Source organism: Mesorhizobium quangtriensis (assembly GCF_040081925.1).
GTDB classification, from domain to species: domain Bacteria; phylum Pseudomonadota; class Alphaproteobacteria; order Rhizobiales; family Rhizobiaceae; genus Mesorhizobium_K; species Mesorhizobium_K quangtriensis.
Genome location: NZ_JBEBMF010000002.1, coordinates 610,936 through 827,823, shown reverse-complemented (window position 1 = coordinate 827,823; position 216,888 = coordinate 610,936). Strand labels below are relative to the sequence as shown.

168 protein-coding genes and 1 tRNA gene (1 of these 169 only partly in view) are annotated in these 216,888 nt (G+C 63.3%); 89 read left to right on the top strand and 80 right to left on the bottom strand.

Features of this window, described 5'->3' with window-relative positions; genetic code table 11:
* Positions 1–229 precede the first annotated feature (229 nt).
* From ABMA32_RS12510 to ABMA32_RS12450, 13 genes are all read left to right on the top strand, one after another.
* On the top strand, positions 230–1,246 hold the full coding sequence (locus ABMA32_RS12510; protein WP_349014090.1) for an ABC transporter substrate-binding protein: 1,017 nt from the start codon (positions 230–232) through the stop codon (positions 1,244–1,246).
* Between the two features lie 37 nt (positions 1,247–1,283).
* Positions 1,284–2,753, top strand: a complete 1,470-nt coding sequence (locus ABMA32_RS12505) for a sugar ABC transporter ATP-binding protein (protein WP_349014089.1) — start codon at positions 1,284–1,286, stop codon at positions 2,751–2,753.
* Positions 2,750–3,727: an ABC transporter permease gene (locus ABMA32_RS12500; RefSeq protein WP_349014088.1), complete on the top strand. Its 978-nt coding sequence runs from the start codon at positions 2,750–2,752 to the stop codon at positions 3,725–3,727. The genes ABMA32_RS12505 and ABMA32_RS12500 overlap by 4 nt, the downstream gene beginning before the upstream one ends.
* 1 nt (position 3,728) lies before the next feature.
* On the top strand, positions 3,729–4,676 hold the full coding sequence (locus ABMA32_RS12495) for an ABC transporter permease (RefSeq protein WP_349014087.1): 948 nt from the start codon (positions 3,729–3,731) through the stop codon (positions 4,674–4,676).
* Positions 4,677–4,787: 111 nt separating this feature from the next.
* Positions 4,788–4,863: transfer RNA gene (locus ABMA32_RS12490), tRNA-Ile, on the top strand.
* Positions 4,864–5,032: 169 nt separating this feature from the next.
* Positions 5,033–6,532, top strand: a complete 1,500-nt coding sequence (locus ABMA32_RS12485) for an FGGY-family carbohydrate kinase (RefSeq protein ID WP_349014086.1) — start codon at positions 5,033–5,035, stop codon at positions 6,530–6,532.
* Between the two features lie 53 nt (positions 6,533–6,585).
* Positions 6,586–7,332 (top strand): GntR family transcriptional regulator, encoded by a 747-nt coding sequence (locus ABMA32_RS12480; protein WP_349014085.1) that lies wholly within the window; start codon positions 6,586–6,588, stop codon positions 7,330–7,332.
* On the top strand, positions 7,329–8,066 hold the full coding sequence (locus tag ABMA32_RS12475; RefSeq protein ID WP_349014084.1) for an SIS domain-containing protein: 738 nt from the start codon (positions 7,329–7,331) through the stop codon (positions 8,064–8,066). The genes ABMA32_RS12480 and ABMA32_RS12475 overlap by 4 nt, the downstream gene beginning before the upstream one ends.
* Positions 8,067–8,109: 43 nt before the next feature.
* A complete protein-coding gene (locus tag ABMA32_RS12470; protein ID WP_349014083.1) occupies positions 8,110–9,393 on the top strand; it encodes an ABC transporter substrate-binding protein in 1,284 nt (427 codons plus the stop codon).
* 59 nt (positions 9,394–9,452) lie between these two features.
* Positions 9,453–10,325, top strand: a complete 873-nt coding sequence (locus tag ABMA32_RS12465) for a carbohydrate ABC transporter permease (protein WP_349014082.1) — start codon at positions 9,453–9,455, stop codon at positions 10,323–10,325.
* Positions 10,322–11,149, top strand: a complete 828-nt coding sequence (locus ABMA32_RS12460) for a carbohydrate ABC transporter permease (RefSeq protein WP_349014081.1) — start codon at positions 10,322–10,324, stop codon at positions 11,147–11,149. Before ABMA32_RS12465 ends, ABMA32_RS12460 begins: the two co-directional genes overlap by 4 nt.
* Positions 11,150–11,154: 5 nt before the next feature.
* Positions 11,155–12,234: an ABC transporter ATP-binding protein gene (locus tag ABMA32_RS12455; protein WP_349014080.1), complete on the top strand. Its 1,080-nt coding sequence runs from the start codon at positions 11,155–11,157 to the stop codon at positions 12,232–12,234.
* 302 nt (positions 12,235–12,536) lie between these two features.
* On the top strand, positions 12,537–13,595 hold the full coding sequence (locus ABMA32_RS12450) for an endo-1,4-beta-xylanase (protein ID WP_349014079.1): 1,059 nt from the start codon (positions 12,537–12,539) through the stop codon (positions 13,593–13,595).
* A gap of 2 nt (positions 13,596–13,597) precedes the next feature.
* Here the strand turns inward: ABMA32_RS12450 and ABMA32_RS12445 are convergent, their stop codons facing one another.
* The 8 genes from ABMA32_RS12445 to ABMA32_RS12410 all read right to left on the bottom strand — a co-directional run bounded on the left by ABMA32_RS12445 (position 13,598) and on the right by ABMA32_RS12410 (position 25,413).
* Complete coding sequence (locus tag ABMA32_RS12445; RefSeq protein ID WP_349014078.1) at positions 13,598–14,944, bottom strand: nucleotide sugar dehydrogenase; 1,347 nt, start codon at positions 14,942–14,944, stop codon at positions 13,598–13,600.
* 80 nt (positions 14,945–15,024) lie between these two features.
* Positions 15,025–17,832 carry a DUF3131 domain-containing protein gene (locus ABMA32_RS12440; RefSeq protein WP_349014077.1) on the bottom strand — a complete coding sequence of 936 codons (2,808 nt, stop codon included), beginning with the start codon at positions 17,830–17,832 and terminating at the stop codon, positions 15,025–15,027.
* Positions 17,833–17,857: 25 nt separating this feature from the next.
* Positions 17,858–19,132, bottom strand: coding sequence for a glycosyltransferase family 2 protein (locus ABMA32_RS12435; protein ID WP_349014076.1), 1,275 nt, complete (start codon positions 19,130–19,132; stop codon positions 17,858–17,860).
* Positions 19,129–20,136: an NAD-dependent epimerase/dehydratase family protein gene (locus ABMA32_RS12430; protein ID WP_349014075.1), complete on the bottom strand. Its 1,008-nt coding sequence runs from the start codon at positions 20,134–20,136 to the stop codon at positions 19,129–19,131. Before ABMA32_RS12430 ends, ABMA32_RS12435 begins: the two co-directional genes overlap by 4 nt.
* 557 nt (positions 20,137–20,693) lie before the next feature.
* Entirely contained in the window at positions 20,694–21,626 is a 933-nt protein-coding gene (locus ABMA32_RS12425) for a putative B6 ABC transporter permease subunit 1 (RefSeq protein WP_349014074.1), read from the bottom strand.
* Positions 21,627–21,643: 17 nt separating this feature from the next.
* The gene (locus ABMA32_RS12420) at positions 21,644–22,732 is read right to left on the bottom strand and encodes a putative B6 ABC transporter permease subunit 2 (RefSeq protein WP_349014073.1); all 1,089 of its coding nucleotides are present in this window, start codon (positions 22,730–22,732) and stop codon (positions 21,644–21,646) included.
* Positions 22,729–24,306 carry a putative B6 ABC transporter ATP-binding protein gene (locus ABMA32_RS12415; RefSeq protein ID WP_349014072.1) on the bottom strand — a complete coding sequence of 526 codons (1,578 nt, stop codon included), beginning with the start codon at positions 24,304–24,306 and terminating at the stop codon, positions 22,729–22,731. Before ABMA32_RS12415 ends, ABMA32_RS12420 begins: the two co-directional genes overlap by 4 nt.
* A gap of 66 nt (positions 24,307–24,372) precedes the next feature.
* On the bottom strand, positions 24,373–25,413 hold the full coding sequence (locus ABMA32_RS12410) for a putative B6 ABC transporter substrate-binding protein (RefSeq protein ID WP_349014071.1): 1,041 nt from the start codon (positions 25,411–25,413) through the stop codon (positions 24,373–24,375).
* A 92-nt stretch (positions 25,414–25,505) separates the two neighbouring features.
* Here ABMA32_RS12410 and ABMA32_RS12405 point away from each other — a divergent pair, with 92 nt between their 5' ends.
* A complete protein-coding gene (locus ABMA32_RS12405) occupies positions 25,506–25,907 on the top strand; it encodes a hypothetical protein (RefSeq protein WP_349014070.1) in 402 nt (133 codons plus the stop codon).
* A 276-nt stretch (positions 25,908–26,183) separates the two neighbouring features.
* On the top strand, positions 26,184–26,951 hold the full coding sequence (locus ABMA32_RS12400; RefSeq protein ID WP_349014069.1) for an SDR family oxidoreductase: 768 nt from the start codon (positions 26,184–26,186) through the stop codon (positions 26,949–26,951).
* A 23-nt stretch (positions 26,952–26,974) separates the two neighbouring features.
* Here the strand turns inward: ABMA32_RS12400 and ABMA32_RS12395 are convergent, their stop codons facing one another.
* The 6 genes from ABMA32_RS12395 to ABMA32_RS12370 all read right to left on the bottom strand — a co-directional run bounded on the left by ABMA32_RS12395 (position 26,975) and on the right by ABMA32_RS12370 (position 32,948).
* The gene (locus ABMA32_RS12395) at positions 26,975–27,688 is read right to left on the bottom strand and encodes a GntR family transcriptional regulator (protein WP_349014068.1); all 714 of its coding nucleotides are present in this window, start codon (positions 27,686–27,688) and stop codon (positions 26,975–26,977) included.
* A 107-nt stretch (positions 27,689–27,795) separates the two neighbouring features.
* Entirely contained in the window at positions 27,796–28,977 is a 1,182-nt protein-coding gene (gene ppaT / locus ABMA32_RS12390) for a pyridoxamine--pyruvate transaminase (protein ID WP_349014067.1), read from the bottom strand.
* A gap of 29 nt (positions 28,978–29,006) precedes the next feature.
* On the bottom strand, positions 29,007–30,368 hold the full coding sequence (locus tag ABMA32_RS12385; protein WP_349014066.1) for an MmgE/PrpD family protein: 1,362 nt from the start codon (positions 30,366–30,368) through the stop codon (positions 29,007–29,009).
* Positions 30,369–31,268, bottom strand: a complete 900-nt coding sequence (locus ABMA32_RS12380) for an NAD(P)-dependent oxidoreductase (protein WP_349014065.1) — start codon at positions 31,266–31,268, stop codon at positions 30,369–30,371.
* 25 nt (positions 31,269–31,293) lie between these two features.
* A complete protein-coding gene (locus tag ABMA32_RS12375) occupies positions 31,294–32,076 on the bottom strand; it encodes an SDR family NAD(P)-dependent oxidoreductase (protein WP_349014064.1) in 783 nt (260 codons plus the stop codon).
* On the bottom strand, positions 32,073–32,948 hold the full coding sequence (locus ABMA32_RS12370) for an N-acyl homoserine lactonase family protein (RefSeq protein WP_349014063.1): 876 nt from the start codon (positions 32,946–32,948) through the stop codon (positions 32,073–32,075). Before ABMA32_RS12370 ends, ABMA32_RS12375 begins: the two co-directional genes overlap by 4 nt.
* A 180-nt stretch (positions 32,949–33,128) precedes the next feature.
* On the opposite strand from ABMA32_RS12370, the gene ABMA32_RS12365 reads away from it, so the two are divergent.
* The 9 genes from ABMA32_RS12365 to ABMA32_RS12325 all read left to right on the top strand — a co-directional run bounded on the left by ABMA32_RS12365 (position 33,129) and on the right by ABMA32_RS12325 (position 42,321).
* The gene (locus ABMA32_RS12365) at positions 33,129–33,542 is read left to right on the top strand and encodes a carboxymuconolactone decarboxylase family protein (RefSeq protein ID WP_349014062.1); all 414 of its coding nucleotides are present in this window, start codon (positions 33,129–33,131) and stop codon (positions 33,540–33,542) included.
* Between the two features lie 78 nt (positions 33,543–33,620).
* Entirely contained in the window at positions 33,621–35,108 is a 1,488-nt protein-coding gene (locus ABMA32_RS12360) for a 4-hydroxyphenylacetate 3-hydroxylase N-terminal domain-containing protein (RefSeq protein ID WP_349014061.1), read from the top strand.
* Positions 35,105–35,557, top strand: coding sequence for a nuclear transport factor 2 family protein (locus ABMA32_RS12355; protein ID WP_349014060.1), 453 nt, complete (start codon positions 35,105–35,107; stop codon positions 35,555–35,557). Before ABMA32_RS12360 ends, ABMA32_RS12355 begins: the two co-directional genes overlap by 4 nt.
* 6 nt (positions 35,558–35,563) lie before the next feature.
* On the top strand, positions 35,564–36,982 hold the full coding sequence (locus ABMA32_RS12350) for an amidase (RefSeq protein ID WP_349014059.1): 1,419 nt from the start codon (positions 35,564–35,566) through the stop codon (positions 36,980–36,982).
* Positions 36,983–36,998: 16 nt separating this feature from the next.
* Positions 36,999–38,297, top strand: coding sequence for an amidase (locus tag ABMA32_RS12345; RefSeq protein WP_349014058.1), 1,299 nt, complete (start codon positions 36,999–37,001; stop codon positions 38,295–38,297).
* Entirely contained in the window at positions 38,294–38,815 is a 522-nt protein-coding gene (locus ABMA32_RS12340) for a flavin reductase family protein (RefSeq protein WP_349014057.1), read from the top strand. Before ABMA32_RS12345 ends, ABMA32_RS12340 begins: the two co-directional genes overlap by 4 nt.
* Before the next feature lie 49 nt (positions 38,816–38,864).
* A complete protein-coding gene (locus ABMA32_RS12335; protein ID WP_349014056.1) occupies positions 38,865–39,908 on the top strand; it encodes a 2,5-dihydroxypyridine 5,6-dioxygenase NicX family protein in 1,044 nt (347 codons plus the stop codon).
* A 4-nt stretch (positions 39,909–39,912) separates the two neighbouring features.
* Positions 39,913–41,442, top strand: coding sequence for a GMC family oxidoreductase (locus ABMA32_RS12330; RefSeq protein WP_349014055.1), 1,530 nt, complete (start codon positions 39,913–39,915; stop codon positions 41,440–41,442).
* A 102-nt stretch (positions 41,443–41,544) separates the two neighbouring features.
* A complete protein-coding gene (locus ABMA32_RS12325; RefSeq protein ID WP_349014054.1) occupies positions 41,545–42,321 on the top strand; it encodes an SDR family NAD(P)-dependent oxidoreductase in 777 nt (258 codons plus the stop codon).
* A gap of 6 nt (positions 42,322–42,327) precedes the next feature.
* On the opposite strand, the gene ABMA32_RS12320 is transcribed toward ABMA32_RS12325, so the two are convergent.
* The 9 genes from ABMA32_RS12320 to ABMA32_RS12280 form a co-directional block, all read right to left on the bottom strand.
* A complete protein-coding gene (locus ABMA32_RS12320) occupies positions 42,328–43,086 on the bottom strand; it encodes a hydroxypyruvate isomerase family protein (RefSeq protein ID WP_349014053.1) in 759 nt (252 codons plus the stop codon).
* Positions 43,086–43,739, bottom strand: a complete 654-nt coding sequence (gene otnC, locus ABMA32_RS12315; protein WP_349014052.1) for a 3-oxo-tetronate 4-phosphate decarboxylase — start codon at positions 43,737–43,739, stop codon at positions 43,086–43,088. Before otnC ends, ABMA32_RS12320 begins: the two co-directional genes overlap by 1 nt.
* Entirely contained in the window at positions 43,736–44,998 is a 1,263-nt protein-coding gene (gene otnK / locus ABMA32_RS12310) for a 3-oxo-tetronate kinase (protein WP_349014051.1), read from the bottom strand. Before otnK ends, otnC begins: the two co-directional genes overlap by 4 nt.
* Before the next feature lie 41 nt (positions 44,999–45,039).
* The gene (gene denD, locus ABMA32_RS12305) at positions 45,040–46,020 is read right to left on the bottom strand and encodes a D-erythronate dehydrogenase (RefSeq protein ID WP_349014050.1); all 981 of its coding nucleotides are present in this window, start codon (positions 46,018–46,020) and stop codon (positions 45,040–45,042) included.
* Between the two features lie 29 nt (positions 46,021–46,049).
* Positions 46,050–48,005, bottom strand: coding sequence for a D-apionate lactonase family protein (locus ABMA32_RS12300; protein WP_349014049.1), 1,956 nt, complete (start codon positions 48,003–48,005; stop codon positions 46,050–46,052).
* 13 nt (positions 48,006–48,018) lie between these two features.
* On the bottom strand, positions 48,019–48,984 hold the full coding sequence (locus ABMA32_RS12295; protein ID WP_349014048.1) for an ABC transporter permease: 966 nt from the start codon (positions 48,982–48,984) through the stop codon (positions 48,019–48,021).
* Positions 48,981–50,885, bottom strand: a complete 1,905-nt coding sequence (locus tag ABMA32_RS12290) for a sugar ABC transporter ATP-binding protein (protein ID WP_349014047.1) — start codon at positions 50,883–50,885, stop codon at positions 48,981–48,983. The genes ABMA32_RS12295 and ABMA32_RS12290 overlap by 4 nt, the downstream gene beginning before the upstream one ends.
* Positions 50,886–50,962: 77 nt before the next feature.
* Positions 50,963–51,946: a substrate-binding domain-containing protein gene (locus ABMA32_RS12285; RefSeq protein WP_349014046.1), complete on the bottom strand. Its 984-nt coding sequence runs from the start codon at positions 51,944–51,946 to the stop codon at positions 50,963–50,965.
* A 46-nt stretch (positions 51,947–51,992) separates the two neighbouring features.
* A complete protein-coding gene (locus ABMA32_RS12280; RefSeq protein ID WP_349014045.1) occupies positions 51,993–52,739 on the bottom strand; it encodes a FadR/GntR family transcriptional regulator in 747 nt (248 codons plus the stop codon).
* Positions 52,740–53,013: 274 nt separating this feature from the next.
* On the opposite strand from ABMA32_RS12280, the gene ABMA32_RS12275 reads away from it, so the two are divergent.
* A complete protein-coding gene (locus ABMA32_RS12275) occupies positions 53,014–53,454 on the top strand; it encodes a Ros/MucR family transcriptional regulator (RefSeq protein ID WP_349014044.1) in 441 nt (146 codons plus the stop codon).
* A gap of 167 nt (positions 53,455–53,621) precedes the next feature.
* On the opposite strand, the gene ABMA32_RS12270 is transcribed toward ABMA32_RS12275, so the two are convergent.
* A complete protein-coding gene (locus tag ABMA32_RS12270) occupies positions 53,622–54,935 on the bottom strand; it encodes an MFS transporter (protein ID WP_349014043.1) in 1,314 nt (437 codons plus the stop codon).
* Between the two features lie 187 nt (positions 54,936–55,122).
* On the opposite strand from ABMA32_RS12270, the gene cyoA reads away from it, so the two are divergent.
* The 6 genes from cyoA to ABMA32_RS12240 all read left to right on the top strand — a co-directional run bounded on the left by cyoA (position 55,123) and on the right by ABMA32_RS12240 (position 61,395).
* The gene (gene cyoA / locus ABMA32_RS12265) at positions 55,123–56,262 is read left to right on the top strand and encodes a ubiquinol oxidase subunit II (RefSeq protein ID WP_349014042.1); all 1,140 of its coding nucleotides are present in this window, start codon (positions 55,123–55,125) and stop codon (positions 56,260–56,262) included.
* A gap of 14 nt (positions 56,263–56,276) precedes the next feature.
* On the top strand, positions 56,277–58,286 hold the full coding sequence (gene cyoB, locus ABMA32_RS12260) for a cytochrome o ubiquinol oxidase subunit I (RefSeq protein ID WP_349014041.1): 2,010 nt from the start codon (positions 56,277–56,279) through the stop codon (positions 58,284–58,286).
* The gene (cyoC, locus tag ABMA32_RS12255; protein WP_349014040.1) at positions 58,283–58,912 is read left to right on the top strand and encodes a cytochrome o ubiquinol oxidase subunit III; all 630 of its coding nucleotides are present in this window, start codon (positions 58,283–58,285) and stop codon (positions 58,910–58,912) included. Before cyoB ends, cyoC begins: the two co-directional genes overlap by 4 nt.
* On the top strand, positions 58,909–59,292 hold the full coding sequence (cyoD, locus tag ABMA32_RS12250) for a cytochrome o ubiquinol oxidase subunit IV (RefSeq protein WP_349014039.1): 384 nt from the start codon (positions 58,909–58,911) through the stop codon (positions 59,290–59,292). The genes cyoC and cyoD overlap by 4 nt, the downstream gene beginning before the upstream one ends.
* A 15-nt stretch (positions 59,293–59,307) precedes the next feature.
* A complete protein-coding gene (locus ABMA32_RS12245; protein ID WP_349014038.1) occupies positions 59,308–60,048 on the top strand; it encodes an SURF1 family protein in 741 nt (246 codons plus the stop codon).
* Between the two features lie 66 nt (positions 60,049–60,114).
* Positions 60,115–61,395, top strand: coding sequence for an AGE family epimerase/isomerase (locus tag ABMA32_RS12240; protein WP_349014037.1), 1,281 nt, complete (start codon positions 60,115–60,117; stop codon positions 61,393–61,395).
* On the opposite strand, the gene ABMA32_RS12235 is transcribed toward ABMA32_RS12240, so the two are convergent.
* Both ABMA32_RS12235 and ABMA32_RS12230 read right to left on the bottom strand, forming a co-directional pair.
* Positions 61,396–63,177 carry an NAD(P)-binding domain-containing protein gene (locus ABMA32_RS12235; RefSeq protein ID WP_349014036.1) on the bottom strand — a complete coding sequence of 594 codons (1,782 nt, stop codon included), beginning with the start codon at positions 63,175–63,177 and terminating at the stop codon, positions 61,396–61,398.
* Between the two features lie 43 nt (positions 63,178–63,220).
* Entirely contained in the window at positions 63,221–64,180 is a 960-nt protein-coding gene (locus tag ABMA32_RS12230; RefSeq protein ID WP_349014035.1) for a MurR/RpiR family transcriptional regulator, read from the bottom strand.
* Positions 64,181–64,416: 236 nt separating this feature from the next.
* On the opposite strand from ABMA32_RS12230, the gene ABMA32_RS12225 reads away from it, so the two are divergent.
* From ABMA32_RS12225 to ABMA32_RS12175, 11 genes are all read left to right on the top strand, one after another.
* Positions 64,417–65,241: an ABC transporter ATP-binding protein gene (locus ABMA32_RS12225; protein WP_349014034.1), complete on the top strand. Its 825-nt coding sequence runs from the start codon at positions 64,417–64,419 to the stop codon at positions 65,239–65,241.
* Between the two features lie 5 nt (positions 65,242–65,246).
* Positions 65,247–66,092 (top strand): ABC transporter permease, encoded by an 846-nt coding sequence (locus tag ABMA32_RS12220; RefSeq protein ID WP_349014033.1) that lies wholly within the window; start codon positions 65,247–65,249, stop codon positions 66,090–66,092.
* Positions 66,093–66,164: 72 nt separating this feature from the next.
* Positions 66,165–67,310, top strand: coding sequence for an ABC transporter substrate-binding protein (locus ABMA32_RS12215; protein WP_349014032.1), 1,146 nt, complete (start codon positions 66,165–66,167; stop codon positions 67,308–67,310).
* A gap of 72 nt (positions 67,311–67,382) precedes the next feature.
* Positions 67,383–68,468 carry a Gfo/Idh/MocA family protein gene (locus tag ABMA32_RS12210; protein ID WP_349014031.1) on the top strand — a complete coding sequence of 362 codons (1,086 nt, stop codon included), beginning with the start codon at positions 67,383–67,385 and terminating at the stop codon, positions 68,466–68,468.
* Between the two features lie 79 nt (positions 68,469–68,547).
* Positions 68,548–69,762, top strand: coding sequence for an amidohydrolase/deacetylase family metallohydrolase (locus ABMA32_RS12205; protein WP_349014030.1), 1,215 nt, complete (start codon positions 68,548–68,550; stop codon positions 69,760–69,762).
* Between the two features lie 11 nt (positions 69,763–69,773).
* Positions 69,774–70,952: a hypothetical protein gene (locus ABMA32_RS12200; protein WP_349014029.1), complete on the top strand. Its 1,179-nt coding sequence runs from the start codon at positions 69,774–69,776 to the stop codon at positions 70,950–70,952.
* A complete protein-coding gene (locus ABMA32_RS12195; RefSeq protein WP_349014028.1) occupies positions 70,949–71,728 on the top strand; it encodes an SDR family oxidoreductase in 780 nt (259 codons plus the stop codon). The genes ABMA32_RS12200 and ABMA32_RS12195 overlap by 4 nt, the downstream gene beginning before the upstream one ends.
* A 25-nt stretch (positions 71,729–71,753) precedes the next feature.
* The gene (locus ABMA32_RS12190; RefSeq protein ID WP_349014027.1) at positions 71,754–72,752 is read left to right on the top strand and encodes a Gfo/Idh/MocA family protein; all 999 of its coding nucleotides are present in this window, start codon (positions 71,754–71,756) and stop codon (positions 72,750–72,752) included.
* Positions 72,752–73,102, top strand: a complete 351-nt coding sequence (locus ABMA32_RS12185) for a hypothetical protein (protein ID WP_349014026.1) — start codon at positions 72,752–72,754, stop codon at positions 73,100–73,102. Before ABMA32_RS12190 ends, ABMA32_RS12185 begins: the two co-directional genes overlap by 1 nt.
* 29 nt (positions 73,103–73,131) lie before the next feature.
* Entirely contained in the window at positions 73,132–74,238 is a 1,107-nt protein-coding gene (locus ABMA32_RS12180) for an alanine racemase (RefSeq protein WP_349014025.1), read from the top strand.
* Positions 74,239–74,249: 11 nt separating this feature from the next.
* A complete protein-coding gene (locus tag ABMA32_RS12175; RefSeq protein WP_349014024.1) occupies positions 74,250–74,612 on the top strand; it encodes a RidA family protein in 363 nt (120 codons plus the stop codon).
* Positions 74,613–74,674: 62 nt separating this feature from the next.
* On the opposite strand, the gene ABMA32_RS12170 is transcribed toward ABMA32_RS12175, so the two are convergent.
* The 7 genes from ABMA32_RS12170 to ABMA32_RS12140 all read right to left on the bottom strand — a co-directional run bounded on the left by ABMA32_RS12170 (position 74,675) and on the right by ABMA32_RS12140 (position 80,610).
* Positions 74,675–75,406: an SDR family oxidoreductase gene (locus tag ABMA32_RS12170; RefSeq protein ID WP_349014023.1), complete on the bottom strand. Its 732-nt coding sequence runs from the start codon at positions 75,404–75,406 to the stop codon at positions 74,675–74,677.
* A 128-nt stretch (positions 75,407–75,534) separates the two neighbouring features.
* Complete coding sequence (locus tag ABMA32_RS12165) at positions 75,535–75,864, bottom strand: L-rhamnose mutarotase (protein WP_292763954.1); 330 nt, start codon at positions 75,862–75,864, stop codon at positions 75,535–75,537.
* Positions 75,865–75,874: 10 nt separating this feature from the next.
* Entirely contained in the window at positions 75,875–76,987 is a 1,113-nt protein-coding gene (locus tag ABMA32_RS12160; RefSeq protein WP_349014022.1) for a mandelate racemase/muconate lactonizing enzyme family protein, read from the bottom strand.
* Between the two features lie 170 nt (positions 76,988–77,157).
* Positions 77,158–78,957 carry an adenine deaminase C-terminal domain-containing protein gene (locus ABMA32_RS12155; RefSeq protein WP_349014021.1) on the bottom strand — a complete coding sequence of 600 codons (1,800 nt, stop codon included), beginning with the start codon at positions 78,955–78,957 and terminating at the stop codon, positions 77,158–77,160.
* A 46-nt stretch (positions 78,958–79,003) separates the two neighbouring features.
* Positions 79,004–79,636 (bottom strand): glutathione S-transferase family protein, encoded by a 633-nt coding sequence (locus ABMA32_RS12150; RefSeq protein ID WP_349014020.1) that lies wholly within the window; start codon positions 79,634–79,636, stop codon positions 79,004–79,006.
* Positions 79,636–80,343 (bottom strand): Rieske 2Fe-2S domain-containing protein, encoded by a 708-nt coding sequence (locus ABMA32_RS12145; protein ID WP_349014019.1) that lies wholly within the window; start codon positions 80,341–80,343, stop codon positions 79,636–79,638. The genes ABMA32_RS12150 and ABMA32_RS12145 overlap by 1 nt, the downstream gene beginning before the upstream one ends.
* 12 nt (positions 80,344–80,355) lie before the next feature.
* Complete coding sequence (locus ABMA32_RS12140; protein ID WP_349014018.1) at positions 80,356–80,610, bottom strand: hypothetical protein; 255 nt, start codon at positions 80,608–80,610, stop codon at positions 80,356–80,358.
* Between the two features lie 195 nt (positions 80,611–80,805).
* Here ABMA32_RS12140 and ABMA32_RS12135 point away from each other — a divergent pair, with 195 nt between their 5' ends.
* The gene (locus ABMA32_RS12135; protein WP_349014726.1) at positions 80,806–81,660 is read left to right on the top strand and encodes an aromatic ring-hydroxylating dioxygenase subunit alpha; all 855 of its coding nucleotides are present in this window, start codon (positions 80,806–80,808) and stop codon (positions 81,658–81,660) included.
* A gap of 34 nt (positions 81,661–81,694) precedes the next feature.
* On the opposite strand, the gene ybaK is transcribed toward ABMA32_RS12135, so the two are convergent.
* Genes ybaK through ABMA32_RS12120 form a run of 3 tightly spaced genes read right to left on the bottom strand, consistent with a single transcriptional unit; the run spans position 81,695 to position 84,758 of the window.
* Positions 81,695–82,168: a Cys-tRNA(Pro) deacylase gene (gene ybaK, locus ABMA32_RS12130; protein ID WP_349014017.1), complete on the bottom strand. Its 474-nt coding sequence runs from the start codon at positions 82,166–82,168 to the stop codon at positions 81,695–81,697.
* Between the two features lie 2 nt (positions 82,169–82,170).
* Positions 82,171–83,340, bottom strand: coding sequence for a trans-sulfuration enzyme family protein (locus ABMA32_RS12125; protein ID WP_349014016.1), 1,170 nt, complete (start codon positions 83,338–83,340; stop codon positions 82,171–82,173).
* Positions 83,337–84,758 carry a pyridoxal-phosphate dependent enzyme gene (locus ABMA32_RS12120; RefSeq protein WP_349014015.1) on the bottom strand — a complete coding sequence of 474 codons (1,422 nt, stop codon included), beginning with the start codon at positions 84,756–84,758 and terminating at the stop codon, positions 83,337–83,339. Before ABMA32_RS12120 ends, ABMA32_RS12125 begins: the two co-directional genes overlap by 4 nt.
* 261 nt (positions 84,759–85,019) lie before the next feature.
* Between ABMA32_RS12120 and ABMA32_RS12115 the strand changes: the two genes are divergently transcribed.
* Together ABMA32_RS12115 and ABMA32_RS12110 are read left to right on the top strand one after the other, a co-directional pair.
* Complete coding sequence (locus ABMA32_RS12115; RefSeq protein ID WP_349014014.1) at positions 85,020–86,096, top strand: Gfo/Idh/MocA family protein; 1,077 nt, start codon at positions 85,020–85,022, stop codon at positions 86,094–86,096.
* Positions 86,093–87,214, top strand: coding sequence for a Gfo/Idh/MocA family protein (locus ABMA32_RS12110; protein WP_349014013.1), 1,122 nt, complete (start codon positions 86,093–86,095; stop codon positions 87,212–87,214). The genes ABMA32_RS12115 and ABMA32_RS12110 overlap by 4 nt, the downstream gene beginning before the upstream one ends.
* Before the next feature lie 97 nt (positions 87,215–87,311).
* On the opposite strand, the gene ABMA32_RS12105 is transcribed toward ABMA32_RS12110, so the two are convergent.
* On the bottom strand, positions 87,312–88,400 hold the full coding sequence (locus tag ABMA32_RS12105; RefSeq protein WP_349014012.1) for a hypothetical protein: 1,089 nt from the start codon (positions 88,398–88,400) through the stop codon (positions 87,312–87,314).
* A 218-nt stretch (positions 88,401–88,618) separates the two neighbouring features.
* On the opposite strand from ABMA32_RS12105, the gene ABMA32_RS12100 reads away from it, so the two are divergent.
* From ABMA32_RS12100 to ABMA32_RS12080, 5 genes are all read left to right on the top strand, one after another.
* Positions 88,619–89,806, top strand: coding sequence for a Gfo/Idh/MocA family protein (locus ABMA32_RS12100; protein ID WP_349014011.1), 1,188 nt, complete (start codon positions 88,619–88,621; stop codon positions 89,804–89,806).
* 82 nt (positions 89,807–89,888) lie between these two features.
* Complete coding sequence (locus tag ABMA32_RS12095) at positions 89,889–90,914, top strand: ABC transporter substrate-binding protein (protein WP_349014010.1); 1,026 nt, start codon at positions 89,889–89,891, stop codon at positions 90,912–90,914.
* A gap of 79 nt (positions 90,915–90,993) precedes the next feature.
* Positions 90,994–92,532: a sugar ABC transporter ATP-binding protein gene (locus ABMA32_RS12090; RefSeq protein ID WP_349014009.1), complete on the top strand. Its 1,539-nt coding sequence runs from the start codon at positions 90,994–90,996 to the stop codon at positions 92,530–92,532.
* Positions 92,529–93,503 carry an ABC transporter permease gene (locus ABMA32_RS12085; protein WP_349014008.1) on the top strand — a complete coding sequence of 325 codons (975 nt, stop codon included), beginning with the start codon at positions 92,529–92,531 and terminating at the stop codon, positions 93,501–93,503. Before ABMA32_RS12090 ends, ABMA32_RS12085 begins: the two co-directional genes overlap by 4 nt.
* Positions 93,500–94,486: an ABC transporter permease gene (locus tag ABMA32_RS12080; RefSeq protein WP_349014007.1), complete on the top strand. Its 987-nt coding sequence runs from the start codon at positions 93,500–93,502 to the stop codon at positions 94,484–94,486. Before ABMA32_RS12085 ends, ABMA32_RS12080 begins: the two co-directional genes overlap by 4 nt.
* 19 nt (positions 94,487–94,505) lie before the next feature.
* Here the strand turns inward: ABMA32_RS12080 and ABMA32_RS12075 are convergent, their stop codons facing one another.
* The 4 genes from ABMA32_RS12075 to ABMA32_RS12060 are packed head-to-tail and all read right to left on the bottom strand — an operon-like array spanning position 94,506 to position 98,011.
* Positions 94,506–94,847: a hypothetical protein gene (locus tag ABMA32_RS12075; protein WP_349014006.1), complete on the bottom strand. Its 342-nt coding sequence runs from the start codon at positions 94,845–94,847 to the stop codon at positions 94,506–94,508.
* Complete coding sequence (locus ABMA32_RS12070) at positions 94,844–95,710, bottom strand: MurR/RpiR family transcriptional regulator (protein ID WP_349014005.1); 867 nt, start codon at positions 95,708–95,710, stop codon at positions 94,844–94,846. The genes ABMA32_RS12075 and ABMA32_RS12070 overlap by 4 nt, the downstream gene beginning before the upstream one ends.
* Positions 95,711–95,735: 25 nt before the next feature.
* A complete protein-coding gene (locus ABMA32_RS12065) occupies positions 95,736–97,229 on the bottom strand; it encodes a mannitol dehydrogenase family protein (RefSeq protein WP_349014004.1) in 1,494 nt (497 codons plus the stop codon).
* On the bottom strand, positions 97,226–98,011 hold the full coding sequence (locus ABMA32_RS12060) for an SDR family oxidoreductase (protein ID WP_349014003.1): 786 nt from the start codon (positions 98,009–98,011) through the stop codon (positions 97,226–97,228). Before ABMA32_RS12060 ends, ABMA32_RS12065 begins: the two co-directional genes overlap by 4 nt.
* Before the next feature lie 129 nt (positions 98,012–98,140).
* Here ABMA32_RS12060 and ABMA32_RS12055 point away from each other — a divergent pair, with 129 nt between their 5' ends.
* The 6 genes from ABMA32_RS12055 (at position 98,141) to ABMA32_RS12030 (ending at position 112,508) form a co-directional block, all read left to right on the top strand.
* A complete protein-coding gene (locus ABMA32_RS12055) occupies positions 98,141–100,378 on the top strand; it encodes a CHASE2 domain-containing protein (protein WP_349014002.1) in 2,238 nt (745 codons plus the stop codon).
* A gap of 174 nt (positions 100,379–100,552) precedes the next feature.
* Positions 100,553–101,890: a TolC family protein gene (locus ABMA32_RS12050; RefSeq protein ID WP_349014001.1), complete on the top strand. Its 1,338-nt coding sequence runs from the start codon at positions 100,553–100,555 to the stop codon at positions 101,888–101,890.
* Between the two features lie 53 nt (positions 101,891–101,943).
* Positions 101,944–104,148, top strand: coding sequence for a type I secretion system permease/ATPase (locus ABMA32_RS12045; protein WP_349014000.1), 2,205 nt, complete (start codon positions 101,944–101,946; stop codon positions 104,146–104,148).
* The gene (locus ABMA32_RS12040) at positions 104,141–105,457 is read left to right on the top strand and encodes an HlyD family type I secretion periplasmic adaptor subunit (RefSeq protein ID WP_349013999.1); all 1,317 of its coding nucleotides are present in this window, start codon (positions 104,141–104,143) and stop codon (positions 105,455–105,457) included. Before ABMA32_RS12045 ends, ABMA32_RS12040 begins: the two co-directional genes overlap by 8 nt.
* 146 nt (positions 105,458–105,603) lie before the next feature.
* A complete protein-coding gene (locus ABMA32_RS12035; RefSeq protein WP_349013998.1) occupies positions 105,604–111,099 on the top strand; it encodes a VCBS domain-containing protein in 5,496 nt (1,831 codons plus the stop codon).
* A 44-nt stretch (positions 111,100–111,143) separates the two neighbouring features.
* On the top strand, positions 111,144–112,508 hold the full coding sequence (locus ABMA32_RS12030) for a L,D-transpeptidase scaffold domain-containing protein (protein WP_349013997.1): 1,365 nt from the start codon (positions 111,144–111,146) through the stop codon (positions 112,506–112,508).
* Here the strand turns inward: ABMA32_RS12030 and ABMA32_RS12025 are convergent.
* The 14 genes from ABMA32_RS12025 to ABMA32_RS11960 all read right to left on the bottom strand — a co-directional run bounded on the left by ABMA32_RS12025 (position 112,496) and on the right by ABMA32_RS11960 (position 134,838).
* Positions 112,496–119,134, bottom strand: coding sequence for a GAF domain-containing protein (locus ABMA32_RS12025; RefSeq protein ID WP_349013996.1), 6,639 nt, complete (start codon positions 119,132–119,134; stop codon positions 112,496–112,498). The genes ABMA32_RS12030 and ABMA32_RS12025 overlap by 13 nt on opposite strands.
* 192 nt (positions 119,135–119,326) lie before the next feature.
* Complete coding sequence (locus tag ABMA32_RS12020; protein WP_349013995.1) at positions 119,327–119,815, bottom strand: copper chaperone PCu(A)C; 489 nt, start codon at positions 119,813–119,815, stop codon at positions 119,327–119,329.
* Positions 119,816–119,850: 35 nt separating this feature from the next.
* On the bottom strand, positions 119,851–120,264 hold the full coding sequence (locus tag ABMA32_RS12015; protein ID WP_349013994.1) for a hypothetical protein: 414 nt from the start codon (positions 120,262–120,264) through the stop codon (positions 119,851–119,853).
* Between the two features lie 76 nt (positions 120,265–120,340).
* Complete coding sequence (locus ABMA32_RS12010; RefSeq protein WP_349014725.1) at positions 120,341–121,219, bottom strand: transglutaminase family protein; 879 nt, start codon at positions 121,217–121,219, stop codon at positions 120,341–120,343.
* Positions 121,220–121,223: 4 nt separating this feature from the next.
* Positions 121,224–123,632 carry a circularly permuted type 2 ATP-grasp protein gene (locus ABMA32_RS12005; RefSeq protein WP_349013993.1) on the bottom strand — a complete coding sequence of 803 codons (2,409 nt, stop codon included), beginning with the start codon at positions 123,630–123,632 and terminating at the stop codon, positions 121,224–121,226.
* A gap of 6 nt (positions 123,633–123,638) precedes the next feature.
* Positions 123,639–127,034 (bottom strand): transglutaminase family protein, encoded by a 3,396-nt coding sequence (locus ABMA32_RS12000; protein WP_349013992.1) that lies wholly within the window; start codon positions 127,032–127,034, stop codon positions 123,639–123,641.
* A 117-nt stretch (positions 127,035–127,151) separates the two neighbouring features.
* The gene (gene hutC, locus ABMA32_RS11995) at positions 127,152–127,886 is read right to left on the bottom strand and encodes a histidine utilization transcriptional repressor HutC (protein WP_349013991.1); all 735 of its coding nucleotides are present in this window, start codon (positions 127,884–127,886) and stop codon (positions 127,152–127,154) included.
* A gap of 11 nt (positions 127,887–127,897) precedes the next feature.
* On the bottom strand, positions 127,898–129,247 hold the full coding sequence (locus ABMA32_RS11990) for a formimidoylglutamate deiminase (protein WP_349013990.1): 1,350 nt from the start codon (positions 129,245–129,247) through the stop codon (positions 127,898–127,900).
* Positions 129,248–129,403: 156 nt separating this feature from the next.
* Complete coding sequence (locus ABMA32_RS11985; RefSeq protein WP_349013989.1) at positions 129,404–129,691, bottom strand: twin-arginine translocation signal domain-containing protein; 288 nt, start codon at positions 129,689–129,691, stop codon at positions 129,404–129,406.
* 53 nt (positions 129,692–129,744) lie between these two features.
* On the bottom strand, positions 129,745–131,190 hold the full coding sequence (locus ABMA32_RS11980) for an FAD-dependent oxidoreductase (protein ID WP_349013988.1): 1,446 nt from the start codon (positions 131,188–131,190) through the stop codon (positions 129,745–129,747).
* 64 nt (positions 131,191–131,254) lie between these two features.
* Positions 131,255–131,929, bottom strand: coding sequence for an HAD family hydrolase (locus ABMA32_RS11975; protein ID WP_349013987.1), 675 nt, complete (start codon positions 131,927–131,929; stop codon positions 131,255–131,257).
* A gap of 74 nt (positions 131,930–132,003) precedes the next feature.
* Positions 132,004–133,014, bottom strand: a complete 1,011-nt coding sequence (locus tag ABMA32_RS11970; protein WP_349013986.1) for a DUF930 domain-containing protein — start codon at positions 133,012–133,014, stop codon at positions 132,004–132,006.
* A gap of 106 nt (positions 133,015–133,120) precedes the next feature.
* Positions 133,121–134,356: an HlyD family secretion protein gene (locus ABMA32_RS11965; RefSeq protein ID WP_349013985.1), complete on the bottom strand. Its 1,236-nt coding sequence runs from the start codon at positions 134,354–134,356 to the stop codon at positions 133,121–133,123.
* Positions 134,353–134,838 (bottom strand): hypothetical protein, encoded by a 486-nt coding sequence (locus ABMA32_RS11960; protein WP_349013984.1) that lies wholly within the window; start codon positions 134,836–134,838, stop codon positions 134,353–134,355. The genes ABMA32_RS11965 and ABMA32_RS11960 overlap by 4 nt, the downstream gene beginning before the upstream one ends.
* A 206-nt stretch (positions 134,839–135,044) precedes the next feature.
* On the opposite strand from ABMA32_RS11960, the gene ABMA32_RS11955 reads away from it, so the two are divergent.
* Positions 135,045–136,250 carry a carbohydrate porin gene (locus ABMA32_RS11955; RefSeq protein WP_349013983.1) on the top strand — a complete coding sequence of 402 codons (1,206 nt, stop codon included), beginning with the start codon at positions 135,045–135,047 and terminating at the stop codon, positions 136,248–136,250.
* A gap of 24 nt (positions 136,251–136,274) precedes the next feature.
* Entirely contained in the window at positions 136,275–136,538 is a 264-nt protein-coding gene (locus ABMA32_RS11950; RefSeq protein ID WP_349013982.1) for a hypothetical protein, read from the top strand.
* Between the two features lie 14 nt (positions 136,539–136,552).
* On the opposite strand, the gene ABMA32_RS11945 is transcribed toward ABMA32_RS11950, so the two are convergent.
* The 3 genes from ABMA32_RS11945 to ABMA32_RS11935 form a co-directional block, all read right to left on the bottom strand.
* The gene (locus ABMA32_RS11945) at positions 136,553–137,041 is read right to left on the bottom strand and encodes a hypothetical protein (RefSeq protein WP_349013981.1); all 489 of its coding nucleotides are present in this window, start codon (positions 137,039–137,041) and stop codon (positions 136,553–136,555) included.
* A 139-nt stretch (positions 137,042–137,180) separates the two neighbouring features.
* Positions 137,181–137,960 carry an alpha/beta fold hydrolase gene (locus ABMA32_RS11940; protein WP_349013980.1) on the bottom strand — a complete coding sequence of 260 codons (780 nt, stop codon included), beginning with the start codon at positions 137,958–137,960 and terminating at the stop codon, positions 137,181–137,183.
* Positions 137,961–138,006: 46 nt separating this feature from the next.
* Positions 138,007–138,435 carry an Ohr family peroxiredoxin gene (locus tag ABMA32_RS11935; protein ID WP_349013979.1) on the bottom strand — a complete coding sequence of 143 codons (429 nt, stop codon included), beginning with the start codon at positions 138,433–138,435 and terminating at the stop codon, positions 138,007–138,009.
* Between the two features lie 143 nt (positions 138,436–138,578).
* On the opposite strand from ABMA32_RS11935, the gene ABMA32_RS11930 reads away from it, so the two are divergent.
* Positions 138,579–139,073, top strand: a complete 495-nt coding sequence (locus tag ABMA32_RS11930) for a MarR family winged helix-turn-helix transcriptional regulator (protein ID WP_349013978.1) — start codon at positions 138,579–138,581, stop codon at positions 139,071–139,073.
* 76 nt (positions 139,074–139,149) lie between these two features.
* On the top strand, positions 139,150–140,115 hold the full coding sequence (locus ABMA32_RS11925) for a hypothetical protein (protein WP_349013977.1): 966 nt from the start codon (positions 139,150–139,152) through the stop codon (positions 140,113–140,115).
* A 40-nt stretch (positions 140,116–140,155) separates the two neighbouring features.
* Here the strand turns inward: ABMA32_RS11925 and ABMA32_RS11920 are convergent, their stop codons facing one another.
* Complete coding sequence (locus tag ABMA32_RS11920; RefSeq protein ID WP_349013976.1) at positions 140,156–141,061, bottom strand: LysR family transcriptional regulator; 906 nt, start codon at positions 141,059–141,061, stop codon at positions 140,156–140,158.
* A 117-nt stretch (positions 141,062–141,178) separates the two neighbouring features.
* Between ABMA32_RS11920 and ABMA32_RS11915 the strand changes: the two genes are divergently transcribed.
* Positions 141,179–141,991 carry a type 1 glutamine amidotransferase domain-containing protein gene (locus ABMA32_RS11915; protein WP_349013975.1) on the top strand — a complete coding sequence of 271 codons (813 nt, stop codon included), beginning with the start codon at positions 141,179–141,181 and terminating at the stop codon, positions 141,989–141,991.
* Positions 141,992–142,085: 94 nt separating this feature from the next.
* The gene (locus ABMA32_RS11910) at positions 142,086–143,099 is read left to right on the top strand and encodes an aldo/keto reductase (protein WP_349013974.1); all 1,014 of its coding nucleotides are present in this window, start codon (positions 142,086–142,088) and stop codon (positions 143,097–143,099) included.
* Between the two features lie 22 nt (positions 143,100–143,121).
* Here ABMA32_RS11910 and ABMA32_RS11905 read toward each other — a convergent pair whose 3' ends face one another.
* From ABMA32_RS11905 to hutI, 5 genes are read right to left on the bottom strand one after another with little or no spacing between them, the layout of a single operon-like run.
* Positions 143,122–143,616: a DUF6653 family protein gene (locus tag ABMA32_RS11905; RefSeq protein ID WP_349013973.1), complete on the bottom strand. Its 495-nt coding sequence runs from the start codon at positions 143,614–143,616 to the stop codon at positions 143,122–143,124.
* A gap of 34 nt (positions 143,617–143,650) precedes the next feature.
* Positions 143,651–145,324 (bottom strand): urocanate hydratase, encoded by a 1,674-nt coding sequence (gene hutU, locus ABMA32_RS11900; protein WP_349013972.1) that lies wholly within the window; start codon positions 145,322–145,324, stop codon positions 143,651–143,653.
* Positions 145,321–146,130 carry an N-formylglutamate deformylase gene (gene hutG / locus ABMA32_RS11895; protein WP_349013971.1) on the bottom strand — a complete coding sequence of 270 codons (810 nt, stop codon included), beginning with the start codon at positions 146,128–146,130 and terminating at the stop codon, positions 145,321–145,323. The genes hutU and hutG overlap by 4 nt, the downstream gene beginning before the upstream one ends.
* A complete protein-coding gene (gene hutH / locus ABMA32_RS11890; RefSeq protein ID WP_349013970.1) occupies positions 146,127–147,668 on the bottom strand; it encodes a histidine ammonia-lyase in 1,542 nt (513 codons plus the stop codon). The genes hutG and hutH overlap by 4 nt, the downstream gene beginning before the upstream one ends.
* Positions 147,665–148,879, bottom strand: a complete 1,215-nt coding sequence (hutI, locus tag ABMA32_RS11885) for an imidazolonepropionase (RefSeq protein WP_425475523.1) — start codon at positions 148,877–148,879, stop codon at positions 147,665–147,667. Before hutI ends, hutH begins: the two co-directional genes overlap by 4 nt.
* Before the next feature lie 80 nt (positions 148,880–148,959).
* On the opposite strand from hutI, the gene ABMA32_RS11880 reads away from it, so the two are divergent.
* Positions 148,960–149,520, top strand: coding sequence for a HutD/Ves family protein (locus tag ABMA32_RS11880; RefSeq protein WP_349013968.1), 561 nt, complete (start codon positions 148,960–148,962; stop codon positions 149,518–149,520).
* Positions 149,521–149,530: 10 nt separating this feature from the next.
* On the opposite strand, the gene ABMA32_RS11875 is transcribed toward ABMA32_RS11880, so the two are convergent.
* Positions 149,531–151,384 (bottom strand): CHASE2 domain-containing protein, encoded by a 1,854-nt coding sequence (locus ABMA32_RS11875; protein WP_349013967.1) that lies wholly within the window; start codon positions 151,382–151,384, stop codon positions 149,531–149,533.
* A gap of 5 nt (positions 151,385–151,389) precedes the next feature.
* Entirely contained in the window at positions 151,390–151,914 is a 525-nt protein-coding gene (locus tag ABMA32_RS11870) for a FecR domain-containing protein (RefSeq protein WP_349013966.1), read from the bottom strand.
* 304 nt (positions 151,915–152,218) lie between these two features.
* On the opposite strand from ABMA32_RS11870, the gene ABMA32_RS11865 reads away from it, so the two are divergent.
* From ABMA32_RS11865 to ABMA32_RS11855, 3 genes are all read left to right on the top strand, one after another.
* On the top strand, positions 152,219–160,777 hold the full coding sequence (locus ABMA32_RS11865; RefSeq protein WP_349013965.1) for a glycoside hydrolase family 94 protein: 8,559 nt from the start codon (positions 152,219–152,221) through the stop codon (positions 160,775–160,777).
* Between the two features lie 234 nt (positions 160,778–161,011).
* A complete protein-coding gene (locus ABMA32_RS11860) occupies positions 161,012–162,784 on the top strand; it encodes a glucan ABC transporter ATP-binding protein/ permease (RefSeq protein ID WP_349013964.1) in 1,773 nt (590 codons plus the stop codon).
* A 913-nt stretch (positions 162,785–163,697) separates the two neighbouring features.
* Complete coding sequence (locus ABMA32_RS11855; RefSeq protein WP_349013963.1) at positions 163,698–164,456, top strand: heme ABC transporter permease; 759 nt, start codon at positions 163,698–163,700, stop codon at positions 164,454–164,456.
* Here ABMA32_RS11855 and ABMA32_RS11850 read toward each other — a convergent pair.
* The 5 genes from ABMA32_RS11850 to ABMA32_RS11830 form a co-directional block, all read right to left on the bottom strand.
* Positions 164,453–165,877, bottom strand: coding sequence for a protein adenylyltransferase SelO (locus ABMA32_RS11850; protein ID WP_349013962.1), 1,425 nt, complete (start codon positions 165,875–165,877; stop codon positions 164,453–164,455). The genes ABMA32_RS11855 and ABMA32_RS11850 overlap by 4 nt on opposite strands.
* A gap of 67 nt (positions 165,878–165,944) precedes the next feature.
* Positions 165,945–166,991 (bottom strand): sulfate/molybdate ABC transporter ATP-binding protein, encoded by a 1,047-nt coding sequence (locus ABMA32_RS11845; protein ID WP_349013961.1) that lies wholly within the window; start codon positions 166,989–166,991, stop codon positions 165,945–165,947.
* A 10-nt stretch (positions 166,992–167,001) separates the two neighbouring features.
* Entirely contained in the window at positions 167,002–167,913 is a 912-nt protein-coding gene (gene cysW, locus ABMA32_RS11840; protein WP_349013960.1) for a sulfate ABC transporter permease subunit CysW, read from the bottom strand.
* Positions 167,903–168,766: a sulfate ABC transporter permease subunit CysT gene (gene cysT, locus ABMA32_RS11835; RefSeq protein ID WP_349013959.1), complete on the bottom strand. Its 864-nt coding sequence runs from the start codon at positions 168,764–168,766 to the stop codon at positions 167,903–167,905. Before cysT ends, cysW begins: the two co-directional genes overlap by 11 nt.
* The gene (locus ABMA32_RS11830; protein WP_349013958.1) at positions 168,766–169,794 is read right to left on the bottom strand and encodes a sulfate ABC transporter substrate-binding protein; all 1,029 of its coding nucleotides are present in this window, start codon (positions 169,792–169,794) and stop codon (positions 168,766–168,768) included. The genes cysT and ABMA32_RS11830 overlap by 1 nt, the downstream gene beginning before the upstream one ends.
* 378 nt (positions 169,795–170,172) lie before the next feature.
* Between ABMA32_RS11830 and ABMA32_RS11825 the strand changes: the two genes are divergently transcribed.
* Positions 170,173–171,546 (top strand): caspase family protein, encoded by a 1,374-nt coding sequence (locus ABMA32_RS11825; protein WP_349013957.1) that lies wholly within the window; start codon positions 170,173–170,175, stop codon positions 171,544–171,546.
* 1 nt (position 171,547) lies between these two features.
* On the opposite strand, the gene ABMA32_RS11820 is transcribed toward ABMA32_RS11825, so the two are convergent.
* The 3 genes from ABMA32_RS11820 to ABMA32_RS11810 all read right to left on the bottom strand — a co-directional run bounded on the left by ABMA32_RS11820 (position 171,548) and on the right by ABMA32_RS11810 (position 179,858).
* Positions 171,548–172,225 carry a M15 family metallopeptidase gene (locus ABMA32_RS11820; protein WP_349013956.1) on the bottom strand — a complete coding sequence of 226 codons (678 nt, stop codon included), beginning with the start codon at positions 172,223–172,225 and terminating at the stop codon, positions 171,548–171,550.
* Positions 172,226–172,287: 62 nt separating this feature from the next.
* Entirely contained in the window at positions 172,288–174,387 is a 2,100-nt protein-coding gene (pbpC, locus tag ABMA32_RS11815) for a penicillin-binding protein 1C (RefSeq protein WP_349014724.1), read from the bottom strand.
* An 11-nt stretch (positions 174,388–174,398) separates the two neighbouring features.
* A complete protein-coding gene (locus ABMA32_RS11810) occupies positions 174,399–179,858 on the bottom strand; it encodes an alpha-2-macroglobulin family protein (RefSeq protein ID WP_349013955.1) in 5,460 nt (1,819 codons plus the stop codon).
* A gap of 332 nt (positions 179,859–180,190) precedes the next feature.
* Here ABMA32_RS11810 and ABMA32_RS11805 point away from each other — a divergent pair, with 332 nt between their 5' ends.
* The 6 genes from ABMA32_RS11805 to ABMA32_RS11780 all read left to right on the top strand — a co-directional run bounded on the left by ABMA32_RS11805 (position 180,191) and on the right by ABMA32_RS11780 (position 192,983).
* On the top strand, positions 180,191–182,035 hold the full coding sequence (locus tag ABMA32_RS11805; protein WP_349013954.1) for an autotransporter assembly complex protein TamA: 1,845 nt from the start codon (positions 180,191–180,193) through the stop codon (positions 182,033–182,035).
* Positions 182,036–186,202 carry a translocation/assembly module TamB domain-containing protein gene (locus ABMA32_RS11800; RefSeq protein WP_349013953.1) on the top strand — a complete coding sequence of 1,389 codons (4,167 nt, stop codon included), beginning with the start codon at positions 182,036–182,038 and terminating at the stop codon, positions 186,200–186,202.
* A 290-nt stretch (positions 186,203–186,492) separates the two neighbouring features.
* Positions 186,493–188,151 (top strand): ABC transporter substrate-binding protein, encoded by a 1,659-nt coding sequence (locus ABMA32_RS11795; RefSeq protein ID WP_349013952.1) that lies wholly within the window; start codon positions 186,493–186,495, stop codon positions 188,149–188,151.
* A 93-nt stretch (positions 188,152–188,244) separates the two neighbouring features.
* Positions 188,245–189,282, top strand: a complete 1,038-nt coding sequence (locus ABMA32_RS11790; RefSeq protein ID WP_349013951.1) for an ABC transporter permease — start codon at positions 188,245–188,247, stop codon at positions 189,280–189,282.
* A 12-nt stretch (positions 189,283–189,294) separates the two neighbouring features.
* Positions 189,295–190,494: an ABC transporter permease gene (locus ABMA32_RS11785; RefSeq protein WP_349013950.1), complete on the top strand. Its 1,200-nt coding sequence runs from the start codon at positions 189,295–189,297 to the stop codon at positions 190,492–190,494.
* A gap of 65 nt (positions 190,495–190,559) precedes the next feature.
* Entirely contained in the window at positions 190,560–192,983 is a 2,424-nt protein-coding gene (locus ABMA32_RS11780) for a dipeptide ABC transporter ATP-binding protein (RefSeq protein WP_349013949.1), read from the top strand.
* Positions 192,984–193,032: 49 nt separating this feature from the next.
* On the opposite strand, the gene ABMA32_RS11775 is transcribed toward ABMA32_RS11780, so the two are convergent.
* Entirely contained in the window at positions 193,033–193,629 is a 597-nt protein-coding gene (locus ABMA32_RS11775; RefSeq protein WP_349013948.1) for a transglycosylase SLT domain-containing protein, read from the bottom strand.
* 254 nt (positions 193,630–193,883) lie between these two features.
* Between ABMA32_RS11775 and ABMA32_RS11770 the strand changes: the two genes are divergently transcribed.
* The 5 genes from ABMA32_RS11770 (at position 193,884) to ABMA32_RS11750 (ending at position 201,051) form a co-directional block, all read left to right on the top strand.
* Positions 193,884–195,422 (top strand): trimethylamine methyltransferase family protein, encoded by a 1,539-nt coding sequence (locus ABMA32_RS11770; RefSeq protein WP_349013947.1) that lies wholly within the window; start codon positions 193,884–193,886, stop codon positions 195,420–195,422.
* Positions 195,423–195,506: 84 nt separating this feature from the next.
* A complete protein-coding gene (locus ABMA32_RS11765; protein ID WP_349013946.1) occupies positions 195,507–197,945 on the top strand; it encodes a GcvT family protein in 2,439 nt (812 codons plus the stop codon).
* 17 nt (positions 197,946–197,962) lie between these two features.
* Positions 197,963–198,643, top strand: coding sequence for an isochorismatase family protein (locus ABMA32_RS11760; RefSeq protein ID WP_349014723.1), 681 nt, complete (start codon positions 197,963–197,965; stop codon positions 198,641–198,643).
* 123 nt (positions 198,644–198,766) lie between these two features.
* Positions 198,767–199,138 (top strand): DoxX family protein, encoded by a 372-nt coding sequence (locus ABMA32_RS11755; protein ID WP_349013945.1) that lies wholly within the window; start codon positions 198,767–198,769, stop codon positions 199,136–199,138.
* Between the two features lie 134 nt (positions 199,139–199,272).
* Positions 199,273–201,051 (top strand): cation:proton antiporter domain-containing protein, encoded by a 1,779-nt coding sequence (locus tag ABMA32_RS11750; protein WP_349013944.1) that lies wholly within the window; start codon positions 199,273–199,275, stop codon positions 201,049–201,051.
* A 21-nt stretch (positions 201,052–201,072) separates the two neighbouring features.
* Here ABMA32_RS11750 and ABMA32_RS11745 read toward each other — a convergent pair whose 3' ends face one another.
* Positions 201,073–201,708 carry a TetR family transcriptional regulator C-terminal domain-containing protein gene (locus ABMA32_RS11745; RefSeq protein WP_349013943.1) on the bottom strand — a complete coding sequence of 212 codons (636 nt, stop codon included), beginning with the start codon at positions 201,706–201,708 and terminating at the stop codon, positions 201,073–201,075.
* 230 nt (positions 201,709–201,938) lie between these two features.
* Here ABMA32_RS11745 and aptA point away from each other — a divergent pair, with 230 nt between their 5' ends.
* From aptA to ABMA32_RS11700, 9 genes are all read left to right on the top strand, one after another.
* A complete protein-coding gene (gene aptA / locus ABMA32_RS11740) occupies positions 201,939–203,267 on the top strand; it encodes an omega-aminotransferase AptA (protein ID WP_349013942.1) in 1,329 nt (442 codons plus the stop codon).
* Positions 203,268–203,336: 69 nt separating this feature from the next.
* Complete coding sequence (locus ABMA32_RS11735; protein ID WP_349013941.1) at positions 203,337–204,587, top strand: Zn-dependent hydrolase; 1,251 nt, start codon at positions 203,337–203,339, stop codon at positions 204,585–204,587.
* 13 nt (positions 204,588–204,600) lie between these two features.
* The gene (locus tag ABMA32_RS11730; RefSeq protein ID WP_349013940.1) at positions 204,601–205,497 is read left to right on the top strand and encodes a hypothetical protein; all 897 of its coding nucleotides are present in this window, start codon (positions 204,601–204,603) and stop codon (positions 205,495–205,497) included.
* A gap of 37 nt (positions 205,498–205,534) precedes the next feature.
* Entirely contained in the window at positions 205,535–205,876 is a 342-nt protein-coding gene (locus tag ABMA32_RS11725) for a hypothetical protein (RefSeq protein WP_349013939.1), read from the top strand.
* Complete coding sequence (locus ABMA32_RS11720) at positions 205,873–206,676, top strand: ABC transporter ATP-binding protein (RefSeq protein WP_349013938.1); 804 nt, start codon at positions 205,873–205,875, stop codon at positions 206,674–206,676. Before ABMA32_RS11725 ends, ABMA32_RS11720 begins: the two co-directional genes overlap by 4 nt.
* Positions 206,677–206,682: 6 nt before the next feature.
* Positions 206,683–207,561 carry an ABC transporter permease gene (locus ABMA32_RS11715; protein ID WP_349013937.1) on the top strand — a complete coding sequence of 293 codons (879 nt, stop codon included), beginning with the start codon at positions 206,683–206,685 and terminating at the stop codon, positions 207,559–207,561.
* On the top strand, positions 207,558–208,712 hold the full coding sequence (locus tag ABMA32_RS11710) for an ABC transporter permease (RefSeq protein WP_349013936.1): 1,155 nt from the start codon (positions 207,558–207,560) through the stop codon (positions 208,710–208,712). Before ABMA32_RS11715 ends, ABMA32_RS11710 begins: the two co-directional genes overlap by 4 nt.
* A 22-nt stretch (positions 208,713–208,734) precedes the next feature.
* Positions 208,735–209,706, top strand: a complete 972-nt coding sequence (locus ABMA32_RS11705) for an ABC transporter substrate-binding protein (protein ID WP_349013935.1) — start codon at positions 208,735–208,737, stop codon at positions 209,704–209,706.
* Positions 209,707–209,807: 101 nt separating this feature from the next.
* The gene (locus ABMA32_RS11700; protein ID WP_349013934.1) at positions 209,808–210,359 is read left to right on the top strand and encodes a hypothetical protein; all 552 of its coding nucleotides are present in this window, start codon (positions 209,808–209,810) and stop codon (positions 210,357–210,359) included.
* 28 nt (positions 210,360–210,387) lie between these two features.
* Here the strand turns inward: ABMA32_RS11700 and gltS are convergent, their stop codons facing one another.
* The 4 genes from gltS to ABMA32_RS11680 form a co-directional block, all read right to left on the bottom strand.
* Positions 210,388–211,590, bottom strand: coding sequence for a sodium/glutamate symporter (gene gltS, locus ABMA32_RS11695; RefSeq protein ID WP_349013933.1), 1,203 nt, complete (start codon positions 211,588–211,590; stop codon positions 210,388–210,390).
* 53 nt (positions 211,591–211,643) lie between these two features.
* Complete coding sequence (locus tag ABMA32_RS11690) at positions 211,644–213,293, bottom strand: thiamine pyrophosphate-binding protein (RefSeq protein ID WP_349013932.1); 1,650 nt, start codon at positions 213,291–213,293, stop codon at positions 211,644–211,646.
* Entirely contained in the window at positions 213,290–214,465 is a 1,176-nt protein-coding gene (locus tag ABMA32_RS11685; protein ID WP_349013931.1) for a CaiB/BaiF CoA transferase family protein, read from the bottom strand. The genes ABMA32_RS11690 and ABMA32_RS11685 overlap by 4 nt, the downstream gene beginning before the upstream one ends.
* Positions 214,466–214,560: 95 nt before the next feature.
* Entirely contained in the window at positions 214,561–215,487 is a 927-nt protein-coding gene (locus ABMA32_RS11680) for an alpha/beta fold hydrolase (RefSeq protein ID WP_349013930.1), read from the bottom strand.
* 192 nt (positions 215,488–215,679) lie between these two features.
* On the opposite strand from ABMA32_RS11680, the gene ABMA32_RS11675 reads away from it, so the two are divergent.
* A complete protein-coding gene (locus tag ABMA32_RS11675; protein ID WP_349013929.1) occupies positions 215,680–216,606 on the top strand; it encodes an ABC transporter ATP-binding protein in 927 nt (308 codons plus the stop codon).
* A protein-coding gene (locus tag ABMA32_RS11670; protein ID WP_349013928.1) for an ABC transporter permease crosses the window boundary here: on the top strand, positions 216,603–216,888 show its beginning. The gene runs 476 nt beyond the window's last position; 286 of the gene's 762 nt are visible here — the first part of the coding sequence; it begins with the start codon at positions 216,603–216,605; the stop codon falls past the right edge of the window. The genes ABMA32_RS11675 and ABMA32_RS11670 overlap by 4 nt, the downstream gene beginning before the upstream one ends.

The following is a 216,888-nucleotide window of genomic DNA, read 5'->3' as shown; positions in this document are numbered from 1 at the left end:
CGCTTCCCCCCCCCCCCCCCGCGCGTCGCAGGGTTGAAGCCCAACAGGACCTTCCCTCCCTGGCCCAATCGCGAGAATGTGTTTGTCTGATTTGTCAGACTTGCACTTGCTTTGGGCACGCGCGAATGTAGAACGGACTCCGGATGTCCGCACCGCATGCGGCCATCCGCGAAGAACGTCGGCAGGAGGTGCCGACGTGGTTTTTGTGAGTTCATACGGGAGGAGTGGAATGAAGAAGCTGTTCGTATTGGGTACACTTGCTGCGATGCTCGCATCCGGCACCGCGCTGGCCGACACCAGCGACAAGAAGATCGCATTCTCCAACAACTACGCTGGCAATTCATGGCGTCAGGCCATGCTGAAAAGCTACGACGCCGTGACCAAGAAGGCAGTGGCCGATGGCGAGGTGGCCGCGTCCGACGTGTTCACCACCGCTGACCAGGAAGTGCCGACGCAGGCTGCGCAGATCCAGAACCTGATCCTTCAGGGCTACGACGCCATCGTCATCAACGCATCCTCGCCTGACGCGCTGAACGGCGCCGTCAAGCAGGCCTGCGACGCCGGCATCGTCGTGGTCTCCTTCGATGGTCTCGTTACCGAGCCTTGCGCATACCGCGTCGTCGTCGACTTCTTCGACATGGGCAAGCAGCAGATCGAGCAGTTGAAGGCGCTCCACCCGGAGGGAGGAAACCTGCTCGAAATCCGCGGCCTGGCCGGCACCTCGATCGATGAGGAGATCCACAGGGGCATCCTCGCCGGCGTGGAGGCAAACCCGCAGTTCAAGATCGTGAACTCCGTGACCGGCAACTGGGACCAGACGACCGCCCAGAAGGCCGTCGCGACGGTCCTGCCATCCTTGCCGGACATCGTCGCGGTGGTGACGCAGGGCGGTGACGGCTACGGCACGGCCCAGGCCTTTGCCGCAGCCGGCAAGCCGCGTCCGACCATCATCATGGGCAACCGTCAGGACGAGTTGGCCTGGTGGAAGGAGCAGAAGGAAAAGGACGGCTACAAGACATGGTCGGCTTCCATCGCGCCGGGCGTCTCGTCGCTTGCCTTCTGGGTTGCCCAGCAGGTGCTCGACGGTCGCACCGACGTGCCCCACGACATGCTGGTGCCGTACCTGGCCTTCACGCAGGACGATTTCGAGGCGGCTCTGCCGAACATCGAGGTCGGCGGCGTGGCGAGCGCCGAATACACCAAGGAAGACGCGATCAAGGCCATCGAGGCCAACATCAAGAAATGATCGTGCATGGCGTAACCTTCGCGGGCGTCGGATTCTGATGTCCGGTGCCCGCGAAAACATTGTCAGGCTGGACGGCGTCGAAAAGCATTTCGGCGCCGTCCGCGCCCTTGATGGCGTGGACTTCCATGTCGATGCCGGCGAATGTATAGGTCTTGTCGGCCACAACGGCGCCGGCAAGTCCACGCTGATGCATACGCTGGCCGGCACGCTGGAGCCCGGTCGTGGGCGCATTGCCGTTCGCGGAACGGTCGAGGAAAGCTACTCCGTCATCCGCGCCAAGCGGCTCGGCATACGATGCGTGTTCCAGGAACTTTCGCTCTGCCCCAATCTCAGCGTTGCCGAGAACACCCGCGTCAATCATCCTGCGATCAGGGGATTTGGATGGCGCAAGCGGTCGGCGGCGCTGATCAAGGCGAAGCTTGACGAGATTTTCCCTGGCCACGGTATAGACCCCTGGGACATCGTCAGTGACCTGTCCATCGGCAAGCGCCAGATGGTTGAGGTGGCGCGCGCCTTCACCGTCACCGACGACCCTCTCGACCTCGTCATCCTCGACGAGCCGACCTCTTCGCTCGACGCACATACCGCGGGGCAATTGCTGGCCTTCGTCAGGCGCTTTGTGGCTTCGGGGAAAAGCTGCATCCTGATTTCGCATCTGCTCGGCGAAATCCTCGAAAACGCTGACCGCATCGTCGTCATGCGCGACGGAAAGGTGGTGGCGACCGACGCAGCCTCGTCCTTCGATCGCGAACGGCTCGTGTCGACCATGGGTGGCGCGGACCATCGCGAAAAACCCGCCACGCCGGCCGAAATTCTCGCCCGGCAGGCTGGACCCCTGCGCGTCCGCGCGCGGCCTGTCCGGCAGTCCGACGGCGCGGAACTGAAGGCGCATGAAGGCGAGATCATCGGCCTTGCCGGGCTCGCCGGCCATGGCCAGACGGATCTCCTGCTTGCCGTGTTCGACGCAGCGCGTGGTGGCAAGCCGGATGTCGAGGCCTCCGCGCCCGTTGCGCTCGTCGCCGGTGACCGCCAGACCGACGGCATCTTCGCGCAGTGGTCGATTGCGAAAAACATCGGCGTCCGATCGCTGGCAAGGCTTCGCAACGGGCTGCTGATTTCCCCCCGCAAGGAGGACGAGATGGCAGAAACCTGGAAGCAGAAGATCGGCATTCGCACGCCGGACATGGACAGCAACATCCTCTCGCTCTCAGGCGGCAACCAGCAGAAGGCGCTCTTTGCCCGCGCGCTTGGCTCCGACGCGAAGATCATCCTGATGGACGACCCGATGCGCGGCGTCGATATCGGCACCAAGCTGGAAGTCTACGACCTGATCCGCGAGGAAGCGAAGGGCGGTCGCACCTTCCTCTGGTACACGACCGAGACCGACGAACTCGAACACTGCGACCGCGTCTACGTGTTCCGCGGCGGCGTCATTGTCGCCAGCCTGAACCGTGGCGAAGTGACGGAAGAAAAAGTGATCCAGTCCTCCTTCAGCGAGGCGTCATGAGCGCCGCCTCCGCCGCTATCGAACGCACGCCGGTGCGCCCCGGTTCTGCCGCCCGCGCGCGCATGTTGCGCGCCATGCTGCCGGCGCTTTCGCTTGCGCTCGTGGTGATCGCCATCGCCTGGCTGAACCCGCGCGCGATCAGCTATTTCGGCTTCAACCTGATGCTCAATCTGGCGATCCCGATCGCGCTCGCCACCATCGCGCAGATGTTCGTCATCGCCAGCAACGAACTCGACCTGTCGATCGGCACCTTCGTCGGCTTCGTCGCCTGCATCACTGCGACATGGCTGCGCGATGCGCCGCTGGTCGGCGTGCTGATCCTTCTCGGCTCCATCGGCGTCTACGCTTTGCTTGGCGCGCTGATCCACCTACGCAACCTGCCGTCGATCGTGGTGACGCTCGGCATGAGTTTCGTCTGGCAGGGACTGGCCATCCTCACCCTGCCGACGCCAGGCGGAAAGGCGCCCGACTGGCTTTCGGCCATCGTCAGCTTCAAGCCGCCCCTCGTGCCGTTCCCGATCGTCGCCGCTGTGGTCATAGCCCTGGTCGTGCATTTCGGACTGATGCGCACGTCCTACGGCGCCATCCTGCGCGGCTCCGGCGGCAACCCGGTAGCGCTCGGCCGCGCCGGCTGGTCGATCCTGCGGGTCAAGATGACGCTGTTTGCGCTGGCGGGCCTGTTCGGCGTGCTGTCAGGCATGACGCTGGTTGGCATCACTACGGCGGGCGACGCCAATATCGGCAATGGCTACACTCTGCTTGCGATCGCCGGTGTCATACTGGGCGGCGGCGAGTTCGTCGGCGGCCGCGTCTCGCCCATCGGCGCGGTGCTTGGCGCGCTGACGCTGGCGCTCGCAGCCTCGCCGTTGCTGACCTTCATGAAGATACCGCCCGACTGGCAGGTCGCCGCCAACGGCATTATCCTGATCGTCGTGTTGGCTGCGCGTGTTCTCATCAGCCGAAGGGAACGCTGAGATGACGCAGGCGCGCGCGCTCTTCTCCACGCCGTGGATATGGTCCTTCGTCGGCGCTTTCGTCGTATGGCTTGCGACAATCACCTTCACTGGTGGCGTCGGGGGCGGGGGCATGCTGACCGCGGCCCTGTCGCTCGCCGTCTTCATGGTCATCGTCGGCGTTGGCCAGATGTTTGTCATCACCCTTGGCCCCGGCAATGTCGACCTGTCCTTGCCGGCCAATATCGGGCTTGCCAGCGCGGTCGCCATGACCGTCATGAACGGCCAGGATTCGCGGATCGCACTCGGCCTGCTCGCGGCACTGGCATCCGGCGCAGCGGTTGGCGCGTCCAACTACCTGCTGATCTGGGCGCTGCGCATTCCGCCCATCATCGCCACTTTGTCGGCGAGCTTCATCATACATTCGATCGACATCGCCTTCGGGCGCGGGCTCCAGATCAAGCCACCCCCGGGTTTTGCCGATTTCACCAACGTCCAGTTCTTCGGCATTCCCGTGATGGCGATGCTGACCGTGCTGTTCACCATAGGTGCTGCGATCGCGCTCAATCGCATGATCTACGGCCGCTCGGTGCTCGCCATCGGACAGAACCTCCGCGCCGCGTGGCTGGCCGGCGTCAGCGTTGGCTGGATACGCTTCGTGACCTACACGCTCTGCGGCACGCTGGGCGGCCTGAACGGTGCGCTGCTCGCCGGTTATTTCCGCGGCGCCAATGTTGACATCGGCAACGAATATTTGCTTTCCTCCATCGCCGTCGTGGTTATAGGCGGCACCTCGGTGGCCGGCGGCAAGGCTAACGTGCCCGGTATCTGGGGCGCGTCACTTTTCCTCGTGCTGCTTCTCACCATGCTGAACACCTTCGGCGTCAGCGCCGGTGTAAGGCTGCTGCTCACCGGCCTCATCATCGTCGGCGTCATCACCGCGGCCGGCGGCGACAAGGCTCTGCGGTAGGTGGTGGTTCCGCCTGACGACGCGTGTGTCCGGATCAATTCCCATGCAAGGCCAGCAATTGCGGAAGCGTGACTTGTGCCGCGGATCAAAAGCCACTAATCAGCCCGCGTGGGGCCTGTAGCTCAATGGTTAGAGCCGGCGGCTCATAACCGCTTGGTTGGGGGTTCGAGTCCCTCCGGGCCCACCAACGTCTAGTGAAATCAATAGGGTAGCCATAGGTTAGCCCATTTGGTTTTTCCTAACCCTTTAGTTCTCCTTCCGCGTCCGGCGCGACAGCGGCCGCAATATAATAGTCGCCGCGACTTGAAGTGCAGACGGTCTTTGGGCCATTGGGGAATTCCAAGTGGGATACCCGAATGCCTCCAATCCTCCTCGGCATTGATGCCGGTTCAACGCTGACCAAGGCCGCTCTCTTCGATCCGCAGAGCCGTGAACTCGGACGTTGCACGCAACCCGTGGAGATCCGCCGGCCCCGCACCGGATGGTGCGAAGTCGATCCCGATCAAGCTTGGGCGGCCATGAAATCCGCAGTCGCAGGGGTGTTGCGGCAGACGGGCATAGCTCCAGGCGAGATCGCGGCAATTGGCATCTCTGCCGCCATGGTCGGAGCCTGGCTGGTGGATGAGGAAGGTTGCGCGCTCAGGCCGGGCATCAATTGGGAAGACAGCCGTTCGCAGGAGATACTCGACTCGCGGCTGGCCGAGGATCCGGATTTCTATAGGCGAATCTTTCGCGAGGACGGTTGCGTGATGCAGCAGGGCTGCACGCTGCCCGTTGCGGCGTGGCTTCGCCATAACGAGCCCGAGGTCTTCGCCGCCGCCGCGCACATCTTCAGCTACAAGGATTTCCTGCGCATGAAGCTGACCGGGAAGGCGGCTGCCGATCGGACCGAGGCGGCGGTCGCGCCCGGAGACGCCAGGGAACGTGGGCGCAGTGCCGCCATGATGGAATTGTTCGGTCTGACCGATGTCGCGAGCAAGTTTCCGCCCGCCTTCGATTCAGAGGCCCTTGCGGGAAAGTTGACGCGAACTGCGGCGGCGGAACTCGGTCTTGCCGAAGGGACGCCGGTAGCTGTCGGCGCGGGCGACGTGCCATCGACGGTCGTCGGGGCGAGTGCTCTGCAGGCTGGGACGGCGCTCGTCATCCTCGGGACAACCTGCATTGCCGGCGTCGTGTCGGACGAGCCCGTGTTCACACCGCCGGACCTCGGCCTCCTCTTCACCTTGCCCGACAGCGCGTGGTTCCGATCGATGGTGAACGTTGCGGGCACGTTGAACCTCGACTGGGCCATAAGTACGATACTCGGTGAGACGGCCCGCGATGCCTCGTTTTTCCAGGGGCTGGACGACATGATCTCCAGCGTTCCGGTCGGCTCGGACGGCGTCGTCTATCTTCCCTACCTCTCTGAAAGCGGCATCATCGCCCCGGTGTTCAACCAGCAGGCAAGGGCTGGTTTTTTCGGCCTGACGCCGCGCCACGGACGGCAGCACCTGATGCGCGCCGTCTATGAAGGCGTCGTGCTCGCGGTGCGCGACCTGATGCAGCATCTTCCGGAAGTGAGTGGCGATATCCTGCTTACCGGTGGCGGCTCAAACAGCCGCGCCTGGACGCAAATGCTGGCCGACGCGCTGGGCAAGCCCGTCGCCGTCCCCGAGGGGACCGAGTTCGGCGCACGCGGTGCAGCACTGCTGGCCGCTACGGCCATCGGTCTCTTCCCGTCGGTGCGCGAAGCCTCGATTTCGACGCGCAAGATCGCGCGACGGCAAGTGCCCGACCCCGACATGCTGGCCGAATGGGATCGGGCGTTCGACGCTTACTCGCTGCATAGGGACAAGACGCTTCGCGAATCCGTTTGACGGCGCATGATGGCGTGGTACATACCACTGATAGCAGTGGGATATACCGCCTGATGAATACCGACGCGGCGCTTGACGACGGTCCGATCTACCAGCGCATAGCGCGCCGGCTGGAGGATCAGATCGGTTCGGGCAAGCTGCAGGGCGGGGATCGCCTTCCATCCGAGCGACAGATCGCGGACGAGCTTGGCGCAAGCCGCATGACGGCGAGGCAGGCGCTGAAGTCGCTTGAGCGGCGTGGGCTTGTCGAGACGCGCGTGGGGCGTGGTGTCTTCGTCGCGCACCCGCTGATCGAAAAGGAATCGCGAACCCTTCACGGCTTTACAGAGGAAATGCAGCGCGAGGGCCGCAAGGTCACGAGCGTTGTCCTCGACGCGGGCACTGGCGTGGCGGACGAAGAAGTCGCCCGCGCCCTCGAAATCGCCGAACATACGCGGGTGCACCGGCTGGTCCGCGTGCGTCTGCTCGATGGCGAGCCATTGGCGATCGAGCGTACCGAAATCCCGCTGGCGATGGCGCCTGGCCTTCTCGACAGGAGCGATTTCTCCAAGGATTCGCTCTATCGCGTGCTGCGGGAGGAATATGGTTTCATCCCCACGGAGGCCGAGGAAACCGTGCGCGCCGATCTCGCCGACGCTGCGGCTACATCGGCCCTGCGCATCCCAGCGACCTCGCCAGTGCTGAAATTCACACGGCGTACCTTCGAGAGCAGTGGTCGACCGATCGAATATGTGCGGTCGGTTTATCGTGCAGACAGCTTCACCATGCGCGTCAGGCTGACCGTGGCAGGAAACAAATGACCGAGGCTTCGACGGCAAGGGACTATCTGGCCGGACTGGCGGCGCGCATCGCCGCTCTGTTCGATGCGAACGCGCAGGCGATCGATGCGGCCGCGACGGCGATAGAAGAGACCTCGGCAACGGACGGTCTGGTCTATATCTTCGGCACCGGACACAGCCATATGATCGCCGAGGAAGCGCACTATCGCGCGGGCGGACTGGCTCTCACGGTTCCCGTTCTCGCCACTGCGACGATGCTGCATGAAGGAGCGATCGCCAGCACAGCGTTCGAGCGGATGGCAGGCGTGATCGAACCGATCCTCGATCGCTATCCGATCGGGCCGAACGACGTTCTGTTCGTCATCTCGAACAGCGGCGTCAACGCGGTACCCGTGGAAGCCGCGAAGATCGGCAAGGCACGTGGTGCGAAGGTCGTCGCCATCACATCCGAAATCTATTCCCGCGAAGCTGCCAAAGGGCGGACGCGGCTTGCCGACGTCGCGGATATCGTGCTCGACAATGGCGCGCCTTCGGGTGACGCGACGGTGGCAGTCCCCAACAGCGATCTGAAGGTGGGACCGGTCTCGACCTCTATTGGTGCGGCGTTGATGAACGCGGTGCTCGCGGAGGCCGCTACCCGGCTCCAGAACTCAGGAAAAGGCGCGCCCATCTATCTCAGCGCCAATATGCCAGGCTCGGCCGAGAACAACGCGCAACTCATCAAGCACTACCGGCCGCGCAACCCACACCTCTAGCGAAATCTCCGCGCAGGAACCGCGGACAACAGGGAGCATGAAAATGAAAGCCAGACTTCTTACCATCGCAGGCCTCGCCTCGATCCTGATGGGTTCGACTGCCTTTGCGGAGCCGGTTTCGCTTACGCTTTGGCACATGGAACAGCCGCCCCATCGCGTTCAGCGCATGCAGGAACTGCTCGATGAATTCAACAAGGCTCATCCGGACGTGCAGGTGAAGCAGGAGCCGCAGAGCTGGGGCGAAATCTACGCCAAGGCACCGGCAGCGTTCGCCGCGGGCACCGGTCCCGACATGCTGTTCGCGATCCCGGACTTCACCACGGTCATCAAGGGCATCGACGCCGTCGTGCCGGTCGACGATCTGGCGAAGGATCTTGAAGCCAAGCACGGCTTCGTCCCCGCGACCATCGCGCCATACCAGTATGACGGCCACACCTGGGCGATCCCGGCTTACAACATGGCCATTTCCATGTGGTTCCGGAACAGCGCGCTCAAGGCGGCGGGCGTAGAGGTGCCGAAGACCTGGACGGAGTGGAAAGCTGTAGCAGAGAAGCTGTCGACGGACGGCAGATACGGGGTGGGCCTGCCTGCCAACAAGCAGCTCTACACCGACCAGACAGTCTATGCGCTGATGGTCAATGGCGGCGCGGCCGACATCTACAAGGAGGACGGCTCGATCTCGTTCGACACCCCTGAGACCGTGGCCTCGTTGCAGGCCTATGGAGATCTCCAGAAGCTGTCGCCGCCGGACTCGACAAGCTGGACCTGGGGCGAGGCGGAAGCGTGCTTTGCATCGGCTTCGTGCGGTACGATCCTGCAGTTCAGCGTCATCAACACCTATGAGACTCAGGCCGAAGCCGACGCAGCCGATCTGGGCGTAGCTCCGGTGCCGCATTCCGACGACCAGTCGAAATCGGGCACGATCTCCTATTCGAACGCGATCATGCTGACAACCAAGGACGAGGCAAAGCAAGCCGGCGCCAAGGTATTCCTTGCCTGGCTGCTTGAGCCGGCCAACTATGGCCGCTTCCTGACCATGGAGCCCGGCCTGTTCCTGCCTGTCACCAATGACGGCGCAAAGGCGGAAAGCTTCTGGAGCGACAAGGTCGTGACCAAGTACAAGAGCCAGGTCGAGACGATGATCGCCAACTCGCAGAACGGCAAGCTGTTCGGCTTCACGACCGGTAAGGTCTTCCCGTCCATCGGTGCGATCTCGGGCCAGAACGTGATTGCGGAGTCGCTGCAGAAGATGGTCGTCGACGGCCAGAGCGCTGCCGAAGCCGCAAAGTTCGGACAGGCCAGGATGAGCGAGATCGCAGGCAAGTAACGCCAGCGCAAAGAGACCGATGATCGCACGCCCAGTGTGTGCGATCATCGTTCCGTTCCATGACCAACCCGCGTCTCGCCTTTCTTTTCGTCACTCCGGCGCTGCTGTTCCTGGCGGCAGTGCTTGGCTGGCCGCTGCTGGAAGCCGTGGTTCTGAGTTTCCAGAATGTCGGCGTTATCGGCACGACCGGTAGTTGGGTCGGTCTCGACAATTACGCCAAGGTGATCGGCAGCGCGGGCTTCTGGAATTCGTTCGGCCGCAGCGCGTTGTGGGTGGTCGCAAACGCTGTGGTGCAGACGTTCATGGCGCTTGGCGTCGCATTGCTCCTCAACCAGAAATTTCCCGGCGTCCGCATAGCCCGCACATGGATCATCCTTACCTGGATCGTGCCCACGGTGGTCGTCGTCATCATCTGGCGCTGGCTGCTTTCTAGTTCCGGCGGCATGGTCAATCCGCTGCTCATCCAGGCCGGAGTGATCGATCGGCCGGTTGGTTTCTTCGCCACACGCGAAAGCGCCATGGCGACGCTGGTGATGATCAATTCGTGGCGCTGGTTTCCTTTCACCGCGCTGATGATGCTGGCCGGGCTGACACGTATCCCCGGCGACCTCTACGAAGCCGCGCGCATAGACGGCGCCAGTGCGATGAAGCGCTTCACGCGTATCACGTGGCCGCTGCTGCAGCCCACGCTGCTGGTGCTCGGCATCGTCGGAACACTCCTGTCGTTCAATGTCTTCGACGTTATCTGGCTCTTGACCGCCGGAGGCCCGAGCCAGGCGACGCAGACGCTTCCCGTGCTGATCTATGAAACCGCCTTCAAAGGCTACAGGTTGAGCGAGGCCGCGACGATTTCCGTCCTGACAAGCATATTGCTGATGGCGTTCGCGCTGCTTGCGACACGGGCGATGACGGCAAGCGAGGAGGCGAGATGAAACGCACCTTGCCCCAGTCTCTGGCGCTCTATTCAGGGCTTCTGCTTGTTTTCCTGATCATAGGCATGCCGTTCTGGTGGGTCGTCACCGGCTCGATCAAGGTCCCGCGCGAGATCATCGCTCGCGTGCCGACCATGTTCCCGCAGAGCTTCACGACGCAACATTTCGAGAAGCTCTTTCAGTCGACCGATTTTCCTGCCTATCTCGTCAACAGCATCGGCGTCGCGCTGTTCTCGACTGTCATCACCGTCGCGCTCGCCCTGCCAGCTGCCTATGCGTTCTTCCGCATGCGCTTTCCCGGACGCGACACGCTCTATCGGCTGATCCTGCTGGCTTACGCGTTTCCGACCATCGTCGTGCTGATCCCGATCTATGGCTTGTTCGCCAAGGTGGGACTTATCGATACGCGCACCAGCCTCGTCATCGTCAATGTCGCTTTCGCCCTGCCGTTCTCGATCTGGATGATGCGGTCCTTCCTCTCGACCGTGCCGAAGGAGATCGAGGAGGCCGCAATCATAGACGGCGCGCCGGCCCGCGTGATCTTGCTGCGCATCATGGCGCCGCTGATCGCGCCCGGCATCGCCAGCGTCGCCATCTTCACCTTCATCGCGTCGTGGACCGAATACCTGTTTGCCTCGGTGTTGATCGTCTCGGATGTGCGGCGCACGGTCCCCGTCGGCTTCGCCGGCATTATCGGTCAGTACCAGATCGACTGGGGGCTGTTGCTCGCAGGCGCAACGGCCGCCACCATCCCCGTCGTCATCCTCTTTGCCTTCGTAGGCCGCTGGTTCGTCTCCGGCCTGACGGAAGGCGCAGTGAAGTAGAACCCATGGCCGGATTGTCGCTGAAATCGGTAAAGAAGCGCTTCGGCGAGGTGGAAGTCGTCACCGGCGTAGACCTGTCGGTCGAGAACGGCGAATTCCTCGTTTTTGTCGGGCCTTCCGGCTGCGGGAAGTCGACATTGCTGCGCATGATCGCGGGCCTGGAAACCGTCAGCGAAGGCCGCATCGAAATCGGCGGCAAGGACGTGACGCATGTCGACCCGGCGAAGCGCGGAATAGCCATGGTGTTCCAGACATACGCGCTTTATCCGCACATGACTGTTGCCACCAATATCGGCTTCCCGCTCGAAATGGCGGGACTTCCCCAGGACGAAATCGACCGCAAGGTCGCCGAGGCAGCCAAGGTGCTGCATCTCGAACCCTACCTCCAGCGCAAGCCTCGCGAACTCTCGGGCGGCCAGCGCCAGCGCGTCGCAATCGGCCGTGCGATCGTGCGGCAACCTGAAGTGTTCCTGTTCGACGAGCCCTTGTCCAACCTGGACGCCGAACTGCGGATACAGATGCGGCTCGAGATCGCGCGGCTGCACCAGGAGCTCAAATCGACCATGGTCTATGTAACCCACGATCAGGTCGAGGCCATGACGCTGGCGAGCCGTATCGTGGTGCTGCGCGCCGGGAGAATCGAGCAGGTCGGTTCTCCACTCGACCTCTACGAAAATCCGGACAACACGTTCGTCGCCGGTTTCATCGGCTCGCCGCGCATGAATTTCGTGAACGCTTATGTGGTCCGAACGGAAGGCGATTTCGCATTCGTCAGCGCCGAGGCGCTTGGGTTGAAGGAGATCGCGGTCCGGCTGCGAGACGCGGCCCCCGCGGCTGGCGAGGACGTGACGCTTGGCGTCAGGCCAGAGCATTTCGCGGAGAGTGGTGCGGGATCGCTAAGCGGTACGGTGAGCGTGGTGGAGCGCCTCGGTGGAATCTCCTATGTCCATGCAATGCTGGCCGACGGATCGACCATCACAGTCGAAAGCCGGAATCCGCGCGCGCACCACGTCGGCCAATCTCGCACGTTTGCATTCGACGCGGAAAGGGTTCTGCTGTTCGGGAACGACGGCAAGCGCCTGTAGCGAGCGTTGGAGAACACGCGGTGTCGTCCGCCAATGCGCGAACCGAATTGACCTGCAGGTACCTTTCTAACTGCCGACTGACGGTCGAGGTTTCTTCCGCAGGCCAGTTGTCCTGAACGCGGTACAACTTTTCATTTCTGGATGACTCCAATATGTTGACCCGCGGGCGGCCGCCGAGACCACCCGTAACGCCTCTACTGAAGAACAGGGCTATGCGGAAAGGCAATTCCGGTTCAGATGTCCACATGCATTCTCGTAGAAATCTCCTTCTTGGCTCTGCCGCGCTGGGACTGTCCGCGTGCATGTCGAAGTCATCGCTGGACGATACACTGAAGACGGGCGGACCCAGCGGGGGAGACCTACCGGCGCTGAAGACGCTCGGGAAAAAAAGAGGCCTGGAGATCGGCACTGCCTATACCGACAATGCCGATCCCGCCTACCGCCGGCTTCTCGCCTACCACAGCGATCTCATCGTACCGCAGTGGCAATTGAAGCCGCGTTTTCTGAAGCCACACAAGAACTCGCCATACAATTTCGGCCCCTGCGATTCGATCTATGCTTTCGCAGCGAAAAATCGCATGGCTTTCCATGGACACACACTGTTCTGGCACGAGGAGCCGATACGCTGGGCCGAGAGCGGCGACTTCCAGGAAGCGAGTGCCACTTATGGCGAGTTTATCCGGGAGGTTGTCCGGCACTATCCGAAGGCAGTCTCCTGGGATGTATTCAACGAGATCGTGGAGGAGAACCAACCGTTTCGCGATGAACCGCTAATCCAGCGATACGGACTCCAGTTCATTGATTTCTGTCTGCGCACGACCCATGAGGCGGCGCCGCGTGCGAGGCTGGCGCTCAACGAATACAATCTGGAATGCGCGATGGACTGGTGCCGGTCGAAGCAGGCAAACATGACCCGCCTGCTGCGCGACCTCAAGCGCATGGGAAGTCCGGTCCATGCCGTGGGCATCCAGGCGCATCTCTCGACGGTACATCGCGCGTCGCCCCGAGCCACCTTGGACATGATCAATGCAATCGCCGACCTCGGACTCGACGTCTACATATCGGAACTCGACGTAAACGACTCGACCCTGCCGCGAGACATCGCCGAGAGAGATCGCCTCGTCGCCGAATATTACGAGGAGTTCCTGACCCCGGTGCTTGCCCACCGGGCAGTGAAGCGCCTGGTGTTCTGGGGCATATCGGACTTCGACAACTGGGTGGTGCAGGGTTACACCACAGAGAAGCGAAAGGCAGGGACAGGCGCTGCCCGTCCCGCTCTGTTCGATGCGGAGAACCAGCCGAAGCCCGCCTTCCATGCCGTGGTAAGGGCGCTGTCGGCAGCGCCCTCCCGGACATCCTAGGCTTACGCCTTCACGACCCTGTCGCAGACGATGTTGGCACGCTGCATGGCATTGCGCGTGTCGATGATCAGTCGCGAGTGGTTCGCGAGCAGGCCATAGTCGACATCGTCGTGGTCGGTCACGATGACAACCGCGTCATAGGCCGCAATCGAGTCACGCGACAGACGGATGCAGTCCTTGCCCGCCAGCGTCTGGTGCTTTCGGGTCTTCGGAATGCGGGCCACGTGCGGGTCGTGGTAGGCGATGTCGGCGGCTCGGGTCTCCAGCAGTTCGATAAGCTTGAGCGCCGGGCTTTCACGCACATCGGACACGTTCTTCTTGTAGGCGACGCCGACAACGAGGATGGACGCCTGGCTAAGTGGCAACCCGAGGCGCTTGTCGAGGGCATCCGTCAACTTGCCCAGAACATAATGCGGCATCGAAACGTTGATCTCGCCGGCGAGTTCGATGAACCGGGTCGAAACCTCGAATTCACGGGACTTCCAGGTGAGATAGAACGGGTCGATCGGGATGCAGTGACCGCCGAGGCCAGGGCCGGGATAGAAGGGCATATAGCCGAATGGCTTCGTCTTCGCCGCGTCAATCACTTCCCAGACATCGATACCCATGGCGTCGTAGATCACCTTGAGTTCGTTGACCAAGGCGATGTTGACGGCCCTGAAGATGTTCTCGGTCAGCTTCACGACCTCGGCGACCTTGATGCTCGACACCGGGACGACGGTCTGGACGATCGCGCCGTAGAATTCAGCGACAAGCTTGGCTGCGACGGGTCCGTCGCCGGCAACGACCTTGGGAATGGTTGACGTCTCGAATCCGGCACTTCCCGGATCCTCCCGCTCGGGGGAATAGCCGAGGAAGAAATCGCGGCCGGAGCGCAGGCCGGTGGCTTCGAGGATCGGCTTCATGATCTCGTCAGTCGTCCCGGGATAGGTCGTCGATTCCAGAACGACCAACTGGTTCTTCCGCAGGTGCGTCGCGATTGCCCTTGTCGTGTCCTCGACGAAGGAAAGATCGGGCTCGCGCTGCTTGGTCAGCGGCGTCGGGACACAGATTGCAATCACGTCGCACTCTTCGAACAGCCCAAAGTCACAGGTGGCCTGGAAGCGATCTTCCGCAATGTGATTCTGCAGCGCGTCATCACGCACTGCGTCGATATAAGACCGGCCTGCGTTCAGCTTTTCTACTTTGGTCCTGTCGACATCAAAGCCTATCACCTTGAATCCGGCGCGGGCCGCCGTCGACGCAAGGGGAAGGCCGACATACCCCATCCCGACGATGCCTATCGTTGCTGTCCGTGTCTCCAGCCTGGAGAAAAGTGAAGATGCTCGCGACTGTTCAGCGATCAACATTTCCGTTCCTTACCCTGTACTCTTTGCTTGTTGTTAATGGCGTCTGCTTGGTGGTTGGCGGCTCGATGCCGCTTCTGCGTTCAAATCCCCGATGTCGGGTTCGACCCGAGGAACGGCGTTTCCTCAGAAAGCACGTAGGAGATGCTTTCGAGGATGATTCCGTTCGTGTTGACGTCCGCAATGCGGATGGCTGATTGGCTGATCTCCCCTACCCCGGAGGAGAAGCCAATTCCGGGCAACGTTCCGGAAGCACGAATATGGTCGATGAGCTTCTGGCTGTACGTACCCGGCCGGCATGCGTACCAGAGGAAGGCAGCCTTGCTGCTGACCATGCGCAGTCCTTCTGCTCGCCGGGCCGCCTGGTGAGCCTGCTTGGACGTGGGAGCATCGACGACGAAATCGCCGCCCGCAGGCGTGACCTGGTAGCCCTGATAGGTAAAGTATGGAGCGAAATCCACAGGCCCTTCAGAAACAGCCGTCAGAACACCGGTCTCGGCATATCGGCGCATCTGGGCATCAAGGAGGATGTCCGCGGTGAACCGGCCATGTGCCGATCCACCGAGTTCGATCTCCTCGGTCAGGTGAGGTTCGGTCCCGATACGACCACGCGCCGCAATCTCGCCGAGTTCCGTGATTGCATCGTCCATGTTGTCGAGTGGATTTCGCTCACCGAAAACAGGTGCGGTCTCGAAACCCCAGAGCTGGTAGCCCTTTGATGCGTAGTTGGCGTAGCTGTTCGCATGAACCGAGCTGCGCCGCCCTCTCGCGCTTACGAGATGCATTTCTCCGTTTACGAGGATCTTGTGGAAACCCCATCGACCGACGAGCTTGTCGATCGGCAGGCTTCCGCTCGTCTCGATGTCGAGAACTTTCAACGCGATCAGCAGGCGGCCCGTATCCGCCGAATCGAAGCCCTGGCGCTCACCGGCCTGCTTGGTCAGCCTGCGTTCCGCAGGTGGCAAGTTGACGCCGGCGTAGTGGAAATTTTGCTCGCCGAGGAATTCCACGATGCGCGAGCACCGTTCTTCCATCGATGCTGCATCGATCAGCCCCAGGCGCTTCGCGGAGACCGTCGCCATGATCGTGCTGGCGACATCCCACATGGTGGCAAAGGGATACCCCTGCTGCTGGTCGCCTTCCATCCACGACGTACCGGGCGCGATGCCGTTGTAGGTTGCCGTTCCCCAATCGAAGTAACGCCATGCCAGTTCCGCGTCCTTCTGGAGTTGGTCCCTGTCACGATCTCCCAGTCGGCGCGGCCGCCAATCGCTTATGGACACATTAGCCCGAGCGCTGCGAATGCGGTCATAGCTTTCGAGAGGCGGCAGAACCGCCTTACGGTACTCGCCGAAATTGACTAGCGTCGTCGCCTTGGATTGTGACAGGGCAGAAAGCACATCTTGAATCTGACGCTGCTTCTGCGGGGTATTGGCAGTATTCACATGGATGCTGAAGACAGCGTCGTTGCGGTCTCCGATCATGTCCAGAACTGTTTGGGTGTCGTGGTAGGGGTAGTCGCCTTCCCACGACTTTTCAAACATTATGGTGTTTGACGCATGCAGCAGGCCGCGCTCATCGAGGCCAGAGAACCAGCGGAAGTCTCCCTTCTCGGCGCTTATGATCGAAGTGCCCACGGCCGAAAGGGCAATCAGAGCGTTTTCGTCGAACGCGTTGTTCGGCGGAATGTAGGAAACCGGGACGCTGCCTGTGGCGCTTGCCAGTTCGAAGACGCCATCGCGGACCAGCAGCCGGTTTTTTTCCAATGTGTTGCCGGCAAGCTCCGACGAGGTATGCGCCCAGCCATGGGTAGCGACATCATATCGCGGAAATTTCCGCATGCGCTGGAGATAGGCCAGCACGTCCTTGTCCTCGGTCACCACTTGTCCTGTGGGTCCGGGAATTATGGCCTCGGTAACAGGATAGCCCTGTCCAAGCAGATTTTCCGAGAATGCCATCTGTAAGGGATCAGTGTTCGAGTCGATTCGGAGATCGTCGACACGAATCGCCACATAGCGATGGCGGTCGGGCACGCTGTCGCGGTGGAGATCGACCGGAATGACCGACCTCACCTTATCCGACTCAATTTGTTGCACGAGCGCATCGGCAAGATCCGTCGCGTATTTCGCAAGGTCGCCATTGCTTAGATTTGCGAGCGTCGCATATGGCAGGTCGATGACGATAGGGTTCGACGCCGCGGTCAACTTTTTGACCCCGCTGGCAATGCTTCGCGGGTCGGGCACCCGCTTTGGATTTGACCTGGCACTGCTGGACGGCAACCCGATGATATTTACGAGGCCGTTCTCCGCGACCCAGTAGCCACCCGCGTCGGCATGTAAGTCACCCTTGTTCTTTCCGCCCGCCGGAAGACGGACGATCGAGCGGATGCCTGCAGCACGCATCGACGCTCCGTCTTGAACCTGCAGAAGCGGCGATGTTGTCGTCAGCGTGTATGCCGTTACGACAGCTTTCGATTTGTATCGCTCGTACTCATTGACGGCCTTCGAAAACAGCGCCTGCGCAGTGCTTATCTCCCGCAGTTGGAAGTATGGGTCCTCAGATCCGAGCGTGTCGACGTGGAGCCCGATTTCGAGGTCCGTGCGATTTTCCCGGATCAGAGACCTGAGGTGTTGCGCCATCTCGGAATCGTAGTCGAGAGGCGTCCCATCACCGTCGTAGGGTGCGATGGTCAGTGTTACCGCAATCCCACGAATCTGGAACGGCGCGGCCAGCGTCTCTACCCTGATCGGATCGGTCGAGGGTTCGAGACCGTTGACCATCAGCAACAGCGGGCAAGCGAGATTACTTGCGCGTGCGGCCGCCGCCCCTAGGAGAGGGACGGCCGAAACGCCGAGGGCACCCAGGAGTAAACTGCGTCGGGTAAGATTCATGACAAGCTCCGATCGCTGTGGCCGGCTATGCGCCGGCCGGTGTTAAGTTGCCTTGATATCGCTGCGGGCTGACCCAACGACCATCCGACTTGGCAACGAATGACAGGGTCAGGGCACGCCAAAAAAGCGCTGCATCGAGCACCCGCACCAACGGGAACAGCAGGCCGTAGACCAGCATGCTCGGACGTCGCTCGATTACGCTGACCACGATTGTAAGCGCGTAATCGGTGGCCAGGAAAAGGGCGGCAAGCTGCAACGGCGACGTCATCTCGATATACATGCCGGTGATGGAGAACGCAGGCATATTCAGGTCGATTGCGAAATGCAGGATCACTAGAACCGGAAGCGCCAGTACGAGGGCCGACACCGTCAGCAGTTCGATCAGAAGCGCGCTAAGCGATAGCCAGAACATGCCCGGCCATATCCCGTGCCGGCGGACCGTCTGCCAGAATCCAAGATACCAGCGCTGAACCTGCTTCCGGTAGTCGTTGAGCGTGAAGGGATCCTCGGAGGAACACCGCGCCGCTGGCGTGTAGGCAACCCGCCCAAGCCTCTTGCGCTGCACCTCGAAGGTCATGTTGAAATCCTCGATCACCAGGCCCGGCGCGGTGACATCGATGTGTTTCAGGACGGAGGCGCGATACATGCTGGCGAAGCCAGGCGCGATATAGCTGACATTCGTGAATCGCCATGTCTGTCCATATTGGAAGGCGTACTGCAGCAGACGGTAGAGCCTGGTCCGATAGGCTGCATAAAGCATGTCGAGGCTTGGCCAGAACTGCTTGCGCCAGCGTGAAAGGACATGACCGGCGACCACGACATTGCGTGGATCTTCAAAAAGTGGAAGCGCGTAGTACAGATAATCTGGATCGATTTCGGAATCGGCGTCCTGGATCAGCACCGCCTTGTATCTGTCACAGAGTTCGAACGCCTCGATAGCGGTTGCCAGGGCCTTTGCCTTTCCGCCGTTCGGCTGGATGTCCAGCACCTTGCAACCTGCCGCGCGGGCAATTTCCACGGTCCGGTCCTTCGATCCGTCGCTAGCGACATGTATCTGCGAGGCCGGAACGATGGCGGTCAGAGCCGCGAGGCACTTGGGAAGTGCAACCTCCTCATTGTGCGCCGGGATAACGACCGCGACGTCCTCGACTGTCATCGAGGCGGCACGGGATCGCGGCGACAGGAGGTGCTCCCAGCAAAAGCGGCAAAGGCCGACAATGCACCAGAACGTGATGCTGACGCCGAGAAAAGCCATCAGCGGTGGCAGAAGCCACCAGCTGCTTTCGAGATGGAGGTTCATGGACGCGCCAGAGTACTCTGGTTGCGGGATTTGCCGAGCGAGGCGACGACGCCTTTCTCGACACGGCGCCGTAGCTCCATCGTCGACAGGAATTCCGCATGGATTTCCCGCAGGCCCTGATCCAGGCTAATCTTCTGCCGCCAGCCAAGCTTTTCGACCTTTGAGGTGTCTGGCCAGCGTCCCCGATGGTCGGAGATGAAGTGGTCCTGGAACGCCGCGGTACCACTGAGACCCGTCGCTTTCTTGACCGCATCGAACAGCGCCTTGATGGTGATCTGCTTGCTGCCACCGATGTTGTAGACTTCGCCGTTCGTGCCACGCTCCATGACCGTCTGCAGGCCGGCGACGAGATCATTGACGTGCAGGAACGTGCGCGTCTGCGAACCATCGCCATAGATCGGGACAGGTTCGCCATTGATCAGGTTGCCGATCATCTGCGGTATGACGCGCTGGTCGTTGGGCGACATCCCCGGGCCATAGGTGTTGAAGATGCGCACGATCCGGACGTCTAAGCCGTGCTTGCGGCCGTAGTATCGGGTCATCGCCTCGCCGAAGCGCTTTGCCTCTTCATACGCACTGCGGGGGCCAACGGGGTCGACATTGCCCGCGTAGGATTCCGCCTGCGGAAAGATCTCCGGATCGCCGTAGGCCTCGGCCGTGCTGGTGAACAGGAACTGCGCGCCGCTTCGCCGTGCCACCTTCAGGAGGTTGTAGGTGCCCGTCGAGGAAGACAACAGCATCTCCTCGCCGAGGATTTCGATATTCGGCACACCAGTCGGACAGGCGAGATGATAGACTTGGGAATAGTGCCTGCGCAGCAGGCGGGAACACCCTTGCGCGTTCGCCACATCAAGCTTGATGAAGCGGAAAGCGGGATTACGCCTGAACTCGGCGATGTTGCTTTGACGTCCGGTTGTAAGGTCGTCCACGCAGTCTACGATCATGCCCTTGGAAAGCAGGGCTCTTATCAAGTTGCTGCCAATGAAGCCGGCGCCCCCGGCCACCAGGCAACGCTCCGCACGCGGCGTTACACGGTTACGCATTACTCACCCACTCATTTTGGAAGGCCGCGTACTGCGGACCTTCGCCCCGCATACAGGAAGCAATATTTTCCACAGCGCTGCAACTTTAGAGTTAATGCATGGTTAATTTCACGCCAAACGGGTTGCGCCCGCTCCGGTGGCAATTCAGCAGCTGGGGCAATGGCTTGGGCCCTTCGAACACCACTCCAGTCAGCCCGGTTAGTCGGCCGTGTGATGCTCCTAGGTGCAAAACTACCGAACTGTGCTCCGGCGCAAGACGGGTGTTCCAGTCCAGTTCGAGATCACGAGCAACGCCGTCATTTGACGGCCGGCTACCGTCTGCGGCCAGTGCAGTTCGATGTCGAAAGGGAAAAGCTGCGCGCTGGGCATGACGAGAGCGTCGTAGGTATCGAATACCCTAGCGGCCGCCGCGAACTGTGTGCGTACCGTGCTTGCAGCGTAGAACTCGACGGCCGAGACGACACCGAATGCGAAAGTTGCCGGAATAGAGTTCGCCTCTGGAACTTTGGTGAGTGAAGCTATCGTGAGCCGCGGACGAAGCTTTCGCCAAGCGCCTGGGGCAGGGCGGCCTTTCGGCCTGCGACCAGCAGCACGATCATCACCATGGCAAATGGCAGCATCTGGATGACGTCCGTCGGTATGTCGACTCCGGCGACCTGAAGCGCCGTCGTCATCGACAGCGATCCACCGAAAAGCAACGCTCCGCCGAGGACCCATAGTGGGCGGCCGCGCGCCAGCATTGCGAGCACGATAGCGATGAAGCCGTTGCCGTGTGTCATGAAAGGAACGAACACGCCGGCGACTACGATCGACATGTAGGCGCCGCCAAGTCCCGCAAGCGCGCCCGTCACGAGGACAGCCGTCGTTCGGGTGTTCGTTACATCGACGCCGGCGGCATCGAGCGCCGCAGGTTTGTCGCCCGCGGCCTGCAGCGCGATGCCCAGATTTGTCTGCCGGTAGACCCATGCGAAGACGGCGACGAGGACGATAGCGAGATAGAAGACAACGTTGTTGTCGAACAGGATTGGCCCTACGAAGGGGATTTCCGACAACGGCCAGATTGGCCATGTCGGGACGCCGTCCAGGCGCGGGTAGGTCCGTGAGAATTGGACGAAATGAAGGAGCGCGGTCAATCCTTCCGCCGCGAGCGTCAGCGCGATGCCGATGACGATCTGGTTGAGCCCTAGCCGTACGCAAAGCAGAGCCATCAGCGCGGCGACCAACATTCCGCCCGCCGCACCGGCAACAAATCCCAAGGCAAGGCTGCCACTGGACCAGGCGACGAGGAAGCCGGTGTAGGCACCGAAAAGCATCATGCCTTCCAAGCCGATGTTCAGTACACCCGTCTTCTCCGACAACTGTTCGCCGAGGCCGGCAAGAAGCAACGGGATCCCAGCCGCGATCGCCCCGAGAAACAGGGTGATGATGAAGCTTTGCGTGAACAGGGCCATGCGCTTTTCGCAGCCGGTCAGCGCCGGGCGCGCTCCTGATGACGTTTGTCGAGATATTCGGCGAGGCCCAGCGTGACCAGCAGGATGGCTACGATCACTAGAGAGTAGAAGCTCGGGACGCCGATCCGGCGCGCCGCGCTTTCCCCTCCGATGGTCAGGGCGGAGAACAGGAACACATAGGCGATGGAGCCGAAGCCATTGAGGCGCGCCAGAAAGACTAGCGGCACGACAGTCAGGCTGTAGGCCGGGTTCCAGTCCGCGCGCACGTTACCGTGCGTGCCGAGGATGTCCACCGCGCCTGACAGGCCGGCCAGAGCGGCGGAAATCGCAAAGACCGCGATGGTGAGCGTCGGAACGGACAGGCCCGCATGCACGGCAGCGCGCGGGTTGGCACCGACCAGTCTTAGCCGCATGCCGAACGACGTGCGGGTCATGATGAGATGCACCGCGATCACCGCGACAAGGCCGATGATCAGGCCGGACGATACCGAGGTGTCGAACAGCCTCGGCAATCGCGCTTCGACCGGCAGGGTGCGCGTCTGCGGCGTTGTCGTGGCGGGATCGAGGAAGGCAAGCTTCACGAGGACATTGGCGAGCGAGACGCCCAGAAAGCTCATCATCAGCGTGGTAATGATCTCGTTCAGCCCCTGCCACGCCTTCAGGATGGCCGGTAGCAGACCCCAGAGCGCGCCGACAGCCGCGCCGATCAGTAGCCCGAGCAGCAGATTGGCCCATACCGGCAGGACGCCCAGCGTCAAGGGAACGATCGCCGCCACGAAGACCGCGGCAAGCAGATACTGCCCGTCGCCGCCAAGGTTCCAGATACCGGCCCGGAACGCCACGATGAGGCTTGCCGCGATGAGCAGGAGTGGCCCCATGCGGGTCAGCGTGGCCTCGAAGCCGGACGGCGAAAAGATCGCGCGCTGCACGACATAGGCGTAGTAGCTCACGGGATTGAATCCCATGATGAGAAGGACGAGTCCGCCCAGAACCAGCGCGACGACGAGAGGCCCGACGCCCAGCCCGAGAACGCGCATAAACCGCGCTAGACCATCCCGTTGCGCACCGCTCTGCGTCGCAGCCGCTATGACCTGTTGCTCGGTCATTCCCCGCCTCCGGTGCTCATGAGGCGGCCTATGGCGTCGCGAGCGTCGTCGTCGTTGCCGACAATGCCGACCAGCCGGCCGCGATCCATCACGGCGATGCGGTCGGCCAGTTCCAGCAATTCGTCGAGATCGGTCGAGATGAGCACGACCGCCTTGCCGTTGTCGGCGGCTTCACGGATGCGCTTGCGCGTGGCGCGTATGTTGTTGACGTCGAGGCCATAGGTGGGTTTCGCGAAGATCACGGCTTCGGCCGCGCCGGTGAGTTCGCGCGCCAGCAGCACCTTCTGGATGTTGCCGCCGGAGAGCTTGCCGACGGGCGTCTGTGTGCCCGGCGTGCGGATGTCGAAGTCGCGCACGTGGCGTTCGGCCTGGAGGCGTATCTCCTGCGGGCGTTCGATACCCCATTGCCAGAAAGGCGTCGAACCGATGTCCTTCAGCAGGAAATTCGTCGCGACCGGGAATGTGCCGACGGTGCCCTCGCCAAGCCGGTCGTCCGTGACGTAGCGCAGCCCGCTGTTGCGGCGTTCCCCGACCGAAGCCCCGCCGATCTCGCTTCCGGAGAGGAGGATCGAGCCGCTGTCGCATGGAAGCTGGCCGGCAAGGACTTCGGCGAGTTCCTTCTGACCGTTGCCGTCGATACCGGCAATGCCGAGGATTTCACCGGCCCTGACGGAAAAACTGATATCGCGGACGGGGATGCGGCCGGCGTCGGAGCTGAGACCCTTCACGTCGATGACCACTCCGCCGAGGTCGCGGGGGGAGCGTTCCCGGCGTGAACCCTCTCCACTCCCGGACGTACCGAACATGAGAGCGATGATGCGTTCGATGGTCTCGCTTTCGGACGCACCGCGAAGCGTTTCCGGGTCGATCTCGCCGACCTTGCGTCCGAGCCTGAGGACCGAAATCCGATCGCCATAGGCGATGGCTTCGTTGAGCTTGTGCGTGATGAAGATGACGGCGATTCCCTGAGCGACCAGCCGTCGCATCAACTCGCCGAGCGCAACCGCCTCATGGGGCGTCAGCATGGCGGTCGCCTCGTCGAGGATCAGGCAGCGGCTGCCGCGCATCAGGGCACGCAGGATTTCCACCTGCTGCCGTTCGCCAAGGGAAAGGCTGCTGACCAGCGCATCGGGATCGACGCGCAGCGCCAGCCGTTTGGCGGCGTCGCGAATGGCTGCGGCGATGCCGGAGCGGTCGGGTCTTTTCCACCACGGACCACCCAGCGCGAAATTGTCTATGACGGTAAGGCTTGGCACCAGCATGGAATGCTGGAAGACCGTGCCTATTCCCATGGCGAGCGCCTGCTTGGGGGAGGCGACGACGCACGGTTTGCCGTCGATCTCGATGCGGCCTTCGTCGGGCTGCTGAAGCCCCGACAACATGCCGACCAAGGTCGATTTTCCGGCGCCATTCTCGCCGAGGAGAACATGAACCTCGCCGGACCGGATTTCGATCGTGACGTCGTCATTGGCAACGACGCCGGGAAAACGCTTGGTCACGTCGCGAAGCGCTACGACGGGTGCGCCCGAAGGCGTCGTCGCAAAGCCTGCCGGAGCCTGATCGAGGGCCTGCATCAATACGTCCTGGATGAATCAGCCCGCCGCGCGACAAGGCGCGGCGGGTGAATTTTGTGGGATAGCTTACTGGACGGTCTTGACCAGTTTGTGGACGCTTTCGGCGTCGTACTTGGGTTCCACCACGATCTTGCCGGAGATGATGTCGGCCTTGATCGCTTCAATCTGGGCCCAGACGTCGTCCGGGATATTCTTGGTCTTGAGGAGCGACAGGCTGTCGTCGGAAAGCTTGATGTCGTAGTTGTGCGACCCGAACTTGTCGGCCTTCAGGTCGTCGATCATCGCTGTGTAGACCGGCGTCAGGTTCCAAAGCACCGACGAGAGCAGGTGGCCCTTGTCGATGGAGGTCTTGTCGCCGATGACGTCGATGAAGTAGGCCTTGCCGCCGTCAGTGGCCTTGGTTGTTTCGACAGCCTGAAGCATGCCGAAGCTGGATCCGTTGCCCTGGCCGAAGATGACGTCCGCGCCGGACGCAATGACCGTCTCGGTCACGCGCTTTCCGCCGGCCGCGTCGGAATATGCAGCCGGGCCGATCACCGCGTAGCGAACTTCCACGGCCGGGTTCTCGGCCTTCACGCCTTCGGCGAAAGCAACCGACATGTTGTTCCAGGACGGAGGCTCGCCCGACACGACGATGCCGACGACCTTCGTGCGGCTCATCTTGGCGGCGAGGCGGCCGGCGAGATATGCACCATCGTGGCCAGACGCCGTGTAGTCGGCAATCTTGCCGGCCGACAGCTTGTCGGGGCTGTCGACGATCGCGACAGGGATGTTCAGTTCGGCGCCGATTTCAGGCGCTGCGGTGTTGTAGCCGCTCGCGTGCGCGATCAGGAGGCTGGCGCCTTCCTCACCCAACTCGCGCAAGGTCGGACGCACGTCGCCATAGCCGAGGTTCTCGGCCACAACGACCTCGACTCCCGTCGCCGCACCGGCGGCCTTGGCGGCGTCCACACCCTGCTGGTTCCAGCCCATATCCGTGCCCTGCTCGGGCGCGAGGATGGCGATGGACTTCACCTCCGCTGCCTGCAGAGTCACCGTTCCAAGCCCTCCCATGAGCGCCAGCGCCAACGCTGTCCGGCTCACCGTCTCGATCATCCAGTTCTTCATGACATTTGTTCCCAGTTCCAGATTTTTGGTTGACTATTGGCCGTCGGCCGGGTGCATTCGTCTTATACTTTCACCTCGGGCCATGATTAAAGATGCAGGTTTCACCCCTTCTTGTTGCAGCCCTCGCGGGGCTGGTAGCAGTGCCGGCGACAGCCGCCACGCAATCCTTTGAAGTCGCCGTCAAGAACACCGGTGAGATGACGCTCGCCTGCGACGCCTCGATCGCGCACTGGTATTCGAATGCTCTCGGCGAGGTCGCGCCGGGCGAAACGCTGCGCTTCGTACTGCGCGCAGACGCGGCAAGCGGCACGGTATTCCTGCGCAACGCCGTGGGCGACGACATGCCCGTGCAACGGGTCTGGTGCGGGTTGAAGGGCAAGAGTTGGGCGACGCGGGCCGAGATATCTCTGGACAGGCGGATCGGCGAGGTTCCCAAGCCAATCGTCCTCGACTGCACGGGCAAGCCGACCGGAACTTCCTGCGCCCGCCCCTGAGCGAAGCGTTCCGTCGAGTTGATGTGTCCAACGCTCGGACGCATGGAAATCACTTCTTCCGACAAGGGCATGACTTGTGTCCGCTGCCGTGCAGATTTGCTCGCTTTGAACAGATCGCATCACGCCTTGATTGACAATGCGAGAATACGATAGCACGATCATACCGTACTACAATCGAAAATTTGCGCTTGTGGATTCCGATCCCATCGGGCATCTCCGCAAGCCACATCGAGAGTGCGGTTTGCCTGCCTCGCAGACTGATCCAGGAGTTGAGTTATGCGCACAGCCATTGTGACCGGCGCCAGCCGAGGACTGGGACGCGCCTTCGCGATCGGCCTTGCCAGGGACGGCTTCGCACTCAGCCTTGCGGCCCGTCAGGCAGAAGAGCTTGAAGCCACCGCCGAGCTTGTGCGGCAGGCCGGTGCGCCGCTGGTGGTGACGCATGCGATCGACCTGTCGCTGCCGGAGTCGCCTGCGCTGGTGGTCGAGCGGACGCTTGCCCGGGCCGGCAGCATCGACGCGCTGGTGAACAACGCCGGAGCGACAAAGCGGGGCGATTTCTTCGCGCTGTCGGACGAAGATTTCCTCGACGGATTTGCCTTGAAGTTCCACGCCACCGTCCGCTTCTGCCGCGCTGCCTGGGAGCCACTCGCGGCAAGCAAAGGCGCAATCGTCAACATTTCCGGCGTCGGTGCGCATACGCCTGAGCCGGACTTCACGATCGGTGGCTCGGTGAATTCTGCCCTGATCAACTTCACGAAAGCGCTCGCCAAGCGGGCGCGGGACACGGGCATGCGCATCAATACCCTGTGCCCCGGCCATATCGTCACTGAACGGCTGCAGCGGCGTATCGACACGCTTGCGCGCGAAGAAGGGATTTCAGTCGAGGTGGCGCGGGAGAAAATGCGGATCAACCAGGGCATCGCCCGTTACGGTGAACCCGAGGAAGTGGCGGATGTCGTTCGCTTCCTCTGCAGCCCGGCCGCGGCCTATGTCCACGGAACTGTCATCAACGTCGACGGTGGCGCGACGCCCGGTATCTGACGGGGCGTTTAAGAACGGGCGCTTCAGGGGGTGGCTTCTGCCATCTCCTCGTTCAATCGTCCGCGCAGAATGTCGATTGCGACCTTGCCGGCGTTCATGACGTGCCGGGCGGCTGCCTTGCGGGCTTCCTTGCCGCGACGCGCGGCCAGGTGGCCGACGAGTTCCTCAAGCTCCTCAAGGCTTTCGCGCGTGCGTCCGGGCGCACCGAGGGAGGTTGCACGCAAGACCATGACACGCGCGTTCAGCGATGACAGGGTATGTCCGAGCGCTTCGTTGTGCGCGCCGTCGATCAGGCAGTCATAGAAGGCATTCTTGGCGGTCAGCCGCTCAAGCGGATCGGAACTGCCAGCCGAACGCTTCAGGCCCTCGAGCGCCCGCTTTAGCGCCTCGATATCCGCGTCGGTAGCGTTGCGCGTGAACAGCTCGCAGGCAAGTCCTTCGAGTTCGACGCGAACCTCGTAGATGCCCTGCGCCTGCTCGGGCGTCAGCGTGGCGACGATTGGACCGCGATGGGGGAGAACCTGGACGAGGCCCTCGCTTTCCAACTGCCTCAGGGCCTCGCGAACGGCCGTGCGGCTGACGCCGGTCATCTCGCAGAGGTCCCGCTCCGTGATGCGCTGGCCCGCGGTGAAATAGCCAAGTGCAATCGAATTGCGAATGCTCTCGGTGACGCTGTGGCGAACCGGGGCAGCTGCCTTGGTGACCTTGAAATCGAGAGGCATTGCCTTGATGTTCATGCCTTGACCTGTGGGTGCCGGTTTCCTCGGGTTCCGCGACTCAATATGCCCGAAGTTTGTATGACGATCGTACTATACGACGGCGCGCCTTTGCGAAAGCCGCAACATCAAACGGTTGAATCGATCGCCTTCATGACTGCTGCAACTCCGGCACCGACATCGATCCCCTTGACGCCCAGCGCCTGCAGCCCGCCGGCGACGGCGGCCACCGAGACGAGCGAGTAGACCGGCCGGGCCGTCGGCCCCATGTGGCCGATGCGGATGAGCTTGCCCAGCGTCTCCGCCCGCCCGGAAGAAACCACGACGCCGTACCGGTCCCTGATGGTGGTGCGCAGCGCCAGTTCATCGATGCCCTCGGGCAGGCGAACCGCAGTACAGGTCGGGGAGGCAATTCCCTCGCGCGCCGCCCAGAGCGACAGGCCCGCCGCCTGTATGCCGGCCCGGCAGGCGGCGGCGGTCAACGCGTGACGCCGCCAGACCGCTTCGTCGCCCTCCGACAGATAGAGGTCGAGCGCCGCGTCGAGGGCGTTGATCTCCGAAACCGACGGCGTGAACGGAAACGGTTGGTCCGCCTCATGCGCGCGCCGCCAGTCGAGGATGGAGAGCATCGAGGCGCGGGGGGCGTCGGTGTTTGCTTCCATCTTTTTCCAGGCAGCTTCACTGACATGGAGCAGCGAAAGGCCGGGAGGGCAGCCCAGGCATTTGTTGGGACCGGTGACGAAGATGTCGGCATAGATTGCCTCGGGAAGAACATCCATGCCGCCGAAGGACGACACGGCGTCAACGATGAGCAACTTGCCCGCGGCATGCACTGCGGCGCCGATCTCCTTTGCGGGGTTAATAGTCCCCGACGGCGTGTCGTGGTGGCAGAGTGCGACGACTGCGATGTCGGGGCGCTTGCGCAATGCCTCCGCGACGGCGTCCGCTGTCAGCACTTCGTTGTAGGGCACGGCCAGTTCCACGACTTCCTTGGCATAGCGGGCGGCCCAGTAGCCGAAGCCCTTGCCGTAGACGCCGGAGACGAGGTTGAGCACCATGTCGCCCTTGGCGATCAGCGAGGCCGCCGCCGCCTCCAGTGCAAGAACCGGCTCGCCATGCAGGATGACAGGCGGTGCGGACGAGCGGAACGCGCGCTGCACCTTGTCGTTGACCGCTTCGTACTGCGCCAGAAAGGCCGGGTCGTAGTCGTAGAGCACAGGCCGGGAAAGGCCGCGCAACACGGCAGGGTAGGCGTCGACCGGGCCTGTGGCCAGCGTGAAGATCGGGTCGGGTATTGGCTTCTTGCTCACGGCGCTTATCTCCTCGCCTTCGTTGTTTTCTATCGAGGCCGGGTCAGGGTCAGGAATGCGGAGCCATCCTCGGCATCCTCGATGTTTTCGAGTGCTGCGATCAACTTTCTGACGTCAAGATCGAGGCCCCGCCACTCGACCTGGGCGGCAAGCTTGGCGGCGAGCTCGGCATCGCTCATCGGCTGTGCGAGGCCGCCCCTGGCGGCGTCCACCGTGCGGGCGATCTCGCGGCCATCTGTAAACCGCAGCAGCACGCGCGCGCTTTCCAGCGCGTAGGCCGCGTCGTCCTGAAAGCGCAGCTTCGCTGCGAAGGCGCGCAATGCCGGATCGGCCACGCTTTCGTCGGAAAAAGCGTCGAGGTCGGCTTTGCCGCGCAGCAGGCTGACGGCGACCGCGTGCTGCGCGCAGACCTGCGCGAGACGGCCCGATGTCACGCCGGGCCGGTCGGTGCGCTGGCGCAGCAGCGGATGGCCGGTCAGCTCGACCTCGACGATGTCGCCCGGATCGAACCCGCCTTCGGCCTTGAGGGCGAGACACGCCTCGATCACGGGGTTGAGCACAACGCCGCAGGGATAGGGCTTGAAAGTGTTGTTCAGGATTTCCCAGCGGCTGCCGAGATCGCCTGTCAGAGAGCCGGGGTCGGCGTCGTCGCAATAGAGCGAAAAGAAGCCGCGTGCGCCGGTCAGGGGATGTCGCGGCCCGGTGTATCCGCGCTCCGCGAGCAGCGCCGCCAGCAGTCCGCCGCGCGCTGCCTGTCCGACGCCGAGGCTTTTCGACATGGTGCCGAGCGTCTCGACGGAGCCGGCAGCCTGCGCCAGCGCGTTGCCGAGCGCATCGACCAGTGCGTGTGGCGAAAGCTGCAGCAGCCGGCCGCAGGCGAGGGCGGCGCCGAAGATGCCTGCGGTCGAGGTGATGTGCCAGCCGCGCGCATAGTGAGCTTGGCCCGCCGCGACACCGAGGCGGCAGGTGATCTCCACGCCGAGCACGAACGCTTCGAGCAGGGCTGCGCCGCTTGCCGGCCTGCCCTGTGCCGAACGGGATTCGGCCAGAGCCAGTACGGCCGGGCCGACCGGTGCGGACGGGTGGACGACGGTCGGGATGTGCGTATCGTCGAAATCGAAGATGTTGGCGGAGGCGGCGTTGATGGCGGCTGCCCACAGCATGTCGGCGCGCTCTTTTCGTCCGACGAGCGTCGAGCCGGCCGCGCCGCCAAAATCGGCGGAAAGATCCACCAGTCGGTCGATCGCGGTTTCGCCGCTGCCGCCGATCGCGGTGCCGATCATGTTCAGAAGCGAGCGCCGGCCGGCCGCCCGAACCTCTTCCGGCAAGGCAGGCGGCGCGCTGACGAACTCCGCCAGAACCTCTTCGGCAACCGGCTGGCTTGAGGTCACTCAGGCCTCCTTGGCCGCTGCCCGGCGCACTTCGACGCCAGCCCACCGCTCCAGCGGGCGGATCACGGCGGTCATGTCGGCGTCGGGTCCGAAGTCGGCCTTGGTGATTGCAAAAAGCATGCGCACGGCATTGCCGACCATCATCGGGACGCCGAGGCGCTCGGCTTCTTCAAGGCACAGGCGGATGTCCTTCAGGGACAGCGCGATCACGAAGCCGAAGTCGAACGTTCCCGGCAGGACGAAACGCGGGATCTTGTCGACGCTGGCCGAGGTCCGGCCGCTGCCGGCATTCAGCACCTCGATCATGATGTCGGCGTCGAGCCCGGCCTTTGCGCCCATCACCATCGCCTCGCTGGTGATAGCAAGCGACGCCGCCGAGCAGATGTTGTTGATGAGCTTCATCACCTGCGCCTTGCCGGGTTCCTCGGCGACGCGGATCACTTTGCCGAGGGCGGTGAGCAGAGGCTCGACGACCGCGAAATGTTCCGCCGGCCCGGCCGCCATCAGGGCGAGCGATCCCTTCTTCGCGCCGGCGACGCCTCCGGAAACCGGGCTGTCGACCAGCGCGATGCCCGCGCCCGCCAGGATGTCCGCAAGCTCCATCTCGCTTTTCGGGCCAGTAGTGGAGAGATCGACGACCCGCTTCACCGAACCGGGGCTCGCTGCGATGGAGCGACCGACCGCAAGCACGACTTCCGGTGTCGGCAGCGACAGGAAGATCGTCTCGGCTTTCGCGGTCAGGGCTTCGAGCGTGGAAGCTGCGGTCGCGCCAGCCTTGACGACTTCGGCCACGGCTGTCTGCGACTTGTCGTACACCATCGGGGGGTGCCCGGCGCCGACCAATCGCAGCGCCATGGGTGCGCCCATGTTTCCCAGTCCGACGAAACCAATCTCGCTCACATCACTCTCCTTGTGGCCGCGCCTGTCAGGCAAAAGACCAGCCGTTGTCCACCGGTATCGCCGCGCCGTTTATGCCTTCGCTCTGCGGTCCGCAGAGGAAAAGCGCCAGCGCGGTCACTGTTTCGATCGGGATGAACTTGCCTCCGGGCTGCCGCGTCGACAGGAAAAGGGCTGTCGCCTCATCCTTGCCGATGTTCTTCTCGGCGGCCAGCGCATCAATGCGAGCCAGTGCGCTGTCGGTGGCCATCAGGCCCGGACAGATCGCGTTGCAGGTGATGCGGGTTGCGGCCAGTTCCAGCGCGACGGTCCGCGTCAGTCCGACCATCGCATGCTTCGTCGTCACGTAGTCGACACGACCGGCCAGCGCGATCAGGCTGTAGACCGACGCCATGTTGATGATCCGTCCCCAGCCGCGCGCCTGCATGCCCGGCAGGCATGAGCGAATCAGCCGGAACGGCGCGGACAGGTTGACTTCCATCGCGCGGTCCCAGTCGGCATCGCCGAGCGCCGCCACCGGCGACATCTTCCGGATGACGGCATTGTTCACCAGAATGTCGATGCCGCCCATGGCATCGGCGGCTTGCGCGGCGAGCTGTTCCGACGCGCCTTCCGCAGCGAGGTCGATCACCACCGAGCCGACAGTCCTACCAGTGTCGGCTGAAAGCAGCGCGGCCGCGTGGGTCACGTCAGGCGAGATATCTGTGAGGAACACCGTGTTGCCTGCAGCGGCGAAAGCGCGGGCAAGTGCAAGCCCAAGCCCCGTTGCAGAGCCGGTGATCAGCACCCTGCGGGCAGCGGCAGCGTTCATCGCGAAAGCTTTTCCCACGAAAGCACCGGCTGCTCGTCCAGGCGTACGACGATGCCCTCGAGCGAAGCATCGGGAGCCCGGTAGGCGCGCATCACCGCCGCATCGTGGCCCGGCACGATGTGGTCGAGACTAGTGGCGAGCGCCTTCAATCTATCGAAGCCGGCGAGGAGGGCCTGCTGGTCATGGAAGATGGGGAAGGGGTTCTTTCGTGCGACGTTTGCGTAGAGATGCGTCGCGTCGGAGGCGACGATGACCCAGCCGCGCTTGGTGAAGACCCGCACAGACTGCAGCCCGGCCGTGTGTCCCGGGATCTTGTGCACCCACAGGCCGGGCGCGAGTCGAACGTCGCCGTCGTGAAAAGTCACGCGCCCGGCGTAGAGGCTGCGCACATAATCGACGATGTTCTCCACATCGAACGTAGCCCGCGTCTTCGGGTCGCAGATGCAGGGGCCTGTGGCGTAGGCGGCTTCCGCGACCTGAATGTGGAACCGTGCCTTCGGAAAGTCGGTCAGTGTGCCGGCATGGTCGTAGTGCAAATGGGTGACGATCACCTGATCGACGTCGGCCGCATCGACCCCGAGCAGCTTCAGCGCGTCGGCCGGCCTGCGCAGCAGCGTGCGTCCGCGCGCGGCAGCGGCAGCGGGTGCGAAGCCGGTATCGATGACGTAAACTTCCTGTCCGCGACGGGCGAGCCAGATGAAGTAGTGAAGGTCCGCGCCCGACTCGTGGGGATCGGCATTCAGAAAATTGTCGCTCTGCTTGCGGCCTGTATGGACGGCGTAGTGCAGGGCATAGAGTTCGAAGGGCGCAAGCGCCGCCTCGTCCCCGATTGCTCCAGCCTTAACCTCGGCCGCAACCCCAGCCTCAACCATTGCCTCGCCTGTTTGTCCGTCCGCCTGTTTTCGGCAGTTCGTATTTCAGTATGACCGTATTCCTGTCATACAATCTGTTGACAGGTCAAGAATGGCATGTCTAACTTCGGACATCACAGGGACCGAACGTCCTGCCCGCATTCCTGCCCAAAGGCAGGCCACATGTCATCGGAGAGATACATGACTCGTCCCGAATTCCAAGGCGAGCAATTCGAGAAGGGGCTTAAGGTCCGCAAGGAGGTTCTGGGCGCGGCCTATGTCGATGCGTCGCTCGCAAGCGCGGACGAATTGACCGCGCCGCTGCAGAAGCTGGTCACCGAATGGTGCTGGGGCGAAATCTGGAACCGACCCGGTCTCGAGCGCAAGACGCGCAGCCTTCTCAACCTCGGCATGCTCACCGCGCTCAACCGCCCGCATGAGGTCAAGCTTCATGTGCGCGGCGCGATCAACAACGGCGTGACCGAGCAGGAGATCATCGAAGTGATCCTGCAGGCCGCGATCTACTGCGGCGTTCCCGCCGCGCTCGACGCACAGCGCGTCGCTGTCGAAGTCATCCGTCAGATGCGTACGGAGAAATCCGCAGACGCCGGCTGACGATAATCGTCCATCCCCCGGGGAGCGCCGCGCAACAAGGCAGCCTCCGGGTCTAGCGAATTCAATGGGAGACCTGCCGTGACACAGGCAAAAGCAAGAAGCCCGCTCGACAAGCCGCACAAGCTCAGGACCGGTGCCGAATACAAGGAATCACTGCGCGACAACCGCCAGATCTGGGTGGGTGGGCGCAAGCTTTCCAGCGTGTACGACGAACCGGCGCTGGCGAAGGGCATCGACCTGCTCGCCACCATGTTCGATGACCAGTTCACTGAAGAGCACGCCGAGGCCACGACCTATTTCGACAAGGATGCTGGCGCGGTCGTCAGCCGCTCGTGGCAGATTCCGCGCACGAAGGAAGACCTTGCAGACCGCCGCAAGATGATCGAGTACACCTCGCTCAAGACGGCCGGCACTTTCGGCCGCCCGCCGGATCTGGCGCCGGCCATCGTCGTCGGTCTCTATGCGTATCTGCCGACCTTCAAGAAGAAGAAGTCGCTAATCGAGGGCGTCGATCCCGATTTCGCCGAGAATATCGAGCGCTACCTCGAGTACGGCCGGGACAACAACGTGACCGCCTCGGAAAGCCTGGCGGGTCCGCAGGCCGACCGTTCCTCGCCGAAGGCAGGCGAAGCGTCGCTGCTAAAGGCCCGCAAGGTCACCAAGGACGGCATCTACATCTACGGCGCAAAGACGGTCGGTTCGATCTCGGCGCAGGCGAACGACATCTTCTTCACCAATCTCGGCGGTATCCAGGACACCCCTGCTGATGCCTGCATCTGGGGCTCGATCCCGATCGACACCGACGGCATCAAGATGATCTCCCGCGAGATGGTGTCGCAGCCCGAGTCCAGTTCCTTCGACCACCCCGTGTCGAGCCTCGGCGAGGAAGCCGACCAGTTCATCGTCTTCGACAACGTCTTCGTGCCGAAGGAGCGCCTGTTCAACCTCGGCGACCCGACCGCGATGAGCTATTACGGGCCTGTCTGCGTGTTCGCGCACTGGCACGTGCTGACCCGTCTTGCGGTGAAGGCGGAGCTTTTCGTCGGCGCCGGCCAGATGGTGCTCGACTATCTCGGCACCGGCCGCATCCCGGCGGTGCAGATGATGCTCGGCCAGCTGATCGAATATGCGCAGACGCTGCGCGCCTTCGTTGCCGCGGCCGAGGCGCTTGCGACGCCGACCGAAGGCGACGTGATGCGCCCCGATGTCGGCATGCTGACGGCGGGCCGCCTCTACTCGATCGAGAACTATCCGAAGATCATCCACATCCTGCAGGAAATGTGCGGCCAGGGCCTGGTCATGCGTTTCGGCAAGGACGCCTTCGACAATCCCGATGTCGGCCATTACCTGCACGAACTATTGCCGGGCCACGGCGTCAGCGCCATGGTCAAGGAACAGCTGATGAACTTCATCTGGGACATGACCTCCGGCTCGCTGGCTGGCCGCGTCGCGCTGTTCGAGAACGTCAACGCCACGCCGGCGCCCGCACTTCGCGCCCGCCTCTACAACGAGGTGAAGCGTGACGCTTATGTCGCGCAGGTCAAGAAGATCGCCGGCATCGAATGATCCTGAGAGTTCCGCGCCTGCCTGACGGCGGGCGTGGAACGGCCGGACTGGATTGCGCCATGGACCACGCCGCGCTCATCGACCGCTTCTACGCCGCCTACACCGGCCGTGACGCCGACGGCGCGGCGGCGCTCTATCATGCCGATGGCTGGCATGAGGAAGTAGCGATGGCCAAGCGGCGCGAGGGCAGGGATGCGCTGGCCGAGGGGCTGCGAGGCTTCTGGCGCATGCTGCCTGATGTCGCCTGGGAGCGTCGTGGTTATGTCCGTGCGGGCAACTCGGTGGCAGTTCCCTATCACATGACAGGCACCTTCACCGCGAAGGGCGAGGGCGCGACGCCAAAGCCGATCGCGCTCCACGGCCTGCATCTTTTCGAGATGCGCGACGGACTGCTGGCCGGAACCCGCGACATGTGGGATCTCGACCTGTTCCGCGCACAGATGGGCTAGCGGCAGATGAACGGTCTCGCTGAACTCGACGGCATCGCGCTTTCGGCGCTGATCGCCAAGGGCGAGGTCAGCGCGTCCGAGGTGCTGGAGTCTTCGATCGAGCGTGCCGAACGGCTGAACCCGGTCCTGCACGCGGTCGTCCATCCCCACTACGACCTTGCCCGCGAACAGGTGCGGCGCGGCCTGCCGAAGAGCCCGCTCTCGGGCGTTCCGATGCTGTTGAAGAACACCGGCTTCGAAGCCGAGGGGATGATCCTCTCCACCGGCTCGGAACTGCATCGCCATACGGTCAGCCAGCGCGATTCCACCATCACAGCGCGCTACAAGGCGGCCGGCATGGTGATCCTCGGCAAGAGCAACACGCCCGAATTCGCGCTGAGCTTCACCACCGAATCCGACGCGTTCGGCCCTGCTCACAACCCATGGGACACCAGCCGCACGCCGGGCGGCTCTTCCGGCGGTTCGACAGCGGCGGTGGCGAGCGGCATGGTGCCGGTGGCCAACAGTTCGGACGGCGCGGGCTCCACGCGACTGCCGGCTAGCCATTGCGGGCTGTTTGGCCTCAAGCCTTCGCGTCTGGTCAATCCGGTTGGCCCGATTGCCGCTGAAGCCATTGCCGGCATGTCCACGCCCCATGCCGTGACATGGTCGGTGCGCGACAGCGCGGTGATGCTGGATATCACCGGCGGAGCGGACGTCGGCGATCCCTGGGCCTCTCCAGCCGCGCCCGGCACCTATCTCGCGGCGACGGAGACGCCGCCGCCACGCCTGACCGTCGGGATGCTGCTCAAGCCCCCGCTTGGCAGTCTGGTGGATGGTGAGGTGATCGCGACGGTGCGCGAGACGGCCCGCCTGCTCGAGAGCGTTGGCCACCGCGTCGTCGAGATCGATGATGCAGGCTATGACGCCGAGGCGCTGAAGGCGGCTTGGCGGATCATCGCCGGCGTCAATGTCGGGCTTGGCGTCACCGGCGGCGACAGCGCATCGCCCAACGTCGCAAAGCTGGAGCCGGTCAACCGGGAGTGGGTGCGTGAAGGGCTGGCGACGCCGGGCACGCGCTATCTCTGGGCGGTGAACCAGTTGCACGCTTCCGCCCGCGCCATGGGCCGCTTCTTCTCGCAGCACGACATCATGCTGACCCCGAGTGCAGCCGAACCTGCACCAGTGCTTGGCACGCTGGCCGGCAAGGGCAAGGACCTCGACACCTTCTTCGAGCTGTTCTGGTCGCATTCGCCGTTCACGGCCGTGTTCAACACGTCGGGTTGCCCGGCCATGAGCGTGCCGCTCGGCCTGAGCGCCGGTGGCCTACCGATCGGGGTGCATTTCGGCGCCGGCTTCGGCAAGGATGCGCTGCTGCTGCAGCTTGCCGCCGAACTGGAGCGCGCCGCACCGTGGGCGAAACGCCGCCCGGCGATTTTCGGCTGAGGGACGGGAGCGCACTATGCAGAACGCCGAAATCCTCTCGCTGACTGCCCGGCAGATGGTCGCGTCCGTCGCGGCTGGCAGCCTGACCGCCCGCGCGGTCGCCGAGGCGCATCTCGAACGCATCGCCGAGGCTGACGGCTCCGTGATGGCGTGGCAGCATCTCGACCCGGCGCAGGTGAGGGCAAGCGCAGACACTCTCGATGCGGGCGGCGCTTCGGGTCCGCTCGCTGGTGTGCCGCTAGGCGTGAAGGACGTGATCGAGACCGCCGACATGCCGACCGGCTACGGCACGACGATGTATGACGGTTTCCAGCCGATTTGGGATGCGCCTTGCGTCCAGATAGCCAAGGATGCCGGGGCGCTGGTGATGGGCAAGACGGTCAGCACGGAGCTTGCCATGGCGAGCCCGAACAAGACGCGCAATCCGCACAATCCCGCGCACACGCCTGGCGGCTCTTCGTCCGGATCCTGTGCCGCAGTGGCGGCGGGCATGGTTCCGCTCGCCTTCGGTACGCAGACCTCCGGCTCCGTCATCCGTCCGGCGAGTTTCTGCGGCGTCACGGCGCTGAAGCCGACCTTCGGCCTGATCAACACGGTCGGCATCAAGGTGCTGTGCCACGGGCTGGACACGCTCGGCATCATCGCGCGCAATGTCGGCGACGCGGCGGCCTGTGCGGCGGTCCTGTCGGGCCGTCCGGAACTGGCAGAACTCTCCGTGCCGAAGCGGCCACGTTTCGGAGTGTTGCTCGGTACGCGGCTGGAGAAGGCTGAGCCTTGCGCCATGGAAGCTGTCGAGCGGCTGGCGCGTCTTGCCGAAAGCGCGGGCGCCGAGGTGGTGACGATCTCTGCGCCGGCATGGTTCGATGGCATTTTCGATTTGCACGAAGCCGTCATGGGCTGGGAGGTCACGCAGTCGCTCGCCTATGAGATTGGCGAACGCTGGGACAAACTGACGCCGGTCACGCGCGCGATGCTGGAAGATCAGGGGCGTGTGACCGAGGACCGCTATCGCGCCGCGATGCAGGTGCTGCCCGGCATGCGCCATATCGTCGATGCGCTGGTTTCGCGCTTCGACGCCGTGCTGACGCTAGCCGCGCCGGGAGAAGCGCCGGAAGGAATGGCGACTGGCGATCCGATCTACAACCGGCTGTGGAGCGTGCTGCAGGTTCCGCTGGTGGCGCTGCCCGTCGCGAAAGGTCCGCGCGGCCTGCCGGTCGGCGTGCAGCTTGTTGGCGCGCGCGGCGGCGACCAACGGCTCGCTTCCGCTGCTCTTTTCCTCGAAAACTGCGTTGTGGCGCAGGGAGGCCCGAAATGATCCTCACCCAACCTCCTGCCGATCCGCTGGTGCACGATTTCCGCGCTGCGATGCGCCAGCTTGCCGCCACGGTCTGTGTCGTCACCGCCGGCAAGGATGACGCAAGGCGCGGGCTGACCGCGACCGCCGTCTGCTCGCTCTCCATCACCCCGCCGTCGATGCTCGTCTGCGTCAACCGGCAGGGTGCGGCGCATCGCGCGATCACGGAGAACGGCTGCTTCTGCGTGAACATCCTCGCGGCCGATCAGATGGATGTCGCGCATCGCTTCGCGGGTCATGCCGGGGATACCGGCGAGGGCAAGTTCGCCATCGGGCACTGGAGCCCTCTCACGACCGGGGCGCCGGCGCTAGACGGCGCGCTCGTCAATCTCGACTGCACGCTTTCCTCCGATGTCGAGACCGAGAGCCACAGCATCTTCATAGGTCACGTGAAGCAGGTTCGTTTCGGCGATACGAAATCGCCGCTGCTGCACTACGACCGCCACTTCTTCTCCCTCGACAACCAGACAGCACTTTAGCCACAAATTCAGGTCGCCGGGCGCGGCGCACGACAGAAGGATCGCAGGCATGGCAATCAGCGACATTCAATTCTTCCAGGGCTGGAAGCAAGTGCTCGGCATGTGCAACCTGAAGGCCGGTGAGCAGGTCACGATCCTGACCAGCGACGACAGCAATCCCCAGATCGCCAACATCGCGCGGCTCGCGGCAGCCGATATGGGAGCCATCGTTAGCGTGCTGAACCTCGCTCCGATGAATGGCGAAAAGGCGATCTCGCGCGACAAATCGGGCTATATCGGCAAGACGCCGCTGGAGGGCAATACGGCCGCGCTCGCCTGCCTCAAGGCCTCCGACATGGTGATCGACACCATCCAGCTTCTCTTCTCCAAGGAGCAGGAAGAAGTGCTGAAAACCGGCGCGCGCATGCTGCTCGCGGTCGAGCCGCCGGAGGTCATGATGCGCATGATCCCGACGCCGGAAGACAAGGCGCGGGTACTTGCCGCCGCCAAGAAGATCGGCGCTGCCAAGAAGATGACCGTGACGTCTGCCGCCGGAACTGATTTCAGCTGCGACATCGGCCAGTATCCGGTTCTCACACAGTATGGCCTCGCCGACGAGCCGGGCCGCTGGGACCATTGGCCGAGCTGCTTTGCCGCCACCTGGCCGGACGAGGGCAGTGCCGAGGGCACGATCGTCATCGACGAGGGCGACATCCTGCTGCCGTTCAAGATGTACGCCCGCGACCCAATCACCGTGACGATCGAGAAGGGCATCATCCGCGACATCAAGGGCGGTTTCGACGCCGAGTTCATGCGCAAGTTCATGGAGAGCTTCAACGATCCGCGTGCCTACGCCATGGCGCATGTCGGCTGGGGCCTGCACACCCGCGCGCACTGGACGGTGCTCGGCCTCTACAATCCCGAGGCGCAGCTCGGCATGGACGCGCGTTCCTTCGCCGGCAATTTCCTATGGTCGTCCGGCCCGAACACCGAAGCCGGCGGCGACCGCGACGTGCCCTGCCATCTCGACATCCCGCTGCGCAACTGCTCGCTGTCGCTCGACGGCGAGGCGATGACCATCGAAGGACGCGTGGTCAACGAAGACCAGCGCTAGCACCATGCTGCACTTTGATCTGGCGATCGTCGGTGGCGGGTCCGCCGGCGCGCTGCTTGCCGCGCGCCTCAGCGAGGATGAGGCCCGTCGTGTCGTGCTTATCGAGGCCGGCGGCGAGCCGAACGACCCCGACATTGCCAAGCCGGCCGCGTGGCCCGCACTGCAGGGACGCGACTATGACTGGGACTATCGCACCGAGCCTCAGGCAGGGACTGCGGGACGCGTCCACCATTGGGCGCGGGGCCGCGCCATCGGCGGGTCGAGCCTGCTCCATGCCATGGGTCATATGCGCGGCCATCCCGACGATTTTGCCGACTGGGTCGAGGTAACGGGCGACCAGCGCTGGAGCTGGGACGGACTGTTGCCGGCTTTCATGGCCATCGAGGATCACAGCCTCGGCGGCGACGGCGTCCACGGCAAGGGCGGACCGCTGCCGGTCTGGCTGCCGGGCGAAGAAGTCAGCCCGGTTGCGCTTGCCTATATCGAGGCCGGCGCCGCGCTCGGCCTGCGGCGCATTCGCGGTCACAACACCGGCGAGATGGTGGGCGTTACGCCGAACTCGCTGACCATCCGCAACGGCAGACGGGTGACGGTATCGGAAGCGTGGCTGACGCCATCTGTCCGCGCCCGCAAGAACCTGACGATCCTGACCGGTCATCTCGTCTGCCGGCTGAAGCTTGAAGGCAGCCGCGTCGTTGCTCTGGAGGCCGTCGGACCGGAAGGCCCGGTGGAGATCACTTCGGAGCACATCATCCTCAGCGCCGGCTCGATCGAAAGCCCTGCGCTCTTGATGCGCTCGGGCATCGGGCCGGAGGACGTTCTTGCCGCCGCTGGCGTTACCTGCAGGATCGCCGCGCCGGATGTCGGCCGGAACCTGCAGGACCATCTGCTTGGCGCGGGAAACCTCTATGCCGCGCGGCAGGCCGTGCCGCCCTCGAAACTCCAGCACTCCGAATCCATGGCCTATATGCGCGCGGGCGATTTTGAGGGGACGGGACGTCCGGAGATCGTCGTCGGCTGCGGCGTCGCGCCGATCGTCTCGGAACGCTTTACGCCGCCGGCCGCCGGCACCGCCTATTCCTTCCTGTTCGGCGTCACCAACCCGTCTAGTCGCGGCAGCCTGAAGATCACTGGGCCGGAGGCCGGCGACCGTATCAGTATCGACCCGTGCTACCTGCAGACGGAACGTGACCGTGCGCTCTTCCGCGCTGCGCTCGCCGCAGCGCGCGAAATCGGGAACAGGCCGGAGCTGCGTGAATGGCGCGAGCGTGAACTTTTGCCGGGTCCATCGCGGTCGCAGGCTGACATCGATCGCTTCATCGCCGAGGCCGCGATCACCCACCATCACCCTTCCGGCACCTGCCGGATGGGGAAGGATGAAGGTTCGGTCGTTGATCCGGACCTCAGGCTGCGCGGGATCGACAATGTCCATGTTGTTGACGGCTCGGTCCTGCCCAGCCTCACCGCAGGGCCGATTCATGCCGCGATCCTCGCCGTGGCGGAGACCTTCGCGCGCGACATCTTTCCGAACTGAATGTCCCAACACCTGTGGTCACTGGCCTGACGGCTGGATTTTCGCTGGCCGGCGTCCTATGCCGAGGCGGTACGAACGAACCGCAGAAACATCGGACATTCCATGACCACGAATCCTGTTCTCTCCCGCTTCGCGCTCGACGGAAAAGTGGCCGTCGTCACCGGGGGAGCGAGCGGCATCGGGCGCGCAGCTGCCGGTCATCTTTCTTCTGCCGGAGCGGCTGTCTGCGTAATCGACCGCGATGCCGAGCGGGGGGGCGAGTTCGCCGCAGACATCGAGAAAGCGGGTCGCAGGGCTTCTTTCTTCGCCGTCGATGTGACCGACGAACAGGCGATGGCGTCGGCGTTTCAGGCGATCGCTGATCAATTCGGCGGCATCGATGTGCTGGTCAATAATGCCGGCATGGCGATCCGGGCCTCGGCGCTGGAAATGTCCGTCGATGACTGGAACAAGGTCGTCGCCGTCAACATGACTTCCATGTTCGTCGCCGCCCGGCTTGCCGCGCGCCACATGGGTACCCGAGGCGGCGCGATCGTCAACACAGCTTCGATCATGGGACTGTCAGGCGGGCTTTATCCGAACGTTGCCTACCAGACGACGAAGGGTGGCGTGGTCAACATGACGCGCGCGCTGGCGCTCGAATGGGCGCATCTCAACATCCGCGTCAACGCGATTGCGCCGACCTTCGTGCGCACCGGCTTCATCCAGCCGCTTCTCGATGACGCCACTCGGAGAGAAGCGATTTTGGCCGCGACGCCGCTGGGCAGGATCGCCGAACCCGAGGAAGTGGCGGATGCCATCCTGTTCCTGGCGTCGCCTGCAGCGGCGATGATCACCGGCACGATCCTGCCGGTCGACGGCGGTTTTCTCGCGCGGTAGTGGCGCTTATCGGCCGTTTGCGAAGCGTTCCATCCAGGCGAACGAATTGCTGGCCGGCCGATACTCCGCGCCGAAGGGCGCGGCATAGCCTGTGTCGGCAATTGCCCTGAGCAGCCAGCCATAGTCGACCTCGCCGTGGTCGGGCTCGGCGCGATCCGGAACCGCGGCGAACTGGATGTGGCCGATTTGGTCGCGCAGCCGCTTCACATTGGTGAGCAGGTCGCCATGGACGATCTGCATATGGTAGCAGTCGAACATGATCTTCACCGCGCCTTGGGTTGCTTCGAGTACACGCAACGCCGCCGGGATACCGATGAGGAAGTAGCCGGGAGCGTCGCGCGGATTGAGCGGTTCGATCAGAATGCCGATGCCGTGCGGCGCGGCGGCTTCCGAAGCGTAGCGCAGATTGGCGACGAAGGTCGCGAAGGCTTCTTCGCCCTGCACCTTGCCCGCCATCACATGGATGTTCCTGCAGCCCGTGGCGACCGCCCAAGCGACCGCCTGGTCGATCGCCGCGCGCGCCTCCGCTTCACGTCCCGGCAGCGCCGAGAGGCCGAAGTCGCCCGCCTCGACATTACCGCGAGATGTATTCACGCCAAGCACCGGCAGGCCCGTCTCGGCAAGCGCGGCGGTGACCGCCGACACGTCGGTGTCATAGGGCCAGTGCATCTCGACCGCCGTAAAACCCTGCCGCTTTGCAGCGCGGATCGCATCTGGAAGATCGAGATCGCGAAACAGGAAACCAAGATTGGCTGAAAACTGCATCAGTCGTCCCACTCGATGTTGAAATGGTCCACCAGTTCGCGGATTTCGGCGTCTGCGAGAACCTTCGGTCGCAGCCCGAGCGTCAGCAGAGTCAGCTTCGCCGTCTCCTCGAGTTCCTCCATCGCGTAGGCCGCCGCCTCGAGGTCCTTGCCGGCGACGACAGGCCCGTGATGGGCCAGCAGAACGGCCGAGCGCTTGCCGGCCAGCCCCCGCACCGCGTCGCCCATCGCCGGATCGCCGGGGCGGATGTAGGGCAGCAGCTTCACCTTGCCGAGCCGCATAATCGAGTAGGCGGTCAACGGCTTGAACACGCTGTCCGGGTCGATGTCCGGCAGCAGCGAAACCGCCACGGAATGGGTCGAATGAAGATGGACGACGGCGCCGGTCTGCGCGCCGCGCGTCTCGTAGAACGCCGAGTGCAGCGGCATTTCCTTGGTCGGCTTGTCGCCGCTGACGAAACGCCCCTCGGCGTCGAACAGGGAGAGCCGGGCGGGATCGAGCGCACCGAAGGATGATCCCGTCGGCGTGACCAGCAGCCTGCCGTCACCGAGACGGGCGGATATGTTGCCCGAACTCCCGGCGGTCAGACCGCGCGCGAACAACGATCCGGCTATGCTGGAGATTTGTTCGCGCAGTCTCGCTTCTTCGCTCATCGCAAATCTCCTGCCAGAACGCGGGCAGCCTTGCCGAAGAAATCCACCGAACCGAAATTTCCGGATTTGAGCGCCAGCACCATGTCCATGCCGCCGGCTTTCAGGGCAGGGACGCCGGGGTCGATCTCGGGTCCGATCTCGAAGGACGGGATGCCCAGCGCCGACACGATGGCTCCCGAGGTCTCGCCGCCGGCCGTCACCAAACGGCGCACGCCGCGCGCCGACAGTTCGCGGGCCAGCGCGCCGAAAAAGCCCTCGACCGCCGTGGCGACATGTTCCTTGCCGTGGCGCTGCTGCGCTGCCGCAACGACTTCGGGCTCGGCCGACGAGAAGATCAGCGGCAGACCGTTCTGCTGCTGCTCGATCGCCCAGTCGGCGTATTCGGCGGGATGGGCGGAGCCGTTCACGACGGCGTCGACCTCGACAACGCGAGCCGGGTTGCTCGCTGAGTGCTCCGCGATCTGGCGACGGCTCATGATCGAGCAGGAGCCACACAGCGCAACTGCCGTGCCCTGCTTTCCCGACCACTGGCCGGAGGCTGTGCCGATCAGGCCGGCGCGGCGAAAGTTTTCCGGAAGCCCGAGCGCAATGCCCGAACCGCCGCTGATCAGCACATCCGCCTCGGCGGCTTCGCCGATCGCGACAAGGTCCTTGTCCAGTATGGCGTCGACGACGATGTAGCGGGAGCCGACCGCGGTCGCCTTGTCGAGCGCATCCCTGATCGCCGCGCTTCCGGAGGCGACGACGCCATAGGCGACATGGCCGACGCCCTGCCTTGTCTGGAGGCCGAGCCAGCGCCGCAAATCCGCGTCGGTCATCGGCGTCAGCGGGTGCTTTTCCATGCCGGATTCGTTGAGCAGCCGGTCGTTGACGAAGAGGTGGCCCTGATAGATCGACCGACCGGTCGCCGGGAATGCCGGGCAGACAATCGCCCGTTCTGCGCCGAGCGCATCGGCGAGGGCATCGAGCACCGGACCGATATTGCCCTCGGGCGTGGAGTCGAAGGTCGAGCAGTATTTGAACAGATACTGGCGGCATCCCTGACGCCGCAGCCACTCAAGTGCCGCCAGCGATTGTTCGACCGCCTCGTGGACAGGTATCGTTCGAGTCTTGAGCGCGACGACGCCTGCCTCGACTGACGCATCGGCGTCGGCATTGGGGACGCCGTTATACTGGACGGCGCGCATGCCGCCCTTGGCCAGCGTGTTGGCAAGGTCGGAAGAGCCGGTGAAGTCGTCGCCGATACAGCCTAGCAGCATCAGGTTTTTCCACCTTCCATAACGAGAGTCGTCGGTTCCGCTTATCCGGCTTTCGGTGCGTCGTCCGCAAGATACACTTCGATCAGTTCATCGACCGATTTTTCAGCGACAAAGCCTAGGCTGGCGGCCTTTTCGGGCGAGAATGATTTCGGCCAGCCCGACACGATCACCTCGATCGTCGCGTCCGGCTTGCGGTCGATCAGCGCCTCGGCTTCGGCGCCCGCGGCGCGCCCCAGCGCCGCGATCTGTTCGGCGACGGTGGCGGCGACGCCCGGCATGTTGAACGTGCGCCGCGCGCCCAGCCCGGATGTATCCAGCGTTGCGGCATGGATCAGGAAGGCGACGGCTGAACGCGGGCTCGCCAGCCAGTGTTTGACCGTATCCTTCACCGGCAGCACCGACCGCTGACCGGCGAGCGGCTCGCGCAATATGCCCGAGAAGAATCCCGATGCGGCGGCATTTGGTGCGCCGGGCCGGATGACGATGGTAGGCAGCCGGATGCCGATGCCGTCGATGAAGCCACGGCGCGAATAGTCCGCGAGCAGGAGCTCTGAGATCGCCTTCTGGGTGCCGTAGCTGGTCAGTGGGGCGAGGACATAATCGTCCGGGATCGGGTCCGGCAGCGGTGCGCCATAGACTGCAACGGAAGATGTGAAGACCATGCGCGGCACGTAGTGCTGGCGGGCTCCTTCAAGGCGGATGGCTTCGAGGAGGGCGCGTGTGCCGTCGAGGTTGATGCGGTATCCCTTTTCGAAATCCCGTTCCGCCTCTCCCGAAACGATCGCGGCCAGATGAAAGATCACGTCGGCCCTCAGCGCCGCCAATGTCTCGGCTACTCCGGGTTCGGAAATGTCGGCGGCCATCGCTTCCACGGAACCAATCCCGGAGGGGGAGGGAGGCGTCATGACGTCGGCCAGTGTCATCCGCTCGATCTTCTGGCCGCCGAGCGAGCCGCTCCGGCTGAGTTCCACGGCAAGCTTCCTGCCGATCATTCCGCCTGCGCCGATGATGAGTATGTGCATGGGAGGTCCGTTCTCTATGGGATGTGGGATCAGGCGGGCTTCAGGGCTCGCACGACCGCGTAGGCGTCAAGCGACAGCGTCTGACTTTCGAGCGGCGACAGTCGGTCCATCAGGTCGGGCTGGCTGGCCGCTTCGACGAAGGACGACGCGTCAAGCACCGCCGCCTTCGAGAAACCGTTCGGGAGGTGCACCTGTGTTGCGTTGGGCGACGGATTGCAGAGCCACAATTCGGTTCCAATGTCCGTAGTGGCTGCGATACCCCGTACCGCGCCCGCAGCGGGCGACCGAAGCGGAAGAATGGGGCTTCCTCGCAGCTTCGCCAGTCCACGGATGACGTGCCAGATGGGATAGAGCTCGCCATTTCCCTCATACCAGGGCTGCGGAAACGGCGTCGGCACAGAGAGCACACCGAACGGTCCGACGGCGCCGCCGAGCGCGATCGCCTCGGCGCCACCCTCGGCGAAGGCGGCGACATAGCCGAGGTTCCACGCCGCGCCCATGATGCCGCGCTGGCGCGGATCGTTGAAGTTGACGGCCTGCCGGATGTTTCCGGGGTTCGCCACCGGGGCCTCGCCGTAGGGATTATCGCGGAGGCCGATGGCGGACGGTCCGACGGAATAGGGAAGGCCCTTCGCGATGACAGGCACTGTCCTGACGATGTGCGGCAGGCACTCCAGCGTCTCCATGAGCGAGCGGTCGTCGCCGGCGTGGAAGATGGCCGCAGTCGTGAAGGTGATCAGGTCTATCGCTTCCGTCGGCGGACGCTTTCGGTTCAGCTCGGTGAAGAAACTGAACATGCCACCGCCTATGCGGGATTGCGGAAATGCCTTGCGGGTCGCCGCATAGAGTTTTGCCGCGTCAGGGGCCGGGGGCCAGACGCTGCCCGGCAAGGTGCATTTGAGGTCGGGCGCGGGCGAGACGAGAACCGTTGCGAAGGGGTGGCCAAAGCCCGAGGCGATTTCGCCGAGCGCGCGGATCTCCGTAGCGGCTCCGGCGTCGTCCACCTTTTCGACCACGGCCTCGAGCCACGCCTCAGCGCCAAGCGCGCGCGCAGCTTCGACCTGCTTTGCCAGCGTGCCTGCATCGTGCCCGCGACGCGGATCATGATGGCAGATGACGTGTGCGATGCCGAGCTGGCGCAACCGGTCGGCATGCGGCAAGGCTGCCGCCGCATCCTCCGGCTGAAGTCCGACGCCGAGGGGAGGCATTGTGCCTTGCGCCTCGCCCAGCGTCAGGACGACGTCGCCGCCGTCCTGACGCGCGGTCGCCTTGGGAGCGCCTTTCATTGTCAGGGTGATCTTCTGTTCAACAGTCTCGCTGGCTTCGATCCTGTATGGCCAGGGCAGGGCCAGCGGACGAACGTAGGTCTTGTAGGAGGCGTCGGTCCAGTTGCGCTGGTCCTCCATCTCGAAGGCGTCGCCTTCCATCAGGCAACTGACTACCTGCCCAAGCGGCGTGCGGTGCGAGATTTCGCGCAGGTCCATCATCGGCTGCACCGGCTCTATCTCGACCGGGAAGCGCATCTCGACCTTGTCGCCGCCGGTATGCGTGACGGTGGCAGGCGCGCCACTGACGCCCTCGATCGGATGCAGGACGACGAAGCCGGTCCGGTTGGTGAGAAGTCCGGTCGGCGTCGTGCCGTGGCCGGAATAGCTGAGTGTGCCGCCGGCGGTGCCTTCGATCGCAACATCATAGCCAAAGGTTTCGCCCTTGCTGACGACTTCGGCATGGTAGGCGATGCGGAAGCTGCCCGCTCCCTCTTCTATCGACAGGTCGGAGATTTCGGGGATGAGCGTCGCCCAGTCCTTGTCGCGCACGACGAAGGAAATCGCGCGGATGACCTCTTCGCCATGCATGCGGATGTCGCGCAGGTTGGCGCCGTCGAAAAGCACGCTGAGCGGCCCGGACTTCAGCAGCCGTTCCTGTGCAGGTGGTTCCTCGGTGCCGTAGAGCCGGATGGAGCGGGAGGGATCGTGATGCGTCATCGATATGCCTCCCTCAAAGCCTGCGCGATTTCCAGGTGATCAGCCGCTCAGCCAGCAGGGCGAGGATGATGATCGCGCCGATGGCCGTGCCCTGCCAGAACGGTGAGACGCCCAGCAGGTTGAGGCCGTTGCGGATCATGACCATGATCAGCACGCCCATCAGCGTGCCGAAGATCGAGCCGCGCCCGCCGTATAGGCTCGCCCCGCCGATCACCACCGCCGCGATGGCGTCTAGTTCAAGCTGGTTGCCGCCGATCGGGTCGGCCGACATGATCTGCGCCAGCGAGAATGTCATCGCCGTCGCCGCGAGCGCGCCCGAGGCGACATAGGGAAAGATCGAATAGAACAGCGTGTTGAGACCGGCTGCGCGCGCAGCCTCGATGTTGGAGCCGACTGCGTAGATCGTGCGTCCGCCCTTGGAGTAGGTCAGCCATGCCCAGGTGGCGACGTAGAGCGCGAGCAGGAAGATGACGTTCGTGGGGATGCCGAGGACCGTCGTGTAGACGATATCCTGCAGCCCCATCGGCAGGCCGGAGATCGAGCGCTGGCCGGACACGATGTAGGACAGGCTTCTGCCCATCGCCATGACGCCCAATGTCACCACGAAGGGGGCCAGCCCGAACACAGCTATCAGCACGCCCGAGAACAGGCCAATTAACGCGCCGCAACTCACCGCGATGACGATCGCCACGGGAATGGGGAACTCCTTCAGCATCAGCGCCAGGACGATGCCCGTCAGCCCCGCGACCGAGCCGACGGAAAGGTCGATGCCGCCGGTCAGGATGACCAGCGTCATCCCCACCGCGACGATGCCGAGCACCACCGACTGGTCAAGGATGTTGAACAGGTTGCGCTCGGTGAAGAAGTGCGGCGAGATGAAGGACAGGATCACGGCCAGCACGACAGCGAGGCCGAGCATCCGGAATTCGAGCGTGCTTGCGAATTTGGGCATGGCAAGGGACCGGTTGGACGAACTCATGCGTCGATCTCTTCGTCTCGTGTTGTTTCGAACAGGCTCGCGATGCGAGCCGAAAGAGCTTCGGGATCGGGCAGCTTCTTGCCCGAAGGCATGCTGAGGCCGACCCAGCCAAGTTCGTGGCCACGGCGATTGGAAAGACGCGCCAGAAGGGTCGAGCGTCCGTCTTTCTCCTCGACCGCGGCGGGCTTAAGCTGCGCGAGTGCGTTTGGTATCGGCGTCTCCTGCAGCGGATAGACGTGGCCCGACTCCAGTCCCAGCCTTGCGTCATCCTTGCCTTCGGCGACGGCAAGGCTAACGAACTGGTCGCCGTCGATCAGCCCCCAGAAGGCGCTTCCGCCATGCGTGGCGACAAGATCGCGAAGGAACGCCAGATTCCTTTCGGCCGAACTGCGTGGCGCTGCCAACAGCGTCAGGCTTTCCTCGCTGAGCTGCGAGGCCGGCAGGTCGGCGATGGTGTAGCCATCGCTGATGACGACAACGCGTTCGCAGACGCCCAGAAGTTCCTCGAAATCCGAGGAGATGATCACCACCGCGATGCCCCTGTCCGCGACCTCGCGCAGCAATTCGTAGATCGCCTGGCGAGTGCCGATGTCGACGCCCTTGGTCGGCTCGTCGAGGATCAGCACTTCCGGCTCGACCAGCAGCCAGCGCGCGATGATGACCTTCTGCTGCATGCCGCCTGAAAAGTGCAGCAGGCTCGCATCCATGCGGTCGGCGGGCAGACCAAGCCTTGCAACGAGTTCGTCTGCCTGCTTGCGGCGCGCCGACTGGCCGCGCCCGAAGCCCTTGTGTTTGCCAAGCTGCGCCAGGAACAGGTTTTCGCCGACATTCATGTCCGGCACGATGTTCTGCGCGCGCCTGTCTTCCGCGACCATGCCCAGGCCGGCGCGGATCGCCGCGATCGGGCTGTGCGGCGGCAATTCCTTGCCGCCGATCACGACGCGTCCGCCGCTGCGGTGGCGCAGTCCGAAGATCGCCTCGGCGCTTTCGGATCGACCCGCGCCGACGAGGCCGCCGAGGCCGAGGATTTCGCCCTTGCGTACCGAAAATGATACGTCGCGCACGGCAGGGGGCGCGCTGAGGTTGGTGACTTCCAGCGCGACCGGTCGTTCGCTGGCGGCTGCAGTTGTCGTCGCCTTGCGATAGACATTTCCGATATCGCGCCCGACCATGTGGCGGATGATGTCGGCCTGCGTCAGGTCCATGGTCGGAAGGCTTTCCGCCACCGTCCTGCCTTCGCGCAGGATGGTAACGCGGTCGGTGATTGCGAACACTTCTTCGAGACGGTGCGACACGAAGGCCAGCGCCTTCCCGCTGTCCTTCAGGCGCGTCATGATGTCGAACAGCCGGTCCACCTCGGTCGGGGACAGCGAGGCTGTGGGTTCGTCGAAAATCACGAGCTCCGCATTTAGGGCCAGCGCCTTGGCGATCTCGACGAGCTGGCGTTGTGCCGCGGAAAGCCGACGCACTTCCATGTCGAGCGGGAGAACGTGGTCGTGGCCAAGTTCCGAAAGGATGTCCTTGGCCTGCTGTCGCAGCTGGAAGAAGGAAAGCCGGCCCGGCATGGCGTAACTGGGCAGGAAGATGTTTTCCAGAACGCTCATGTCGGGCGCGAGGCTGGTTTCCTGCGCGACGAGCGCTATGCCTGAACGCAGCGCGTCGCGGGCCGAGCCGATGGCGAGCGGAGCGCCCTTGAACAGAATTTCTCCGGAAGATGGCGGCAGGTGGCCGCAGATGATGCGTGACAGCGTCGACTTGCCGGCTCCGTTGGCACCGAGCAGGCCGCAGATCTCGTGCCGACGGAGCGTGATCGTTGCATCCTTCAGCGCATAGGCGCTGCCAAAGATGCGGGTCACGTCCTTCGCGACAAGCAAGGGCTCTTGAGGTGCACTGTCAGGCATTGGCGAGGCTGTTCCGGGTATCAAAATGTGTCCGGAGGGAGAACTCCCTCCGGACACTGCTTGGTCTTCCGTCCTGATCACATCTCGTTTGCGAAGACGGTTTCCTTGATTACCGGGAGTTCCTGCTCGATATTCTTGCTGGTGACGATCTTGATCGGAACCATCACTTCCTTTTCAGGTGTCTTGCCACCAAGGTGCGCAAGCATGGCGCGAGCCGATTCCTGGCCCATCAGGTAGGGCTGCTGCATGCCCGAGACGACCAGTTCGCCGGACTGAAGCAGGGGCACGAACTCCGGCACGCCGTCGAAGCCGGCGACCAGCACTTCGCCGGTCAGGCGCGCGGCCTTGATCGCTTGCAGGGCGCCGAGCGTCGGGCCGTCGGTCTGGACGAACAGGCCCTTCATGTCCGGGTTGGCGGTCGTCATGTCCTGCGTGAACTTGAAGGTCTCGTCGGTGGTGTAGGTCTGCATCTGCTGGAGGCCTGCCTCCTTGGTGATGCCGGCTTCCGTCAGCGCGTCCTTGAAGCCCTTGGTGCGAGCCTGACCGTTGAGACGGGCCTGGCTGATGCCGACGATGCCGACGCTGCCACCTTCCTTGCCAGCGGCCTTCATGGCCTCGGCGAGCGCTTTGCCGACGCCGTTTGCGCCCTGGTAGTTGTCGGAGATGATGAAGGAGACATAGTCGCCGCTGTCGGTGCCGATATCGGCGATGACGACGGGGATGTTCGCCTGCTTGGCGAGATCGAGAACGGCCGGAGCGGTCGAGCTGTCGGTCGGCGAGATGATGATGCCGGCGACGCCGCGGGCGATCGCGTCCTTCGCGTTCTGGAGCTGGGTCTGGGCGTTGTTGCCGGAATCCAGCGCCTGATAGGTGTAGCCGCCTTCAACGGCGACGTTTTCGATGCCCTTGGAGAGATAGCGCCAGAAGGCGAGATCGAGGCCGGGCGTCAGATAGACCAGCTCCTTGGACTGGGCCAGCGCCGTGGTCGCGGTTCCGGCGATGCCGGAGAGCGCCGCAAATCCGGCGATGGCTACTGTGGTGAAAAGGCGTCTTGTCAGCATTTGGAACTCCTCCTGTTGTGCTGCGTGGTTTTCCGGCAGTCCGCGTTCATCTCTTTCCGGCAGGCTGCGTGAAAAGCTGTTTGGTGGTGGTGTAGATACGGGTCTCGTGTATCGCGAAGGCTTTCGCCGCCGCGTCGGGGTCGCGTGCTTCCAGTCCGGCGAGGATCGTGCGGTGATCGGCGATGCTGACCGCGATGCTTGATGGCTGGGCGACGGCGCGCCTGCGATGGTCGAGCAGATAGGAATAGAGGTCGGCTGCCATATCGGCCAATGCGGCATTGCCGCCAGCGCGATAAATCGTCGTATGGAATTCGCGATCGCAGATGAGGAAACGCACTGGATCGTCGATCGCCGCTTCCTGCGCTGCAATCGAGGTGTGGAGAGTATGCAGCGTGGCCGATTCGATCCGGACCGCTGCTCCCCGAGCGACCCTGTCCTCGATCAGCAGACGCGCTTCGTGGACGTCGTCCAGGCTGTAGCCGGAGATGTCGCGGTAACGTGCGGACTGCACGGCCAACTCGCCGACTTCCGTCGATGCGACCACGGTGCGCGTGCCCTGTGCGACAGAGAGTATGCCTCGCGTCGAAAGGACGAGGATGGCGCCGCGAACGGTTTCTCGGCTGACGGACAAAGCCGCCGCCAGTTCGCGTTCTCCCGGTAAAGGGTCGCCCACGTCGAGAATGCCTGTAGCGATGAACGTCGCGATTTTCTGGACGACGAAATCTCGCATGGATTGCTTCGGCACGCCGCCTAGGGCGCCGCCGTCGTCGGTCAACATCGCGCGTAGATCCATTCCTCCCTCCACGCACCCCGCTTATGTCCGCAGGTCTAGTGGTCCAGTGAATGTACCAGTAGACCGATTGACTTTACCGGTCAACCTTTGATGTGGGAACGCGGTGTGCGGGTGATCCATGACGGTCGGACCTTCGTAAGCTCTCCCAGGAGAGCGATTGCGAAACCTGAACGAGCGTGACAGTTGCAGCAGGGTCCAGTTTGTGCGGCAATGATTGGACTTGCGGCAGCGAATCAACATCGTTATTCGCTTTTCCTTCAATTGGGATGAAGAGATGACCGATACCGAAATGGCCGACGCGACGCCTAATTTTACGGAACTGACCGCAGAGATCGTCGCGGCCTATGTCGCAAATAATTCCGTTCCCGCCGGCAACCTTTCCGACCTGATCGCGACGGTGCATGAGGCCGTCGCAGCTCTAGGCAATCCTGCCGCGCCTGTGGCCGTGGCACAGACTCCGGCGGTCAATCCCAAGAAATCAATACACGCCGACTACATCGTCTGCCTGGAAGACGGAAAGCGCTTCAAGTCGCTGAAGCGTCACCTGATGACCCACTACAATCTGACGCCTGAGGAATACAGGTCCAAGTGGGGTCTGCCGCACGACTATCCGATGGTCGCGCCAAACTACGCGGCGCAGCGGTCCGATCTGGCGAAAAAGATGGGTCTGGGCCGGAAGGCCAAAAAGCCCTTGCGCAAGCGCAAGGCTTCCTAAGCTCAAAACGAGGCGGTTTGGATCGAAGATTCAGGCCGCCAACACTGTGTTTAGCCGCCCTTGCCGGCGCAGCTATGCGCGGGGTGTCCCAGAACAGAGGTGCTCCGTCGCTACCGATAGGAGCGCAAACCCGCGCAAGCTCAAATACCCAATCTGAAGAGAGGCAGTCAGCGCTCGGCGCGGTCGAGCCTGTTGCTGGTCAACAGGGCGATCAAAGTGCAGGCCGCGCCCGACAGAAGGTATGCGCCCGTCGAAAGCAGCCCGAAACTGCTCGACAGGAACAGCGCCACGAAAGGCGCGAACCCCGCTCCGAAAAGCCATGCGAAGTCAGACGTGATCGCAGACGCCGTGTAGCGATTGTGCGGCGCGAAATTGGATGCGACCGAACCTGACGACTGCCCAAACGATATGCCGAGCAGGATGAAGCCGAGGATCATGAAGATGGCCTCGCCGACGTCGCCGCCATCCAGCAATTGTGGCGCGAACCCGCTGAAGGCAGCGATGGCCACCGCGCCGGCGCCGAGAAGCGTGCGTCGACCGAAGCGGTCAGCGAGCGTTCCGGAGGCGATGATCGCCGCGAAACCGAAGGCCGCCGCAACGATTGTGATGATCAGGAAGCGGCTGGTGTCCTGGTTCGTGAAGATGAAAACCCAGGATAGCGGGAACACGGTCACCATGTGGAACAGCGCAAGGCTCGCCAGCGGTGCGAAAGTGCCGACCACGACGTTGCGGCCTTCTACCCGCAACGTCCTCAGGACTGGCTGCGGCTGGAGGTAACGCCCTTCGAAGGATTCGATGAATTCCTTCGCCACAACGATGCGCAACCGGGCGAAAAGGGCGACGACATTGACCGCAAAAGCCACGAAGAACGGGTATCGCCAGCCCCATTCGAGGAAGTCCGCAGGCGACAGGATGGAGATGAAATAGGCGAACAGTGCGCTGGCGATGATCAGGCCGAGGGGCGCGCCCAGCTGCGGTACCATCGCATACCAGCCACGGCGCTTTTCCGGGACGTTTAGAGCCAGCAGCGGCGCCAGCCCGTCCCACGTTCCGCCAAGAGCGATCCCTTGACCGAGACGCAACACGCAAAGGGCGACAATCGCGACGTTCCCGACGGTTTCATATGAAGGCAGGAAGCCAATCGAAACGGTCGCCGTGCCGAGCATGAACAGGGCGATCGTCATTTTCACGCCCCGGCCGAAATTTCTCTCGACCCACATGAAGATCATCGTGCCGAACGGGCGAGCGATGAAGGCAAGGGCGAAGATGGCGAAGGAATAGAGCGTGCCTGTCACCGGGTCGAGATGTGGAAAGACAAGCTTCGGAAACACGACCACGGATGCGATCGCGTACACGAAGAAATCGAAATATTCGGAAGTGCGGCCGATGATGACCCCGATGGCGATGTCGCCGGGGTTGAGGGAATGGCCGCGCGAGTCTGTGCGCCCGGAAGCTACCTGTGCTGCAATCTCAGCGTTCATCTTGCCATCGCCTATGGAGGGGAAATGCTATATGAAGCTGCTTGCCGATAAAAGGCACCCTTGCCGCGACATCCGGTCCCGCGACATGCCGTCCTATGTAACGGGTTGGGAAAATCGAGCATTGTCCGTGGCTAGGGAGGAATACGCCGCAGCAGCTGTGGGCCTATGCCAAAGCGAGGTCGGGACATTGGGTCGTTTTCGCATTCTTCTTCTCTTGTCGCCGCTTGTTTTGCTTGGTGGCTGCAGCACCGTTGTTCTCGCCCCCGCCGGCGATATCGCCATGCAGCAGCGCGACATCCTGGTCCAGTCCGTCATCCTGATGCTGCTGATCATCATCCCGGTAATGGTTGCGACGGCGCTGTTCGCATGGCGCTACAGAAGTACAAGGACGGCTCGCTACGAGCCCGATTGGGATCATTCCATGCACCTGGAATTGATGATCTGGTCGGTGCCACTGCTGATCATCATCTGCCTTGGCGCGATTACCTGGGCCGGCACGCATCTTCTCGATCCCTTTCGGCCGCTCGACCGGATTTCCTCGAAGACGCCTGTCACCGAAGAGCATGAGCCGCTGGTGGTGAACGTCGTGGCGCTCGACTGGAAATGGCTGTTCATCTATCCGCAATACGGCGTCGCGTCGGTAAACGAACTGGCTGCGCCGGTGGATCGTCCGATCGATTTCCGCATCACGTCGTCGGCCGTGATGAATTCATTTTATGTCCCTGCGCTCGCAGGGATGATCTACGCGATGCCGGGCATGAAGACGCAGCTCCACGCCGTCATCAACCGGCCCGGCGTCTACAAGGGCATTTCGGCCAACTTCAGCGGCGCAGGCTTTTCCGGGATGCATTTCGCTTTCCACGGGACGAACGACGCGGATTTCGACGCGTGGATCGAGACCGCGAAGCAGGCGGAAGGGACGCTCGACCGCGGGACCTATCTCGACCTTGAGAAGCCGAGCGAGAATGTGCCGGTCCGCTATTTTGCTGGCGTTGATCCCGAACTGTTCGAAGCCATCGTGAACATGTGCGTGGATTCGACCAAGATGTGCATGAAAGACATGATGGCTATCGATGCCGAGGGTGGGCTAGGGCTGGCCGGGGCGCGCAATACCTTGCCGGTGGCAGCGGAAAACCGGCGTGGGCGGGGCGCTGTGTTCGGGCCGCGGCCGTCCTATGTCGCCAGCATCATCTGCACGACCGACAATCCGGGCGGCCTGCTGGCCAAGGACCTGCCACGTCCCGGCGTACCGCCGATCGACACCGAATTGAGCCTTCCGTTGTTGCGGACCTCGACTGCCGCGCCTGCTGACCAAACCGATTCCTGAGACCTGTCCGGATCATGCCCGATTCCTCCTTCTCCCAGATCGTTTTCGGCCGGCTCACGCTGGAGTCATTCCCTATCCACGAACCGATCCTCGTCGTGACGTTCATCGTCGTCGCGCTGCTTGGCATAGCGCTTCTCGGTGCGATCACATGGTTCCGCTGGTGGGGTTATCTCTGGCACGAATGGTTCACCAGCGTCGATCACAAGCGAATCGGCGTCATGTACATGGTGCTCGGCATCATCATGCTGCTGCGCGGTTTTGCCGACGCGATCATGATGCGCCTGCAGCAGGCCATCGCCTTCAATGGTTCCGAAGGCTATCTGCCGTCCCACCATTTCGACCAGATATTCACCGCGCACGGCGTCATCATGATCTTCTTCGTCGCCATGCCGCTGGTGACGGGGCTGATGAACTTTGTGGTGCCGCTGCAGATCGGCGCGCGCGACGTTGCGTTCCCGTTCCTCAACAATTTCAGCTTCTGGATGACGACCGCCGGCGCTCTCCTGATCATGGCGTCCCTGTTCATCGGAGAGTTCGCCAAGACGGGCTGGCTCGCCTATCCGCCTCTTTCCGGCATCGACTACAGTCCGGATGTCGGCGTCGATTACTGGATATGGGGGCTGCAGATAGCCGGCGTCGGCACGACGCTCTCGGGCATCAACCTGATCGCCACCATTGTGAAGATGCGCGCGCCCGGCATGGCGATGATGAAGATGCCCGTCTTCACCTGGACCGCGCTCTGCACGAACGTGCTGATCGTGGCCGCCTTCCCGGTGCTGACCGCGGTTCTCGTGCTGTTGTCGCTCGACCGCTATCTTGGCATGAACTTCTTCACCAGCGGGTTCGGTGGCAACCCGATGATGTATGTCAACCTGATCTGGATCTGGGGCCACCCGGAGGTCTATATCCTGATCCTGCCGGCCTTCGGCATCTATTCGGAGATCACCGCGACGTTCTCCGGCAAGCGCCTGTTCGGCTACACGTCGATGGTCTACGCAACCATTGTCATCACGATCCTGTCCTATCTCGTCTGGCTCCACCACTTCTTCACGATGGGATCGGGTGCGAGCGTCAATTCCTTCTTCGGCATAACGACGATGATCATCTCGATCCCGACGGGCGCCAAGCTGTTCAACTGGCTTTTCACGATGTACCGGGGACGCATTCGCTTCGAGGAGCCGATGATGTGGACGGTCGCTTTCATGCTGACCTTCGTCATTGGTGGCATGACCGGCGTGATGCTCGCGGTGCCGCCTGCCGATTTCGTGCTGCACAACAGCCTGTTCCTCGTCGCCCACTTCCACAACGTCATTATCGGCGGTGTCGTGTTCGGCATGTTCGCCGGCATCAGCTACTGGTTCCCCAAGGCGTTCGGCTTCAGGCTCGACCCGTTCTGGGGCAAGGTGTCGTTCTGGTTCTGGGTGGGCGGCTTCTACGTCGCCTTCATGCCGCTCTACCTGCTTGGCCTGATGGGCGTCACGCGGCGACTGCGCCAGTTCGATGATCCGTCGCTGCAGATATGGTTCGTCATCGCCGGTTTCGGCGTGTTCCTCATCGCGATCGGGATCGCGGCCTTCCTCATCCAGATCTATGTCAGCATCCGCGATCGCAAGAAGCTCGCCGATCTCACGGGCGATCCGTGGAACGGGCGTACGCTCGAATGGGCGACGTCCTCGCCGCCGCCGGCCTATAACTTCGCTTTCACGCCCGTGGTGCGCGATAATGATGCGTGGTGGGACATGAAGCAGAATGGCTACAAGCGCCCGCTTGAAGGGTTTCGGCCGATCGTCATGCCCAAGAATACGGGCGCTGGCGTCATCCTCGCCGGTTTTAGCCTCGTGCTCGGTTTCGCGCTCGTCTGGCACATCTGGTGGCTGGCGGCCGCGAGCTTTGTCGCGGTGCTGATCACCGCCATCGGCCATACCTTCAACTACAACCGCATCGCGGATTTCCCTGTCGCGGAAATCGAGCGCACCGAGGCCGAGCGCACCAGGATTCTCGCCGGCGCGGGAGTCGCGTCATGAGAGGTGCCGCTGCGCAGCAGGTAGCCGAGGAGCCGGTCTTTTACTTGAAGGACGAGCATGCGCATGCCGAGGGCGGCAGCACCTCGCTCGGCTTCTGGATCTACCTGATGAGCGACTGCCTCATCTTCGCGATGCTGTTTGCCGCCTATGGCGTGCTCGGCCGCAACTACGCCGCCGGACCGTCGCCGCAGGATCTGTTCGACCTGCCACTCGTGGCGGTCAACACGTCCATGCTCCTCATCTCCTCTCTCACCAATGGCTTTGCCATGCTGGCCATGGAGAAGGGACAGGTGAAGCTCACGCAGATCTGGCTGGCGATCACCATCCTGTTCGGTATCGCCTTTGTCTCGATCGAGCTTTACGAATTCAGCCACATGATCGCAGAGGGTGCGACGCCACAACGCAGCGCCTTCCTGTCTTCCTTCTTCACGCTGGTCGGTACGCATGGTCTGCATGTGACATTCGGCATGATCTGGATGGCGACCTTGATCGCGCAGATCGCCAGGCACGGGCTGATCGTCGCCAACAGGCGCCGCATGATGTGCCTCTCCATGTTCTGGCACTTCCTCGACATCATCTGGATCGGCGTCTTCACCTTCGTCTACCTCATGGGAATGCTGCGATGAGCCACGCTGACGCTGACCATCACGCGCCGTCGCACCACGAAGGCGAAGGCCATCCCGAAGGCACGCTCAAGGGCTATGTCACCGGCTTCGTGCTGGCCGCCATCCTGACGATCATCCCGTTCTGGCTGGTCATGGGCGATGTGTTCGACAACAAGAACGTGACCGCGCTCGTCATCATGGCGTTCGCGGTCGTTCAGATCGTCGTCCACATGGTGTTCTTCCTGCACATGAACCCGCGTTCGGAGGGCGGCTGGACGCTTCTGGCGCTGGCGTTCACGATCATCATCCTGGTGATCACGCTCGCCGGTTCGCTATGGGTCATGTATCACCTGAATACCAATCTCATGCCGGCCGGGCACGAGATGAGCCAGCCCTTCTAGCGGGCAGCCGCAGGCGTGACCGGGGACGAACGCAGTTCAACCCGAATCGGTTGGGCGAAGCGCATATTCCTCGGCGTCTTGGTCATCGCGGGGATCGCGCTGTTCGTGTCGCTGGGCATCTGGCAGCTCCACCGGCTGGCATGGAAGCTTGACCTCATCCGCATTGTCGACGAGCGGCTTGCCGCCGAACCTGTCGACGCGCCGGGTCCGTCATCCTGGCCTGAACTCAGCGCGGCGAACGATGCCTACCGACGGGTCCGCATCAGCGGCCATTTCACCGACGCGCCGCCGGCTTTCGTCCAGGCAGTCACGCAGCTTGGGCCGGGTTTCTGGGTGGTCGAGCCTTTCCAGACGGACCGGGGGTTCGTCGTCCTGATCAATCGCGGCTTCGTCACCAAGGTGGAGGCCGAGCACCTGCCTGTTGCCCCGTCGGACGACCTGGCCGTGACAGGGCTGCTGCGCATTACCGAGCCGGGCGGCGCGTTCCTGCGCAGCAACGATCCTGTCGGCGATCGCTGGTATTCGCGCGATGTGGCGGCGATTGCAAAGGCCCGTGGGCTTGAGGGGGCGGCGCCTTATTTTGTCGACGCGGACGCCTCTGCGACTTCCGCCGAGCCGCCCGTTGGAGGCTTGACCGTCGTCAATTTTCGCAACCATCATCTTGTCTATGCGCTGACCTGGTTCGGACTGGCGGTGATGCTCGCCGGGTGGACGATCTACCTGCTAAGGTTTCGGCGCGAAGCCGACCGAAAATAGGCTTGCCCGCCAAATCCGCGCGTGCTTGTCCTGATCGCCGCAGCATTCTGAGTTTCGGGAGGATCAATGACCGGTTTTGAGAACGAGCTTCGCTGGGTAGGCGGCGACGGTCCCCGTTTCGTCGCGCGCCCGGCGCATCGCCGCTGGCTTCTGGGGCAGGCAACGGATCTGTTCGATTTCTTCCAGTTCACGGCGTTCAATCCGGCAGGCGGCTTCTTCACGCTCGACAGCGCCGGCCGGCCCTTTCCGCCGGAAGGCGGGTCCGGCGTCGTGCGGCAGGTCCACGACACAACGCGCATGGTGCATTGTTTCGCAATCGCGCATCTGCTTGGCCTGCCGGGGTCCGACCGCGTGATCGATCACGGCATGGAGTTCCTCTGGAAGCGCCACCGCGACCCGAAACAAGGCGGCTATTTCTGGGGCGTCGACGACGCGAAGGCCACGGATCCGACCAAGCAGGCTTATGGCCACGCCTTCGTCCTGCTCGCGGCGTCTTCCGCGAAAGTCGTCGGCCATCCGGACGCGGATCGCCTGCTGGCCGACGTAGCGGGCGTCCTCCACAACCGTTTCTGGGATGCCTCGGCTGGTGCGACGACGGAAGAATACGCGGCGGACTGGTCGCCGCTCGGCGCATATCGAGGCCAGAACTCGAACATGCATCTGACGGAGGCGGTGATGGCTGCCTTCGAGGCCACAGGCGACCGGACATGGCTCGCGATGGGCGAAAGCATCGCGTCCCTGATCATAGGCCGCCACGCACGCGAACAGGGTTGGCGTGTCGCCGAGCATTTTACCCCGGACTGGGAAGTCGATCGGAACTATGAGGGCGACCCGACCTTCCGTCCCGCCGGCACGACGCCGGGCCATGCGCTCGAATGGAGCCGTCTGCTTGTCCAGCTCTGGGAACTTGGTGACCGGAAGCACGACTGGCTTATCGATGCTGCCCGCCAGCTGTTCCTGAAGACCGCCGAAATCGGCTGGGACCAAAAGACAGGCGGGTTCTACTACACGCTGGACTGGCAGGACCGGCCCGCCCGCTCGGATCGCTTCTGGTGGCCGTGCGCGGAGGGCATCGGCGCTGCTGCCGTTCTGGGCGCAGTCGATACGGACCCGCGCTTCGAGCTATGGTATCGCCGGATCTGGGACTTCGTCACCAACCACATCATCGACCGGGAGAATGGCGGCTGGTTCCCGGAACTCGGTTCCGACCTCAAGCCGGTCAGCCATGTCTTCCGGGGCAAGCCCGATCTGTATCACGCGCTGCAGGCCTGCCTGATACCCCTGTTGCCGCCAGACGGCAGCATCACGCGCGGATTGCTGAAGGGGCTGCCCGCGGCGGATGCGTAGTCAGACCAGCGGCGTCGAATAGACGGGCGTCGGAATTCCCTCCATGCGCGCCTTGATCTGCATGGCCACGAATTTTGAAAAGAAGCGCTGCAGCGCAAGATTGCCGCCCTGGAACCAAAGGTTTTCCTGCGCAACCGGCTTGTACATGTTGCGCAGTTCGCCATGCCAGGGGCCGGGATCGTGACGTGTGCCTGAGCCGAGCCCCCAGCAGGTGCCGATGGCATCTGCCACCTCGCGCGACACGATCCCCGCTACGACCTCGTGCATGGACTGGAAGCCGGTCGACTGGATAATCGCGTCTGCTTCGATTTCGGAGCCGTCGGCGAAGCGTATGCCGGTGGCTGTGAGCTTCTCGATCTCGACGCCTGACTTGACCTTGATCTCGCCGTCGATGATGAGCTGCGAGCCGCCGACATCGACGTAGTAACCCGAACCGGTTCGATAGGCCTTCATCATCAGGCCGGTTTCGTCGGGACCGAAATCGAGCAGGAAGCCGGTCGCAGCGAGCTTGCTGTAGAAGTCCGCGTCGCGGGCGCGAATCCGGTCATAGAGCGCCTTCTGCTTGGCAGGCTGGAGAGCGAAGGGCGTTGCCGCCGCGATCATGTCGGCCTTGTCCACGTCGATGCCGTCTGCGACCGCCTGTTCGGAATAGATGTCGAAGGCCATGTCCATCAGCGTTTCGGAGCGCACCACGGTGGTCGCCGAGCGCTGCACCATGGTGACGTCGGCGTCCGCCTCCCATAGATCGACGCAGACATCGTGCGCCGAACTCGCACCGCCGATGACGACAACCTTCTTGCCTTTGTACCTTGCTCCGTCGAAGTACCGGCTGGAATGGATGATCTCGCCCCTGAAGTCGGCCGAGCCCGGAAGATCAATCATCCTGGGCGGGCCATAGGCGCCGGTGGCGAACACCAGTTGCGCCGGCCGCAGGACAATCTCCTTGCCGTCACGCCGGAGCGTTACCGTCCAGCGTTTCTCGGTGTCGTCGAACTTCGCGGAAACGCATTCGGTGCCGCCCCAATAGGTCAGTTCCATGACCTTGACGTACATCTCCAGCCAATCACCCATCTTGTCCTTGGGCGTGAAGACCGGCCAGTTTGCTGGGAAGGGAAGGTAGGGGAGGTGATCGTACCAGACCGGGTCGTGCAGCACGAGCGACCGGTAACGGTTGCGCCAGGAGTCGCCGGCCTTTGCGTTCTTCTCGACGATCACGGTCGGAACGCCAAGCTGCCTTAGGCGTGCGCCGAGCATGATCCCGCCCTGTCCGCCGCCAATGATGAGACAGTAGGGGTCGGTGCCGTTGGCAAAGCCGGCTTCTTCTTCCGCCCGCCGTTCGGTCCAGGTCTTGCGGGTGCGGTCGGCGCCATGGCGCACGCCCATCTGGCGGGTGAAGCCGATCTGTTCTTCGTGTCCGTCAAGTGATTGGAGGGTTGTGAGGATCGTGCGGCACTTGCCGGCTTCAAGCCTGAATATGCCTGTTCCGGTTCCCGTCTTTGTCGAGAATGTGAACCACGCCTCGATGGGCTCCGTCCCCGACCCGGATGCTGACGTCACTGCCCAGCCAGAAGGCTTCGTCCCGGCAAGCGTCGCTTCCAGCATCGCACGGATGGCAGCCTTGCCCTCCATGGTTTTGATGTTCCAGGTGAAGGCGAGGAAGTCGCGCCAGTAGCAGTCGTCGGCGAACAGCTCCAGCGTTCCTTCCAGATCCCCTTTCGCCAGCCTTTCGCTGAATGCCGCCAGCCAGAGCGAGGCTTTGGCGGAAGGTGAAGTTTCGTGCATGCAAGTTTACTCCGGTAAGCGGGGACACTGCCCCGAACAGAAATCAATCGCCAAGCGGCTCCAGAACCTTGCCCTTGCGGTGGTTCAGGACAGTGTACTTGATGCGCCTCAGCGTTTCGCGGGAATCCGGGTCGAGCCTGTAGCCAACGGCGGTTGACACGAGGTCGATGATCGCGAGGAACGCGTAGCGCGATGCCGTTGGTTTTAGGGGATCGGGAAACTCGGGGACGTCGACCGTCAGCGCTATGTCTGCTTCGGCCGCAAGGTCGGAGTCCGGCGCGGTGATCGCGATCGTCTTGGCCCGATAGTGTTTGGCGAGAGTCACCGATTCGACGACCTCGCGGGTGCGCCCCGTGCTCGAGATCGCGATCACGACGTCGTTGGGCTTCAGTGTCGAGGCTGTCATTTTCATGACGTAGGGGTCGGAGTAGGCCGAAACGACCACTCCATAGCGAAAGAGCCGGTTCTGCGTTTCCTGGGCCAGCGCTGTGGAACTGCCGCCAAGGCCAAAAACCACGACCTGATGCGCGCTCGCAATCAGTTCGCCGCAACGTACGATGTCTGCGGGTTCCACGCTTCGCTCGACAAGGCTGAGCGCCTTTCGCGCCTCGCCGAACACGACGTTCCACAAAGGCGAACCGTCTTCGCTTGGTTCCGGGGGGGGCAGGGGCGACAGATACAGTCTGCCGACGACCACGCTCTGCGCCAGTTTCAGCTTGAAATCACGAACGCCGTCGCAGCCTATGGCGCGGCAGAACCGGGTGACCGTGGGTTCGCTTACATCGGCGCGCCGGGCGATCTCCGCGTTCGAGGCATCCACCGAAAAGGTCACGTCGGCGAGAACCACATCCGCGACGCGGCGCTCGGCAGGCCGCAACTCCCCGTAGGAATCCCTGATCTGCGAAAGGATGTCGGGGATATGCTGTGAATAGGACTCGTTCTTGTCCTCGGCGCGTTGGCGATCAGCTTTCCCAGCAGTTTGATCGAGCACACTGTCGGTCATGGCTTGTCTCACCTGCTCCCTCAAAGATGCAGACTCCGAACTTTCAGGAGAGAATGTAGGAAACTTACATGCAAAACAAGCGAAGAAACGGCTGAAAAGAGGGATTTTTCAAAATTATCTGGTTTGCTGATCTGTAAGCTTGACTCCATAAGTCGGATAGTTACACACTTAAGGAAATCGCAACAGTCCGCTTCAACGAGGCTGTAAACGACGTCGATCAGGGGACGGCGAGTGGAATGACAGGCGGCAATTCAGGCCATCCAAAGCTGCGGGTGAAAGGTGCGACCAAGGTTTACCAAACCCGGTCGGGCGACCTGCTAGCGATCGACCGCTGCTCGCTGGATATCCAGGAGCGCGAGATCGTTTCGATCGTCGGCCCGTCCGGCAGCGGCAAGACCACGCTGCTGTGGTGCATGTCCGGCCTGCATCACTTGACGGCTGGTGAAGTTTTGCTCGACGGCAAGCCGGTGGACGGACCTACCAGCCAGATCGGCATGGTCTTTCAAGAGGCCAACCTTCTGCCGTGGCGCGATCTGGAATCGAACATCAATTTCCCGTTCGAGATCATGGGGACGAAGCCCGATCGCGTCTGGGTCGACGAGTTGTTGAACCGTGTCGGGCTTGAAGGCTTTGGCGGCAAGTTCCCGCGCGAGCTTTCAGGCGGCATGCAGCAGCGCGCGGCGCTTGTGCGTGCGCTGTCCTACAAGCCTTCCGTTCTTCTGATGGACGAGCCGTTCGGCGCGCTCGATGCGTTTACGCGCGAAGAGATGAACAGGCTGGTCGAGGAGATCTGGCTCGACAGGCCGACGACCATTGTCCTGATTACCCACTCGATAGAAGAGGCGATCTTCCTGTCGGATCGCATTGTCGTGATGAGCCCGAGGCCGGGCAGGGTCGCGAGCATCCACAAGGTGGATTTCCCTCGTCCGCGCTCGATCGAGATCATGTCGACCAAGGAAGTGTTTGACCTCACCAACACGATCAAGATGGAAATCATAAGCATGCAGCAGCGCGGCCCGGCCAAACCTCGGGCCGAAGCGATCCAGCCTGCTGCGGAGTAAGCGAAGTGAGCGAGACCGACGCAATTCCAGAGTTCAAGGCCGGTCACACCGCTGGCGGCGATGTCGGACTGAACAACATGTCGGCCCTTACGTCGGGGCCGGGCATCAAGTCGTTCGGCGAGGTTCTGGCCATTATTATCGTCGCCGTCATCATCATCGGCGGCACGGAGCTGTTGCTGCACATCTTCGAGGTGCCGCAATACGTGCTGCCGAAGCCAAGCCAGATCGCGGTAGCGCTGGTTACCGAGTTTCCGCTCATCGCGCCACATCTTGGGCACACGCTGGTCGAGCTGCTCGCGGGCTTTGCGATTGGCGCGACGGTCGGGCTCGTTCTGGCCGCCGTCATCACGCAGTTTCCCTTCGTGGAGAAGATTGTCACTCCTTACATCCTCCTGCTGGTGACGACGCCGATGCTGGCGCTCGTGCCGCTCCTCATCCTGCGCTTCGGATTCGGCTACGAGCCGCGCATCATCGCCGTCGCGCTGGCCTCCGGTCCGATGGTGATGATCAATGCCGCGACCGGCTTTCGTCGTGTCGATGCGGGCAAGATTGCGCTTGCCCGTTCCTACGGCGCCTCGACCTTCCAGATATTCTGGAAAGTGCGCGCGCCGATGGCGCTGCCGATGATCTTCGTCGGCCTGATGGTCGGCTCCATCTTCGGCCTGCTGACAGCGGTCGGTGCCGAAATGGTTGGCGGCGGCTTCGGCCTCGGCAACCGCCTGACGTCCTATTCGTCGATGATCCAGATGCCGCAATTCTTCGCGGTGGTCCTGATCCTCTCGATATTGGGCATTCTCATCTACGTGCTCTTCTTCCTGCTGGGGAAGAAGTTCGCGAGCTGGGAGGCCTGAACCAGACCTGCTGCCGGGAGGAATGGCATCAGGAACAGACCAAAGAAACGAACATCATAAGGGGTAGCTGAAATGATGAATCGCCGTATCTTCCTGCAGGTTTCCGCCGCCGGCGTCGTGACTGCCACGACGCTCGGCCGTACTCGCCCGGCAAGCGCCGAGGCCTATTCGAAATTCACCTGGATCTCGCCGCGCGGCACGCTCGAAGTGCTCGACGACTATCCCTTCTGGATCGGCAAGAAGATGGGATATTTCTCCAAGGACGAGTTGGGCATCGACGTCGACATGCAGCCCGGTCCGTCTGACGGCACCGCGACCGTCAAGTTCGTCGATGTCGGCCAGGCCGACATGGGCTTCCCGTCACCCGGCGTGTTCTCGTTCGCGCTTGAGAACGGCATGAAGCTCAAGTCGGCCTTCCACATGGGCGCCAAGGACACGTTTAGCCTCGCCTTCCGCAAGGGAGAGGGCACGAACGACCTGAAGACGCTGGAAGGCAAGACCATCCTTCTCGGTTCTGCCGCTTGGCAGTCGATCGTCGATCCGATGCTCGGCGTTCAGGGCGTCGACATTACCAAGGTGAAATATGTGGAGGCCGGCTGGCCGACATGGGCAACTGCACTGAAGGCAGGGCAGGGCGATGCCGCGCTGTCGTGGGAAGGCCTGCGCGCCGAATGGATCGGTAGCGGTCTCGACTTCGAATACTGGCTCGGCGTGCAGCGTTCGCCGCTCTTCGCGAACACCTTCGTCGTGCGTGCTGCCGATCTGGACGATCCGGACAAGAAGGCCTTCCTCGACAAATATCTGCGTGGATGGGCCATGGGTCTCGAGTTTGGCTACCAGAACCCGCGCGCTGCCGTGGAAGCCGTGTTCGAGCAGTTCCCGACACTTGCTACGAACATCGGTCCGGAGCTGGGCGTCACCTCGATCCTGCAGCAGATCGCCGTGTTCCGTGGCGACATGGACAAGCGTGCTGGCTGGGGCGACCACAACATGGCCCAGTGGCAGACCTTCTTCGACGAAATCTACAAGCTCAAGCAGGTCTCGAACCCGATCAAGGCCGAGGACGTCTGCTCCAACGCCTGCATCGCGGCTGCCAACGACTTCGACCATGCCAAGGTCAAGGCCGACGCCGACGGCTACAAGCTCAGCGACGCCTTCGCCGCGATCGACGTCGAGAAGGTCAAAGCACACCTCTACGATCAGGCCGTTCCGGGCTGATCCAGCCTAAAGCAAAGTCAATGCGGGCGGCGACAAGCCGCCCGCAACCGGTGAACATCAGGGGAGGGCCGGATGGCCGACAAAGTCAGAGTTCTTGTCGTTGGGCTGGGCAACATGGGTGCCTCTCACGCCAGCGCCTATCATCGCAATCCGGGCTTCGAGATCGTCGGGCTGGTGAGCCGGACGATCAAGTCGAAGAAGCTTCCCGACGAACTGGCAGGTTATCCGCTTTTCGAAAATTACGACGAGGCGCTGGCCGCGACAAAGCCCGACGCCGTGTCCATCAATACATGGCCGAACACGCACGCCGAATACGCCATGAAGGCGCTGAACGCCGATGCGCATGTCTTCATGGAAAAGCCGCTGGCCACCAATATCGAGGATGCCGAGGCGGTTGTGAAGCTCGCCCGCGAGAGGAACAAGAAGCTCGTGCTCGGCTATATCCTGCGGGTGCATCCGAGCTGGGTGAAGTTCATCGAGCTGGGCAAGACGCTGGGCAAGCCTCTGGTCATGCGCCTCAACCTCAACCAGCAAAGCAACGGCCCGGCATGGTCCTGGCACAAGAACCTGATCGACAGTCTCATCCCGATCGTCGATTGCGGTGTGCACTACGTCGATGTGATGTGCCAGTTGACTGACGCCAAGCCGGTGCGCGTCCACGGCATTGGCGCGAAGCTTTGGGAGGATGCCGCCAAGCAAAATTACGGTCATCTCCACGTGACCTTCGATGACGGGTCGGTCGGCTGGTACGAGGCCGGCTGGGGCCCGATGATGAGCGAGGAAGCCTTCTTCGTGAAGGACGTGGTCGGCCCCAAGGGTGCTGTGTCCATCGTTCCCGGCCACTCGGAGGGCAAGGACCAGCTGGCAGACGTTTCTGACTCCGCCGACATCGACCGCCATACCAAGACCGACGCGATCCGCTACCACCACGCGGAAGTCGGGCCGGACAAGAACTTCGTCAAGAAGGACGAGATGTTCAACATGACGGACGAGCCCGGCCACCAGGAACTCTGCGATCGCGAGCAGGCCTTCTTCCTGAAAGCCATTAGGGAAGACCTCGACCTGACCGAGTCCATGGATGCGGCGGTGAACAGCCTGCGCATCGTGCTCGCCGCGGAGCAGTCGATTAACGAGAAGCGCGTCGTCGAACTGGCCTGAGCCTAGTCAGCATCCCATCGACCAGCGGAGCGGGCTTTCGGCCCGCCCGATGCCGGCCGAAACAACCGGAGAAAAATCGATGAGCGAATCGGCAGCCGAGCAAGACTACGATCTTGTGCTCGCGGGTGGCCGTGTCCTCGATGAGCGCAACGGCGTCGATGGCGTCTTGGACGTTGCGGTGAAGCATGGTCGGATCGCCGCCGTGGGGCAGAACCTCGCGGCGCGAGGCAGACGCGTCGAGAATGTCAGCGGCGCCATCGTCACTCCCGGCCTGATCGACATCCACACGCACGTCTATCACAAGGCGACGTCGCTCAGCGTCGATCCGGGCTTCATCGCGCGGCGTTCGGCTACCACAACCATGGTTGATGCAGGAAGCGCCGGCGCCGGAAACTACGATGGCTTCCGCGACTACGTTATGACGCATTCGCCCTATCGCATCTTCGCGTTCCTCAACATCTCGTTCCCGGGCATCTTCGGCTTTGACAAAGGTGTGTCGATCGGCGAGGCAACTCTGCGTCACATGCTGCCGGTCGACCGCTGCGTCGCCAAGATCGAGGCGAACCGGGATCGTATCATCGGCGTGAAGGTGCGTATCGGCGGGCCTGTCACCGGCGAACTCGGCCTCGGTGCGCTTGAGCTTGCGCTGGAAGCCGCCAACGCCGTCGGCCTGCCGCTGATGACGCATATCGGGACCGCGCCGCCGAGCTACGCCGATGTCGTCTCGATGCTGCGCCCCGGCGACATCCTGACCCACTGCTTCCGTCCCGCGCCGAACTGCGCTCTTGGAGACGACGGTAGGGTTCTTCCTGAGGTACGGGCTGCGCGCGAACGTGGCGTTCTTTTCGATATTGCACACGGCATGGGCGCGTTCGGCTACGAAACTACGGAAGGTGCGTTGAACGATGGCTTCAAGCCCGACCTGATCTCGTCCGACGTGCATGTCATCGCGGTCGAAGGTCCCGGCTACGACCTGCTGCATACGATGAGCAAGCTTTTGAATTGCGGCCTGTCGCTACCCGAGGTGGTCGGCATGTCAACGAGCCGCCCGGCGCTGGCAATCCGCAAGCCGGAGCTCGGCCATCTCGGTGTCGGCGCGCCAGCCGACATAACTGTCCTGCGGCAGGTCGACAGCGACTATGTATTCGAGGATGTGGTCGGCACCAAAAGGCCGGGGAACACGCTGTTGCAGCCGGTTTCCGTCTATCTCGGCGGCAAACCGATGGAAGTCGCACGCCGGCCCTTCGAAGAGCCGTTCATTCTGGGCGGCTCCTGCTGCGGTCACCATTCTTGAGGGGAGAAACGGTGAGCTACAAAGCCATATACACCTATGCCTGGGACCTAGCCGAGACCGGCGTTCCTGCCGCGACCAAGGAATTCCGCGACCTCGGCCTCGATACCGTGACGATCGCGGGCAGCTATCACGCAGGCAAGTTCATTCGGCCCCATGGCAAGGCGGGCAAGGTCTATTTTCCCGACGACGGCACGGTCTATTTCAAGGCCGATTCTTCGCGTTATGGGGCGATCAAGCCCGTTCAAAACGGCCCGCTCGGCGAACGAGACATGCTGCGCGAACTGACCGAAGACGGCAGCATGGCTGTAAACGTCTGGCTGGTGCTGCTGCACAACACGCGTCTGGGCATGGCGCATCCGGACTCGGTCGTGCGCAATGCCTTTGGCGACCCCTATTTCTACAATCTCTGTCCCTCGGCCCCGAACGCACGAGCCTACGCGGTCGGGCTGGCAAAGGATGTGACGCAAAGCTACCCGGTTCGGGGCATCTCGGTGGAGGCTCCCGGCTTCACGCCATACGCGCATGGCTACCACCATGAATTCGCGCTGATGAAGTCCAACAAGTGGTTGGAGAACATGCTCGGCCTTTGTTTCTGCGAGCATTGCCTCGCCGGAGCAGAAGCGCAGGGCATTGATGCGCATCGTTTCAAGGCGGAAGTGGCCGGCGACGTCAGCGCTTATCTCGACAGCGATATCGATTATCCCGACGACATGGCAGCCGCTTTCTGGCAGGCGGACGTGGCAACGAACGGCAACCTGCGCGCCTATCTCGATTTCCGCGCCGACGTGGTGACATCGCTGATCGCCGAAATCCGCGCCGCCGTGCGTCCGGATGCCGATGTCGCAGTCATCCCATCGGTCGCGCGGCCGACGGGCGGCTGCTGGTACGAGGGGAGCGATCTGGCGGCGCTCGCCGAGACCGCGGGGATCATCGAGGGGTGCTTCTATGAGCCCGCAGCCGCGCGCGTAACAGCCGATCTGTTCGACATCAGGCGAAGGCTGAAAGGCAAGGGCAAGCTGCGCGGAATCCTGCGCCCTTCGCACCCGGACATTTCGAACAAGGGCGGGTTCCTCGAAGCCGTCGCGTCGCTGCGTGCCGGCGGCGTTGACGAACTCGCCTTCTACAACTGGGGCCATCTGCGTCGGGCAAACTTGGGCTGGATCGGTGACGCCCTGCGAGGTGCGGCATGAGCGGGCAATTTGCGGGCAAGACGGTTGCGATAACCGGAGCGGCCGGCGGCATCGGCCAATGGCTTTGCCGCTTCTTCGGACGCGAGGGCGGAACGATTGCCGCGCTCGACCGTAGCGACAAGGTGAACGATCTTGTCGCCACCCTGGGAGCCGAAGGCATCTGGGCCAAGGCGGCGGTCGCCGACATTGCCTCCGCAGAAGCGGTGAAGGCGGCTTTCGACGGTTTCGGCGATGTCCATCTCCTGATCAATAATGCCGGCGTCTCGCGGCATCCGACGCTCGCAGTCACCGACCCCATGGGATGGGAGGCCGACATGGCCTCCAACCTCAATGGCGCTTGGGCCTGCGCTCATGCGGTCCTGCCCCAGATGGTGCAGCGCCGGTCAGGCAACATCGTCAATGTCGGTTCGGTCAACGGGCTGTCGGCGCTTGGCGATCCCGCCTACAGCGCGGCGAAAGCCGGCATGGTCGCCATGACCAAGGCGATCGCCATGGAGTACGGCCGCTACGGCATCCGCGCCAACTGCGTGCTGCCGGGCACGGTGCGTACGCCGATCTGGGACGAGCGCAAGGCCAAGGACCCGAACGTGCTGAAGCAGCTGGAGCGCTGGTACCCGCTCGGCCGCATCGTCGAGCCCGACGAGGTCGCGCGGGTCATCGCCTTTCTGGCATCGGATGCAGCCAGCGCTGTCACTGGCGTCGCGCTTCCCGTGGATTGTGGGTTGACCGCCGGCAACATCGTGATGGCGCGCGAACTCACGCTGGAAGATTTCTGAGTCGGAATTCTGAGGAGGGGAGCACATGGATCGTCTGCGGATAGGTGTCATCGGTCTGGGCTGGTTCGGCGAAATCCATGCCGAGACGATATCGGGAATTCCGAACCTGGAACTCGCCGCACTTTGCACGCGCACGCCAGACAGGCTCGCGGCCATGGGCGAGAAGTTCGGTGTTAAGAAGCTCTATCGCGACTACAACGATCTGCTCGCCGATCCCGATATCGATGCGGTGTCCGTCTGCACCATGTGGGACCAGCACAGGGAGCCGGCGATTGCCGCGCTGAAGGCCGGTAAGCATGTCTTCCTCGAGAAGCCAATCGCCTCTACCGTCGAGGACGCCAAGGCCATCACTGCCGCTTCCAAGGGCGCGAAGGGCATCCTCTTCATCGGCCATGTCGTGCGCTTCAATCCGCGTTACCGCATGGCCAAGCAGGCGATCGACGAGGGGCGCATCGGCAAGATCGTCGCGATGTCCTCGCGCCGCAATATCCCGGCCGCCTGGACACCGACCATCCTCAACAAGATCGGCCCGATCGTCGGTGACGCGATCCATGACACAGACATCATGCTGTGGTTCACGGGTGACCGCGTCGTCTCGACCTACGCCCAGACGACCGATGTGCGCGGGCTGAAATTCCCCGATATTGGTCAGACGATGTATCGCTTCGCCGGTGGCGCGACCGCGACGCTGGAAACCGTCTGGTGCATGCCGGAAAAGACGCCGTTCGACATCGACGAACGTATGTCGATCATCGGCACCGAGGGCATCATCCATGTACAGGACACGTTCCCGAATCTCGGCATAGTCGACGGCAACCGCCTGCATTCGCCTGACACAACCTACTGGCCGATGTTCAACGGCGTGCGCGGAGGGGCGCTCCGCGACGAGTTCACCTATTTCACCGATTGTGCGATCAACAGAAAGTCGGTGACGATTGGCACGCCGGAGGATGCAACTGCCGCATTGCAAGCGACGCTCGCAGCCGAGCAGTCCGCGCGGACTGGCGACGTGGTGAGGATCTGATGGCGCTCGAATATGAATTCGACCATGTCGGCATCACCACGACCGAGCCGCAGCCGCAGGAGGACTGGGTCGAAGCCAGCAAGATCTGGGTCACCAATCCGCGTAACCATCCCGAGCACATCGAGTTCCTACGCTACCGCGAGGACAGCACAGTGCCGGATGCCGTGCGCTACAGTCCGCACGTCGCCTACCGCGTGAAAGACCTGAAACCCCACATCGAGGCCGAAGGCGTGGAGATCCTGATCCCGCCATTTGTTGTTGGCGATTTCCTTGAAGTCGTTTTCGTGCGCAAGCACGGCATGGTTTTCGAGTATATGCGCTACCTGAAGGACGGCTGGTTCGGAAACTAGCTGGACATGCCTGCGCAGGAAGGAATGCCATGACGGATTTGCCGGACGCCGTACTTTCACGGCTGGAGCCTCTCGACCGGACGCTGGAGACGTTGGAAACCCCGTCGGTGCTGATCGACGCGGATATTGCTGATGCCAATCTGCGTCGCTGGCAGGAGCGCTGTGACAAGGCGGGCCTTGCCAACCGCCCGCACATAAAGACGCATCGCTCCGTCGCATGGGCGCTGCGCCAGGTCGAGCTCGGTGCGAAGGGTATCACCGTGCAGACGGTGGGCGAGGCCGAGGTCATGGCCGACGCCGGCATCGAGGATTTGTTCCTGACGACGATGACTTTCGGCGCGGCCAAGCTGGCGCGGCTGGGTGAAGTGGCGAAGCGCGCTGACCTTGCCGTGGTGGCCGACAGCCGGGAGGCGGTGAATGCAGTCGCGGGCGCGGCCAAGTCGGCTGGCGCGACTATACGGGTTCTGGTCGAATGTGAGACCGGGGCAGGGCGCTGCGGCCTTGCCCACCTCGACGAGATAGCTGAACTGTCCAAATATATCTCGGGTCGCGAGGGCCTGATCTTTGGCGGCCTGATGACCTACCCCGCGGCCGGCAAGCGCCTGCGGGGCGAGCAATTGCTGCAGGGCGCGATCGCCGCATGCAAGGCGGCCGGGCTTGATGTGCCAACAGTCTCTTCCGGCGGCAGCCCGGACATGTGGCTGGATGATGGGCTTGCGCCGGTCACGGAATATCGCGCAGGCACCTATATCTACAATGATCGCTCGTTGTTGACGCGCGGCACCGCAACTCCTGAACAATGCGCGATGACGGTGCTCGCGACTGTCGTCAGCCGGCCCACGCCGGATCGCGCCATCATTGACGCCGGCTCCAAGGCGCTGACGTCCGACCTGCTCGGCCTCAATGGTTACGGCATGGTGCAAGAGTACCCGGAAGCGGTCATCTACCAGTTGAACGAGGAGCACGGTCTGGTCGATGTGTCCAAATGTGCGACGCCTCCCAAGGTTGGCGACCGGGTTCACATCCTGCCCAACCACACATGCGTCGTCTCGAACCTCTTCGACCGCATGTTCGTCGTGAGCAATGGCAAGCTTGTCGGAGCGCTTCCCGTGGACGCGCGCGGCAAGTCGAACTGAAAGGAAAGACAATGACCAGACAGCATTTCGGAACATCTCACGTCCCGCTATCGCCCGCCGTGCGTGCAGGCGATTTTGTCTATGTCTCGGGACAGGTGCCGGTCGTCGATGGCAAGATCATCGAGGGCGGCATCGGCGAGCAGACGAAGCAGGTTCTGGAGAACATCTCGGCCGCGCTAAAGCTGGCCGGGTGCGAACTCTCCGACGTGGTCAAGACGACGGCCTGGCTCAAGCACGCCGAGGACTTTGCGGGCTTCAACGCAGCTTATGCCCCGTTCTTCCCAGCGAATCCGCCCGCCCGCTCCACGGCGGAATCGCGCCTCATGATCGATATCCTCGTCGAGATCGAGGCCATCGCCTACAAGCCGCTATGAGGCCCGGGGTTTTTGCCCCGGATCGTGATTTCGCTCGATAGAGAAGTTCTTGCTGGACGCGCTCAGATCGTCCAGCCGCCGTCGATGTTGTAGGCCTGCCCCGTCGTGTAGGTGGCCCCGGCCAAATAGACGGCGAGATCGGCGATCTCCTCCGGCGTGCCGATGCGGCCAATCGGCTGGCGTGCAATGAACGCCTTCTTCGCCGCTTCATAGTCGCCCTGCGCGCGCAGACGATCGTCGAGCGAGGGGCTTTCTACCGTACCCGGGCAGATGCAGTTGCAGCGAATGTTCTTGCCGACATAGTCGGCCGCGACCGCCTTGGTGAGGCCGATGACCGCCGCCTTCGACACGCCGTAGGCGAACCGGTTCGGCACGCCCTTGATGCTGCCTGCCACCGAGGCGATGTTGACGATCGCGCCGTCGTTTCGCTCGATCATCGCAGGCAGGACCGCGCGGATGGTACGGATCATGGATCTGACATTGAGATTGATCGCGAAGTCGAAATCGTCGTCCTTCATTTCGAGGATAGTGCCGGCATGGACGAAGCCGGCGCAGTTCGCCAGCACATCGACATTGCCGATACCGTCGACAAATGTCTTTACCGCCTCGTCGGAGAGCACGTCCAGTTTGGCGGCGGTGATGTTCTTTTCACCACCGATCTCGTTCAGCTTCACGAGATTGACGTCGGTCGCGTGAACGATCGCGCCGGCTTTCGCAAAGGCAAGAGCGGTTGCCCGGCCGATGCCCTGTGCTGCGGCGGTGACGAGAACGGTTTTTCCGGTGAGATGGCTCATGACGATTCCTGTTTCCTGTTGCCGCGAGGCAGGCCGCTTCCCGGCACATTCCGCAAGCGGCAGCGATCTCTATGTCTTCTCGCGGCGCTCGACAATGGCGATGTCGCGTGGCTGCAGACCGTGCCTCGTCAATCCACGTGGAACACGTTTTCCATCTGCGCCCACCACTCGCCTTCCTTGCGCGTCGCGAGCGGCGCCTGCATTGGCTCGCAGATGGTCCACCACTCCTGCGTCTTGGGGTCGGCAGCCATTTTCGCCGTGTCGGCCGCCCAGTCCGTTCCGTGATATTCGAAATAGGCGAAGAGCAGGTTTTCGGGCTCTTTCAGGAAGATTGTGTAGTTCCTGATGTTGCACGCGGCGATCGTCGCCAGCACCTCCGGCCAGACATCCGCGTGTATTCGCTTGTATTCGGCTATTGCCTCCGGCTTGATGCCGAGCACGCTTCCCATACGCTGCATAACGTCCTCCCTATTTGACGATCGTTTTTTCGAACTCGGCGATGCTGAGCTTCTTGAGCTTGTCCCAGTCCCAGTCGATGCCGATGCCGGGCTCCGTCGGCGCGTAGCCGTAGCCGTCGACTATCTTCATGCGCTTGCCGGTCAGCTCATCCAGCTGCGGAATGTATTCGACGTATTTTCCGTTCTGCACGGCGCAGGCCAGGCTGACATGCAATTCCATCAGGAAATGCGCGCTGACCGGCATGTCGAACGCTTCCGCCGCATGCGCGACCTTCAGCCATGGGGTGATGCCGCCGATGCGGCCCACATCTACCTGCACGATGCTACACCCGCCCTTCTGCATGTATTCGCGGAAGTGGCGGATCGAGTAGAGGGACTCGCCAACGGCAATTGGCGTCGACGTCGATCTGGACAGGCGCACGTGCCCGTCGATGTCGTCGGCGGGCAGGGGCTCCTCGATCCATGCAAGGTCGATCTCGCGCAGGCGGTCGGCACGGCGAATCGCCTCGTCGACCGTGAAGCCCTGGTTGCAGTCCGTCATGATCTCGTATTCGTCGCCAAGCGCTTTGCGCATCGCCGCCAGCCTGGCAAAATCCTCGGCGCCGGTGGGCTTGCCGATCTTGACCTTGGAGCCGCGGAAGCCCTTTTCCTTCGCCTGCAGGGCATCGTCCACCAGCGCCTGCGGTTCGATGTGCAGCCAGCCGCCTTCGGTCGTGTAGAGCGGCGCTTTCTCCTTGGCGCCCCCGGCGAGCTTCCACAGCGGCAAGCCCTGTTTTTTCGCGCGCAGGTCCCAGAGCGCGGTATCGATGGCCGCAAGCGCGATGGAGGTGATCGCGCCGATGGTCGTCGCGTGCGTGGCGAATTCCAGCTTGTGCCAGATCGCCTCGATCATGTCGGCGTCGTCGCCGATGATCCGGGGAGCCAGGTGATCGGCGAGGAGCCGCATGACGGACGATCCACCGGTGCCGATCGTATAGGAATAGCCAGTGCCGCTCGCCCCGTCCGAATCCGTGATTGTGACGATCGGGGTTTCCTGGCTGACGAAGCTCTGGATCGCGTCGGTGCGCTTGACCTTCGGTACGAGGTCGACCATCCGGAGTTCGACTTTTTCAATCTTCGCCATGGCTCCCCCTCAGCGTTCGGTTCTATGGATCAGGCGGCAGGCCAACCGGCTCACCTTGCCGCAACGGTCCAGGCTAGGCTCGTACCCAATCGTCATCAGTGAATTCAAGAAAAACCAGCATCGCGCGCCCTGCTCGATGCAAATTCGCAGCTGTTTTCCGAACCGAGCGATTATGCATCCTCGAACAAGGGCGCGATCTCCATCTGCGGGACGAGAACGAGTCCCTTGTCGGTGATGCGGATTTCAGGAATGACCGAAAGGGGGATGAGGTTGAAGCCCATGTAGGGAATGGAGCAGCCGGCGGCTTCCCATTCCTTTTTCAGCACCTTCATCTCGTCCGCCACGACGGTCACGCGCTTGTCCGAAAGCAGCCCGGCGATCGGCAGTTCGACCATCGCCGTCACCTTGCCGTCGGCAACGACACAGACGCCGCCCTGCGTCTTCTCGATAGCCTCGATGGCGACATGCATGTCGGCTTCGTTGACGCCGGCGACGATGATGTTGTGGCTGTCGTGACCGACCGAGGAAGCAACCGCGCCGCGCTTCAGGGCGAAGTTCGAGAGCAGTCCGTGCGCGACATTGCCTGATGACTTGCCGTGGCGCTCGACCACGCTGACGAAGCAAAGCCCATGTCTGTCGAAATGGCTCTGCCAGTCGTTGGCGGGTTCGAGCCTGATCTTCTCGTGGCCAAGCGTGATTCCGGGCAGTTCCGTCCTGATCGCGTTCACTGTCACCGATGCAGTCGGCAGATCGGGCGTCAGCTTCAATGCCTTGGGCAGCCTCACCGTATGATAGGCGGCCTCTGGGTAGCGGTAGCGGGTCGAAAGCTCTTTATCGAGCAGCGACGTGACCTTCTTGCCCTCGACAACGAGCTCGCCGCCATACCACGTGTTCACCGGCTTCATGGCGTCGTCGAGCAGCACGAGGTCGGCGCGGCGTCCGCCGCCCATGCCGCCGATCTCGCCTTCCGCGCCGAAGCGGGTCGCGCCGTGCAGCGACCCCATGCTCCACGCCTTTTCCGGACTCATGCCGGCCTTGATCGCCTCGCGCACAACCCAGTCCAGGCCGAAGGCGAGCAGGTCATCCGCATCGCGATCGTCGGTGCAGACTGCGACGCGCTTGTGCGATGCGCCGAGCTCGGTGATCGTCTTGATCGCCTGCGGCAGGCTGTGCCACGGCGTCGTCGGCGGCCCGCCGCGCAGGAAGATCCAGATTCCGGCCTCCAAAAGGTCATCGGCGATCTCGCGGTCGATCGCCTCGTGCGTGTCGGTCACGCCTGAAGCCGCATAGGCCGAGACGAATTCCCGGCCGTAGACATGCCCCGAAACAGGCCGGCCACGCTCTAGCGCCGCCGCAAGGATGGCGTGGCTGCGCTCGTCGCCCATCGCCACCGGCACGAAGTCCATCTTCTCGCCGAGCGCGACCGCCTCCGGCCACTTATCGAACAACGCGGCGATCTTTGCGGGCGTCAGGTCGCCACCGGCCGTTTCGAGTTGCGGCGACGTGGCCGGCACGGTGCTCGGCACCGTCAGGAAGATTGACAGGGGAGCTTCGCGCGCGTCCTCCAGCATGGCTTCGACGCCAGCCACGTCCATGACGTTGCCGATCTCGTGGCTGTCGCAGAAGATTGTCGTGGTGCCGTTCAGCAGCGCGGCTTCCGCATAGGCGCAGGCGGTGACCATGCTCGATTCGATGTGGATGTGCGGATCGACCAACCCGGGCGCGATAATGCCGCCCTTGGCGTCGTAGCGCTCGGCGCCGCCGCGATGGGTGCCGGCCGGCTTCACCGCCGCAATGCGGCCGCCCGAAATCCAGACTTCGCGCTCCGGAAGAATGCGCTCGGAATAGGTCGACAGGACGCGCGCACCTCCGATCACCAGATCGGGTTCCGCCGAACCCATGGCGACAGCCGCCAGCTTCCTTGTCATCGTCGACAGCGGTTGGACGGAGAAGCGCGTCAGTTTACCCATCTTTGAACTCCCTGGTTGGCGTATCGCAATACACCCTGCGAATCGCTCAATGATAGTCCGGTATTCCCGGCATCGTCAGGAACCCCGGAATTTCGCGGAATCGCCGAGCCCAGCGCCGCAGCGCGGGATACTCGTCATGGTCGACGCCGAAATCGCGGCTGAGCGCAAAGGACGGGAAAAGCGCGATGTCCGCTATGGTCGGCTTGTCGGTCGCAAACCATTGGATGCCCTCGAAGCCACGCGCTGTCATGTGGTCGTCCATGATCCGCAGGGCCTTGCGCGCGCTTCTGCGCAAAACCTTCTCATCTCCGGGCGCGCCGAACAACGCATACGCCCGCGCCGCCACGGCAACAGATAACTCGCTGGAGGCGAACACCAGCCATTGCATGACGCGAGCGAAATCGGTTCTGCTTCCGGGAAGCCATGTTGCGCCGGCATCGTGGGCGTTCGCCAGATGCGCCAGGATCGCCTCCGCGCCCGACATGGTCAGTTGGCCGTCTTTGAGGATCGGCAGGCTCCCGGCGGGGTTCAGCGCGAGCAGGGGTGGCGACAGATGTTCCTTTCCGGGATAGGCGTTGACCGCAACCGTCCCGTGCTTGATGCCGATCATCGAGAGTGCGATACGGACCTTGTAGCAGTTCTCGTCCAGATCGTAGTTGTAGAGCATCACGCCGGACATCAAACGGCCTCCGCCCGTGTCGCCGTCGCCCGGCTTTCCGCCATTTGGCGTAGCAATGTCGTCCAGCCGAGGTAATGGGCCTGTCCCGCGCCCGCATAGACCGAAGCCGGTCCCTCGATCACCAGATGCAGTGCGGCACGGCTTTCGCCAAGCGCCTGAATGCCGGCGAGCAGGCTTTCGTCGGTAGTCGATATGCGCCAGAGATTTTCTGCCGCCGCTGCGATCGAGGTTTCGCCTTCGCCTGTAAAGGGCAAAGGGAGGTTGGCGCGCAGAACATCGAGAAGCGTGTGGACGTCCACATCGACATAAAGGCTGCGGACCGGGACGACTTGACCCGGACCGACTGGCGGGGCAGACCGATGCGCTTCCGGTTCGATGTTTGCCCAGATCATGCCCATAGCCTCGACGGCGGCGAACGCCGGGACTGTGATGGTCGCGGGCACTTCGAGGTCAGGGTGGGCCGGTATGTAGCGGCATCTGCCCGTCGTGTCATACTGCCAGCCGTGGTAGAGGCAGGCGATGTGGTCACCGCGCACGAAGCCGAATGAAAGCTTCATGCCGCGATGCGGGCAGCGATCTTCCCAGACATGGGCGACGCCGCTGTTGTCGCGCCAGACGATGTATTCGCGTCCGTGGATGTGGGTTCCCGCTGAGCTTCCCGGCTCGATGGACGTGGACAGCGCTACAGGATGCCAGCCTTTGTTCATCGGCGCTGTTCCTTAGTTTCCCGACTCGATTTGGGAGCGCTCGACATCGAGGACGAGGCAGTCGATCGGACCAAGGCTGCATGCCATCTCGAATGCGTCTATGAGATCGAGTTGGCCTGAAACCGCCACGGCCACGCGGTCGACCCCCGACGATGTCACCGCCACGTCGAGGTCCAGCCGCGCCGCGCGGCGATCTACGAAGTCCAGAAAGCTCGGCTGCACGAAATGTCCCTTGAAGGACATCCGGACCGTATCCGTCACAGCCATGGCCGCGCCTTTCGGTCCGACATCATCGCCAATCTTGATGCTGCACAACATTTGCGCAGCTTGATTTCCTGTTGAATAACGCATCAATTTGCGGGTGTGCAAGCACAACCGCACCGGCGTTCCCGGACAGGACGATCTGACTGTCGGGTTGAGCCGCGTGAGCGTAACCGCCGAGTGAGACATGACGTGACCCGAATGAAGCCGGCCGAAAAAGCGGCGCTCGACCAGTGGTATTGCGTTGATGCGCTGGACGATATCCCGCCGGGGGAAAGCGCAAACCGGCTTCTCGGCTACGATCTCGTGGTAAACCGATCTTCGCAAGGCGATTTTGCGGTCAAGCGCGCGGACACCGGCGTCCCGGCCGTGCATCGATTGCGCTACGGATATCTTTGGGTTTCGCTCGGCGATCCGGCGGGCGATGTACCTCTCATTCCGGAGGCTGATGAACCCGACAGGCGGCTCGTCATCTGCGGTGCGGTCTCGGTCAAGGCGTCAGGTCCGCGCGTCGTGGAGAACTTCCTGGACATGGCCCACTTTCCTTTCGTGCATACCGACATTCTGGGTGCCGAGCCGCATACGGAGGTTCGCCACTACACAACCGAGATCAGGCGCGACGTGGATGAGGTATGGGCGACGAACTGCGAGTTCTTCCAGCCGCAGGCTGCGCTCTCCGCAACCGGTGGCATCATGGCGCAGTACATGTACCGCGTAACGACGCCTTTCACTGTCATGCTATACAAGACCTCCCCCAATGCTGCGAACCGGTGGGACGTGATCTGCCTGTTCGTGCAGCCGCTGGACCCCGAACGCTGCCGCGCGCATCCGGTGATGTTCCTGATCGACGACGTCTCGACCACCACCGATCTCATCGCCTTCCAGCAGATGATCTTCCTGCAGGACCGCATCATACTCGAAAACCAGCGGCCGGTGCTTCTGCCTCTGGAGCCGCGCGCGGAAATCCCGACACGCGCCGACGCCTGTTCGGTCGCCTATCGTCGCTGGTTGAAGGAAAAGGGCGTCGTCTACGGCACGACCGCGCAACTTGTGTGAGAATGTCTCGAGCCTCGGGGCAGGTCGCGCGGGATCAGGCGACGATTGCCGCCGAATTGGCTCCGAACAAAGAAACCACATCCTGCGGCTTCAGGCGGACCTGAAGTCCACGCTGGCCGCCGTTCACGTAGACGAGGTCGTGCGCGAGCGCCTCGGCTTCGATGACCGTCGGAACCCTGCGCATCTGGCCGAAAGGGCTGATGCCGCCGACCTTGAAGCCGGATAGGCGCTCGGCGTCGGCAGGCTTCATCATCTCCGCAGACTTGCCACCGACCGCGGCGGCGAGCTTCTTCATCGAGACTTCGCGGTCGGACGGTATGATGACGCAGACCGGCTTGCCATCCACCTTGGTCATGAGCGTCTTCAGGACACGCGCCGGCTCCTCGCCGATCGCTGCGGCGGCTTGCAGGCCGATATGGTCGGCATCGGGGTCGTAGTCATAGGTTTGGACAGTGAAGGCGATGCCGGCGTCCGCAAGCGCCTTCGTTGCCCGTGTCGCCTTCGACATCGTTAGCTCGCCAGCGCCTGTTCCAGGTCCGCAATCAGGTCGTCGCCGTCCTCGATGCCGGCCGACAGACGGACCAGCGAATCCGAGATGCCGATCGCCGCACGCTGTTCCGCCGGAATCGACCCATGCGTCATGATCGCCGGATGCTCGATCAGGCTTTCCACACCGCCGAGGCTTTCGGCGAGCGTGAAGAGCTCGGTCCTTTCGAGGAAGCGTTTCGTGCCGGCCAGGTCGCGGTCGAGTTCGAACGAGATCATGCCGCCGAAGGCCGACATCTGCCGCTTGGCGATCTCGTGCTGCGGGTGGCTGGCAAGGCCGGGATAGATGACGCGGCGTACATCCCTGCGGCTTTCCAGCCATTCGGCGATCTTTTGCCCGTTCTGCGAATGCCGCTCCATGCGCAACGCCAGCGTCTTGATGCCGCGCAGCGCCAGAAAGCTGTCGAACGGACCGGAAATCGCGCCGACCGCATTCTGCAGGAACTTCAGTTGGTTCAGGAACTCGCCTTCCTCGCGCACGACCGCCACCCCGCCCACCATGTCGGAGTGACCATTGAGATATTTCGTCGTCGAGTGGACCACGATGTCGACGCCAAGTTCCAGCGGCCGCTGAAGGTAAGGGCTGCAGAAGGTGTTGTCGGCGACCGTGATCAGCCCCTTGCGTTTCGCCAACGCAACGATGCCTTCGAGATCAACGACCTTGAGCAGGGGATTGGTCGGTGTCTCAACCCAGAGCATGCGCGTCTCCGGCGTGATCGCAGCTTCGACCGCCGCGAGGTCGGTGAAATCCGCCAGTGAAACCTTGAGGCCGGCGCTGCGCTGGCGCACCCGGTGCATGAGGCGATAGCTGCCGCCATAGATGTCGTCGGTCGCCACCACATGCGCGCCTGCGTCGAGCAGTTCCAGCACCGTGCCGATTGCCGCCAGCCCGGACGCGAAAGCGAACCCAGCCGCGCCGCTTTCAAGGTCGGCCACCGCGCGCTCGAAGGCGAAGCGCGTCGGGTTCTGGCTACGGGCATATTCGAAGCCCTTGTGCACGCCGGGGCTTTCCTGCCCGAAGGTCGACGTCGCGTAGATCGGCACCATCACCGCGCCGGTGGTCGGGTCATGGCTCTGGCCGCCGTGGATCGTGCGCGTTGAGAAAGCCAGGCGGTTTTTGCCGGATGCGGTCATGACTTGGATCGCCTCAGATGGTTGAGCAGGTCGATGCGGGTGATGAGGCCGAAGAATTCCTCGCCGTCGAAGACGATCGCCACCTCGTTGCGGTCGAAGACCGGGAGGAGGGCGTCGAGCGTCTGGTCGGCCTGCAGCGTGTGCAACTCGGTCGCCATGGCGGTGTGGACAGGCGCGTTGAAGCGTTCCCAGCGGCCGTCATATGAGCCCTCGACGCGCGCCAGGATGTCGCTTTCGTCGATGATGCCGACCAGTCTGCCGTCCTCGATGACCGGAAGCTGCGACACATCGGCCCGGCGCATGCGTCCGTACGCGTTGATCAGGCTGTCGCCGGGGCCGACTGTGACGGTACCGCCTTCGCGGTGCGACCGGGCGACGAGGTCGCGCAGGTCGCCGTGCTGCACGCGCTCGGACAGACCCTGCTCGGCCAGCCAATAGTCGTCGAACACCTTGGACAGATACTTGTTGCCGGAGTCGCAAACAAAGGTGAGGACGCGCTTGGGCGTCTTCTGCTCGCGGCAATATTTCAAGGCCGCGGCAAGCAGCGTTCCCGACGACGACCCGGCGAGGATGCCTTCCTTCGACAGCAGGTCCCGCGCCGCCGCCATGCTCTGCCGGTCCGGGATCGAATACGCTTTCTTCACGAGCGAGAGGTCTGCGTTCGGCGGAACGAAATCCTCGCCGATGCCTTCGACGGTCCAGCTTCCGGCCTCGATCAACTCCCCGGTCTTGATCAAGGGAGCGAGCACGGAGCCGATCGGGTCGGCCAGCACCATCTCCGTGTTCGGCGAGACTTTCGCGAAGAACCTGCCAAGCCCCGAAAGGGTCCCGCCGGAGCCGACACCGACAACAACTGCATCCACATCACCACCCAGCTGTTCCCAGATCTCCGGGCCGGTGGTCGTCTCGTGCGCCAGCGGGTTGGCGGGGTTGGCGAACTGGTTGACGTAGAAGGAACCGGGCGTCTCTGCTGCGATCTCCTCCGCCATGTCCTGATAATATTCGGGATGGCCCTTGCCAACGTCGGAGCGTGTCAGGCGTACCTCGGCGCCGAGTGCGCGCAAGTGCTGCACCTTCTCGCGCGACATCTTGTCAGGCACCACGAGGATGATGCGGTAGCCCTTGGGGATGCCGACCTGCGCAAGGCCAAGCCCGGTATTGCCGGCCGTGGCCTCGACGATCGCGCCACCCTTTGTGAGCTTGCCTGTCCGCTCGGCCTCGGCGATCATCGACAGCGCGATGCGGTCCTTGATCGAGCCGCCAGGGTTCTGGCTCTCGAGCTTGATGAACAGCCTGCACAGACCGGTGTCGAATTTCGACAGTTCCACGACCGGCGTCTGGCCGATCAGGTCCAGCACCGATGCATAAGGTGGCTGCAAGCGGCTGCGCGCCGCGCCCTTGGTCGTCGTCTCGTTCATGTCAGACTCCAGACGCGGTCCTCGCCCCCGCGTGAAGGGAGATATGGCAAATCGCCGTGGCGTTCACGAGAAAAATCAATCCCGATCTCCTCGATATCGCGGTCGAATTTTCTGGCGCCACGCATGAATCAGCCTCCGCTTTCCCGCAATCCAGCATTTGGGGCGTGCTGAATGTGCTTTGTATATAGTCCGCCGCATTGCCGTTTTTCGCCAGTCATGGTTTGAACACTCCATCCGAAAAGCCTTTTGGGAGGAAGACGAATGGCAAAATGGAAGGTGGCGGGCATCAATTTTGACCACTTCCACATGGGCGACCTGCTCAGGGAAGCTTTCAACCATCCCGATGCGGAGATCGTCGGCATCTGCGATGCGGACCCCAAACGGATGCAGGGCGCGATCGACAATTTCGGCATCGCGGCGAATCGGGTCTACACCGACCCGGAAAGGTGCCTGGCCGAAACGAAGCCTGACCTCGTCATTCTCTGTCCGGCGACGGCCGAGCATGCCGTCTGGGTTGAACGGGTTGCGCCGGCTGGCGTGAACATCCTCATGGAAAAGCCCTTTGCCGCGTCCATCGCGGATGCCGATCGCATGATCGCTGCCGTGCAGAAGACGGGTAAACTGCTCGCCGTTAATTGGCCGCTCGCCTGGTATCGTTCGCACAACACCACCAAAAGGCTGATCGACGAGGGCACGATCGGCGATGTCATCGAGGTGCATTTCTACGACGGCAATCGCGGCCCGCTCTATCATCTTGCCGACAAGGTGGAGGTCAGCGACGAGGAAGTGCAGGCCGGCAAGCCGCATTCCTGGTTCTACAAAAAGGCGTCCGGTGGCGGCAGCCTGCTCGACTATGTCGGCTACGGCGTGACGCTCGGAAGCTGGTTCATGAATGGCGAGAAGCCGATCGAAGTCACCTGCATCATGGACGAGCCGCAGGGGCTTGAGGTGGACGAGCATTCGATCACCGTCTGCCGTTATGCGAAGGGCCTTTCCAAGTTCGAGACGCGGTGGGGCACTTTCACGGACCCGTGGACGACGCAGCCCCAGCCGAAATGCGGTTTCGTCATTGTCGGCACGGCGGGCACGATCGCCTCCTATGACTATGACGACCACGTCACCGTCCAGACGCGCGCCAATCGCGAGCAGTTCACCGTGCCGGCCGACACGCTCGCTGCCCCGCGTCGCGCGCCGGTCGAATACATGCTTCACCTGATCGCTTCCGGTGAAAAGATATCCGGTCCGCTCGACCCGAAGCTGTCGCGCATCGGCCAACAGATCACCGACAGCGCGGTGCTTTCGGCCCGCGAGAAGCGCACCGTGAGGCTGCTGCCATGAGCAAGGACGCTCTTCCCTCCGAAAGCGACTACGCGCTGGTCGGCAAGGCGCTGCCCGAGATCGCCGCGCCTGACCTGCCCTACAAGCCGCCGATGCCCAAGAGCTACCGGCCGAAGATCGCGCTGGTCGGGGCAGGGGGCATCTCGTTTGCCCATCTCGACGCCTATCGCCGTGCGGGGCTGGACGTTGCAGCGATCATGTCGCGTACAAAGGCGCGCGCCGAAACGCGGCGCGACGAATTCTACCCGGACGCCATCGCCACCGACGATTTCGACAGTCTCCTGAAGCGCGACGACATCGACGTGTTCGATATCACGCCGCATCCAGCCGAACGCGTACCGCTCGTCGAGGCGGCGCTAAAGGCCGGCAAGCACGTGCTGTCGCAAAAACCGTTCGTCATTGATCTCGACACCGGCGAGCGGCTTGTCGATCTGGCTGACAGGCACGGCGTCAAGCTGGCCGTCAACCAGAATGGCCGCTGGGCGCCGCACTTTGCCTATATCCGCGAAGCGGTGCGTGCGGGGCTGATCGGTGATGTGGTCGCGTCGCACACGGCCGTCCATTGGGATCATAGCTGGATCGTCGGCACGCCGTTCGAGAAGATCGACGACCTGATTTTCTTCGACTTCGCGGTGCACTGGTTCGACTTCCTGTCGAGCCTCATCGGTGCGCGGGGAACGAGCGTCTATGCTACGCGCAATCGCGCATCCGGCCAGCAGGCCAGGCCGCCTCTGCTTGCGCAGGCTATGGTGTCCTTCGAAGGCGGGCAGGCCTCGCTTGTCTTCGATGCCTCGATCAAGCATGGCCCGCTCGACACCACCTTCGTCGGCGGCACCAAGGGCAGCCTCGCCAGCACAGGTCCCAACCTAGGCGACCAGTCGGTGACGCTGACGACCGATGACGGCGTGGCCCGGCCGAAACTCGAAGGCGCGTGGTTCAACGACGGTTTCGCGGGGACGATGGGCGAGTTGCTCGTCGCGGTCGAGGAAAATCGCGAGCCGCTCAACGGCGCGCGCGGAAATCTGGACAGCCTGGCGCTCTGCTTCGCCGCGATCCAGTCGGCGCATACGGGACTGGCGGTCAAGCCGGGAACGGTGCGGAAGGTGCCGGGTCTTTAGATCGCGCCGACGGTGGAGCGCTGGTCCTCTTCCCGTTCACGGGGAAAGGATGCCGGCAGGCAGGTGACGGGGTGGCACAGAGGCCGGTTGTGTCACCCTACACCTCCAGGAATGCCAAATCACACGGCACCATCTGCGACTTCCCGTCCGCATCCTTCGCCTCGATCCCGCCATCGACCGCCTTCACGCTCGCAATCACCCCACCGCCGCTCCACGGCACCGAGCCGATGACATGGCGCACGTCCACCATGCCGTCGGGCGTCAGCGAAAGCCCCGTCGGAACACCTGCAACGTCGAGCGGGTTGGGCGTCTGGTTCATCGACACGCCGAGCATCTTGCGGTTCAGCCCTTCTTCGACGCCGAGACAGCCTGTGTGCCGACCATTCCATGGTGCGTAGTCGCGACCTCCATTGGAGAACCAAAGTTGTGTCATCGACAGACGTGCCGGGTTGCGCAGGCTGACGAACAGGTCGCCTTCCTTTTCGCGCGCCACCGTGGTCCAGCCGAGAGGGCTGCCATCAGCCTCCACACCAATAACGAAGTCCTCGTGACGGGACGCAAACGGGTACTGCGTCAGGTCAACCTCGCCGCCGGCCGCGAGCGGGAAGTGCGTGGGGTCGTTTGCCTTGGCGGGTGAGGCAAGCAGCGATCGGCCACGCGCAGGGTCGGTTTCCAGCGGCACTGCCGGCGTTTCCCACCAACGCTTCGGTGAGAAGCTCAGGCGGCCGCCATTGGGCAGCGACACCATCGCGTGGTTGGCGACTGCCATGCGATCGGCCTGCCCGCCGGTGAAGATGTGGCGTTGGTACAGGAAGGGGTGTCCATCAACCAACCGCAGTTCCTTGACGAGGTCCGCGCCCATCGCCTTGCGGTCGAGCCGGAAACGGGCGAGCGTCTCGCCGCCTTTCCGCTCGGTGCCAAGATGCGTCCATGTCGTGTTAGCCGGCCAGCCATGACCCGGAGCGTTGTCGGCCGAGGCGTCGCCGAAGGGCGCGCAGAAGAAGTCGCCGGCAAGGCCTCCGAGATGCGGCGCTGCATCCGCCGGCATCTTTTCGTTCAGCCACGGTGCCTTGTGAAGCATCGATATTGTGCGACCGTCCCGGTTGACGACAAGTTCGGGGATCATTCCGTACAACAGGTCGATCCTGACCCTTATGCCCTCTGCTTCAAGATCGATCTGGCCCATTGCCCGGCGCTCTCCCGCTTGCGATTCGACGTCCGTGTGCGACGGATTTCTAGCCGGTCGCGCGGCCGCCGACAAACAGAGCTCAGCGATTTTGGAACTAAAGTTTCATTTCTTGACTATTGGAAATTTTCGTGCGGTATTTCGAGAGTTGAAGGTCGGGAGGACTTTCGCGGATAACGCCTCGCTGTCGCACGTCTCCCGAAACATGAAGGTTTGGCATGGTCTACGCTACCGGTGACGGGATCGGTCCGAGACGTCTGCGCATCGGCATGGTTGGCGGCGGCCGCAATGCCTTCATCGGGGCTGTCCACCGCATGGCTCTGAGGCTCGATGACCGCGCCGAGTTGGTGGCGGGCGCGCTGTCTTCCGACTCCGAAAATGCGAGGCTTTCAGCCCTCGATATCGGCATCGCCGAGGATCGCGCCTATGCCGACTATCGTACAATGGCCGAGGTCGAGGCGAAGCGTCCCGACGGCATAGAGGCAGTCGTTATCGTCACGCCCAATCATGTGCATGCGCCCGTGGCCCGCGCGTTTCTCCAGGCCGGCATCGACGTCATCTGCGACAAGCCGCTGTCCGCGACTTTGAAGGAAGCTGAGGACCTCGCAGAAATCGCGAAAAAGTCGGGCCTCGTCTTCGCCGTCACGTTGAACAACACCGGCTATGCGATGGTCCGCCACGCGCGCGAACTGGTGGCATCGGGGGCGCTTGGCGCCATACGCATCGTGCGGGCCGAATACATCCAGGACTGGCTGACGCTGCCGATCGATGCTGACGGCCAGAAGCAGGCCGAATGGCGCACCGACCCTGGGCGGGCAGGGCGCTCGGCCTGCCTTGCCGATATCGGCGTGCACGCCTTCAGTCTCGCGCAGTTTGTTTCGGGCATGGTGCCGTCCGAAGTCGCGGCCGACCTCACAACCTTCGTCCCCGGCCGTAGGCTGGACGACAATGCCCATGTGCTGATGCGCTACGCGTCAGGCGCGCGAGGGGTGCTGGTCGCCAGCCAGGTTTCGCCCGGCAACTACAACCGCCTGTCGATCAAGGTTTACGGTGACAAGGCTGGGCTGGAGTGGCACGGCCACGAGCCGGAGTACCTGCGTTTCTGCGAATTCGGCAAACCTCACGTGATTTTGACCAGGGGCGGTGCCGAGGTTGGTGGCGAGGCAGCTCGCGTTTCGCGCATGCCGGCCGAGCATCCGGAAGGCTATGTCGAAGGCTTCGGCAACCTCTATCGCGACGCGATCGGGCTGATTTCGGCGCGGCGGAGTGGAGTGGCGGCCGATCCGTCGCTGCTGGGGCTCGTGCCTTCCGTTAGGGACGGTCTTATAGGCATGCGGTTTATCGAGGCTTCAGTCGACAGCCACGAAGCGGGAGGTGTCTGGACACCGATTGCAACGCAACTGTAGAACATTTTCACGCACGACCGGGGGGCGCCTGACGGCTCGTATCGAGGACCAGGCGCAAGAGCATCGCTACAGGGAGAAGACAATGAAGATTTTGAAGACGATCGGGCTTGCGGCGCTTGGCGCTACCATGCTCGCCGGCGCGGCTGCCGCGCAGGAATATACGATCGGTGTGTCCAACACCGTGCAGGGCAACGGCTGGCGCGAGGAAATGATCTGCGCAATCAAGGCACAGGCGCTCGCTTCCGGCAAGGTGAAGGCGCTCAACATCGCCCACCGCAACACCGACGCAGCCGGCCAGCTTGAAGACCTGCGCAACCTGATCAGCGCCAAGGTCGATGCCATTGTCGTCAACCCCGCCGATCCGGCCGGTATCCAGGCGGCGCTCGCTGAAGCTACCGCGGCCGGCATCACCGTCGTTGCTGTCGACCAGACGGTGACGGAGCCTACGGCCTACATCATCTCGAACAACCAGGAAGAATACGCCTATCTCGGCGCGAAGTGGCTGTTCGAGACGATCGGCGGCAAGGGCAGCGTGGTTTACATGCGTGGCGCAGCTGGCGCCTCCGCCGACAGCGATCGTGACAAAGGCTTCAAGCGCGCTCTGGCCGAGTTCCCGGACGTGAAGGTGGCGCAGGAAGTGTTCACCGGCTGGCAGCAGGACCAGGGCAAGCAGCAGATCCTCGACTACATCGCCACGGGCGTTCCGTTCGACGGCATCTGGACCTCGGGCATCGACAACGTGATCGTCGACGCGCTGGTCGAGAGCCAGGCGACGCTGGTGCCGGTCGTCGGCGCCGATAACGCCGGCTTCGTCGGCCAGCTCAACTCGGTCGAAGGGTTGAAGGGCGCTGCGGTCACCAACCCGGGCTCGATCGGCGGCGCTGGCGTTACGCTGGCCATCCAGATCCTCGACGGCCAAAAGCCAGCCCAGCAGACCGTTCTGGTGCAGCCGGAACTCTGGGAGAACGTGACCGACGCGGGCAAGGAAAAGCTGAAGGCGGCTGCCGACCCGTCGCTTTCGCCCGAATGGCCGGTCTCCATCTCCATCCCGGACTGGACGACTTATACCAAGGAACAGATCGTCGCCTGCAAGGGCCCCGGCGAGTAATCGCCAGACCTGAACTGAAGAGCGGGGACGACGGGCAACCGCCTGCCGTCCCCGTCACGTAATTGGGGATAGGTCAGATTTGACCAAGCAACCGCTTCTCGAAGCTACTGGCGTGGCAAAGCGTTATGGCGCTGTCTCGGCGCTGAAAAACGCATCGCTGACAGTGCTGCCCGGCGAGGTACACGCGCTGATGGGCGCGAACGGCGCGGGAAAGTCGACGCTGGTCAAGATTCTCACCGGCGCGATTTCGTCCAATGCCGGGCGCATTCTGGTACGCGGCCAGGAGCGCGACATCCGCTCGCCTGCCAAGGCAAGGGTAGCGGGACTGGTGCCCGTCTATCAGGAGCCGTCGCTGATCCCCGATCTCGATGTGTTGTCCAACCTGCGCCTGACGCGGACCCCGGTCGAACCGTTTCGTGAATGGGTCAGGGAACTTGGCGTTCCCGATCTCGATCTGCGGGAGATGGCGCGCGACGTACCACTGGCGATCCAGCGCGTGCTCGACCTCGCGCGCGCGCTTGCCGTTGAACCGGATGTCATGCTGCTTGACGAAATGACGGCAGCGCTGCCCGCCAATCTGGCGGAACGCGTGCTGGACGTGGTCAAGCGCCAGAGCCAGACGGGCCGCTCGGTGATCTTCATCTCGCATCGTTTCGTGGAAATCTCGGCGCTCTGCGACCGCGCCACCATCCTGCGCGATGGCGAGACCGTTGGCGTGGTCGATATCGAACCCGGCATCGAGGAGCGTATCGTCGAGTTGATGCTTGGTGCGAAGGTCGAGAAGAAGCGCGTCGCCCGCAAGCAGGCCGATGTGGATGCCTCGGTAAGCGCCGGAAGTACGCGGATCGCCGTGCGCGGCCTGAAGGTCGGCACCAAGCTGCACGACGTGTCCTTCGACCTCAGGGACGGCGAGGTTGCCGGAGTCGTAGCGCTGGAGGGCCAGGGGCAGGACGAACTCTTCGCCGCGCTCGCCGGGTCGATCCGCCCGGAGGGCGGGACTATCGAGGTCGACGGCAAGCCCGTCCATTTCCATCATCCCGTGGACGCAATCGAGCACGGCATCGCCTATGTGCCCGGCGACCGCACGGAAGCTCTCGCGATGCAGCAGTCGGTGCGCGAGAACATAGCGCTGCCGTTCTCGGCCGCGTTCCGCAACTGGGGTCCGATCCGCATGGCGCGCGAGGGCGCGACGGTGCAGAGCGCCATCGAGCGGTTGCAGATCGACACGCGCGCGCAGCGTGAGGTGCAGCGGCTTTCCGGCGGCAACCAGCAGAAGGTGACGATAGCGCGGTGGATCGCCGCGGATGCGCGCACGCTGCTGTGCTTCGATCCGACTCGCGGCATCGATGTCGGCACCAAGCAGGAAATCTACAGGCTGCTTCGGCAGCTTGCCGATCAGGGAAAGTCTGTCCTGTTCTACACCTCTGAACTCGAGGAAGTGCAACTCGTCTGCGACCGCGCGATCGTCATCTTCGGCGGCAAGGTCGTGGATATACTCCCGGTCGAGATCGCAGACGAAGCGGCGCTGACCCGCGCCGCCTACGGCCTCTCGCGCGACAGCAAGGCGGAGGTCGGCGTGCTTGCCGAGCCGCATTCGGCACCGGAGGCCCGTCCATGATGCGCCTTCTTCGCCAACAGGGCTGGGTGGTCGGGCTGCTTGCCCTTCTGGTTGTCCTGCTCATCGTCGCGAAGCTGATCCAGCCCAGCTACGGCGCGGGCGATTTCGGCTCTCTGGTGCGCGCGGTGCTGCCCTATGCCTTTGCAGTCGCGGCACAGACGGTGGTGGTGATCGCCGGCGGCATTGACCTGTCCGTCGCCGCCATGATGGCGCTGACGAGCGTCACCGCCGCGGCACTGATGGCGGGTGCGAGCGAGGAATTCGCGCTGCTGGTCGTGCCCTTCGTCCTGCTGATGGGTTTTGCGCTCGGCGCGCTGAACGGCATCCTGATCGTCGTCAGTCGCGTTCCCGATATCGTGGTGACACTGGCAACGCTTTTCATGCTGCAGGGGGCAGCGCTTCTGGTACTTAATGCGCCGGGCGGCGGCTCGGCAGAATGGCTGCGCAACCTGATTGTCGGCACCGTGCCGATCCCTGTCCTGCCTGATACCATCGCGGCCTTCTTCCCGAAGGCGCTACTGCTGCTTGTCGTGCTGCTCTGTGTCGTCTGGATACCGCTCAAGCGCTCGCGCCTCGGGCTCTCGATCTATGCGATCGGTTCGAACCAGCTCGCTGCCTTCCGTTCCGGCGTACCGGTCGCGCGCACGAAAATCCTCGCCTATGCCTTCGGCGGCCTGTTCGGAGCGATGGGCGGCCTGTCGCTCACCATGAGCACCGGGATCGGCGCGCCCATTCCCGGACCATACCTGATGGCGAGCGTCGCGGCCGTTGTGCTGGGCGGCGTCGTGCTCGGCGGCGGCAAGGGCGGCCTGCTCGGGCCGATCATCGCCGTGTTCGTGCTGCGGCTGGCGCGCACCATCCTCACGCTGCTCGCCATCGATCCGAACGTCACGGCCATCGTGGAAGGCACCATCCTTGTCGCAGTGGTCATGTTTGGCGCATTCATCGCCATGCGGAGTCGCTCCAGATGAGCATAAGCACAGCACTCCCCGAACAGGCGCCGCTCGGCCGGCGCATCAAGCGCTTCATGAGCGACTATCCGCTCGTGCCGCTCCTGATCCTCCTGATCCTGCTCGTGCTGGTTCTACAGATGCTGAGCCCCGGCATCGTCAACCAGCGCTGGATCGCCAACACGGTGAAGTTTGCCATTCCGCTGGCGTTGCTGGCTGGCTGCCAGACCATGACGATGCTGACAGGTGGTATCGACCTTTCGGTCGGGACGGCCGCGACCATGGCGGCCTTCATTGTCGCCACGCAGGCGGTCGACAATCCGGCACCAGTCGCCATGATGATCGCGCTCATACCCGCGATGATCATCGGCTTTGCCAACGGCATCGGCGTCGGCGTGTTCCGTGTCCATCCGCTCATCATGACGCTCGGCACGAGCCTGATCGGCGTGGGCTGCCTTCAGGTCTACCAGCGCACCGTCATCGCCTCGGGCGCGAAGGTACCGGATTTCCTGATCTGGCTTGGCACCGGCGTCACCGGCGGCTTTCCGAACGCGCTGCTTCTGTTCATTCCGATCGCGGCGCTGCTCATTTTCATCCAGAAGCGCACCGGCTTCGGCCGGCTGCTCTACGCAATCGGCGACAACGAGCGCGCGACGCGTCTGGCGGGCGTCAAATACTGGCAGGTCATCCTGGCGCTCTACATGTTTTCCAGCATTCTCGCCGGCATCATGGGCCTGCTCTACATGGGCCTGATCCGCGCGCCGTCGCTGTCGCTGGCAGAGCCTCTGGTGCTGCCTTCCGTCGCCGCAGCGGTTATCGGCGGAACCTCTATCTTCGGGGGCAGAGGCAGCTATACGGGCACCATCGTCGGAGCGCTGATCCTCACCGTGCTGACGACCCTTCTCACCATCCTGCAGATGCCGGAAGGCGCGCGCCGCATCCTGTTTGGCGCGATCATTCTGCTGGTGACGGCCGCCTATCTCAGAATTATCGAGGACAGGTAGTCTTGCCTGGGACGGCGAACTAGTCGGCGTTGACGGGCCCCTCTATGAATTTTACCGGCCAATCGGGCTGGGGCCAAGCTTCGCCGTAGCTGAAGCCCTCAATTGCGTCCAACAATCCCTGCTTAAAGAAGAGAACGAATCCGATTTGCGTTCCATCCAAGCTTATTGCGTTGGGAATGTCCTCATACGCTCTCCTGCTGTAGCTCAGCGGCTTCACGCATGATACTTCGGTCATGAATCCTACGGGGTTCCGGTCACGCCAGTTAACCGTGAAGTTATCCGCGTCTAGGACGTCCGAACCCTGCTGTTTGCAAAATTTCGATATCACCGAATATTCGAGAGAAGTCAGACGGTCCGTCATGCCCGGTTTGCTCCCGCCTCCGGATTGCCGTAGCCCAGGCACATAATGAGCGTCTGGCAGAGCACCATGGCCGGCACCTGGCTGCGGAAATGTCCGAGCCGGCCTTCCTTCACGTAGAGTGCATGTTTCGCCAGCGGGGCGACAGGGCTGAGTTCGTTGTCGGTAATGGCAAGCACCGTTCGGCCGGCCGCATGGCCCCGGCGCGCAAGTTCAACCGTCTCCGGCGTGTAGTCGTCGAAGGTGATGACAAGCAGCGCGTCGTCCTCGTCCATCGCCGCGAGTTGCTCGGCGCGCATGGCGCCCAGATTGTCGACCAGGAAGGCGCGCTTGCCGATCCGCGACAGGCCGTAATAGGTGTAGCCGCCGACTCCGAACGCACCGCGCGCCGCCGCAATGTGCACGGCCCGCGCCTTCTGCAGGGCATCGACGAAAGGCGTGAGGTCCGCCTTGGCGACATCCTCGCGCAGCCTCAGCAGCGCATCGAACGCCGCCTGGATGAAGGTGTCGGCCACCTGATGCGGATCGCGCGGATTGGTGGCCCGCGCGGCCGGCGTAAGTTCGCGGTTCACCGCCTTCAGCCTGTCGGCGTAGGACATGCGCGGGCCAAGCAGGCGCTGTTTGAACATGGATTGCAACGAGGCGAAGCCGTCGAAGCCAAGCTCCTTGGCGAAGCGTGTGATCGCCGAAGGGGGGACGCCGGCGCGTTTCGCGATCTCGATGATCGTGAAGATCGCGGCGTCCTCGGGATTGTTCAACAGATATTGCGCGACCTGTTGGAGTCGCCGGCTGAGCGCCGGCTGTCGCGACATCAGCGTGGCGACGAACTCGCCGTAGTCGCGTGCGCTGTCGGCCTCTTCGCTCAACCCACCCTCCCTGGATGCGGAGATACTAACCCGCCGCGACCGGCTGGGCCATTGTCCTGCCGAGAGCTTTTGCCACACCGTCTTTCATCAATGCCCGCGCCGACGATGCAACACGGCTGGCGAAACTGGCGTCACCAGCCAGTGTCTCGCCGAAGATCGATCGGTTGCCGACGAAGAGCTTGGCGAATGCCTCAATGTCGCCCGCCGATGCGCGCGCCGTATCGGCCACGAAGGGCATGATCTGGTCGTTTGCCTGCCATGCGGCGCCAAAGGCAGGTTGCGACTTCGCCAGATAGGTGACCCACCCGCCGACGGCGGTCTCCAGCAGAGGAGACGGCAGCCCTTGAGCCATGCGGTCGCGCAATGGCTGCAGGAGGCGCTGGTTTATCTTTTGCGAGCCATCGGTCGCGATCTGATGGTTGGTATGACGGATCGCCGGGTTGGAGAGCCGCGATAGCGAGAGCTTCAGGTAGGGCGCTACCTGCATGCCCGGCACATCAGGCAGAACGGCGCTGGATTCGTCAGAGATCATGTGCTCCGCGAACGACCTCAGCAGTGGATCGCAAACGGCGTCATAACTGGTCTCCAGCCCGGACAATGCGCCGAGATAGGAGAGCGCCGTCTGGCAGGCGTTCAGCACGCGCATCTTGATGAATTCGTAGGGTTGGACGTCGCGCACGAACTCTGCGCCGGCGATATCCCAACGCGGCCGTCGCCGGTTGAAATCGTCCTCCAGCACCCATTGCCGGAACGGCTCGCCGACCACCACGCTTTTGTCGACGACTCCGGTGAGTTCCTCGACCCGTTTCAGGTCCTCCGCCTGCGTCGCCGGAACAATCCGGTCGACCATCGTCGAGGGAAAGCGGACATTGTCTGCTATCCACGCCGCCAGCGGCCTGTCGACCGCTTCCGCGAGGTCGGAAACGACGGCTTTCAGGATCGCTCCATTGCCTGGAATATTGTCGCAGGAGACAAGCGTAAGCGGTGCATTCGCCGCCATCCTCCGCGCAAGCATTTCCGTCAGGAAGCCCGGCAGGGATTGCCGGCCGGTGGCTTGCTGCAAATCCGCCTTGATCTCAGGTCTTTGCCAGTCCAGCGCGCCCGTCGCCGGGACGTGGCAATAGCCCTTTTCGGTGACGGTCATGGTGATGACGTCGATGCCGGGATGGCTGAGCGCAGCGATTGCCTCCGCATGTCCGCGTGCCGCGTCCAGCACCTTCCGGATTGAGCCGATGACCCGCGCCTCGGTCCGGTCGCCCCCGACCAGAAGACGCGTGTAGAGCCCATCCTGCGGGGAAAGCTGATCCTCGATGGACGGCGGCCTGAGATTGATGCCGATCTCGGCGCGATCGTCCGCTCCGGCCTCCAATGCATCCTCGGTGTACTCGGCCTGATGACCGCGGTGGAACGCGCCGACGCCGATATGCGCGAAGCCGATGCGCGTCCTCGAACGGTCGTAGCTCGGCTGGCGCACGCCTTTCGCAAGCGAGGGCAAGGTGCCGTCCGCTAGGCGCTTCATGCGTCGCGCGGCCCGACGGGCGCCTGCTCCTGGTCGACCAGTGTGCCCGTCATAGGTTCGGAAGCCGGCGACAGCAGGAAGTGCGTCAGCCGAGCCACGTCCTCCGCCACCAGAAGCCGGCCGAAGGGCTGCTGGGCGGCTTGCTCGGCGAGCCAGTTCGGGCCCTTGCCGAGGGTGTCGGCATGCATGACGCGCTCGGCCGGCGTGTCGGCCCAGCCCATGTTGATGCCGTTGATCCTGATACGGTCGAAGCGATGCGCCTGCGCCGCGTTCTTAGTGATCAGCGCGAGCGCGGCCTTGCTGGCGGAATAGACGGTGAGGTCCGTCGCGCCGCCATGCACGTTGATCGACAGGATGTTGACGATCGCACCCGGCTGCTTTCGCGCCCGCATATCGGCGATGGCGCGCTGCATCAGGAAGAAGGGCGTCTTCGCGTTGACAGCTTGCAGGCGGTCCCAAAGCTCAGGCGTGGCAGTCACCATCGACCCGCGATCCGTCATGCCCGCAGCGTTCACCAGCGCGTCGATCCGCCCGAAGTTTTTCAGTGCGGTGTCGGCGATCATGTCAGCCGCTTCGCTGGTCGCGAGATCGACGGCGACGAAATGCGCCTTTGCGCCGAGCGCTTCGATCTCGGCCACGACTTCCGCGCCGCGCTTGGCATCGCGTCCTGTGACCAGAATGGAACTCGCGCCGTTGCGGGCTGCTTCGAGAGCGACCGCCCGGCCCACCCCCTGGGTCGAACCGGTTACGATCAATACGGCGCCGGCAAGGGAGAGGTTCATTGTCACGCAAATCGATTTCTATTTGGAGAAAAATAGAAAATCCGTTCCGTTCGGTCAACAGTGGAATGGCGCATTGACAGGTATCGCTTCACTCCTGATCAATATTGCCTGGGGATGGGGATCACCGGCATGCGTCTCTTCCGGTCAGCGGGTTCGATGGGCGTCGCGCTTTCGCGGCTGGCGGGGCTTATGCTGCTGCTGGTGTTGCTGGGCTTGCGTGTAGCCGATCCGCTCGTCCTTTCGTCGATCCGCAACCAGGGGTTCGACATCCTGCAGCGAATCCATCCCCGGCCGGTGGTTCCGCAACCCATCAAGATCGTGGACATAGATGAAAAGAGCCTCCAACTCGTCGGGCAGTGGCCGTGGCCGCGTTCGGAGGTCGCGCGGCTGATCGACCGGCTGACCGCGATGGGAGCGGTTGTCGTCGGTTTCGACGTGGTCTTCGCCGAGCCGGATCGTCTGTCGCCGGACCGCATCGCCGAGGACAATCCCGCGCTGCCAGAACAGGCGAGGGCGGACCTGCTGAAGCTGCCCTCCAACGAAGAGGTGCTTGCCGAATCCATCCGCCGGTCGCGCGTGATCGTCGGGGAAACCAGCGCGCGCGTCGAGGACCAGACGCTGGCGGCCCGCGATGCACCGATTCCCGAAGTCGCCTTTGCGACGCTTGGCGCTGATCCGACCCCGTTCCTGCTCAAATTTCCACATCTGGTTCAGAACCTCCCGGTTATCTCGGACGCCGCGACGGGCAGAGGCCTGTTCACGGTCGAGCCGGACCCGGACGGCATCTTCCGCCGCATACCGCTGGTGATGATGGTGGAGGAGCGCGTGCGCCTTGCGCTCTCCGCCGAGATGCTGCGGATCGCCACAGGCGGCGAAGCCTTTGCGATAAAGACCGGAAACGCCGGCATCGAGGGCATCGTCGTTGGCGGGGTCATGGTGCCGACCGACGGGTCCGGCCGCGTATGGCCTTGGTTCAATGGCTCCTCGCGCGACCGCTACGTATCGGCCGGCAGCGTCATGTCGGGTGAGGCCGCGCCAGAAAGTATTGCCGGGCATCTCGTTGTGATCGGCACGTCGGCTGTGGGTCTGGAGGATTTCCGCGCGACGCCGGTCGCCAATTTCATGCCTGGCGTGGAAATCCACGCGCAGATCATCGAGAACATCCTGACTAAGGAATTTCTGCATCGCCCGGCATATGCGATCGGCATGGAACTGGTGTTCACGCTGGTGCTTGGCCTCATCATCATCTGGCTGGTGCCGAAGATCGGAGCCTTCTATTCCTTCTTTGCTGCAGCGATGGTTCTGGGCGTAGTGGCGGCCGGTGTGCTGTGGGCGTTCTTTTCGCAGCGGATGCTTCTGGATGCGTCTTTCCCGGGAGGAACGCTCGCGGCGGTGTTCATGTTGATGGCGACGGCCAACTACATGCGCGAGGAACGGCAGAGGCGTCAGATCAGAAGCGCCTTCGGCCAGTATCTGTCGCCGGCGCTGGTCGATCGCCTTGCCGACCATCCCGAACAGCTCGTGCTCGGCGGTGAAACGCGCGAACTGACACTGCTCTTCACCGACGTGCGTGGCTTCACAACGATTTCGGAAAGCTTCAAGTCCAATCCGCAGGGCCTGACGCGGCTGATGAACCAGTTTCTCACCGCGCTATCCAAGGCAATTCTCGATCGTGACGGGACCATCGACAAGTACATGGGCGATGCGATCATGGCTTTCTGGAACGCGCCGGTGGATCTCCCGGACCATGCTATGCGGGCCTGCCGGGCCGGCCTCGACATGGTGAAGCAGGCCGAGGCGGTGAACGCGAAGCGGCGGGAGGAAGTCGCGCAAAATCCCGGCGAGACGTTGCACGAGATCAAGATTGGCGTCGGCATCAATTCCGGCGAATGCGTCGTCGGCAACATGGGCAGCGACATGCGCTTCGATTATACGGCGCTCGGCGATACCGTGAACCTTGCCTCGCGCCTGGAAGGTCAGTCCAAACCCTATGGCGTGACAATTATTCTCGGCGACAACACCGCCACCGCCGTCGCCGAGACGCTGGCGGTGCTGGAAATCGACCTCATTAGGGTCAAAGGCAAGACCGAGCCCGAGCGCATCCACACGCTTCTCGGTGTCGAGGACATGGCCGCCGACGAGCGCTTCAAGGCCTTGAAGGAGGCCAACCGCAGGCTTCTGGGCAGCTACCGGGCTCAGAAATGGGATATTGCGGAAGCCACGGTGGCTGAAATGCGAGGCCTCTCATCAGCGATGGACGTCAACATCGATGGTTATCTGACACTCTACGAAAGCAGGATCGCATTTTTTCGGGCGGAACCGCCGGGAGATGGCTGGGATGGCGTCTACACGGCCGCCAGTAAATAGTCTTCGCCTTTCCTATTCGATAGCCGGCTTGCCGGAAGCTGCCTTTTTTGGCGGCGCAGCATCGACGCTGTCTTTTTTATAAGCATTGGTATATGATGAAATTGTTCTCGGGGTTGTGTGCGTATGGTGGGGTTGCGCATCAGAGTGTTGGCGGCTGCCGTTGCGGCAGGCGCCTTGTCGATTCCGGCACATGCCACGAGCCTGCGAGATGCGGTTCAGCAGGCAGTGCTGACAAATCCCAAGATTGACGCTGCGCAAGCCAATCGGCGCGCGATCGAATATACGTTCAAGCAGGCCAAGGGGCGCTTCCTGCCCGAAGTCGAGGTCGGGGCGGATATCGGGCAGCAACGCATCAATCGTCCGGAGGGCATCGCCCCCGATATCAACGACGAGTGGATGGACCGGCGGCAGGCAACCGTCAGCATCCGCCAGGTGCTGTTCGACGGCTGGGACCGCGCCTACGACATCTACCGCACGCAGGCCGGCATTTCTGCAGCATCGTTTCGAGTCATGGTGCGTTCGGAGGCCGTGGGGCTGAACAGCGTCGAGGCCTACATCGATGTCGTCCGCCACAATGAACTTCTGGGCCTTGCGCAGGAAAACCTGCGCCGCCTCCAGACTATCCAGCGCGTCGTTCAGGAGCGTTATGACGGCGGCAGGTCGCCTATCGGCGACCTGGAGCAGGCCGTCGAGCGGGTCGAGGCGGCGAAGGCGCTGGTCGCGCAGATCAAGGTCGCGCGCGAGACGGCAAGCGCGAAGTACAAGAACGCCGTCGGTGTGCCGCCTCTGAAACTGCAGCCGGTGAAATATGCGACCGGCATCCCCAAGACGGTCGATGATGTGACACTGCGTGCCGTGCAGAACAATCCGCGCGTCAAGGAGGCGGTCGCCGAGACTCAGGTCTCCTTCTACGACAAGAAGCAGTTCGGCTCGACGCTCTATCCGCAGGTATATCTGGAAGGCAACGCCACGCGCGGCGAGAACCTCGACGGCACGCCGGGCCAGAACGACGAGCTGCAAGCCAAGGTGGTGCTGCGCTGGAAGATCTTCGACGGCGGCGTGCGGCGCAACCGCGAGGCGGAGCTTGGCGAGCGCTATTCCGAAAAGGTTGCTGAACAGATGATCTTGGTGCGCCAGATCACCGAGGAGGTTGAGATCGCCTGGGCGCGCCTCGTCGACGGACGCGCACAGGTCGATGCGGTTCGCACGGAAGTCGGCCAGAACAAGAAGGTCGTTGCCGCCTACAAGGACGAGTACAACGCCAACAAGCGCAGCCTCCTCGACCTGCTGGATGCCGAGAATTCGCTGTTTGCCAGCCAGTTCGAGCTTTCCAACGTGAGCGCGCTGCACAAGTTTTCGAGCTACGAGTTGCTGGCGCAGATGGGCGTGCTGCTGTCCACGCTTGACGTGTCGGCGCAGAACATTCCGGACGTGCCGTCCAATCCGCTGCCGGTCTTCCTGCGGGGTCCTGCGCAAAAGCCTTTCGAGATTCCCCCGCTCAGCCAGGAATGAGCAGCTTTCATAACGATATCCCGATATGTTCGTTTTACGGGATAGGATGACGAGTGGAACAGAGGCACGGATCCTTCGTTGAAAGCACCGGTCCGGAGGCCGGCGCCTTTGCCGTGCACGATCCGCTGCTGGACGCTCTCGAATATCTCGCGGCCAGCCATGGCAGGCCCTTTTCGAAGGCCGCCGTGCTGCACGGATTGCCGCTTGCCGGAGGGCGGCTGACGCTCAACCTCTTTGCCCGCGCCGCCGAACGGTTGGGTTTCGAGACCAGCCTCGTCAACAAACGTCCCTCGGAAGTGTCCGGGCTCGTCTGCCCGTTCGTCGTGCTTCTCAAGAACGGCGACACGGCCATCGTTCTGGAGAAACGCCACCGTGCCCGAAAGGCCTTGGTCGTGGTTCCCGGCGCGGCTCCGAAGAAGATGCGCCTTGCAGACATCGATCGCGAGTCGCTGGACGCCGTCATCTATGTCGCCGACCGCCGTCAGCAGGATGCAGTGCAGTCCGAAGCCGCGATAACCCGCCGCATGAGGGGCCATTGGCTGTGGTCTGTAGTGTTGCGGCTGTGGCCGACCTGGATCTACGTCATCCTCGCCGCGCTCGTCATCAACCTGCTCGGGCTGGCGGTGCCGCTCTTCGTGATGAACGTCTACGACCGCGTCATCCCAAACAATTCTGTTCCGACCCTCTGGGCACTCGCTGTCGGCGTCATCATCGCGCTCGGGGCCGATTTCGTGCTGCGCATGCTGAGAGCCGGCGTCATCGAGAGCTCGGGCAGGCGTGTCGACATGCGCGTCTCGTCAATCCTTTTCGAACAGGCGCTGGACGCAAAGATGGCGAGCCGCTCGTCGCGGGCGGGCGAGTTCGCCAACCACATCCGCGAGTTCGAGGGCGTGCGCGACTTCTTCACCTCGTCCAGCATCGTTTCGGCGATCGATCTCCTGTTCATCGGCGTCTTCCTGGGGCTGCTCTACGTTCTGGTCGGCCCGCTTGCGCTCGTTCCGCTGTTTGCGGTGCCGGTCGTCCTCGTCGTCACGCTTCTCATCCAGATTCCGCTCTCCCGCTCGGTGAATGCCGCGCAGGTGACCAAGACCAACCGGCACACGATCCTCGTCGAGTCGATGGTCAGCATCGAGACCGTGAAGGCCGTCTCCGGCGAAGGCGTGATGCAGAAGAAGTGGGAGGACGCGGTTGCGGGTTCCGTGCGCGCCAGTTCGTCGCTGCGCTTCTGGTCCTCGCTCGCCATGTATTTCAGCTTGCTCGTGCAGCAGGGCGTAAGCGTCGTCCTGATCGTCTGGGGCGTCTATCTCGTCGCTGCCGGCGAGATCACCATCGGCGCGCTGATTGCGTCCAACATCCTTGCCGGTCGCGTTCTTGCGCCGCTCGGCGGGATCGCCACGACGCTTGCGCGGTTCCAGACATCGTTCTCCGCCCTCAAGCAGTTGAACCGGATGATGAAGCTGGATCGGGACCATGGCATCCCACCGGCGGGCGGAGGCCCCATCGACCGCGGCAGGATCGAGTTGCGCGACGTCGAATTCGCCTATCCCAACCAGCCCGGCAAGGCGCTCAACGGTCTGTCCCTCAAGATCGCACCCGGCGAACGGGTCGGCGTCGTCGGGCGCGTGGCGTCTGGAAAGTCCACGCTGGGAAAGCTGCTGTGCGGCCTCTACGAGCCGGCAAGCGGTGCGGTTGTCATAGACGGCACCGACGTGCGCCACTCATGGATGGCCGACGTGCGGCGGGCGGTTTCCTATGTCGGGCAGGAGCCGGAGCTTTTTGCCGGGACGCTTCGGGAAAACATCCTCTTTGGCAGGCGAGAGGACGAGCAGGCGTTCGAGGCGGCGACCCGTGCGTCGGGCATCGCGGCGTTGGCCCAGAGCCAGCCGCTCGGCTACGCACTGCCCGTGGGTGAACGCGGCCGCGCCATATCGGGCGGCCAGCGTCAGGCAGTGGCCATCGCCCGCGCGATCCTCGGGGATCCTCGCGTCTTCTTCCTCGACGAACCCACGAGCGCGATGGACAACCTCACCGAGGCCGCGTTCATCAAGAGTTTTCGCGCCTGGCTCAAGCCGGACACCACGCTGATCCTGGCCACCCACCGCGTTTCGATGCTTGAACTGGTGGACCGCCTCGTTGTGCTGGAGAATGGCCGCGTCGCAGCCGACGGGCCAAAGGACAAGGTTCTGGCGTCGCTGCTCAAGCGCAAGCTTGTGGAGCCTCCGGGCAGGGAAGGCGACAGGAGTGGCGTCAATGGCTGACGTCGATCTCAATTTCGCCAATGATCCCCGCGCGGTCATCGAATCCTCCGTGACGCCGGGCGCGTGGCGGCTGCTGATCGTCATCGCGACCGTGTTCGTCCTGTTCGTGCTTTGGGCATCCGTTGCTCAGGTCGACCAGATGGCGTCCGGTGTCGGCCGTGTTATCCCCTCCAGCCAGGTGCAGGTCGTGCAGAGCCTGGAGCCTGGCATCGTCGCAGAGATCCTCGTCGCGGAAGGCGATCGCGTCGAAGCAGGGCAGAACCTCGTGCGTATCGATGACACCGGCGTCGCGTCCAAGCTCGGCGAACTGCGCCAGCAGCAGCTTGCGCTCGCCGCCGAACTGTATCGGCTCAACGCCCAGGCCGGCGGGGCGCAGGAATACCAACCACCGGCAACCATGGAGCCGGGCGCCGAGCCCTACTATCGCGACCAGCAGGCCATTTTCCTCGCCGACCGCCGCAAGCTCTCGGAGGCGATTCTGATCCGCCAGCAGCAACTCGTCCAACGTCGGCAGAACCTGCTCGAGGCCGATGCCACGGCGGCAAAACAGGCCGATGCGCTAAAGCTTGCCGAGCGCGAACTGGAGCTGACTCGGGCCCTTTTCGAGCGCAAGGCCGTGCCGGAACTCGAATTCCTGCGCATCCAGCGCGAGGTGGCCGAGCTTCGCGGCAACCTCGAGATCTGGAGGGCGCAGAAGCTTCGCCTGGAGGCAGAGGTCGCCGAGGCCGAGGCGCAGATCGAGGCCGAGACATCCGCGTTCCTCGCCGAGGTGCAGGCCCGCATCTCGAAGGTGAACGCTGAGATGTCCGTCGTCCACGAAAGCCTGCGTGCAGCCGACGACCGGGTGCGGCGCGCCATGCTGAAGTCGCCCGTAGGGGGCATCGTCAATGCGCTGAACGTGGTCACGATCGGCGAAGTCATCGCCGCCGGGGCCAACGTTGCCGAAATCGTGCCGGTGGATGACACGCTGCTTGTCGAGACCCGTGTCCGCCCGCAGGATGTCGCCTTCATCCATCCGGGTGCACAGGCGACGGTTCGCCTCAGCGCCTACGACTACACGAAGTTCGGGACCCTGAAAGGCGTGGTCGAGCGGATCAGCGCCGATACGATCACCGACGAGAACGGTGAAACCTTTTACCAGGTGATCGTCAGCACAGACACGGCCGATGGGGAGCTTCCGCAAGAGATGCGAGTCATCCCGGGGATGGTTGCGACAGTCGATATCTCGAATGGTGAACGTACGGTTCTTGAATATCTGCTCAAACCCGTTCTGAAGATACGCGACCAGGCGCTGCGCGAAGCCAGATAGACTTACCGGGCCCCCGGTCTGTTTATGGAATTTACCCTGAGTTGTTCTCGGAATTACCTTGCGGCAAGTTGTATGGACTTTAAGGCCGTGGATCGCTATGCTGCACTGCGAATGGGCTGACGGCCGACCGTCAGGGGAACATAAGCATGGCAGCGCAGGGAGCAGTCGGCGACGCGTCGTCCGTCGTCCCGGTTAGTTTATGGAAAGGCAGCGACGGTTCCGTGCAGATCGCGGACGCGAAGGCGCTGTTCCTCGGCGATTATTCCCGGCAGGGCCATGACCTCGTCATCGAGCATGACGGCAAGACGCTTCTCGTAGAGGACTACTTTTCGGGTCCTGGCGGCAACCTCGTTGGGCCTAACGGCGCGTTCCTGACGCCCGATGTGGTCAACGCGCTTGCCGGTCCGATGGCTCCTGGACAATACGCGCAGGCCGGTGAGGCGGCGGTTGCTGCCACCGCGCTCGTTGAGATCGGCAAAGTCGTCTCGCTCGCGGGGTCGGCCAGCGCGACCCACAGCGACGGCGTCACCGTCACGCTTGCAAATGGCGACCCGGTCTACCAGGGCGACGTGGTGCAGACGGGCGAGGGCTCCAAGCTCGGCATCTCCTTCATCGACGATAGCGTGTTCTCCATGTCGGCCAGCGCCCGCATGGTGCTGAACGAACTCGTCTTCGACCCCGCCAAGGCTGCCGATAGCTCGATGGTCGTTAACCTCGTGCAGGGCTCCTTCGTCTTCGTTAGCGGCAAGGTGGCGCCCGCCGGCAGCATGAAGGTCGAGACGCCCGTTGCCACCATGGGCATACGCGGCACGACACCCACGGTCGATATCATCGCGCATCTGGGCGTCACGGAGTTCAGCATCCTGCCTGACCCAGGAAGCGGCAAGGTCGGCAATTACGTCCTCCTGGACAAGATCACGGGAGAGATACTTGGCCATGTCGATTCTGACGGCGACAAATGGGTCATAACCTCGCTTTCCGGTGAGGCGGTCAAGCTTGCCAAGTCCGGCGTCGACCAGATGGAGGATGAGGAGGCGAAGGCCGACATCCGGGATGCAATCTCGAAAGCGTTTGGCCAGCGCACCGACCTTGGAACGAATTCCAGCCGCAAGGAAGTTCAGGACGGGAGTAACGCCGACCAGACGACTTCCGAAGGCAGCGGGGATCAGAATGACGGAAAACCCATCACCGAGGCGAGTTTCCAGGTCGTCGATCCCGACCCCCTCATCGATAATCCGCCCGTCGCAGGCGACGACGCCGACACAATCGACGAGGATACCCCCCTTGGCGGCAACGTCATCATCGGCCTGCGCCAGGGCAGCGGTGATTACGATCCGGAGCAGCTCGCGCCGCTGATCGTCACGCAGATAAACGGCATCGACCGGTCATTCGGCAGCGGCGGCTGGACGGGCGAGATCGAACTGCCGCCGTCGCCCGCAACGGCCACAGCCTCGGGACTGTCGGGTGAAGATTACCCGGGCGCGGTACTGCAGATCAATTCCAACGGAACGATCCTCTACGATCCAAGGGGCTCGTTCCAGTGGCTGGCCGAAGGCGAGACCGCGACCGACACCTTCACCTACACGGTCAGGGACAAATACGGCTTCACTGACTCGGCCACCGTAAAGATAACGGTCACAGGCAATAACGACGCTCCGATCATCACGGCGATCAAGGTCGCCGACACGATCTACGACATTCCCGAGAGTGCCCCGGACGTGCCGCCCAACAACGCCGGGACGCAGAGCGTCAGCGGATCGATCAGTTTTGCAGATGTGGATTTGTCGGACCGGCCGCACGCCTCCGAAGCAGCCAAAGTAGCGGAATGGAAGTGGGTCGATCAGGACGGCAATGAATTCACGCTGTCGGATGATCAGATAGCCGCTCTTGACGCGGCGTTCACCATAGAGGCCCTGACCAGCAATACTAACAATGGAACGGTTACCTGGGACTATAGCATCTCGGAAAGCGAGATCGATTTCCTTGGCGCCGGCGAAACGCTGACCCTCGTTTTCACCATCACGGTGGCCGATCGGCAGACTGGCGGACTGTCCGCCACGCAGGATGTGACCATAACGATCGTTGGTGACGGTGGGCTGGCCAACGACGCGCCGCTGATTGCGGCAGAAGGGGTCTTCATTGGTGATATCGCCGACGTCGCGGAGGCGACATCGCCCGCGGCGAGCGCCGGCATGCTGACCGACCAGGGGTCCCTCTCGTTCCTCGACGTCGATGGGAACGACAGCGCCACTGTGACCGTCAACACGGAAACGACGGGCTCGGCGCCCGTAAGCGTGGACACTCAGGCCACAATGACGGCGAGCCAGGAACAGGCGCTGCGCGAAGCCTTCTCCATAACGCCGGCCAGCTTCGCTACCAGTGGAGTGTCGCATCAGGTCGATTGGACCTACTCCATCGATGAAGCCGACCTCGACTTCCTCGCCGATGGCGAAACGGTAACTCTGACGTACACGATCATCGTCCGTGACAGCCAGGGTGCCACCGACACGCAGATGGTGACGATCACCATCACCGGCGCGAATGACGCGCCTGTGATGACGGCGTCGACCACGGACGCGGTCGAGGACGGACCTATCGTCGAGGTGGATCTGTCGGCATTGGGCAACGATATCGACAATGACGATGACGGGAGCAGCCTGACCTATGCGATCGTCGGTTCGCCGTTGGAGGGCAGCGCATCTATTGATGGTACAACGCTGACGTTTGATCCGGGTACGGCCTTCCAGGACCTTGCCGAAGGCGAGACGCGGGAGGTGACGATCCAGGTTCAGGCCACGGACCAGCATGGCGTCGCCTCGAACGTCGTGAACATCGTGGTCACTGTCACCGGCACGAACGACGTGCCTGTGATCGAAGCGACGTCGGTCCTGACCGATACGATCACCGAGCAGTCCGAGACGACCAGTTCGTTAACGGAACTGACGGCAGACGGCACGATCCGGTTCAGCGACGTCGATACCACCGACGAACACAGCATACCGACGCCGGGGACACCCTCGGTAGTCTGGAGCAACGGCGGACAGTCAGTGCCCAATCCGGGCACACTTGTGATCGGCGCCGTGGACCAGACGACGAACAGCGCGACCTGGACGTATATCGTCACAGATAGTGCGCTGGATTATCTGGCCGATGGCGAGATGCTGACGATCACCTACACGGTCTCGGTCAAGGACGACAGCGGGGTCAGTGCGAGCGACACCTCAAGCGCGCAACAGATCGTAATCACCATCTACGGCACCAACGACGTGCCGGTTATTGTGGCAGAGGATCTCGACGGGGGCGTGACAGAGCTCTCGCCGGAAAGTCCCGTTCTGGTGAATCTGACGGACAGCGGCGAGATCACGTTCAGCGACGTCGATCTGACGGACGTGCACTTGGTCTCGGCGGTAGGGACGCCTGTGGGCGCGACTCTCGGTACCCTGAGCGCAGTGAAGGACAGCGACACGACGGGTGCCGGTACGGGCGGCAAGCTGACCTGGACGTACACGGTTGCGGCGTCGGCGGTCGAGTATCTGGCGGAAGGGCAACAGAAGGTCGAGAGCTTCAGCATCACGCTGGACGATGGCAATGGTGGTCTGATTCCCAAGACGATTGCGGTGACGATCACGGGCACAAACGACGCGCCTGTGATTGTGGCTGAAGACCTTTTGGGCGGCGTGACGGAGATGACCGTCGTGCCTACGGGTAACCTGACGGACAGCGGCGAGATCACGTTCAGCGATGTCGATCTGGCGGACGTGCACTTGGTCTCGGCGGTAGGGACGCCGGTCGGCGCGACTCTCGGTACCCTCAGCGCAGTGAAGGACAGTGACACGACGGGTGCCGGTACGGGCGGCAAGCTGACCTGGACGTACACGGTTGCGGCGTCGGCGGTCGAGTATTTGGCGGAAGGTCAACAGAAGGTCGAGAGCTTCACCTTCACGCTGGATGACCAGAAAGGCGGCTTGATCACCAAGATGATCACCGTCACCGTCACCGGCACAAACGACGCGCCTGTGATGACTGCTGCCCCGATCGGCAGCGTCACAGAAGATGTGGACGTCGTATCGGGCGACCTCACCACGAGCGGTACGCTTTCGTTCAGCGACCCGGACACAAGCGATGTCTTGACACCCGCTGCTTCGCTGCTGACTGGCCCGGTCTGGTCGAATGGTGATCTGACCTCGGTGTTGAGCGCCTCGGAGATAATTGCGCTGACGTCGCGCTTCACGGTGGATAGCACCGGCTGGGACTACAGTGTCGACAACGGTCTGGTGCAGTTTCTCAATGCAGGAGAGACAATCACCTTCTCCTATACCGTGACAGTCACGGACGACTCTGGTGCCTCTAATGCATCGGATTCGAAGGTGGTGACGATCACCATCACCGGCGCCGGCGACAATAACATCATCCTGGGAACACCGGGCGACGACACGTATCAAAACGGTAACCCGCTTGAGGGCACCAGTGCATCCGACACGATCGTCGGACGTGCCGGCGCGGACGACCTGATTGGCGGCGACGGCGACGATTTTCTGTTTGGCGGCGATGGCGACGACTATCTTGTCGGGGGCGCAGGCAAGGACGCGTTTTTCGGTGGCGAGGGCTGGGACATGGTCAGCTTCGTCGACGAAACCGGCGGAACAGGCGCCTATGTCAATCTGGCCGAAGGCGTGGCAACCGACACCTACGGCAATCCGGAAACCCTCGAAGGCATCGAGGACCTCGAAGGCTCCACCTATGGCGACACGCTGATCGGCGATGCCGGCGACAATTTCTTCCTCGGCGGCCGTGGCGGCGATGATTACGATGGCGGCGAAGGCTGGGATCAGGTTTCGTTCCACAACGAGGATGGCTTGCTGGGTGCCGTCGTCGATCTCTCAGCCGGAATCGGAACGGACACTTATGGCAATTCCGAAACCTTCGCCAACATCGAGGCGCTGCGCGGGTCGCATTGGGCGGATACGTTTACAGGCGATGCCAATGACAACGCTTTTCGTGGTTTGGCCGGAGCCGACGTCATCAATGGCGGAGGCGGTTTCGATACCGTCCGATACGATCGTGACGAACGATATGGCGGTCTGGAGGGGGCCGTCGTCAATCTCGTCGCCGGCACCGCCAAGGACGGTTTTGGCGATACAGACCTGATATCCAACATCGATGGTGCGGTTGGCACGCGGTTCGACGACGTCATGATCGGTGACGAATTCGATAACTTGTTCATCGGACTGGACGACGACGACGAACTGGATGGCGGCGAAGGAAATGACGTCCTCGACGGTGGTGCCGGCAGCGACACGCTTCTTGGCGGCGAGGGCGACGACCAGCTTTTTGGTGGCGACGGAAGCGATACGCTTACCGGCGGCGCTGGATACGATGAGTTCATCCTATACGCCGGGGAAACAGGCATCGACGAGATCCTCGATTTCGGCGCTGACAACAACGCTATTCTCCTGCGAGGCTATGAGGAGAACAGTCAGTTCTATCTAGCCGAAAGCGCCCCTGACAGCGGTGACAGCAACCTGATGCTGGACACGCAGGTGATCGCCTATCTGCAGGGCGTCGAATACAACAGTTCCAGCGTCGACATATTCTACGACAGCGCCGAGCAGCAGCATGTCGTGGCGATGACGCTCGTGTGAGTACCGACACGATGCGCCATGCAGTGGCCCGAAGCACAGCAGCTTTGAGCAGACTATCTGTTGCGCTGTCGTTGACCTTGCTGGCTTCGCTTTGGGTCGCCGCCCACGCAGCCGAAGACAACGCCCTCGTCGCGGAATCCCTGCGCGCCATGTTCCAGTCAGGTGCGGCGGATACCGGCTCTGCCGCGGCGAACGCCGATCTGGACGCCATCCGCGACATCTATGTCGTGCGCGACTTCAAGCCGATCTGGGTTCGGGACGCTGCCCCGAAGACCAAGGCGAAGGCGTTGCTTTCCGAACTCAAGATTTCCGGCGTCAACGGCCTGTCGCCGGACTTCTATCATGTCGACGACATCGAGGCGCTGATGGGCTCGACCGATCCCGGCGATCTCGCGCGGCTCGACATGCTGCTATCAGGCGCGGTGGTGGATTTTGGCGGCGACCTTGCCAACGGGCGCATCGGCCCGGCGCTTGCACCGACGGAAAACGCCGTTGATCCTCTGCCAATGACGCCGGCCGACTATGTGGCCGGCGCGGAAGCCGCCGAAAACCTGCGTGACTTTGCCGGCGCCCTGCTGAACGAAGACTATCGCTATGTGCGGCTCATCGCCAAGCTCAGCGAGTTCGACCGCATTGAGGCGTCTGGACGCTGGCCGGTCATCGATGCGGACGGGGCGGAAATAGAGGCAGGCTCCAGCGATCCGCGCATCAACGATATGCGCACGCTGCTCATGCTCTCCGGCGATCTGCCGCTGTCAGATCTCGGCGGCGGTGCCTTCGATGGCGGTATGGTGGCGGCAGTGCAATCGTTCCAGGCGCGGCACGGGCTTGAGATCACGGGCGATATCGACCGCGCGACGCTTGTGGAGATGGCAGTGCCGGTGTCGCACCGTATACGCCAGATCAAGGTCAACCTTGAGCGGCGGCGCTGGCAGAACCGGGACCTCGGCCCAAATCACGTCTACATCAACCTCGCGGCCGGGGAGGTGAAGGTCGTGCAGGACGGCCGTTCCGAGACGTTCGTCAACGTGACCGGCGCGCCGGGATCGCTTCCCACATTCCAGGGCGAAATCGTCGGCGTCGATATCGATCCGGCAAGGCCCGGCACGGAAGTGCTGAACGTCAACTCCTCGTTCATAGACCGGATCGGCGGCGAAGCGGGTGAACGCATGGTCGCGGTCTCTGACGCCGGGGCGCTGGCCAAGCTTGTCGCCAAGGGCACCGGGGAGGGCGACGCACTGGTTTCCGCGCTTGCCGCCGGCAAGCCGACGACGATGGCTTTCGAAAAGCCGCTGCCGCTTTTCGTTACCTTCGTCACCGCCTGGGCGAACCGTGACGGGACCGTGCATTTCCGCCGCGACACGCAGGGCAGGGACGCACGGATCGCCGAACTGCTTCAGCTCGATTGATGCATCGCCTCCGGCGGCCGAGCAGCCGCTTCGACTTGCGCTTCGGCCACCTGAATCGCGAGCGAGGCTGCACTGCGCGGCAGCACAATCCGAACCTCCGTGAACGCACCCTGTTCGGTCTCGATCTCGATTGTCCCAGCATGCTGCTTCACGATGATGTCGCGGCTGAGCGACAGGCCGAGCCCGGCGCCCAGCCCGGCGGGCTTGGTGGTGAAGAACGGCTCGAAGACGCGCGTCCGCACCTGGTCGGGGATGCCGGTTCCGTTGTCGCGAATCCTGATCTCGACCGCGTCGCCCAGGTTCCGCGTCGAGGCCGCGAGCACGGGTTGGTAGCCGCTGCCATTCGCGGCGACACGCTCTTCGGTGGCGTCGAAGCCGTTCGCGATCAGGTTTAGCAGCACGCGCGTGATGTCCTGCGGATACAGGTCGACCGTGCCGGCTCCCGGATCGAACACCTTTTCCAGCGCGATATCGAAGTTCCGGCGTTCCGCCCGAGCGCCGTGATAGGCCAGACCGAGGCTCTCGTCGACCACGGTGTTGATATCGACGAGCCGGTGTTCACCGCCGCCTTCGCGCGCATGCTCCAGCATGTTGCGGATGATGGAATCGGCGCGGCGGGCGTATTCGGCACCTTCCTTGATGTTGTCTGACAACGTGTCGGCGAGCTCCTCAACCCGCCCACGCGTATCCTGGTCGATGATCGCCGCTTCCAGAACGCGTCGGATGTCGTCCAACATCACCTGAGAGCGGCTGCCGAACTCGCCGACGAAAGTCACCGGCGCGCGAACCTCGTGCATGATGCCGGCGGTAGCCTCTCCGAGCGCGGCAAGCCTCTCGCTTTCCGAAAGCCGTCGGCGGGCCGCGTCCATCTTCTCCAGCAGGAGTGCGACCTCGTCCGAACGCCTGCCGGTCTCCGCCAGAAGACGTGTGTTCTCGATCGCGATGATGGCCTGGTCGGCGAATGTCCTGACGAGTTCGACCTGCCGGTCGTCGAATGAGCCGAGCTGGCTCCGGGCCAGCGCTATCAGTCCGAGCGTTTCGCCGCCGCGCAGCAGAGGCACGCAGAGCGCACTTCCGGTTTGGCCGAAGCGCGCCATTTCGAGCCCGGCGCTGGCGGGAACCTCCGGAAGGTGAACGACCGCCTGTTCCGCCGCACCACGACCGAGCCATGTTCCGTCGCCGGGCGCGGGTGGATTCGCGCTTTCGAACGCGCGCTGCTCGGGTGTGGTGCCGAGCGCCGCCGCAAGTCCGAACGCATTGCCGTCCTTGAGATATAGCCGCGCGGTCCTTGCGTTGCTGAGACGCATCGCCGCCGCCAGCATTGACTGGAGCAGGCTGTTGAGATCATAGGCCGACGCGCTGGTGGCGCTGGCAATGTCGGCAACGGCATCCTGCTGCAGCCGCGCGTCCGCGATCTCTGCGGTCAACGCTGCGACCTCTTTCGTCAGGCGCGAGCCGTCGATCGCGGCAACCGCCTGATCGGCAAAGGTCTGTACCAGCTCGACCTGCCGGTCATCAAAAGCGCCGGGGGACATGCGGGTCAGCACGAACACGCCGGCAGCTTCCCCTCCGCGTATCATTGGCACGCAAAGGGCGGCCTGTGCAGATTGCGGTGCTATTCCCTCTGCCGCGGAAAGATGGATGGTTTCGCGCGCGAGAACGGCGCTGCCGACAAGCGTGTCGTTGGAAGCAACGTAAAGCTGCTGCGCTTCCTGCTCGCGCTGCGCCTCATCCATGCCGTCATTGGCGGCGAGGCGATAGCCATCGTCGGTTCGCAGGTAGACGGCGGCGACATCGGCCGCTCCGAGACGTCGTGCCGCGCTGGCCATGCCATGCAACAAGGCGCCGATGTCGAAGCCTGGCCGTATGCCGGATTGGCTGGCAACGCGCGCGATGTCCGCCACCGCGCTTTGCCTGTCGAGCGCTGCGGCGAACTGTGCGGACCGTTCGGTGAACGCGTCGTGCAGGTCAGCGCCGACGAGGGCGATCTGCGCCTGTCCGGCCAGCACTTCGGCCAGTTCCGCCTGCCGCTCGCCGAACAGTCCAGCCGTCCAGCGCAGAAGGACGAGCGCACCAATCGTAGCGTCGTCGCGGATCAGCGGCAGGGCAAGCGTCGCGCCGGCGGGCGCCTTGGTGTTCGCTTGGGCGAAGTCCGGCAGGGCGGAAAGCTCCGCGGCATGCAGCGGCCGCGCATCGGCGGCGAGATTCTGCATGATCAGGCTGGAAATCGCTGGATCGATGTCGCCATAGGACGATAGGCGCCGCGGGTCGCCATCCGTGGCCTGAAGCAGCACGACCGCATCGGCGTCGCATTCCCGCGCCGCCGCTGCCACGATGGCTTCGAAACCCGGCTGTGGCTCGGATATCGATTTTCCGGCTATCGCGACGATTTCGCGCGTGGACAGGTTATGCGAAAGCGCCTGCTCTAGCTTGCAGGTCTTGTCGGCCAGACGGCTTTCGAGATCCGTCTTGCTGATAGCAATCGCCGCCTCGTCGGCAAGGCTTTCGGCAAGTTCGATTTCACCGGGCGTGAACGCCGACATCTCGCTTCGCATTGCGATCAATGCGCCGATTACTTGGCCATCTTGAAGCAAGGATACGGCGAGGGAGGGGCCGCTCGCTTCGGTGTGATCATGTCCCGGCAGGCCATCGTTGCGGACAAGACCGCCTTGAACTTCGGCCTGCTTGGCAAGTGCGCTTGCGGTGCTCCCGATCCGGTTGTTCCAGTCTTCATCAGAAACCCCGGATGCCGCCGTTGGATGATATCGGTCGTCCAGCCGGCGCAGGATCAGCACTTGATCCGCATTGCATGCGGCGGCCGTCGTCGACGTGATCTGCTGCAACGCAGCCTGGAGATCGAACGGCGCGCGCGCAACGATCTTCAGCGTCTCGGCCGCGGCCGATTTCTGCATCAGCGCGGCGGCGATTTCCTGCCGCCGCTTTTCCGCCTCTTCGAGGAGGATCGTTTTCTCGATAGCAATGGCGGCTATCTCGGCATGAAGTGACGCCTTGGCAGCGTCTTCCCCGGAGAAGGGAACCGCATCTGCTCGCGAAAGCGCCAGCACACCGACGATCGCGCCACGCGACACCAGCGGTATGCCGAAGACCGACCGCGCCGCCGCTTCTTCTTCCGCCGATGTGTCAACGAACCGGAAGGGGCCGTCGCTTGCGGCGATGCGTTCAACGAAGGAGGTAAGGTCGGGAGCAGCTTGCGAACTCGGCGGCAGCGGCAGGAAGCGGTCGCCGGCACGGCGGAACATCTGCACGTCGGCTCCGCATGCGGACGCGATGTCGCTGGCGATCCAGAGCGAGAGAGCCTTGAGATCGAGCGACGGCGCAGCGATTGCTTCGATCAGCCCAGCGGCGAAATCGCGTCGCTCCAGGGCGGTCGCCAGTTCGCCTGTGCGGGTTTCGAGATCAGCTGACAACCGGGCGGTTTCCAGCGCTGCGACTGCCTGGTCGCCCAGAGCCGCTAGGAACTCGACATGGCGATCCTCAAATCGGCCAGTGTCCGTGCGCTCTACGGAAAGTGCGCCGATGGACGCGCCGTTGCTCACCATCGGTATGGCGAGCGAATGGCGAGCGTCCGCATTTTCCGCATCCGAAATCGCGATCGGACCGCCGGAGGCGAAAGCTTGCGAGGCAGTAGCCCCGGGATCGACGTCCCCAGCTTGTGCGGAAACACTGCTGCTGGTCGCAAGCCTAAGTTGCGCGCCGTCGAACAGGCTCAGCCGTGCAATTGCCTGTCCGAACACCTTGTTGGCCGTTTCCACGATTGCTCGAAGCACTGGTCCGGCATCGGACGGCGAGCTTGCCGCCACGCGCATGACCTCGGCCATTCCCATCTGTTCGGCGCGCATCTGCTCGAAGATCGCGATGTGCTCCCCATTCATTTGCCCAACCGTCGCAGCATGCGCAGCCTGCATGTCGGCAATCGTGCGGTCGCGCTCGTGCACCGTGTCGGTCAACCGCGCATTCTCGATTGCGACGAGAACCTGGTCGCCAAGTGCCCGAAGCAATTCGATGTGGCGCTCCGGCCAGCTGCCAGCCTGCGTCCGTTCGACGGAGATCACGCCGATGGCTGAGCCATTCAGAGAAAGGGGAATGGCAAGCGCACTGCGCGCGTCTGGCAGGACGCAGAGGTTGGAGTCGACCACAGCTTCAGCGCTTTCGACCGGTTCGCCGGACGAAAACGCCTGCGCCGCAGCCGTTGCCGGAGGAAATGCGGACAGCTTTTCCACCACCTCCGGCGACAGGCCGCCATGCGCCCGCAACCGAAGGACATTGCCATCGAACAGGCCTATGTAGCCCGCTTTTGCTCCCAGCGACTTCATGGCCGTTGCCACTGCGGCGTCGAACACCGCCTGCGGGTCGCCGGAAGATTTCGCGGCGAGGTCAACGACCCTAGCGACCGAAGACTGCTCGGAGCGCATGTCATTGATGGTGCCGTCGCGCCGCGCGATGGTTTCGGCAAGCTCTACGGTCTCGATCGCTACAAGCGCCTGATCCCCTAGGGCCTTGAGCCGTGCGCCGTGCCGCTCGGACAGGTTGTCGCCGGCCGATCTCTCGATGGCTAGAACGCCGATGGCCCTGCCCTGCTTGAACAGGGGAACCGCAAAAGCGCTTTTCGCGTCCGGCAGGGCGGACTGGCCCGACGCTTCAGTGATGCCGGTGATCTCGACTGGTTCGCCGGCGGCAAGCGCCCTTGCCGCGACCAGACCAGGGGAGGCAGCAAGGCCGGTGAGCCGTTCGGCTGCTTCCGGCGCGAGGCCATGCTGCGCTGCGACCTGCGCAGTCTCTCCGTCGAGCCTAAGCAGATAGGCCGTCGCCGCGCCCGGGAATTTCGACGCCGTCTGCACGACCGCGTCGAATACGCGCGTCGCGTCGCCCGGCGCGGCAGACGCCGCATGGACAACATCGGCCATGGCGTTTTGCTCGCTACGCATCCTGGCGATCTTTCGGTCGCGCTCGTCGATCGTACCGATCAGCCTGGCGTTCTCGATCGCGATCAGGCCTTGGTCGGCAAAGCCGTGCGCCAGTCCGGCCTGACGGTCAGTGAATGGCGACATTTCCTGGTGCGACAGCCAGATCACGCCCTCGACGGTGTTATCGCGTTGTAGTGGAACGGCGATGCCTGCCCTGTCGCCCGCATAGCCGGGCTTGGCGTCGAGGGAGAAACGGTGGTCGCCGGGCAGGTCCTCCACCGAGACCAGTTGACCGAGATAGGCCGCGAGCCCTTGCGGCGAACTCGCGTCGATGGCCACATCCAGAATCGTGGCCTTGGCGTCCTCCAGCCATCCATCCGAATAGCCTGCCTGCGCGGCCAGCTTCAGGCTTTTTCCATCCATCAGCCAGACGGACCCGCGCGCGGCGTCGCAGAGTTCTACGGCCGACGAAATGAGCGTTTCGAGAATGGTTTCGAGACTGAGGCCGGACTGGCCGATCGCCTTCAGTACGCCCGCCGTCAGAGTCTGCTGCTGGAGCGTCACGTCCAGGCCGAGCGCTCGGTCGTCCGCCCTGGCAGCAAGGCCTCGCTGGCTCTGCTGCAGGCGGCTTGCCATCGCGTTGAAGTTCTCTGCGAGTGCACCGATCTCGTCTCGCCGGCGGATGGAAACGCGCTGCGTGAGGTCGCCTTCGCCGAGCCTTTCGGTACTCACGACCAGGCTTTGGATCGGCTTGGCGACCCGACGGGCCATCCAGATGCCGATGATCGCCGCCGACAGAATTCCGATGCCGAGCAGCAACAGGGTCTGCCATAGTAGCAGGTGGAATGGCGACAGCGCCTCTTCCTCTGATGTCTGGACGAAAGCCATCCAGCCGAGGCGCGGCAGTTGCGCATAGGCTGCGAACGACGGCGCTGCGTTCTCGAGTCCCGCCGCATCCGTGAAGGTTCCGGTACCGCCGACGGCCAACGCTGTCTTCACCTGCGGCAGCGCGGAAAGGTCGTTGTCGCCGCTCACGGGGTAGCGCTCGGGATGGGCGATCAGCCTCCCGGTACCGTCGATGATGAATGCCTGACCGCCGCCCGCCGTCGCTGCCCTCACTGGCTCGCCCAGGAAAGCCAGGTCCAGTTCGGCCACGGTCACGCCGCCATCCGTATGCGCTATGCCGACAGTGCCCGAGAGGTCAGCGCCATTGCGCAAATAGACCGGGCCGAACCACGTCCCGGACTCCACCGTTTCCTTGAAACGCGGCTCGTTTGCGCGGCTGATCTGGCTGGCGATCGAGTCCGGCACCAGCCGCGAGACCTTCAGTTGCTCGAGGCCCCTGTTGTTGATGTAGAAAAGCTCTGTGACGGCCGGGAACTGCCGCAGTATGCGCGCGAAGTCCGCCCGCTGTTGTTCCAGGCCTGCAGCCTTCCAGTCGGGCTGCGCCGTCCAGGCAAGCTGGCTTTCGAGGCTTGTCATCAAGCCTTCGACCTGCTGGGCCAGCGCTACGGCCTTCTGCTGGTCGATGGCGAGGGCGGAGCGCCGGGTTTCTTCATAGCTGCGCCAGAGCGAAAGTGCGCCGCCGGCCAGCAACAACAGGGCTACCAGCGTCACGATCACGGTCGCGAATTTCAGGGAGAGCGGTATTCTGAACCGCCCCGATTGCCGCGCGCTGCTGTCCCTTGCCCCCTTCGCCATCGGTCAGCCCTGCCGCAGATCGGCTAAACCTTGCGGAAATCCGCAAAAACCCGCGATTCTTGATCTGGTTGTCATGCGCATTCATCGGCTGTCGGCTGAGAGACCGGCAACCTAGAGGAAGTTGCATCAAGATTGAAGCGCTTCTGTTTGCCGGGAGGCGAAGCCCCCAACAAACTGAAGCGCTGCAAGCCTTCAGCCGCCGTGGCTGGAATGATCGTCTCCGCCGGGCTTGTCGACGGCAAACTCGACCTCGATCGTGCCTGCCTTCTCGAAGGTCATGGTGCCCTTGAATCGTTCCCCTTCGACGGCCGGTGCCTTAAGGTCCATGAACATGATGTGATAGGAGCCGGGTTCCAGCTTCACTTCTGCTCCGGCCGGTATCTCAAGCCCGTCCTTCAGGGGACGCATGGTCATGACGCCGTCCGTGACCGCCATCTCATGGATTTCGCCCTTGCCGGCGATCTCCGCGGTGACGCCGATCAACCGGTCCGGCTCGGTGCCGATGTTCTTGAGTGTTGCGTAGCCCGCCGCGACCTTTGCGCCTGGCAGGGTCGCACGCGACCACGGATGCCCGATCTCCATGTCGCCGACCGCGAAGCCGTGCGCCGATGCTCCGGCTGAAAGGAAGAGTGTCGCCGCAAGACCGAGGAGGGCGGGGCGCGTGATGGAAGAAATGAACATGATTGTCTCCGAATGAGTGTCGTCCGGCCAGCGCATCACGCGCCGGTCGCGAAAGGTCCTGCTGTCTTGGCGCTTCGGGCGAAGCGCCGGTTCTCAGGCGGAGCGCGTGGATTTGCCGGCGTGCGGCGATCATGGCGCGCGACGACATCGGGTGTTGGATGGAAGACCGGCTCGAAAGCGGCAGCGAAAGCCGGCTCGAATGCTACCGGTGGCATGCCGGCAGCGGCCAGCGGCGAGACGTTGCAGGACAGGAAGCAGCAATCCTGCTTATGGCCTGCTGGCGACCCCGCAGGCGTTTGCGTGGTGCCGGTCGCGCATATGACGTTGCCGAAGATGTCGCGCTGGACAGGTGGAGTGGCGGAGGCCAGCGCCGCCTGGAGGACGAACGCCAGCGCCGCGACGAAGGTCGCGAGGCGCATCGTACCGATCCTGCTTGCTTCAAGGCTCATGGGCGACACCTATCACGGACGCCTATCGGGCAAAACACCCGCCCGCCTTCTGCGGCAAGTTGCCGTTGGCTAGGATTCAGCCTACGGGCACCACGTCCACGGCCTGTTCACCCGTCTGGCTGCCGGTCGTCTTCAGCACGCCGACGATCGGCGCCACGTCGGAATAGTCGCGACCGTAACCCACGGTGATGTGGTCGTTGGAGGCGCGCATGCCGTTTGTCGGGTCGAATTCCTGCCAGCCGGCCTGCTGCCCGCACCAGACCTTTACCCAGGCATGCATGGCGTCGGCACCTTCGAGTCGTTCCTTGCCGGGAGGGGGGATGGTGCGCAGGAAGCCGCTCACATAGCCGGCGGGAATGCCGAGGCCTCTCAGCCCTGCGATCATCACATGCGAGAAATCCTGGCAGACGCCGCGCCTGATGGCGAAGGCGTCGGCCGCCTTAGTGGCGACCGTGGTGGCCTCTCCGTCGTAGGTGAAGTCGGCGTAGATGCGGTCGCACAGATCGTTGGCGATGCCGGTGACCGACGATGCGGCCGAAAAGCTGTCACGTGCGTAGTCCGTTATTGCCGGGTCCAAATCGACAAAGTCGCTCGCGGCGAGGAAATGATGCGGCGCATCCGGCGCAAGCGAGCGCACTGTTGCGATCTCGCCGCCGAGGTCGGCCAGCTTGGGCGAAACGTCGAGTCCGGTCTCCGGCCGCGAGACCGAAACGCGCGCGCTCATCCTGATGTCGAGTTCATCGTATGCGCTGCGGAAGGCGACAGAGGTTACCGCGTTGCCAAAAAAGTCCAGGAAATCGGACCGCTCACTGGGTGTCGGCCCGAAAGAAACCGACGAGGCAATGACGCGCTGCACGTTCGGGATTGTCTGCGGTGCGACATGCACATGATGCCTGCTGCCGCCGGCTGCGCGGTCGTAATCATAGTGAAGCTGGAGTCTGATGTCGTAAAGCATGGGGTCAGGCAAAGTAGGCCTTCGCAAGGCTCGTGTAGAGCCCAGCTATATCGTCGCCCAGCGCGTTTAGCGCTTCGGGCGAGAGATCGCCCGGCTCGTCTGTCGCGAGGCCGGTGTGGATGCGCAGCACGTCCTTCGCAGCCGGCGAAAGATGACCGCGCTCGCCTGCCTCAGGCAGGTGCGAAATCTCGTGCTTGAGCCGGTCGAGTTGGAAGAAGACGGAACGCGGGTTGAGTGGGTCGAGCGCCAGCAGGTCGACGAGACTGCGCCGTCCCGCGTAAGCGTACTGCCTGCGGTGCGTCATCACGCTGTCGCCGATTTCCAGCATCATGTCGAGCGCGCCGTCCGGGGCATCATCGCGTGTCAGCCATGCCAGCGAGCGCGCCATCTGGATGCCCCGCTCAAGCCTGCGGCCGATCTCCAGGAAGCGCCAGCCTGTGAAGCGGTACATGTTCTCGCCGAGCAGGCCGGAGAACCCTGCGATCTTGCGCAGAAGAACCGTCATGGCTCGGGTTGCGTCGTCTCCCGGATGAACCTGCGTGGCGAAGCGATGCACGGTCTTGGACAGGTCCCGCAGAGCCAGCCAGCCATCGGGGGAGAAGCGGTCGCGAATCTGGCCGGCGCTGAAGACCGCGCTGTCCAGCGATCCGATGAGCGCGTCCGGTATCGCGGCCTCCGCGTCGATGCCGTAGGGCTCCAGATAGTCGCGGATGTCGGCCAGCAGCGGCATGTCGGGATCGGAGGTTTCCGCCAGCCGCGCGTGATAGGCGCGCAGGATGCGGGCGGTGTCCTCGGACCGCTCGATATAGCGGCCCAGCCACATCAGGTTTTCAGCAGCCCGGCTCGGCAACGTGCCCGGCAAATTGCGCTTGAAACCGTCGCGCTCGTTCGGCAGGAGCGATTCCTGTTTCACGGGCTTGTCGCTGACGACCCAGACATCGGCCGCCTGTCCGCCGCGCTGCATGGCGATCGCCGTATTGTCGAGCGAGAAGCCGATGCGCGCGAAACCGCCCGGCATCACCGCCCATCCGTCGGGCGTGCGGGCCAGATAGACGCGCAGGCTCGCCGGCCTTGGTTCGAGGGTGCGCCCGACGAAGACGGGCGCGGTCGCCAGCGTCACGGCTTCCTGTCCGACGAAAGCCGCGCCGTCCGCCTTGATCCTCCGGATCAATGATGCGCGCGCGTCCGAGTCAAGGCTCGATCCCAGGACGGTCGTATTGTCATCCTCGAAGGGCAGTCGGGTCGACAGCGCCGGCCCGATCATCATGCGGTCGAAATTCGCGAGAACGGTCTGGCGGTCGGTCTCGCGTCCACACCACCACGTCGCGACAGACGGCAGGTCGAGCGGCTTCCCGGTCAGCGCCTGCGCGACGCCGGGCAGGAAGGCCGTCATCGCACGCGTCTCGAGGATGCCGGAACCCAGCGCGTTGACCATCGTCACCGAACCGGCTCGAATAGCCTCGGTCAGTCCAGGCGTGCCGATGCGTGAGTCCGGCCTCAGTTCGAGCGGGTCGGCAAAGGCAGCGTCCAGTCTGCGCCAGAGCACGGTGATCGGCTTCAGGCCCGATACCGTGCGAACCATCAGCTTGCCGTTGGTGACGGTCAGATCCTCGCCTTCAAGCAGCATGACGCCGAGATAGCGTGCGATATAGGCATGTTCGTAGTAAGTCTCGTTCAGCGGCCCCGGCGTCAGAATGGCGGGGCGCCCCGCCGGTTCGCCGGCCATGCTCGTGAGTGCGTCGCGAAAGCGTCGGAAGAAGCCGGCCAGTCTGTGCACGTGCATCTCGCCATAGATGTCCGAGAGAGCGCGCGTCGTCGCAACGCGGTTTTCGAGCGCGAAACCTGCGCCCGAGGGGGCCTGCATGCGGTCGCCCAGAACCCACCAGCCGCCGTCAGGGCCACGCCCGAGATCGAAAGCGCAGAAATGCAGGAAATGCCCACCGACCGGCGTGACGCCGACAAGAGGCCGTAGATATTCCGGACTGGACGCAATCAGTCCTGCGGGCAAAAGCCCGTCTGCGACCAAGCGGTTTGCGCCATAGATGTCCGCGCATATCGCCTCGAACAGGTCGGCGCGCTCGGTTAGTCCAGCACTGATCGCAGCCCATTCGGTGTCGTCGACAAGAAGCGGCACATGCGCCAGCGGCCATTCGCGTTCGCTGGCCCCGTCGCGGTCATAGACGCGGTAATAGACGCCTGAATCACGCAGATACTGGTCGGCGCGCGCAAAGCGGGCCTGCAATTCGTCGGCCCCGAGTTCCTCGATGACTGAGATGAAACGCTTCCAGATCGGACGCGGCTGGCCCTGTGCATCTACCATTTCGTCCAGAACGCCGGGGATGGGACGATAGGAGTCGAGCAGCGGGCTCGATGCCAGCTTTCGCTTCGCCTTGATGTGATTCCCCCGCGTCATAACCGATCAGATGCCCGCCGGCCTGCGAAGGTCAAGCGTCAGCGGAAATTCTCCAGATGGCTGTTCAGCATGAAGCGCGTAGGCTCCGGCAGTGTAGCCGTGCGGCTGGAAGCGGGCGAGGCGACGTGCCTCGGCCTCGTTGGCGTTGACCGGGAAGGTGTCGTAGCTCCGACCGCCCGGATGCGCGACATGGTAGACGCAGCCGCCGACGGCGCGGCCGGACCAACGGTCGTAGATGTCGAAGACGAGCGGTGTGTTGACGGGCAGCGCCGGGTGCAGGCCGGATGAAGGTTGCCACGCCTTGTAGCGCACGCCGGCCACCGCGATCTCTCGGTTGTCGGTCTGCTTCAGCGGCACCGGGCGGCCGTTGCAGGCGACCGTATGCCGCTCGAGGTTGAAGCCTTCTGCCTTCACCTGCAGCCGCTCGACCGAGGAATCGACGAAACGCACCGTGCCGCCAATCGCGCCCTGTTCGCCCATGACATGCCAGGGTTCCAGCGCCTGCCTGACCTCAAGCTTCATGCCCTGCGTACGGATTTCGCCGCAGAACGGGAAACGGAACTCCAGTTGCGCGTCGAACCATTCGGGACGGAACTGGAAGCCGTTCTGCCGGAGATCTTCCAGCACGTCCATGAAGTCCGCCCAGACATAGTGCGGGAGCATGTAGCGGTCGTGCAGCGACGTGCCCCAGCGCACAAAACGCCCGTCCAGCGGGTTCTTCCAGAGCCGCGCGATGATCGCCCGCACCAGCAGTTGCTGGGCAAGGCTCATGCGTGCGTTGGGAGGCATCTCGAAGCCACGGAATTCCACAAGCCCCAGCCGGCCCGTGGGGCCATTGGGCGAAAACAGCTTGTCGATGCAGATTTCGGAACGGTGCGTGTTTCCGGTGACGTCCACCAGCAGATTGCGGAATAGCCGGTCCACCAGCCACGGAAGCGGCGCTTCGCCCTTGCCGGGCATAGGCACCTGCGCCAGCGCGATCTCCAGTTCGTAGAGCCCGTCATGACGCGCCTCGTCGATGCGGGGCGCCTGGCTTGTCGGGCCGATGAACAGGCCGGAAAAGAGGTAGGAAAGCGCCGGATGTCGCTGCCAGTACAGCACGAGGCTTTTCAGCAGGTCCGGACGGCGAAGGAATGGGCTGTCGTTGGGTGTGGCCCCGCCGACCACGACATGGTTGCCGCCGCCGGTTCCCGTATGACGCCCGTCGATCATGAACTTGTCGGCGCCGAGCCTCGACTGCCGCGCCTCGTCATAGATCGCTTCGGTCGTCGCGACGCAGTCCTCCCAACTCGATGCCGGGTGGATGTTCACTTCGATGACGCCCGGGTCTGGCGCGACGCGGATGACGTTAAGGCGCGGGTCGTGCGGCGGCGCGTATCCTTCGATATGCACTGGCAGACCGGTTTTCCTGGCCGCGTTTTCCGCAGCCGCGATCAGTTCGAGATAGTCCTCCAGCGCCTCGACCGGCGGCATGAAGACGCAAAGCCTGCCCTCACGCGGCTCCACGGAAATGGCGGTGCGGACGGATCCCCCGATTTCGGTCAGTTCCTGCTCGACACGCTCCTGTCCCGGCGTGGCTGCGGTAAAGGAGGCTGCGGCCTGACGATGCGCCATGTCCTCGGCGCTTTCCTGCGCGCTGGCAGGAGCACTGACCGGCTCGGCCAGTATTGCCGCGCGTGCCGGCAGGCTGCCGCGCGGCAGGGAGGGATCGACTGGCACCACATAGGGATAGCTCGCGGGCGGAACATAGGGCAGGGACCCTAGCGGCAGGCGGTAGCCGACCGGCGAGTCGCCCGGCACGAGGAACAGTCTCCCGCGCCGGGTCTTCCACTTTTCCGAGCGCCAGCGCTTTCCGTTCGCCTGCGACTGCCAGCGCTGCGCGGGCAATTGCCGCTGCACCGGCAGCACGTAGCCGGACGGCTTGGTCAGCCCGCGCTCGAAAACATGCGCCATGCGGCTGCGTTCTTCCGGGTCTTCCAGCTTGGAGTTCGACGGATCGACATTGTCGGGCAGCTTGCCTTCCTTGAGCAGCCACTCGGCGGGGTCCTCATAGGCCTCGGCGACCATGTCGGTCTCGATGCCCAGTTCATCGGCCATCGTCGTCAGCAGCCGGCTGGCATCGTCGGCGGTCACCTTGCGGTCCGAGGTCTCGCGCGCGATCAGGTTCGGGTCGGACCAGACGGGTTCGCCGTCCGTGCGCCAGTAAAGCGAGAAGGTCCAGCGCGGCAGGCTCTCGCCTGGATACCACTTGCCCTGTCCGTAGTGGAGAAATCCGTTCGGCGCGAAACGCTCGCGCAGCCGCCGGATCAGCGCGTCGGCCTTTTCACGCTTGGTCGGGCCCACCGCTGCCGTGTTCCATTCGGCACTTTCAAAGTCATCGATCGAGACGAAGGTCGGCTCTCCGCCCATGGTGAGCCGGACGTCTTCAACGTGGAGCACGGCATCGACCTCGCCGCCCAGCCTGTCGAGCGCCTGCCAGCTTTCGTCGGAGAAGGGCTTGGTGATGCGCGGGTGCTCCGCCTCGCGGTCCACCCGCATGTCGAAGTCGAAATCGGTTCGGGTATCAGGCGAGCCCGAAAAGCCGCCGGTGATCGGCGCGGCATTGCGGTAGTGGGGGGTGGCGGCGAGCGGAACGTGGCTTTCGCCTGTCAGCAGGCCCGAAGTGGGGTCCAGTCCGATCCAGCCGGCGCCTGGGATATAGACCTCGCACCATGCATGCAGGTCGGTGAAGTCGTGATCGGTGCCCGGTGGGCCGTCCAGCGACACAAGATCGGGCTTCAACTGGATCAGGTAACCGGAGACGAAACGCGTCGCAAAACCCAGATTGCGCAGCGTCTGCACAAGCAGCCAGCTTGAATCGCGGCAGGATCCCTTGGCGAGGCTGAGCGTCTCGCCGGGCGTCTGCACGCCGGTTTCCATCCTGACGATGTAGCCGATCTCGCGCTGGACGCGGGCGTTGAGCTCAACTAGGAAATCCACGGTGTTGCGGGGCGTCCTGTCGATCGTGGCCAGAAACGCCGCCAGTTCAGGCCCGACAGCCTCGGGCTCGCGATAGATTTTCAGGTCTTCGCGCAGGTCTTCGGGATAGTCGAACGGCCATTTCTCCGCGCTTTCCTCGACGAAGAAGTCGAACGGGTTGTAGACCGTCATGTCGGCAATGAGATCGACCTCGACCCTGAGTTCCGTCACCGGTTCCGGAAAGACGAAGCGCGCGAGAAAGTTGCCGTAGGGGTCCTGCTGAACATTCACGAAATGGTTTGCCGGCTCGACCTTCAGCGAGTGGCTGAGCACTTTCGTTCGCGAATGCGGGGCGGGTTGAAGGCGGATCACCTGGGGGCCGAGAACGACCGGCCGGTCATATTTGTAATGCGTCAGGTGATGGACGGCTGCGAGGATTGCCATGGGGCTCCCGAAATTGTGGTCGCCCGCAGCTTTTCACGATTTCCGGGCGATCTCCAAGCCTTTATTGCAGTGCGGCAGGACTGAAAACAAGCGACCGTCTGACGCGTATGCTTCGCGTCATCCTGCCTGTGGCGCGAATCTGGCTACCAGCGAGTGCGTTTCGCCGGCATAGGTCAGGCGCACGTTGGTCACCGGCGTGTCGCCCGACCATGTGCGACGCTGGACGACCAGGCAGGCGCTGTGGCGCGGCACCTCCAGAAGCCCGGCCAGATGGGCGTCGGCGGACACGGCGCGAATTCTGTGTTCGGCGGCATTCCAGGGCACGTGCCCCACCAACCAGGGGCTGGGCGCCTCGTCCTCGAAGCTCTCGTCTTCCGCTTCCGGAACAGCGGCAAGGCTGATGACGCGCTCCTCGAGGCAGAAGGGCGACACGCCGGCAAAATGTCGGCATGTCAGTTCCAGAAGGCTCGTCCCGGTAGCAAGTCCTGCTTCATGCTCGTCCTGCGGGGTCGCAGTACGCGAGCGCCGGGACAGCAGTTCGTAGCGGTAGGGCAGACCTAGCGCCTCGACTTCGGCCTGCATGTCCTGGATTTCCAGGATGGCTGCCTGGCTGCGCGGACGGCTGACGAAGCTTCCAGAGCGGCGGCGGCGCTCGATCAGGCCGCTTCGTGCCAGCTCCGACATGGCCTTGTTCACGGTCATGCGCGAACAACGATACTGTGCCGAAAGCTCGTGCTCGAAAGGAATGCGGTACCCCGGCGGCCATTCGCCGGACAGGATGCGGCCGCGAATGTCCGACAGGATGCGCTGGTAGAGAGCGCCCTTGTCGTCGCTTGCCGTCTTTGTCTCCATCGCCTTCGCGCTCAGCCAGTCAGCTCCATCATGGTGTTCCTGAACCGGCTGGCAATGGCTTCGCGGGCGATATGCCGGCCGCCTTCCACCAGCTTGCGGCCTCGGACCCATGCGCCATCGACGCTTGTGCCATTGGCAAAAATCCAGGCGTCCAGAACGGCGTCAGCCTTCTTCCCGGTCAGCGAGGGACGTGCGGCGTCCAGCGATACGAGATCAGCGGGCGCTCCGACCGCGATGCCGCCCGCCGCTGCCCCAAGCGCGATGCCGCCGCCAGCAAGCGCTGCGTCGAACAGCGCCCGGCCGTTGGATTGCCCCTTCCTCGCCAGCACGTTGCGCGCCTGCCGGTGGAGACGCTGCGAATATTCGAGCTGGCGCAGTTCGTCGGCCACGCCGATAAGGACGTTGGAATCCGAGCCTATCCCGAAGCGTCCCTTTTCCGCCGTGAACAGCGGCGCCGGAAAGGTGCCGTCGCCGAGATTGGCCTCGGTAACCGGACAGAGGCCCGCGACTGCGCCGACCCTTGCCATCGCTGTCGTCTCCTCCTCGGTCATATGCGTCGCATGGATAAGGCACCACCGTTCGTCCACGTCCGCATTGCCCAGCAGCCATTCGACCGGCCGGGCGCCGGACCATGTTATGCAGTCCTCGACCTCGCGCATTTGTTCAGCGACGTGGATATGGATCGGCCCGCTGGATAGCGCGGTCACCGCCTTCAATTCGTCAGGCGTCACGGCGCGCAGGCTGTGCGGCGCGACGCCGACCACGACTTCAGGAACCGATTCAACCGCTTTCCAGCTTGATTCAAGCAGGCGGGCGAATCCGTTGAGATCGTTGATGAAACGGCGCTGCCCCGCGTTCGGTGTCTGCCCGCCGAAACCCGAATGCGCGTAGAACACCGGCAGCAAAGTGAGGCCTATTCCCGTTTGCGTCGCTGCCGACGCGATGCGGGCAGCCATTTCGGCGACATCGGCATAGGGTCGACCGTCGATGTCGTGATGCAAGTAGTGAAACTCGCCGACGCGTGTGAAACCGGCTTCCAGCATCTCGACATACAGCTGGGCTGCGACCGCCTCGACATGATCCGGCGTCATCGACAGCGCGAAGCGGTACATCACCTCGCGCCAGGACCAGAAGCTGTCGTCGCCGGGGCCGCGCGTTTCGGCTAAGCCGGCCATGCCGCGCTGGAAGGCGTGGCTGTGCAGGTTGGGCATGCCCGGGATGAGAATGGTCACGCGCTCGTCGCCGGCTTCAGCCTTCGCGCCTGCGACCACCTTCGCGATCCGGCCGTTGACTATCTCAATACGTGCCTCGGTCGCCCAGCCATCCGGCAACAGCGCCGATTGTGCGTAGATGGTGGTCATTACCGGGCTCCGAAGGTCTGTCAGATGCAGGTGCGGACACGGAGGGCTGTGGCCGATCCCGCGATCCAGCTATAGCATGTCGCGGCCGATCGTGCTGGAAGTCCTGAACCGTGGCCGACATCCCCGGCCCGAAAGCCGGGGTAAGCCGGTTGGGCGTTACTCCGCGCCGCCACCGCCGTGCTCGTCGGCAAATTCGATGCCTTCGTTGACCTCGGCGATCGCCTGCTGGATCAGGTTCATGGCGTTGACGCGGTGGCCACCCTTGTTGGAGCTGGCTTCGCGCAGCGAGGCGAGCGCGTCGTAAAGCGACGAGAGCGCACGCTCCATGTTGCCCTGATACGCTTCGGCCGTCGTGGCGGAGAGCGTGACCGCCGAAGCGGCTGCCGCGCCTGCGGCGGCGAGGCGGATGAAGTTGCGACGGGAGGTCTCGGTCGTGTCGGTCATGTCGGGATCCTTTCCTGTTTCAAGCTTGGGGGACGGCATTGTCGAATTGCGCTTCAGAAGCGGTCAAGATAGGCCCTCACCGAATCCCAGTCGCCCGAACGCGCCGACATGGCGAGGTAACCGTCCGGGCGGACCAGCGCAATGTCATTCGCCGCTGTCGCGGGTCTCATGGCAGAACTGACCAGCGGATGGTTAAAGGGCGGCGGTTCGTTCGCGCACAAGGTGAAGAGCGGGGTGTCTCCCAAACCATAGGCCGTTTCGCCGTCGATGGGAGGCATGCGCGTGCCTGGCTTCGGCGACGCGTTCGCATACGGGCCGTTCAGGCTGCTGTGAGGATAGCCGACCGAAATCTCCGTCATCTGTCCGACGAGCGCATGCTTTACAGGCGGCAGGCCGAGGATCAGATGCGCGACGTGATTGCGGATATCCTGCAGCACCGGATTGCTGATCAGCGCCATCTTGGTAAGCTTGCCGGCAGCTGCAATCACTTCCGCCCCGACGGCGTGGCGTTCGGGGCTGTAGCTTTCGAGCAGGGTGGGAGCGGCCATGCCGCGCGCGGCGAGCGCGAGTTTCCAGGCGAGGTTGAACGCATCCTGCATGCCGGTGTTCATGCCCTGTCCGCCAGCGGGGCTGTGGACATGAGCGGCGTCGCCAGCCAGGAAAATCCGGCCGTCGCGATAGTTCTGCACCTGGCGTTCGTTGATGCGGAAAGCGGAAATCCACACCGGCTCACCCAGCTTGATGCTCGCCGGGCCGCGCGTGGTCACCAGCGTCTGGAACTCCTCGGCAGTCGGAGGAACAGGCCTGTCGCCCTTCGACGGACCGAGGCTGGCGATGATGCGGTACCGGTTCGGCGCGAGCGGGAAATAGATGATCGGCCCGTCCTTGTGAAAGTAGTTGGCAAGCACGTCAGGGCCGAAGGGGGCGCCGGTGAGGTAGAAGTCTCCCAGTCCCCAATCATTGTCGATCAGGTCGCCGTCGAAGGACATTCCAAGATTGTGCCGGACGGTGCTGTGGGCCCCGTCGCAGGCCACCACCCAGTCAAAGCTTTCAGTTTGGACGCGCCCGTCAGGATAGGCGATGGTCGCCGCCACGGCCTTGTCGTCCTGCGTCACGCGCCGCAGTTCGACGCCCAACTCGCAGCGAACGCCTGTTGCCTCGGCATGGCGCTGGAGAATGGCCTCGGTTTCGTTCTGTGCCAGCATGAGCACGAATTTATGTGGCGACTCGACGCCCTCGAACTGTATGCGCGCGATCTGCTTTTCGCCCGCGTTGATTTCGGCGGTGGTGACCCTGACGCCGGCTTCGACCAGTTCGCTGGTGGCGCCAGCCCGGTCTAGCAATTCCAGCGTGCGTGGCCATATCGCTATCGCGCGGGACGTTCCGGCCCGCTCCGTCGCCTTTTCGATCAGGCGCACCGGCACCTTGTAGCGCGCCAGTTCGAGAGCCATCGTCAGCCCCACCGGCCCGGCGCCGACCACGAGAACCGAATCCGTCACCTGCGTTCTCCCGTCTTGCCCAGGTCATGCCGCGGGCGGGTAAATGCTGTGTGAGAGCGCCTCGTCAGGCGCCGACCATCTTTGCGATATCCATGTCCAGCAGATCGCCGATCTTCTCGACCGTCACGTCCGGCTTCGCGTACATGCCGGCATTTGACGGATCGTGGGCATAGTGTCCCTGTCGTGGAAACACCGACACAAGCCTGTCACCCCAGCTTTTCTTCATGGCGTCGAGGATGCGCTCCTTGTCGTCGAACATGAAGTACTGCTTGGCTGGATATTCGCGTTCGACGACATCCAGCATCTCTTCCTTGTGGATGAAGATCAGGACGCGGCCCTCTACGGCCTTCCATATCCCGGAGCGGTTCACCTTGCGCGGTTGGAACACCACGTCGCCGTCAGACAGGATGACCGTTGGCCCGAACCCCGACAGCTTTGCGATGACCTCCAGTGCGCCGGGGTAGACGCGGTCGGCAAAAGGATAGTCGACCAGAAAGCCCGAGACGGTGAGCAGCCGGTGAGCGGCGGCGCCGTCGCCCTCGAAATCGGCCCGGTAGCGCTGTAGGGCGCCAAGATAGTCGGCATAGCCGAGTTCCTTGCGGATATCCTCGAAGTGCTTCCAGTAGAGATCGCCGGCCGGGCCGAACTGTTCGGCCAGGTGCGTCCTGAGGTCGTCGGTCACCCTGTCGTTGTCGAGCAGCGTGTTGTCGACATCCAGCAGAAAAACGACGTCATGCATGATCGGCCCCGCCAAGCGTTTGGCGCAAGCTAGACCGTTTCGCGGTCAGATTGAAACAGCAGATTTTCTCGGCGCTACTGAACGGGCAGGCCGCGCCTCATCCATTCGCTTGGCGGCAGTTTGTCGCCGACGCTGAAGGCGAAGGACACGACCTTCATGGCATCGGCGTCCACTTCGCAGCGATAGTCGAGGCCGTACCATTCGCCGGCTTGCCGAAATGCAGCGTTGTTGGCATTGAGAATGGTGCCAGCCTTGAGCCTCTCCGTCGGGAGGAGATCGGGAGCGTACGGGGGCCAGGCGTTCAGCAGTTGTTCGCGCAGTTCCGTAACGCATAGCCGCCCCGCGCGGATGTCACGCGGCATGTTGCGCATCGCCGTCGTGGCAAGCGGGTTGTTCGTCACCGAGCGCGAGAACAGTTTCTCAGCCCTTTGCAGCTTCGCCTCCTGTTGCGGCTTGGCGGCGGGCGTCGGCTTGGCCGTGGGCTTTGGCGGATCCTCGACCAGCGCCGCCAGGATGTCGGAACGGTCTGTCGTCAGGATCGACTGGTCGGCAGCGCTCGCTTCTTCCGCCTTCGGCTCGGTATCCTCTGGCTTTTCAGCCTCCGCAACCTGGTCGGCCTCGGCCTGTTGTTCCTGCAGTTCTGCCTCTGCCTGCTGCTCGGCTTCGGTCGCGCGCGCTGCGTCGGCGGCCTGTTCTACTGGGGGTCGCGTTTCTGCGCCGTCTTCGGCGCTGTTGCCGTCCAGTTGCTGGCGCGGGCCACCGTCCTGCTCGCCAAACTGGTAAACCGGGTTCATCACCGATTCCTGCGCAGGCGGCTGCTGGGGCGTCTCTTCGCCCGTTGGCTTTTGCTCCGGTTGCTGCTCGGCGCTTTCCGCAGGCGGGGGCGGTGGTGGCTCAGGCGCTGCCTTCTGTTCCTCTTCCGGCGGAGGCACCAGATCGACCTGAACTGCCTGCTCCGGTTCTGGCTGGAACAATTCCACCGGCAGTCCGAAGATCGCGACCAAGAGGACGGCCAGATGCACGCCGACCGAGGCGGGCAGCGCCCACCTCGATTCCCGCTGCAACGGCTGTTCGTCGTCCTTCATGAGAGGGATGTGGAATGAAACCGTGGCAGGATCAAGCTTTCATGCGTCGGCGGTATCACGCCTGCGTGTCCGCAGGTCGCGCGAGCAGCCGCCGTAGATTTCCGCGTCAGTGGCCGCCCGAGAACACCAGCGTCTTGACCGGAAGCAGCAGCGCCTGAAGCCGCAGGATGATGGCGTGCACGACCCCGACCGCGTCGACGGCATGCAGGAAGAGCCAGCTTCCAAAACCGATATCGGGCGCTGCAAGGGCGTCGTGGTTGTTGGTGTAGGCGTTGGCGATGCAGTTGCTGCCCGGTGGGACGCCTTCGAAACCGCCTTCGAACAGCGGCTCCATATAGACGGTGATCGTTCCCTGCCTGACGATTTGCTGCGCGTCGATCAACTGATCGGAGGCGCGCACCTGTCCGGTCGCGATCAGGTCCTGAACGTCGGTTACGACCATCGGAATGATGGTCATCGGCTTGGAGACGCAGGTCACTTCCGCCAGCATGCCTACCTTCATCACCTGCGCCTCGAGCTGGTTGAAGCCCGCCACCAGACCCCATTGGCCCGCTTCCGAGGGAACCAGAACGCCGGCCGGACGCATCATCGGGTTGACGACATCGCCCTTGCGAAGCGTGAACTGCTCCACGATGCCGTCGATGCCGGCGCGAACCACCGTCTTGTCCAGATCGACCTGCGCTTCGGCGAGGCGGGCCTCGGCGCTGGCGCGCTGGGCGGGGAGCACGGAAGCGATCTGCGTTTGGGTGATCTGCTTGTTGGCGACTGCGGCGGCCACTGCGGCAGCGCGCCCGTCGACCACGTTTTGTAGCTTTTCGAGTTCGCGCTGTGAGACCGTGCCGGCATTGCGCTTCTGCAGTTCGGTCTTCGTCGCCAGTTCGTCCAGCGCCTGCTGGTAGGCGCTCTGCGCCTCGCCGATCTGCGCATCGGAGACGGCAAGTTGCGTCCTGGCGAGTTCGATTTCGGCATCGATCTCGGCCAGCCGCCGACGCGCCGTCTCCACCGTCGCCTGCTGTCCTGAGCTGTCCAGCCTGAATATGGGCTGGCCGGCCTTGACCCGGTCGTTCATGTTGACGAGCACTTCCTCTACCCGTCCGGAGCCTTCGGGCAGGATCGGGATCGTCCGGTAGAGCGATACCGCAGCCGTCGTCGACGGGTGGAAATAGAGGATCATGGTCAGCAGGGCGACGGTCAGGGCGATGCAGGCGGTGATGCCGTATCGAAGCTCGAACCAGACGGAATAGAGCGTGATCTCGTGGCCGAGCCGCTTACCCTGTCCGTATCTGCGATAAAGATAATCAGGCAGGACGGTGACGACGGAACAGAGCAGAAGTTCGATCATGCCCCAGTCTCCAGTGCGCGCGGGGGCAGGGCGGCTTCGGCAGCGGGATTCGTGGCAGCTGGCGCCTCTGGTTCCCTGGCCGGCGCACTCCCGGCTTCGTGCGGCTCGTCCGGTGGTCCGTCGTCGCTTCGCCGCCGCAGTCCGGCCATGCGCGCCAGCGCCTCGGCCATGGTGGCCAGCGGACCGTGCAGGTCGGGGATCGGAACCAGTGCGAGGATGAGGGCGGCGACCCAGAGCATGTTGTTGTGGGTCAACAGCGCCAGAAGCGCCAGCACCGCGACCACCTCGAACTGGACCTTACTGGCGTTTTTGTGCGCCAGCTTCTCCGGCAGCGAATGCAGCCTGAAATAGACGCTGCCGAGCCCGAGGATCGCGACGATCAGGAAAATTGTGGCCCCGACAAACAACACATCGGTTTCGCCGGGGGCCGTGATGAAGCCCGGCAGATGATGTGGCGCTGCCGGATGCATCGTTTCTGACATCGAAACGTCCCTCTTGTCCCTTGGCAGGCGGGACGCGCCTCGAATATGAGCGTCAGCTTATCACCGTGAATTCGGTGCGGGAAGATGGAGGCGCCGGCCGCCCGATCGCGACTGTGGACGACCGGCTGCGGCCCTCCCGCAGCGTCGGTCCGAGGACTAAAGTCCGAGCACCATCGCGAGGGAATCAGGCGCGGGAGGCCATTGCCATGCAACGCATGTTTTTTGCCGGAACGCTTGTCATCGCTGCCGTCATCGCCGGCATGGCGCGGGCGGGCAATGCAGCCGTGGGGAATACTGCCTCCGAACCGTCGCCGTGGCTGTTGGGCGACTGGAATAGCGAACGCACCCGGCTCAAGGATCGCGGCATCGACTTCCAGTTCGGCTATACCAGCGAAATCGCCTACAATGCGACGGGCGGTAGCAGGAGCGACGCCGCCTATGCGGACCAGTATGTCGCCGGCGTCACGCTCGACCTGGAAAAGCTTGTCGGCCTGCAGGCGGCGCAGTTCCAGGCGACGTTCACCCAGCGCACCGGCCGCAACCTCGTCGAGGACGCCGATCTCGGCACGTTCCAACTCGTGCAAGAGGTTTACGGTCGCGGGCAGACGGCGCGGCTGACGCAGTTCTGGTATCGCCAGCAGTATCTCGACGGGCTTATCGACTGGAAGGTCGGCCGAATGGGCGTGGGCGAGGATTTCGCCTCCTTCGGCTGTGATTTCCAGAACCTCACCTTCTGCGGCTCCAATCCCGGCAACATTGTTGGCGACTACATCTACAACTGGCCGATCAGCCAGTGGGGCACGAGGGTGAAGGTGAACCTCGAAGGCTTCGGCTATGTGCAGGCCGGCGTTTATGACGTGAACCCGGCCTACCTCGGCGTCAGCAAGGCGCTGCTGCCGGTCTGGTTTTCAGATTCGACCGGCGCGCTCATTCCGGCCGAGGTCGGCTGGCTGCCCACCTTCAACGGCCAGCCCGGCAGCTACAAGTTCGGCGGGTGGTACGATACTTCGGAGGCCGACGGCGTCCCGGATCGCGGTCGCTACGGCGCATACATCAACTTCGAGCAGAATCTGTCGGAGCAGCTGAAGATCTTCCTCAACGCCGTGGTCGCCGACCGCAGGACATCGACCATCAACGCGCAGGCGGCGCTCGGCATGGTCTACACCGGCCTTTTCGACGCGCGGCAGCAGGACGATGTTGGCCTTGCCGTCGGCACCACGCACATGAACGACCGGGTGTCGGATCAGGAAGGCATCGAGGGGTCGGAATATGTCGCGGAGGTCTACTACACTTGGCGTCCGACGCCCGCGCTGCAAATCCGTCCGAACCTGCAATATGTCTATCGGCCGGGTGGTGACGATGCCAATGGCGACGTTTTCGTGCTCGGCCTCAAGACGTCAGCCAATTTCTGATCGCGCCGTTCCGGAGATGCAGCAATGGACAACCTCGGCGATATCCTGGACCCCGTCCGCAAGCAGGTCATCGACCTCAAGGATGCGTTGGCGCATGCGCGCTACCGCTATGACGGGCTCGACCTGATCGTGGAGCAGGTCGCCGACGGTAAGGTTCGCGGCGCGGTGCAGGAAATCTTCGCGCTTGCCGGCGACAAGATGGACGGCATCGACGGCATGCTCGACAATCTTTACCGCGACCTGTCAGACCTCGATCGCAAGCTGGAGGCTCTGGAACGCAAGGTGTAGGCAGGTTCCGCCGTTCAGGGCGGGTCCATCTGGATCACATCGCCAGACTGCGTCACCGTGCAGTGCGAGGTATGGCCAAGCGTCTTCATTGTCAGCACCCAGTTCTCGCCTGAATGCCGCTTGTTGGTAACGATGCTTGTACCCGTCTCCTCCTGCTGGAGTTCGTCGGCTGCGTTCATGCAGGCGTCCATTGCAGCCTGCGAGGGTTCGCGCGGTGCTGCCTCTTCGCTTTCGCCGAAAGCTTCGATTCCGCAATCGGCGTCTGCAACGATATCGATCGTCTTGTAGCGACCCTGCGAGACGTGGACCTTGGCGCATACGCCGGTCTTCTGGTTCCACCAGATGTTGTTGCCGGCCGCATCGACATAGCCGCGAGCCTGCATCTGGCTTTCCGCCCCCGGCGCACGGGCGCCCAGCAGATCGACGATATCGTCCGGCGGGTCGGCCAGCGCCGGCGCTGCAATCAGCACGAGGCATGCTGCAAGGATGGTCTTCCGCATCATAGTCGGTCCCGGATCAGTCGGATGTCTTTGACGCTCTTGTAGCCCTCAACGACCGCCATATCCACCCGCCCGAGCACCCTCTAGAAAGAAGGCAGGCGGGGCCTTTCCACCCCGTCTGCCTTTTTGCCGACCGTCCAGATCAATTCGCGGCGCGTGACGCTTTCTGCGCGGCTTCGTCAATCACGTCGGCCACCGCCTTGGGCTGCGTCAGGAACGGCACGTGGCTGGCCTTGACCTCGGTCACCGATGAGCCCGCGCGCTCGGCCATCTTGTGGAGCAGTTCAGGGTCGATGGCCTTGTCCTCGGTCGCGATGACGGCCCAGCTCGGCTTCGTCCGCCATGCTGCATTTGTCACCTTAGTGCCGAAGTTCTCCAGCTTGATCGGCACCTGGCTGTCGCGCAGAAAAGCCGCGTCCGTGTCGCTCGTGTCAGCCGCAAATCCCGCCTTGAACTTCTCCAGGCTGATGAAGCCGTAGCCATCTGCCTGAGGCTCGATCACGAATTCCGGCGGCGGCGGGATGTCGGCAAGCTGGTCCGCGGTGGATTCGCCGGCGTCCGGCGCAAAGGCCGAGACATAGACCAGGCCTGCGACCTTGGGATCGACGCCTGCCTCGGTAATCACCGTACCGCCCCAGGAATGGCCCACGAGGATGGTCGGACCGTCCTGCCGCGCGAGGACGCGGTTTGTCGCGGAGACGTCATCGGCCAACGAGGTCAGCGGGTTCTGCACGATGCTGACGCGATAGCCGCGTGCAGTCAGTTCCTCATAGACGCCGCGCCAGCCGGAGCCATCTGCGAAGGCGCCGTGGACAAGCACGACATTCTTCACGGCCTGGGCGTCTGCGGTCTGTGCGTGACCCGTTCCGGCGACGGCGGCGGTGGAGATAGCGGCTGCGGCGATTGTCTTGATGGTGGTCATGGGACTGTTCCTTTCTTATGGGGTTTGGATTGCGGGCTGTTGAGTTTCAGGCGGCAAGCAAGAGGCGGACGTCGAGGCCATTGCAGACCATCTGCGAATAGGGGCAGATGGTGTGTGCCTGTTCGACGAGGTCATGTGCGACCAGCGGGGCAACGTCTGGCAGGGAGACGATCAACTCGGCATCGAGCCTCATGCCCGGCAGGTTGTCACGCTTCCCGATGCCGATCGCAGCGGTCACGCTGGCATCCGATGCCAACTCGATCCGGCTCAGGTCGGCGACGCGCTTCAGCGCCTCCAGGAACGATGCGGCGTAGCTTGACGCGAATAGCTGCTCGGGATTGTAGTCAGCCGCTCCGCCGTCTCCGCCGAGTTCCGCCGGCGTGACGAGGGCGATGGTCGCTGCTCCGTCCCTCGTTGACGCCCGGCCTGTCCGGCCTCCGGTGGCAATTGCCTCTGCGCGATAGATGATCTTCATGGCGTACTCCTTATGCCGCGATAATCGTTATCGCGATAAGTGTTGTTTAGTCCGGTTCGAGTTCTTTGTCCAGAGTAATTTTTATCGCGATATTTATTTTTGCGGTTGGGGTTGTTAGATAGTGCGTACGAAGGAGTTTCGAGATGACAAGCAAAATGAAAGACTCTGATGGGTCGGCTCCCCTGCCGTTCGAGGACCACCTCTGCTACGCCATCTATTCCGCAGGCATGGCAATCCAGCGGGTCTACAAGCCGCTGCTCGATGAATTGGGCCTGACCTATCCGCAATATCTCGTGCTCAACGTGCTCTGGAGCGAGGACCACCAGACGGTCGGCGGCATCGCCGAAAGGCTTGCGCTGGAATCGAGCACGCTGACGCCGTTGCTGAAGCGTCTCGAGGCGGCCGGTCTGGTGCGTCGCACCCGCAACCCGCAGAACGAGCGGCAGGTCGTCGTTGCTCTGACGGAAGAAGGACGAGCCATCCGGTCCCGAACGACTTGCCTCGGTGCAGGGCTGCTGGAGGCATCCGGCGACACCCCCGACCATCTGGGTAAGCTCAATCGGGAGATCAGGCAGCTCCGCGATTCAATCTATGGCCATATCGGCGGGTGGAGCCCGGATCTGCGCTCGGACGACTAAAGCGCCTTGCTCACCATCCATCCCGCTCGCGCCACAATCGCGGGTGATCGTCCGCCCGGGCATGGGAGCAGACATCATGGGCAAGCCGAGCGGGATCGTTGTGCTCGCGGGCATGGCGTTAGCCTTTCTCGCGACAGTCGTGAGCGCCGAGGAGATGCAGGCCGTCGTCCTCGGCGACATCACCTTTAACTACAGCACAGCCTCGTGGCTGATGGAGCGCGACGGCGACGATCTGGTGGCCACCTGCGTGCAGGAGGACTGCCGTGGCGCGATGATCGACATCAGCCGGATCGTGGGCGATGGGGGCTGTACCAAAGAGGCGATGATCGCCGAGGCGGCGCGCCTTTTTCCCGGCGCTGGCCGCGCCTATGCAAACATCGTCCGCGCTGGCCGCTTCGCGTTGGTGCTGGCGGAGGCCCACGACGGACCTGATCTCTCGTCTCCGCAATACGCCCATGCGTGCCTCGGATGGCAGGGCTACGAATACCGTTTCGCGATGCGACCGGAAACGGTTGGCACACAGTCGTGGATCGGGGGAGCGCTGCACTATCTCGTCAGTCAGGCGACCGCGCCAGAGGCTCCCCTCACGCAGCTTCGCATCGGCGATGTGACCTTCAGCCTGTCGAACGAGGTCTGGAAGGTCGGGCCTGTCGCCGCAACTGCGGATGGTTCGGGCGAGACGGTTTTGCTGACCTGCCGCATGCCCACCTGCGAAGAGCCGAGCCTCACGGCTGCGCTGTCGGTCGCGCAGACAGACCAGCCATGCCCGTCTCCGCCTACCGATGTCGAGTTCGCCTACGGCGGCGAAGCGAAAAACGGCGAGGTTCTCAAGGAAACGCCTGAGGGGCTGCACTTCGTCACAAGCGAAATCTGGCTGGGTTGCCGCAATTTCGTGCCGCCACGTTTCGCAGCCTGCGGGGTTCACGGTGGACGCGCCTATCACCTGACAACGCCCGCCGGGCAAGGCTGTCGGGGTTCGTTCTGGTCGGTGCCCCAGACGGTTCTGATCGACGTCCTGAAAAGCGCGCGGGTGACGGAATAGAAAGCAACCGGCCTGTCTTTTCTCGATTTCAGGACGCAGGCTACTCGCCCGAAACCTCCCGGGCGACCTCGCCGATCAGCGAGCGTAGCCAGCGGTGGGCGGGGTCGTGCCGGTAGCGAACATGCCAGGCCATCTCGACCGGGAAAGTGCCGAGATCGATAGGTGCCGCCACGATCTTCAGGCGCGGGTCGCCGGCCAGGCGGCGGCAGATGACCTTGGGCAGCGTTGCGCAATAGTCCGTCGCCGCGATCATGTCGGGTATCGCGAGGAAGTGCGTCACGGAGACGGCGACCTCCCGGCGCAGCCCCTCGCGCTCCAGCGTCTGGAACAGGCCGAAACGAAGCCGGCCGGGCGGCAGCACGTTGACGTGTCTCAGGCTTTCGTACTGCGCCTTCGACATCCGCCCGGAAATCTCGGGATGGTCGGCGCGCACGACGCAGGCGAGCCCGTCATCCATCAGATGCTGGACGACGAGATTGTCCGGTGCGTCCACGATGCGGCCAAGCACCATCGCCGTCGTGCCGGATACGACTCCGGTTTCCGGCAGGTCGCTGCCGAAGGGGACGAGGCGCAACTTGATGCCGGGCGCTTCCCGACGAATGCGCGCCGCGATCGCGGGCGCCAGCACGAACTCGACATAGCTGTTAGGTGCGATCGTCACCAGCCGCTCGGCCCGCGCCGGGTCGAACTCCTGCTGGCCGAGGACGATGTCATCGATCTTCGCCAGCGCCGCGGCGATTGCCGGAGCAACCTCAAGAGCCATTTCGGTTGGCTGTACGCCGTAGCGTTCGCGGACGAAAAGCGGGTCGCGCATCATGGTGCGCAGACGTGCCAGCGCGTTCGACAGCGCGGGCTGGGTGATGCCCAGCCGCTCGGCCGCACGCGTGACACTGCGCTCCTCCATTAGGGCAACAAACACGGGCAGCAGGTTCAGGTCGTAGCGCATAGCTTATAATGTCATGTGAATATCTGAAATCATATAAATAAACTTCTGGAATATGTCGGCCAGGTGCATGGTCCACACATCCAGAAATCAAGCCGTTTCCACAGGAGTCCCGTCATCATGAGCAAGGGAAAGGTTCTCATTATCGGTTCCAACGCCATGCGGATCGAGGTGCAGGGTGGCGGTTGGGTCCCGACCGGCCAGTATCTCAACGAAACCGTCGTTCCCGCGATGGCGGTCATCGCGGCTGGCTATGAGGTCGTGCTGGCAACGCCGACCGGCGACAAGCCGCATATCGACGAAGCATCCGATGTCGCCGACCATTTCGGCGGCGACGAAGCGGCTTTGCAGCGCGCCCGCGATTTCTTCGCCAACAACCCGTCGATGAACCGGGTCCAGACACTTCGTTCGGTCGTCGACAGCGGACTGGACGAGTATACCGGCGTCTTCGTGCCCGGTGGTCATGCGCCGGTCGTCGACCTCATCGACAATGCCGAGACGGGTGAAATCCTGCGTCACTTTCACGAATGCGGCAAGCCGACGGCATTGCTCTGCCATGGCCCGGTCGCTGTCCTCGCAGCCCTGCCGCATGCGCCCGAATTCAAGGCCGCCATGGTCGCGGGCGATACCACAAAGGCCGCGGAGCTAGCGAAAGGCTGGCAGTATGCCGGTTATGACATGACGATTTTCTCCGAAGCGGAGGAGAGGATCGCCGAGGAGCACATGCTGAAGGGCAAGCTCCATTTTTACATGCCTGACGCGCTCAAGGCCGCTGGTGGCCGGGTCACGACAGGCGCGGTAAATTTCGCGGCCAATGTGGTCGAGGATCGCGAACTGATCACCGGCCAGAACCCCAGCTCCGACAACCCGTTGGCCGAGAAATTCGTGGCGGCGCTTGACAGGTCGCTGGTACGGTCGCGCACTGCAGCCTAACGAAACCGGCGGGGTTCTCCCGCCGGCTCGATTTGGAAACTCTCGAACGGCACCCTATTTCGGGCGAACGGTTTGTTCCCCAGAGGACATGAAGATGACGCTGAAGGACGTTCTTCCAGGCAAGCTCGGTTTTGGCGCTGCGCCGCTGGGCAATATGTTCCGCGCCATCCCCGAGGCCGAGGCGCTCGCCACGGTGGAGGCCGCTTGGAACGACGGTATACGCTACTACGACAACGCACCGCTTTATGGCGCTGGCCTCGCCGAGCTTCGTATGGGCGAGGCGCTGGCCGGAAAGCCGCGTGACGAATACGTCATCAGCACCAAGATCGGCCACGTCATCCTCGATGAAGTGGAAGACGTCGGCGCGCGCGACCTCGGCGAGAAGAGCGGCGTGTTCGCGCACGGCCTGCCAAACAAGGTGCTGCACGACTATTCCGAGGACGCCACGCTGCGTTCGATCGAGGAAAGCCTGAAGCGTCTGAGAACCGATCGCATCGAGATCGTCTGGGTGCATGATCTCGCGCAGGATTTTTATGGCGACGAATGGATCGGCTTGTTCGAGAGCGCTCGCAAGGGAGCCTTTAGGACGCTCGACCGGCTACGCGAGGAAGGCGTCATCAAGGCCTGGGGCCTGGGCGTCAACAAGGTCGAGCCGATCGAGCTTCTGCTCGACCTCAAGGAGCCGCGCCCGGATGGCTTCCTGCTTGCCGGGCGCTACTCGCTGCTCGACCATGACCGGGCGCTGCAGCGCGTCATGCCCATGGTTGCCGAGCACGGCCTCGGCATCGTCGTCGGCGGTCCCTACAGTTCAGGCGCGCTCGTCGGCGGGCCGAATTTCGAATACGCGCCGGCCAAGCCGGCGATCCTCGACAAGGTGGCCCGCATCAAGGCCATCGCCCACCGCCACGGCGTCTCCATGAAGGCGGCCGGCCTGCAGTTCTCGCTCGCCAACCCGGCGGTCGCTGCGGTCATTCCCGGCGCAAGTCAGCCTAGCCGCATCGCCGAGGACCGTGCCGCGCTGAACGAAGTCGTGCCCGCCGATTTCTGGCGCGAACTGCGCCAGGCCGGGCTCATCAATGCCGCCGCCCCGCTGCCGGGCGGGGCGTGACGCCTGAAACATGCCCGAGCCGCTATCGCGGCGTTCTGGCAGTGTCAGCCTCTGTATAGACCCAAACCATCCGGTCGAGCAGCCAGAGTTTCGAGAGCATCGTGACGGCAAGGCCGGATATGGTGAGGGGAAGGTTTGTCAGGGCGAGACCGATCAGCATGACGATCGCGCCAGCGGAGGACGTGACAATCAAGGCCCTGACGACTGTCGCATGATGGGCAAGGGCCGGGTCGCCACTGCGTTGAAGCCATATCCGTTCGCCAAGGACGCCTTTCGACATCCAGTTCTCGGTTGATGCGGGCGGCTTGAACAAGCGAGGATTGAGCCATGTCCAAAGCAGTACTGCTGCAATCGCAACAACTGCCCACCATCCAATCCAATGGCGGCTCCAGACTGCCACGGCAAACAGCGGCAGGATCGACAGGCGCGACCAGCCGCTCCACGGATTGACGTGCCGTTCCCAGGCACGGTCATCCATGCCCATCATCTTTTCAGTAAGGCCGAGAAATCTGGTCAAGGGTCTCGTCCAGCTATAAGCGATCGACTGAAGACTACCCCAATATTCCCGGCAGGTTCAGGCCCTTTTCCTTCGCGCATTCCAAGGCGATCTCGTAGCCGGCATCGGCGTGGCGCATCACGCCGGTCGCGGGGTCGTTCCACAACACGCGCTCCAGCCGTTTCGCCGCGTCCTGCGTGCCGTCGGCGACGATCACCATGCCGGCATGCTGCGAGAAACCCATACCGACGCCGCCGCCATGGTGCAGCGAGACCCATGTCGCGCCGGAAGCGGTGTTGAGCAGCGCGTTGAGCAACGGCCAGTCGGAGATCGCGTCCGAGCCGTCCTTCATCGCCTCCGTCTCGCGGTTGGGCGAGGCGACGGAGCCTGAATCGAGATGGTCGCGACCGATGACGACAGGCGCTTTCAACTCACCCTTCGCCACCATCTCGTTGAAGGCAAGGCCGAGCCGGTGGCGGTCGCCGAGGCCGACCCAGCAGATGCGCGCCGGCAGGCCCTGGAAGGCGATGCGCTCACGCGCCATGTCCAGCCAGTTGTGTAGGTGGCTGTTGCCCGGCGTCAATCCCTTCACCTTGGCATCGGTCTTGTAGATGTCCTCCGGATCGCCCGAAAGGGCCGCCCAGCGGAACGGGCCGATGCCACGGCAGAACAGCGGGCGGATATAGGCCGGCACGAAGCCGGGAAACGCGAAGGCGTTCTCGAAACCCTCGTCCTTCGCCACCTGCCTTATGTTGTTGCCATAGTCGAGCGTCGGAACGCCTGCGTTCCAGTAGGCGACCATCGCCTCGACATGCTCGCGCATGGAAGCGCGGGCGGCCTTCTCCACCGCATGCGGGTCGCTGAAGCGCTTCTCGCGCCACTCCGCCATCGTCCAGCCCTTGGGCAGATAGCCGTTCAGCGGGTCGTGCGCCGAGGTCTGGTCGGTCAGCATGTCGGGGCGCACGCCTCGGCGGAAAAGCTCAGGCACGATCTCGGCCGCATTGCCGAGGAGGCCGACGGACTTCGCTTCGCCGGCCTTCGTCCAGCGTTTGATCTTCTCCAGCGCCTCCTCGATCGTCTCGGCCTTCTCGTCGAGATAACGGGTGCGCAGGCGGAAATCGATGGAATCCGGGTTGCATTCGACGGCGAGACACGAAGCGCCGGCCATCACCGCCGCCAGCGGCTGCGCGCCGCCCATGCCGCCAAGCCCGGCGGTTAAAATCCACTTGCCCTTCAGGCTGCCACCATAGTGCTGGCGACCGGCTTCCACGAAGGTCTCGTAGGTACCCTGCACGATGCCCTGCGTGCCGATATAGATCCACGAGCCGGCCGTCATCTGGCCGTACATCATCAGCCCCTTCTTATCGAGCTCGTTGAACTTGTCCCAGTTCGCCCAATGCGGCACGATGTTGGAGTTCGCGATCAGCACGCGCGGTGCATTCTCATGCGTGCGGAACACGCCGACCGGCTTGCCGGATTGCACCAGCAGCGTCTCGTCCTCCTTCAACGTCTTCAGCGTATCGACGATCGTATCGAAATCGTTCCAGGTGCGCGCCGCCCGCCCGATACCGCCATAGACGACGAGTTCGTTCGGGTTCTCGGCAACGTCCGGGTCGAGATTGTTCATCAGCATGCGCAGCGGCGCTTCCGTCGTCCACGACAGCGCATTGAGCTTGTCGCCGCGGGGCGCTCGGATTTCGCGGATGTTATGGCGTGGGTTTGCGGTCATCTTGCTGCTCCGGCGAGTTCGAGGGCAGTGCGTTGCACTGCGGCCAGTATGCTGGTGAGGATATTTGAGAGGCGGCGCGATTTGCCCTGGTCCAGTTCGAACGGTGCTTCTTCGGCGTAGAGATGGGTGCTCTGCGCCAGCTCCATCTGGATGGCATGGACGCCAGTTTCCGGCTTCCCGTAGTGCCGCGTCGTCCAGCCGCCACGAAAGCGGCCGTTCACGACGGAATTGTAGCCTTCGGCCGAGGCGCAGATGTCGGCCACCGCGCGCTCGATCTCCGGCGCGCAGGTCTTGCCGCCGTCTGTCCCGATATTGAAGTCGGGCAGCACCCCGTCGAACAGGAAGGGGCAGCGCGAGCGGATCGAGTGGCAGTCATAGACAATGGCGATGCCGTGCAGCGCCTTCACCCGCGCGATCTCGGCCTCAAGCGCCGCGTGGTAAGGGCGATGGTAGAGCGCGATCCGCTCGGCGATATTGGCCTCGGTCGGCTCCTGTCCTTCTTTCCAGATCGGCTGGTTGTCGAAGTCCGTCAGCGGCACCAGTGACGTCGTGTTCTGCCCGGGATAGAGGCTCGCGCCGGTCGGGTCGCGGTTGGCGTCGATCACGTAACGATGGAAGGTCGCGCGCACCGTCGTCGCGTCGGGCAGAAGACCGCCATAGAGCAGGTTGATGTGCCAGTCCGTGTCACGCAGCTTCCTGCCTTCGTCGTTTAGTCTGTCCGCAATGTCATCGGGAACGAGCGTCCCCGTATGCGGGAAAGCGAGGATGACGGGCGACGTGCCGCGATTGAATTCGACGAAGCTCACGGCCCCGTCTCCAGTTCCGGCAGCAGGCCGCGACCAACGCTGGCGTTCAGTTCGCCCGACAGAACGAGGTCCGCGCCCGCCTTCAGGTCATCAGCCATGAAACGGTCGGTCTCCAGATCGGGCACCACAGAGCGAATGGCGCGATGCGCCTTAAGGAGCGCATGGCCCGTCTTCAGGGGGCTGCGGAAATCCACCCCTTGAGCTGCCGTGATCGCCTCGATGCCGATGATGCCAGCGAGGTTTTCCGTCATCTGCAGCAGCCGTCGCGCGCCGTGGCAGGCCATCGACACATGGTCCTCCTGATTGGCCGAGGTTGGCGTGGAGTCGACCGAGGCCGGATGCGCCATCTGCTTGTTCTCGCTCATCAGCGCGGCGCTGGTGACTTCCGCAATCATCAGCCCCGAGTTCAGCCCCGGCTTCTTCGCCAGAAACGCCGGCAGGCCGAATGACAATGCCGGATCGACCAGCAGCGCGATGCGGCGCTGCGCGATCGCGCCAATCTCGCAGACCGCAATGGCGATCTGGTCGGCGGCGAAAGCGACCGGCTCGGCGTGGAAATTACCGCCGGAAACAACCGAGCCGTCCGAAAACACCAGCGGGTTGTCGGTGACGGCGTTGGCCTCCGTCTCCAGCGTGCGCGCCGCCATGCGCAGCAGGTCGAGGCATGCGCCGTCCACTTGCGGTTGGCAGCGGATGCAGTAGGGGTCTTGAACGCGCTCGTCGCCTTCGAGATGGCTGTCGCGGATTTCCGAGCCTTTCAGCAGCGCGCGTAGCGCCGCCGCCGTCTCGATCTGACCCTGGTGGCCGCGCAGCGTGTGGATTTCCTCCTGGAACGGCGCGGACGAACCCATCGCGGCGTCGGTCGACAGCGCGCCTGTGATCAGCGCCGCGTTCGCCGCGCGGTGCGCGCGGAACAGGCCGGCCAGCGCCAGCGCGGTCGAGACCTGCGTGCCGTTGATCAGCGCCAGCCCTTCCTTGGCCGCCAGGGTGATCGGCTTCAGGCCCGCCTTCTCAAGTCCCTGCACGGCGTCCATGCGCTCGCCGCGATAGAAGACCTCGCCGACGCCCAGCATCGCCGCCGTCATGTGCGCCAGCGGCGCGAGGTCGCCGGACGCGCCGACCGAGCCCTTTTCGGGGATCAGCGGCAGCACGTCGCCTGCCAGCATCGCCTCGATCATGGCGACCGTTGCCGGCTGCACGCCCGACGCCCCGCGTCCAAGCGAGATCAGCTTCAGCGCCATCACCAGCCGCACGATTTCGGCCGGCAGGGGCTGCCCGACGCCGCAGCAATGCGACAGGATCAGGTTGCGCTGCAGCGTCTCGACATCCTTGGCGTCGATGCGCACGCTGGCGAGTTTCCCGAAGCCGGTGTTGATGCCATAGACCGGGTCGCCCTTGTCGACGATCTTCTTGATGACACCCGCCGCCCGCTCGATGCCGGGGCGAAAGCTTTCATCCAGCGACGGCAGCGCGCCTTCATAGATGTCGCGCAGTTCGGCGAGACTGACCTGTCCGGGCTTCAGCACGAGTTTTTTCATTGGCCTCTCCAGACGCGGCGATGAAGCGGGTTGAATCCGATGCGGTAGACGAGTTCGGCGGGGCGCTCGACGTCCCAGATGGCGAGGTCGGCCCATTTGCCCGCCTCGATTGTGCCGGTTTCGGCGGAGAGGCCGAGCGCGCGAGCAGCCTCGCGGGTGACGCCGGCAAGGCACTCCTCGACGGTCATGCCGAACAGCGTCGCGCCCATGTTCATGGTCAGCAGCAGCGAGGTGAGCGGGGACGTGCCGGGATTGCTGTCGGTCGCCAGCGCCATCTTCACGCCCTGCTTGCGGAAGAGGTCGATGGGCGGCTTCTTGGTCTCCCGGATGAAATAGAAGGCTCCCGGCAGGATGACGGCGACCGTCCCGGCCTTTGCCATCGCGATTGCGCCGTCATCGTCTGTATATTCCAGATGGTCGGCCGACAGCGCACCGTAACGCGCGGCAAGTGCCGCGCCATGCAAATTGGACAACTGGTCGGCATGCAGCTTCACCGGCAGCCCGAGCGCTTTCGCCTCGTCGAACACGTGCGCCATCTGTTCGGTCGAAAAGGCAATGCCTTCGCAAAAGCCGTCCACTGCGTCTGCAAGGCCAAGCTGGGCGATCGCCGGCAGCATCTCGTCGGTGACTTTCGCGATGTAGGCATCCTTGTCGCCGTTAGCTTCTGGGGGCAGGGCATGCGCGCCAAGAAAAGTCGTACGCACGGTGACGGGCCGCACTTCAGCCAGCCTGCGCACCGCCGCCAGCGACTTGGCTTCATTCTCCAGATCGAGACCGTAGCCGGATTTGATCTCGACCGTCGTTACGCCTTCGGCGATCAGTGCGTCGAGGCGCGGCAGCGATTGCCTGACAAGCTCCTCCTCGCTTGCCGCCCGCAGCGCCTTCACTGACGAGACGATACCCCCGCCGGCTTTCGCGACCTCCTCATAGGTGGCGCCGGCCAGCCGCATCTCGAATTCGTTGGCGCGATTGCCGGCGTGGACGAGATGGGTGTGGCAGTCGATCAAACCCGGGGTGATCAGGCGTCCCTCGCAATCGATGGTGTTAGCCTGGGGTAGGGATGGCAGGTCGGCCTCTGGGCCGGCAAACACGATGCGGCCGTTCTCGGCCACGATGGCGCCCCGTTCAAAGGTGACAGCCGAATCTGCCCGCATGGATACGATCCGCGCGTTGCGCCAGACGGTAGTCCTGTCCGATGCTGCGGAAGCCATGGCCTCCATTCCCTCCGTCGTCGAATATGTATATACATATTAACGCCGGGATGGGCCGGCCGTCAATGAGGGTACAGAAAATGCGCATTCTTCGCGCCGGGCAATACACCCGCATGCCGTGGAAGAACGGCGGCGGCGAAACGGTCGAGATCGCGGTTCATCCCGCAGGCGCTTCCATCGAGGATTTCGGCTGGCGCGTGTCGATGGCGACGGTTGCTTCAGACGGCCCGTTTTCGCTTTTCCCGGGCATCGATCGCACGCTTTCGGTTCTGGAAGGCGAGGGCATGGTCCTTACCATCGGCGACAGCGCGCCGATCACGTTGACGGCGGCCTCCGCGCCGCTATCCTTTCCTGCCGATATACCGACCAGCGCGCAGCTCGTCGGCGGCCCGATCACCGACCTCAACGTCATGACGCGGCGCGGCCACTTCAAGCACAGGGTCGAGCGTCATCATGTCTCTGGCGTCCTGGAGGTTGAGATGGTCGCAGGACTGCTTTTCTCCTGCGCCCGCCATCTGAAGGTCGCCAGCGGCGCAAATGCCGTCGAACTCGATTTCCGCGACGCTCTGGAAATTCACGGACCGCAAAAGCCGATCCTCGTAGCGGGGCAGGGCCCGCTCTACGTCATCAGGCTGGAATAGGGCGTCCGCCCTACACAGCCTCCCGCCAGAGCCAGACGGTCATCGTGCCGGTGCGGCCGCGGATCGGCGACTCCATCGGGCCTTCGAGACTGCCTGATGAAGCCAGCGCTTCGCCTCCGGCGCGATAGAGGTCGGCGCTGACCGCGAGCTCCGCCTTGTTCTGCGCCGCCACGTCCATCAGCCGGCTCGCCACGTTGACCGCATCGCCGGTGGCGGTGATCGTCTGCTGGCTGCCGCCGCCGAGGCGCGAGGCGACGATCGAGCCGCAATGCGCGCCCAGCTTGATGCCTGTCCGTCCTGCCCGCGTGACGGGCTGGTCGGCGAGCCACTGGCGCGACAGGCTCGCCAGCCGCATGGCGCAGGAGAGCGCATTGGCCGGGTCCTGCGGCGTCGCCTGCGGCAGGCCGAACACAATCATCGCCCCGTCGCCCATGAAGCTGGTGATCACACCCCCGCGCGGCGACGCTTCCTGCTCCACCAGCCGGTAGAAATCGTCGAGCAGTTCGCGCACCGTTGTGACGCTGGTCGTTTCGGAAAGGCCGGTGAAACCCGACAGGTCGATGAACAACATCGCCGCTTCCTGCCGCACCGGTGCGGCCAGGAAATCCGGATCGCGCGCCATCCAGTCGCGCAGCACGGGCGATTGCAGCCGCTGCAACGACTCGTTCTGACGCGCCAGTCCCTGCGAGCGGTGGCGGTCGAGCCATATCTGCGCCACGCCGAACAGCATCGCCGGGGGCAGGGCGGCGGCGAGCGGCAGGGCGGCGCTCAGCCAGATGCCGCGCGAGAACAGCGTGAAGTTCGCGCCGAGCCATACCGCGAGCACGAGGCCGATCGCTAGAAGTCCGAGCAGGCTCCTGCGCCAGGCCAGCAGTGCGACCAGAAGCATGGGCAGCACCACGGCGATGCCGGCGTCCACCATCCGCGTCTGCCCGTTGCGGAGAAGGCCGTCGCCCGACAGGATGTTGGAGATGGCGCTCGATACGACCTCGACGCCCGGCAGCACGGGATCGAAAGGCGAGGGGAACACGTCGCCATTGCCGATGACGGTCGCGCCGATCACCACCACGCGTCCCTCGACCTGCTGGCGCTGCAACTCGCCGGCCAGCACGGACGCCGCACTGACAGTCTCAATCGTGCCGCGCGGGCCGTAATAGCTGATCGGCATGCGCTGGCCGATATCGGTCGCGATTGTCCGGTTGCCAAGCACGACCCCGCCGGGCTGGAACATCGGGGTCGCGTTGAGCGCCAGCGATGCAGCTTGCAGCGGAAACGACGCCTCTATCCTGTGTGACGTCCGGAAGATCAGCGGCGCATAGCGCGGCGTCCCGGCAAAATCTGTCGCAAGGTTGACGACGCCTATCGCCGAGCCGCTGGCGAAACGCGCGTTCGGGAACACGAAACTGTCGGCCACCGGCACGGCGTCGAAGGCCGGATCGCCGAGATCGGGCGCTTGCGCCCGCGCCGCGCCGAAGACGGCTGCGGCGGCGATGACGGTCCTGTTCGCGCCGAGCGACGCGGCGAGCTTCGCATCGTCCACCTCGTTGCCGGCGTCGATCAGCAGGATATCGAGGCCGATCGCCTTCGGCCCGAGTGCCGCCAGCGAATCGACGACACGGGCGAGGGTAGCCCTGCTGACCGGAAATTTGCCTTCCTGGCGCACCGTTTCGTCGTCGATGGCAACGATCAGCACGTTGGGAGCAGGATGGCGAACGCCTCTGGCCAGCGTGCGCAGGTCGACCAATGTCGCCTCCGTCCGCTCGAGCAGCCAGGTTTCGCGGCTGAGCTGTGTTAGGCCAAGGAAACCGCCCCACAGACCGGCCAGAAGGATGGCGACCAGAATATGCAGTCGCCATCGGCGCATCAGGCCTATTCTCCGAAGCGGGCGAGCAGGGATGACGAGCGCTCGGCGCCCCAGCGACGGACAGTCAGCACGGATCGCGTGCCTTCCTCGACGTCGACGCCTTCGCCCGGACCGAGGTTGACGGACGGATCGTCGGGCGCGCGCCGCACCGCAACCGTGCCCCGAACGACGAACACGGAAGTCTTTCCATCCTGCACGTCGACCGCCCATCTTGTGCCGCGCACCGCCGCGATAGCCTGCGGCGTTGTCACCTCGAAGCCGCCCGGTACGCCGCCCGGCGGCACTTCGACCAGTACACCCTGGTCGTCGAGATGCACCCCTTCAGGTCCCGGCACTGCCGGGTCGCGGTCGTCGAGCGAAAAGGTCGTGCCGTCCTCGGCCGTTATCGTCACGCCGTTCGGGCAGGTGAGCAGGGTCCGTGGCGGGTTCTGGAGCACGGTCGCCTGGCATCCGCCATCCTGCGCGGATGCAGCGGTGGTCAGGACAAGCGGAACAAGGCAGGCAAAAAGCCTGAAACGGTTGCTGTGCATGGCGGCACCTCCTGCCGGCCTTATCCGGACGGTATGTGTCCAATGCATGTCGTACAGCAGTTGATCCGTTGCTTCAATTTGATGGGACGATACACGTCGGCCACGAAAAAGCCTCAATCCGACCATCCTCACGATGGCCTGTCCGCGCTTTTATCGATACAACGTCAACCGGTTCCACGAGAGCTGTTTTTGCCCTGTTCAATCACGAGGCGGAGCGAAGCATGCTGCATTGCAACCAATCGACGCTAAAACGGTTTAGGCTTGGTCCCGCGGTTACGCGGTTGGGCATCCAATTGGTTTTTGCATGAATATTCAAAGCGATCCCGAGCGTCTGAAGCAGACCGCGCATCAATTTCCCGCGCCGCCCGAAGAGCCGATCAGAGACCAGTATCTGCACGAGGACCGTCTCCGCGCGCTGGGTGAGAGCCTTGCCCGTAACGAGATACCCTCTCTTTTTGGCATGGAGCCCTTCGAGTTCCAGAAGCGCATCCGCGAGGACGCCGCAAAAATTCTCGACGTCTATCGCACCACCAATGCAGCCCAGGCGCGCGGCGAGATGGTGACGCCGGCGGCGCAATGGCTGCTGGACAACAATTATCTGGTCGAGGAGACGATCTATCAGATCAAGCGCGACCTGCCGCGCCGCTTCTACCGCGAACTGCCTACAATGACCCTTCCGGACGGCACCACTGTTCCGCGCGCGCTGGCGCTTGCTTGGGTCTATGTCGCGCATTCCGATAGCCAGGTCTCGGGCAACACATTCAAGGCCGTTGTCGAAGGCTTCCAGTCCATCGAGCCTATGAAGATCGGCGAGTTGTGGGCGCTGCCGTCGCTGCTACGCTTCGTACTGGTCGAAAACCTTCGTCGCATTGCCGTCCGGGTCAACCGTGCGCGCGGGATGCGCCAGATCGCCAACGAGATCGCGGATCGGGTGCTGGCGACGCCCGACAACGACGAGGATCTCAGGGTTCTCGCACCGTACGCCGCCCACGCGCGCGACACCACCTTCGCCACCCAGCTTCTCTATCGCCTGCGCGATGGTTCGCAGAATTCGAGCAAGGCGCTCAACTGGCTGGAGCGTGAGCTGGAGCTGTCCGGCTCCGACGCCGAACAGATCATCATCAAGGAGCACCAGACGCTCTCCGCCGGCAACGTCACCACCGGCAACATTGTCCGCGGCCTGCGCCTCATCAACGATGTCGAGTGGACCGGCTGGTTCGAGGATGTCAGCCGCATCGATGCACTGCTGCGCGAACGCACCGACGTCGCCGCGCTCGATTTCCCGTCCCGCGACCAGTACCGCCAGGCCATCGAGGAACTGGCGCGGCGCTCTGAACGCACGGAATACGAAGTGGCCGAGAAGGCGACGGAGCTTGCCGGTCTGGTCGGACAGCCCGCCAGCGATGCTCAGGGTTCGGACGAAACCAACATTGGTTTCTTCCTTGTCGGCTCCCGCCGCCCGGAGCTGGAAAAAGCTATCGGCTACAGGCCGCCCTTCGGCACCCGGCTTTTGCGCGCTTTCCGCGCCACGGGCTGGGCCGGTATCGTCGTTCCTGTCTTCCTGCTCACCGCGCTGCTGATGACCATGACCGGCGTTGCACTCAGCGCCATTGGTCTGCCCGACTGGGCGGTTGCTCTACTGCTTATCCTGTTCGCGGTCCCTGCCAGCGAAGGTGCGCTCGGCTTCTTCAACACGCTTGTCATGCAACTGCTGAAGCCGACGCGGCTTGTGGGTTACGAGTTCAAGGAAGGCGTGCCGGCAGAAGCGCGCACGCTTGTCGTCGTGCCGACGCTTATCGGCTCGCGTGACGACGTCGAGGACGCCGTTCGCAAGCTCGAAGTGCATCATCTCGCCAATGCCACCGGCGAGGTGCATTTCGCGCTGCTTTCGGACTGGCCCGACAGCAAGGTCGAGCAGGACACGGCCGATGACGAGATCCTGGCGTTCGCGCAGGGCGAGGTAGATCAACTGAACCAGCGCTATCCGGCCGGAGAGGGCGCCGCGCCGCGCTTCTATCTCCTGCATCGCCGTCGTCTCTACAATCCCTCGCAAAAGGTATGGATGGGCTGGGAGCGCAAGCGCGGCAAGCTGCATGAGCTCAACCTGCTGCTGCGGGGCGACCCCGACACGACCTTCCTTCCGCTGGCGAGGCCGCTGCCGCAGGGTGTCGTCCATGTGATGACGCTCGACGCCGACACGCGCACCATGCGCGACGCGGTCGACCGGCTGGTCGGCAAGCTCTGCCACCCGCTCAACCGTCCAGTCATCGACGATAAGACCGGCAAAGTCATCGCCGGCTATTCCATCCTCCAGCCGCGCGTTACGCCATCTCTCACGACCGGCGACGAGGCGTCGTTCCTGCAGCGCGTCTTCTCGTCCAATCGCGGCATCGACCCCTATGTCTTCGCCGTCTCCGACCTGTATCAGGACGTGTTCGGCGAGGGCACATTCACGGGCAAGGGCCTCTATCACATCGATGCGTTCGAATCGGCGCTGGAGGGTCGCATCGCCGAGAACGCCGTGCTCAGCCACGACCTTCTTGAAGGGGCGCTTTCGCACGCGGCCCTGGTGACGGATGTCGAGGTGGTCGAGGACTATCCGACCCGTTATTCGGTGGACGCATCGCGCCAGCATCGCTGGGCGCGGGGCGACTGGCAGTTGCTGGGTTACATCTTCGATCCGAAATCTGGCGTGCCGGCTCTGTCGCGCTGGAAGATGATCGACAATCTGCGTCGTTCGCTGACGCCGATCTTCTGGGTGCTCGCGGCGATCGCCGGCTGGACGCTGCTACCGTTCACTCAGGCGGCGCAGTGGCAGGCGTTGCTCATCCTTGCGCTGTTCATGGCGCCGACCTTCGATATCGTCGATTCCATCCTTCCGAAGAGCACGGAAGCTACCGCGCGCGGCCATTTCACGGCGCTGTTCCGCGATGTGGCTTTCGGCACCGCCCTGGTGGCGCTGCGTGTCGTCCTGATGGCGCACAGCGCCTGGATGATGGGCGATGCCATCGTGCGCACGCTCTATCGCATGTTCGTCAGCCGCCAGAACCTGCTCGAATGGCGCACCGCCTCGCAGGCGGCCAAGGCAGGCGACAACACGATCGGTTCCTATTATCGCCTGATGTACGGTGCGGTCATCATCGCCGTTGTCGGACTGATACCCCCTGTTGCCGCGGATTCCACCGGCGCGTTCGTTGCCTTCTTCTTCTTCCTGTTCTGGGCCGGATCGCCCGCCTTCGCGTGGCTGATCAGCCGCTCGGCCGAAACCGAGGACAGGCTGATCATCTCGCGTTCGGATAAGGCAACGCTGCGCACCGTTGCGCGACGTACCTGGGCCTATTTCGAAACCTTCGTCACGGCGGAACACAACCATCTGCCGCCGGACAATTTCCAGGAAAAACCACAGCCTGTCGTTGCGCCGCGTACCTCGCCGACCAACATCGGCGTCTATCTGCTGTCGATCGTCTCGGCGCGCGACTTCGGCTGGATCAGCCTGTCGGACGCGGTCGCGCGTATCGACGCGACCATGACGACCATCGAGAAGATGGAACGCCATCGCGGCCATCTCTTCAACTGGTACGACACGACCAGTTTGCGGCCGCTCTATCCGCTGTACGTGTCGAGCGTCGACAGCGGCAACCTTGCTGGTCACCTCGTCGCCGTGGCCGCCGCCTGCTCGCAATGGGCCGAAGCGCCGTCCGTGCATCTCCAGGGCGATTTCGACGGCATCCTCGACTGTGTGACGATCCTTGAGGAAAGCCTTGCCGAACTGCCAGACGACCGCAGGCAACTCCGGCCGCTGCGCCAGCGCCTGCACGACCGCATCGTCGGCATGCGGCGCGCCGTCGGCACCATCAAGACTCAGCCGGAAATTGCCTCGATCCGAACGATCAACCTCACCGTGCAGGCGAGCGAGATCCGCAAGTTGGCGGTCGCCATCGACACGGAGGCCAAGTCGGCGCGCAGTGCTATGCTTTCCGACTGGGCGGCGCGGCTGGCGGCCACCTGCGAGGCGCATGTTCAGGATGCTCATAGCGACGACCAGTCGGTCGCGGCGCTTCGGCGCTCGTTGCTGGCGCTCAGCCAGCGCTGCCGGCAATTCGCCTTCGAGATGGATTTCTCGTTCCTGATGCGGGTGGAGCGCAAGCTGCTCTCCATCGGCTACCGCGTCGAGGCACACCAGCTCGACGAGAGCTGCTACGACCTGCTCGCCTCGGAAGCACGGCTCACCAGCCTTTTCGGCATCGCCAAGGGCGACCTGCCGACCGAGCACTGGTTCCGGCTAGGCCGTCCGCTGGTCGAGATCGGTTTCCGCGGTGCGCTGATGTCGTGGTCCGGCTCGATGTTCGAGTACCTGATGCCACCGCTGGTGATGAAGGAGCCGCAGGGCGGCATCCTCAACCAGACCAGCCACCTGATCATCAAGCGCCAGATCCAGTACGGCCGCGAGAAGGGCATTCCGTGGGGCATTTCCGAAGCCGCCTACAATGCGCGCGACCGCGAACTGACCTACCAGTACACCAATTTCGGCGTTCCCGGGCTCGGCCTGAAGCGCGGGCTAGGCCAGAACACGGTCATCGCGCCTTATGCGACCATCCTTGCCGCGCAGTTCATGCCGGGCGAGGCGGTGGAGAACCTCGAGCGCCTGAACGCAGCCGGTGCGTTAGGCCGCTATGGCTATCACGACGCCGTTGACTATACGCCCGAGCGCGTGCCCGAGGGTACCGACCATCAGGTCGTCTACAACTACATGGCCCATCACTCCGGCATGTCGATCGTCGCCGTCGCGAATGTCGTCTTCGAGGGGCGCATGCGCGATCGTTTCCACAGCGATCCGGTGATCGAGGCAGCCGAGCTCCTGTTGCAGGAAAAGGCGCCGCGCGACATCCCCGTGGCCCCGGTCAGGACCGAAGCCGACGAGCGGGTCAAGGTTCTCGCTGTCGAGGAAAGCCCCGACACCCGCATTATCCTCAATCCTGCTCAGGCGCTGCGCTCGACCAGCCTGATGTCGAACGGCCGCTATTCGGTGATGGTGACTGCAAACGGCTCAGGGTCCAGCCGCTGGGGCGAGCAATCGGTAACCCGCTGGCAGGCCGACCCGACCGAGGACCGGCTGGGCTCCTACATCTTCCTGCGCGATGTCGCGACCAACGATTGGTGGTCCGCCACCACCGAGCCGAAGCAGGCGCCGGGCGAGATTTGCCAGACCCATTTCAGCGACGACAAGGCGACGTTCGTGAAGTCCGTCGGCACGCTGCGCAGCGAGGTCGAGTGCATCGTCGTCTCCGAAGGCAATGGCGAGGCGCGCCGCGTCACCATCTTCAACGATGGCCCCAGCGACCGCATGATCGAGGTCACCTCCTTTGCGGAGCTGGCGCTTGCGCCGGAGGCATCCGACAACGCCCATCCCGCCTTCTCCAAGATGTTCGTGGAGACGGAAATCCTGCCCGACCATAGCGCCATCTTTGCCGAGCGGCGCAAGCGCTCGGCCAGTGACGCCGACATCGCGCTGGCGCATTTCGTTACCGACCCGACCGGCGTGCGCGAGGCCGAGGCGGAGACAGACCGCCGCGCCTTCATCGGTCGTGGCCGCTCGATCGCCGACCCTGCTGCCTTTGATCCAGACGCGCGGCTCGGCGGCGGACACGGCTTCACGCTCGATCCGGTCATCTCGCTCAGGCGGCGCGTGCGTGTGCGCGCCAGCAAGAAGGTATCCATAACATTCTGGACCGTGACCGGGGCCAACCGTTCCGAAGTCGAAAAGGTCGCGGCGCGGCTCAATCATGCCGAGAGCTTCGAGCGGCAGGCCATGCTTGCCTGGACACGCAGCCAGGTTCAGGCGCGCCACATCGGCCTCAGCCTCGCCGACGCCGCCAACGTCCAGAAGCTCGCCTCCTACATGATCTACCCGGATCCGTTCCTGCGGCAGCCGGCGGAGACGATCGCCAGCGGCCTCGGCCGGCAGGCCGCGCTCTGGCCGATGAGCATTTCGGGCGATTTCCCGATCTTCGTGCTACGCATCGGCGACGTGGCCGACCTCGAAATCGTCGCCAGCGCTCTGCGCTACCAGGAGTACCTGCGCGGGCGGGGCATGGTCGCCGACCTCGTCATCGTCAACGAACAGGCATCGTCCTACGTACAGGATTTGCAGCAGGCGATCGAGCAACTCTGCGAGAACAGCCGCATACGCGGCTCCGAGCTCGGTCCGCGCCAGCACATCTTCGCGGTGCGCCGCGACCTGATGGACGACGCCTCCTACAAGACGCTGCTGGCCGTGGCGCGCGTCGCCATGCACACCCGCAACGGCCGCATCTTCGACCAGATCGAGCGCGCCGAAGCCGCCGCGCTCGCCGCCCGAGACCAGATCAGGACGGCGATATCGGGCACGGGCGAGGGTGCCGCCAAACCGGCCGAGCCTGTCGCACCCGCGCCGGTGCGCGCCGGTCCGGCGCCATCCGGTGACGGTCTCGCCTTCTGGAACGGCTATGGCGGCTTCGATCGCGACGGCCGCGACTATGTGGTGCGGCTCGGGGCAGGGCGCTCGACACCGCATCCGTGGATCAATGTCATCTCCAATGCCGCGTTCGGTTTCCACACGTCGGCCGAAGGCGCATCCTTCACGTGGAGCCGCAACAGCCGCGACTACCAGCTCACGCCATGGACCAACGACCCGGTGGTCAACCGCCCCGGCGAGGCCTTCTATGTGTACGACCACGCCGGTGGCCGGCTCTTCTCGCCCTTCGCCGCTGTCGCGCGCGACTCCTCGACCGCCTACGAGGCCCGGCACGGGCAGGGTGTCTCCACCTTCACGGCGAAGCGTGGCCCGCTAACGCTCGAACTGACGCAACTCGTGGACGCAGACGATCCGGTCAAGCTGTCGCGGCTCGTCATCCGCAACAGCGGTTCGCTCGCCGCGCGCCTGCGCGTCTACGGCTACGCTGAATGGGTGCTCGGCAACGTCAGGGCTAAATCCGCGCCGACCATCGTGCCCTCGATTGATGCCGCGACCGGCGCGCTACACGCGCAGAACCCCTACAGCCTCGATTTCGGCGACCGCGTCGCCTTCCTGGCCACCGACGGTGCCACGCAGTCCGTGACCGCCGACCGTGCCGAGTTCATTGGCCTTGGCGGCTCCGTCGATTGTCCGAAGACTGCCGCAGCCGGGGCAACGCTCTCCGGCAAGGTTGAGGCCGGCGTCGATCCTTGCGCTGCGATGGCGCGCGATGTCGAGGTGCCGCCCGGCGGCGAGGTCAGCCTGCTCTGGCTGCTCGGCGACGCCGGTTCGGCCGAGGAAGCCTCGGCGCTCATCCAGAAACACAAGGCTATCGCCTTCGCCGACAGGCTGGCGGCGACCGAAACCCGGTGGCGCGGCTTCCTGGACACGGTGCAGGTCGAGACGCCCGATCCAGCCTTCGACGCCATGGTCAACCACTGGCTGCCCTATCAGAGCCTTGCCTGCCGCATCCGCGCGCGCTCGGCCTTCTACCAGGCGTCCGGGGCGTTTGGCTTCCGCGACCAGCTGCAGGACACGCTGTCCCTGCTGCTTCACGATCCGTCACTGGCGCGCGAGCAGATACTCAACGCGGCGCGCCGCCAGTTCGAGGCGGGAGACGTCCAGCATTGGTGGCTGCCGCGCACAGGCGCGGGCGTGCGCACCATGATCTCGGACGACGTAGTGTGGCTCGCCTATGCCGTCCACCGCTACATGCGGGTCACGGGCGACGAAAGCATCCTAACCGAGCAGTTGCCCTATATTCAGGGCGAAGCTTTACAGCCCGGCCAGCACGATGCCTTCTATACGCCTGAGGTGACCGAGCACACGGCTACAATCTACGAGCATTGCGTTAAGGCGCTCGACCTCGCCATCCAGCGCACCAGCGCCAACGGCCTGCCGCTCATTCTCGGCGGCGACTGGAACGACGGCATGAACCGCGTCGGCGAGGAAGGGCGGGGCGAAAGCGTCTGGCTCGGCTGGTTCCTGTTGAAAACGCTCGGCAATTTCACCCGGATCGCCAAGGCGCAGGGCGATCTGGAACACGCCAGGGCCTGGGACGAGCATGCCCACAAGCTGAAGCAGGCGCTGGAAACGGCTGCCTGGGATGGTGAATGGTACAGGCGTGGCAGCTATGACGACGGCACGCCTCTCGGTTCGCGCCAGTCGGACGAATGCCAGATCGATTCCATCGCCCAGTCCTGGAGCGTCATCTCCGAAGGCGGTGACCCGATCCGCTCGCGCACCGCCATGGAAGCGGCGAGCGCGCGGCTTGTGGACGAAGAGCTCAAGCTCATCCGCCTGTTCGCCCCGGCCTTCCACGACACGCCGAAGGAGCCGGGCTACATCAAGGCCTATCCGCCGGGCGTGCGCGAGAATGGTGGGCAATACACCCATGCGGCGACATGGTTCGTCATCGCGCTGGCCGAAATGGGCAAGGTAGACGAGGCCTGGCAGTGTTATTCGCTCCTCAACCCCGTCAACCATGCGCTGGACGAGAAGTCCGCCGAACAGTACCGCACCGAGCCCTATGTCGTTGCCGCAGACGTCTATTCTTCGCCCGACAAGGGCGGGCGTGGGGGCTGGACGTGGTACACGGGCTCCGCCGGCTGGATGTATCGCGCAGCGGTCGAGAGCATTCTCGGCATCAGCCGGCAGGGCAATCGCTTGAGCTTCAAGCCGGCGTTACCAAGCCAGTGGGACGGCTACCGCGCCACATTGCGGCTTTCCGGTGCCGTTTACCGGGTGGTTGTGCGGCGCGAAGAAGGTGCTGACCGGGCAATCGAGATTGACGGCGTCAGGCAGCCGGGCTCGGAAATACAGTTAAGCGACGCCGGAGAGCTTGAAATCGCGGTAATCATCCCGAAATAGACTGGCGAAAATTATCACGGAACAGGCATCCCTTGCCATCATTTTGCCGCAAGCGTGCCTTTTTTGCTTAATTCTCAATCCGTTAGGAGATCACGGCTCGTTACATCCGGTTTCTGTTTGTTGTTCAGAAAATCGGAACGGAACCTTTTGCGACGCATTGTGTTGCGACCCGGGACAAGCTACGAGATTTCCAATGGTGCGCTGCACAATTTTTTCGATGACGAGGTAATTGCGTTGTCTTTGTTCGAAATTTACTGGAGGGCACTCCGGTATCTGCGCGCGGATGGGAGGCGTGTCGCCTTCATTTGCGCGGCGAACATCGTTCTCGCTATCGTCGCCATAGCAGAGCCGATCCTCTTCGGCCGCATCATCGACGCCATCTCCGACAAGCAGGATCTGGTGCCAACCTTGGCTCTCTGGGCCGGGCTCGGCGCCTTCAACATCGTTGCCTTCGTTCTTGTCGCGCGAGGCGCCGATCGGATCGCGCATGCGTTGCGCGCGTCCGTGCTTTGCAATTCCTTCGAGCGCGTCATCACCATGCCGCTGTCCTGGCATCACGAGCGGGGCACCTCCAACACGCTGCATACGCTGTTGCGGGCCGTTGATGCGATGTTCACGCTTTGGCTGGAGTTCATGCGCCAGCATCTTTCGACCGTCGTGGCGCTGGTACTGCTGGTGCCCACCGCGCTGGCGCTGGACATGCGTATGTCCATGGTCCTGGTCGTGCTTGGCATTCTCTATGTGATGATCGGCCGTCTGGTCATGCGCAAGACCAGCGAAGGCCAGCGTTCGGTCGAGAAGCACTATCATCAGGTCTTCGGCCATGTGACGGACTCGGTCGGCAACGTGGCCGTGCTGCAGAGCTACAATCGCGTCGGCCAGGAAGTCGAGGCGCTGCGCAATCATGCCCGCTCGCTGCTGTCGGCACAGAACCCGGTTCTGGACTGGTGGGCGCTGGCAAGCGCGCTGCACCGGCTTTCGTCCACCATTTCCATGATGGTCGTGCTGCTCATCGGGGCGTTTCTGGTCTCTCGCGGCGAACTCAGGATCGGCGACGTCATTGCCTTCACCGGCTTCGCGACACTGCTCATCGGCAAGCTCGACCAGATCTCGAACTTCGTGAACCAGGTGTTCGAATCGCGCGTGAAGCTCGAGGAATTCTACCGGTTGGAAGACGCCGCGATTGCCGCCGAGGAGCCTGCGGGCCTTCGCGAGCTCGACCGGGCTGCCGGAAACGTGCGCTTCGAGGGGGTCGATTTCGAGTTCCCGAATTCGGGGCAGGGCGTCAGCGACGTATCCTTCGAGGTGAAGGCGGGCCAGACCGTGGCCATCGTCGGCCCGACCGGCGCGGGCAAGACGACGCTCATCAATCTGCTTCAGCGGGTGCATTCACCGCAGCACGGTCGCATCCTGATCGACGGTGTCGATATCGCGACCGTGACGCGCAAATCGCTGCGCCAGCAGATCGCCAGCGTGTTCCAGGATGCCGGGCTGTTCAACCGCTCGATCGAGGAGAACATCCGCATCGGCCGCGAGGGCGCGATCAATGACGAGGTCCATGCAGCGGCGGCGGCTGCCGCTGCGCATGACTTCATCCTCGCCAAGAGCGACGGCTACGATACGCCGGCCGGAGAGCGCGGCAGCCAGCTCTCGGGCGGCGAGCGCCAGCGCATCGCCATTGCCCGCGCCATTTTGAAGGATGCCCCGATCCTAGTGCTGGACGAGGCGACCAGTGCGCTCGACGTCGAGACCGAGGCGCGCGTCAAGGAAGCCATCGACAGACTGCGCGCAGGCCGCACCACCTTCATCATTGCGCACCGCCTGACGACGGTTCGCGACGCCGACATCGTTATCTTCCTGGACAAGGGCCGGATCGTCGAGATGGGCGGTTTCGCTGAACTCGCTGCCCGCAACGGCCGCTTCGCCGGCCTGTTGCGCGCCGGCGGCCTGCTGACCGATGCGGAGGTCCGCCGTGTCTCGCATATAGCGGTCGAAGAAGCCGCCTGAGAGAGACTGCCGTCCTAGGCGGCAGAAGAGCATTTATCGCGATGTCGCTGCTCTGGATTCCGGGTCCGCTCCGCGGCGCCGGAATGAGACAGGATAAACCGGCAATGCAGGGCGTTTGAAGCGCCCACCGACATTGCTGCTCACCCATGTGGCGGAAATATCAGGCGGACAGAGGGGGCGCTGTCCCGCCGACCTCGCGAACTTTCGGCACGAAAAGGCACCGACAGGGATCGGTCTGATCAACGGGCCGAAAACACTCCGCGTGTGTGGATAGTTTTTCGCAACTGGAAACGCAGAGCACTGAAATCGCTCGCTTTTCGATTTTTCCTTCGCAACTGGATTCACGCGGCTTTCGCCTCCCGCATACTCCACCCCATCGCCCTCACGGGAACCTGGTGCGCACCGGGTGTCAGGGAGGGCGGCGGCGCCGGGTCGGTCAATGCTGCGGTGGTATTGGCTGGGTGATGAACCCTCAGGTCCGGGCCCTCATGGAGACCAGCGGCAACGGCTGTGTCCTCCATCGGGGCAAGAACGCCGGCGGGGCGCGGGAGACCGGCCACGTTACTAAAAATATGAGAGGCTCGGCCCCGTGCCCCGCTTCCCGACTTCTCCGTCCGTGGCAGGGAGCGCTCTTTGAAACAGCCAGACTGCGAAAGCAGGGCGTGGCAACGGGAAAGTGCGGCCTATGCGATTGGGGTTCCTCGCCCCTGCGAAGCGGGGGAGAGGTGGATCGGTCCGCAGGACCGAGACGGTGAGGGGCAGCAACGGTCCGCGTTAAAGCGGCAACGGCAGATGCCGCCAAAGACCCCTTCTCCCCCCCCCGCTTCCAGGGGCGAGGAAAGGAGCCGCGCGACGCGCCATGCGGCGCATGGTGCGATTGCAGCGAAACCAACAGAGGTCTATCTAGCCATGTATGAGCGAAACCAGCCAGACAGTCCGGCGCTTTTCCGATCTCGCCAACCCGACGCGGTTCCTGGCGCTGGCGGATCGTCTGCTGCCGTGGCTGGCGGCCGTCACCGCGGTCGTGCTGGCGATCGGCCTCTGGCTCGGCTTTGCTGCGCCGGAGGATTACCAGCAGGGCAGCACTGTCAGGATCATGTACATCCACGTTCCGTTCGCCTGGCTTTCCATGTTCTGCTACACGCTGATGGCGCTTTCGGCGCTTGGTACGCTGGTGTGGCGGCATCCACTGGCGGACGTGGCGTTGAAGTCCGCCGCGCCCATCGGCGCCGTGTTCACCGCGCTCGCGCTCGCCACCGGCTCGATTTGGGGCAAGCCCATGTGGGGTACATGGTGGGTCTGGGACGCGCGGCTCACTTCGGTCTTCGTGCTGTTCCTGATGTATCTCGGCATCCTAGCGCTGACGCGGGCGCTGGACGACCCGTCCAAGTCGGCGCGGGCCGCCGCGGTCATCACGTTGGTCGGCTTCATCAACATCCCGATCATCAAGTTTTCGGTCGACTGGTGGAACACGCTGCACCAGCCGGCCTCTGTCTTCCGGCTGGACGGGCCGACCATCGACGCTTCCATGCTCTGGCCGCTGCTCGTCATGGCCGTTGGCTTCACGCTGCTTTTCCTGACGCTCCACATCGCCTCGATGCGCACGGAAATCTATCGCAGGCGGGTGGCCGCAATGCGCCAGGTGGCGGCGCGGCGGGCGGATCGCGTCTAACGCCTGACCGAATAGGCTTCGCGCATCTGCGCAATGTCCGCCAGCTTGCCGTGGAACACCGACCAGTCGTCGCTGTCGGCAATCGGCTTCCAAAGCGCCTCGACCTCGTCGATCAGCATCGTGCAGGGCGTTGGGCGGCTGAAATAGGCATGGTCGAGCCGAGTGCCTGCTGCGGGCTGATGCGCTGCGATGGTGGCGAAGACAGGCTCGAAATTTTCCTGCGCGTAGAATTCGGCCGACGGGCTTGTCGCCGCCCGTTTCTCACTCGCTCTGCCGCCATGCCAGTCGAAGAAGAACTGCTCGAAAGGCATCTTCGTGTCGATCAGGAATTTCCAGACTGAGCGCACCAGAGCCAGCGTCGTTTCCCCGCTTTGCGGCGCCAGCCCCAGCCTGCGCAGCATCGCCGCGTTGAAAGAGTGTTGGAACATCGGCTCGAAGCCGTGCAGGATGTCCTCCAGCTTCGATTTTTCGGCAATGGGCAGCAGGCATTCGGCAAGCCGCGTCAGGTTCCAGAGCAGCGTGTCCGGCTGGCGGCCATAGGCATAGAGGCCGGTTTCGTCGAAATAGGCGGCCGTGAAGGCCGGGTCGAGCACCGGCAGGAACCGCCACGGCCCGTAGTCGAAGCTTTCGCCGGTGACGTTGATGTTGTCGGTGTTCAGCACGCCGTGGGCGAAACCGGCCAGCATCCAGTTCGCGCCGGTCGCCGCGACCAGCCTGCAGACCTCTGCCATGAAGGCAAGCGCCCGCTCAGCGCCGTTATCGCGCCAGAGATGTGGCATGTAGGTGCGGATCGCGTGATCGATCAGCTTGCGCATGTTCTGGTACTCGTCGAGATAAAGAAGCCGCTGGAAGCTGCCGATGCGGATATGCGAGTGGCTGAGCCTGACCAGCACCGAGGAGCGCGTGGGCGATGGCTCGTCGCCGCGCATCAGGTCTTCGCCGGTTTCGATCAGGCTGAAGCTTTTCGACGTGTCGACGCCCAGCGCCTCCAGCATTTCCGTCGCCAGCACCTCGCGCACGCCGCCTTTAAGCGTCAGCCTGCCGTCGGCGGTGCGCGACCATGGCGTGCGGCCGCTGCCCTTGGTCGCGAGGTCGAGCAGGCGGCCATCCTTGAGGTCGTGCGCCTGCCCGAACAGGAAGCCGCGCCCGTCGCCGAGGTCGGGGTTGTAGGTGCGGAACTGGTGGCCGTGATAACGCAGCGCCAGCGGCGTCGGCAGGCTGCCGGGCAGGGCAGTAAAACGCCCGAAATGCTCGATCCATTCCGAGTCGGTCAGGCTGCCGAGCCCGATGCGTTCAGCCCACCGCTGGTTGCGAAACCGCAGGATGTGCTGCGGGAACGTCGCCGGCGCGACCTCGTCGAAGAAGTCACCGCCAAGATTGGCGTGGGCAATGGACGGGCGAAAGTCACGGGCGACAGGCATGGCTACTCCGGCCGGGAGAGCCGGCTCTGCCTGACATGTAGCGTCAACCGTGGCCGAGGACGAGGCCCTAAGCCACCTGTGCTGGAAACACCTTGTAGCGGCGAGGGCGGAAGGCGACCCGGCTCTGCTGCGCGGCGGGGTGGCCGACCGGCAATTCGACCTCGACGCGCTGGCGATCGCCGCCGATCTCCAGTTCGACGCGCCGCGTCCCGGCGACCCGCCGCGATCCCGCCACCGTACCGGCGATGCAGCCGCCGCAGCCGTCGAGCAGTTCGATCTCCTGCGGGCGGAAATAAAGCGTCGCGTTGCCGTCCGGCACATCATTGGCGCTGAGCCCGATCATACGATCGGCAAGCCACAGCTCGCCCTTGTCGACCCTGACCGGCAGCGAGCTCGACTCGCCGATGAAGCCGTAGACAAAGGGGGAGTTGGGGGTGTCGTACACGTCGTCGGCGGTGCCGACCTGCTCGATACGACCCTGGCTCATGACGACCACGCGGTCCGCGAGTTCCAGCGCTTCCTCCTGGTCGTGCGTCACGAAGACCGTGGTGTGGCCTGTCGTGTCGTGGATTTCTCGCAGCCAGCGCCGAAGCTCGCGGCGCACCTGCGCGTCGAGCGCGCCGAAGGGTTCGTCGAGCAGCAGGACTTTTGGCTCGATGGCGAGCGCCCGGGCGAGCGCGACGCGTTGGCGTTGGCCGCCGGAGAGCTGCGCCGGATAGCGCTTCTCAAGCCCGGAAAGCTGGACGAGATCGAGCAGTTCCGAAGCGCGGCGGCGTATTTCGGCTTTTTCCGGCCTTGTCGCGCCGGGGCGCACCTTCAGGCCGAAGCCAATGTTGTCGGCGACTGTCATGTGCCGGAACAGCGCATAGTGCTGGAACACGAAGCCGACATTGCGCTCCTGCACCGTGCGGTGCGATGCATCCTCGTTGCCGAAGAAGATCGAGCCTTCGCTCGGGCGCTCCAGCCCGGCGATCAGCCTCAGCAGCGTCGTCTTACCCGAACCAGACGGCCCGAGAAGCGCGATCAGTTCGCCCGAGCGGATGTCGAGCGAGACGTCGTGCAGCGCCGGAAAGTGGTTGAATTCCTTGCGGACATGGCGGATCGAAACGTCCACTCTATCGCTCCTAGTGCTTCTTGGATGCGGCGATCTCGTCGCCATATCGGTATTCGAGGAAGGATTTCAGCACCAGCGTGACGAGAGCCAGGCTGGCGAGCAATGCGGCGACTGCGAAGGCCGCGACGAAATTGTACTCGTTGTAGAGGATTTCCACATGCAGCGGCATGGTGTTGGTCAGGCCGCGTATGTGGCCGGACACCACCGAAACCGCGCCGAATTCGCCCATCGCACGCGCGTTGCAGAGCAGGACGCCGTAGAGCAGCCCCCATTTGATGTTGGGCAGCGTGACGTACCAGAAGGTCTGCCATCCGTTGGCGCCGAGCGAAAGTGCTGCTTCCTCGTCGCCGGAACCCTGATCCTCCATCAGAGGGATCAGTTCGCGTGCGACGAAGGGGAAGGTGACGAAGATCGTCGCCAGCACGATGCCGGGCACGGCGAACAGGATTTCGATGCCGTAGCTCTTCAGCCAGGGACCGAGCACGCTGCCCGCGCCAAAGAGCAGCACATAGACCAGACCGGCAATAACCGGCGAGACGGAGAAGGGCAGATCTATCAGCGTGATGAGGAACGCCTTGCCCTTGAATTCGAACTTGGCGATGGCCCATGCGGCAGCCACGCCGAACACCAGATTCAGCGGTACGGCTATCGCAGCGACCAGCAGCGTCAGCCGGATCGCGCTGATCGTGTCGGGGTCCCCGAAGGCGGCGAGAAACTCAGGAACACCCTTTCGGAAGGCTTCGAAGAACACCGAAACCAGCGGCAGGATCAGGAAAAGGGCCAGGAAAAGCAGGGCGAGCGTGATCAGCACCGCCTTGGTCAGGGGCGATTCCGTCGTGGCGTTCTTGTAGCGCTGTGCACTCACGTCGCGCAGACTAGCGGAGCCGGAGCGCTCGGGCAAAGCGGTGGCCTCAAGCGCCATAGCCATACCTCCTGCGGCTCCATGCCTGGATCAGGTTGATGACGAAAAGCATTGCGAAGGAGATCACCAGCATGATCGCGGCAACAGCAGTCGCGCCGGCATAGTTGAATTCCTCAAGGCGGATGACGATGAGAAGCGGCGCGATTTCCGAGACATAGGGAATGTTGCCGGCAATGAAGATGACCGAGCCGTACTCCCCCACCGCGCGGGCGAAGGCGAGCGCGAAACCCGTCAGCACCGCCGGTGCGAGACCGGGGAGGATAACGCGCGTGATCGTCTGGAACCGGTTCGCGCCGAGCGTGGCCGCGGCCTCCTCGACCTCTCGGTCGATTTCTTCCATCACCGGCTGCACTGTGCGCACGACGAACGGCAGCCCGATGAAGATCAGCGCGATGACGATGCCGAGCGGCGTGAAGGCGACCTTTATGCCGAGCGGCGCCAGCAACTGGCCGACCCAGCCATTCGGCGCGTAGATCGCGGCAAGCGCGATGCCGGCGACGGCCGTGGGCAGGGCAAAGGGCAGGTCGACCGCCGCGTCGATGATCCGCCGTCCCGGAAAGCGGTAGCGAACCAGGACCCAGGCCACGAGGACGCCGAAGATGACGTTGACTACAGCCGCGATAAGCGACGCGCCGAAGGAAATCTCAAGCGCCTTCAACGTGCGTTCGTCGGTCGCGATCGCCCAGAAATCGGCCCAGCCGAGTTCGGCCGAGCGCCAGGCGACGCCGGATAGGGGAATGAGGATGATCAGCGTCAGGTAGACAATCGTGAAGCCGAACGTCAGCCCGAAACCCGGGATGACGCTCGGCCTCCTGAATTGCCACCCGCGCGAGGCGGAGGCTGTTGTGGTCATCAGTTGGTTGGCTTGTATATCTGATCGAACACGCCGCCGTCACCGAAATGATAAGGCTGTGCCTTCGCCCATCCACCGAAGATCGGGTCGTCGATGGAGATGAGTTCCAGCTTGGGCAGCTTCTGCAGGATTTCCGCAGGCACCACGTCGGGGTTCGACGGGCGGTAGAAGTGCTTGGCGGCGATCTGCTGGCCTTCGTCGGAGTAGAGGTAGTTCAGATAGGCCTCGGCGACCTTGCGGGTACCCTTGGCGTCGACATTGGCGTCGACGATGGTCACGGGCGGCTCTGCCAGAATGGAAGAGGGCGGAACGACGATTTCGAACGCGTCCGCGCCGAATTCTTCTCCGGCGAGCGCCGCTTCGTTTTCCCATGCCAGCAGCACGTCGCCGATCTGGCGCTGCGCGAAGGTTGTCAGCGAACCGCGCGCGCCGGTGTCGAGTACTGGCGTCCGCTTGTAGATCTCACCGACATACGCCTTGATCTTCTCCTGGTCGCCGTTGAACGCCTTGTTGGCCCAGGCCCAGGCAGCAAGATAGTTCCAGCGGGCGCCGCCGGAGGTCTTGGGGTTCGGCGTCACGATCTGCACGTCGCCCTTCACCAGATCGCCCCAGTCGTGAATGCCTTTGGGATTTCCCTTGCGGACGAGAAAGACGATCGTGGACGTGTAGGGAGCAGAATTGTTTGGCAAACGCTTGCGCCAGTCGGCGGGGATCTTGCCGCTGTTCTTGGCGATGGCGTCGATGTCGCTTTCCAGCGCCAGCGTCACGACATCCGCCTCGAGGCCATCGATGACCGCGCGGGCCTGCTTGCCGGAGCCGCCATGTGATTGCTGGATGGTTACGGTTTCGCCGGTATCGGCTTTCCATTTCGCCGCGAAGGCGGCGTTGAAGTCCTTGTAGAGTTCCCTGGTGGGGTCATAGGAAACGTTGAGCAACGTGGTGTCGGCCATTGCGAAGCCGAGAACGCCGAGTTGCACCGCGCCGGCGAGCAGGCCGGCGAGAAGAGAGCGGGATGCGAATCTGATCATGGGTCTGCCTCCGTTGATCGCGCACAAACTCTATCAAGTTTATCGAATAAGGATTGCTGCGGGCGTTCCTTTTTTGAGGGGTTAAGAGCAAAATTCTTGTCGGCTACCGCGTGTTCGGGAATTTTCTTCCATCCCATAAGGTCAGAATAGCGGGCAACGATGGATGCCAACGCAGGGGTAGAGCCATGGTTCCATGCAAGGGTTGGCGGTCTAAAACCCCATTTGACAAGATATTTGGCGCAACCTTAGATCAGGGCTTGGCGCAGAATGGCCGGATCGAGGGCTTCCCCATTGGTATTGCGTGGAATTGTTGGTTTCCTGACGATCTTGTGCTTTTGCAGCGCCACGCCTGCGGTGGCGCAGGAGCGAGTCGCGCTGGTGGTCGGCAACTCTGCGTATCAACACGTTGCGCCGCTGCGTAACCCCACGAACGATGCCAGTGACCTGACAGCGCGGCTGGAAGGGCTTGGCTTTACGGTCTTCGGTGGAACGGACCTCGACCGCCGCGGGCTGGTGCAGGCGCTCATCCAGTTTGGCCGCGCGGCAGAGAAGGCCGAGGTCGCGCTGTTCTTCTACGCGGGACACGGGCTGCAGGTGAACGGCCAGAACTACCTCGTGCCGGTCGATGCGCTGGTGGAGTTCGAATCCGAGATCGACCTGTCGCTGGTGTCGCTGTCAGGCGTCATGCAGCAGTTGGAACGTGGCAGCAGGACGAATATCGTCTTCCTCGATGCCTGCCGCGACAACCCGTTCGCCAAGCAACTCGCGCGCTCGATGGGCAATCGTTCCGCGGTGGCGCTGAACAAAGGTCTTGGCCGCATCCAGTCCGGGTCAGGCACATTCATCGCCTTTGCCACTCAACCTGACGCGGTAGCCGCTGATGGTGGCGGCCGGAATTCGCCTTTCACGACAGCGCTGCTCTCGCACATCGCGACGCCCGGCCAGTCGATCTCCGACATGATGATCGAGGTGCGCAACGACGTTATCGCCACCACCAACGGCATGCAGGTGCCGTGGGATTCGTCGTCGCTGACTGGCCGTTTCTCGTTTGCTCCGGGATCGGCGCCCACGGCGCAGGCAAGCGAGGCACCGGCGTCCGTGATGATCGAGAAGGATGCGTACGACCAGGCCGTAGCGGTCGGAAGCTGCGGCGCGTACGAGGCCTTCCAGCGCCGTTTTCCCGACAGTTTTTATGCCGAGCTTGCGAAGGAGCGGGCCGTGACGGCGTGCGCCGCGCCCTCGCAATCGACCTCAGAAACGGTCGCAATGAACGCGCCTGTTTCTCGTGCGATCGAAAAGACCGGCGACTGCGAAACCGGGCCGTTCGAGGTGGACTACTGCGTGAGTTCCTTCCTCAAGTCGATCAAGAACAACCACTACAATCCCGGCATGATGTTCGACGGCACGCGCGAAACCGCATGGGTGGAAGGCAAGGACGGCGACGGCACCGGCGAGACGCTCACCCTGCATTTCGGCCAGGAGCGGTCGCTTGCCGGCTTCGAGATCATCAACGGTTACGACAAGGACCAGCGGACCTGGTCCAACAATTCGCGCGCCCGGATGCTGGAGGCATCGGCCGAGAACAGCCCGCCGATGTCGATCGAACTGCGCGACGTACGCGGCTCGCGTCGCGTCGATTTCGACCCGCCGCTGAAGACCTCGTATCTGATGCTGGAAATCAGCGAGGTCTATCCGGGGGAGAAGTACAGCGACCTGGCGATCAGTGAGCTTTATCCGATCTTCGCGGACTGACTCAGTCGGTCACGGGAAAATCGAAATAGCGCTTCGGGAACGGCTCGCCGTTCAGTGTGAAATGCCACCATTCCTTGCTGTAGTTGCGGAAGCCCGCCGCCGACATCGCGTCAACTAGACGCTTGCGGTTGGCGACGGCGGCAGGCGGAAGCGGTGAATAAGCAGTCGTGCTCTTCGGGTCGAGGCAATCAAAGCCGGTAGCGAAGTCGAGAGTTGCCGATTTTTGTGCTCCGCATGCCGGCTCTTTTGCGGGGCGTGTGGGCTTGATGGCTGCAATCGCGAGGTCCACCGTCGAGCCGCGCGAATGGCCGGAACGGCTTGCTATATAGCCCTGCCTGATGAGATTCCGGCGCTGCACGTTCGGATACCAGCGCGGGTCTTTCTGCCTCGACTTTCCGACCCATGCCGCGAAATCCTTGACGGCGCGGTCGGGCCGGTAGCAATCGAACACGACGAGGGTCAGTCCGCTGGGCGCGAGCGCCTTCTGCGCTTTTGACAGAGCTTCCGCAGCCTGTTTCGTCAGGATGCAGGCGGGCGCTTCGTAACCTTTCGCCGGTCGGCCGAGGAAATTGTCCTTGCCGGCATAACGCATATCCTGCCGGATCGTCGGATCGATATCTGCAAGGCGCACGAAGCCGGCGGGTAGGTCGGCGGCAATGGCCGGTAGGGGAAGGAGCATCAGAGCTGTTAGGGCGAGCGCTTTGAGGCGTGAAGGGTCGTAGAGGGCGCCGTTAGCTTCCCTCACTCGACAAACACCTTGACGCTCGTCGCGCGGCCAGCGGCGTCGATGACGGTCAGCGTCGAATAGCCGACGCCGTCCGGTTTCCAGGTCGCCTCGCGACGCCGCTCGATATCGGTCAGCGGCTTGCCGTTGGCGAGCCAGCGGAAGGGCGCACGGCCGCCCTGCAGCTTCAGTACGAGTGGAGCCGCCTCTGCGCCCGATGCGCCAAGCTCGACGCGTGCGCCATCAGGCGGGAAAACGATCCGGGGTGCTGGTTCGACGACGGATTTGGCGGAAGCCACAAGCTCGCCCTGCGCAGAGATGAAACGCTCCAGCGTCACAGGCAGGTCGCTGGCGGCGGGCCGGAATGCGCCGGCCGGCGGCCGGCGAAAGGGCGTTGTCGCAAGGCCGGACCTCACAAATCCCTCGAACAGCACTGGCGCAGCGGATTCGTAGCCGGAAATGCCGGGCACCGAACCTGAGTCCGGTCGCCCGACCCAGACGCCGAGAACATGCCGTCCGTCGTAGCCGACCGACCATGCATCGCGATTGCCGTAGGAGGTGCCCGTCTTGTAGGCGATGGCGCGCGGCGCGGCATTGAGTGGCGGCCGCACGCCTGCCAGCATGTCGGTGACCTGCCAGGCCGCCTGCGGCTCCAGCACCATGCCGTTGTCGAGCGGGGTAGGGGCTGCGGCCTCCGCCCCGTCGCGCAGCACCTTCGCCTGACCGCCGTTGGAAAGCCCGGTGTAGAGCTGAACAAGATCGCGCAGGGTGATGCCGACGCCGCCCAGCCCGATGGCGAGCCCCGGCGCTTCGCCCGGTGGCAGCGTCGGTGTGACGCCAGCCTGCCGGAACCGCGAGACGAGCCGCTGGGGTCCGACTGCGTCAAGCAGGCGGATCGCAGGCACGTTGAGCGACAGTTGCAAGGCCTGCCGGATCGTCACGTCGCCCTGATAGGTCAGGTCGAAATTCTTCGGCCGATAGCCCGCGAAGTCGGCCGGGCGATCCTCGATCATTGTCTCTTGCGCAATCAGCCCTTCCTCCAGGGCCAGCCCATAGATGAAGGGTTTCAGCGTTGATCCCGGCGAACGAAGGGTGCGCGTCATGTCGATCCAGCCGGAGCGGCTGGCGTCGAAATAGCTGGCCGAGCCGACCTCGCCGAGGATTTCGCCGGTCATCGCATCGGCAAGCACCATGGCGACGGAGACGCGCGGGCCGACCTTGCGTGCCGCTTCGAGCGCCACTGTTTCCAGCCCCTCCTGCACGCTCTTGCGGATGGTGAGCTGGCGGCGTGTTTCGCCTGGACGATTGCGCAGGGCCGTGTCGGCCGCATGGGCGGCCAGCGACGGCAAGGCGAGCCGTTTGCCCGAAACATCGTCCAGAGCGGCGCGGGCGGCCTCGGTTTCGCCGAGCAGACCAGCGTTCACCAGGCGGGTGAGCACGCGGTCGCGGGCGCTGCGGGCGCCCGCCGGGTTGCGGTCGGGACGGCGCAGCTCCGGCAATTGCGGCAACGCTACGAGTAGCGCCGCTTCGGAGACGCCGAGGCGCTTGGGCTCCTTGCCGAACCACGCCAGCGATGCCGCCCGTATGCCCTCCAGGTTGCCGCCATAAGGCGCGAGCGTCAGGTAGCGTTCGAGGATTTCCTGCTTGGAAAGCCGCCGCTCGATCTGGATGGCGCGGAACATCTGGCGGATTTTCTGGCCGAAGCTGCGGCTTTCGCGCGGCTCCAGCAGCCGTGCAAGCTGCATCGACAGCGTCGAGCCGCCCGAGACGATGCGGCCGTTCGAGGCGAACTGCATGGCGGCGCGTCCAAGCGCGATAACGTCGACGCCCGAATGCTCCTGAAAACGCTTGTCCTCGTAGGCGACAAGCATCTTCACGAATTGCGGGTCGACCTGATCGAGCGTGGTGGCAAGCCGCCAGCGCCCGTCAGGCGTCGCATAGGCGCGCAACAGTGCGCCGTCTCGGTCGACGACTTCGGGGGAGACTGCGAGTTGCGCAGGTAGGGGCGGAGGGAAGGCGCGATCGAGTGCTTCGAACGCTCCCCAGCCGACGCCAACAAGCACGACCGTCGACGCAATTGCCACGGCAGAGCGCCGCAGCCATTTGTTCGACAGCATAGTGGCCGTCGTCACGGCGCCTTGACCTCCATCATGCCTGTCGAGGTGCGGGCCGAATATTGCGGCCGGTACATATCCTCGACGCCGGCGGCGGGATGGGTGAAGACGCCGGGTGTCACGGCGCGCACGACATAGGCCAGCGTCATGTTGCGGTTGCTGCCCTCGTCCTGGTTGAAGGCCGCGATGAAGCGATCGTCGCGGAACTCCAAATGCGCGGCGTCAGTGCGTTCAAGCCAGCCGAAATTGGCTAGGTCGGCGCTGGAGACGAGACGCGGATTGTCGATCTCGAATCCACCGGGCAGCAGGTCGTTGACGAGCACCCGCGAGGCCCAGCTGTTCGCCTCCGTGACGCGCAGCACAACCACGAAGCGTTCGTTCTGCGTGACCTCGGTGACGTTGGCCTCGCTGCCGTCCATTCGGTAGTAGGTGCGCGAGATCGTGAAGCCGTCGCCGCCCGCGGGCAGGGGCTGCGCCGGAGCCGCGACCGTCGTGACGACCGCCTGGATCGGGGACTTGCCAGCATTGCCGATGACGATCGGATCGGCCAGCAATTCCTCGCCTGTCACCGTCCGGGCGTACGCGCCGGTGTAAGGCGCGCCGTTGACGGTGAGTTGCAGCGCCGCGTTGCCGGCCTGCAGCGCGCGCGCTGCAAGCAGCATCCAGGCTTCGTCCTGCGTGCTGGTCCAGCGTGTCGCGTCTCGTTCCGCGGTCACAAGCTTGATCAGGGCCGGAACGACCGACGGGATCGGCTTGCTTTCGGCTGCAAGCGCGAGCATGGCCGCGCCGTCGCGCAGTCTGGAGCCGTAGTCAGAACGGTCCCAGTTATGCTCCGGCGTGTCGTTGGCCAGTTGAAGCGCCGCCTGGAAGGCGGCTTCGGAACGCTGCGCGTCGCCATAAAGCGCAAGGCTCGCGGCCAGCTGCGCCACCGCCATTGGACTTGAGAAAGCCTCCAGCTTGGTGTCGGCATAGTAGCGAAGGTCGCCGACGGAGGCGCGCTTGTTGCGGGCGAGCACGTAGAGCGCATAGGCGATCTCCGAGCCGCGATCCTCCAAGTCGACATCGTATGACAGCGAGTTCTGGAGGTTTGCCAGCGCCTGGCTCATGCTCTGCGCCGGGACATCGTATCCCTTTTCGCGCGCCCGGGTCAGGAAGTCCGACACGTAGGCGTCGAGCCAGAGGTCGCCGTCACCTGGTCCCCACAGGCCGAAGCTGCCCGATGAGGACTGGTAGTTCAGCACGCGCCAGATGGCGTCCTGGATACGTTCCTTCAGTTCCGGCTCGTCCTTCAAGCCCGCGCCTGCGGCGAGTTCGCTGACATACAGTAGCGGAAGCGCGCGGCTCGTGGTCTGCTCGGCGCAGCCGTAGGGGTATCTGTCGAGCGTCATCAGCAGTGACGGCACGTCGAAGGCCGCCGATTGCGAGACGCCGACGCTGACGGTCGCGCCTTCCAGCAGGCTCGCCGCCAGAAGCTCGCGATCGACGCGCAGGCTCGAACCGTTCGGCCCGAGATCGACCACCATGCGTGTCGTTACCGGCGTTGCAGCCGGCCGGACCGGGATCGAAAGCACCTGTTCGACCTCCAGCCCGTCTGCGTGCGCGAGCCGGACAGTCAGGCCGCCGCTTCCAACCGTTTCCGCCGTCAGCGGAACGGTCATGGTGACGCGCTTGCCGCCGGTGAGCGTCAGCTTGTCAGGCATCGTGCCGACCGCGACTGGCCCGGTCGTGTCTATGGCGAAGGAGTAGTCGCCGTCGGGGCCGTCCGTGTTGGCCACGTCCAACCTCATGACCGCTTGGTCGCCAGGCGCCAGGAAGCGGGGCAGGGCGGCCGTGACGACAACCGGATCGCGCACGATCACGTCCTGCACGGCATGGCCGACCGCCTCCTTCGTCCAGGCGACGGTCATGATGCGCACAGTGCCGTTGAACTGTGGAATGTCGAAGGCAACGATCGCCTTGCCGTCTGCGTCCAGCCGCACCGGGCCGGAGAAGAAGGCGACGAGCTTTTCGGTGGGCGGGCTGCCTTGCGCGACGAGGCCTGCACCGTCACCGCCAGTGCGGATGCGGCCGGTCACGCCGAGCGAGCCGTCAATCAGGCGGCCATAGAGATCGCGCAGTTCGAGGCCGAGCTGGCGCTGGCCGAAGTACCAGCTTTCCGGATCGGGAGCCTCATAGCGTGTCAGGTTGAGGATGCCGACGTCGACTGCGGCCACCATGACATAGGCATCGCTGCCCGGCGTTGCGCCCGTCACCGAAACGGGAATCGCGAGTGTCGAGCGCGGCGTTGACTTCTCCGGTGCTTCCGTCGTCACCGACAGCTTGCGCTGGCCCGGATCGACCTTAAGCCATTTCACGCCGATGGCGCGTGCCGGCATGCGCGATTCCTGCGCTTCGCCGGGCCTGAAGAGTGTTGCCGTGACATAGGCGCCGGCGCCCCAGTCCGTGCCAACCGGGATGTCGACAGTCGCGCCTTCAGCCGGAACGGTGGCCGATACGGTCCTGATCAGCTTTTCCGAGCCGATTGCGACCAGAAGCTCACCGGCAAAACGGGGCGAAACCTTGAGCTTCGCAACTTCGCCGGGGGCGTAGCTTTCCTTGTCGAGCGCGACTTCCAGCCCGTCGGGCGTTTCGGTCGAGGTTGCCGTCACGAACCAGCCGGCGTCGAATTCGTAGCTCGTGACCGGGCCGTCGGGGTCGGGGGTCTCGATTTCGAGGCGGTAGCGGCCCCAGTCGACCGCCTGCGAGATCGAAACCTCGCTATCGGCGGCGATGTCGATCGTGCCGTTTGCGACAGCCTTCGTGTAGGTCACCGGCTCGTAGTTCCAGTAATTGCCCGAGCGGTACCACTGATAGTCCCGCTCGATCTTCGACAGTTTCCACATTGCGCCGGGTACGGCCTTGCGCTGGCCTGTGGCATCTGCCGCGATCAGCGAGAATTTCGCCGTGCCACCCTGTGGTACCTCGTCGCCGGCAAAATCTGGCCGGATGCCGATCATGTCGGCGCCGGGGCGCACGGCGATGTCGAGCGACCGTTCGACTGCACGGCCGCCGGCCTCGCGCATGCGCAGCGTAACGGCGGCGTTGACCAGACGTGTGGTCGATGGGAGCTGGTCGACGCTGACCGGGAAATTGGCTTTTCCGTCATCGCCGATGAAGGGGAGGCCGACCAGCGGTGTGCGGTTGGCCTCGACATTCTGTTCGTCGGCGAGCCCGAACCAGAATCCCTTGAAGGCATCCCACTGGCGCTTTGTGCTGAGCGTCAGTTCGCCCTCCAGCGCAAGCCCCGCCGCCGGCGCACCGTAGAGAAAACGCCCATCGACCGTGATGTTGGCCTGCTCGCCTTGCGCGATCTCCTGCTTGTCGGAGGTCATGTCGAATTCGATGCGATCCGGCACGAAATCCTCGACCAGGAAACTCTGGCTCGCAATCGCGGCTTCCTTGGGGTCGGTGTAGATCGAAACGGTCCACGTTCCGCGCATCGCGGCGGTCGACAGGCCAAGGTCGACGGAATGTCCGCCCGCAGCTGCGCCATCGGAGACCAGGCGGCGATCCTCGACGCCGTCCGGGCGGCTGAAGATGAAGGTCAGCGGCAGGTTCTCTACCGCGACGGCGTTATCGTTGCGCGCAAGCGCAGCCACATGCACCGTTTCGCCGGAGCGGTAGATGCCGCGCTCGGTCCAGGCGTAGATGTCGAGCGCGCCCGGCGCTGTCCTGCCCGTCACGCCACGGTCGGAAAGGTCGAAACCGGCCTTCGTCATGTCAAGGAAGACAAAGTCCTGATCGCCGTTCGAGGCCATCAGAACGGCAGGCGCCATGCCGCCTTCACCGCGCGTCAGGCCGGGGTTCAGCGTGGCGCGGCCCTCGGCGTCGGTCGTCGCGGTGCCGAGGACTTCGTTATTGCGGGCCAGAAGCGTCAGCTCGGTGTTGGCGATGGGCTTGGCTGTGCCGAGTGAGCGGGCAAAGACGTTGAGGCCGTCCTGCCCGGTATAGGTCGTCAGTCCGATATCGGAGACAACGAACCACTGCGTGGCAATGGGAAGCCATGAATCGACGCGGACATCCTTGGGCTGTGCGGTCAGCACATAGACCCCGGGCTTGCGGTCGGGCAGCGCCTCATCGACCGGGAAGCTTGTGGTGATCTCCTTGTTCAGCTCATTGGCGATGACCAGTTCGCCTTCCCAGACCGGCGCTCCAAGTTGCGAGGCGACGGTGTCGAGATCGTAGCTGTCGAGCTGACGCAGGAACTGGTAGCCGGAAAGGAGTTGCGCCAGCGAACGGTCGCCGACGCGGTAAAGATTGATCTTGGCCACGTCCGCATTGACCGTCACGACCGGGATGCCGCGGCGGGCGGTCGAGGGGAGCACGAAGGCGTCGCCGGTGAAGCGGGCGGTGGGGGAGCGGTCCTGAACATAAACCGAGAGCAGGACAGGGCTCTCCAGCACTTCGCGGATCGCAGCCGGCAGGCCGGGACGGAACGCGATACGATACTGGTGGCCGTGCTCCAGACCCTCGACGCAAATCTGGCGTCCCTGAGCCTCGATACCCTTCGGCGCGGCCTCGTCCACCGTCACGAAGGGAGCGTAGTCAACGCCGGCCTTGACCAGATCCTCGGAGAACTGCGCGCAGACGCGCGGCGAGGCCGTATCCGCCTCGACCGTGTGCTGGATGACGCGGAAACCCTTGCGCGCCTTGAGGTCTTCGTATTCGGCCCGGATTTCCGCCGAATTCACCAGCGCCAGGCTGGCTTCATAGGCCTGCAGGGCAGGCCGGAACATATCGCGATTATCCAGCGTCACAGCAAGGACGGCAAGCGCTTCGGCACGTGTGGAGGCCGCACGGGAAACCAGATAGGCGTTGTAGGCGGCCGAACTCGCGTCGGTCTTCAACTGCGCCGTTTCCTGATAGGTGATGCCTTTGACGGCCAGCACGGCGCGGGCGAGCCTCGTCCAGAGCGCGCTGTCGTCAGGCGCGATGGCGACGGCGGTGGTGAAAGATTGCACCGCAGCGCGCGGATCGCCCATCCTGAGCGACGTGTCGCCGGATTCCGTCAGCGATGACAGGCCCTGCTCGCCGACGGGGACGCTGCCATTGGTCAGGCGGGTGCGCATCGACGACGCTTCTGAGACCATCCATGCGGGGAAGAAGGAGAGCGCCGGCGGGGCGCCGATATCGGGTTCGCCGCTGATCGGCACGATCTTGCCGGCCACTGCGCCGTTGAAGGGCTTCACCGTCGCGAAATCCGACTTCATGAAGCACCATTTCGCCTTGGTGTTGTAGGTGAAGGCGCGGCACTGGCTGTCGCCGAGGCAGGACGTCTTGCACTGGTCGAGCGTGACATTCTGCTCCGAGCGCAGGTCGAAACCGAAATAGTCGGAATTGTCCGATGTCACCACTTGCCGGGCTTGCTGGGCTCCCGCCGCGGTGGCGAAAGCGAGAAAAACAAGAGCAAGGACCGAAAGAACGCGTGCGTTCATACCGCATCTCCCCCAAAAACAACGCCGCCTGGCAGTCGCCAAACGCGCCACGGGCAGGTAACCGCCTGCCGCGGTTTGCGCATGCCGCCCGGCATGCTATGTCGCCAGGTCACGCCGTCGAAACAGAGACTTAACAGTGGCAAGTGGCCGCTGCAATTTCTGACACATCGATTGTGGCCCCTTTACGAGTGTTTCAAAACTTCATTCCAATTTTAGTTTTGCGGACTAGTTTGGAGGAAATGACGGTCCGGTTTGCCAAGCATGTTTGGGAGAGATCGGCAGGCCGCCGTGGGCGCGCGCTGCTCCTCTCGCTATTGGCAGGCACTGCCGTGATGACGCACGCGCATACCGCCAGCGCGTTCGAGCTCTTCGGGTTCAGGCTTTTCGGGTCTGCGAATGACGAGGACGCCGATATCGTAGACCCGCTCAACTACACGGTGACATTGACGGTCGAAGGCGGCGACGAGAGGCTCGAGCGCACGCTCGAAAGGACATCAGCGCTCGTGCAGGACGTCAAACGGCCGGTCTCCGGCTCGCTCGGCCTGCTTGCCAAGGCCCGATCCGATCGCGAGCAGCTCGTTGCGGTGCTTTTCGCCGAAGCGCGCTACGACGGCGTTGTGAATGTGGTGATCAACGGGCAGCCGCTCGATTCCATCGAGCCGGACGCCGAGTTCGGCGCTGGCCCGGTGCCGGTGACGATCACCATCGATCCCGGTCAGGTCTATACGCTGGGCGATATCGAGCTACGAGGCGATGCATCAAACCTCACCTCGGCCGAATTCGGCCTTTTGCCCGGTGGAAACGCCGCTTCGCGCGCGGTCCTGAGAGCCGAGGCAAATATCGTCACGCGTCTGAAGGAGCAGGGACGGCCACTGGCCAAGGTCACTGGCCGCGAGGTCGTGGCGGATCACGACACGGTGACGCTTGATGTCGATCTCGATGTGGCCGCAGGGCCGGTAGCGGGCTACGGTCCGACGACGGTTACCGGCACAGAATCCATGAATCCCGACTTTGTCGCCTACGTGACCGGGCTGCGGCAGGGGCAGACCTATTCCCCCCGGGAGGTCGAGGACGCGCGCAACCGGCTGCTCGCGCTCGGCGTCTTTTCCAGCGTCACCGTCCGCGAAGGCGATGCGCTGGACGCCAACGGCCAGATCCCCATCGAAGTCCAGGTCACCGAACGCAAGCTGCGCTACTACGGGTTCGGCGCGACGCTGTCTAACACCGAGGGTCTGGGCATCGAGGGCTATTGGGGCCATCGCAACCTTTTCGGCAACGCCGAGACGCTGCGCATCCAGGGTTCGATCGGCCAGATCGGCGAGGAGGACATCCAGGATTTCGATCAGTTGAACTACAACGCGTCGATCCTGTTCGAGAAGCCCGGGGTCGTCGGGCCCGATTCGAAATTCTATTCGCGCTTCAGCACGGTCTACGAGCATCCCGACGCCTATGATCGCTTTGCGGTCGAGGCAGCGGCCGGACTGGCCTACCAGTTTACCCGTACGCAGAGCGCCTCAGTCGAATTGGCTGTCGAATACGAGGATGTCGAGGATTACTTCAATCCCGACGGCGAGCGCCATCTTCTGGTCAGCTTGCCGACGCAATATGTCTTCGACAATCGCGACAACAAGCTCGACCCGAAGCGCGGGTTCCGGGTGCTCGCCTTTGCGGAGCCGGCCCATGATTTTCTTACAGGAGCGACCTTCGTGAAGGTCCGTGGTGAGCTTTCTGCCTATCGTGCGATCGATGACGCCCAGCGTTTCGTGCTCGCCGGGCGCGTGGCCACGGGCTCCATCATGGGGGCGGAAATTCAGGAAGTGCCGGCGGACAAGCGTTTCTACGCAGGCGGCGGCGGGTCTGTGCGCGGCTACAACTATCAGGGCATCGGCCCCAAGGACCCCGAGGGCAATCCCATCGGCGGCCTTTCCTACATGGAGCTTTCGGGCGAATTGCGCATACAGGTTACCGAAACGATCGGCATCGTGCCGTTCCTTGACGCAGGCACGGTCTCGGAGGGCGAATTCCTGGAATCGGCGCGCTTCCAGATGGGCGCCGGCGTTGGGCTGCGCTATCTGACGCCGTTCGGGCCGTTGCGCATCGACGCCGCCGTTCCGCTCAACCGCGGTCCCGGAGATCCGAGCTTTGCCATCTATGCCGGCGTCGGGCAGGCCTTCTAGATGCGCTGGCTCAAAGTCATACTGCGCATCATCCGCTACGGCATCTACGGCGGGCTTGCGTTGGCGATAGGCGCAATCGCCGTGCTTACCCTCACCGAGAGGGGCCGCGAAACGCTTGCCGGCCTGATCTCGGACTTCGCGTCGTCTCCCGGTCAGGTAGTCAGGATTTCCGGACTGGATGGCATCTGGTCGGGCAAGCTCAGGGTGCAAAGCCTCGTTCTGGAGGACGCCGACGGGCCGTGGCTGGTGGCGCGCAACGTAGCGGTCGACTGGTCGCCCTTTGCGCTAATCAGGAAGACGTTCCAGGCCGACCTCGTTTCCGCCGAGCGTATCGAAGTTGCGCGCACGCCGAAGCCGGCAAGTCGGCCGAAGGACCAGCAGGGTTCGTTCTCGCTGCCAGTCTCGCTCGACGTGAAGCGGATTGATCTGCTCGACATTGCTCTCGGTCCCGCGCTGGCAGGCGGCGTAGCATCCGTGGCCGCGAACGGCTCCGCGTTGGTCGACAGATCTCCGCTGCGGATCGTGTCCAAGCTCAATGTGGCCCGCAGCGACGGCCGACCGGGCTCCATCGATGGCTCGATCGACTTTTCTCCGGCCGACAATGTGATCAACATCGACATACGTGGGTCGGAGCCCCAAGGCGGCATCATTGCCAACCTGCTCCAGTTGCCCGGAGAACCGCCGGTCGAGATCGCCGTCACGGGCAGCGGGCCTGCCGCAAACTGGCAGGGCAGCGGCACTTTCGCCGTCGACGGGACCGTGATCACCCGCGTCGATGCACATCATCAGTTCACGTATCGGGGCAGCGCCGTCGAGGTGACGGGCGAGGGAGAGTTCGAGCGCTTCATGCCCGAAAGGCTGCGGCCGCTGCTCGCCGGACGCGCCAGCTTCGACATCGCCGGTACCCTCACCGGGACTGGCGGGGTGGAAATCACCCGAGGCCAGATCGAGAGCGACGCTGCGACGGCCACGGCGTCCGGTACGCTGGATCCCGCGGCCGCCAGCGACTTCCTGCTGCAGGTGGAGGCCAGGGAAAACGGCATTCCGCTCTCCTTCGGTACCGAGGACAGCCCCATCGACATCATTGTCCAGCAGGCATCGATCCGTGCGCTCGGGGACGGGCGGGAGCCCAACCTGGACATCGTGGCCGCGCTGCCGACGGTCAAGACGAACGACGTGGAGTTGCGCGACCTCGCCATCGCGCTTCACTCGGATGCCTTTAACGTCCAGGCTCGCACCGGTCCTGTGACCGGCACGGCCACGGCAGCGGCACTCATCATCGACAACCCGACAATCGCGCCACTTGTCGCCGGCAAGATCAGCGCCGGGCTTGCCGGCACGCTCAGCACGGAATCCCTGACCGTCACCGACGGCAATCTGGCGAGCGATGCCTTGACCGGCAAATTCATAGGCGACGTATCGCTCGCCGATGGCTCCGTCACGGTGCAGATCAACGCCGATGTCGCCTCGTCGGCCTTGCCGCCGTCCGTGCGCCCGGTGCTGGCGGAGCGCGTGCAACTGGATGCCGCCATTTCCCGCGACCACGAGGGGTTGGTTTCGGCGGATCCGTTTTCCATGTCGTCGGGCGAATTGTCTGCGTCCGGCCGCATCCGTACCGCAAACCAGGAGATCGATGCCGACCTGACTGGTCGGCTGGGCAATGTCGGTCTTCTCGCGTCGGGCGCAACAGGCGCCGTCGATCTGGCCCTGACGGCCAAGGGAGAGTTGCTGAAGCCGGACGTTTCGCTGACCGTTACAAGTGATCGCATCGAGGCCGCTGGTCGAGAGATCACCGCCCTCAAGCTGGTCGCGACGGGGCAGGCCGACATCGACAACCCGGCCGCCGATGTCCAGTTGACCGGCGCTGTCGGAGGAGAGGCGCTGGAGGGTCGGGCAACGCTGTCAACATCCGGCGGTCGGCGCGAGGTGAGGGGGCTCAACCTTTCGCTCGGCCAGAACCGCATCGCCGGCGATCTGGTGCTCGACGAGAAATTCCTGCCGCTCGGCACAGTCAATTTCCAGCTTCCCGATGTCGGCGCTGTCGCGGCGCTTGCGCTTGAGACCGTGCGGGGCGACCTGAACGGGACCATCAGTTTCACCGATCAGGGCGGCAAGCCGCAACTGGCAGTGAACGCGACCACTAAATCCCTTGCGAGGGGCGGCGTGACGGCGACCGGTGTCACGATCAACGCGACCGTCAGCGACTATATTGCCGCGCCGTCCGTGTCGGGACGTGTGCAGGCTGCCACGGTCACATCAGGCAATACGGCGGTGCGCGCGGTCGATGTTACGCTGACGCCGCAACAGGGCTGGACCGGTTTTGACGGTGGCGCGACGGTCTCCGATATCCCGGTGCGCGCGGTCGGTCGCGTGCAGGTCGCCAATGGGCGGACCACGGTCGAACTGGCTTCCGGCAATGCCACCGTGAGCGGCATGCCGGCAGAACTGGCGGCGCCCACGAGGATTGTCGTCGCTGATGGCAGGACGACACTCGACCGCATAACACTCGACCTGGGCGGTGGCGGCCGGGTAGACGTGTCCGGTACGGTCGGATCGACGCTTGACCTGAACGCGACGTTGACCGCCGTGCCAGCTTCGGTCGCCAACAATTTCGCGCCGGGCCTCGCCGCCGCCGGCACCATTTCCGGTACCGTCCGGATAACCGGCGCTGCGGCCAACCCTTCAGTCCGCTATTCGCTGGACTGGCGGGGCGCCCAGACGGCGCAGACCCGCGCCGCCGGTCTTGGCGGATTCACGGTCGCGTCCACCGGCGATTTTGCAGGCGGCCGCCTGAGTTTTCAGGCGAATGCTTCCGAAGCTGCGGGGCTCGCCCTGCGGGGTGGCGGCACGGTCGATACGCGGTCGCGTGCGCTGTCGCTCGATTTTACCGGCGCGGTCCCGTTGACGATCCTGCAGCCCCGCCTGGCTCCATCGGGCCTGTCGCTGACCGGTTCTTCGAACGTCAATCTACAGGTCAGGGGGACGACCGCCTCGCCGGTAATAAGCGGCTCTCTCACCACCTCGGGCGCCCGTTTCGTCGCGGCATCCTCTGGCATGGCCATCAATGACATCCGCGCCGACATTGCGATGGCGAACGGTGTGGCGACGATCCGCACTCTGACCGGCAACATCTCAAGCGGCGGTACGATCTCGGGATCTGGCACGGTTGGCATCAACGCCGGAAGTGGCTTTCCGGCCGACGTAAGATTGAGGATCAGCAACGGCCGCTACACGGACGGCCGTATCGTCACGACTACCATGAACGGCGATCTGGCGATCAGGGGACCGCTGGTCTCGCAGCCAGTGCTGTCGGGCACGGTCGATCTCGAGCGCACGGTCATCACCGTTCCCAATCAACTGCCGACATCGCTGGCTGAGCTGAATGTCCAGCACAGGAACGCCCCGCCTGCAGTCATAGCGCAGGACCTCGCGCTCAATCCTCCGTCGGCAGGCGGCACTGGTTCCGGCGCACTTCTGCTGGACGTGACGATCAATTCAAACAACCAGATCTTCGTCACTGGGCGCGGGCTTGATGCAGAACTCGGCGGCAGCCTGCGTCTGACGGGCTCGACCGCCTCGCCACAAGCCTTGGGCGAGTTCACGCTCCGGCGCGGACGGCTGTCGATCATCGGCCGGCGGCTTACCTTTACGCGCGGGACGATCAATTTTTCCGGTACGATGGTTCCGAACCTCGACCTCGCGGCGGACACCGATGTCGGCAGCACGCGGGTGACGATCACCGTCAGCGGTCCGGCGGACAATCCGCGTTTCGACTTTTCCTCCGTGCCTGCGCTGCCGCAGGACGAGGTTCTTGCCCGCCTCATATTTGGCCGCTCGTTGTCCAACCTGTCGCCGCTGCAGATCGCCCAGCTTGCCGACGCTGCGGCTTCGCTGGCCGGAGGGGGCAGCACGTCGCTCCTGCAGTCGCTTCGCAGCCAACTCGGTGTGGACGATCTCGACATCCAGACCAACGATGACGGAAGCACCTCTGTATCGGCGGGAAAATATCTCAACGACCGCACCTATTTTTCGCTGGAGCAGGGCGGAAAGGCCGGCTCCGGCAAGGCCAAGATAGATCTCGATATTGGCCGGGGCATAACGCTTCGCGGCGAAGCCGGTGATGGGGGGCAGGCGAAAGGCGGCATCTTTTTCGAGCGCGAATACTAGCTTCCATCCCAAGCAGGGTCGGCGGACGCCTTGACCACGGTCTCAGGTGGCCCATATCAGTCATTGCTGTGGTGCTGTCGCCCTGTGCCTGAGGCCTTAAGGTTCGAAGGGTTCGCATCCGCGAGAAATCTCGGACACTAACATTTTTGCGTCAAGTTTGTCGCATTCGCGCATACCGCCTCTCTCCCAAAGTTGCACATTTGTTGCCGGGTTCCTTTCCACTGCCGTTTTGACAACGCAGCCAGGATGCGGAATTGTAATCGGCAGAAAGCCAACAATGGGAGTTCGTCATGACTGTCTACAAGAGTAATGGGGATCGTGTTCCAGACCATATCCGGAAGATGGCCGAGAGCGCCAAATCAGGTGAGGTGGACCGCCGTGAGTTTCTCGCGATGGCAAGCGTCTTCGGCGCTTCGACCGCAATGGCTTATGGCATGATCGGTCTTGCGGCGCCGACCCCGGCGTTCGCGCAGGAAGAAACGCCCAAGGTCGGCGGTGTGCTGAAGGTCGCCATGTGGGTGAAGGATCCCAAGGATCCGCGCACGGCAGACTGGTCGGAGATCGCCAACGCCGAACGTCAAGCGCTCGAACCGTTGGTCAAGTACACCCGCGACTACACCTTCGAACCTTATCTGCTCGAAGGCTGGGAAGTGAATGACGACGCCACTGAATACACCCTCAAGATTCGTCCGAACGTCGTCTGGAACAATGGTGACACGTTCAACGCCGATGACGTGGTCTTCAATTTCACCCGTTGGGCCGACAAGAGCGCCGAGGGCAACTCGATGCCTGGTCGTCTGGGCACCATCGTCGACGAGGCGAGCGGCAAGATCCGTGATGGCGCCGTGACCAAGGTCGACGACAACACTGTCAAAATCGTGCTGACCAAGCCCGATATCGCCCTTATTCCGAGCCTTTGCGACTATCCTGCGCTGATCGTCCATCGTAGCTTCGACGAGACCGGCGCCAACTTCGTGCAGCATCCGATCGGCACTGGGCCGTTCGAACTCGTCTCCTACGATGTCGGCCAGAAAGTCGTCTACAAGCGTCGCGAAGACGGCAAGTGGTGGAACGGCGAGGTTTATCTCGACGGCGTCGAGTTCATCGACTACGGCACCGATCCGTCCGCGATGGTGTCTGCCTTCGAGTCTGGCGAGGTTCACACGAACCACGAGACGTCTGCGGACTACGTGACGATCCTGGAAGGCGTCGGCGCGGTAACGTCTGAGGCGGTTACGGCTTCGACCATCGTTGCGCGCACCAACGTCAACAACAAGCCGTACGAAGACCAGAAGGTGCGCAACGCGCTTCAGCTTGGCGTCGACAACGCAGTCGTGCTGCAACTCGGTTACGGCAACGCCGGCGAGCCCGCAGAAAACCACCACGTCGCACCGATCCATCCGGAATATGTTGCTCTGCCGAAGATCGCGCGCGATCCGGCGAAGGCCAAGGCTCTCATGGCCGAGGCCGGCCAGGCCGACTTCGAGCACGAACTCATCACCGTGGACGAAGACTGGCACAAGAACACAGGCGATGCGATCGCCGCACAGCTGCGCGACGCCGGCATCAAGGTGAAGCGCACCGTGCTTCCGGGCTCGACGTTCTGGAATGACTGGACGAAGTACCCGTATTCGATGACCAACTGGAACATGCGCCCGCTTGGCATCCAGGTGGTTGCCATTGCCTATCGCACAGGCGAAGCGTGGAACGAGGCCGGATATTCTAATCCGGATCTCGACGCCAAGATCGGCGAAGCACTGTCGATCGCTGACGCCGAAAAGCGCAAGGTGGTGATGAAGGATGTCGAGGAGATCCTTCAGAGCTCCGGCATCATCATCCAGCCTTACTGGCGCAAGCTCTACAACCACTCCATGCCCGTGGTGAAGAACCATGGCATGCATCCCACCTTCGAGCACGACTTCGGCAAGGTGTGGCTCGGCGAAAGTTGATCGCTATGTCATCGGAGGGGGGCTTGCCCCTCTCCTTTCTTAAAATGAAATCTGGGCGCTTCTAACCCCAACCCGTCCAGGCAGGGGGCGAGCATGCTTGCATTCATTTTGCGGCGACTGGGCACCATGGTCCTGACCATGTTGTGCCTGACCATTGTGGTATTCTACATGGTCAACCTGGAGCCGAACCTCCGGAAGCTGTCGATCAGCCAGCTCGACATGCGCTCGTCCGACGAGCACATCGAACAGTGGCTGGTCAAGAACGGCTTCCGCGAGAACTTCTTCGTCCGCTACGGTCAGTGGCTTGGCGTCGTCAAGCGGGTGCCCGCGATCAATCCGGAAACGGGGCAGGCGGAGATGCGCTTCAAGGCGTGTCCGCAGCCCAACGAGCCCTATTTCGGTGGCATTCTGCAGGGCGAGTTCGGCTGTTCGACCAAGTTCAAGGTGCCCGTCGAAAACAAGCTATGGCCCGCGCTCGGAGCCACCGGCATCCTCATGTTCTGGGTCATGGTGACCATGGTGCCGATCTCGCTGCTGATCGGGGTTCTGGCCGGCATGCGGGAGGGATCGCGTACCGACCGTACCCTGTCGGTTGCCTCAATCACAACGACGGCGACACCAGAATATGTGTCGGGCGTGATCTTCACGGTCGTCTTCGCATCGTGGCTCGGCTGGCTGAACGGCTCGGCGGCTTCGGCGACGAGCCAGGGCGTCAACTTCTACAACTTCACGCTGCCGGTCATGACCATGGCGATCTACGCCATTGGTTACATCGCCCGCATGACCCGCGCCTCGATGGTCGAGGTGATGACGCAGCAATACATCCGCACCGCCCGGTTGAAGGGACTGAGCTTCCCGTCGGTAGTCATGAAGCACGCGCTCAGAAACGCGCTGATCGCGCCCTTCACGGTCATCATGCTGCAGTTTCCGTGGCTGCTGACTGGCGTCGTGATCGTCGAGACGATGTTCCGCTATCAGGGCTTCGGTTTCACGCTGGTCGAAGCGGCAGGCAACAACGACATCGACCTGCTGCTCGCCTGCTCGCTTGTATCGGTATTCGTGGTGCTGTTCACGCAGCTGATCTCCGACATCGGCTACGCCTATCTCAACCCGCGCATCCGCGTCCAATAGGAGTCGCCGCGCATGCAACTCGAATACATCGGCGCCTTCCAGATCGTGCTTCAGGTTCTCGGCCGTTTCTGGCCGGTCTGGCTCGCGCTCGCGCTCGTGCTGGGAGTGAGCCTGCACTTCCGCAAGCGACTGGGACTCTATGGAGACCTGTTCTCCACGGGCGTCGGAATCGCCGGCGTCTTTATCTGCCTGTTCTGGCTGTTTACCGCGATCTTTTCCCACATCATCGCGCCTTTCGATCCGCTCACCCAGGTGGCGGTGATGAAGGATGCTCTTCCGGGTGCGGTCGTGCCGGACAATGGCGGTATCTATCTTTTCGGAGGAGACAAGCTGGCGCGCGACGTGTTCAGCCGCATGGTCTACGGCAGCCGCATCGTGATGATCATCGCGCCCTTCGCCACGCTCTTTGCGCTGATGGTCGGCATCACGCTCGGGCTGCCGGCCGGCTATTATGGCGGACGGATCGACAGCTTCCTGTCGTTCCTTGCCAATCTCGTTCTCGCGTTTCCGGTGATTCTGCTATTCTATCTTCTGGTCACGCCTGAAATCCGCGAACTGTCTTTTGATAACTGGTTCAGCCAGTTGACCGGCATCGGCGTTGCAATTCCGCGAGCGCTCGCCGCTGTCTTCTTCATCTTCCCTGTCATCTTTTTCATCACCCTATTCTACACGCGCTTCAAGAAGCGACCCGAGCGTCTCTATCTGCTGCTCGGGCTGACAATCCTGATCGGTGGTTGGGTCTATCTCGGACTCGTGTTCAACGCGGATCCGCTTGGTATCATCCGGATCGATCCGAACGAACTGAACATCTTCGTGGCCGTGGTGTTCGCTTCGTCGCCGGGCGTGTTCCGCATCGTGCGCGGCCTCGTCATGGACATCAAGACGCGCGACTACGTGGCGGCCGCGCAGACGCGCGGCGAGACCCCTTGGTACATCATGCTGTGGGAGGTGCTGCCCAATGCGCGCGGGCCGCTGATCGTCGATGCCTGCCTGCGTATCGGCTATACGACGATCCTGCTCGGCACGCTCGGTTATTTCGGGTTGGGCCTCGCGCCGGAAAGCCCTGACTGGGGCACTGCGATCAAGGATTCCAGCCGCCTGCTGCGGTCCTTTATCCACCCGGCCCTGCCGCCCGTCTTTGCATTGATGAGCTTCGTGCTCGGCCTCAACCTCCTGGCCGACGCGTTGCGCGAACAGTCGCTGAAGGATTGAGCCGCATGGTCCCGGAAAGTGGTCTCCGGTTTCCGGGAAAGATGATGCGATAAGAGGATCGAACGATGAACGAAGCCGTCAAAGCCACGAACATCGACAACGCCAAGCCGATCATCGACATCGAAAACCTGTCGATCTCGTTCTTCACCAAGCGCGGCGAGATTCCCGCCGTCATGGATTTCTCCTGCAAGGTCCTGCCGGGCGAGGCGATGGGCATCGTTGGTGAATCCGGTTGCGGCAAGTCGACGGTGTCGCTCGGCATCATGCGCGACCTCTCGAATGTCGGAAAGATCGTCGGCGGCCGCATCCGCTTCAAGGGCAAGGACATGGGCGAGATGTCCGACGAGGAGCTCCGCTCCATCCGCGGCAACGAGATCGCCATGATCTACCAGGAGCCGATGGCCTCTCTCAATCCGGCGATGAAGATCGGTCAGCAGTTGATGGAAGTGCCGCTGCTGCACGACAAGGTGTCGAAGGAAGAGGCCTACAATCGAGCGCTGGAGATGGTGCGCTCAGTGCGTCTCCCAGATCCCGAGCGCATGATGCGTTCCTATCCGCACCAGCTTTCGGGCGGCCAGCAGCAGCGCATCGTCATCGCCATGGCGTTGCTGTCGAAGCCGGCGCTTCTCCTGCTCGACGAGCCGACGACGGCGCTCGACGTGACGGTCGAGGCCGGCATCGTCGAACTGGTGAAGGGACTTGGCGAAAAGTTCGGCACGTCGATGATATTCGTCTCGCACAATCTCGGCCTGATCCTCGAAACCTGCGACAAGATCACGGTGATGTATTCCGGCGAGGCTGTCGAGACCGGCAGCATCAGGGACGTGTTCGATCGCATGCGGCACCCCTACACGCAGGGTCTGTTCCGCTCGATCCCGCTGCCCGGCGCGGACAAGAACTCCCGTCCACTGGTGGCCATTCCCGGCCAGTTGCCGCTGCCGCACGAGCGACCCAAAGGCTGCAATTTCGGCCCGCGCTGTCACCATTTCGTCGAGGGCGTCTGCAACGCCGACGAGATTCCGATGATCCCGGTCGAAGGGCACGACAACCATTTCTCGCGTTGCGTGCGGTTCAACGAGATCGACTGGGCCGCGCTTCCGGAGGGGGCAACGGAGAAGAAGGAGCCGGTGAAGCCCGGCGCGCCTGTTCTCAAGATCGACGACCTGAAGAAGTACTACAAGGTCGCGGCGAACGAGATTTTCGGCGGCGGTGAGGCGCGTACAGTCAAGGCCAACGAGACGATCAGCTTCGTGGCGCGCGAGAGCGAGACGGTGGCAATCGTCGGCGAATCCGGCTGCGGGAAGTCCACGCTTGCCAAAGTGCTTCTCGGTCTGGAAACCGCTTCCTCGGGCACCGTTACGCTTGGGAACAAGGATATCCAGTCAACCGCCATCGAGGACCGCGACGTCGGAACCATCTCCTCGATCCAGATGGTTTTCCAGAATCCCTTCGACACGCTGAACCCGAGCCATTCCGTCGGCTCGCAGATCATCCGTACGCTGGAAAAATTCGGCTACGGCAAGACTGCAGGCGAACGACACCAGCGCATGCTCGAACTGCTCGACCTGGTGAAGCTGCCGCGCGCCTTCGCAACGCGCATGCCGCGGCAGCTTTCGGGCGGCCAGAAACAGCGCATCGGCGTCGCGCGCGCCTTTGCCGGTACTGCCAAGGTGGTCGTTGCAGACGAGCCCGTTTCGGCGCTGGACGTTTCCGTGCAGGCGGCGGTCACCGAACTGCTGATGGACATTCAACGCACCAACAAGACAACGATGCTGTTCATAAGCCACGATCTGTCCGTTGTGCGCTACATCGCCGACCGCGTGGTCGTGATGTATCTCGGCTGTATCGTGGAGCAGGGCACGACGGACCAGATTTTCTCGCCGCCCTATCACCCCTATACCGAGGCGTTGCTGTCGGCGATCCCGATTGCCGACACATCGGTGGTCAAGAAGCACATCGTGCTGGAGGGCGACATTCCGTCGGCGATGAACCCGCCGACCGGCTGCCCCTTCCAGACGCGCTGCCGCTACAAGAATCTCGTGGCCGACGGACTTTGCGAAAAGCAGGTTCCGCCGGTGAAGGATCTGGGCGGTGGCCACATGAGCCTGTGCTGGCTGTCCGACGATGTGCTGGCGACGATGGAGCCGGTTATCCGCTTCGATATCGAGCATGCGGCTCATGAAGGAATTCCCGACGATGCACCGCACGGTTCAGGCCCCGGCTTTGTCGGAGAAGCGCCGCAACGCCCGCACGGCAAGAGCGCAAGCGTGGCAGCTGGCGAGTTAGGCGAGGATGCCGAGGAAGACGAGGCAACGATGCGCGCCCGCCGGCATGAGCGGCGCGACGAAGGTTCCGAGCCGCATGCCAGCGACAATCACTCGCATGTCGCCCCGTTCTCCCCGCGTACGGTCGGAGAAGGACGCCAAAGTGAAGACGAGGATGTTCCCTCGGCCTTCGACCGCGATTTGCCGGACGAGCGGAAACATTGAGGCTAGGGCAGACGCCGCGCGTTTATCCGGCGGCGGTCTGCGCGAGTGCCTAATTGCATTCCTGCAATTGCGCGGCGTAGTCACTCGCCATCTTCTCGGTCTCGCGTGCATATTGCTGCAGGCCCGGCTTCTGCTGCCAGTCGCCGCGGCTATATCCGCTCCAGCCGAAATAATAGGCGAGATAGAGGTTATAGGCGTCCTGCTTGGCGACGCCGAAACGGTCCGACGTCTTGGCATGGTACCAGCCGACAAAGTCGATCGCGTCGGCGAAGTTCTGGCGCTTGGCAAGGCGGTTGCCGGTTTCCTTCTGGTACTGGGACCATGTCCCGTCCAGCGCCTGAGAATAGCCGTAGGCAGACGACACGCGTTTCCAGGGGATGAAACCAAGCACCATGGTGCGCGGCGGCTTGGCGTTGTGCTGGAAACCGGATTCCTTGCGCAGCGTTGCCATCAGAACCGGTACTGGCACGCCATATTTGCGCTCGGTCTTGTTGGCTTCCGAGCGCCAGTTCTCGAACCAGCCGTTCTTCTGGTCGAAGACGCGGCAGACGTCGTTGATATGACGCGGTGGCGACGCGCATGCGGAAAGCAGCGCGAAAACCAGCGTGAACATCGATAAAATGATACTCAAACGCGACCGACCCATTAACCCTAGATAGGCCTAAAACCTGAAAGGTTCCTTGCACCATCTATTAACCGTGCCGCGCGGCCCTAATAGGATTTTGAGGCCGGAATGTGAAGCCTTTCCACCCGCCTTGGTTAACGGGATTGTTGATTTAACGACTATGAAAGCCGTAATTTCTACAAGGTCCTGCTGAGGTTGACGCCTCTGCGACAAACTCGCCCGCAAATGCCGTTTTTTCAATAGTCGGAAAACGCGGCTGTCGCTTAATTGCCCGCATGAATGGAATAAGACGGCGTCGGGGCAACGAACGGGCATCCCTAAAGGCGGTAACTGCGATTCCGCAGCTTTCACTGCGCCGCGCGCGCAATCCCTACCCGCCGATGCAATTGCTGTCGGCTGACCAGATCGAGGCCATTCACGAGGCCTCGCTTCACATCCTGGAAAACTTCGGAATCGAAGTGATGAGCGCAAGTGCGCTCGCCGTATTCGAGAAGGCGGGAGCCTCGATAGATGGCGCGTCGATGACCGTGAGGCTCGACCGAGGTCTTGTCGCCGAGGCGTTGAAAACCGCTCCTGCTGCGTTCACGCTGACGCCGCGAAACACGCAACGCGCGATCCCTCTCGGCGGCGACGCGATCAACTTCACCCTCGTCGCGGGCCCGCCCAACGTGCACGACATGGAGCGCGGCCGCCGCGCAGGCAACCTGCCTGACTATTGCGACCTGATCCGCCTGGCACAGCATTTCAACTGCATCCATATGCTGGGCAACCAGGTCTGCGCGCCGGTCGAGTTGCCGGCCAATTCGCGTCATCTCGACACTTACTTCGCCAACCTGACGCTGACGGACAAATCGTTCCACGTATCGGCGATCGGTCGGGGCAGGGCGCTCGATGGCATCGAGATGATGGCCATCGCCCGCGGCATGACGCGAGACCAGATGCGCGACGATCCGGGCGTGACCACCATCATCTCCGTCAACTCGCCGCGTCGCTTCGACGAGGCGATGCTGGATGGGCTGATGACTATGGCCGAACATGGCCAGTCGGTCGCGGTCACGCCCTTCACGCTCATGGGCGCAATGAGCCCGGTGACATTGGCCGGCGCGTTGGCACAGCAGAATGCCGAAGCGCTGTTCGGCGTCGTGCTAACGCAACTCGTGCGACCGGGCGCGCCGGTCATGTACGGGGCCTTTACCTCCAACGTCGACATGCGCTCCGGTGCGCCTGCCTTCGGCACGCCGGAGAACACCAAGGCCAATGTCGCATCCGGCCAGCTCGCGCGGCGCTACAACCTGCCGTACCGGACCACGCCGGGGTCTGCGTCCAACGCCGCTGACGCGCAAGGCGCCTACGAGACGATGATGGCGCTGTGGGGCGCGATCCTCGGCCATGGCAATCTTGTCTACCACGCCGCAGGCTGGCAGGAGGGCGGGCTGACGGCGAGTTTTGAAAAACTCATCATCGACGTCGAGATGATCCAGCACATGATGGAGTTCCTGCAGCCGATCGAGGTTAACGAGGGCGAACTCGCGCTCGACGCGCTCGGCCGTGTGCCGACCGGCGGGCATTTCTTCGGCGAGCCCCACACGCTGGAGCGCTATTCGACCGCCTTCTACCAGCCGATGCTTTCCAACTGGCAAAACTACGAGGCGTGGCAGGAAGCCGGTGGGCTCGACGCCGCGCAGCGAGCGACCCGGCTCTGGAAGAAGGCGCTGGAGGAATATGTCCAGCCGCCGATGGATCCTACCATCCGCGAAGAGCTCGAAGCCTATGTCGTGAAACGCCGGAAGAAGATCGGAAGCGGCGAGCCGTGACAAAAGCGCCTCGCTTTTCGATTCAACTGCTTCTCAATTCGATTCGCCAAATCTCTCCAACTCACTGAACCGGAAGACGAAAACATGAAGTCGCATGCGCAGGTCGTGGTCATCGGTGGAGGCGTCGTGGGCTGCTCGGTGCTCTACCATCTCGCCCGTTCCGGCTGGAAGGACGTCGTGCTGCTGGAACGCGACGAGTTGACCTCTGGCTCGACCTGGCATGCCGCCGGCGGCATGCACACGATCAACGGCGACCCCAACGTCGCCAAGCTGCAGAAATACACGATCGAGCTCTACAAGGAGATCGAGGAGCTTTCGGGGCAGGCGACCGGCGTGCATATAACAGGCGGTGTGCTGCTCGCCGCCACCGAGGCGCGCATGGACTGGCTGCGCGGCGTCGTCGCGAAGGGGCGCTATCTCGGTCTCGACCTCGAGGAGATATCGGCGGAAGAGGCGCACCGCCTGATGCCACTCATCGACCCCAAGCAGTTCGTCGGTGCGGTGCGCAACTCCGAGGATGGCCATCTCGATCCGGCCGGCGTAACGCACGCCTACGCTAAAGCGGCTCGCAAGCTTGGCGCCGATGTCGAGCGCTTCACCAAAGTCGAGGACATCGTGCGCCAGCCGGACGGCAAGTGGCGCGTCGTCACCAACAAGGGCGAGGTGATCGCAGAGCATGTCGTCAACGCCGGCGGCCTATGGGCGCGCGAGGTCGGGCGCATGGTCGGGCTCGAACTGCCTGTTCTCGCGATGGAGCACATGTACCTCATCACGGAGGACATGCCTGAGGTGGCCGAGGTCAATGCATCGACCGGCAAGGAGGTCATCCACGCGGTCGATTTCGACGGCGAGCTTTACCTGCGCCAGGAGCGTGGGGGCATGTTGATGGGCACTTACGAGAAGGCCAACAAGCCGTGGTCCGAATTCACGACGCCGTGGAATTTCGGCCACGAGCTTCTGGAGCCCGACATCGACCGCATCGCGCCTTCGCTCGAAGTCGGCTTCCGGCATTTCCCCGCTTTCCAGAAGGCGGGCATCAAGCAGATCATCAACGGCCCCTTCACCTTTGCGCCGGACGGCAACCCGCTGGTGGGGCCGGTGCGCGGCCTGCCGGGATTCTGGGTTGCGTGCGGCGTCATGGCCGGCTTTTCGCAGGGCGGCGGCGTCGGGCTGGCGCTCTCCAACTGGATGATCCACGGCGATCCGGGCTTCGACATCTGGGCTATGGACGTGGCGCGCTACGGCGACTGGGCGACGATGGCCTATACCAACGCCAAGGTGCGCGAGAACTATTCGCGGCGCTTCTCCATCCGCTTCCCCAACGAGGAACTACCTGCCGGCCGGCCGCTGAAGACGACGCCGATCTACGACCTGCTGGCAGCGCGAGGCGCGCAGTTTGGCGTCGCCTACGGGCTGGAGGTGCCGCTGTGGTACGCGCCGGAAGGCGTGAAGGACGAATTCTCGTGGCGGCGGTCGAGCGACTTCGAGCATGTCGGCCGCGAGGTCCGGGCAGTGCGCGACAGCGTCGGCCTGTCGGAAATCTCCTCCTTCGCGAAATACCGCGTTGTGGGGCAGGGTGCCGAGGCTTGGCTTGACGAAATGTTCGCCTGCAGGCTGCCGAAGCCCGGCCGCATGACGCTGGCCCCGATGCTGAAGGAAGACGGCAAGCTGATCGGCGACTTCACGCTCGCCAACGTATCCCGCGACGGCAGGGCCTCGGAATGGTTCCTGGCCGGTTCCGGCATCGCGGAGCAGTTCCACATGCGCTGGTTCGAGCAGCACCTGCCGGATGACGGCTCGGTCGCCATCGAGGCGCTCGGCCTGCGTCGCGTCGGTCTGTCCATTGCGGGGCCAAAGGCGCGCGACGTCCTCGCCAAGGTAACCCGCGCCGATGTCTCCAACGCTGCCTTCCCCTTCATGGCGATCCAGTCGATCGACATCGGCATGTCGCCCTGCCTCGTCGGGCGCGTCAGCTACACAGGCGATCTCGGCTACGAGATCTGGATGGCGCCGGAGTACCAGCGCAGCGTGTTCCACGCGCTGATGGAGGCTGGCGAGGAATTCGGCATTGCGCTCTTCGGCGGCCGGGCGCTGAACTCCCTCAGGCTGGAAAAAGGCTATGGCTCGTGGGCTCGTGAATACCGCCCGATCTACGGACCCCTTGAATCCGGCCTCGATCGCTTCGTGGCATACGGCAAGGAGGCCGATTTCATAGGCAAGGCTGCTGCGCTCGCCGAGCGCGACAGCGGCGGCAGGTTCAGGTTGCGGACATTCATTGTGGATACCGAGGACGCCGACGTCATCGGCGACGAAGCCATCTGGCACGGCGATAACGTGGTGGGCTGGGTGACATCCGGCGGCTATGCGCACGGTTCGGCTTTCTCGGTCGCGCTCGGTTATGGGCCGAAGGAGATCGCGGACGCGTCTGATGGTTTCGAGATCGAACTGCTTGGCAAACGCTATCCGGCCCGCATTCAGTCCGCTCCCCTGTTTGACGCAAATTTCGAAAGGCTGCGCGGATGAACGATGTCCTTGCTGCCATGCGAAGACCTTTGTCGATCGATGTCGGGAAAACCGCGCTTCTTTGTATCGACCTGCAGGAAGAGCATCGAAAGGACGAGCGCTACCTTGTCGATGGTTTTGACGTTGTGCTCAGGAACACGCGCAGTCTGCAGGAGGCCGCGCGGCGTGCCGGGATTTCTGTCTTGCACTTCTCCTACGTCGTGGACGTCGATGCGGCGACCACTCGGCGTTTTCACCCCCGTATGGCAGATGGCAGCTCTGCCTTTTCCGACAAGGACGATCCTCTGTCGGCCATTTGTCCGGAAGTCGCGCCCGACGCTGGAGAGCAGTTGATCGTCAAGACCGGGGCCAGTGCCTTCGCAACGGGGTTCGGCGACGATCTCCAGTCCAGCGACGTCGAATGGCTGATCGTTGCAGGCGTCTGGACGGAAGCCTGCGTCGATGCGACCGTGAAAGACGCGCTCAAGCGCGATTTGCGCGTGCTTCTGGTCAAGGATGCCTGCGGAAGCGGCTCCGTCGCGATGCACCAGACTGGCGTCCTCAACCTCGCCAACCGGCTTTTCGGTGGCGCGGTGGTGGATACTAATCGCGCGATACACTTGTTGAATAGACAGGAAGTGGAAGCGTGGACGCCGGCCTCGCCGGTGCCAATACGTTATGATGTCGGTACGCTGGCAGAGTTTTACAAAGGGCTCTGAACTGTGGTGCAAGGCTGGCCCGCGCACTGAACCAGACCCCGTAAAACCGGTTGACTGAGACTTTTGCCGCTTTCGGCCCGGCACCCTACCATTTATTGGTTGGGCGAACCCGGGGGGCGACGAGTGGCAACAACAGCAATTCTGATGGTAATCGGGCGTGTCGTTTTCGGCGCTTTCTTCCTGATCGCCGCGATAAGAAATTTCCTGCACTTCGGGGAACGCCGCGAGTTGGTGACGAACTATGGCTGGAAGCTGCCGGCGCCTCTTCTGGCGGTCGGATTTCTGGTGCAGTTGGTTGGTGGCCTGGCCCTCGTCTTCGGCATGTGGGTCATACCGGCGGCGACCGCGCTCATCATCTTCCTGGCGCTGGCCACGCCCCTCTACCACAACCTCTTTCTGTTTAGGGGCAAGGAGCGCGATCCGCATCTCTACCTGACGCTCGTCAACATCACATTGGCAGCAGGGCTCCTCCTCGTCATCGCCAATGCCACCTGATCCGGGCAGAACCTCGAGTCATTCACGCAAATTTTTTAGGCAGGGCAGTCAGAATGCCTCACAAGTGGCGAAAATTGTTTGACTAGTGCGGCCCGCGCCGACAGAAGGGAAATCAAGACTCCCGAGGTCGAACATTGCCACATGACGTAAACCTGATCGCGACGATTGCCGTTGGTTTCGTGCTGGCGTCGATTTTCGGATATCTGGCCGATCGCCTGCGATTGCCGGCCCTTGTGGGCTATCTCGTCGCCGGCGTGTTCGCTGGCCCCTTTACTCCCGGACACATTGCCGATCCGGCCATGGCGGGCCAACTAGCTGAAATCGGCGTTATTCTGCTTATGTTCGGGGTGGGCCTCCACTTCTCGGCATCCGACCTTCTCGCCGTGCGCGGTATCGCCATCGCCGGCGCCGTCGGCCAGATCCTTCTGGCGACGTTGATGGGCATGGCGCTAACCCATTTCTGGGGGTGGGACTTCGGCCACGGCGTCGTCTTCGGCCTGTGCATATCGGTTGCCTCAACGGTAGTGCTGCTGAAAGCGCTCGAGGAACGAAACCTCGTCCAGACGACCATGGGCCGCGTGGCCGTGGGCTGGCTGATCGTCGAGGATTTGGCGATGGTGCTGGCGCTCGTGCTGCTGCCCGCCTTTGCGACGGCCTTGGGCGGTCATGCGGATGCCGCGCATGCGGCTCCTGACCAAGGGCCCGTATGGCTTGTCCTCCTCCTGACGCTCGCCAAAGTGGCCGGCTTCGTCCTGATCGCGGCGCTTGTCGGACCTCGTGTCGTGCCAGGCATCCTGATCCGGGTGGCGAAAACAGGGTCGCGCGAGCTCTTCACGCTCTCGGTGCTCGCGCTTGCGCTCGGCATTGCCTTCGGCTCGGCGGCGGCGTTCGGTGTGTCCTTTGCGCTTGGCGCGTTCTTCGCCGGCGTCATCATGGGCGAGTCGCAGCTCAGCCATCGCGCGGCAGCCAATTCGCTGCCGCTTCAGGATGCGTTCTCGGTTCTGTTCTTTGTGTCCATCGGCATGCTCTTCGATCCGACGGTCATCGTCGACAAGCCGCTCGAGGTCCTTGCCATCGTCTTTCTCATTGTCGTTGGCAAGCCGATCGCGGCATTTTTGATTGTTCTTTTGCTGCGTTTCCCTGTCAGGCTCGGTCTCGGTGTTTCCGCCAGCCTGGCGCAGATCGGCGAGTTCTCGTTCATCCTTGCCGGTCTCGGGGCGACCTATGGCTTGATGACAAATGAAGGCCAGAGCCTGATCCTGGCCGCGGCTATCCTGTCGATCACCGTCAACCCTCTGGCCTTCATGGCAGCGGACGCCGTCGGCAAATGGGCCGGACGGCGCTTTCCCGACTGGGCGGAAAATTTCGGAAAGACGAAGGAGCGCGCTCTGGCGGCCGAACTGCGTCGCATTCGCTCCGAGACCGAGAAACGCGAGCACGAACAGGCCCGCAAGATCACGGAATTCGTCGAAACGTTCCCGCTGTTCAAGGCCGTCAACGCTGAGGATCAGGAGGAACTGCTCCTGCTTTTCGTGCCGAGGACGGCCTCTCCCGGCGAGCGCGTCGTGCGCGTGGGCGAAAAAGGGGATGCGATGTATTTCGTCGTCTCCGGGACCGTGACGGTCAATGTCAACGGAACGGGTGTCGAACTCAAGGCAGGGTCGTTCTTTGGCGAGATGTCGCTTTTGACCGGAGCGCCCCGGACCGCCGACGTGACGGCCGTGGACTACTGTAACTTCCTCGTTCTCTCGCAGCGTGACTTCAGGCAGTTCACCTCGCGCCATCCTGCCGTGCGCGAGGCGGTGCAGGCGATGGCGGAGGAGCGTCTCGCCATGAACCGCGCCGCCGCGACTGTGGTTGATCATCATTCAGACGAGCAATTGGACAGCGGAGCTTCCACGGCCGATCGCTGACGGCGTGCCCGATCAGGGAGACTACGTGGTTCTCGGCTTCAGCCCATCCAGAAAAAGCTGTTCCAGATAGCGCGCGGCGTCCTCGAAGCGGCCTTCGCCTCCGCGGTTCGGACCGAGCACCGCGCGCACCTGCACGTCGAAATCAGCATAATGCTGAGTCGTCGCCCAAATCGAGAAGATCAGATGCCAGGGGTCGGTGCGCACGATCTTGCCGTCCCGCATCCAGCCCCTGATGACCTCCGCCTTTTCATCGACCAGCGTCTTCAACTCACCTTCCAGCATGGGGGTGATGCGCGGTGCGCCCTGCAGGATTTCGTTCGCGAAGAGCCGGCTTTCCCGAGGAAAGTCCCGCGCCATCTCCAGCTTGCGGCGGATGTAGCCGCGCAGTTCGGTCAAGGGATCGCCGACATTGTCCAGTTCGCGCAACGGCGCTAGCCATGTGTCGAGCAGGCGTTTCAGCAAGGCTTCGTGGATGTCTTCCTTGCGCCGGAAATAGTAGAGCAGGTTGGGCTTCGACATTCCCGCCGCGTCGGCGATCTGGTCGATGGTAGAGCCCCGAAAGCCATGGGCCGAAAAGACCTCAAGCGCCGCGTCCAGAATCACTTCGCGCTTTTCCTGCTGGATTCGGGTGCGCTTGAGACCGGCGGGGGACGTCATGAGGTGCAACTTCTCTGTATATGGGCCTCGATCTGGACCAATCCTCTGGACCAGTTTTTGTTAACCTGTGGAACGCGCCCATCCGGCAGCATTTCGGTATCAGTCCCCTTGACCGCCTCTTTGGCGGTGCTAACCTTTGTCCATTCGGTCAAAATTTGCGTAGCATAAAAGCGCCGGCCGGACCAAGCGTTGGCATCTCCGCAACGGGTTATTGAAAGGAAAGCTTGGTCATGTCGAACCGGCTGAGGGTTACGCCGAACGATCTCAACGCATTCTGGATGCCGTTCACATCGAACCGGCAATTCAAGCAGGCGCCACGCATGCTGGCCGCCGCCAAGGACATGCACTACACTACTACCGACGGACGCAAGATTCTCGACGGCACTGCCGGCCTCTGGTGCGTGAACGCTGGCCACTGCCGTCCGCTGATCACCGAGGCGATCCAGAAGCAGGCCGCTGAGCTCGACTACGCGCCGGCCTTCCAGATGGGTCACCCGATCGTATTCGAGCTTTCCAACCGGCTTATCGATATCGCGCCGGCAGGCATGGAGCATGTGTTCTACACCAATTCCGGATCGGAATCGGTCGAGACGGCCCTCAAGGTCGCGCTCGCCTATCACCGCGTGAAGGGCAATGGCTCCAGAACCCGTCTGATCGGCCGCGAGCGCGGTTATCACGGCGTCAATTTCGGCGGCATCTCCGTCGGCGGCATCGTCGCCAACCGCAAGATGTTCGGCACGCTGCTGACCGGCGTCGACCACATGCCGCACACGCACAACCTTGCCAAGAACGCCTTCACCAAGGGCGAGCCAGAGCATGGCGGCGACCTTGCTGATGAGCTGGAGCGGATCGTCACTCTGCATGACGCCTCGACAATCGCCGCCGTCATCGTGGAACCCGTCGCCGGCTCGACCGGTGTCTTGATACCGCCGAAGGGCTATCTCAAGCGTCTTCGCGACATCTGCACCAAGCACGGCATCCTGCTGATTTTCGACGAGGTCATCACTGGTTTCGGTCGTCTCGGCGCTCCGTTCGCGACCGACTATTTCGGTGTCACGCCGGACATGATCACCACAGCCAAGGGCGTCACCAACGGCGTCGTTCCGATGGGCGCGGTGTTCGTCACGAAGGAAATCCACGATGCCTTCATGACAGGACCCGAGCACATGATCGAGTTCTTCCACGGCTACACCTATTCCGGCAATCCGATTGCCTGCGCCGCAGCGCTCGGCACGCTCGACACCTACAAGGAAGAGGGACTGCTGACGCGCGGCGAGGAGCTCGCTCCTTACTGGGAGGATGCGCTTCACTCGCTGAAGGGCGAACCCCACGTAATCGACATCAGGAACATCGGCCTTATCGGCGCGATCGAACTTGAGCCCATTGCCGGTAGCCCGACCAAGCGGGCCTTCTCTGCCTTCGTGGACGCCTTCGAAAAGGGCGCCTTGATCCGCACCACGGGCGACATCATCGCGCTGTCGCCGCCGCTGATCATCACCAAGGGCCAGATCAACGAACTGATCGACCATGTCCGCGATGTGCTAAGGACGATCGATTGACACGAACGACCGCCGGGGTGGCGACGGGAACCGCCGCCCCGACGATGAACTGGAATGAGAGGGAAATGCATGGCCGCTCCCGGTGAGAATCTGCGAATCAATTCAGACCGTTTGTGGAATTCGCTGATGGACATGGCGAAGATCGGCCCCGGCGTTGCCGGCGGCAACAATCGCCAGACCTTGACCGACGAGGACGGGGAGGGACGGCACCTCTTCCAGAAATGGTGTGACGCAGCCGGCCTAACCACGGGCGTCGATCAACTCGGCACCATGTTCGCTCGTCGCGAGGGCACCGATCCCGATGCACTGCCGGTCTATGTCGGTAGCCACCTCGACACCCAACCGACCGGCGGCAAGTATGACGGTGTGCTCGGCGTGCTGGCTGGGCTCGAGGTGATCCGCACGCTCAACGACCTGGACATCAAGACGAAGCATCCGATCGTCGTCACCAACTGGACGAACGAGGAGGGCGCGCGCTTCGCTCCCGCCATGCTGGCGTCGGGGGTATTCGCCGGCGTCCACACGCTCGACTATGCCTATTCGCGCACCGACGGCGATGGCAAGGTTTTCGGCGAGGAACTGAAGCGCATTGGCTGGCTGGGCGACGAGCCGGTCGGCCAGCGCAAGATGCACGCCTATTTCGAATACCATATCGAGCAGGGGCCGATCCTCGAGGCCGAGAACAAGACTATCGGCGTGGTCACGCATTGTCAGGGCCTATGGTGGCTGGAGTTCACGCTGACCGGCAAGGAAGCCCACACCGGCTCGACGCCGATGGATTTGCGGGTGAACGCCGGGCTCGCCATGGCGCGCATCTTTGAGATGGTCCAGAATGTGGCAATGGGAAACCAGCCCGGAGCGGTCGGCGGCGTCGGTCAGGTCCGTTTCTGGCCTAATTCGCGCAATGTGCTGCCGGGCAAGGTCGTCTTCACGGTCGACATCCGCTCACCCGACCAAGCCAAGCTCGACCGGATGCGCGCGACCATCGAAGCCGAGGCGGCAAAGATCGCGGCGGGGCTTGGCGTGGGCAGTTCGGTCGAGGCGGTTGGCCATTTCGACCCGGTGACCTTCGATCCGACGCTTGTCAGTCGGGTTCGTGCGGCAGCCGAGAAGCTCGGCTATTCGCACAGGAACATCATTTCGGGCGCCGGCCACGACGCCTGCTGGGCGGCCAAGGTGGCGCCGGCCACCATGATCATGTGCCCCTGTGTCGACGGCCTCTCGCACAACGAGGCCGAGGAGATATCGCCCGAATGGGCTGCAGCCGGTTGCGACGTCCTCTTCCACGCTGTCGCCGAGACAGCGGTCATCGTCGACTGACGGCGGGGGGCGGATGGACGTAGAAGGTCTTCTCCACAGCGTCATCCGATTTTCGAACTTCATGACGTCGCGGCTGATCGTCGCCGGCGTCGTCTTCTACGTCGCCTCCGGCTTCACCGACATAGGCAGTTCCTCGGAAGGGTTCCTTCCCGACATGGACCTGATCAACAACGTCGTGGAGAACTACCAGAACATCTTCGACGTGCTCGGCGTCTCTGATTTCGCCCTTCTGCTCATCCTGTTCGTCTTTCTGACCACGATCCATCTCATCTACATCGTGTTCGAGCGGGTCGGCAGCTACATCCCGCCGGCCATCGTGCCGCTGGCAGGCGGTACGGCGATTGACGACGTGACGCTCAGCGCCTTCGACATTCTGCGCGAGGCCCGCGGCGAGGAGCATACCGACGAAGAGAACCAGCGACTTTATGAGTTCAAGAAGAAGCTGAAGGAGATAGAGCTGGAGGTTGACGCCCGCTTCAGTGGCGAGCTGACCGGCGAGGAAACGGCGTTTCGAATCTCCAAGACTTTCATCATCTTTTCGCTGGGCGTCTGGATCTATGCCATGCTGGCAGGCACCTACACCGGCGACAAGAACATACTCCTGATCATCCTGACCCTGTCGATCCTGACCGCGCTATACACCTCTTTCGCCATCTTCAGGAGCAACCACTCCCGCATATCGAGCCTTCGCGAGGACGTGATTTATCAGTTCACGGGCTTTGCGCGCATATGGGCGGCTGAGGAATACCAGAGACGCATTGCGGATGCCTGCGCGCCGTCGCGCGAGCTCAAGCCCGCCGCATTCGCCGTTCTGGTGCCTGTCTACGGCACGCTCGATGTGTTTTTGGAGGATTGGCGAAGGTGGCGGCGCTTGCGGCGTTTGAAAAGGCTACGGGGGACAAATGGGTAGGCGGCGATACAGGATTCCCGGTGTTGCCGCGGGGCTTATGCTTCTTTCGTTTCCCGCCTTGGCGGTGGAACTCGACATTGCCGGCGACTACGGCAACGAGGCGGGGTGCCGTCATGCCAAAACGAACGACTACAGCGAAGACGACATGGTGCTCCTGACACGCAAGAACGTCAGCACCTACGTGACCATGTGCAGCTTCGTCCAGATTTTCCCAGCCGAGGCAAACAGCCAAGTCATGATCGTCACTTGCGGTCACGAAGGCGAGGGAGAAACGACGCTCGGCCTCATGCGTGTGCAAAAGAGCCAGGACGGTATGGACGCGTATCTCGTATTCGACGAAGCTGGCACCCTGTGGGGTAAGGTTGGGCGGTGCTCATGACGGTTACGGAAGCCACGGCCGCGGCATCGGTCGTTCAGGCAAAGGGTCTCGGGCTGACGTTCCGGACCAATGACGGGCCCGTGCAGGCTCTGACCGACGTCAATCTTACCATCGGCAAGGGCGAGTTCGTGTCCTTCATCGGGCCTTCCGGCTGCGGCAAGACTACCTTCCTGCGCGTCATCGCCGATCTTGAGAAGCCGACGGAGGGTACGATCTCCGTCAACGGGTTGAGCCCTGAGCAGGCGCGCGAAAAGCGGGCTTACGGCTATGTATTCCAGGCCGCCGCGCTGTTTCCATGGCGCACCATTGCCAAGAACATCGCGTTGCCGCTGGAAATCATGGGCATTTCCGACGTGGAGCGGAAAGAGCGCATCAAGCGGGTGATGGATCTCGTCAACCTGACCGGCTTCGAGAACAAGTATCCCTGGCAGCTTTCGGGCGGCATGCAGCAGCGCGCCTCCATTGCCCGCGCGCTCGCCTTCGATGCCGACCTGCTGCTGATGGACGAGCCGTTCGGCGCGCTGGACGAGATCGTGCGCGACCACTTGAACAAACAGCTTCTGGAGCTTTGGGCGCGTACCAACAAGACGATCTGCTTCGTTACGCACTCCATTCCCGAGGCTGTCTATCTTTCGACCCGCATCGTCGTCATGTCGCCGCGCCCTGGCCGCGTGACCGACGTGATCGAATCGACGCTGCCGAAGGAGCGGCCGCTCGATATCAGGGAGTCGCCGGAATTCCTCGCCATCGCGCACCGCGTCCGCGACGGTCTTCATGCTGGCCATTCCTATGAGGATTGACGCCCGATGAACCGCACGCTGGAAAATGTCGTGCCCGTGCTGACCATCCTCGCAGGGATGGTCGTTGCCTGGTACGTTGCGGCCGTGCTGCTCAACGCTCCGTTCCAGCGCGATCTCGATCGGCGCGCCGGCGAGACTCCGGGCACGATCGAGTTCATCGACAAGACACTGTCGCAACCTAAGCCGACCATGCCCGCACCACACCAGGTCGCGCAGAATTTCTTCGAGAACACGTTTCTCAGGAAAATCACCAGCAATCGCAGCCTCGTCTACAATGCATGGATCACGCTGTCCTCGACGCTGCTCGGCTTCGCTTTCGGCACGGCGCTGGGTATCCTGATTGCAGTTGGCGTCGTGCATCTCACGGCCCTCGACCGTAGCCTGATGCCCTGGATCATCGCCTCGCAGACAATCCCGATCCTCGCCATCGCGCCCATGGTGATTGTCGTGTTTGCGGCTGTCGGCGTAACAGGGCTGATCCCAAAGTCGCTGATCTCGACCTACCTATCCTTCTTCCCCGTCGCGGTGGGCATGGTGAAGGGGTTGCGTTCGCCTGAAATCATGCATCTCGACCTGATGCACACCTACAATGCCAGTTCCTCGCAGGTGTTCTGGAAGCTACGTGTGCCGGCTTCCGTGCCGTATCTCTTTGCGTCAATGAAGGTTGCGGTTGCGGCGAGCCTCGTCGGCGCCATTGTCGCCGAACTGCCCACGGGCGCGGTCGCGGGCATCGGCGCGAAGCTGTTGTCCGCCTCCTACTACAGCCAGACGATCGACATGTGGTCGGCGCTAGTCGCCGGTTCGATCGTCGCGGCGCTGCTGGTGACCATCGTCGGCATCGTCGGTCGCATGGTCGAGCATTCGATGGGGGCAAGGCCAGCATGAGCCGCTTCCGTCCCTCATGGCAGGCCTTGGCGGCGCTGGTGCTGGTCATCTTCGTGCTTCTGCTCGGCCCGCTGACGAAACCTGAAGCCGAAGCGCTCGCCAACCCGACTGCGACGATAAACTATCCCTATCTCGGTACAGGCAGCCTAATGATCTGGCTGCTGGTCGTCGGGTCGCTTCTCGCGATGTTCAGCCTGCCGCGCCTGTTCGAGGCCACGCTGCTTTTCGTCGTCGCGCATCTCGTCGCCGAATTGCTGCTCACCGGCATTGCCGGCTTTGAAGGTTCGGCGCTAACACCGTATTACATGATACTCGCTGCCGCGTGGCTGCTCGCATGGCGCTGCGTCACGGTGCTTTCCGCCTTCAAGCCCGCGACTCAGGCCCTGCGCGTCGCGTTGCGCCTCGTCATTCCGCTTATCTTCGGCATCTGGATCCTGATCATCTGGGAAGCGATCGTTCGCGGCGCGGGCATCCCCTTCATTCTGCTGCCGCCGCCGTCCGTTATCGGCACGACGATCGTCAATTCGATCCCGACGCTCGCCGCCGACGTCAACCAGACGATCTTCAAGTCCGTCGTTGCTGGCTACATCGTCGGATGCGGCTCTGGTTTCGTGACCGCTATCCTCGCGGACAGGGTGTCCTTCCTGCGGCGCGGACTGCTTCCGATCGGGAACATGGTCTCGGCGCTGCCGATCATTGGCGTTGCGCCGATCATGGTCATGTGGTTCGGCTTCGACTGGCACTCGAAGGCTGCCGTTGTGGCCATCATGACCTTCTTCCCCATGCTGGTGAACACTGTGGCGGGGCTTGCCGAGGCCGGGCACATGGAGCGCGATCTGATGCGCACCTATGCTTCGAACTATACGCAGACGCTGATCAAGCTCAGGCTGCCTGCGGCTGCTCCCTTTATCTTCAATGCGCTGAAGATAAACTCGACACTGGCGCTGATCGGGGCGATCGTTGCGGAGTTCTTCGGGACGCCGACCGTGGGCATGGGTTTCCGCATCTCCACGGCCGTCGGCCGCATGGACATCGACATGGTGTGGGCCGAAATCGCAGTTGCGGCGCTGGTCGGTTCGGTCTTCTATGGGTTAATCGCCCTCGCAGAAAGGGCGGCGACATTTTGGCATCCGTCTGTCCGTGGTGGATAGGCGCACTTCAGAGGGTAGTACAATGAAGAAACTGATGGTTCCCATGCTCGCGAGCGCGCTGTCGCTCGCCGCATTCCAGGCAATGGCTGCCGACAAGGTGACGCTGCAGCTGAAATGGGTGACGCAGTCGCAGTTTGCCGGCTACTACGTTGCCAAGGACAAGGGTTTCTACGAGGAAGAAGGCCTTGACGTGGAGATCAAGCCGGGCGGCCCCGACATCGCGCCCGAGCAGGTGATCGCCGGTGGCGGCGCTGATGTCATCGTCGACTGGATGGGCGGCGCGCTGGCTGCCCGCGACAAGGGTGTTCCGCTCATCAACATCGCGCAGCCGTTCAAGAAGGCGGGCATGGAAATGGTCTGCCCGGCGGACGGCCCGGTCAAGACGGAAGCCGACTTCAAGGGCAAGACGCTCGGCGTCTGGTTCTTCGGCAACGAATATCCGTTCTACGCCTGGATGAACAAGCTCGGTCTGCCGACTGAAGGCGGAGCGGACGGCGTCACGGTTCTGAAGCAGAGCTTCGACGTACAGCCGCTGATCCAGAAGCAGGCTGACTGCATCTCGGTCATGACCTACAATGAGTATTGGCAGCTCATCGACGCCGGGTACAAGCCTGAAGACCTGATCGTGTTCAACTACACGGCCATGGGCAACGACCTGCTCGAAGACGGCCTCTATGTCATGGAAGACAAGCTTTCCGATCCGGCCTTCGAGGAGAAGATGGTGAAATTCGTCCGCGCCTCGATGAAGGGCTGGAAGTACGCCACCGAAAACCCGGACGAGGCTGCTGATATCGTCGTCGAGAACGGCGGTCAGGACGAAAATCACCAGAAGCGCATGATGGGCGAAGTCGCCAAGCTGATCGACAATGCCGATGGCAAGCTCATCCCGGCTGCATACGACCGCACCGCGAAGGCACTCCTCGACCAGAAGATCATCTCCAAGCCGGCCGAGGGCGGATACACCACCGCAATCACCGACAAGGCGATCCCGTGATCTGAACGGTTTCTGTAAAGCGAAAGGGGCGGGCGACCGCCCCTTTCTTATTTCTTAATGTTTCCGTGGACTCCTTCTTCGATCCCATCCGGAGGCAGCCCATGCTCGACGAGGTCGCCAGAGCCGTCAGCGCCAGTGTCGGTATCGCTCCCTGCCACGATTTCGGGTCGGTTCACCTCGGGAAGATCGGCTACACCGATTGCGAGACAAGACTTTCGATCGAAAGCTGGCAGGGCGCTTGGTATGTACGCATGGAGGTGGTCCACAGTCGGGGTTGGAGCTACCGCAAGACGAGCGTTGTGAAATGGCCCTACAGCCGCAGAGGTCCGCGCGACTTGGCTGTCGTGCTCGAGGACCTCGCGGTCCTGGCGTGTTTTCCGCCGTCGCCGCCGCTGCCCGACAGCCGCGGCTCGCTGGGCAGGCTGGTCGATCGGTTAATCCGGCGACGAAATTACGGGAGGTACGAGTTTAGGTCCACGCTCGAAGTCACCCCCAGGGTTTCCGTGCACGCCGAAATCAATGCGTATGGCAACAAGCCAGAGATCTCTCTGTTCGAGAAGGTCGAATCGCGAGGCTTCATCCTTGGGCAAGTGCCGCACGATGCAATTTCAGCCATATCGAGCGCGCTCGACGCTTACCAAATGGATGGCTGACCGGTCGGTCCGGTCGAGAGCCTGCCGATCAGCGGATCATGAAGCTGATCGCAACCACGTTCGCTAGGTCGAGGAAGAAGGCCGAGACCAGAGGTAGAATGATGAATGCGATCGGCGCGGCGCCGTGAGTTTTTGTAACTGCCGTCATGTTGGCGATCGCAGTAGGCGTTGCACCGAGCGCGACGCCGGTGAAGCCCGCCGAGATAACGGCCGCGTTGTATGTCCGTCCCATGGCCGGGAACACCACGAACACGATGTAGATGACGGTGGCAAGTGTCTGGAACACCAGCACAAGGACGAGCGCCGGTCCAAGACCGCCGAGCGTCCACAGTTGCATGCTCATCAGCGACATCGACAGGAAGATGTTGAGCGACAGGTCCGACAGCAGCGAGAGCGAGCGGGTCCGCGTCGGCCACTGCAGCCTCGGTAGCAGGCGAGGGACGGTGTTCGTCAGCACGATGGCGACGAGCAGACAGACCACGAAAGACGGCATTCTTATTCCAAGTTCGTCCACCAGTTCCCAGACGCCAAGGCCAATCAGGATGGCGGCGTTCAGGACAAGGATAGTCCGTAGCAGGCTGACATGGTTGAGGTCGTCGCCCTGCTGCCCGGATTGGTCCGGCAGGCCGATTACCGGAGCGTCCTCGACGGGCCCGGATAGTTTGTAGCGTGCGATAAGGCGACCTGCGACTGGGCCGCCGACGAGACTGGCCAGGACGAGCCCAAGAGTTGCGACGGCCATGCCGACCTCAAGCGCGTTGTTAAGGTTGAAGCGCTCGGCAACGACAGGCGCCCAGGCGATCGTGGTGCCATGGCCGCCCATCAGCGATGCCGAGCCCAGGAACACCGCCAGCCCTTCAGGCAGGTTGAGAAGACGCACGCTGCCGATCGCGATGATGTTCTGGATCACCAGATAGACCAGCGTGACGCCGAGCAGGATCGCAAGCGTCCTGCCGCCGGCTAGCAGATCGGAGAGGCGGGCATTGAGGCCGAGGCCGGTGAAAAAATAGAGTAGCAGCATGTCGCGTGCCCCCAGTTCGAAGCTGATCGAAACGTCGAACAGCCTGTAGGCCAGCAGGGTCGCGACCGACGCCAGAAGTCCTCCGGTCACCGCCTGCGGAATGTTCCAGCGCTTCAGTTGCGGGATCATGTTGTTGATGCCCGCGCCGAGAAAGAACACGACGATGGAGATCGTGAACGTCAGCAGCCCTGGGACCGTCAGGTTCGTCATGCGATAGGCCCTCCACAGCAAGAGGTTTCCCTTCTTGCCCTTATCTCAGGGGTCTATCGCCCCTCTCGAATCTGCGTCAGCGTTTTCGTAGGCGTGATGGCTTCGGGGTCGAGCTTTATCTCGATGATCGCCGGCTTGCCGCTCGCTCGCGCACGCTCGAAGGCAGGCGCGAACTCGGCCGTCTCCACAACTGTCTCGCCATGTCCTCCAAAGGCGCGTGCGTAGGCTGCGAAGTCTGGGTTCTTCAGCGTCGTTCCAGAGACCCGCCCGGGATAGTCCCGCTCCTGATGCATGCGGATCGTGCCGTAGATGCCGTTGTTCAGGATGACTACGATGATCGGCAGGCCGTACTGGACGGCGGTCGCGAACTCCTGCCCGTGCATGAGGAAATCGCCGTCGCCGGCCCAGGCGATCACCTCGCGGTCGGGGAACGTCGCCTTCGCCGCCACACTCGCCGGCAGGCCATAACCCATCGAGCCGGATGTCGGCGCGCTTTGCGTGTTGAAGCGGCGGTGGCGATGGTAGCGGTGGATCCAGGTGGCGAAATTGCCCGCGCCGTTGCAGATGATCGCGTCCCCGGGCAGCTTTTCCTCAAGCCAGGCCATGATCGGCCCCATATGCACCTTGCCGGGGCCTGTCACTGGAGGCGTCGACCATTCCAGATAGCCTTGATGCAACTCTTCGGTGCGGTTTGCCCAGACTGGCGTCTTTGTCGGCGCGGTTGCCGAAAACGCTTCGGCAAAGGCTGTTGGCGTCGCATTGATCGCCACGGTCGGCCGGTAGACACGCCCGAGTTCGTGCGGGTCGGGGTAGACATGCACAAGCTTCTGATCGGGGTACGGGCTTTTCAGGAGTGTATAGTCCGAAGACGGCATCTCGCCGAAGCGGCAGCCGACGAGGATCACGAGGTCGGCTTCCTTTATATAGCTGCCGAGCTTGGGGTTGATGCCGATGCCGACGTCGCCGGCATAGCTCGAATGCATCTGGTCGCAGAGCGCCTGCCTGCGGAAACTGCAGCCCACCGGCAGCGACCAGCGCTCCAGCGCTCCGCACATCTGCTTGACCGCGCCCTCGGTCCAGCGCGTGCCGCCTAGGATGACGAAAGGCCGCTCGGCCTTTTCCAGAAGGGCCTGCAAGGCTTCGATCTCGGCCGCCCCGGGCCGGGTCTCGACCGGCGTGTAGGGTAGCGGCGCCGGTGCATCCACCTCGTCCCTCAACATGTCTTCGGGCAGCGAGATCACCACCGGTCCCGGCCGCCCGGAGGTGGCAACTGCAAAAGCGCGGGTAACCAGTTCGGGAATGCGCGCCGCGTCTTCGATCTCCACTACCCATTTTGCGATATCGCCGTAGAAGCGCTTGTAATCGACCTCCTGGAAGGCCTCGCGCTCCTTGATGCCGCGCCCGATCTGCCCGATGAACAGGATCATCGGGTTGGAATCCTGCCGCGCGATGTGGACGCCGGCCGATGCGTTGGTTGCACCAGGGCCGCGCGTGACGAAGCAGATGCCGGGTTTCCCGGTCAGCCGGCCCTCGCAGTCGGCCATCATGGCGGCGCCGCCTTCCTGGCGGCAGACGATGTTCTCAATTTTCGAATCGTGCAGCGCGTCCAGCACGGCCAGATAGCTTTCGCCCGGCACGCTGAAGATGCGCTGGACGCCATTGGCCTCGAGCGCGTCGACGATCAATTGTCCGCCGGTTCTCATGGGCGCTTGTTCTCCAGTTCTGCAAGGACTTCTTCGGTGTGCTCGCCAAGGCGCGGCGATGGCCTCTCATAGGCCAGCGGTGTGCCGCCCATCCTCATCGGTGCGCGAACCGACGGCAGCGTGTTTCCATGGCCATCATCTAGGTCCATGCGCATTCCGCGCGCGATGACCTGCGGGTCCTCGAACATCTGCGCGATGTTGTTGATCGGGCTCGCTGGCACGGCGGCGGCATCGAGCAGCGGCAGCAGCGTGTCACGTTCCCATTTCGCAAGCGTCTCGATCAGCGTCGCCCGCAGCCGCGCTCGGTTCGTCACGCGCGCGGGGTTGGTCGCGAAGTCGGGGTCGGTCGTCAGGCCGCCGAGTCCGACGACCTTGCAGAAACGGTGGAACTGCCCGTCATTGCCGACAGCGAGGATGAAGAAGCCGTCCTTCACCGGTAGCACCTCGTAGGGCGCTATGTTCATGTGGGCGTTGCCCATCTGGACGGGCGGCTTGCCGGAGACGAGATAGTTCAGGTTCTGGTTGCCCAGCACGGAAACCTGCGTGTCGAGCAGCGCCATGTCGATCTGCTGCCCTTCGCCCGTGGCCTCGGCATGGCGCAGCGCCGCCTGTATCGCGATCACCGAATAAAGGCCGGTGAAGATGTCCGAGACGGCGACGCCCACCTTCTGCGGCTCGCGGCCGGCCTCGCCGGTGATCGACATCAGCCCGCCGATCCCCTGGATGATGAAGTCGTAGCCGGCGCGCGGCGCATAGGGGCCGTCCTGCCCGAAACCGGTGATCGAACAATAGACCAGCTTCGGATTGATGGCCTTCAGGCTCTCATAGTCGAGACCGTATTTCTTCAGCCCGCCGACCTTGAAGTTCTCGATCAGCACGTCGGCCGTCGCGACGAGCTTTCTGATCGTTTCCGCGCCTTCAGGCGTGGCGAAATCGACCGCGATGGAACGCTTGCCGCGATTGCAGGAGTGATAATAGGCGGCCGAAAGGTTCTCGCCGTCATGGCCAGTGACGAAGGGCGGGCCCCATTTGCGCGTGTCGTCGCCGCCGTCGGGGTTCTCGACCTTGATCACATCGGCGCCGAGATCGGCCAGAAGCTGGCCGGCCCACGGTCCCGCAAGGATGCGGGCTAGTTCGATCACGCGGATGCCCCGCAGGGGAGGCTGAGACATGGTGCGGTCCTTCTGTCGGCAGCCGTTTATCAGGTCTGCGGGCGTCATGTAACCGCCATGCGGTGAGCCAGCGGGTCGATCGCCTTCGGCTGGCCCTAAAACTTCTTGGCCAGCCATTCCACGAAGTCGGTCATCACGATATCCCGGTTGATCTCGTTGAGGCTTTCGTGCCGGGTTTCGGCGTAAACCGTTGAAACCAGATTCGAAAACCCCATCCGTCTCAGCCGGTTTGCCAGGTCCGCCACGGCGGTGCCGCCATCCGTCGCCGGGTCACAGGCGCCTCCGACCAGATTGATCGGCAGGTCGCGCGGGATATGCGTGAAGTTCCGGTCGTCCGCGCCCCGGAAGACCATGTCGAACAGATCCTGCCAGAGCGAGACCGACGCGTCCCAGCCGCAGAGTGGATCGTCTATGTATTGGCGAACCTCGTCCCGATCGCGCGACAGCCAGTCGAATGGCGTCGAATGCCCCGGCACCCGGTTGCCCCATGCCTGGAAGGTGAGGCGTGGGAGCAGTCGGGATGGAACGTCCGAGCCCAGGCGAAACTTCTCCCACGCGAGAATCAGCTGCGCCACGCGTCCGAGCAATCCGGCGGAAAAATTGGCGTTCCAGATCGCGGCCGCGTCGATGCCCTCGGGGTACCGGACTAGGTAGTTCGTGGCGATAAGCCCGCCCATCGAATGCCCGAACAGGATGATCGGCAGCCCCGGTCGCTCGGTTCGTATCAGCGTGTGGATCGCGGCGACATCCTCCACCACTCGGCCGCTGCCGTTGGACGTCGCGAACCTGCCATGCTGCGCATCGGGCGCCGTCGTCAATCCATGCCCTCGATGGTCGTGCGCGTAGCTGTGAAAGCCATGCCCGGCCAGAAAATCGGCGAACCGGCCGTATCGGGCCGCGTGTTCAGCGAGGCCGTGGTTGATCTGGACGATGCCGCGCGGGTTCCCTTCGGCTGAGCGCGTGTAGAGGTTGAGCGACGCGCCGGTCGGCGAGACCACATGCCTTTGCGCATCGAATCCCATGAAAAACCTCGCCATCCCCCGGCAACGGGCGACCGCCGCCCACGTCTACCTTGCGGCATAGACCATCCCGGGAAGCGGCAGTTGCTGTCAACAGCACGCCAGCTTCGCCTTGCGGCAGGGGTGTGCGGACCTATATACGGGCACACTTCTCTCCCGCGCCGCCTCAAGGCGCTTGAACCTGATCCGGCCTTAATGCAGCCTGCAATCTCCATCGCCAATCTGTCGAAAACCTATGCGACCGGCTTCGAGGCGCTGAAGGGTGTCAACCTGGACATCCGCCATGGCGAGATTTTCGCGCTGCTCGGGCCGAACGGCGCGGGCAAAACCACGCTGATCAGCATCGTCTGCGGCATTGTGAACCCCGGCTCGGGCAAGGTTCTGGCCGACGGCCACGACATTGTCACGGATTTCCGCGCCGCTCGCTCGCTGATCGGCCTTGTTCCGCAGGAACTGACTACCGACGCCTTCGAGAGCGTCTGGGGGACCGTCAGCTTCAGCCGCGGCCTTTTCGGCAAGCCGAAGAACCCGGACTATATCGAGAAGATCCTGCGCGACCTGTCTCTCTGGGACAAGCGCGACAACAAGATCATGACGCTGTCGGGCGGCATGAAGCGGCGCGTCATGATCGCCAAGGCGCTCAGCCACGAGCCGAAAATCCTGTTTCTCGACGAGCCCTCGGCCGGTGTTGATGTCGAGCTGCGCCGGGACATGTGGGAAGTGGTGCGCCGCCTGCGCGATTCCGGCGTTACCATCATCCTCACCACGCACTATATCGAGGAAGCCGAGGAAATGGCCGACCGCGTTGGCGTCATCAACAAGGGCCAACTCGTGCTGGTCGAGGAAAAGTCGGTGCTGATGCGCAAGCTCGGCCGCAAGGAGCTGACGCTGCAACTGCAGGAGCCGCTGTCGGAGATTCCGCAAAGCGTTGCCGATTTCGCGCTCGAACTCTCGGGCGACGGAAGCGAACTGACATACAGCTACGATACCCAAGGCGAGCGCACAGGCATCACGCGGCTGTTCAAGGCCCTTGAGGCGGAGGGCATCCGCTTCCGCGACCTCGCGACGAAACAGAGTTCGCTGGAAGAAATCTTCGTTAACCTGGTGAGCCGCAAGCAATGAATTTTCACGCGGTCAAGGCGATCTACAAGTTCGAGATGTCGCGCACGCGGCGCACGCTGCTGCAGAGCGTCGTCTCGCCGGTTGTTTCGACCTCGCTCTATTTTGTGGTGTTCGGCTCGGCCATCGGCTCGCACATCAACGAGGTTGGTGGCGTAAGCTATGGCGCATTCATCGTGCCGGGCCTCATCATGCTGTCGCTTTTGACGCAGAGCATTTCCAACGCGTCCTTCGGCATCTATTTCCCGAAATTCACCGGCACGATCTACGAGCTTTTGTCGGCCC

What these genes read in the sequence shown, in the direction of transcription:
- ABMA32_RS12510 (WP_349014090.1), top strand. Translation starts at nt 230, where the DNA reads ATGAAGAAGCTGTTCGTATTGGGTACACTTGCTGCGATGCTCGCATCC.
- ABMA32_RS12505 (WP_349014089.1), top strand. Translation starts at nt 1,284, where the DNA reads ATGTCCGGTGCCCGCGAAAACATTGTCAGGCTGGACGGCGTCGAAAAG.
- ABMA32_RS12500 (WP_349014088.1), top strand. Translation starts at nt 2,750, where the DNA reads ATGAGCGCCGCCTCCGCCGCTATCGAACGCACGCCGGTGCGCCCCGGT.
- ABMA32_RS12495 (WP_349014087.1), top strand. Translation starts at nt 3,729, where the DNA reads ATGACGCAGGCGCGCGCGCTCTTCTCCACGCCGTGGATATGGTCCTTC.
- ABMA32_RS12485 (WP_349014086.1), top strand. Translation starts at nt 5,033, where the DNA reads ATGCCTCCAATCCTCCTCGGCATTGATGCCGGTTCAACGCTGACCAAG.
- ABMA32_RS12480 (WP_349014085.1), top strand. Translation starts at nt 6,586, where the DNA reads ATGAATACCGACGCGGCGCTTGACGACGGTCCGATCTACCAGCGCATA.
- ABMA32_RS12475 (WP_349014084.1), top strand. Translation starts at nt 7,329, where the DNA reads ATGACCGAGGCTTCGACGGCAAGGGACTATCTGGCCGGACTGGCGGCG.
- ABMA32_RS12470 (WP_349014083.1), top strand. Translation starts at nt 8,110, where the DNA reads ATGAAAGCCAGACTTCTTACCATCGCAGGCCTCGCCTCGATCCTGATG.
- ABMA32_RS12465 (WP_349014082.1), top strand. Translation starts at nt 9,453, where the DNA reads ATGACCAACCCGCGTCTCGCCTTTCTTTTCGTCACTCCGGCGCTGCTG.
- ABMA32_RS12460 (WP_349014081.1), top strand. Translation starts at nt 10,322, where the DNA reads ATGAAACGCACCTTGCCCCAGTCTCTGGCGCTCTATTCAGGGCTTCTG.
- ABMA32_RS12455 (WP_349014080.1), top strand. Translation starts at nt 11,155, where the DNA reads ATGGCCGGATTGTCGCTGAAATCGGTAAAGAAGCGCTTCGGCGAGGTG.
- ABMA32_RS12450 (WP_349014079.1), top strand. Translation starts at nt 12,537, where the DNA reads ATGTCGAAGTCATCGCTGGACGATACACTGAAGACGGGCGGACCCAGC.
- ABMA32_RS12445 (WP_349014078.1), bottom strand. Translation starts at nt 14,944, where the DNA reads ATGTTGATCGCTGAACAGTCGCGAGCATCTTCACTTTTCTCCAGGCTG.
- ABMA32_RS12440 (WP_349014077.1), bottom strand. Translation starts at nt 17,832, where the DNA reads ATGAATCTTACCCGACGCAGTTTACTCCTGGGTGCCCTCGGCGTTTCG.
- ABMA32_RS12435 (WP_349014076.1), bottom strand. Translation starts at nt 19,132, where the DNA reads ATGAACCTCCATCTCGAAAGCAGCTGGTGGCTTCTGCCACCGCTGATG.
- ABMA32_RS12425 (WP_349014074.1), bottom strand. Translation starts at nt 21,626, where the DNA reads ATGGCCCTGTTCACGCAAAGCTTCATCATCACCCTGTTTCTCGGGGCG.
- ABMA32_RS12420 (WP_349014073.1), bottom strand. Translation starts at nt 22,732, where the DNA reads ATGACCGAGCAACAGGTCATAGCGGCTGCGACGCAGAGCGGTGCGCAA.
- ABMA32_RS12415 (WP_349014072.1), bottom strand. Translation starts at nt 24,306, where the DNA reads ATGCAGGCCCTCGATCAGGCTCCGGCAGGCTTTGCGACGACGCCTTCG.
- ABMA32_RS12410 (WP_349014071.1), bottom strand. Translation starts at nt 25,413, where the DNA reads ATGAAGAACTGGATGATCGAGACGGTGAGCCGGACAGCGTTGGCGCTG.
- ABMA32_RS12405 (WP_349014070.1), top strand. Translation starts at nt 25,506, where the DNA reads ATGCAGGTTTCACCCCTTCTTGTTGCAGCCCTCGCGGGGCTGGTAGCA.
- ABMA32_RS12400 (WP_349014069.1), top strand. Translation starts at nt 26,184, where the DNA reads ATGCGCACAGCCATTGTGACCGGCGCCAGCCGAGGACTGGGACGCGCC.
- ABMA32_RS12395 (WP_349014068.1), bottom strand. Translation starts at nt 27,688, where the DNA reads ATGAACATCAAGGCAATGCCTCTCGATTTCAAGGTCACCAAGGCAGCT.
- ABMA32_RS12375 (WP_349014064.1), bottom strand. Translation starts at nt 32,076, where the DNA reads ATGAACGCTGCCGCTGCCCGCAGGGTGCTGATCACCGGCTCTGCAACG.
- ABMA32_RS12370 (WP_349014063.1), bottom strand. Translation starts at nt 32,948, where the DNA reads ATGGTTGAGGCTGGGGTTGCGGCCGAGGTTAAGGCTGGAGCAATCGGG.
- ABMA32_RS12365 (WP_349014062.1), top strand. Translation starts at nt 33,129, where the DNA reads ATGACTCGTCCCGAATTCCAAGGCGAGCAATTCGAGAAGGGGCTTAAG.
- ABMA32_RS12355 (WP_349014060.1), top strand. Translation starts at nt 35,105, where the DNA reads ATGATCCTGAGAGTTCCGCGCCTGCCTGACGGCGGGCGTGGAACGGCC.
- ABMA32_RS12350 (WP_349014059.1), top strand. Translation starts at nt 35,564, where the DNA reads ATGAACGGTCTCGCTGAACTCGACGGCATCGCGCTTTCGGCGCTGATC.
- ABMA32_RS12345 (WP_349014058.1), top strand. Translation starts at nt 36,999, where the DNA reads ATGCAGAACGCCGAAATCCTCTCGCTGACTGCCCGGCAGATGGTCGCG.
- ABMA32_RS12340 (WP_349014057.1), top strand. Translation starts at nt 38,294, where the DNA reads ATGATCCTCACCCAACCTCCTGCCGATCCGCTGGTGCACGATTTCCGC.
- ABMA32_RS12335 (WP_349014056.1), top strand. Translation starts at nt 38,865, where the DNA reads ATGGCAATCAGCGACATTCAATTCTTCCAGGGCTGGAAGCAAGTGCTC.
- ABMA32_RS12330 (WP_349014055.1), top strand. Translation starts at nt 39,913, where the DNA reads ATGCTGCACTTTGATCTGGCGATCGTCGGTGGCGGGTCCGCCGGCGCG.
- ABMA32_RS12325 (WP_349014054.1), top strand. Translation starts at nt 41,545, where the DNA reads ATGACCACGAATCCTGTTCTCTCCCGCTTCGCGCTCGACGGAAAAGTG.
- ABMA32_RS12320 (WP_349014053.1), bottom strand. Translation starts at nt 43,086, where the DNA reads ATGCAGTTTTCAGCCAATCTTGGTTTCCTGTTTCGCGATCTCGATCTT.
- otnC (WP_349014052.1), bottom strand. Translation starts at nt 43,739, where the DNA reads ATGAGCGAAGAAGCGAGACTGCGCGAACAAATCTCCAGCATAGCCGGA.
- otnK (WP_349014051.1), bottom strand. Translation starts at nt 44,998, where the DNA reads ATGCTGCTAGGCTGTATCGGCGACGACTTCACCGGCTCTTCCGACCTT.
- denD (WP_349014050.1), bottom strand. Translation starts at nt 46,020, where the DNA reads ATGCACATACTCATCATCGGCGCAGGCGGAATGATCGGCAGGAAGCTT.
- ABMA32_RS12300 (WP_349014049.1), bottom strand. Translation starts at nt 48,005, where the DNA reads ATGACGCATCACGATCCCTCCCGCTCCATCCGGCTCTACGGCACCGAG.
- ABMA32_RS12295 (WP_349014048.1), bottom strand. Translation starts at nt 48,984, where the DNA reads ATGAGTTCGTCCAACCGGTCCCTTGCCATGCCCAAATTCGCAAGCACG.
- ABMA32_RS12290 (WP_349014047.1), bottom strand. Translation starts at nt 50,885, where the DNA reads ATGCCTGACAGTGCACCTCAAGAGCCCTTGCTTGTCGCGAAGGACGTG.
- ABMA32_RS12285 (WP_349014046.1), bottom strand. Translation starts at nt 51,946, where the DNA reads ATGCTGACAAGACGCCTTTTCACCACAGTAGCCATCGCCGGATTTGCG.
- ABMA32_RS12280 (WP_349014045.1), bottom strand. Translation starts at nt 52,739, where the DNA reads ATGGATCTACGCGCGATGTTGACCGACGACGGCGGCGCCCTAGGCGGC.
- ABMA32_RS12275 (WP_349014044.1), top strand. Translation starts at nt 53,014, where the DNA reads ATGACCGATACCGAAATGGCCGACGCGACGCCTAATTTTACGGAACTG.
- ABMA32_RS12270 (WP_349014043.1), bottom strand. Translation starts at nt 54,935, where the DNA reads ATGAACGCTGAGATTGCAGCACAGGTAGCTTCCGGGCGCACAGACTCG.
- cyoB (WP_349014041.1), top strand. Translation starts at nt 56,277, where the DNA reads ATGCCCGATTCCTCCTTCTCCCAGATCGTTTTCGGCCGGCTCACGCTG.
- cyoC (WP_349014040.1), top strand. Translation starts at nt 58,283, where the DNA reads ATGAGAGGTGCCGCTGCGCAGCAGGTAGCCGAGGAGCCGGTCTTTTAC.
- cyoD (WP_349014039.1), top strand. Translation starts at nt 58,909, where the DNA reads ATGAGCCACGCTGACGCTGACCATCACGCGCCGTCGCACCACGAAGGC.
- ABMA32_RS12240 (WP_349014037.1), top strand. Translation starts at nt 60,115, where the DNA reads ATGACCGGTTTTGAGAACGAGCTTCGCTGGGTAGGCGGCGACGGTCCC.
- ABMA32_RS12235 (WP_349014036.1), bottom strand. Translation starts at nt 63,177, where the DNA reads ATGCACGAAACTTCACCTTCCGCCAAAGCCTCGCTCTGGCTGGCGGCA.
- ABMA32_RS12230 (WP_349014035.1), bottom strand. Translation starts at nt 64,180, where the DNA reads ATGACCGACAGTGTGCTCGATCAAACTGCTGGGAAAGCTGATCGCCAA.
- ABMA32_RS12225 (WP_349014034.1), top strand. Translation starts at nt 64,417, where the DNA reads ATGACAGGCGGCAATTCAGGCCATCCAAAGCTGCGGGTGAAAGGTGCG.
- ABMA32_RS12215 (WP_349014032.1), top strand. Translation starts at nt 66,165, where the DNA reads ATGATGAATCGCCGTATCTTCCTGCAGGTTTCCGCCGCCGGCGTCGTG.
- ABMA32_RS12210 (WP_349014031.1), top strand. Translation starts at nt 67,383, where the DNA reads ATGGCCGACAAAGTCAGAGTTCTTGTCGTTGGGCTGGGCAACATGGGT.
- ABMA32_RS12205 (WP_349014030.1), top strand. Translation starts at nt 68,548, where the DNA reads ATGAGCGAATCGGCAGCCGAGCAAGACTACGATCTTGTGCTCGCGGGT.
- ABMA32_RS12195 (WP_349014028.1), top strand. Translation starts at nt 70,949, where the DNA reads ATGAGCGGGCAATTTGCGGGCAAGACGGTTGCGATAACCGGAGCGGCC.
- ABMA32_RS12190 (WP_349014027.1), top strand. Translation starts at nt 71,754, where the DNA reads ATGGATCGTCTGCGGATAGGTGTCATCGGTCTGGGCTGGTTCGGCGAA.
- ABMA32_RS12185 (WP_349014026.1), top strand. Translation starts at nt 72,752, where the DNA reads ATGGCGCTCGAATATGAATTCGACCATGTCGGCATCACCACGACCGAG.
- ABMA32_RS12180 (WP_349014025.1), top strand. Translation starts at nt 73,132, where the DNA reads ATGACGGATTTGCCGGACGCCGTACTTTCACGGCTGGAGCCTCTCGAC.
- ABMA32_RS12175 (WP_349014024.1), top strand. Translation starts at nt 74,250, where the DNA reads ATGACCAGACAGCATTTCGGAACATCTCACGTCCCGCTATCGCCCGCC.
- ABMA32_RS12170 (WP_349014023.1), bottom strand. Translation starts at nt 75,406, where the DNA reads ATGAGCCATCTCACCGGAAAAACCGTTCTCGTCACCGCCGCAGCACAG.
- ABMA32_RS12165 (WP_292763954.1), bottom strand. Translation starts at nt 75,864, where the DNA reads ATGCAGCGTATGGGAAGCGTGCTCGGCATCAAGCCGGAGGCAATAGCC.
- ABMA32_RS12160 (WP_349014022.1), bottom strand. Translation starts at nt 76,987, where the DNA reads ATGGCGAAGATTGAAAAAGTCGAACTCCGGATGGTCGACCTCGTACCG.
- ABMA32_RS12155 (WP_349014021.1), bottom strand. Translation starts at nt 78,957, where the DNA reads ATGGGTAAACTGACGCGCTTCTCCGTCCAACCGCTGTCGACGATGACA.
- ABMA32_RS12150 (WP_349014020.1), bottom strand. Translation starts at nt 79,636, where the DNA reads ATGTCCGGCGTGATGCTCTACAACTACGATCTGGACGAGAACTGCTAC.
- ABMA32_RS12145 (WP_349014019.1), bottom strand. Translation starts at nt 80,343, where the DNA reads ATGAACAAAGGCTGGCATCCTGTAGCGCTGTCCACGTCCATCGAGCCG.
- ABMA32_RS12140 (WP_349014018.1), bottom strand. Translation starts at nt 80,610, where the DNA reads ATGGCTGTGACGGATACGGTCCGGATGTCCTTCAAGGGACATTTCGTG.
- ABMA32_RS12135 (WP_349014726.1), top strand. Translation starts at nt 80,806, where the DNA reads ATGAAGCCGGCCGAAAAAGCGGCGCTCGACCAGTGGTATTGCGTTGAT.
- ybaK (WP_349014017.1), bottom strand. Translation starts at nt 82,168, where the DNA reads ATGTCGAAGGCGACACGGGCAACGAAGGCGCTTGCGGACGCCGGCATC.
- ABMA32_RS12125 (WP_349014016.1), bottom strand. Translation starts at nt 83,340, where the DNA reads ATGACCGCATCCGGCAAAAACCGCCTGGCTTTCTCAACGCGCACGATC.
- ABMA32_RS12120 (WP_349014015.1), bottom strand. Translation starts at nt 84,758, where the DNA reads ATGAACGAGACGACGACCAAGGGCGCGGCGCGCAGCCGCTTGCAGCCA.
- ABMA32_RS12115 (WP_349014014.1), top strand. Translation starts at nt 85,020, where the DNA reads ATGGCAAAATGGAAGGTGGCGGGCATCAATTTTGACCACTTCCACATG.
- ABMA32_RS12110 (WP_349014013.1), top strand. Translation starts at nt 86,093, where the DNA reads ATGAGCAAGGACGCTCTTCCCTCCGAAAGCGACTACGCGCTGGTCGGC.
- ABMA32_RS12105 (WP_349014012.1), bottom strand. Translation starts at nt 88,400, where the DNA reads ATGGGCCAGATCGATCTTGAAGCAGAGGGCATAAGGGTCAGGATCGAC.
- ABMA32_RS12100 (WP_349014011.1), top strand. Translation starts at nt 88,619, where the DNA reads ATGGTCTACGCTACCGGTGACGGGATCGGTCCGAGACGTCTGCGCATC.
- ABMA32_RS12095 (WP_349014010.1), top strand. Translation starts at nt 89,889, where the DNA reads ATGAAGATTTTGAAGACGATCGGGCTTGCGGCGCTTGGCGCTACCATG.
- ABMA32_RS12085 (WP_349014008.1), top strand. Translation starts at nt 92,529, where the DNA reads ATGATGCGCCTTCTTCGCCAACAGGGCTGGGTGGTCGGGCTGCTTGCC.
- ABMA32_RS12080 (WP_349014007.1), top strand. Translation starts at nt 93,500, where the DNA reads ATGAGCATAAGCACAGCACTCCCCGAACAGGCGCCGCTCGGCCGGCGC.
- ABMA32_RS12075 (WP_349014006.1), bottom strand. Translation starts at nt 94,847, where the DNA reads ATGACGGACCGTCTGACTTCTCTCGAATATTCGGTGATATCGAAATTT.
- ABMA32_RS12065 (WP_349014004.1), bottom strand. Translation starts at nt 97,229, where the DNA reads ATGAAGCGCCTAGCGGACGGCACCTTGCCCTCGCTTGCGAAAGGCGTG.
- ABMA32_RS12060 (WP_349014003.1), bottom strand. Translation starts at nt 98,011, where the DNA reads ATGAACCTCTCCCTTGCCGGCGCCGTATTGATCGTAACCGGTTCGACC.
- ABMA32_RS12055 (WP_349014002.1), top strand. Translation starts at nt 98,141, where the DNA reads ATGCGTCTCTTCCGGTCAGCGGGTTCGATGGGCGTCGCGCTTTCGCGG.
- ABMA32_RS12040 (WP_349013999.1), top strand. Translation starts at nt 104,141, where the DNA reads ATGGCTGACGTCGATCTCAATTTCGCCAATGATCCCCGCGCGGTCATC.
- ABMA32_RS12035 (WP_349013998.1), top strand. Translation starts at nt 105,604, where the DNA reads ATGGCAGCGCAGGGAGCAGTCGGCGACGCGTCGTCCGTCGTCCCGGTT.
- ABMA32_RS12025 (WP_349013996.1), bottom strand. Translation starts at nt 119,134, where the DNA reads ATGGCGAAGGGGGCAAGGGACAGCAGCGCGCGGCAATCGGGGCGGTTC.
- ABMA32_RS12020 (WP_349013995.1), bottom strand. Translation starts at nt 119,815, where the DNA reads ATGTTCATTTCTTCCATCACGCGCCCCGCCCTCCTCGGTCTTGCGGCG.
- ABMA32_RS12015 (WP_349013994.1), bottom strand. Translation starts at nt 120,264, where the DNA reads ATGAGCCTTGAAGCAAGCAGGATCGGTACGATGCGCCTCGCGACCTTC.
- ABMA32_RS12010 (WP_349014725.1), bottom strand. Translation starts at nt 121,219, where the DNA reads ATGCTTTACGACATCAGACTCCAGCTTCACTATGATTACGACCGCGCA.
- ABMA32_RS12005 (WP_349013993.1), bottom strand. Translation starts at nt 123,632, where the DNA reads ATGACGCGGGGGAATCACATCAAGGCGAAGCGAAAGCTGGCATCGAGC.
- ABMA32_RS12000 (WP_349013992.1), bottom strand. Translation starts at nt 127,034, where the DNA reads ATGGCAATCCTCGCAGCCGTCCATCACCTGACGCATTACAAATATGAC.
- hutC (WP_349013991.1), bottom strand. Translation starts at nt 127,886, where the DNA reads ATGGAGACAAAGACGGCAAGCGACGACAAGGGCGCTCTCTACCAGCGC.
- ABMA32_RS11990 (WP_349013990.1), bottom strand. Translation starts at nt 129,247, where the DNA reads ATGACCACCATCTACGCACAATCGGCGCTGTTGCCGGATGGCTGGGCG.
- ABMA32_RS11985 (WP_349013989.1), bottom strand. Translation starts at nt 129,691, where the DNA reads ATGACCGACACGACCGAGACCTCCCGTCGCAACTTCATCCGCCTCGCC.
- ABMA32_RS11975 (WP_349013987.1), bottom strand. Translation starts at nt 131,929, where the DNA reads ATGCATGACGTCGTTTTTCTGCTGGATGTCGACAACACGCTGCTCGAC.
- ABMA32_RS11970 (WP_349013986.1), bottom strand. Translation starts at nt 133,014, where the DNA reads ATGAAGGACGACGAACAGCCGTTGCAGCGGGAATCGAGGTGGGCGCTG.
- ABMA32_RS11965 (WP_349013985.1), bottom strand. Translation starts at nt 134,356, where the DNA reads ATGATCGAACTTCTGCTCTGTTCCGTCGTCACCGTCCTGCCTGATTAT.
- ABMA32_RS11960 (WP_349013984.1), bottom strand. Translation starts at nt 134,838, where the DNA reads ATGTCAGAAACGATGCATCCGGCAGCGCCACATCATCTGCCGGGCTTC.
- ABMA32_RS11955 (WP_349013983.1), top strand. Translation starts at nt 135,045, where the DNA reads ATGCAACGCATGTTTTTTGCCGGAACGCTTGTCATCGCTGCCGTCATC.
- ABMA32_RS11950 (WP_349013982.1), top strand. Translation starts at nt 136,275, where the DNA reads ATGGACAACCTCGGCGATATCCTGGACCCCGTCCGCAAGCAGGTCATC.
- ABMA32_RS11945 (WP_349013981.1), bottom strand. Translation starts at nt 137,041, where the DNA reads ATGATGCGGAAGACCATCCTTGCAGCATGCCTCGTGCTGATTGCAGCG.
- ABMA32_RS11940 (WP_349013980.1), bottom strand. Translation starts at nt 137,960, where the DNA reads ATGACCACCATCAAGACAATCGCCGCAGCCGCTATCTCCACCGCCGCC.
- ABMA32_RS11935 (WP_349013979.1), bottom strand. Translation starts at nt 138,435, where the DNA reads ATGAAGATCATCTATCGCGCAGAGGCAATTGCCACCGGAGGCCGGACA.
- ABMA32_RS11930 (WP_349013978.1), top strand. Translation starts at nt 138,579, where the DNA reads ATGACAAGCAAAATGAAAGACTCTGATGGGTCGGCTCCCCTGCCGTTC.
- ABMA32_RS11925 (WP_349013977.1), top strand. Translation starts at nt 139,150, where the DNA reads ATGGGCAAGCCGAGCGGGATCGTTGTGCTCGCGGGCATGGCGTTAGCC.
- ABMA32_RS11920 (WP_349013976.1), bottom strand. Translation starts at nt 141,061, where the DNA reads ATGCGCTACGACCTGAACCTGCTGCCCGTGTTTGTTGCCCTAATGGAG.
- ABMA32_RS11915 (WP_349013975.1), top strand. Translation starts at nt 141,179, where the DNA reads ATGAGCAAGGGAAAGGTTCTCATTATCGGTTCCAACGCCATGCGGATC.
- ABMA32_RS11910 (WP_349013974.1), top strand. Translation starts at nt 142,086, where the DNA reads ATGACGCTGAAGGACGTTCTTCCAGGCAAGCTCGGTTTTGGCGCTGCG.
- hutU (WP_349013972.1), bottom strand. Translation starts at nt 145,324, where the DNA reads ATGACCGCAAACCCACGCCATAACATCCGCGAAATCCGAGCGCCCCGC.
- hutH (WP_349013970.1), bottom strand. Translation starts at nt 147,668, where the DNA reads ATGAAAAAACTCGTGCTGAAGCCCGGACAGGTCAGTCTCGCCGAACTG.
- hutI (WP_425475523.1), bottom strand. Translation starts at nt 148,879, where the DNA reads ATGGCTTCCGCAGCATCGGACAGGACTACCGTCTGGCGCAACGCGCGG.
- ABMA32_RS11880 (WP_349013968.1), top strand. Translation starts at nt 148,960, where the DNA reads ATGCGCATTCTTCGCGCCGGGCAATACACCCGCATGCCGTGGAAGAAC.
- ABMA32_RS11875 (WP_349013967.1), bottom strand. Translation starts at nt 151,384, where the DNA reads ATGCGCCGATGGCGACTGCATATTCTGGTCGCCATCCTTCTGGCCGGT.
- ABMA32_RS11870 (WP_349013966.1), bottom strand. Translation starts at nt 151,914, where the DNA reads ATGCACAGCAACCGTTTCAGGCTTTTTGCCTGCCTTGTTCCGCTTGTC.
- ABMA32_RS11865 (WP_349013965.1), top strand. Translation starts at nt 152,219, where the DNA reads ATGAATATTCAAAGCGATCCCGAGCGTCTGAAGCAGACCGCGCATCAA.
- ABMA32_RS11855 (WP_349013963.1), top strand. Translation starts at nt 163,698, where the DNA reads ATGAGCGAAACCAGCCAGACAGTCCGGCGCTTTTCCGATCTCGCCAAC.
- ABMA32_RS11850 (WP_349013962.1), bottom strand. Translation starts at nt 165,877, where the DNA reads ATGCCTGTCGCCCGTGACTTTCGCCCGTCCATTGCCCACGCCAATCTT.
- cysW (WP_349013960.1), bottom strand. Translation starts at nt 167,913, where the DNA reads ATGGCGCTTGAGGCCACCGCTTTGCCCGAGCGCTCCGGCTCCGCTAGT.
- cysT (WP_349013959.1), bottom strand. Translation starts at nt 168,766, where the DNA reads ATGACCACAACAGCCTCCGCCTCGCGCGGGTGGCAATTCAGGAGGCCG.
- ABMA32_RS11830 (WP_349013958.1), bottom strand. Translation starts at nt 169,794, where the DNA reads ATGATCAGATTCGCATCCCGCTCTCTTCTCGCCGGCCTGCTCGCCGGC.
- ABMA32_RS11820 (WP_349013956.1), bottom strand. Translation starts at nt 172,225, where the DNA reads ATGCTCCTTCCCCTACCGGCCATTGCCGCCGACCTACCCGCCGGCTTC.
- pbpC (WP_349014724.1), bottom strand. Translation starts at nt 174,387, where the DNA reads ATGCTGTCGAACAAATGGCTGCGGCGCTCTGCCGTGGCAATTGCGTCG.
- ABMA32_RS11810 (WP_349013955.1), bottom strand. Translation starts at nt 179,858, where the DNA reads ATGAACGCACGCGTTCTTTCGGTCCTTGCTCTTGTTTTTCTCGCTTTC.
- ABMA32_RS11805 (WP_349013954.1), top strand. Translation starts at nt 180,191, where the DNA reads ATGACGCACGCGCATACCGCCAGCGCGTTCGAGCTCTTCGGGTTCAGG.
- ABMA32_RS11800 (WP_349013953.1), top strand. Translation starts at nt 182,036, where the DNA reads ATGCGCTGGCTCAAAGTCATACTGCGCATCATCCGCTACGGCATCTAC.
- ABMA32_RS11795 (WP_349013952.1), top strand. Translation starts at nt 186,493, where the DNA reads ATGACTGTCTACAAGAGTAATGGGGATCGTGTTCCAGACCATATCCGG.
- ABMA32_RS11790 (WP_349013951.1), top strand. Translation starts at nt 188,245, where the DNA reads ATGCTTGCATTCATTTTGCGGCGACTGGGCACCATGGTCCTGACCATG.
- ABMA32_RS11785 (WP_349013950.1), top strand. Translation starts at nt 189,295, where the DNA reads ATGCAACTCGAATACATCGGCGCCTTCCAGATCGTGCTTCAGGTTCTC.
- ABMA32_RS11780 (WP_349013949.1), top strand. Translation starts at nt 190,560, where the DNA reads ATGAACGAAGCCGTCAAAGCCACGAACATCGACAACGCCAAGCCGATC.
- ABMA32_RS11775 (WP_349013948.1), bottom strand. Translation starts at nt 193,629, where the DNA reads ATGGGTCGGTCGCGTTTGAGTATCATTTTATCGATGTTCACGCTGGTT.
- ABMA32_RS11770 (WP_349013947.1), top strand. Translation starts at nt 193,884, where the DNA reads ATGAATGGAATAAGACGGCGTCGGGGCAACGAACGGGCATCCCTAAAG.
- ABMA32_RS11765 (WP_349013946.1), top strand. Translation starts at nt 195,507, where the DNA reads ATGAAGTCGCATGCGCAGGTCGTGGTCATCGGTGGAGGCGTCGTGGGC.
- ABMA32_RS11760 (WP_349014723.1), top strand. Translation starts at nt 197,963, where the DNA reads ATGCGAAGACCTTTGTCGATCGATGTCGGGAAAACCGCGCTTCTTTGT.
- ABMA32_RS11745 (WP_349013943.1), bottom strand. Translation starts at nt 201,708, where the DNA reads ATGACGTCCCCCGCCGGTCTCAAGCGCACCCGAATCCAGCAGGAAAAG.
- aptA (WP_349013942.1), top strand. Translation starts at nt 201,939, where the DNA reads ATGTCGAACCGGCTGAGGGTTACGCCGAACGATCTCAACGCATTCTGG.
- ABMA32_RS11735 (WP_349013941.1), top strand. Translation starts at nt 203,337, where the DNA reads ATGGCCGCTCCCGGTGAGAATCTGCGAATCAATTCAGACCGTTTGTGG.
- ABMA32_RS11730 (WP_349013940.1), top strand. Translation starts at nt 204,601, where the DNA reads ATGGACGTAGAAGGTCTTCTCCACAGCGTCATCCGATTTTCGAACTTC.
- ABMA32_RS11725 (WP_349013939.1), top strand. Translation starts at nt 205,535, where the DNA reads ATGCTTCTTTCGTTTCCCGCCTTGGCGGTGGAACTCGACATTGCCGGC.
- ABMA32_RS11720 (WP_349013938.1), top strand. Translation starts at nt 205,873, where the DNA reads ATGACGGTTACGGAAGCCACGGCCGCGGCATCGGTCGTTCAGGCAAAG.
- ABMA32_RS11715 (WP_349013937.1), top strand. Translation starts at nt 206,683, where the DNA reads ATGAACCGCACGCTGGAAAATGTCGTGCCCGTGCTGACCATCCTCGCA.
- ABMA32_RS11710 (WP_349013936.1), top strand. Translation starts at nt 207,558, where the DNA reads ATGAGCCGCTTCCGTCCCTCATGGCAGGCCTTGGCGGCGCTGGTGCTG.
- ABMA32_RS11705 (WP_349013935.1), top strand. Translation starts at nt 208,735, where the DNA reads ATGAAGAAACTGATGGTTCCCATGCTCGCGAGCGCGCTGTCGCTCGCC.
- ABMA32_RS11700 (WP_349013934.1), top strand. Translation starts at nt 209,808, where the DNA reads ATGCTCGACGAGGTCGCCAGAGCCGTCAGCGCCAGTGTCGGTATCGCT.
- gltS (WP_349013933.1), bottom strand. Translation starts at nt 211,590, where the DNA reads ATGACGAACCTGACGGTCCCAGGGCTGCTGACGTTCACGATCTCCATC.
- ABMA32_RS11690 (WP_349013932.1), bottom strand. Translation starts at nt 213,293, where the DNA reads ATGAGAACCGGCGGACAATTGATCGTCGACGCGCTCGAGGCCAATGGC.
- ABMA32_RS11685 (WP_349013931.1), bottom strand. Translation starts at nt 214,465, where the DNA reads ATGTCTCAGCCTCCCCTGCGGGGCATCCGCGTGATCGAACTAGCCCGC.
- ABMA32_RS11680 (WP_349013930.1), bottom strand. Translation starts at nt 215,487, where the DNA reads ATGGGATTCGATGCGCAAAGGCATGTGGTCTCGCCGACCGGCGCGTCG.
- ABMA32_RS11675 (WP_349013929.1), top strand. Translation starts at nt 215,680, where the DNA reads ATGCAGCCTGCAATCTCCATCGCCAATCTGTCGAAAACCTATGCGACC.